The following is a 194,610-nucleotide window of genomic DNA, read 5'->3' on the forward strand; positions in this document are numbered from 1 at the left end:
TTTGCTGGTTAATAACCTTCTTCAATGAATCACATAAGTCCACAGCTTCTGGAATATAATCCTTTGAGAAGTCCTCTATACGTATCATATTTAATATCTGGTCTAAACCATCTAAAAGCTTTGTATTTTCTTCCCTTATTTCTTCAATATATTTGTATATTAACATTGAATCATCTAACTTTTCAGTAAAGCAATGATAATCTAAGTTTTCTATAATCTTTTGAATTATAATTTCAATTATGGATACAGGAGTTTTCATATTATGAACCCATTGTGAAAAAAATTTGTTGTTTATTCTGTTATCCTCTTCCATAGAATTTACATTGCATATATATATTTTATTCATTTCATATAATAACTTTTTTACTCCTTTTTGCTCATAGGTTATTGCATATATATCATCTATATTTAAATTTTTTATCATCCGTTTAATGCTGATATTAAACTTATAATAGATATAGAACTGAAACACTAAAAACATTACATATAAAAAAATTGAAATCAATATAGGATAAAGTAAGGGGATTCTTTTATCTACATAAAGATAAAAAAATAAAATAATAACAAACGTATTAATAAAATAAATGAAGGTTGTACTAATCTTATCCTTTATAAAATTTAAAATTATTCTTTTCATTTCATCACCCAATATTTTAAACTACTTTATTGATTTAGAATCAATGAAATAGCCTACACCCCTCTTAGTTTTAATAGCATTTTCTATACCAACGTCCCTTAACTTATTTTTTACCCTTGTTACATTTACAGTTAATGTGTTATCATCCACAAACACAGTATCATCCCATAGGATTTCTAATAATTCCTCCCTTGTAACCACCTTATCCTTATCCTCAATTAACTTTTTTATTAATTTACATTCATTTTTACTAAACTCTAGCTCTTTATTTTCATAAATTATCTTATAATTGCTTTCATCCAACGTTAAGCCATTTATACTGATATTATTGTTTTTTACATACTCTCCACAACTTCTTCTAAAACATGCTTTTATCTTTGCTAAAAGTATTTGAAGACTAAGGGGCTTTGTAATATAATCATCTGCTCCCAATTCAATTCCCATAACCTGTTCGGCTTCTGCTGTCCTTGCAGATATAATAATAATTGGAGTTGTATTTTTTCTTCTAAATATGCGACAGAAATAAAATCCATCATAATAAGGTAGGTTTATATCTAATAAAACCAAATCTGGATTTATACTGTAAAATTGTTCCTCTACTTTTTTATAATCTTCTACAGTTTCCACTTGATAATCATATCTTTCAAGATATTCTTTTATGTGTTCCTGCAATTTCCCATCGTCCTCTATAAGAAAAATTTTATACATTTTATCACCTTTTCTCTAATAATCATCATAAAAATAAGAGATTTCGTTTATAAATACAAAATCTCTTACACATGATATATTTTAGTACATATTTATATAGGTGAAACCTCACCATTATGGCATATCATAATATATTTTTATAAACCACTATTCATTATATCTTATTTTATCTACTATAGAATCTTTTTTAAGACTTCTTTGAGCTAAGTAAGTAATTAAAATTTCTACAGCTATTAGTATAACTATAAGGGATATAAGCGAAATTAACGGAAACTTATACACTGCATAGGTAGCTTTTTTTCTAAATAACCTATAGCATATATATCCTATTGCAGTTCCTAAAGTTACTGATACTACTCCACTTATTAAGGCATAGTACATCCCCTCTATTTGAAGAGTTTTTATAAGCTGCCTATCTGAAAGTCCTACAGCTTGAAGCATACCTATTTCCTTTTTTCTTGCAAGTATACTAGTAATTATTGTATTTATTAAATTAAGAATACCAATAATCGCTATTACAAAAATTATACTACCAGAAACCACTTTAATTCCTCTGAATTGATTTTCAAGTTTCTCTTTAACTTCTCTATAATCCATGATGGTTACATTGCTATTTCCAAAGCTCTTTAAAGATTTTTTTACATAATCATATTTATCCTCCTTTATATCTATATTTAATCTTACAGGCCTATCATCCTTAAGAGTCCTTACAAAAGTATCTTTGTGAGTTATAAACTGTGCACCTCCCCAATGGGACCAGCCTAAATCTTCTACATTCTTTGTTACTATCCCATCTACCATAAACTCTAAAATTTTTCCTTTACTATTGCCACTAATTTTCTTTAAACGTACTTTCTCTCCAACTTTAAAATGACAAGGCCTATTTTCTGCCACTACTACCAACACTCTGTTTTTATTCTTTAAATCATCTAAACATAATTTTCCATCAGATAAATATTTTTTAGAATCTCTTAACATTTTGTCATCAAATCCATAAAAATCACATGATATATTTTTTTCATTGAGGATAGTTTTATCTTGTAATTTAAGTGAAGTGTACCTTAATAAACTTACATTTTCAACACCATTTATATCTTTTATACTTTTAATTAAACCGCTTTTGAATGGATTAGATACCCCATCATCAGTCTGTGCATGCATTGAAGTCATTTGAAAATCACTTCTAATCTCCTCCTTTACACGCTGATTTATATCCATACTTGGAATAATTGTTGAAAATATCATAAATAAAACTCCACTTATGGTTAAGGATAATAATGTCATAATAGTTCTTTTTTTGTTTCTCCATAAATTTAGATATGAAAGTTTTTTCTCACTTATTTCTTTTTCACCATCTTTTATTACATTTTTCTCTTTCATCTTGGCTCCACTAAACCTTATAGCCTCTATAGGAGATACCTTTGCCGCCATTCTTGCAGGTTTTATTAATGAAATTATTACTGTAAGAAGACTTACTATAATTGTTACTAAAATTATATATGGAGAGGATTCTATAGTTAAATTTTCAACGTAAACCATAGGTATTACAAAATAGCTTAAAATATAACCCATCAAAATACCTAAGGGTATCCCTATACTTGACATAAAAATTCCATCTAACATAATACTTTTTCTTATCTGTTTTTTTGTGGCTCCTAATGCACCTAAAAGACCAAATTGCCTTATTTTATCAATTATAGAAATATGAAAAATATTATGGATTACTATAATTGCAGACAAAATTACCACTAGCCCAATAACAATGTAAGGCATTATAGTTTCAAAATCTATTTCAAAAGATTTTATATAATCTTTATTTATACTCATGTCATCAGATGATAATCCTAAATTTTTACCTATATGAAGTATGTTCTCTTCTATATTCTTATTATCTTTGAGTCTTACGTAATAAGACGTTTTAAAATCATCTGAATTAAATTTATTCTCAACAAAATTTCTAGATACCACTGCATTTGAAACATACTGCATTCTTGCATACTCATTCTCTTTTAAAATTCCACTTATAACAAATTCCTTTTCATCTATAATAGGCTCTTTTTTATCATCTTTTAGACGAAGTAAATACTTAAAATGTACTTTTTCACCAACCTCTGGTTTTACACGTAGCCTTTCTAGTATCCATCTCTCTACAGCTATTTCATTACTTTTCTCAGGCATACGCCCCTTTTCCAATTTTACATTTTGCATTTCCATATATGTTTTATCCATATATAAAAAATTCATTATGCAGGAACCTAAATCCTTATTTTTTACATCTGCTGCAAAAATATATTGTCCAATTTCTTTTACCTTTATATTATTTTTTAATGTATCCATTTGTTTTTTATTCAAATTCGAATATTTACCATGGCATTTTCCTACTCTTTCTTCCATTCCTCTTATATTCATAACTCTAACACTATTAGACAATATGCCTATAGATGTCAACAAGCATGTTGTTAGCACTATTGTAATAATGGTGAGAATATTTTTTCGCTTATTGCATTTAAAATTTTTCCACGAAAAATTTAATATGCTACTCATTTTTATTCCCCCCATTAACTACTTTTCCATCAGTAATCCTAATTACCCTATCAGCCATTTGAGCTATTCTGTCATCATGTGTAATCATAATTAAAGTTTGATGATACTTCTTTATAGACATTTTCAGCAAATTAATTACTTCTGCACTATTTTTAGAATCTAAATTTCCTGTAGGCTCATCTGCTAATATTATAGCCGGCTTAGTTGCTAAAGCTCTAGCTATAGCAGTTCTCTGTTGTTGTCCTCCTGAAAGCGCATTTGTAAGAAACTTCTTTTTTTCATATATTCCTAAAGTATTCATCAAATCATCAATATACATCTTATCTACCTTTTTACCATCTAATCCTATAGGAAGTGTTATATTCTCCCAAACATTTAAAACTGGCACAAGATTGTATGACTGAAAAATAAATCCTATTTTTCTTCTTCTAAATACAGCCAGTTTGTTGTCATTCATAGAAAATATATTTTTTCCATCTATAACCACCTTTCCACTAGTGGGTCTGTCTAAACCTCCTAATATATGAAGTAGGGTACTCTTTCCAGAACCTGAAGCACCTACTATTGCAACAAATTCACCCTCATCAATACTGAGACTAACGCCATCTAATGCTTTTACAAGATTATCTCCTGCTCCATAATATTTCTTCAATAAATCTGATTCCAAGATTTTCATATTTACTCCCCCTATAATTATTAATCTGACATTACTTAGTTTCAGATAAAACTTGTAACTCTTCTTTTCAATTACAACTATAGGATAGCATCTTATATTTACATTAGACTTTCAGACTTACTTACAGTTTTGTAAGTAAAGACTAAACTTAGTTCCTCTACCTTCCATTGAATCTACCATTATACTTCCTCCCTGCTCCTCAAATATCTTCCTAGTTAAATATAGACCAACACCAGAACCTTCGCAGTATTTAACCCTCTGTGATTTTCCTCTGTAAAATCTTTTAAATATATCATTAAATTCTTCCTTAGGTATCCCTATACCGTTATCTTCAATATCTATCCTTAAATAACTTTCCATTAATTCAGTAGTAATCACAATATGACCATTGTTTTCAGTATACTTTACTGAGTTCTCTAAAATATTAAATATAGCCTCTTTAGTCCATTTAGGATCATGACAAACTAACACAGAATGTATTTCTTCTGCATTTATTTCAATATTTTTTTCTTGTGCCTTAATAAAAACTTCACTAATAGCCCTTAACAAAGTTGACTTTATATCCTTTAACTCCTTCTTAAGTTCTATCATGCCCGCTTCCATTCTAGATATCTTTAGCAAAGAATTAAAAAGCCATTCCAATTTATTTATTTCCTGTTTACTCCTAAATAAAAATTCCTGTATTTCTCCTTTAGTTAACTCCTCCTCTATTAAAAGAGAATTAAATAATTTAATAGAAGCTAACGGAGTTTTAAGCTGATGAGATATATCTGTAACTAAAGATTTTATATTTTCCTTTTCTTTTTTTAAATTTGCAAAATTATATTGCAGGGCCTTTGACATCTGTTTTATTTTAGAAGATAACTCTGAAAATACACCTTCTACATTGTCTTCTAAATTCAACTTAAAATTATTATCCATTATAGAATCCACAGCTATAGATATTTTATCTACTTTCTTTATAAAATAGATAACTGCACATGTTAATACACAAATAACAACTACTGTTAGCAAAATCATAGAGATGAAATCATAACGAGCTAACTCACAAAAATATTTTCTAAAAGTGACATCTTCCCACATTTTTATTTCAGTTTCATAACCATACTTGTCTAATATTTTCTTCCCATCATTTATATCTTTTTTATTTCCCTCATTAAAAAAGGTTTTTACTATTTCATTTTCTTTTTCTGGAGATATATTTACCATTTTTCCTATTAGCTCTTGTGAAAATTCCATATGCTGTTTATGAATTAAATTTAAAGTTGCAAAATGTACATAAAAAACAATTAAATTGTTAATTATTAAAATGGTCATCCCAATAAATAATACTTTTTTAAGTAAAGGTTCTCTTTTAATATATCTAGTCATTTTATTGTACACCTTTCTACCCAAGTGTACCCAATTCCCCTTATGTTCTTTATATATTTAGGATTAGACGGATCTTCTTCTATTTTTTTTCTAAGCCTGCTTATATTTACTGCCACAGTATTTTCATCTACAAAATTTCCTTCTAAATCCCATAATTCATTTAAAAGTTGTTCTTTAGTTATAACTTGTCCAGAATTAGATATTAAATATTTCAATAGCTTAAATTCAGTTTTGCTTAAAATTAATTCTTCCTTATCTTTAAAAACTTTAAACTTATCTGTATAAAAAGCTATGTCACCTGTATATATAGCTTTTTCATCATCTTTATTATTTTTTCTTCTTAATACCGCCCTAACTTTTGATATGAGTACCATAAGACTAAATGGCTTTGTAATATAATCATCTGCTCCCAGGTCATATCCATTAACTATATCTACTTCCTGGTCACAAGCAGTTAAAAATATAACTAACGTATCATCCTTTTCTCTTATAAACTCGCAAAATTCAAAACCGTTTCCATCAGGTAAATTCACATCTAACAGAACAAGATCTATATTATTTTTTTTTAAAATATTCTTTGCCTCTTTTATACATCTACATGTAAAAACACTATATCCTTCTTTTCGAAGTTTAAAGCTTATGCCTCTATTTAATGATTCATCATCTTCTACTAATAAAATATTCCCCATAACAACACCCCTTTTGTAAAAAACTAAAAATATTTCTTACCGTATTAACAGTTATAAAATATTTCTATACATTTTTTTGATTCTTTTTTATTTTTTAATTCTAGTAATAATTCTCTCATAAAGCCACCCAAATCATAATGTTCAATTTTCTTCAAATCTGCCCATATATATTCTTCCGCTTCGTCATTTAAAACAACATTACTTGAATCAGTCTTACACATATAGTCTATAAAAATAAAATGCTTTCCCTCATAAAATGTATCACTATATACACTTTCCTTTAAACTAATTAATTTAATATCATATATGTCTAAGCCTGTCTCCTCTAATATTTCCCTTTTTAAAGCATCTTCCATTCTTTCTCCCAATTCAATATGTCCACCAGGAATTACATATTTATTTCCCCATTTATGGGATTTACAAAGAAGTATTTTGCCTTCTGGATTAAAAATTATAGCTCCAACAGTTGGTTCAGGATACCTATTCATAATTTTCCTCCTATACAAATATTATTTTTTAATCAAATCTATATTATATAAAATTTTCAAAATTTATAAATTATTACTCAATACTATATCCACCATTATATTTTATTTTCATATGATTTTAGAATATTATGATAGATATACTTGATACACATATATAAATAATATATTACTCACTTAATTATAACTATTCCTTATAACACTTGCCATACAATATATTACAATTATAATTTATAACTTTAGTTATATAGATTTTTACCTAAACAAAAAGACCGCTTTTGCGATCTTTATATTTAAGAGAATTCTTTTTTTACAAATTCCTCTAGAGAATTTATACCTCTGCTACAGCTATTATTTTGGCATACATATATAGTGGTCTTGTTGTCTATTTTACTGTAATCCTTAATATAAGGTATTATCTTTACAATATCCTCATTTCCATCATATACTATGGTACTAGTAAATGGTAAAAATCTCTTATTAATCTCACATAATATGTCTTTTACTTCTTTATCTTCCTTATGCCCACATATAACAATCTCCTTACCTCCTTCTTTAGCATACATAAGTGCCATATTAAAGAAATTATATAAACTTGGGTTAGAATTTACCTTTCCCCCAAAGCATTTAAACATTTGATTCACTTTATTTTCAAGTTCCACATTTCCTGTTATTCTAGCCAATCTAATCATATTTAAAGCCGCTACTGAATTTCCAGATGGAATTGCCCCATCGTAAATTTCTTTAGGCCTCACTATTAAATTTTCTCCATCTTCTCCATATAAGAAAAATCCCCCATTTTCATCGTCCCAAAAAAGCCTTAACATTTCATCATTTAATTTTACAGCTTCTTTTAAATATTCATCCTTGAAAGTAGCATTATAAAGCTCTATAAGAGACCAAATAATAAAAGCATAATCATCAAGATAAGCTAAAAAATCTACCTGACCATCCTTGTATCTAGCCATCAATCTTCCTTTTTCATTTATCATATTATGTAGAATAAAATTCACTGCATTTTCTCCATAACTTATATAATTTTCATTATTTAAAACTCTTCCTACATGAGCTATGGCTGCAATCATCAATCCATTCCAAGAAGTTAATATTTTATCATCCTTATGTGGATGTATTCTTTTTTCCCTATGTTGAAAAAGCTTTTTTCTACACTTATACAAAATCTCTCTCACTTCTTTATCCTTTTCTAAATCACTTATATCAGCATTTATTAAATTAGGTATGTTTTTTCCTTCAAAATTGCCTTTATCCGTTATATCATAATACTTACAATATATTTCCCAATTATCTTTAAGTACATCTTTTATTTCATCCTTACCCCATACATAAAATTTACCTTCTACTCCTTCTGAATCCGCATCTTCCGCGCAATAAAAAGCTCCTTCACTACTCATCATATCCCTTATTACATAGTCTATTATCTTTTCGCACACTTCTCTGTAAAACTCTTTTTTAGTAACTTCATAGGTCTCTATATAAGCAATAGCTAAAAGAGCATTGTCATAAAGCATCTTTTCAAAGTGAGGAACTAACCACTTTTCATCTGTAGAATATCTAGAAAATCCATATCCTATGTGGTCAAATATGCCCCCCTTAAACATATGCTTTAAAGTTTCCTCTACCATATAAAGAGCTTTTTCATCTTTATGATGATCATAATATCTGAGCAAAAACATTAAATTTTGAGCAATGGGAAACTTAGGATAAAGCCCAAATCCACCATATTTTTTATCAAAACCTTCCCTAAGCTCTGTATACGCTTTATTTATTAAATTTTCTCCTACTTCTTCCACTTCATCCTTAATGGCTTCTTGCATTCTCCCTGTTATATAATGACTTTTTTCTATCAAATTCCCTTTATCTTTCCTCCAAGCATCAACTATGCCTTTTAGCAAACTTACAATTCCTCTCATTCCATACCTATCTTCTTTAGGAAAATACGTGCCTGCAAAAAAAGGTTTCTTTTCAGGAGTCATAAAAACACTTAAGGGCCATCCTCCACTGCCCGTAAACATCTGGCAAAATGTCATGTATATACTATCAATATCCGGTCTCTCTTCCCTATCCACCTTTATGGACACAAAGTTTTCATTTAATATTTTAGCCACTTCTTCATCCTCAAAACTTTCGTGAGCCATTACGTGACACCAATGACAAGTACTATAACCTATGCTCAAAAATATAGGTTTATCTTCAGCTTGTGCCTTTTTAAAAGCCTCCTCACACCAAGGATACCAATCTACGGGGTTATGTGCGTGTTGGAGTAAATATGGAGATTTTTCATTTATAAGTTTATTAGCTTTTTCAAACATATTTTCTTTTACCATATTATCACTCTTCCTTTATATCTTTATCCCTATTACTATACCCGAAAAAGCTATGATATATAATTTCAAATAATACTTTCAGCATTCTCCACCTTTCCCCCGGAAAAAGTTATACCCCGCCATTCCGGTTTATTAACTTTATACTGTACAACAACTTTGTTGTTTTCCTTATCTATAATCATACACATATTCATTAGTTTTCTTAAAGCTTCAGTATTGTGTTTTCATCTAACATAAACTCATCAAACTCATCAAAAGTTTTAAACTTAAAGGCTGAATCAAAAGCTCTAGCAATCCTTGTTAAACCTTCATCAATACAGTCAAAATCATTTTCTATAACAGCTTTATCTAGCATATTAAATGATTTTTTAAACCCATCATGTTTTTCTAATAAATAATTATTTACTAAATTATCTAGAGCTTTCCTTTCTGCATTCAATCTCATTGAGCAGTAGTCACAAAATTCCATTATTCTTTGTCGCTTTTCTGCAGCTACTTTATCATAAGATAAAAGTTTTACAGTTGCTGAATATAATTGTGTTCCAACTAAATATCCAATCATACCACCAATCGCTTCACCAACAAACTTTCCAACTGATGCTCCTGATAAAGTCCCTCCACCTGGTAAAACAAAGGTTCCAACAAATCCACCTGCTACTCCTCCTATTAATCCACCAATTTGGGAACCGATTAAACTTGCAGTTATTCCAGTTCCCTTTTCTCCTAATTCAACCACTAACTCTTGTCCCGATATTTCTCCACTAAAGTATTTATCAAAAGATTTTACTGCTTCAATAGAACAAGTTATTGCAACAGCAACATTATTAGATACAGTTTTCATACCTTGGGATACACCTTTACTTACTACATTAGTCCCTAACTTAGTTGTAATTTGTTCAGCTGTCTTGTCTAACCCTACCTTAGCCAAGCTACCACCAGCAGTAGTTACATATGATATAGCAGATGACATTGCAACATCTTTTGATGTATCAATTATGGCTTCAAATATCTCCTTATCCCCATCAATAACAGCCTTAATATTTTGAGTTCCAGATACAACACCTGTTATTCCTGCTGAAACCTTAGCAGATTTCATACCTTGCCCATTAGCATCTTTAAAGGCTTCTTTACCCATAACCTTATATCTAGACATGTCATTTTCAGAAGCTTTTACCGCCTCTTCACGACTTCCTAATTCCGTTGCTTTTTTTGCTGTATCCTCATAGTTCTTTGCCTTTTGTAAATTTTTCTTATATCCTTCAACATCTCCAGTAGCTTTACATGTTTTAGCCTTTTCCTTTGCCTTTTGTGCTGATTCCTTTGCTAATCTTCTAACTTCTTCTCCCTGTCCTTTTGGAACATACTTAACATCATTTTTATTATATTCACTCTTTTCACTTAAAGCTTCCATAGTAGATTTTGCATCTTTACAATACTTAACTTGTCCACGCGATATAACATTATCATTAGCATCGCATATTATTAAGTCTGAAACTGGGTCTATTCCTGACTCTGACATCTTCATTCTGTTACCAGATTTATTCTTTATTTGCTCAGCATTATAATTTTTCTCTGCTAAAATCTCTCCTGCTCCACCATGTTTTTGTTTTGCGCTCCCTTGAAGATGGTCTCTATCTAATTTCTTAAAGGCTTTATAATCACTATCTAAAAGTTTAGCCCCTATATTAGTATTTTCTTGAACACTAGCAATAGTTGAACTTCTAATTGCTTCTTGCGTTTTTTTATTATCTGTATCCATGAATTCCTCCTACATCTTGTTAAAATTAGCTAATAAATTATCTGCAACCCTAACAGCCTCATTAACTTTTTCATCTATAGAACCATCGTCATTTAATCCGCTAGATTCAATAATTAACTTAGTTACTATAGCAAATTTTTCAGTCATAGCAAGTTGCTTTTTAACTTCCAATGGATACTTACTATAATCATTTCCATAATCTTTAATATTGCCTGCAAGCTGCATTATAGCTGCTCTAAATCTCTTATCTACATCTCTTAAAACTCTAGTAACTAAAATCGCTTTTTCAGCCTTATAATTAATTTCAGTAATCTTAGTTTCAAAAGCCTTGGCTTGTGTTTCCACCTTTTTTAAATTAACCTTCGCGTCTTCAATCTTCTCTTGAATTTTATTATATTTTATGTAATTTGATAAAATATAAGCGCCTCCAAAAGTAACAGACATGACAGTTCCTAATACTAGTTGGTCTGTATTTTCTTTATATTTATAATTTGAACTATTGTTAACTGCACTAATATGTAAATTAGTATCTTTCATAAGAGCCTTCATTTCTAGCTCAATTTTATTTAATTCAATTCCCTTAATATTTTTATATACATCTGCAAATACTGTTAAAGTCTCATTTTGAGATTTACTTTTTGTTCTAATAAGAGTGCTTATAGTGTTTTCATAACGTGATACAGCTGATTTGTAATCTCTTTCAGTCTTTTGAGCTAAACTTTCAATCTTATTATTTATATCTATTAGTTCATTCTTTGCTTGATTATTAACTGCATTTGATGCAACTCCAAATAAAGTAGTGCCTGCAACAGCAACTCCTGCTAAAATAAATGGTATAGGCATAATTATTCCTCCCTAAGACTCTTGCATATTTTATAATTCTCATTATAATACTCTTCTTTTGTAATAATATCCTTAAAAAAAGCCTCATATCCCTCATCAATTCTACAAATTAACGGTCTAGAGTTATATATTGTACATTCATTACTTTCTTCATTTAACCATTTACATATTCCATCACCATTATGAAAATCATCATATAATTTACTTTTATTTAAACTTCTACAACATTTTCCACACTTTATGCACTTAAACATAATTAATTTAATATATCTTCTACTTTTTTGCTTAGCTTAGTCATTTCTTGAACCCACTCAATACTCTGTTTAATAACTATTTCATCAATTTCAAACTTATTTGCAACTTTATCAATTAATTCCTTTTCTAAGCTATTGCCATCATTGTCTGAAAGACTTAAAGCTATTAATTCAATTAGAATGACCTTTTTATTCTTTATAGAAGTTGAAGCTAAAGCATTTAATATTTCTTCTAATTGTGTATTTTGTATCAAATACTCATCCTCACTAATTCTCATTTCATATCTGTAGGTATTCATTAATTGAAGCTCTTCATTACTTAAATAATTATCACAGTTAATAAGTACATTGGCTAATTCTAAAAAATTCTTTTGTTCTTCTGTGGTTAATAAATGCAAAAACATATTTTACTCTCCTTTATATATTAAATTTTTCTATTAATCTAAATCCTTATTAATATAGATAATATTCGTCAAAATACCATTTTTTCCTTCACAATTCGCACACTTATTCTAAACTTTTTAACATTTTTCCAATATATGCTTACATATTTTAACTGTAACATATAGTTAGCTGCTACCATAATATGTACCAGTAATAAAAATAAAATATTCAATAATTATCCCACAATAAGCATTACATTACCTGAATTATGAAATTTCTCTAGAATGACTTGCATAAGAAGCGAAGGAACTGTTTAAATTTAATTTTAGAAATTCTTATTTTAGACAGATAAAATTATCGTAAGCATGGCAAGGACGCCAGGCTAGAGAACCTGAGGCAGGACGCTGAATGTAAGCGTTAGATAATTTTATATGGTTAAAAGATTAGAATTTCTTAAATTAAATTTATTGTTCCCAGCTCTTATGCAAGTCATGGAGGAGAAATTTCATAAGTCCATCGTATCGTACCTTTTTGTGGTTTAATCATTCAATATTTATTTGCATTTTATGGAGGTTAAAATTATGGAAAAACTTGATTATAGTAATATAACTCCTCTTTATTGGACTAAAGATACTCGAATAGGGAAAGTTCTGATTAATACTGAACCAACGCCCTTAAGAGTGGAATCTGAAAATTTACCTAGGAGAAGGCAATTGTGGGTTGTTAATGACTCCGCTACTTATATTTATCATCCTACTGATCCAAATTTTACACTTGAAAGTGGTAAATATATATTTAATGTTCCTGCGGAAGTTATTGTTTATGACCTTAATCCCGATGAAAATTTGACTATTTATGCAAGGACCAAAGAGTATCCTGTAACAATTAGAGTATTCGAGGTGATTTAATATGGCACTTACCAGTTATCAATTTAGAAATCAACCTTACTGGCTAGGTTTTGTTTTCGCAGGTCAGGCATTTACTATTTCCCATAGAGAAACAATTAGGCCAGGTAGAAGTCTTAATATTCAAATATCCACTGGCAAAAATACTATTACACACATAACAAATCAAACAATAGTAAGTCATATGGAACAATTAGGCATCAAACTAATAAAAGCTCCTGGTTTTATTCCTGGAACTAAAAAAATTCCGGTAATAAACCTAGATGATAGATCCAAGATTAAAGCGGCTACATCATTTTATTATAATGCTTATAATGTACATGATGGACTAGTATTGTCAGAGAATATGATACCAAAATTTGCATTTACTCAAGGTGGTTCTCCTATAGAATCTACACTATTCGAGAGAATTCTGCAATATGATACTAATTATATATTGTCCATAAGGAATGAAGGTTTCTATCCTACAGAAGTTATGATAAACATGGCATTTTACGAATCAGGTAATTAATTATATAGGTTACTAAAAAACTTAAGAAACAAAAGTATTTATTAATATGTTATTCTACATCACAAAAAATACTAAAAATTTCTTCACTTATGCTCATACTTTAACATATACTAGTTAGTAGTAGTATCCTCATATAATTTCATTCTTCTTTAGTACTTATTATAAGTAAAGGAGGGATACTATGAGCCATAAACATCATGATTGTTGTAACTGCTGCTGCGACCCTTGCAGATGCAATAGTTGTCAATGTGATCCATGTAGATGCAGGTCTTCTTGCAACTACAGTCCATATAGTGGTTTTCCATTTTTAGGTCTAGGCGGCGGAAGATGTTTTAACAACTGTGGACGTAGCAGTGGACTATGTTGGATATTACTACTTTTAGCTTTATGTGGACGCCGCTAAATTATAATGATATATAAAAGGGGAAGCTTTTGAGCTTCCCCGCTTTGAATTATATATTTTTTTCATTATTTATGAGTCATTATATTCAATATTAATTTATCTGTTTGAAGCATTCCTTCTCTTCCAATTTGAGCTATATTCCTGATGGTTTTTTCCACGTCTTTTTCTATTATTCCCTCTTTTTCTGATATAACTATATTATTCATGGCTAAAAGTGAAGATTGTACTGCAGCACTTACTCCTGTAGATACTTTTAGAGCACAGCCTGTTTTTGCTCCATCACATATCATACCTGATATATTTCCAACCATATTTTTAATAGAATAATTTATTTCCTTAAGTTGTCCACCTAAAAGATATGTAATACCACAGCTTGCACCTGCAGAAGCTACCACACAGCCACACAAAGCCGATAATCTTCCTAAATAAGTTTTAATATGAATTGCTACTAAATTACTTAAAACCAAAGCTCTTGCTAATTTTTCAGAGCTAACATTTAATTTTTCTGCCACTGCTACCACAGGGAGCATAACTGTTAATCCTTGATTACCACTACCAGAGTTACTCATAACTGGATACATACATCCTGCCATTCTTGCATCTGATGCAGCAGCAGTTAATGCCATAGCATAGTTCTGAATATCATCTGATAGTACACCTTTTTTTATATTATCTATAATGGTTTTTCCTACATTTAAGCCATAGCCTTTTAAGCCTTCTTCTGCTATTTTTCTATTCATTTTTGCCCCTTCTAAAATAAATTCTATATCCTCTAGGGGACTATTTATAGCAAAATCATATATATCTTCAACACTTAATTTTATACAATGCTCTTTATTTTTATCTTTATCAATAGATACTTCTGCTTCTTCTTCATCCTCTACTTGAAATAAAATCTCTTCATTTAGCTGAACTAAAACTAAATTATTGTGTTTATCCTTTATAATGGCCTTTGAAATATTTTTTTCACTTACGCATTGAACCTCTATATAAAGTTTATTGGGTACAGCTTTTGTATTTACTGATACTTTTCCACCCTTTAACATATCTTTTGCATCTTCTATATTTTGCTTAGTTATATCCTTTAAAACTTCTAATTCCACATTAGGATTTCCTCCAATAGCACCTAATGCTGCCGCTATATCTAGTCCTGTCATACCGGTTCCCGGTATACCTACACCCATTCCGTTCTTTAATATATTATCACTTACAAAAACTTTTATTAATTCAGGATAAGAATTTAAAGCCTCCTTAGCTTTTGCAGCTGCTAAAGCCACTGCAATTGGCTCTGTACATCCTAATGCTGGAACTACCTCCGATTTAAGTATTTCTATAAAACCTTTACATCCACACTCATCACAAGACATTGTATTCATCCTTTCTGTTTATACTTCATAATTTTCGTTAAATTGAAGTAATTTTTTCACTAATATAATAATAATGAATGAATTCCTATTTTTCAAGTTTTAAATATTTCATTTATGGAATTTAGCCTTATTTTTTATTAAATATCATAGTATTTTTATTGAATTCCTCTTTCACAGGCAAACAAAAATTATCTTATGTGTTTGAGTTTATTCTTTTATAAAACATAAATCAAAAACATAAATTAAAATTTGTCTATTGTTACAATTTATGCATATAAATTTTTTCTTCTGAACCCCATGGAGCAATTTTACGGTCTATGACTTGGAAACCGTATTTTTCATATAAATTTTCATGGTCACTTACTATATGCACTTTATCAAAACCAATTGACTTTAAATAATCCATTGCATACTGAATTAGTTTTTGGCTTAGTCTATTTCCTCTATATTCTTCGTCAACGAACATAAAGCCAATGTAGGGCGTATAGCATACATTTGGAATGCAATCTGTCTTTGCAACCGTACAATATCCACAGATCTTCTCATTGTAAAAAGCAACTATAACTCTTTCCCATTGTTTAAATTCATTATTGTCCATATCATTAGCTAATGATTTTCCTGCTTTCCATGAACAACTCTCTGCATAATTTCTTACTCTGCTCCAAATCTCATCTGATGATGTAATTGTTGTAAATTTCATATTTTATTTCCTCCAAAATTAAGAATAGGAGGATTATTATACGAAATTGGAGTTTGCCGCTTACAGGGTATGCTCATTTTCATTATACGAGAAGTTCTCTGGAATACGAATGTATGCTCGTATATGTGAATTTTTCTTTCGCTCAATTATCCCAGAAATATTATTGATATTACCTTCTGCTACAACAATTGAATTGGCTTTATTTTCTATAACAATTCCGATGTGGTCATGCTCTGAGTTATTAAAAACCTTATCAAAGAGTACAACATCTCCTATTTCAGGTGTATAAGAATCATTAGTACCTAAAACATATCCTATTCTGTCATCTGCTAAAGCCCATTCCTCCCAAGCACCGCAACCTGCCAAATTACATGAACGACATTCCTTTGGACGTATTGGAATGTCATAACCTGCTTTTTTGCAACAATAATACACAAATGCAGCACACCAATTTCTATCAGCTTTTTCTAACGACCAGTTTGGAAACCCATATATTGTTAAATCAATATTTGGTTCTGTCTGCATGACAAATCCGTGAAAACATTTTAAGGCCTCCGTTTTTGCTATTTTTGCCAAAGTGCTTTTTGTACTCATTTTGCACCTCTATAAATTACTATTTTCGAAACAATATCTCGTGTGTAATTTTTTTAATGCCACAGCCCCATTTTTTCTTAACTGTATTCCATTTTTACTTCGCTTCCATTTACTCCTGCCACTGGAGCACTTACTATAAGCTTAACTGGAACTCTATTTTTTAATTCTTCCACATGACTTATGATTCCCACTGCTAAGTTTTCGCTTCTAAGTTTTTCTAATGATGTCATTACTACATCTAAAAGATCATTGTCTAAAGTTCCAAATCCTTCATCTAAGAAGAAAAACTGTAGTGGAGCACTACCTTTTAATTGAATTTGTGATGAAAGTGCTAAAGCTAAGGATAGGGATGTTAGGAAGGTTTCGCCACCTGATAAAGTGCTTGTATGCCTTCTAGCGCCTCCATTAAAGTCATCTCTCATTATAAAATTACCATCCACATCTATTTCTAAAGCATATCTTCCCTTAGTAATACTTTTCAACCTCTTTGAAGCCTCTATAGCTATATACTTCAGTTCATTCATAGCCACAAATTCTACAAATTTATTTCCTTTTACTAAATCGTCTAACTCCTGACATAAACTATATTTATGCTGATATTTTTCCTTTCTTTCTATTAGCTTTAACACTTCCTCTAAATCCCTTATGGTATCATCTAATTCCTTTTTCTTTTGCGCCTTTATTTCTATGCATTCATTTAAATTTTCTTGCAGTTGAAATTTATACTCTTTTGTCTGCTGCCACTGCTCTTCAGTAATATCTCTTCCACTGATTTTATCTTCTAATCTTTTTATATTATCCTCTAATTTTATTTTATCATCTTCATATTTATTTATTATTTGCTGCAGATTCTCTATATGTTCTTTGGTTATAAAATACTCTAAAACCTGTTTTTCATCTTTAAAGCTACACTCCTTTAATTTAATGTATAAATTTTCTTTTTGATTCTTTAATATGCCATTTAAAGTCTCTAAATTTTTCTCTAAGCTAGATTTTTCTTTGTCACAATTATTTTTTTCATTCTTTTTTAATTCTAATTTATCTCTTAGAGATTTTTCAGTGGTGTTTATATAGTCTATTTCCTTGTTAACTTTTAATATAGATTCCTCAGGATCTTCTTCTCCACATATTCTTTTTACTTCTTCTCCATATTCATCTATGAAATTCTTTTTCTCTGTTCCACTTTGGGTTATTTGCGCTCTTTCACTTTGTAGTTTTGATACTTCCCTTTGTATTTCTTCCCTTTTCTTATTTAATTTATCTACTGCTCTTCTCTTTTCTTTTTCTTGTTTTTTAAGTTTAACTATCTCTTCATCCCAAATTTTTATTTTCTTTATTTCCAATTCTATATTTTCTACCTCTAATACTTTTATAATATCTGTGTATTCTTTAAATACATTAGAGCACTTGCCATTTGCATCTTTTAAATCCTCATTTATACTTTTCAAATTATATTGTGCCGCATTTATTTTTTCCTCTAGGGATGTATACATTTTATCAATAGAAGCCTTTTCTTCCCTCTTATGCTCTAAATCCCTCTCTAAATTATTAAGTTCTTCATTCCACTTATTTATTTTTTCCTTTAAATTAGTAAAATGGACTTCTTTAGCCTTTACCTCTTCTTGTAACTTTTCTATATCTATTCCTTCTAATTCTTTATTTACTTTTTTAAGTTCCTCTTCTGAATACTGCTGATCTCTATGAACTGCTGCCATGTTAATATTATAATGGTTAATATTTTCCTTAAGGGCTTCACATTTTTCTTTTAATTCTCTGTTTAACTCTTCCACATGTTTTAATTCATCTTCACCTATAAAATTGGCTTTTTTCACATGGTGAGTGGATCCACATACTGGACAAGGATTTCCTTCTTGTAGCTCCTTTGCCAGCATTGCTGCAATGTTTTCATTGTACTTTTCCTTAAATAATTTTTCACCATTTTTAAGTTCATTTATCTCATGGTCATACTCTAAATTTAAAGAATTAATTTTTTCCTGAAGTTCTTTCTTTTTCAACAAAATATCTTCATATTTTTTATCTAATTTCCCTTTAGTATCTAAACATACCAATATCTTTTCTTTTCTTTCTTTTACTGAAGTCACTTCCTGCTGAGCTTTTAATAAAGTTTCTCCATCTCCTGGACACTTCTTTTGAGTAGCTTCTCTATTTTCTATTAAACCACTTATTGAACTATCTAAATTTATCTTTTTATTCTTTATTTCTATGAACTGTTTTTCATTGTTCTTTATAGCTTCACTAAAGGTATTATATTTTTTATTTAATAAAGTTATATTTTCATCTAATTCCTTATATTTGCAATACTTATCATATGCACTATAGATGGAATTTCTATACTCTGGAGATATAGTCTTATTGCTTAAACTTTTTTCTAATTCCTCCAAATCATTAATTAAAACTTCTCTTTTTGTAGTTATATCTAATAAAGCTGACTCTAGGGATTTTATCTTTTTATTTAAATTATCGTACTTAAATCTTAACTCCTGTCTTTCCTTTTCAACTTCCTTTACTCTTTTATTTATATCCACTGCTCTAGATAGCTCTGTAGCCTTTTTAACCAACTTTGGAGTTTTTTCTCTTTGATTTTCTAAAGCAACTTCATATTCCTTTTGAAGCAATAAAAGTTTTTGATTTATGTCTATTAAAAGTTCTTCTTTTTCTTTTAATTTAGTTTCATTTATCTTTACACTATTTTCAGTGTTTTTAACTTCATCTATAAAAGGCTTAATATTAAAGGCATTTTTTCCATATTCTAATTTTAGCTTTTTATTCTCAATGGCTTCTGCTTTTTTCACCAATTCACTTTGCTGTTGAATATAGTTTTGAAGTTCTTTTTTGGTATTCCACAAAATAGTATACTCTTCATATAACTTATCTATCTTTTCTTTTTCCTTCTTTAATGCTTGTTCTTTTTCCTCTAAATTTTTTAATTCTTCTTTTAAAGTATCTACTTTTTCTTTAGATACATCATTATATCTGTTTAACTCTCCATTTAGCTCTATTAATCTCTTTTCTTCCTGATCCTTTAGTTTTTTAATTTTCTCCCTAAGTCCTCTGCCATAACGTTCTAGTTTAAATATTCTTTCTAGCATACTTCTTCTATCTACCCCAGTTAGTTTTAAAAATTCACTAAATTTACCCTGAGGAAGCACTACAGATCTGGTAAAATCATCTACAGAAAGTCCTATTATACTTTCCACTGCATTTCTAACATTTACCGCACCCTCTGCTATTACTTCATTGTTTTCTCCATTTAATTTATATATTCTAGCTAAGGTGGTCTTGTATCCACCATTTTTGTCCACCTTAATACATCTATCACATTGATACTCTTTAATATCGTTTCCTAACCCAATAGAAAAGGTATAGCTTACTTCTAATCTATCACTTTCTGAATTAATAAACCCTTTGTTATCTCTAGTAATTTTACCATATAGAGCCATAGTTATACCGTCTAATATAGTAGATTTCCCACTGCCTGTAGGTCCAAATATGCCAAAAAATCCTTTCTCTGTAAGTTCATTAAAAGGTATCTTTTGTTCCTGAACGAAGCTATTTAAGCCTTTAATTTTCAGAAGTATAGGTTTCATTTTCCATCACCTCTTCTTCATGTTCATTGACTATATTTAAAAACAAATCTAATATATCCTTATCAGGCTCCACTTTTCTCTCATATTTATAAAATTCCTTAAAAACTTCTTCCATACTTTTTTCCGTTAAATTTTCATATACCTCATCATCTTCTTCCCCTTGAATTTTAGGAAGTATTTGAACTATATCATTTTTATAACTCTTCATTTCCTTTATTTCTTCCTGAAGAATTACTCTATCCGTATATATTTCTATATAAGCCCAAACATCTCTATCACTGTTTTCTTTACATTTATCTATGGCCTCTTCCACACCATGACATTTCCAAACTTCTATAGGCTTATAATTTTTAAAATAAACTTCCTCTATTTCTGCTTCTTTACCTTTAGATACCTCTACTATATAAGCACAATTAGCATTATTTCTTTCACTTTTACTGTATTGAATAGGTGCACCCGAATATCTTATTCTTCCATCAGTGCCCTTTACTTTCTGGGGCTTATGTAGATGTCCTAATGCTATGTATTGAGCTTTTTTAGGTAACTTATTAGCATCTACTGTTAGACTCCCCCCTAATTGAATAGGCCTTTCAGAATCAGAACTCTCTCCACCTAAAACAAATAAATGAGATACCACTAAGTTTATAGTATCTTCTCTAAACTTTTCTGATAGTTTTAAAAATATATCTCCTATCTTTTCTGAGTAATCCTTTTGTCTTTCCTCTTCGGATAGTTTATCTGATATAATTTCATTTAATCTCTTTTCACTAGGATATGGCATTGCAAGAATAATAGCTTTTTCTCCATTTATTTCTATTTCGAAATATCCTTCATCTGCTTCTATTATATTAGCTTCACCACACTTACCAACGCTTACTACACTTCTAGGTGTCCCTAAAAGTATTATACCCTGCTGGTGGGCAATGGGAGATGCTGCTTCCAGCCTATCTGGATTATCATGATTACCTGATATCACCAAAACAACTCTTTTCCCATTACAGCTTATTTCTCTAAGTGCTTTATAAAACAAACCCTCCGCTCTTGCTGGAGGATTGCTATTATCGTATATGTCTCCGGATATTATTATCATATCCGGATTTTCACAGTTTACCATATCTACAAACTCATCTATAAATTTCTCTTGTTCATCTAACCTACTATAACCCTCTAACATTTTTCCCAAATGCCAGTCTGAAGTATGAATAAACTTCACAAAATCACCCCTCTTAAAATTCCCTAGCTTTATAAATGGCTCTTTTCTCTAAAGACCAAACTCTATCGGACATACTACCTGGCTCTACATCTTCTAAAGCCTTTTTCATGTCATACATTTTAGCATCCATGTCATCCAGTCTATGAAGCATCTCAGCTTCTGGAATCATAGGTTTTTTAGGACTACCATAATCCGCCTCATAATGATGTGAAAGCACCATATGTTCTAGAAGCATTTTTATTTCTGGATTTATATTTAATTTTTCTGCAGCAGTTTCTATTTTCTTCACTCCCATTACTATATGTCCTAAAAGCTGACCCTCTATGGTGTATTCACTTACAATTCCCAACTCACTAGAAGCCATTTCCTCCATCTTTGATATATCATGAAGTATTATTCCTGAATAAAGTAAATCCTTATTTAAAAATGTATATATTTCGCATAATTTTTCTCCAGCTTTAAGCATTGTAGTTATATGATATAATAGTCCTCCTCTTACGGAATGATGGTTACTTTTGGCTGCTGGATAATACATTAAAGTTTCCTTATATTCGTTTAAAATGTAATTAACTAATTTTTTTATTTCTTCATTGTTTATTTTTTTAATATACTCTAATACATCATTGTACATTTCTTCAGAAGTATAAGGTGCCACCGGCACAAAATTTGTTATATCTACTCCATCTTCATCCATCACTTCTCTTATTTTTTCTATTTTAAATTGAAGAGTATTTTGCCACTCAGTAACCATACCTCTTACTTTCACAAGACTATTAGCACTGTATATTTCATCCTCTTCAGTAGCATTCCAAAGCTTCGCATTTATTTCTCCAGTTTTATCTGCAAAAGTAAAATCCAAATACTTTTTATTGTTACTGGATGATTTACATTCTACTGACTTTATTAAAAAGAATCCGTCGATTCTATTTCCTGCTTGAAACTGATTTATGGTCATAACTTGTATATTCATATAAAAATCTCTCCTCACTATTAATTACTATATTATATTGTAACTATGCTATTATTATAAAACAAATACAAATATTTTTCACTCACTCTTCTGCCTGTTACGCTTTGGAGAGCTTTAGCATAATATTCTATTTGCACCTTATATCTTTCTTTTATATCTTCTACATTCTCTACATAATCTGTCTTATAGTCAAGGAGTATTATATTTCCATTCTCTTCAAAGTAACAGTCAATTATACCCTGAAGCATTATTTTTTCTCCCTCATACAAATCCCTAGGTAATTCTTTGTAAATTTCAGTACTTTTTATATCCATATGAAATGGCACTTCCCTATACACCTTTTCAGCCTTTAACATTCTTTTACCTATGAAGGATTTGAAAAATTCTATTATTTTATTTATATCTACAGCTCTTCCTTCTTCCTCTGTAATAAATTCTTTTTCAATCATAGTATTTATTTGTTCTTCTATATCCTGATATTTTTCCACTCTATCAAAGGAAATCCTCTGCATAACTGCATGCATAGCAGTACCTTTTTCCGCTGGCGTTAATCCTTTCTTTTCTAATAAAAATAAGGGTTTTTTTACTAATTTAGGAATATATGCACCAGAGTCATACTCTTCTTCCAAAACTTCCTGAAACTTTCTCTTAAGTTCAGTAACAGTTACCACTGTTGGCATTTCTTGAGACTCTTCATAGGCATATTTATAGTTTAGTTTCTTATCTACTTCTTTATAAATATTATCTTCCATATCTATATTCTGATTATTTACCTCTTCTGTTTTAAACATATCTTCCATGGACATTTGCTCTGGATTTAACAATTCCGTACGTGACCACAATTTTACTCTCCATTTAGATGCATCTTTTAAAATTTTTATATTTTTTATATCTCCCTTTATTAAAAGCTGTTTTCCCTGTTCATGCCGCATTACACATGGAACTATCCAATCTAAATAATTGTCAGCATTAGCTCTATGGTATGCAGATAACTTTATACTTTCCTTATCTATGCTGAAATTCCATTTATTTATAGATTTTTCCACATCTTTCACCATGCCCGTTATTATAAGTTTTTCTTTAGCCCTAGTGAGTGCTACATATAAAACTCTCATCTCTTCTGAAAGACTTTCTAATTTTATCTTTTTTCTTATTATTCCTTTCATTAAAGAAGGATATATTATCCTTTTTTCTAAATCTATACAATCCGGTCCAAATCCCAATTCTTGATGAATTAGTAATCTTTTATTAATATCCATCATATTAAACTTTTTGCCCATACCAGCTACAATAACCACAGGGAACTCCAATCCCTTACTTTTGTGTATACTCATTATTCTGACTACATTTTCATTTTCCCCTATGATTTTAGCACTGCCCATATCGCCACTGCTTTCTTTTAGTCTATTTATAAAGTTTATAAAATTAAATAAACCTTTATAGCTAGTATTTTGATACTGCTTAGCTCGTTGAAACAACATCTTTAAGTTTGCTTGCCTTTGTTCTCCACCAGGCATAGCCCCTACGTATCCGTAGTATCCTGTACTTTTATATAAAAACCAAATAAATTCATCTAAAGGCATGTGTATAGATCTTTCTCTCCACATTTTCATATTGGTTAAAAATCCTTCTATTTTATTTGATAGTTCCCCCCCTACTTCTATTATTTTATCCTTAGACTTGTTACTTTTGTGTTTATACATGTCAGATAGAATATTTTCAGTAGCTGAAGTATGTGACTTCTCACTTGATTCAATTTGTTGTTTAACTATATCCATCATTTTTTCATAATAACTGTCTTCTTTACTATTTATCTTTATTTCTATTAATTCCTCTTGAGTAAAGCCGCCTATAGGAGAATTCATTAAAGCTAACATAGGTATATCCTGTATTGGATTATCTATTACTTGAAGCAAACTCATCATGGTTTTTATCTCTATTGTTTGAAAATATCCCGTCCCAGTATCTGCATACACAGGTATTCCTTTTTCTTTAAACTCTTCCATAAATACTGGAGCCCACTTTTGTGTACTTCTAAGTAGCACCACTACGTCCCTATAGGTTACCTCTTTATATTGACCACTATCCTTATTAAAAACCATAAATTTTTCATCTTTATTATTTATAAGTTCATTAATTCTATTTGCAACCATTCTAGCTTCTATTTGTATGTTTGAAGGATTATCCTCCTCTATGCTTTCTTCCAGTCCATTTTCTATAGAAACATCATTATCTTTGTTTTCTATTAAGTGTAATTCTACTGGACCACCTACTTTAAAATCACTCTCTTCTTCTTTATAATCTGCTCCTAAATTTAACTTTTCTTCGTCATCATATTCTAACTCTCCAACACTCTCACTCATTATTTGCTTAAATATAAAGTTTATTCCTTCTATAACTTCTTTTCTACTTCTAAAGTTCTTATATAAAAGTACCTTTCTATATAAACTTCCTTCTTCTTGTGAGTAGCTGTTGTATTTACCTAAAAATATTTCTGGCTTTGCCTGTCTAAATCTATAAATACTTTGCTTTATATCCCCTACCATAAAAATATTAGGCTCTTCTTTTCTACCTACAATATTTATTATAGCTTCCTGTATAGTATTTGTATCTTGATATTCATCTACCAATATTTCTCCATAAGAATTTCTAAGTTCCATTGCTATTTCAGAAGGTACTACTTTTTCTCCTTCAGTTTTAGTTAATATCTTAAGACACATATGTTCAAAGTCATTGAAGTCTATAAGCCCTCTTTCTCTTTTCTTTTTAGAAAATTCCTCTGAAAACTCCATAACCAGTGTGCAAAGACTATATATCACAGGATATAAGCATTTAAAATCTTCTTTTATATCTTCATAGCTAAAAGGCGATACTTCATCTTTAATGGAATTAATGCCTTTTTTAACTTCTTCTCTTAACTTCTTAACAATCTCCTGTTTATCCTTATCTACACCTTTTTTGCATCTTTTTAAGCTCTTGAAATCTATTTTTTTTATTTCCTCCACAAATCTATCCCAAGATGTTTCGGAGACTTTTATTAAATTATTTACTATGTCTAAATCATCATTAATATTCCCTTTATAAGGCTCTAGAGTTTCTTCCCCTTCTATTATTTCTATACAAGCATATAGTTTTTGCTTAAATGCTTTTATTTCCTCTGATATATATTTTAAATAAGTTTTAATGCCCTCTACAGTTTGTAAATTTATATTATCTACATTAAACTTTTCTGACGCTTCTTTTAACCATTTTTCTTGCCAAGGAAATGATGTGGAGAAATTATACAAATCTAATACCATATCCTGTAGGTTTCTATCGTCTCGATTACTACAATAAATTTGTACAAGATTTAAAAATTCTTCATTTTCTTCACTTTCATATTTTTTTTCAAACAATTCTTCCAATGTTTCTTGTTTTAAAAGAATATTTTCTGTGGCATCACTTATTTTAAAATCTGGATTCAAACCAATAATATGAAAATTATTTCTTATTATATCTAAACAAAAAGAATGAAGGGTTGTTATACTTGCCTTAGGTAAAAGAGTTAACTGTCTTTGCAGTTTTGCAGAATTAGGTTCTTCCTCTAATTTATCTATAATAGCTGCTGCTATTCTCTCTCTCATTTCTGATGCAGCAGCATTGGTGAAAGTTACTACTAAAAGTTTATCTATGTCCACAGGATTATTTAAATCCGTGATTATATTTATTATTCTTTGAACTAATACTGCCGTTTTACCAGAACCTGCAGCAGCCGCAACTAAAAGATTGCAGTTTCTCGTATAAATAGCTTCCTGCTGCTCTTTTGTCCACTTTACTCCTGCCATTAATTATCACCCTCTCCAGAATCTTTGCCGCCTAATTCTTCATCTAATTTTTCCCATACTTCATGATCTTTTAATTCTTTTATTGAATTATATTTGTTACTTTCTATAGAATCATCAAATTGACATATGGATGAAAATATACAATATTTACATGGTACGCTTTCCTTTTTCCTATAAGGCTTTATGCCTATATCCCCATCTAACATTTGCTCACAACTCTTCACTAAATTATTTCTTACATGTTCTCTAAGTTCTTCAAACTGTTCCTTAGTTGCTGTAGAAGACCTACTACTTAAATTTCCATCCTTTTTAATTTCTGCAGGTATTATAAGAGAAATTCCTTCTATATCCCTATCCATTTCCTTCACTATTTCAGTATCCTTCAATATTAACCCTTTCATTTTAAGCTCTTTCATAATAGCCTTTTCTATTTCTTCTTCTGTTAAATTCTTATTTCCTTTTATAATAGGGTCTTGTAATTTAAAATATAAAACTCCCGCAGGCAGTGATGGAATCCCATTTTCCCCATTGCCAGCTTTTATTATAGCATCTAAATAAGTTATAAGCTGTATTTGAAGTCCATAATAAACATCTGAAAGTTTAAAATCCTTATTACCTGATTTATAGTCTATAATTCTATAAAATACTCCTTCCTCTCCCACTAATTTATCAACTCTATCTATCCTTCCAATTAAATTAACCTTTTCTCCATTAGAAAGTGATATTTCTATAGGTGGAAAATCTCCATCTTCTCCAAATATCATTTCATATCCTAATGGCTGAAATCCACTTTGTTTCATATGGGTAACTATAAGCCATATTGCTCTTAGTAAAACCTTTTTAAGTCTCTCCATAAGATATCTATATCTAGCTGAGCTATTCAATATGGACCCTGAAGTATCATTTATAATTTTATCTATAGATATATCTATATTTTTCTCACACCATTCTTTAGATAAATCTCCCCAATGTAATTGATTTTTTCTCACTGTTTCCGAGAAATCATCTATTACCTTATGCATAAAAGTTCCTATGTCTGGAGAACTAAGTTTAAATATCTTTCTTTCCTTTGCCTTTAATCCATATTGAATGTAATATGCAAACGGACATTCTACATATCTCTCCAATCTAGAAACTGAAAGCCTAATATTTTTACCATATAATTTTTGTACACTATCACTGTTTAGTTTTTTCATTTGGTTATCATATTCAAATCCCGAAATAACTCTTTTATAAGTTTCTCTCCATTGTCTATTATTTTTATACCAAAGATGTACTTGTTTCCAAACTGGGTCAACAGTACTCAGACTGTTATCTCTTCTCATAAGGGTTATTAATTTATTAAAAGTAGGAACTTTTCTATATATATTTTCTAATGCTACTTTTGCTTCATCCATTTCTTCCCACTGTTCTTCTATTCTTGAATAAACTCTTTTTAATCTAGATATTATCATTGATGGTCTCAACGCCTTGCCCTCATGATCTGCAATAGGATAACTTATTCTCAAATAATCTGAAGCTATGGTTAAAGAGGAATATATTAAAAATTGTTCTTCTAAAGCTTTTGTTTTGGTATCACTAGCTAGTTCTATACCTGAGTTCCTTAATGTAATTCTATCTAAATCTGTAAATACACCTTCCTCCCAATTGCCCTTTGGAAAGATTCCATCATTTACACCTATTATATATAAAGCTTTTATGTTATGGCTTTTTATTCTATCAATACTACTTACTAAAACTTGATCTAGCGCTGGAGGTATGAGTCCCATTTTATTATGGCTAAATCCTATGGTTATAATATCAATAAATTCTTCTAAAGTTACTTCTTCTTCACCAACCACCTCTACAACTTCATCTAAAAGCTCCATTACTAAGTTCCATATACTACTGTACTCCCTACTTAACTGTTGATTTCCATCTTCTTTAAATTTATCTACCCAGCTTTCTATCTTTTCTGGAACTCCTATACTACATAAAAAATTAAAAGCTGAAGTACATATGTGAACTGCTTTATGCCTTCCATGAATGTTTTTCCAAAGTTCTAAAAGCGGCTCTGCTACTTTATATCTTATTTCATTTATCCTTTGTAACATCTTTTCTTTTTCTTCATCTTCTATTTCTTTTTCGAAATTATAACTTATAAAATTCTCCCACTTCTTGTCTCCTGTCCACTTATTTTTTCCTTTTATTCCACAGGCTAAAACATAATTTTCTAGTAAGAAGATATCCTCTTCATCTATATCTAATAATCCCGTTTTTAAATATCTAAATATAGATTGATAAGACCAATTTTTTGTAAATATCTCTATAGACGCTTTTATTAATATTATTAAAGGGTTATCATCAATATCCTTCTTTCTATCAATAAAATTAGGTATTTCATATTCTGAAAAAATAGCCTTAACGGTATTTTCATATATAGCTAAGTCTCTGCTTACCACTGCTATATCCTTAAATCTAAATCCCTTATCTCTACAAAGCTTAATTATATCCTTAGCCACATTTTCAACTTCACTATATAGGTTAGCACTTTTTAATATCTTTATATCCTTTGTATGTCCTTTATAAGGTGTGCAGTTATAGTTAAAAAAATTGCTCTCTAAGTATGAAATTTCTTTACTATCCTTAAATCTTGGATACGGTTTTTTCCAAAGTTCTACTGGTTTATCTAAAGATATATTATTATTCATAGCTATGTCTATAAGTTTTTTTTCTGTTTTTTCTGTTAAGTTAAATATTCCTCCATCCATTCCCTTATTTTTACTGGTGTTCATGCATAAAGTTATGTTTACCCTCTTAGCTAACTTTAAAAATTTTTCTATTATTTTATACTGTTGTGGAGTAAAATAATTAAATTCATCTATCCATATTTCACTGTTTTTAATAGGTTCATAATAATCTATTTTATTATAAAGTATTGTTAGATAATCCTCTGGATCAATATATCCTTTATTTATTACTTTTACAAATTTATCATATATGATTCCTATATCTCGTATTTTTTTAGCTAAAAACTGATCTTCCTCTATAGAGTTTGAAGTTTCTATAAGCGCTTGTGGCGTTACATTATAATTTTTAAACTCTGTTATTAAATCTGCAATTACTGTAGCAAATCCCTGCTGCTTTGCGGCAGTATTAAAAACCTTTAACTCATCTTTTGTATCCATCATAATTTTATATATAAGCATACATTTACCGGAATCATCCATGTTTTTATGAATTAGTCCGCCTACTTCACTAAACACTCTATGAGCAAGCCTTTTAAAACTCAAGACTTCTACATTTAAAAGTCCCGTAGCACCTACTTTTTGTATTAAATTCTTTTCTGCTTGAAAAGAAAATTGTTCTGGCACTAATAATATGATTTTATTATTAACTCCTTTAGATAAGGAATTTTTTATACTTTCTGTGCAAAAGTAGCTCTTTCCACTGCCGCTTCTACCGTAAATAAATCTTAAACTCATATTTTCACCATCCATATTTTATATATTCTACATTACCCTTGCTATTTTACTTAAGAATATTATATCAAATCTCTGCTACTCAAAACATGGTCCAATGTATCCATATTGAGATTCTTACTGCTTCAACGTACTCTGCCTTGCCTAAGCTACTACAGTTTATATAGCACTCCACAGTCGTTAATTCCCCAAATAGCCTTGGGTACACATATAAGTGCTTGTTCTTCATCTTCCTTTATCTTTTTCTTATATTTTCTTTGTATTACTCATAAGTATAATATCTCCTATTTGTTGGTATTATAAATGCTTTTAATATTCCTTCGTTATCCCATCTTTGTAATGTTCTAACTGATACATTAATTAATTCTGCAAATTCATTTGGTTTATAGTTATTATTCTTCAAATGTACTCACTTCCTTTTCATAAGTGCATTTTACTATATTTAATTACTTTTATCTATATTTTAAATAACTAAAGATATCTCCTACATAAAATCATATCATTACATAGTATTAAATTTCTTTCCTAGTAAAAAAGAAGTCTACTATGGTAATATTTTACCACAGGAGACTTCTTTTATTTCAAAATTTATTAATAATTCAACTTTCCCAGTTATAAAATAAAAATATAAAATTTGAAATTTACAGGTAAGTAATAGGTAAGAGGTAAGAGCTAAGAAGTAAGAGTTAAGGATAAAACTCAAGGAGTTTTTTATAATTAATTTGTAATTAATTTGTAATTAATAGGTAAGAAGTAATAGTTGTGGTGGAAATTCAGCTTTGCTGAATTTTTTAAAGAAACTCTTACCTTTTACCTATTACTTCTTACTTTTTCACTCTTACTTCTTACTTTTTACCTCTTACCTACTCTACAAATTCCCATTTTACATTCTAAATTTTAAACCCTTATTAATCTAATGTAGAGCTTGAACTTTATGTGCGAAAGTTGAATTAATAAGAAAATTTCACTCTATATAATTGTAACTACTTTTTATCAATCCTTAATCCCCAATGTCTAGACTAGCCACTAAATAATAACTTTCTAAACAATAATTAATTATTAGTACTTAAATTTTAGTGTTAGAGCTTTACGGTATAGAAACACTTCCATTGTACATATCTAACCCCACACCTATTAGTCCTCCAATTAATATAAATGTAAAAATAATTATCATTATGACTCTGTCATACTCCCTCATTTTTATATCTAATATAATAGCTCTTAAAAGTGCTATTAAAATAACTCCAACAAATATAGCCATATAACACAATATTCCAAATCTATCAATGTACCATTTTATCATATATTTAAATACTATAAATCTAGGAGCTAAACAATCCCAAGTATACATATTTTATTCCCCACTTTTATTATTCTTCTATTAACCCCTTTTCCTTTTGTTTCATTAAGCTAAATAATATTGCTCCTATTATTGATGGAACTATCCACGCAAATCCTTGCTCCGATAGGGGAATTATATTCATAAATTTCCCTATAAAAGATGTATTAAATCCCAACGCAGACATTGCATCAAATAAACTTACAAATAGGGCTCCATAAACAGCTCCTATATATGCCCCTTTATTTTGTATTAAGTTATCAAACATATTCATGACTATTAAAACTATAGTTATTGGATAAACCGCCACAAGCACAGGCATAGATAATCTAACTATTTTTTCTACTCCAACATTAGCTAAAATAGCACTTATTACAGTAGTAATTATGACTATTTTTTCATAGCTTACCTTTCCTTTAGTAAGTTCATTAAAATAGTTGCCTGTAGTAGCTGTTAAAGCTATTGATGTAGTTAAACATGCCAATGTAACACATATAGCTAGTGCTATTGAACCAAATCCACCTAATGTACTTGCAGCAATATTCATTACTAACTGAGTTTTAGTTATATTCTGTGGAAAAACTGTATTTGCTGTAGCACCAAGATATAATAGTCCTCCATAGACAAAAGCCAAACCTAAAGCAGCTATTAGAGATGATTTAAAAGCTAATTTCATTTGAACTTTTGGTTCTTTGTATCCTTTATCCACAAGACTTTTTAAAACTATCCCAGCCATAAGTATAGATCCCATAGCATCCATAGTTTGATATCCACCTACAAACCCAGTAGAAAAAGCACTTTTTATAAAAGGTACCCCTGGCTTTGCTATAGGTGAACTTATGCCTTTAAATATTATGAGTGCTAAGACTCCTAATAAAATTGGTGTTAATATTTTACCAATCTTATCTACTATCTCTGATGGTTTCAATACAAAAAACAAAGTTATTGAAAAATAAATTATAGAAAATATAATGGAATTTAATCCTGGGAAAATTTGCTTTATACCCATCTCAAAAGTAGTGGCACCAGTTCTTGGAATAGCTAAAAAAGGTCCAATGCAAAGAACTATTATAGTTCCCAATATTTTACTAAATGTAGGACTCACTTTGCTACACAACTTATCAATACTTCCTCCAGCTCTAGATACGGCCATAATTCCTAAAAGTGGCATTCCTATCCCTGTTAAGAAAAACCCTACTGTAGATAACATCCATTTTGAACCAGATTGCATTCCTAATTCTGGTGGAAATATTAAATTACCCGCCCCAAAAAACATAGCAAATAACGCTAATCCTACCACCAACGCATCCTTATTCTTTTTGCTCACAATAAATACACCCCCAAAAATACTACACGTTCTAGATAAAGAATTAACTTATTAATTTTTTATCTATTTTTAAAATTTTCTGTATATTCTCTGTTTAAATTTTCACATTTTAACTCTGTATATTATCACATCTCAACAACTTATATATATAGTTATATCAAAATATATGAATCAGTTCAAGTTATTTCTTTCATTTTTTTGCAAAATATATTTGGAAAAAATGTTAAAGTTAAATAATACATACGTAATTATTTCAAAACTCAACTACTATTTTTATGTTTATTAGTGTATAATTTATGATGTAATACGATTAAACTCATATATTATACAATTTCATATATTTGGAGGGAATTTTATGGAATTACCTGAACCTAACATAGTAGAAATAGATACCTTTAAAATAATAGGCACTAAATATTTTGGTAAAAATCAACATAATGAGATAAATAAACTTTGGCAAGATTTTTATCCAAGAATTAAAGAAATTAAAAATAGAATAACTGTAAATAAAAGCTACGGAATATGTGAATTGTTCCCTGGTAGTTCTAAATTTTACTATATATCTTCTGTAAAGGTTGCCAATTCTGAGAAAGTTCCAGAAAATATGGTATGTAAAATAATACCTTATTCTAAATATGCCTTGTTTACTCATAAGGGATCTTTAAATAGTCTCGGTCAAACTTACGAATATATATATGGAATATGGCTTCCCAACTCACCTTACGAGCACTCAATATTACCCGATATAGAAGAATATGATAACACCTATTGTAGAGATAATCTTGAGGAATGTGTTATTAACATATACATACCTATTAAGTAAATAATTAAAATTACGGCACTTTCTTTTATATAAAAGAAAATGCCGTAATTTTAATTATTTATCATCCCAAAATTCTTCTAATATTTTTATAATGCCCCTTTCATCCTTTTTAAAAATAGTACGCCAATGCTTAGGAAACAAGCTTCTATAAGTAGATGTGCCAAATCTAGTATCTATAAGAAGTACCACGCCTTTATCACTTTCCCTTCTTATTACTCTTCCCGCTGCTTGCATAACTTTATTCATTCCAGGATATATATATGAGTATTGAAATCCTTTGGAATTCTTTTCATTATAATAATCTCTTATTAAATCCCTTTCTACACAAATTTGAGGCATACCAACTCCTACTACCACCGCTCCTATTAGCTTATCTCCTGTCAAATCTATTCCTTCTCCAAACATTCCACCCATTACAACAAATCCTACTAAAGTATCGTTCTTTCCTTCATCAAACATTTTTAAAAAATTTTCTTTTTCCTCTTCTTCCATACTATATTCCTGTTTTACACATTGAATTTCTAAATTTAAGTCAATAAATTTTTGGTATAGTACTTCCATATATTCATAGGAAGGTACAAACACTAAATAATTTCCCTTTTTAGATTTAATTACATTATATATATCCTGTACCACTTGGTCATATGTATACTTTCTTTGAGAATATTTAGTTGAAATTCTATTGTCTACCACTAAGCATAAATTATTCTCTGGGAATGGTGATTTAAGCCTTAATTTATAACTTTCACCACTACCATTAAGCACGTTCATATAATAATCTATCGGAGCTAAAGTAGCAGAAAAGAATATAGTGGATTTAACTACTTTCCCAAAGGCTTCTATAAATTTAGATGGATCTAAACAAAATAACTTCAATACAATATCATTTTTTTCTTTCTTAAAATAACTTACATACTGCTCTCCATACCATTCACAAACCTTACAAAATCTATAAACATTAAAATATACCTCTAAAAGCTCATCTTTAAACTCCCACTCTTCTTCCTTACTCAACCATTTATCACATATGCTTAAAAACTTTCTAGATAAAGAATAAATATCTTCCGGTAAATTTTTACTTATATAATACTCTTCCTCCACCTCCTTTTTATTTTTAAGAAAAAAGGAATTTATTTTACTTAAATTTTTATATAAATCTGGTATTTTTTCTTTTACAATCTTTTTTAAATCCATCATAGTTTTTTTGCTTAATTCAGCCGAATACATCTCTCTACTTCTATCTACTAAATTGTGTGCTTCATCTACTAAAATTACATAATCATTGTAAGAATCAAAAAATCTTCTTAAATAGACTCTAGGATCAAATACATAATTATAGTCACAAATTATACAATCAGCCCAATTACATAAATCAAGAGAGAATTCAAAAGGACATACTTCATATTTCTCAGCATACATTTTAATTTTTTCATCATCTATTAAATTTTCTTTTTGAAAAATTTCTTCTATGGCATCAGTAACCCTGTCATAATGCCCTTTTGCATAAGGACATATATCCGGATCGCAATTTTTATCTTTAAAACATATCTTTTCTTTAGAAGTTAATGAAACAGATTTTAATTTAAGACCATTTTCTAGCATATAATTCATAGTATTTTCTGCAGCTATTTTCCCCATATTTTTAGCTGTCAAGTAAAATATTTTAGAACATATTCCCTCTCCCATTCCTTTTATACTTGGAAATAAAGTAGCTAAAGTTTTTCCTGTACCCGTTGGTGCTTCTGCAAATAATTTTTTACCTTTCTTTATGGTTTTATATACTCCTATAGCAAACTCTCTCTGACCTTTTCTATAATTATTAAAGGGAAATTTTAAATCTTTTATAGAATTATCTCTAACACATCTCCAGTTTTGCCTCATCTTTGCATATTTTAAATATCTATTTAACATTCCATAAAAAAAGTCTTTTAATTCCTCAAAAGAAAACTCTTTTATAAATGTTTTTATATCTTCATTTACGAAAGAATAATAGGTAAGTTGAACCTTTATACTAGTTAAAGAATTTTCATCTGCATATATAAATCCATAGCATTTAGCCTGTGCCCAATGAGCTAAATTAAAATCCTCATATATTTCTTCTAAAGGTCTTGTGGTGGTTTTTATTTCATCAATTACAACTTCATTTTCTAAAATTATTACCCCATCAGCTCTTCCACTTATCTCTATTTTTATATCATCTATATCTGAAGTATGACATAGGTAAAATTCCTTGTTATAATTTTCTCCACCTTTCTTTTGAATTTTTTGGTGAATTTTTATTGCATCTACATTTCTAGATGCTCCTTTAAAACTAGATATCAAATCTCCTCTTCTATATAAAAATTCTACTAAATCCCTCACTGAAACTTTTATTATATGGCTACTATCCATGTGGTAATTCCTCCAATTTTTAAAAAGGTAAATAAAATATAAAAAGCGGTAAGTATTCCTTAAACCCGCATTTTATACCCTTTCTTTATTTAATTAAAATACAAAATTTTATTTTTTAATGAAATAATACACTACTGCTATTATAAGAATAGCTACCAAAAAAGGTACTCCAAATACCAATTTAAACACTGCAGAAATTATAGCTAAAACTATACCAATTACAAATACCACTGCAGCTATTGGTAAAACTATAGCTCCCAATACAACTGCCACAAGTACCAATACTATTAAAGTTAAAATTATACCAAGTAATACCCCCATATATACCCCCTTAATGCAAATTGATTAAATATATTTTATAAAATTAAATTAAACTTCATAACTTACATTACTATATTTAAATATAGAGTATTTTTTAATGTAAAATGAATGTGGAAATTCCTTAAATCTATTCTAGTAAAAACTCCTATGGGAATTTTGTATTTAATTTCAAATATCATCATACAATTATATATTATAAATTTTAATCACAATTATTTGTTTTATGATATGATGTAATCTTTTAATATTCTTGCTCTAGTAGGATGCCTTAATTTTCTTATAGTCTTAGCCTCTATTTGTCTTATTCTTTCTCTAGTTATTTTATAGTATTTTCCTATTTCCTCTAAAGTTTTAGGCTCCCTTTCATATAGTCCAAATCTGTCCCTAATAATTTTTTCTTCTCTTGGGGATAAAGTTTGAAGTACTTTTTCTATATCTTTCCTTAATAAATTTCTATAAACTGTATCTTCCACATCAAAATCATCATATATATAACTATTTAAACTATAGTATGATGGAATTATATCCAAAAGCTCCCCTTCATCAATTCCATCTTCAGAGTTAGCACTTTGATTTAATGAGGCTATTCTCTTTATTCTATTCTGAAGTTCTTTCATCTCCTCATATTCCTCTAAGGAAATATTCAATTGCTTACATATAAGCTCTTTTTTTATACATCCGTATCTACATAATTGATTTTTTTCTATTCCATTTATTTTATTTATCTTTTCAATTACGTGAACGGGCAACCTTACTAAAAAACCTTTATCATATATAGCTCTATCTATATGTTGATTTATCCAATAATAAACATAAGTAGAAAACTCCGTACCTTTATTAATATCAAATTTTTCTATGCCCTTTATAAGCCCTATTATTCCCTCTTGAATCAGATCCTCATAGGTAAAAGATGATATTTTTGATTTCTTAAAAGCTACCTTTCTTACTAAATTTATATTGTTCAGTATCAGTTTTTCTTTAGACTTCATATCTCCCTTAACTTTATAAAGGTATATAAGTTCCTTATTGTTTTCATAGAATGTATTTTTACTGTCAGTTTCCTGGTGCAATTTGTTTATATCATGAATACCACAATACATTTAAAATCACCAACCAATCAATGCAATATATTATTAATGTTCTATATTATATTAGAAAATCCCTTTATAAATTACATTTTTTAAAATATTTTAATAACTAATATAGCATTGATATTTACAACCATACTATGAAAAATTCATTTATAATTATGTTAATACTTTAACTGGGAATTCATAATCAATGGAATTATGAATTTCTATATTATAAAAAACCGCCATCTACTGTTATTATTTGCCCAGTTACATATCTTGAAGAATCATCACATAAAAATCCCACTACTTCCCCTATATCTTCTCCTTGACCCATTCTCATCATAGGTATTTCTTCAATCAGAGCTTCTTTTTCCTCTGTGGAAAAACATTTATTCATTTGGGTATCTATAACTCCCGGTGATACAGCATTAACTCTAATGCCTGATGGTGCTAATTCCTTAGCTAAAGCCTTTGTAAAAGAGTTCACAGCCCCCTTAGATGCTGAATATATAACTTCGCAAGAAGCTCCTACATTGCCCCATATGGATGAAATATTAACAATAGTGCCTTTTTTTCTATTTATCATATGCTCCACTACTGCATGACAACAGTTAAATACTCCCTTAAAGTTTACATTCATTATTTCATCAAACTCTTCCTCTTTTAGATCCATGAATAAACCTACTTTTGATATACCTGCATTATTAACTAATATATCCAATTTAGAAAATCTCTTTATTATATCTTCAATCATACTTTTGCAAAAAGAATGATTACTTACATCCCCCTTATATAAAAAACCTCTTCCTCCATTTTCATTAATCAATTCTACTGTTTCTTCTGCTCCTTTTTGATCTTCCTTATAATTCACTATAACATTTGCTCCTCTTTTACCGAGTTCTATAGCAATACTTCTACCTATGCCTCTAGAGGCTCCTGTAACCAATGCTATCTTACCACCTAAACTCACTTTATCATCTCCCCTTTTCTAAATCATTTATCTATACCATCCCTAGACAGCACTCCTTGTGTATAGTAATGTTTTATTTCCTTCATTTCTGTAACCAAATCTGCCATTTCTATAATTTCTTTTGGAGCATATCTCCCTGTTATCACCACTTCAATTTGCTCATTTCTATTTTTTATTGCATTTACTACATCATTTAAATCTATTAATTTATAGTAAAATGCTATAGTTATTTCATCTAATATAACCAGTGAATATTCCTTTGAATTAAGGATATGCTTACATTTTTCCCAAGCTTTTTTTGCAGCTAATATATCTTCTTCCTCTGGATCTCTATTTATAAAGCAATCTCTGCCTAGCTGTTCTATAGTTATATTTGGTATGTATTCTACTACCTTACACTCATTATATTTCATTCCTTTTATAAACTGTCCTATATAAACATTTTTTCCTGCCATAGCTGCTCTAACTGCAAGTCCTATAGCTGCTGTAGTTTTGCCCTTACCATTTCCTGTATATACATGAACATATGATTTTTTCATTTAAAACACTCCCCTTAATAACTATAGTTTATTAACTATACTTTCACACATAAATTGTACATTAGATGAATAAACATTCTTAATTTAGAATTTAGGTAGATAAGAAGTAAAAGGTAAGAAGTAAGAGCTCTTGAAAAAATTCAACAAGGCTGAATTTTCAACACAGCTATTACTGTCTGTTCTTACTTATTCACAAATTAATTATAAAAAACTCTTTGAGTTTTATCCTTAACTCTTACTTCTTAGCTATTACCTGTCACTTATCTGCAAATTTCAAATTATAATTAATTTCTAAAAGAACTTTATTCTTCATTTTAAATTTTTATTTTATAACTGCAAAAATTGAATTATTAATTTATCCTTTAAAAAATAATAGCAGACATAACTATTAAAGTAACTATCTCTATAGCTTCACTAGTAAATCCTAAAGTATCTCCAGTATGACCACCTATATAATGTTTAGAAAATATATTTATTAATAAAGTTAACAATATATCTACTATAGCAATTATCAAAAAGTTTCCTGCCCCTACTATAGGTAGTATTATAATCATTCCTATTAAAGAGGATACTATTACTCCTATGAGCTCCACATTTCCTATAAATACATTTCCCGAACCAGTTTTTTTTGCAGTATTCCCTATATAACATATAAATACTACGCAACACTTTGCCATTACAGGAACTGCTATAATCCATAAACTAAAGCCCCCAGTGATTAAATTTGATATTCCTACATACTTTAAAATAAAATTGCAAATTATAGCTATACATGAATAAGTTCCAATTCTACTGTCCTTCATTACCTCTATTATTTTTTCTTTTCCTCCTTTAAAGGAAAAAAAACCATCAAAAACATCTCCCCATCCATCTACATGGAGAGCTCCTGTTATAAGAAGTGATGCTATGATTGCAAAAACTGCCACTATATTTACAGGTAAAATTCTACTAAAAGAATATATTACTATCCATTGAACCCCACCAATTATAAGTCCAATTATAGGAAAAAATATTAATCCCTTTTTAAAATTATCCATTTCGCAAGGTAAATTTTTATTTATAGGTATTCTTGTTAAGAACTGTACAAAAAGTAGAAAATTATTAAAGAATTCCTTCACTATACTCATCTCCAATTATTTAAATTGTAAAATCATCTTTTAATAAACTTTTATTTCGCAAGTATAATATGATTATCTCACAAAAAGCATTACATTACTTGAATTATGAAATTTCTCTGGAATGACTTGCATAAGAAGCAAAGGAACTATTTAAATTTATTGTTCCGAGCTTTTATGCAAGTCATGGAGGAGAATTTCATAATTCCACCGCATTGTACCTTTTTTGTGGTTTAATCATAATATTTATTATTAATTATTTTAGTTTTAGTGGCAGTCCACAGGCCGTAAAATAAACCTCGTGACTTTTTTTAGCTATAAATTGATTGGTAAACCCTGCAATATCTCTAAAAATTCTACTCAACTTATACTCCGGCACCAAACCGCTTCCCACTTCGTTAGTTACCATAACTAAATTTATACCCTTTTCTTGCGCTTTATCTATAAACTTTCCGAATTGATCTTTTATATATATTAGTAATTCATCTACTTCTTCCATGGACATACCATCAAAGTCTTTACTTTCCTCAAACATTAAATTAGTTATCATAACAGTAACACAATCTAACATTATATTTTTATGGTTACATTTTTCTACAATCATGTCTAAATCCTTAAATCCCTCATAGGTTTCCCATTTTGAATTTCTACTCTCCCTATGTTTTTTGATTCTGTCTTTCATCTCTCCATCTGTAACTATAGCCGTAGCTATATAAAGCACATCATCTGTCTCCTTTAACAAATTCTCTGCAAAACTACTTTTGCCACTTCTACTTCCACCAGTAACTAAAACCACTTTGCTCACTTTAAAAGCCTCCCCTTTCTATATGCTATAATTCTAGTACTAAATTATTTTTCTCATAATCACTAATGTACCCACCGAACTTTTTTTATAAAAATTTTAAAAATATTTTGTACTCAATTTTAAATTGCACTTCTTTTATTTCACTAGCAAACTAGTCAACTAATAAAGGGTGTATTATAGAATCTAAATAAAGATTTCCATATTCATATTTAATCAAAACCCTATCTCCATTTGCACAAGCAAACTTCCAAAACAAATCTATATTTTCCTCCATTACATAACATAAAATCGCCTTGATAACTCCTGAATGAGTTACAATGAGAACATTGTCGTACTTCATTTGTTTTAATTCATCCATAAAATTAGAAACCCTTTCATACATTTCCATGTAGGTTTCTCCACCAGGTGGTCTAAAATTTTTCCAATCCTTTAACCACATTTCACATTCCTTTGGATACTCCTTAGAAAGCTCTTCAAAAGTTTTCCCTTCAAAGTCTCCAAAACTGGTTTCCTTTAATCTTTCATCCTTATATAATGACTTTGGCTTTTCTCTTAATATAATTTTAGCTGTCTCATATGCTCTTTTAGTATCACTTATATAAACCTTATCTATGTTTATGTCCTTAAAAAATTTCGATAAAGCTTCTATTTGAGCAACTCCTTTTTTATTTAACCCTACATTCATACTGCCATAATAAGTTCCCCTTGCATTTTGAAAAGTTTCCCCATGCCTTACTAAGTATATATTCATTTCTTTATAAAACCTCATCTCTTTTTTAATCTTCAACTATAATCTTATACCAAGGTTTAAAATTTACTAATTCAACTTTCGCAGTTATAATAGCTAAGAAGTAATAGTTGTAGTGAAAATTCAACTTTGCTGAATTTTTTCAATAGTTTTTACTTTTTACCTATTAGTTCTTACCTTTTCACTTTTACTTCTTACCTTATGTTTATTTTTCTCTTATATCTATATATTCATTAACATCTAGTGCTGCATCTTCAAAGGTTCCCATGTTTTCCATAGTATAAATTGCAGCTTCTATTATATTAAAAGCTAAAGGGCATCCAGACCCTTCCCCTAATCTCATTTTTAAATTAAGTAACGGCTGTACTCCTATTTCTTTTAACATATATATAGCAGCAGGTTCAGCTGATAAATGGGAGGAAAATATGTAATTTTTGCACAAAGGGTTTAACCTGCAAGCACATAAAGCTGCTGCAGATGCTATAAATCCGTCTATAACAATAGCTACTCTATTTTTAGCTGCTGCTAAAAAGCAACCACAAAGTCCTGCAATGTCATATCCGCCAACTTTAGACAATACATCTATAACATCATTTTTATCTGGCTTATTTACTTCTATAGCTTTTCTAATAGCCTCTCTTTTACACATTAACTGTTTATCTGTTATACCAGATCCCTTTCCTGCAGTAATTTCAGGGTCTAAATCGCAAAGTACACTCAAAACCGCTGCACTAGTAGTGGTATTTCCTACTCCCATTTCTCCTGTACCAAATAAATTTACTCCTTCTTCTACTAGTTTATCTACCATTTCTATACCTATTTCTATGGCTCTTATAGCTTGTTCTCTTGTCATTGCAGGTTCTCTAGACATATTTTTTGTACCATAGGAAATTTTTTTATCTATTATTAAACTATTATGGAAATCACAATTTACCCCTATATCCACTACAGTCATGTTCGTGTTAGTGAACTTAGAAAGAACGTAAACTCCAGTTATATCTCTAGTAAAATTATTTGTGACTATACTTGTTATCTTCTGAGAATTATTGCTTACATTCTCCTCTACAACTCCATTATCTGAGCACATTATTATTATATTTTTATTTTTTATCTTAGGAAAAACATTTCCCGTTATACCTGCCATTTGAGCAGCTATTTCCTCTAGTCTTCCTAGACTACCAATTGGTTTAGTTAAATTGTCTATTCTACTCCATGCTTTTTTTACAGCCGCTTCATCCAATGGCTCAATTCCCTTTATCGTACTTTCCAATAATGGCATTTTTACTCCCCCATCCTTATGTATCTTTCTAGTTTTTAAGTTTATATATTATAATTACATAATAATACTAACATATTTCTTTTATTTCAGTAAACAGTTCGTAAATTTTAGTCTTATATTAAAAGATAAAATACCATAATAAAAAAGCTGCAAGGCCTTACCTTTTCAAGTACAGCCTTGCATATATAATATTTATTTAATTTAACTCAGCTATTAAGAACTTTATTTTTATTCCTTGCTCTATAAATTTAGATTCATACTCAGTAATTATATTGTCATTAAAGTTTTCATTATGCAAATCTCTAGTTAAATATTTAAAACTAAATCCACTTTCTTTAAAATACTCTAAAGATTCTTCAAACAATTCATCATCATCAGTTTTAAACCATATTTGACATCCTTTTTCTATAAATTGTTTATAGTGTTCTAAAAATTTTGTATGAGTAAGTCTTCTCTTTTTATGTCTTTCCTTTGGCCACGGGTTACAAAAGTTTATAAATATTCTTTTAATTTCTCCCTTTTTAAATACCTCAGATATACCCATTATATTCATGGCTGTTATTCTTACATTTTCAATCTCTTCTTCTTGAAGTCTTCTAAGCACATATATTAAAACTTCATCTTTAAGATCTACTGCTACAAAATTTTTATCTGGATATTTTAAAGCAGCTTTAGATACAAACCCACCTCTTCCACATCCTAATTCTAAATATATATCATTATTACTTTTAAATTTCTCATGCCACTTTCCTTTTAATTCTTTAGCATCTGAAATGAATATTTCACTTTTCTCTAATTCAGGTCTTGCCCACCATTTTTTCCTTAGTCTCATGTTCTTCCTCCTATATACATAACATACGTCTATAATTTTAACATAGAAAAGTTATATAAAACAATAAAAAATCAAAAAATAAGAAGCAAAGAGTTAATCATCCATTGCTTCTACTAAAAGTATGTTGATACTTCTGAACCTATTTACTGGCATTGGAAATCCATCTGCAGATATTATATCTGTTGTATGAACAATTTATACATCATGTCTACTAAATAAAACTTGCTATTTTAAAGAAAAAACTAACTATAGCTCTATAAGGAAAGCCTAGTATTAAAGAAACTATAGAAGTTCTTATTCCTGGCAATGGAACTATAAATAAAACAAGTATCACCATTTGATAACCATAAATTATATCTGAAAATTTATAAAAGAACTTAGGAAACACATCTTTCAAAACATGAAATCCATCTAGTCCTGGTATAGGTAATAAATTAAATAAAAATAAAAGTACATTAATTTCTACTACTCCTCGCAATATGTAAAGTATAAGGAACATTACAGTATTAACTTTTTCTCCAAAATCTCCAACAAAAATATGATTGGCTATAATGCCATAAATCAAAGCAAAAACTAATGCTGTAACTAAATTTGAAATAGGACCTGCTATGGACACCTTTAAATCATCTTTATAATAATTTTTAAAGGCTCTAGAATTAGTTTCCACAGGTCTTGCCCATCCAAATCCCAAAATCAATATCATGATAAATCCTATTGGGTCTATGTGATTAATAGGATTTAATGTAAGTCTTCCTTGGAATCTAGGTGTCTTATCTCCTAGTTTATCCGCCATCTTAGCATGAGCATATTCATGCACAGTAAATGCTATTAATATAGCTGGAATAATTAATATTTTACTCAATATATATTCTCTACTGAACAAATTTCTCTCCCCCTAAAATATAAAAATTTATAGTTATAAAATATTAAAGTTAATAACTATTTTATTTCTTCTTTTTTAATATTTCCAATGTTATCTTTGTAAAGAAAACCATGTTTATAAAATCCTATGAACTCTCCCTTATATTTAAATGCCTTATTAGAATTATATTCTCTAACTACCTCTGCATTGGCCTCTTTTACATAAACCTCCCCATTGTCTTTTACATAAATACTACTTAAATCATATTCCTTATCTAAATTTATTTTTTTTAAATTTAGATTCTTCATATTATTTAAATTATCTTTATTATCAATATATAATATTTGACTGACCTTTGAATTTTTTATAGCATAGACATAAATATTTTCTTTATCATCCAAAGTCCATAGTCTACCATCTGTTAATTTACATACGTTTCTAATTTCACCTTTATTATATTGCATTAATACCGAATTTTCTAGATTTTCATATAAAAGTGTATTGTCTTTAGTTACCAGCATATTTCCTATATTAATTTTTCCTAAATCTAATTCTTTTACATTTTTCATTAAATCCACACTATATACTCTAGATTTTCCTTTTTCTACAATATTTACATATACCATTTCTATCACTGAAGATACAGCTATATTTCCAGTAACCATCTGTTCGTTTGTCCAAAACAAATGTGCTATTTCTTGTTTAACATGTTTCTTCACATCATAATAGGATATATTAATTCTATTAGAATTTTTCTCTTTTTGCTGTTCTAATATTAATATTCTAGTTCTATTTTCAACCCATGCATAATCCAATATTGTACTTTTTTCACTTACTGGTAAACTTTCAGTCACACCTTTTTCTACATGTACTATATTAAGCTTTTCACCTATTAAATAACTAATATAGCTGCCTTCTGGGGATATATTTATATCTTTTGCCTCCAAAGGTATATTAGCTTTAGTATTGTAACCTTCTTCTTTTTCTTCATGCTCTAATTTTGTTATTTTAACATTAATGTTATTATCTAAAATATATTTATCTAAATACCAAAGGAAAGATGTTTCTATAAATACACCTATTATAATCCATAATAAAATTTTTTTAAATTTTTTCATAAAATTCACCTTTCCATTTATTAGCCCTTATATAATATTATTTTTCTACATATACAATAGAAGGAACCGTCCTTTCACCTAAGAGACCTGAAGGATTATTTATTATATCCCCTTTGTAGTACATAGTAGAAGAAGAACCTCCATCTAAATTAGTAGCATTATAAGCACCACACTGAATCATTATATCCTGTAAATCCTTTAAACTAGCCCCATAACTACCCGCTTGTCTTCCATCTACAACTAATAAAATTACACTCCCATCTTTTCTCTGACCTATAGCTGTCCTTGGAGCAATACCCCATCCACCATCTCCTCTAACTACAGTTCCCTTTCCATCAATAACTATTGGAGGACCAAAAGATATAGCATCTCTTACTTTTAAACTCTCTAACTCCTTTAAACTATAGCTTCCCACTAATAATACATCATTTTCTGTAAAAGCCGTAACATACATTTGAGAATCTCTTTTTACACTTTGACAGATATTTTTTCCATTAGACATTAAAATTCCCATAGGTTTTTCTCCTGCACTAACCCATGATTCTTTCTGTTTATTATAGGAAAAAGCACCACCATTTATAGCAGCCACAGCCTCATTTTTTTCTGCTATTTTACTTGTAGGTTCTCCCTCTAATCCAATTTTACCACTATATCCTACTTTTACTTTGCTAGGATCATCTATAATTAACATATATCCCTTAAACCTTTTACTGCTAACAGAATATTTTTCTATATCTATTTTTTTAATTCTATCTATTATACTATTTTCTATTTGTTCTAAATTTTTTTGTTTTTTTATATTAAATTTATTTTCACTTAAAATTTGGTTTATATGCTCCTGTGTCAAAAATTTTTTTGCTATGTATTGATGACTTAAGGTGGTCATTGAAGCTCCTACCATATTCTTTTTAATATTTTCAAATGGACCATAAAATACAAAAAACGGAATTGTTATAAATATAAATACCACTTGAAAAACTAAGAAAACTAGAATTTTAGTGACCCACTTATTTTTTTTCAAATTTATCACCTTTCCTAAACTACACAAGTATAAAGTAAAATATATCACAAGTACATGTTCATTACAACATATTATACATACATGTAAATAATATAAAAAAAATTTAAAACTTTTTAAGTGTACATTATTATTCCCCAGTAAATAATGTCTAATTACTATATTATTTATTCACTAGTAATTTAAAATTAAACATTAAAGACCGGGGAATAATGATTATTCTTATACTATTATAATGTATAATTACAATATTTTATAATCTTTTAGCTCCTTCGTATGCTAAAGGAGATCTTTCACATTCTTCATAATTTAAAGTAAGCTGATAACAAAGATTACTTCCCTTCATTTTTTCTGATGCATAACATAGTCCATTAAATTTAAAATCTAGAGATGGTTGATCTATTTGTTCCGGATCTCCTATAAGAATTACCTTAGTTCCCTTTCCAATTCTAGTAATGATAGCTTTAATTTGTTTAGGAGAAAGGTTTTGAGCCTCATCTATAATTACCCAGTTTTTATATATGGATCTTCCTCTTAAGTACGCCACTGCCTCAGTAGTTATAATTCTCTTATCAAAAAATTCTCTTATTTTATCATTAAGCTCATCTTCATCTTTACATTTACATTTATAATATGAATTTACTAAAACCTCCAAATTATCATATACTGGTCTCATAAAAGGCAGTATTTTATCTTGCTCTGAACCAGGTAAAAATCCTATCTCTTCATCCATAGTTACATTAGCTCTGCATACTAAAATCCTCCTATATTTTCTAGGATTTGTCTCTAATACTTTATATAACCCTATAGCTAGAGAAAATAATGTTTTAGCTGTGCCAGCAGGTCCTTTTATTATTACCAAAGGTGCTTCATCACTTTCCATAAATAGAGCTTCTTGCATAAATTTTTGTCCCACATTTCTAGGTGATATATTAAGAGGTCTCATGTCGCTATATATTAAAGGAACAACCTTCTTGCCATCATACCTTCCTAATGCAGTTTTTCTAGGATTTTCTATAGCTCTAATCAATATAAATTCATTTATTACTAAATTAGGATTAATATATTCTTCTTTTTCTTCACAGTAGTAAAATAATTCTTTTAAATCCAGAGATTTTCTTATATAAAATTCATTTACATTTTCTTCCGGAGCATATAGTTCTATCCTACCAGTATAGTTTGTACTATAATTACTATGAACATCATCTGTAAAATCATTTACTTGAATTCCTAAAGCGTCCCCCTTTATCCTCTGCATAATATCCCTGGTAATCAAATGTACGTCTTCACCATTTTCCTTTAACCCTTTACAAATTTGAATTATTCTATTATCAGGTTTATTTTTATCCCAAGTTGCTGGCATTCCTATTTCATAGTAATTTGTTTCAACTCTTAATTTCCTACCGCTGGGTAATATAATTCCTTTAACCAAATTTCCATTTTTCCTTAATTGGTCTATTAATTTAATTACATACCTAGCATTATAACCTAGTTCTCCATTTCTTTTTTTAAAATTATCCAATTCTTCAAGTACTACTTCTGGTATTACTACATCACCATTTTGGAAATTCAATATAGATTCTGGAGAATATAAAAGCACATTTGTATCTATAATATATGTCTTACTCAATATATAATTGTTGACATATTATACAAGCCAACAAGTCCTCCTTTCTATAATTGCTAAGTCATTAAATTGTTTTACTATATTAATATTGTTTTATTTTCAATAGTATAACAATATTAAATTTCTTTATAAACAAATTTCTTAGTTCTAAAAGATTTCAATACATCTAAAACTAAGAAACTATTATTTAATAACATATTTGCTTTCATCTCTCACTTTTACAAAAATGAAACTTGAATCCTAAACATCCATGAAATAAAATAGGTTATATTATTTACCCTTGCTTTACAGATAATAATTTTTATTATATAATATATGTAATTTAAAAATAAGGAATGGTGATTATGAATAATATTACATCTGTTTTTAAGGAAAAGAGTCTAAAACTGACTCCTCAAAGAATAGCAGTTTATAAATATCTAAAATCAACTAAAGAGCACCCTTCTGCCGAAACTATTTATAAAGCTTTACAAAAGGATTACCCTACCATGAGTCTTGCTACAGTTTATAAAGCTTTAAAAACTTTAGTTGAAGTAAATTTAATACAAGAGATAAATGTTGGTGAAGGAAGTTTCCGCTACGATGGAAATATACATTCTCATCCTCACATACAATGCTTAAAATGTGGTAGAGTAGATGACATTGAGAATCTATCTTTTTCTAAATTGAACGAAGATATTAAAGATTATACAGATTATTCAGTGCTTTCCAATAAAATTTATTTTTACGGATTATGCCCTAACTGCAAGCATAAGTAGTTTTACTACTTATGCTTTTTATTTATATGTACTCTTTACGACTTCCTTCCACTCGTCACCTGTATAATTACCACTTAAAATTTTAGTTATTATTTTTTCTATACTCCTATTAATTTCCTCTGGAATACTGTTATTTACTAACATATTTCTTCTATTACTGTACTTTATGTGTTCTAAGAATACTTTTTCAGTACTTTCAGTAATATTCTTATTTACTTTTATGTTTCCTGTATAGAAACCTTGTTGCGATATTTTTTTTTGCAAATCTTCACTGTATATAAATTTTATAAAGTTTCTCACTTCTTCCTTATCTAAGCTAGTAGTATTGGCACAAACTATTGGCTCCACTATAATAGTATTTCTAAAATTATTTTTACCTAAATCTATTAATTCGTATTTATAAATTTCCTCAAATTTATTTAAACCTTTTCCATTATAAGCAGCTATAATTAATGGATATTCCTTTCCCTGCATTTCTTTCAAATTATCTGAAGATATTCTTTTAAAAGTTTTATTATTTAATATATTATTCTTATATAAAAAATTCACATATTCAAAAACTTTCTGTATACTCTTTGAATCTTTATAATACTTATCAGAACTTCCATAAAACTCATCTATATTATTTTCAATAACTATATTATTAAATATTGTAGAAAATAAAACTTCATTAATTTCAGTATCTTCTGGTAAAATCACTGGTATTTCTATTCCTTTACTATTCAACTGCTTAAATAAAACAAATACATCATTGATATCTTTAGGATAAGAAATCTTCATCTTATCTACAACATTCCTATTATACAACATTTCAACTGAAAATGGTAGTATACCCACTCCATATGTTCCATTATTGTTTGTTCCATAATTACTCAATATATCATAATATCTATCTTTTATCTTTTCTTCTTTTATTATTGAAGACATTTCACCAAGAAACCCTTTATCTGCTAATTGTATCATATTATTTCTATCTGAGAATATTAAATCAACTTTCTTTTCATTTAATATAGTTATAACTTCTTTCAATTCCGTAAAATTAATAATATTTACTCTATATTTTGTATTTATACTTTCATATTGATTTTTAATATAATTTATTAAATATACATTATCCCTATCTTCTAAATTTGTACAAATATTTATCTCTTTTAATCCAGTTTTCTCTTCTACTTTATCACTACTCTTCTTACATCCGATAAAATTAAAACATATAGAACATATTAAAATGCAACTTAATATCTTTTTTATGTTTTTCATAAAACATCTCACTCCATTTCAAAGGATTTTATTAAAAATAGTTTATGTAATTAATTAATTATATTATTCATGCATATACTTTAATGGGGGTGAATTATATGAAGTTAAAAGTAATATTTTTAAAGAAAAAACATATATACTTGGTAATTAGTGTATTAATAGTTGTTTTAATGTGCATTTTTTTTATATCCATAGGGAAGAAAAAAAGTTCCCTGTCTACTTTCAATATTATGTCCAGAGATAAAATATTTAAAACTGATTTAACTGGAGATGGAGAAGAAGATTTACTTTATGTTAAAACAAAAAATAATAAATATTATATTCAAGTAAGTACAAAAGATAATAAAAGCATATTTTTGGAACCAGAAAAAAAATTGGGTACTCTAGGAGACTACTATGAACACTGGCCAATGCGAATTACCTTAAAAGACATAAATAGAGATAATACACCTGAAATTTTTATTCAATCATGTAAAAATGGCAAAGCTATACAACATGTTTTTCTTTGGAATAGAGAAATTTTTAAGGATGCATTTTGCAGTTATAATAATATATTAGGTTTTGTGGACTTCTCAAATACTAGAACACCAAAATTTTTATCTGGGAACTATAAAGACAATAAGATAAATTTTGATAATTATATACTTGTTGGAAAGGAACTTAAAAAATTTAATTATAAATGTGAAAATAATTTTTTTGGAAGAGATACTATAGGTGAATTTATAAATTTTGCAGGCTCCATGCCTAAAGATAAAGATTCCTTTAAAGATTATCTAAAAAATATGGTCTTTAATGACTCTTCACTAAAAGAAATTGATAAATCTATATGTGAAATTAATTCTAAAACTTCTAAATTAACTTTTCAAGATGGATTCTTTAAGGATTCCAAATATAATAAAAGCGGTAACCCTGCAGAAATATATTGGACTTTAAACTTTAAAGGAAATTTAAAAGATTCTAATGAAATGAAAAACTACACCTTTGTTTTAACATTGAAACCTTCTGAGGATAAAAATAAGGATTTTTACTATAAAATTACCAAATTGTCCTTATCTCCCTTAAAGTAAAATGGACCGCTAATGCGGTCCAAGGGGGATGGGGGGTTTGGGGCATAAAACAACTTAAAATTTATAGTTTGTAAATCAAATATTAATTTGATTACATTAATAATATTTCCACATATAATAAAATTTATACATAACATAAATAAAATTTATTTAGTTTGTATTAATTTAGGTACATGAAAATAAATAACAAGTGAAAGATGCTGGTATATTTTGTGTCAGACAAGGAAGCAGGTTCCGCCGCTAGTAGAACTATCGGTGGGTTCTGCTGACGCAGTATGACGCAAAATAGACTAGCATACTGACTTATTATTTATTTGAATGTGCCTTATATAAGTATTAATTACAAGAATATAATTCAATAATCCTATTTAGTTCTTCTTTTATTTCATCATCACATAAATTTCTTAGGCACATCAATAATTTTATGATTTCCTCTCTTTTACTATTATGGATTTCATCATCTATATTTATTGCTTTTACATTATCTATAATTACTGAGTCATCTACAATTTCTATATTATCTACAGTTTCTTTATTGTCCAACTGATCGCTCTCTTCAATTACATCTTTATTTTCATCCATTACATTCTCCTGTGTACTTGTCTTATTCTGTTTCTCTCTATTTTTAGTTTTTATTTCTGCTACTTCACTTTTTTTCTTTTCATTTTCATAATTTCTTTCTTCATCCTTATTGTAATCATTACCTTGTATGTTAAAATTAGCCAATAATTGTGCTAATGCATTCATATCTATATTACCTATCATTCTTGATATTTGGGCTAATGGAGAATTGTCAAAACCACCATATGAATTTTGATTATTGTAAGGATTATTGTTAAAATTATTTTCTTCTCTCATTTCCCTTTCTTTATTTTTATGTTTTTTCTTAGACACCATATCACCCCTTTTTTTACACTAGGGAGGGACGTACTCCCTCCCATTACTTTTACTAGCAGCAGCAATTACATCTTCTGGCACCAGCGCCTGCAAAACCACTATTATTGCAGCAGCATAAAAGTAAGAATAAGAAGAATAAAGCTTCAATTGTGGATTGGGATTGTATTACCTCTCCTTTTCTAAGAGCTATTAATAAAACTACTAGGCAGAAAGGATTACATATATTTCCAAAACATGTTGGCCTTCCACAACCAGAGCTGTATCCATATGCTGATGAATTACAGCAACAATTTTTCTTTGACATTTTCAACCCCCCTTTCTTGGGCAATGGTATATTTGTTTATTATTTTTATTCTGCTGTATCTACATTAATCACATTACTGGAGCATGTTCTACTATCTTTTCCTGTTTTTCCTCTACAGCTACATATTATTACTATAAAGATTATTACCCATATCCAACTATATCCAAAGCCACAACCACCATAGCCGCCAGAGCCTCCATAATTACAACAACAAGGATCTAAATAACATTCATATTTTTTAAATTTTTTACAGCAATGTTTTTTACGTCTACAACATACATCAAAGCATCTATTGTTGCATTGTCCAGAGCCTCCAAAATTACCAAATCCTGTATTACCACAGCCACAGCAACATAGTAACAATAATAGCAATATTAATAGCCATTTATTACTTCCACCACCGCTACCTAAGCTGCCTAGTAAATCTGCATAATTCATTGGATTAAACCCTTTGTTATCACCACTTTCACTGAACATTTGTTCAAATACTTTATTAAAGTCCAAGCATACTCCTCCTTTCACTACAAATTTATTACTTTACATCTTTTGTTTCATACTATATACTATTCAGTTTATTTCAATATGACACTAAATTATTATTACTTAAAACAATAAATATTAAATTTATAGCTTTATAAAACTAAAATTTAATAAAAAAACATACAGTAAAATATTTACTGTATGTTTTAAAATTAATTTATTTAATTATTCATAAATGGCTTTTATAAGTTCCTGGACACCAACTTTTTTTAATGAAGAAAATTTAATTATTTGTTCTTCTTTAGTCATTCCTAACGTCTCTCTTATAACTTTTAAATTTTTAAATAACTCATTATTGCTAATTTTATCAGCTTTAGTAGCTACCACTATTGGTTTGTAATTATAATGTCTAATCCAATTATACATCATAATATCATCCCCTGTAGGCTTATGTCTGCAATCTACTAATAAAACAACTTTCCCTAAAGGTTCTCTGTCTATCAAGTAAGTTTCTATTACCTTTACCCAACTTTCTTTTTCCTTTTTAGAAACTTTAGCATATCCATATCCTGGCAAATCCACAAAATATAAGTCCTCATTGATTAAAAAAAAGTTTACCAGCCTTGTTTTTCCTGGTGTACTACTAGTCTTAGCTAATTTTTTTCTATTAGTTAAAGTATTTATAAGTGACGATTTTCCAGCATTAGATCTTCCCACAAAAGCAACTTCTGGCAAATTGTCTTTAGGATATTGATCTTTTTTTACCGCTGATATTATAAATTCTGCTTTTTTAATTTCCATTATTCATCTCTCCAACTAAGGCATTTTCCATAACCTGCTGTATTTTATCTACTGCAATAAATTTCAATTTTTTTTGTACACTCTTAGGAATTTTATTTACATCTTTTTCATTTTCTTTAGGTATTATTACCGTATCAATACCAGCTCTGTATGCTGCCAAACTTTTTTCCTTTAAACCTCCAATAGGTAAAACCCTTCCTGTTAATGTTATCTCACCTGTCATAGCCACATTATGTTTTACTTTTTTTGCACTTAATGCTGATACAATAGCTGTTGCCATGGTTATACCTGCAGATGGTCCATCTTTAGGTACAGCTCCTTCTGGAACATGTATATGCATATCTTTATCTTTATAAAAATTGCTATCTATATCATATTGAGTTGCATTGGCTCTTACATAACTATATGCTGTCTTAGCTGATTCTACCATAACATCTCCTAGTTGACCTGTTAATTGCAGTTTTCCATTTCCATCCATAACACTTACTTCTATAGGTAGCGTATCTCCACCATAACCAGTCCATGCTAATCCCTTAACAACCCCTATTTTGTCTTCTTTTTCAACAGTATCATATGTATACATGGCTGGACCTAGGTATTTACTTACTATAACAGATGTTATATTTATTTTTTTCTTATCTTTTTCTAACATTTCAGTTATAGCTTTTCTTACTAAAGCTGAAATTTTTCTTTCTAACTCTCTTACTCCAGATTCTCTTGTATAGTTTTCTATAACCTTATATATGGCTGAATCTGAAAAAGTTATTCTTTCATCCTTTATATTGTGTTCTTCCAGAGCTTTTTTAATAAGATGATTTTTAGCTATATGGTACTTTTCTTCTGAAGTATATCCTGAAACTTCTATAACTTCCATTCTATCTAGTAAAGGTCTTGGTATAGTATCCAATCTGTTCGCTGTGGTAATAAATAGTACATTAGATAAATCAAAATCTAATTCTAGATAGTGATCTCTAAAAGTACTGTTTTGTTCATCATCTAATACCTCTAAAAGGGCATCTGCCGGATCTCCCCTAAAATCATTGCTCATTTTATCTATTTCATCCAATAAAAACAATGGATTTTTTGATTTAGCCTTTTTCATACCATATATTATTCTACCAGGTATTGCACCTACATAGGTCCTTCTATGGCCTCTTATTTCAGCCTCGTCACGTACACCGCCTAAAGACATTCTTACAAAATTTCTATTTACTGCATGTGCCACAGACTTAGCTATAGATGTTTTCCCAACACCCGGTGGACCAACTAAGCATAATATAGGACCTTTTATTGAGTTACTAACTTTCTTAACAGCTAAATATTCAACTATTCTATCTTTAACTTCATTTAAACCATAATGTTCTTTGTCTAGAATTTCTCTTGCCTTTTTTATATCTATCGTATCATTAGTTTTTTTATTCCATGGTAACTCTAATACCCAATCTAAATATGTTCTAACCACATTGCTCTCTGGAGAATAATTTCCATTTCTCTCTAATTTTTTTAATTCATACATTACCTTTTCTTTAGCTTCCTTAGGCAATTTCATTCTAGTTATTTTTCTTTTATACGCTTCTATATCTTTATTTATGTCATCCTCTTCTCCCAATTCCTCCTGAATTGCCTTTAGCTGTTCTTTTAGATAATATTCCTTCTGAACTTTATCTATATTATTTTTAACCTTTGTACCTATTTTATTTTCTATTTTAGCTATTTCTAATTCATTATTTAATACATATAATAGCTTTTCTAATCTTTTATCTACTTCATAAGTTTCTAGTAGCTCTTGTTTTTTATTTTGCTTAAGTGGAATATAAGAAAGTATTATATCAGCCAGTTCTCCAGAACTCTCCATATCCTCTAAATTTATTATAGCTTCCACTGGAATAATTTCTGAAAGCTTAACATATTCACTAAAAACTTTTTTTACTTTTCTAGTCAAAGCTTGTATTTTTTTATCAGATGTATTTTCATCTTCTAGTATTTCTATATCTACTTCAAAATAAGGTTCTTCCTTATTATATTTTATTATTCTAGCCCTATTTTCTCCTTCTACAAGAACTCTTACGGTATCTCCTGGCAGCCTTAAAATTTGCTTTATATTACAAACCGTACCAACTATATTTATATCTTCTTTATCTGGTTCCTCTATTTTCGCCTCTTTTTGAGCTACCAAAAATACCTTTTGTTCTTCCAGCATAGCCTCCTCTAACGCTGAAATGGACTTATTTCTTCCTACATCAAAATGTATTATCATTTCAGGGAAAATAACAATTCCCCTTAAAGGGATTAAAGGAAGAGTTTTTATATTATCTGTCATTCTTTCTCCCCTCTTTCTATCTTCATTTTTAACAGTAAATACATACCTAGACTAATATATTATAACCATAAAAATATAATTTTTCAATTTTTATATTTTATATTTTTCATAAAAAAGCATAAACATCCCTCATTTTAAACCTCTCGAGGGATATTTTGTTCTTTTAAAGATGTAGCAGACAATACTACATTATTACTTTCTTCATGATTTTTATTAATTATGTCTTTTAAAAGAGCTATTTTAATTACTTGCTGTAAATCATCTACTGGAATTATATCTATACCATCTATAAATTTAAAGTTTTCTTGCCAATTCTCTTTAGGTATTATTACTATATCCGCTCCAGCTTTCTTTGCCGCTCCTATCTTAGCTGTAACACCTCCAATAGGCTTTACCTTTCCATTTAAGGATACTTCTCCAGTCATAGCTACTTTATTATTTATAGGTATTCCTTTAATAGCACTGTATATAGCCGTAGCTATACTTATCCCCGCTGAAGGTCCATCCACAGGTATTCCACTAGGAAAATTTACATGAATATTATAGTTTTTACTATTAATATCAAATATATTATGCAACACAGTCATTACATTTTCTACCGAACACTTAGCTGTACTACTCTTTATGAGTTTTCTATTACTATTAGTTATTTCTTCTTTTTCTATTATACCTGTGACTTTTAAATCCCCCTCCCCATCTCTGCTCCTTATGGCTATTGCTTCTATTTCCATTACAATCCCCATATTTGCTCCATAAACAGCTAATCCATTAACACATCCTATTCCAGGTTTTGATAAAACTTTTTTTTCAGGTCTTTGGGTATATTGGCCGTTTTCTATAATCCACTCTACATCATCTACTCTAATCTCATTTCTCTCTTCATCAATAGATATTCCAGCACTTAATTGAACTAAATTAACTGCATCTCTTCCATTTTCAGCATATTTACTTATTAAATTCAAAGCATTTTCCTCTATCCTAATAGGTATCTTACTAGCACAGTTTTTTGCAACAATTTTTATTTCTTCTGGTGATAAGCCCTTGAAGAATATCTCTACGCATCTAGATCTTAGAGCAGGACAAATCTCTTCTGGACTTCTAGTGGTAGCTCCTATTAACCTAAAATCAGCTGGGAGACCATTTTCAAATATTTCTTTTATGTATTCCGGTAAATTAGTATCTTCCGAATTATAATAGGCACTATCTAAAAATACTTTTCTATCTTCTAAAACTTTTAATAATTTATTCATCTCTGTAGGATGTAATTCTCCTATTTCATCTATAAAAAGCATTCCCCCATGAGCTTTAGTAACTGCTCCTGGTTTAGGTTGTGGAATACCAGAAACTCCTAACGCTCCTGCACCTTGATATATTGGATCATGCACTGAACCTATAAGTGGATCTGCTATACCTCGCTCATCAAATCTTACTGTCGTAGCATCAATTTCTATAAATTTAGCATCCTTTTTAAAAGGAGAATAAACTTTAGACTTCGCCTCCTCTAATACCAATCTAGCTGCCGCAGTTTTCCCTACTCCAGGTGGACCATATATGATTACATTTTGTGGATTAGAACCGCATATAGCTGCTTTTAAAGATTTTAGAGATTTTTCTTGACCTATAATTTCACAAAAATTTCCAGGTCGACTTTTTTCTGTTAAGGGTAATGTTAGACTAATACTCTTTAACTGATTTAGCTTTTCTAATTCTCTGCTATAATTTTTTTCAACAGTTCCACTTCTATATTGACCACTTTTAAGACTACTCAATATGAATATTCCAATTATAATAGTAAAAAAAATTTCTAGTAGTATCAATACATTTGTATTCATGATTATTTTCTCCTCTTCTATTTAATCGTCTACCCGTAACCTAGTATAACTTTTATTTATATTATTAACTTACTACTAGAAATATATTCCTTTATATTTTACAAAAAAAATTGGCATCTAAATGCCAATTTTATGCTGTTTCATTATTATTACTCTTTTTCTTTTCCAAACTTTTTTTTGGGGCTTTTATAGATTTTCTTTTTCCATCATTTGAATTCACAATATCAGGTATTTTATTTTTCATTGTTTCTTTTGTGATTATAACCTTTTCTATTGATTCATCTGAAGGAACTTCGAACATTATATTTCTCATTACATCTTCTATTATAGATCTTAATCCTCTTGCCCCTGTTTTTCTATCTATGGCCTCGTCTGCTATTTCTTCTAAGGCTTCATCTAAGAACTCTAATAAAACATTATCAAGTTCAAATAATTTTTTATATTGTTTTATTAAAGAGTTTTTAGGTTCTTTTAATATTCTTATTAAAGCCTCTCTATCTAAGGATTCTAATGTTACAACTATAGGAAGCCTACCTACAAATTCAGGAATTAGTCCAAATTTTAATAAATCTCCTGGCATTATTTGTTTAAGTAACTCTCCTACATCTTCGTCCTTTTTAGATTGAATTTCAGCTCCAAAACCTAAAGAACTTTTTCTTGTTCTTCTTTCAATAATTTTATCTATTCCATCAAAAGCTCCACCGCATATGAACAGTATATTTCCAGTATCTATTTGTATGAACTCTTGATGAGGATGCTTTCTTCCACCTTGTGGAGGAACTGACGCTACTGTTCCTTCTAATATCTTTAGTAAAGCCTGTTGAACACCTTCACCAGATACATCTCTAGTTATAGAAGGATTTTCTGACTTTCTAGCTATTTTATCAATTTCATCTATATATATTATACCTTTTTCTGCTCTTTCAATGTCATAGTCTGCATTTTGAATTAGTTTAAGAAGAATATTTTCTACATCTTCTCCCACATATCCTGCTTCTGTAAGCGTTGTTGCATCAGCTATGGCAAAAGGCACATTTAATAGCTTTGCAAGAGTTTGTGCTAGTAGAGTTTTTCCAGAACCTGTAGGTCCTAAAAGCAAAATATTACTTTTTTGCAATTCTACATCTGCTGTGTTTACACTAGAGTTTATTCTTTTATAATGATTATAAACAGCTACTGCTAAAGCTTTTTTTGCTTCTTCCTGTCCAACTACATATTCATCTAAATGTTCTTTTATTTCCTTAGGTTTTGGTAGATTTGTCATATCTACTTCTACTTCGTCATCAAATTCATCTGTAATTATTTCAGAGCAAAGCTCTATACATTCATCACAAATATAAACTCCAGGTCCTGCTATTAATCTCCTTACCTGCTCTTGGTTTTTTCCACAGAAGGAGCATTTTAATTGTTTTTTGTCATCAAATTTAGCCATCTTTACACCTCACTAAGGGTTTATTTAATTTTCTACTTACTATTCTTTACTATAACCTGATCAATTAAACCATACATTTTAGCTTCTTCTGATGTCATAAAATAATCTCTTTCTACGTCTTTTTCAATTTTTTCAAGTGGTTGCCCTGTTCTCTCACTTAAAATTTTATTTAATTTTTCTTTTATCTGAAGTATTCTTTTTGCATGTATGTTTATATCTGTAGCTTGACCTTGGAAACCACCAAGTGGTTGATGTATCATTATTTCGCTATTTGGAAGTGCAAATCTTTTTCCCTTAGCTCCTGCAACTAATAAGAAAGCTCCCATAGAAGCGGCCATTCCTATGCATATAGTACTTACATCAGGCTTTATATACTGCATAGTATCATAAATAGCCATACCTGAAGTTATAGATCCTCCAGGACTATTTATGTATAAAAATATATCCTTGTCTGGATCTTCTGCTTCTAAAAATAATAATTGCGCTACTACTAAACTTGCAGTTGTGTCATTAACCTCTTCTCCTAAGAATACTATTCTATCCTTTAATAATCTAGAGTAGATGTCATAAGATCTCTCTCCTCTTCCTGTTTGTTCTACAACTACTGGTACTAAACTCATAATATTCCCTCCTTAAAACCCTAAAATTAATTGCCAGAAATATTCTGGCAATTATTATACACATTATATTATGCTACAGCTTTGCTATTTTTAACCAATATATCTATAACTTTTTCTGTAACTATTTCAGTTTTTAATAAACTCTTTTGTGCATCCAATATTAATTTAGCAGTTTTTTCCATATCTTTTCCACCATACTGCTTTGCCATCTCAGTTGCTTTTGCTAACAACTCTTCCTCAGTTACTTCAACCGCTTCAACTTTTCCAATTTCTTCTAATGTCAAGTTTGTTTTTACTCTCTTTTCTGCTGTTTCCTTCATGTAATCTCTAACTTTCTCTTCTGTGTTATCAGTGTATTGGTAGTATGTCTCTAAATCTAATCCTTGATATCTCAATCTCATTTCAAGATCTTTTAGCATCATGTCTGTTTCTTTATCTACCATAACTACTGGTATTTCTATTTTAGCATTATCACACACTGCATTTATAACTTGCTCTTCATATTCTCTTTTTGCTCTTAATTCATTGGCTTCTTCCATTTTCTTTCTTATATCAGCTTTTACTTCTTCTAATGTATCAAATTCTGAAACTTCTTTTGCAAATTCATCATCTAAAGCTGGTAATTCTTTCTTTTGAATTTCATTTACTGTAACTTTGAAAGTAGCATCCTTACCATTTAATTCTTCTTTGCCATATTCTTCTGGGAACTTAACATTTACCTCTTTTTCTTCACCCTTTTTAGCTCCTATCAATTGCTCCTCGAAGTTATCTATAAATGTTCCAGAACCTATTTCTAATTTATAATCTTTTCCTTCTCCACCTTCAAAAGCCTCTTCTCCTACGAAACCTTTAAAATCTATAATAGCTATATCACCTTTTTCAACTTCTCCATCTTCTTTTGTTTCTATTCTTGCATTTTTTTCTTGCATTGACTTTAATTCATTTTCAACTTCTTCTTCTTTTACTTCATATTTTACTTCTTTAACTTCTACACCCTTATATTCTCCAAGTTCAACCTCTGGAGTTACTGTTACTGTAGCAGTATATACAAAATCTTTTCCTGAACCTATTTCAACTATGTCTACTTTTGGATAGTCAACTGGTTTAATATTGTTTTCTTCTATAGCTTTTGGATATGTATCGTCACAACAGAAATTTATTGCATCTTCGTAAAGAACTCCTTCTCCATAGTATTGTTTAACCATGTTCATAGGAACTTTACCCTTTCTAAATCCTGGTACGTTAAACCTTTTAACATTCTTTTTATATGCTTTTTCTAGAGCTTTATTAAATTCTGTAGCCTCTACAGTTATCTCCAGTTTAACAATATTTTTTTCTATTTTTTCCACTTTAGTATTCATTATTTTATTCCTCCTACTCACCGTCAATGCGTATTTAACTTTAACATTATAACATACAATGTGTAATTTTATCAAATTTTAAATTATTTATGTTAATCTTCTTATAATACTCATTATATACTAAAATGTATGTTTTCTTCAATTGCAATTAGATTGTTTTTTGTTTGCATTTTTTTAAATTTTCTCCAATATTTTCACTATTTTATTCACTAAGTGTGCCCGTTGATGTCATATAATAAATTTTATCATCGATTTTTACCGATAACCCTTTTTCTGTTATATTTTGAAACTGAACATCACTACCCTGTTTATTTCTAATATATCTATATTTTTTTTCCCCAACTTTTCCATACCATATAAACTTCTTTCCATCTGCTTTTAGCCATGGAAGTCTACTTATAAATGCAATATTTTCTTCATCCACAAATCTAGGTGATTGACACCACAAATAATTGCTATCATTTTTTATTTTATTTTCTCTTAAGAATACACTTCCATTTTTAGATACATATTGATCCTTCGATATGTCTATTACCTTTCCTTCATTATCTATAAAAAACATCTTCTGAGTTTTCTCTTCATATACAAGCAAAGAGGTTTTTGATGGATTACAATCAAAATATATTTTACTATTATCTATTTCATTTACTACATCTTTATATATTTTTTTGTTTTCTTTTTCTTCATAGGAAATTTTGACGCTTAAATTCTCATTCAAATTTACTGTTATATATTTTGTTTTCTTTTCTTCCTTTACTGATGTACTTTGTTTCTTAATTTCATCTTCTTTTTTACTATTAGCGGCACTTTTACTATCTACCTTTTTTGTTCCAGTTTTTTTATTAGTTTTATTCATTATATTGATTTTACTTATCTTATTTATTATGTTGAAACTTTTATTTTTAAATAAATTTATATATATTACTATACCTAACACAAAAACTACAGATATAACTATAGCTATTATTTTCCTTCTACGTCTTTTAACAGCCTTTTCATAATTCTTACTGAATATACTTGGTTTTCCCACAACAAGCCTACCTCCTCATTATATCTTCCAAAATATATTATAACTCAAATTATAGTCAATTAGTATTTCTTTTACTAATATTTAATATTTTTTTACGATTTATAACTCTTTTTTTATTATTTCAACGCTCGTCTCAAAACTGTTATATAAAGTTTTTTATTCTGTTTTTGTGTTATACCCCATTCTTAATAGCTGTTTTGAAATTAAAACAGAATGTTTTTTTCATAAAACAGAACGCATAAAATTAAAATTTCATATTGATTTAATGTATATACCTATGTTATAATCATTTCATCAAGTTAGTTTCAATAAATAAATCTTACTAATACAGTTTAAGTTTTTTATTAAACACGTTTCGTTTTCTTTCTCTGTATTATAAGATAAATAGTTCTGTTATATAAGGAGGAGTAGTAATGTTTAAACAATGGGAAGGTTTTAATTTAGGTAACTGGACAGAGGAAATAGACGTAAGGGACTTTATACAAAAAAACTACAAATGCTACGAAGGAACTAAAGAATTCTTAGAATCTCCAACAGATAAAACCAAAAATGTTTGGGGAAAAGCATATGATCTTATATTAGAAGAAATAAAAAAAGGAATAATAGATGTAGAAACTTCAAAATTTTCTGGTATAGACAATTTTGAAGCTGGCTATTTAGATAAAGAAAATGAAGTTATTGTTGGTTTTCAAACAGATGCTCCATTAAAGAGAATAATGAATCCCTATGGCGGTATGAGAATGGTAGAGCAATCTCTAACTCAATATGGTTTTAAAATGGATGATAACTTGGAAGATACTTTTAATAAGTATAGGAAAACTCACAATCAAGGTGTTTTCGATGCATACAGTGAAGAAACTAGAACAGCTAGAACTGTAGGTCTTTTAACTGGATTACCTGATGCTTACGGTAGAGGAAGAATTATAGGTGACTATAGAAGAATATCCCTATATGGAATTGATTTCCTAATAACTGAAAAGAAAAAGGATTTAAATAATTTAAAAGGAGCAGCCACTGAAGAATTTATAAGATCTAGAGAAGAAATTTCTGAACAAATAAGAGCATTAGCTGAAATAAAAAGCATGGCATCAAAATATGGTATAGACATATCTAATCCTGCAAGAGATGCTAAAGAAGCAGTTCAATTCCTATATCTTGGTTATTTAGCTGCAGTAAAAGAAAATAATGGTGCTGCTATGTCTCTTGGAAGAAACACTGCATTTATAGATATTTATATAGAAAGAGACTTTGAAAGAGGAATCATTACTGAAAAAGAAGCACAAGAAATTATAGATCAATTAGTTATTAAATTAAGATTAGTAAGACATCTAAGAACTCCTGAATACAACGATTTATTCGCAGGAGATCCTAACTGGATTACAGAATCTATTGGTGGAATATCTCTAAGTGGTCAGTCATTCGTTACTAAAACTTCTTATAGATTTTTACACACTCTAACTAATTTAGGTCCTGCACCAGAACCAAATATGACAATACTTTGGTCAGAAAGACTACCAGAAAACTTCAAAAAATATTGTACTGAAATGTCAATAAAAACTGATTCCATACAATATGAAAACGATGATCTTATGAGACTTATATATGGAGATGATTATGCTATCGCTTGTTGCGTATCAGCTATGCAAGTAGGTAAACAAATGCAATTCTTTGGTGCTAGAGCGAACCTTGCCAAATCACTTTTATATGCTATTAACGGTGGATTCGATGAGGTTAAAAAGGCTAAAGATGGAAGCCTAATAAAAGTTATTCCTGGAATAGGGAAAATTACAGATGAAGTTTTAGATTATAAAAAAGTTAAAGAAAACTACTGGAAAGTTATAGAATATGTAGCTGAACTTTATGTAAATACTATGAATACAATCCACTTCATGCATGATAAATATGCTTATGAAGCTGGTCAAATGGCATTACATGATTCTAAAGTTCACAGATTTATGGCTTTTGGAGTAGCTGGTTTATCTGCAGCTGCAGATTCTCTAAGTGCTATAAAATATGCTAAAGTTAAACCTATAAGAAACGAAGATGGCATAACTGTGGACTTCCAAATAGAAGGTAGCTTCCCTAAATATGGAAATGATGATGATAGAGCAGATGATTTAGCTGTAGAATTAATTAAAAAATTCTCTTCTGAACTTAAGAAACATCCTACTTATAGAAATGCAGAGCATACTCTATCAGCTCTAACAATTACTTCAAACGTAGTTTATGGCAAAAAAACAGGTTCTACTCCTGATGGAAGAAAAGCTGGAGAACCTTTAGCACCTGGAGCTAATCCAATGCATGGAAGAGATGAAAATGGTGCCCTTGCTTCCCTAAACTCAGTAGCAAAAATACCATATAGAGAATGGTGCCAAGATGGAATATCTAATACTTTCTCTATAATTCCAGATGCTTTAGGTAAAGATGAAGATTCAAGAATAAACAATTTAGCAGCTTTACTTGATGGATATTTTGCAAGACATGCATTCCACTTAAATGTAAATGTGCTTAGAAGAGAAACTTTAATTGACGCTATGGAAAATCCAGAAAAATATCCTACACTTACTATAAGAGTTTCTGGATATGCTGTACACTTCAATAGATTAACTAAAGAACAACAAAAAGAAGTTATAAGTAGAACTTTCCACGGAAAAATGTAATTTAAATAAACATTAACATTATACAAATAATATATAAATAGAAACTTTAAGATATAAAATGTCCCCTTGAACCAATTTTGAGTTTTCTCCAAATGGTCTTGGGGATATTTTATAAAATATAGGAGGAACTATGATAAAAGGAAAACTTCATTCTATAGAAAGCATGGGGCTAGTAGATGGTCCTGGTATACGCTCAGTAGTATTTCTTCAAGGTTGCACTTTAAGATGTGCTTATTGTCATAATCCAGACACCTGGTGCTTATCTGGTGGAACAGAAATTACCCCAAAAGAAATTGTGGATAAACTAGAACGTTTTAAAACTTATTATGATACATCTGGAGGTGGTGTAACCTTTTCTGGAGGTGACCCACTACTTCAACCTGATTTTTTAATAGAAACTTTAAAACTCTGCAAGGAAAAAGGAATTCATACTGCTATAGACACAGCAGGTAATGGCCTAGGTAAATATGATGAAATATTAAAATATACAGATTTAGTATTATTAGACATTAAGCATGTTGATGATGAAGGCTATTTAAAACTTACAGGTCAAAGTCAGTATAAATTTAAAGAGTTTTTAAAAGCGTTAAACATCTCTAACTCAAAAGTATGGATAAGACACGTAGTTGTCCCTGGCATTACAGATTCTAAAGAACATATATTAAAATTAGGCGATTTTATAAAAGAAAACATTAAAAATGTTAAAAAAATAGAACTTCTTCCCTATCATACTTTAGGAATACAAAAATATGAAAAGCTAGGAATTAAATATGCTTTAGAAGATGTAGATGCTATGGACAAAGATATTTGTAATGAACTTCAAAAATTAATAAGAGAATACACTGGAATAAAATAGCTTAAACATTTTTTTAAAGGCTCTAAAATATAAACTTTAGGACTATACCATTGATGGTGTAGTTCTAGATTTTATGCTATATTGCTCTAAAAAATTGCAATTAATCTCGTAGTAAACATTTTTTTAATTACTATTCTTTTAATCGCCACATCTTATTAGCTCTAGAAATTAACGCCTCTACACTAGCTTTATGCTCTTCTACCATTTCAATAGCATGTGGATTATCTTTATCTATGTCTATAGGTTTCATGTTTTCATCCACATAAATATTATATCCCCCCTTATTTTCCTGAAGTATTAGCCCATACTCATATCCACCAGTTATACGTGGCCATATAATTAAAAGCTCACCACTTTTATTATTAGCAACTGCCAAGTTTCCTGTATAATGTAGATAATCTGGTTTTTTTACACTATACGTATACCCATCTTCTTTTGTCATAGCATAAAAACCATCTTCATTTTTAGGTACAGCTTTTACAAATCTATTATATTTTATAGTTGTTATTAAAAACCAACTAATATTTAAAGCTGCAAATATTACTATAATAAATATAATAATTTTTTTCCCATTTATTTTATTCATAAATTCACCACTCTATTTCCTTGTTTTTTTATATACTCATCATGTGTAACCAATACAATTGTTTTTCCTTGTGTATTTAATTCTTTTAAAATATTAATTACAGCTTCTGCATTTTTCCTATCAAGGGAACCCGTAGGCTCATCTGCCAGTATTACATCACATTTTTTAAGCATTAATCTAGCTATAGCTACCCTTTGCTGCTCTCCTCCTGATAATGTATACACCTTTTTATTTAATTTATCTTTAAGACCAACAATTCTCAATGCCTCTTCCATTGATAAATTTGTCTTACAATCCTTACTAATAATTTTTAAATTTTCTTTAACAGTCTTATTATCAACCAATGCAAAATTTTGAAAAAGAAAACCTATTTTTTTCCTAAAATAATTTAAATGATTTCTTTTATTTTTAATATCAATACCATCAACAATTATTTCTCCACTATCAAATTTTTCAATTGCTCCAATCATGTTTAATAAAGTGGTCTTACCACAACCACTTGGTCCTCCTAATATAATAAATTCTCCATCCTCTATCTCTAAATTTAAATTCGAAAATACTATTTTATCATCAAATTTTTTGTTTAAGTTTTTTATTTTAATCATAGATTCCCTCCTTTCAATATCTTTTGAATTTCGCAATTTTCTACTTTCTGTATATTAAATATAATAATCAAAATTTCAAATATCAATATTACAATTCCACCCAAAGCCAGATAATAAGCTTTCTGAGTTTTCATTATTATATTTAAAATAACAGCTGTTAATATACTCATCATAGTAGTTACAACCGTCATCATAATAATTTTTCTATTTTTTTCTAAAATACTGTATCCAACAATTTTCTTAATAGAAAGCTCAATAGCATTAATTTTATACTCCATTTTAATAATCCAATTAATCACTATAATTTCTAAAAGTAAAACCAAAATGCTAAATACTAAATTAATATATAAAATTCTTTTAGCTATCTTCCACATATTTTCATACTTTTCTAATGCATTTATTTTATAGATATTTTGACCTACTAGATTATGTTTCTCTAAAAATTTATTAAATTTATATATATCATCATTAGATGATATTTTATATATAACATCATCTAATTCATTTAGTGTTTCTCTATATTCATCATCATTTTCACTTTTGATTCTATGGACTTCCATATTATTGTAAATAATAACAGGATTTTTAATTAAATCACTTCCGTATACATTATCCTCATCCATTCCAACTATATGGATATTATCATCATAATATATAACTTCATACTTGTAATAAAAATCAGCATCTCCACCTGAATAATTTATACTCCCTTTTATTTTATCAATAATACAAGGATCATCTTTCATTTTACTAGGTAATATAAAATAGTATTCTTTATCTAAATTTAAATTATTAAGTTCAGTTATTTTTCTTTTTAAATAATTTAAAGCATTTCTATTTGCATAAATAGATTTTATTTCAAAAAAATCAGAAATATCCTTTAAGGCAATTGAATTAAATTGGTTAAAAAATTCCGTATAAAATTTCCATTGTACAGCCATAGATTCATCTAATCTATCATCTATAGTTCCATCACTATTTCTAACTGGTTTATATAAAAATTCTATGTGGTAGTAATCCTTATGGTTTGTAAAAAAGTTTTTTTGTTTACAAAAACTATAAGACTCAAAAATAAACGCTATATTACTGGATATTATAAAAATTGTAACAATGGTTGTTATTAATTTTAAACCATAATTAATTGATAATAAATTTCTAGAGCTTTTTCCATTAGAGAAAGCCTCCTTTACATCATAAAAATATAAATTTAAATATAACAATCCATTGATAATAAGTAATGCACCAAATAATATAATTGAAATTTTGAAATTAAAAAAAACATAAGTATATCTAGATAAAATAAATACTATTAATAAAAAAGAAGCTATAAATACAAAAGAGTCTAAAAGGATATTTTGAATTATGATTTTACTTATTCTTTCACCCATAGTTATTTTAATGACATCTTCTTTTTTTTGTGAAATAGTATCATAAAAAGATAGTAATAAAATAATGCTAATGGAAAGTATCCATATAAAAATGGTATTCTTTTTTGACTCTTTATCCAGATAACCCTTTTTAGGATGATTTCCTGCATACTTATTAATTAAATCCATTTTAAATTTATGAACTTTTTCACCACTACCTATAACATAATATTCATTTTGATTTTTAATATCAGCTATATCTTGAATATTGCTAAACTTAAAATCAATACTTCCCAAAAAAAGGCTTGTATACTTCTTTTCAAATATATTCGAATTTTTATTTATGCATTTTTCTACTCCTGGAGTTCCATAAATATTATATTGAACAGAAGAGGTATTTACCCCTGAATTTATAAAAGTAAATACCTCAACTTCATTACAAGCTGCTGAATCAACTATATCCTTAATCATTTCTTCACTTTTTATACCATCTTGTAAATATAATGTAGTACTCCAATATTGAGTATAAAAATTGTCTAAATGAAAAATATGGCTTTCTCCTATAATTAAAAGAGCTATAAATATAATACAAAAACTAATAATATACTTAATCTTTTTCAAAAAAAAATTCCTCCATATTGTTAATTCTTACATTTCTATTTAAATAAAAATTAGTAAACAAAAAATTTTTACTATATCCTAACAATAAAATATTAAATTAACTCGTTGTGCTAATTTAAATTAATTTCATTAATATTGATTACTAGGATTTATTTACCAATAAAATAATGCGTAGAATATCCATAGGTTGTTTTAATATAATTTGTATAATTTATCCAAAAATCAATTCTTTGATTTTTAAGATATCAATACTTTTTCTTAGAATTTTATTTATGAAGAAACAAATATTATGAGCTAGTATTTTAGTTTGAATTCTAGTTATTAATCCCCAGCGAGATTTAGCTAATACTTTAGATATATTTAATTGCTCTGAAAGCTGGGAGTTGACCGTTTCAGTAAGCATACGTTTTTTGAATATTAATCGTCTTACCGATTTATGAAGTTGGATTTTACTATTACTTCTTTTCATAGATATTAGGTTTATATCACGTTCTTTCTTTAATTCTAAAGAAAGATTATTACCTATATATCCTTTATCACCAATTATAGTTAAACTAAAAGTTTTATTGGTTAACTCCCATAAACCTTCTCTATCATCTATATTGGCTGAAGTTACTGTAAAATCTGTAATATATCCATCAATTGAAATTAATGAGTGTAATTTAAAGCCATAATAAGTTTCTTTTTTAGATGCACACCTTCCATATGAAGCATAGCATCTAAATGTTTTGTGAAAATGAGCTCTACCAAATTTACATGCATAAATAGGCATGCTATCTATAATTCTAAAGTAATCTTCAGTATATCCAAGAATACTTGTTAACGTATTTCTTATACTTTCTATTACTTTCATAAGAGCTCTTCGTGTTCGGTTAAAACGACTTCTATTGCAAAATCTAGGGAATAAATCTTTAAAATTATTCTTGCAATAACTAACCCAAGATTTTTCAGAATCAATGGACATAAGTTCACCAACTAGTGATATGGAAATTATTTCACTATCACTCATAATAGCGGTCTTAACGTTTCTACGATTTTTAATATGTGCTGGAGTTATATCTTGGTAAACATCATCAATTATAACAAAAACGACAGTTATAAAATCTTTTAAATTTTCTATAACTGTGATACAATCTTGTTTGTAAAGCTATAGCATATATGTGTACCTCCTTCATTAAATTGGTCGTGCTTTTTAATGATAGGTTAGCATATTATGCTAGAGTTTTTCTATTTGTAAATAATGCTAGTAATTTAACTAGCACAACGAGTTAAATTAAAAATAATATACTATTCCGTAAAGGATTCTTGAACCCTTATGTCTGACTTCTATTTTTGCCCACTTACCTGCTTTTGCACTAGCACTATGTGAACCATTTCCATTAACAAGTGCTGCCTTATGGTATAATGAATTATGCTTTGCATGTACATAATCTTCATTTATCCAAGTTGTATTATAGCCATATACAAATGTACAATTTATTCCATCTTTGCATGCTTCCCAAGCTTTGTCAAAAGTATGACCATCACTCCAAACTTTAATTGATTCACTTGTAGCATATACAGTTGTAGCTAAACCTAACATTATTAAAATAGTTAAAATGCTTATTACTTTTTTCATATTTCATCACCTCACTTTTAATATTTTCTTTAAATTTATAGTTCTATTAACCATAAATTTAAATAAGTTCATTTATATTTATATCTTAGCATTTTAATTTCAATTATTCAACTATTATTGATATTTTTTCCAAAAACTCACTCACCAAACACACGATCCTATCTATTTTAGTAGTTTATTAGCTCAAATTTTAATTCATAAGTAACATTAGAACATTAAAATTAGGAATTAAAAAAATTTTAAAGTATAAAAAACTAAAAGCTTGAATCATTTTACTAAATAAAATCATTCAAGCTTTATGCATCTATTCATATTTTTTTCGTACAAATAAAAGGTTTTCCATAGCATAGTGAAGGAAAATCCACCATACCTAGCACTCTAGCACACTGGCACACTAAAAATTGTTACCCCGTAACAATTTTTATGTTCTCTTTTAATTTTTTCGCACTTATAAAGGGTTCTTCCGATGCCATTATATAAGACATTACCGCCACTCCATCAGCACCATTTTCTATTGTTTCTTTTGCATTTTCCGGATTTATGCCACCTAATGCTATTATGGGCATAGATACTTTACTTCTCACTTCTTTAATAAAATTAACTCCTTTAGGCTTCAGCCCCTTCTTGCAATCCGTTAGATAAATGTGGCTGACTAAAATATAATCTACACTTTTTTCCTCACAAATCATAGCTTCTTCTAAACTATGTACTGAAACACCTACAAAAACATTTTTGGGTTTTTTATCTAAAAAATCTTTAAATTTCATATGGTACCCGTTTGCTTTTACCGCTTTCATAGCATTGAAGTTCCCATTTATTATAAGCTTAACTTTTCTATAACCTATTATTTCTTTTATTTTTTTACCATAACTTATAAGTTCTTGCTCATTTAAATCTTTCTCTCTTAAAATTATAGTATCAACTCCACCTTTAATGCTCTCATTTATTACATGAAAGAAATTATGATTTTTTACAAGTTTTCTATTAGTTATTAAATATAATTTAGGCATATTAAACACAACCTTTTTAATATATAGTCTCTTTCATAATTGATTTTATCATTGAACTCTCCCCACCTGCTCAGCCAAAATGGGATATCATTCCTCAAATTTAAACTAAAGTATATCTAACTAGGTGAAATAATACATAAACTAAAGTTGAGATTATTCGTTAAATTAGAATTGCATCCAATTCTTAAATATAGGCTCATATCCTCTTTTTACTATACTGCCCATAACCTGTTCTAAGTTTCTTTTATCTGCTGTATCAAATTGAGGTTCACTTTCATCTTTCAATTCATGTCCACCTACTTCTGTACTTGATTCAGCTGACATTTTAGTAACTCCTAAAGGTATTAGATTATCTCTAAACTCTGCCTTTTCTCTAGTGGATACGGTAATTCCTACCCTTGGCATAAGTATTCTAAGAGCCAATATATACTGTACAATATTTTTATCATTTACTGGGTATACATCCTCAAAAACCCCTGCATGAGGTCTTATTCTAGGAGGCGAAACACTAACATCTACATCTGAATACTTATCCTGTAAGTATTTTGCATGTAATCCTGTGGCAAAAGCTTCTCTTCTCCATTCATTTAAACCTAGAAGTGCACCTATATTTACAGTTCTCATTTTAGCTATACATCCTTTTTCAGGAGCATCTAATCTAAACTTATAATTTTTCTTAGGACCAGCAATATGGACCCTATCGTATATTCTTTCATCATATACTTCTTGGTAAACAGTAAGTCCATCCACCCCTGCTTCTACCACCTGATTATATTCTTCCTGATTTAGTGGGTATATTTCTATAGCTACAGATTGAAAATATTTTTTTAAAACTTTAACTGCCTCAACAATATATGATACAGGTGTATCCTTTGGAGATTCTCCCGTCAAAATAAGTATGTGCTTAAATCCTTTAGATACTATATTCTTAGCTTCTTTTTCTATCTCATCCATATTCAATTTATTTCTTTTAATACTATTTGCACAGTTAAATCCGCAATAAGCACATTTATTTACACAATAATTTGCAAGATATAAAGGTGTAAATAACTCTATTACCTTACCGTAATTCTGCAAAGCTAATGTATGCGCTTTTTGTGCCATTTCCTCTAAAAATTCTTCTGCCTTTGACGACAACAATGTTAAAAAATCCAATTCACTTATTACGTTTTTACTCAAAACTCTTTTTACATCCAATTCAGTAACATTATTAAAGAATTCATCATAATCAAAGTCCTTATATCTAGAATAATAATCATAAAATCTCACTCTATTTACCCCCATTCAAAAAACCAGTAAGTGGTGAAGATGCATTCCCATATTGTGATTGTACACCCATTCTAGCCTCATAAGCCATTCTACCTGACTTAACTCCTAACGAAAAAGCTTCTGCCATTTTAACTGGATCTTCAGATGTGGCTATAGCTGTGTCTACTAAAACGGCCCCTGCACCCATTTCCATAGCTTGTACTGCATCTGATGGTTTTCCTACACCTGCATCTACTATAATAGGAACTTTTATTTCTTCTATAAGTATTCTTATTAATTCACCTGTTCTAATTCCCCTATTACTTCCTATAGGTGCTCCCAATGGCATAACTGCCGCTGCTCCAACATCTACTAATCTTTTTGCAGCCATCAAATCAGGACTCATATAAGGAAGTACTACAAAGCCTTCTTTACTTAATACTTCTGTAGCTTTAATAGTTTCTTGATTGTCAGGAAGTAAATATTTATTATCCGATATAACCTCTATTTTAACCCAATTTCCACAGCCCATAGCTTTTCCAAGCCTAGCTATTCTTATAGCTTCTTCTGCAGTTCTTGCTCCTGAAGTATTAGGAAGTAATATTACATCTTTAGGTATACATTCTATAATATTTTCCCCTCTTGAATTTAAATCTACTCTTCTTATAGCCGTAGTTACCACTTGAGTTTGTGACTTTTCTATTACTTTAGGTATAACTTTTGTGGAAGGAAACTTTCCAGTTCCAACAAATAATCTACTTTCTAATTCCACTCCACCTATAATTAATTTTTCCATAATACACATCTCCTCATATTTAACAATCATTTTCACCTAACAAAATTCTAATTATCATATTTGCTTGATGATTTGCTGCAATAGCAGTCCTTGGAGCCATAAGTCCACAGCCTATCTTTGCTTCAGATTCTAAGTCTCCTACCATATAAAAATTTTTCATAACTCTCTTTGTCTTTATTAAATTTGAACTAAAATAACCTGCCATACCCGATGCAGCTACAACAGTTTTTTCTCCGTCCAAAAGTATGGTATTAACTATTTCTGCCTTGTTAATAGGATTATCCAAAGCTTCTGCCACAATACTTGCATCATCAAAGCATTTAACTACATTGTTTTTATCCAAATATAAATCTTTCGTTACAACTTCCACAAAGGGATTTATGTTGCCTATTATAGCTTTTATAGCTTGGGTTTTCTTCATACCTATGTGTTCTATGAAATACTGCTGCCTATTTAAGTTACTAGGTTCCACCACATCAAAATCTACTAATATAAGTTTACCAATACCCATTCTTGCTAAAGATACGGCTATATTAGATCCTAGTCCCCCAAGCCCTGCTATACCAATAGATGCCTTTTTAATTTTTTCATGCACCCCAGGAGTATGTCTGGAAGTTAATAAACATTCAATTTCTTCTTTGTCTGGCATCTGTCCTTTATTTATAAAAAATAAATTATCCCCTTCTTTTAGTTCATAATTCTTATCTAAAGGAAATCCATTTAAAATACATATGTCTCCTTTATAATTAAATATCTTTTTTAATTCAAAAGCTGTAATATTTTCATGAACTTCAATTTTCCTTCCATTAAAAAAAATCTTCAATTTTAACCCCCACCTACAAAAGCTACAATTTCAACTTTATCTTCTTTGCTTAATATCCTATCTTTAAACTTATCTCTGTCCAATATCTCCATGTTTATTTCTACAACAACTTTTTCCCTGGAAATATTCAGTTCTTCAAGCATTTTTTCCACTGTAATGCCTTGCTTAAAATCCAGTTCTTTTCCATTTACTATCATTTTTACACCTCCTACCGCTTCAATATATTTAGCCTTTGTATCTCTTTTTTTATAAAACAAAAAAAGATACAAATCCGCAGGAAATGTATCTAAAATACCTCAATAAAAGCATTCCCTACGTTGGTTCTAACCAAATCAGGTTCCTAGGGTCAGAGATAACATCTCTTTCTCAGCCTGTCATTACAGGATCCCCTTGCTTGCATATTAAATTTTACATATATATCATAACACTTTTTTCTATTTAGGTAAATAAAATTATTGTAAATGTTGAATTATAATAGATAACCTTGATATAATTGCATTTGCATATAGTATAGAAAAGGGGTGATATAATGAATAAATCAAGTATAAACAAATCAAAGCTTTTCTTCATGGGGTTAGAAAGCAGATTTTAAGAAAACTCTTCTATATTTAAAAAAATAAGTACAAATTTTAAAACTGGTTTAAAAGAATTTAAAGGCCTAGGCATTTATAAGGATAATAAAATTCAATATAATTTCAACGGAATTACAAAACTTCAAAGTTTAAAGAAAATTTTACAGAACATATGTGTAGATGCTGAAAGCTATGAAGCTCTAGAATTTATATATAGCGAGAGAGGCACAAATATACTAATATCTGCTGACCATAAAAATGTAACCATGAAAAATATAGAAGTTAATGAATCTTCTAAAGAACCTAATACTAGAACTAAGGTTTCTAAAAAAGATTCCTGCTCAGAACATCACGGTTTCCAAGGAACTTCAACGTTTTTAAATAGAGACTATTATATTAAAGTTGGAAAAGCAGATAGTTTATTAAAAGAAATAAATATAATGACAAAAGACAGCAAAATTAAAAATGACAAAATAAGAAAATATAATCAAATAGATCACTATGTTGAACTTTTAGATAGTATATTTGATAAACTAGATAGGAATAACAAAAAAGGTATCACTATATTAGACTGCGGCTGCGGTAAATCCTACTTATCCTTTGTATTAAATTACTATTTAACTGAAGTAAAAAAATTAAAATGTCATTTCATAGGACTTGATTATTCTAAAAAGGATGATTTTCCTCCACTACGTTACGGAAAATCTTTAATTTATAAATAGAAAACCGCCAATAATATTTTTTAGGCGTAGCCTTTCGTTTAAGCCCTAATTCCCGATTATTAATAATATTTTGTCTAATCGGGAGATATAATTAGTTACTTTAGATTAGAAACTAATGAATAACCAATTATTAAAAATAAGATATTGAATAAAATTTAATATCTTTTGTAGCAATACACCGCCTTGTATAAATCTTAGCTTTAATATTTAGGCTGGCTGTCGCCAATAAAAGATTTTTAAAGGCTTTAAAAAAAACTATAATTATTCCATTAATGACATAATTATATTTTTTATTATCAAATTATTATATTTATATACTTTTTATTTAATTAAAGATTTTCTGTAGCATAGCGGAGGAAAATCATCCTTTAGTTAGCTGTCTCCCTCCTTTGATAACTTATGCATGAACCGAAAAATCTGTCTTTAAGGTAACAATAAATATATTTTTTAAGACTATTGAGCTAGCCTTAGAAATTCTTTGTTTTCAAATTTCAATACCCGTTAAGAAGCTTTCATGTTTGAGCGCCGTTAGAAGCGAGTTTGAAAGCTTTAGGGGATTGAAATTTGAAAACATTAGAATTTCTTGGCGTATTGCGAACAGTCTTAAAAAATATATTTATTGTGGACTTAAAGACAGATTTTTCTTGCAGAACTTGCTTCTCAATATTCTTACTTTACGAATTCTTCAAGACAACTACATAAAATTATTGGTTTATTGTAATGTAGTATCCTCTTAACGTCCTCTATTGCAGTGGTATTGGGGTTTACCCATATTAAGTTTTCAAGCTCTCTGCCCTGAAAACTTTCTAATAATAATTTTTTTATAGAAAAATCTGTTATAGGGAAAGAATATCCTATTATCACTAACTCTTTACAGCTTTTTAATTCATCCTTAGCTTTTTTCCATATACCATGTATAAGTTTTTGTCTATAGTCTTTATAAAGTACAGGTGGAATAATTAATGGATCCATTATACCCTTATCTGTATAAATTTCATTATCTTGCCACCAGCATTTATTAGTTAAAACCACCTTACCAGAACCATCTATATTAATTTTTTTATCATCCTTCAACTCTATATAATTCACCCAATTTAATGAACCATGCAGCTTTAAAATTTCAAACCCCTTTAAACTTTGATTATTTATTTTACCATTGATAAGATTGTTCTCTTTCTGCATTTTCACTTCATCAAAACACACGCCATAACATTGGCTATTTTGAGCAGAAATTCCTGTGGCATATTCAATAGCCTTTTCTAAATTACAATCATAATTAAATGTAATAATGCTCTCTCCATTTTCGCAAATTCTCTTACCAAAAGAAACCATAGCTGAAGATTCTTTAGCAAACTTTTGAAACGGATATAAATTTTCTATAAACATAACCTTAAATAATGAATTTATTTTAATTAATTCATAGGCATCTAAGTATCTTTTCTCATCCAACGCTTCTAATATTTGTAATTGTAAAAGTGTAAAACACTCCCCTATATCGAAATGAGTTTCACTTAAGCTATCTGGATTCAGTGTCCAATATTTTTCTATATAACAAAATACTGATGAAAATTTATTAATGTAATATTCCTTAGCGCATTTATCTTTTTTAAATAAGGTACTGAAAAAACTTTTAGATAAAGGTGGACTTATTCCATCTTCTCCTTTTATACATTTATTTATTCCCGCTCCTATTAAATAAACTGTACCCTTTGTATCCTTTCTCATACTATCACCTATTAATAACCCCTTTCTTAATTCTTAGTCTAGTCTTTTAACCATCTCATTACAGTAATTTTTCCCCTTTAAATTTACTAAAATAATAACAAATTATTATTTTTAACTAAAGTTTTTAATCCAGATAAAATCTTTTAACTAAAATGTCTTAATTTATTTTGTCCAATTTTGCAAAAAATACAAAAGCTCTATAACCATTTAAGTGATTATAGAGCTCTCTATTTAATTATTCTTATTATAATAAATACATTTGCTATTAAAGTTTGTGTATTTTTTCTCTATTGTTTTTAACTTCTTTTGTAGCATTTCTTGTATCATAAAGAAGTGTTGCTTCTTTAACTATTCTTTCATAATCATAATCGCTATGGTCTGTAGTTATTAGAACTATATCAGCAGTTTTTATAGCCTCTTCCCAATTTACTGAAGTATATTCTTTTCCTGCATGTTTAAAATTTGGAACATATGGGTCATTGTATATAACATCTGCGCCATTTTTCTCTAAATGTTCTATAACTTTTAATGCTGGTGATTCTCTCATATCGTCTATATCCTTTTTATAAGCCACTCCCATTAGAAGTACTTTTGCACCATTTAGTGCTTTCTTATGACCGTTCAATAGTCTCATAGCATTGTCTACTACAAATTCTGGCATGCAATCATTTATTTCACCTGCTGTTTCTATAAGTCTTGTATGATAGTCATACTCCCTAGCTTTATATGTTAAGTAGAATGGATCTAGTGGTATGCAGTGTCCACCTAATCCTGGACCCGGATAGAATGCCATAAATCCATAAGGCTTAGTCTTAGCTGCTTCTATTACTTCCCATATGTCAATACCCATTTTCTTACATAATATTGCCATTTCATTTGCAAGTCCTATGTTTATATGTCTAAATGTATTTTCTAATATTTTCTCCATTTCTGCTACAGCTGGAGATGATACTTCAAATACTTCTCCTTCTAATACGCTTCTATATAAAGTAGCTGCCACTTTTGTACACTCTTCTGTACATCCGCCTACTACTTTTGGAGTATTCTTAGTTTTAAATAATTTATTACCTGGGTCAACTCTCTCTGGTGAAAATGCTAGAAAGAAGTCTTCTCCACATTTTAATCCTGATTCTTCTAATATTGGCTTAACTATTTCTTCAGTAGTTCCTGGATATGTAGTGCTTTCAAGTACTACAAGCATTCCCTTATGTAAGTATTTTGATATACTTTTTGTTGACTCAACTACATAAGAAACATCTGGTTGTTTAAATTTATCTAATGGTGTTGGCACTGCTATAGCAACTGCATCTACATCTTTTACAAATGAAAAATCTGTAGTAGCTCTAAGCAATCCTTTTTTAACTAAATCTGAGAGTTCTTCATCTAATATATCACCTATATAGTTATGTCCTTGATTAACAAGTTCTACCTTTTTATCTTGAACATCGAATCCTATTACTTTATATCCAGCTTTAGCTTTTTCTACTGCTAGTGGAAGTCCAACATAACCAAGTCCAACTACACCTACTGTAGCTGTTTTATTGCTAATTTTTTCTATTAATTTTTCTGCTAATGGATTCATTTTAATTCTCCCCTTCTTTTCATAAAAGTTTAACAACAATATTTTATTATATTGACATAGGTTTTTCAAGTAAGGTACATGAAAATAAATAACAAGTCAAAGATGCTGGTATATTTTGTGTCAGACAAGGAAGCAGGTTCCGCCGCTAGTAGAACTATCGGTGGGTTCTGCTGACGCAGTATGACGCAAAATAGACTAGCATACTGACTTGTTATTTATTTGAATGTACCTAAATACCTTATATAGAATTATTAATACTAAAATTAATATATAGCTTTCAAACTATTTTTTGTAAAAATTCAATATTGTATCACAAACAAATTCTACTTCTTCTCTTGTTATTTCAGGATAAATTGGAAGAGCTAATATCTTTTCACAAGTTCTTTCTGCTACTGGGAAATCACCTTTTTTATATCCTAAGTAACTGAAACATTCTTGAAGATGTAGTGGTACTGGATAATATATACTGTATCCAATTTCATTTTCCTTTAGGTATGCTGCAAGCTCATCTCTTCTCTCTGCTAATATATTAAATACATAATAAACGCCTTGTTGAGCTCCCTTTATTTTAGGAATATTTATATATTCACATTCTCCTAGTCTTTCCATATACAATTTAGCTATTTCTTCTCTCTTCTTTATAGCTTCATTCATATATTTTAGCTTAACTCCCAATACAGCTGCTTGAATTGTATCTAATCTTGAATTATATCCAATATAATCATAATGATATTTTTTAGAAGCTCCATGAACTCTTAGCTTTCTTGCCATTTCTGCAAGTTCATCACTATTAGTAACTATCATTCCTCCATCACCATAGCCACCTAAAGTTTTAGTTGGGAAGAATGAGAATATTCCCATATCACCTATAGTCCCTGAATGTCTATAAGTCTCTCCATTTCCTTTCCATCTCATACCAAAAGCTTCTGCTGCATCTTCTAAAACTCTTATATCATATTTATTTGCTATTTCCATTATCTTATCCATATCTGCCATTTGTGAAAATAAATGAATTGGAAGTATTCCTGCAGTATTCTTATTTATTTTTTCTTCAATTTTATTTATATCTATATCAAAAGTTTCTTCATCTATATCTACAAAAACTGGCTTTGCTCTGTGTTTAGCTATACACGAAGTGGATGCTAAAAATGTAAAAGGTGAAGTTATAACTTCTTTTCCATCTTTAAATCCTAGTATGTCTGAAGCTATAACCAATGCATCTGTACCTGATGCAACTCCTATAGCATGCTTAACTCCTGTAAATTCTTCTACAGCCTTTTCAAAATCCTTAACTTCCTGTCCTAAAGTAGATATTCCTCTTTCTATTACATTTTTAATAGCAGCATCAAATTCTGCCTTTTTTTCTTCATATTCTCTTTTTGAAGTATAAAAATTAACTTTCATAAAAAATTGCCTCCTTTTTATCACAGCATTACATAACTCTTATATAACACTATCAATACTCAATTAAATTATTGCTACAGTAAAAATATTTATATTTTTATTTACTTTATAAATTTTTCCACACTCTTTATTAATTCTTCTACCACATACTTAGCATCTTCTAAACTCAATGTAGAATACACTGGTAAGGATATTTCGTTAACATATCGCTTGTATGCATTTGGATAGTCTTCCATTTTGTATCCTAAATTTTTATATAAACTTAAAAGTGGTAATGGCATATAATGAACATTGGTAGCTATACCCTTCTCTGCCATATCAATAATTACATTGTTTCTCATTTCTTCTGTAAAATCTTTTAATCTTAGTAAAAACAAATGATATGATGTTTCTCTTATATCATCTTTCTTAAATGGAACCTCAGCCCATTTTTTATCTTTTAAAGTTTCAGTATATGTGTCAAATATTTGTTCTCTTCTTTGAAGCATTTTTTCATATCTACTAAGCTGACCTAAACCTATTGCTGCATTTAAATCCGTCATATTACACTTAAATCCATCAGTTACTATATCATACTTCCATGCTCCAGCCTTCATTTTTGATAAAGCATCCTTAGTTTGCCCATGAAGAGAGTTTGTCTTAAATTCTTTTTTCAATTCTTCTTTTCCAATTTTATTATTAAATGTAATAGCTCCACCCTCTACAGTTGTTAAGTTCTTTACTGCATGAAAAGAGAATACATGAAAATCCGCTTGACTTCCAACTCTGTTTCCTTTATACTTTCCACCTAGTGAGTGAGCTGAGTCAGATATAAATATAATATCTTCTCTTCCTTTTTCTCTAAGTATTCCTCTTATTTTATCATAATCTACAGGCACTCCTGCCACATCTACAGTTATTATAGCCTTAGTTTTTGGTGTTATAGCTTCACCTAATTTTTCTTCATCAATTAAAAAACTTCCTGGTTTAACATCTACAAAAACTGGCTTTGCACCTCTATGAAGTATAACACTAGCAGTAGCCGTATAAGTATATGCTGTAGTAATAACTTCATCGCCCTCTTTTATATCAAAGCTCTTTAGTATAAGTTCCATACCTGCTGTAGCACTAGAAAGAGTTACTGCATTATCACACTCACAGAACTTTTCAAGTTTTTCTTCAAATTCTGCTGTTTTAGGTCCTGTAGTTATCCAGCCTGATTTTAAAACCTCTACTACTAAATCTATTTCCTTTTGTGTTATATCCGGTGGTGAAAAAGTTATATTCTTCATATTCTTTCTTCCTTCTTTCATACATATTTTTTTAATTCAATATATAATTAACTAATTGTCCTATTTAAAGACTCCTATTTTCTAGCTGTAAACAATCCAGTATCCTTAGAAATATGAATACCATTTTCTTCTTTTATTTTTTTATTTAAAAATTCTCTAAGTTCTTGAATTTTTTCTTCATCAAATTTTTCTCTCACATTACCTGGCATAGAGAATATGTAATCTATAAGTGGTTCTGCTTTAGTTATATTTAAGCTATCTTCATATCTTTCTATATTAATGTCCTTAAACCACTTTTTCATTACATCCGCACCATTTTCAAGCTGAAACTTAGATGTATTATCCCAGCTTTTTGAATTTATATCCTTAGAGCCAAATTGGGACATTAAATTTCTCATTTCTACCATGTGATTTTTACCCACAGTGGACGCATAAAAATATCCATCCTTATTCAATACTCTATGAATTTCACCAAGAGCCCTATGTATATCATCTACATGATAAAGCATATGATTAGCTATAACCACATGGAAAGTCCCATCTTCAAAGGGTATCTCCTGCACATCTACTATTTTAAACTTAAACCTGTTAGCTTTTTCCTTTAAGTTCATTTTAGCATCATAAAGCATTCCTTTTGAAAAATCCGTAAGAGTTATATCCCACTCTTTAGGTATTCTATCCATATTTTTAATCCATAAACTAGCATCTCCACATCCAAGTTCAAGTATCTTTAATTTTTTAGGTATATTGGAAATATTCAATAGTCTATCAAAATACCATCTCATCCAGCCATATTTATTAGCGCTAAGTTCATCATGAATTTTTATTCTCGACCTTAAATTTGATGCATTTTGGTATTGTGCTAACAATTTATTATCCATATTTAATACATTTATTATGTTAGCAAAGTTTTCCCAATTTATTTCTTCATTTTTATTGAGCATTTGTAATGTATCATCTATAGCCTTCATTACCATCTTGGTATGCTGAATTTTTCTATCAACTATTTTCTTTTGTATCTCTAGAGATTTTTTAAAATCCTCTTCATTTACATCATAAACAGATATTTTTTTAATCTCATCTAATGAGAATCCTATAAATTTTAATGTCAATATCTTTTGAAGTTTAGCAAAATCATGCTTATCATAAAATCTCTGTCCTTTATGATTGTACTCAGAAGGTTTTAAAAGTCCTATATTATCGTAGTATCTTAAAGTTCTTAAGGTTGTTCCTGCTTTCTTTGCAAAATCCCCTATACTCATGAGCTGGCTACCATCTTGTTTCATATTTACCACCTCTTTTTAAACATTATACTACATTACGTTACGTCACCGTCAACAACTTTTTATAAAATAATTATGTACATTTTATAAATTAATAAAATAAATTAAAGAAATTCCATATGAATTTCCACATTCACTTTACATTCTAAATTTCAACTTTTAAATTAAGGTACATGAAAATAAATAACAAGTCAAAGCTGCTGGTATATTTTGTGTCAGACAAGGAAGCAGGTTTCGCCGCTAGTTAGAACTATCAGTGGGTTCTGCTGAGGCAGTATGACACAAAATACACTAGCATACTGACTTGTTATTAATTTGAATATGCCTAAAGTAGCAATTCAAATTAAAAATCATAAATATTTTTCTTTACTTTTACACGTTAAATTGATATAATTACTTTAAAATTTAATATATTAAACTTCATTGATCAGGAAGAGTAGCTATAATCATGTATTTACAGAGAGTTAGGGATGGTGGAATCTTAACATTACTAGTTTTAGTGAATGGACCTGTTAGAAGTAAAACGAAATCTATTTATAGAGAGTAGCATTTACCGGAAACCTACCGTTAAAAAGGATAGGGTATGTTAGTACCTGAAAAGAGTGATATATAGTCTTAATTTAAATTTGTATATAATAAGATTAATATAAATTAGGTGGCAACGCGAATAAATCTTCGTCCTAATATAGGATGAAGATTTTTATTTTTTTGCATAGCTACACTAACAATCTAAAAGGAGGTGGAATCTATGTTGTGAACTGATGAATATCACTGGTATATTATTTACAATTCTTATTTTTTAAAATTACTATTTGAAAGGGGTTCAAAAATTATGAATTTAAAAAAATTAATTATCAGTTCTTTATTGCTAGCTATAGGTTTAATATTACATCAGGTTTCACCTGCATTATTTTTAGGAATGAGACCAGATTTTCTACTAGCCATGATGTTTATAGCTCTTTATATTACTAAAGATTATAAATCCTCATTAATTATAGGCATTATTGCTGGATTTCTAACTGCTGCTACTACAACCTTTCCTGGTGGTCAAATTCCAAATATAGTGGACAAAATAGTTACTGCTCATGTATTATATGTATTTTTTAAAGTTGCAGAAAACAAATTAAATTGTCAAATAACTATGGCTGTTGCTAGTATCTTAGGAACGCTGGTAAGTGGATGTGTATTTTTAGGAAGTGCATTAGTATTATTTTCTCTTCCAGCACCGTTTTCCACATTGTTCTTAACTGTGGTTTTACCTGCTTGTGCTATAAACATTGCAGCAACACTTATACTATTTAAAGCCATAAAAAATGCCCTAAGGCGTTGTTCTGCAATTCAATAATTATATTTGATAATACAAAATGGAGCTGTCACATTAAGAAATTTACATGCAATATACCGTTTTGCAAGTTTAAACTTAACACAATATATCGCATTATTTATTCTTAGTGCCACAGCCCCATTTTTTAATTAACTACTAAATACATATTCAAATTTATAGGACTTTTCATCTTCTGAAACCTTTGTGAATCCTAAAGATATAAACAAATTTTTTGAGCGATCATTATATTTATAAATTTTCACTTTTGTCCTACTTAGTCCTATTTTCTTTCCTCTTTCTAAAAGCTTTTTTATTACTTTTTTCCCAATGCCAAATCCCCAATATTCTTCTCCTATAACTATAGGCATGTTTTCCTCAGATAAAGTAACATCTCCAATTGCCTTCCATTCTTCCTTTTCTAATATTTCTATTAAATATAATTCTCCGATACCACTTAAATACTTATACATGCAGTTAATTTGTTCTATATCATATACCTTATCTTTAACTCCCTCAGAATAGTACATTACCTTTTCGCTATGATACCATGGAAGAGCTAATTTATAATCTCCTTCTTGTAAAATTTTCAATCTTAAATTGTTTTTTATTTGTATAATATCTGGCTGAATAGTTTCTTTTAAATTCACATGCATTCACCTTTCTTAAATTGTAATAATTTGATGTGATTATATCTACATTCATAACACTCTTAAGCTATTGTAAATCCATTATCAGTCATATAAATTATCATAAAACTTCCACAATAAATCCTTATTCAAAACATTTTCAACGCTATAATAAATAGTTTCCTCTACATTTCCTTTTGCTATTACTTTATTGGGAAATACCTCTAAAATCAACCTATTATCATCAATATCTCCCTTATTCTTATTATTTATAAAAGAAATGTAAAAAACCCGTTGTTCCTTTAAATACTTCTCATCTTTTATTTGTGATTTACTTTTTGCTTTTGTGAAATTTATAGAACAAATATAATTCTTCAAATAATTTATCTTCTCTTTATCATATGTTATTTTTTCACCTAGAGTATTTTTTCTATCACTTTCTGGTGCAACTTTTTCCACTTCTATTTTATCTATATCATTAAAATTAAACTCTATATGATTACATAATTTATCAACTCTTCTATATACATTAAAATCATATATCTTAACCCCAACCATACATATAAAAAGAAATAAAAGCAAATATTCTGATATTTTATGAATTTTACTGGTTTTGTTTTTTTCTTCTGAGCTTAAAAATATTATAAAAAATATACAAAAGCCTACAAAAATTACATATCTAAAATTTCTTTCAAAAATTCCGTAATTATGAAGATTTTCATGTGAAAAATATAAAACAAAAATTAGCATTATTATTTTAACATACTTACTTACTTTTTCATGTAACATAGCCCCTCTTCTCCCCTCTATAAATTCTTAACCCAAGTATTGTATCATACTTGTACGTACAATAATCCACATAGTATATTCATACTTTTATGGTTTATTGCTCTTTTATAATATTGAACATTCCCTAAGCCTTTTTACCGACTCTTTAAGTGCCTTTACAGTCTTTGTCTCAATTAAAACACTTAAGTTATTTTCTTGTGCAAATTTAATTCTTTCTTTTATAGGGACATGACCATTAAATAATACTTGATGATCACTTACTCCATTGTAGTCATGTAAATGCATATGGCTAACTTTATATGGATGGTTTAAATATATATTTTTTATTTTATATCCCGCCATAGCATCATGTCCCACATCCCAAGTGAAATTCACTCCAGAAACATCACATAGCTCTAAAAAAGCTTCTTCTACAAATTTATGTACTTGCATATTTTCAACACATACCTTTATACCCAAAGGTTCTGCAATAGCAATTATTTTATTTAAAGAATCCTTAAGCTTGTCTATAAACAATTCATTATTTTTTTCATAAACAAACATCTTTTTATGTGGTAATGTAAAGTATATCCCTGAATTTAAATGAATATTAATTTTTTTAGCTCCAAATTCCGACGCCCACATGGCAATATATTCAAAAAGTCTAATGTTCGCTTCTCTTATTTCATCATAAAAACATCCAAAATCAATTTCTTCAGGAAAATGCAAAGTAAACTCCACATTATATTTTTCTTTTAATTTCATTAAATCTTCAGGACTATTATTTTTAGGCATGCAATAAGGCAAATTCATGTTTAATTCCACAAAATCTAATCCCAATTCATTACATAATATTGCATTATCCTCTATATTATCTTCTTCAATTAATGTAGGCATTCCAAATTTACAATTACAAGTCATTTGACTTCATTCCTTTCTTAGTAAGTAATGCGTTAACCTCTAATATATATTCTCCTGGAGTCCAATACTGTTTTTCTTTTTTAATGCTGCAAATTTTTTTTAAATGTTCTTCTTTAAAATTTTTATTTTTAATAAACCCTTTCATTATTCTTTCTGAAGGAAACACAAAAGCACATGCTAAATCTAAAGGTAGCCTTTTATGTGCAGCAAACATATGTAATCCATCTGGATAAACTTCATACATTGATAACAATTTCTCTCTATCAAAGTAAATCCTAACACCAGGCTTGTACCTTAATTCTGCATCACAATTAATTCTTCCATACTGCCTTGATGCCATCACTATTTCAGAAGCTACGCTATCACAAGCACATAAATTAATATATTCTAAATAATCCTCCGGTTCCTTTAATTGAAATCTAACTGTCTTAACTTTTTTCTTTCTTTTTATAAGTTCACTATAACTTAACAGTTTACCATCCTTTAATATTTCATAAAAACTTTCAATTGTTGTAGAATGGCATACATATTTTACATCATCTAATTTTATAATATATTTTTCCTTACCTTCACTTATACTAAATATGTTAGAATAGATTTTTTCTATTAATTCACTATGTCTACTCCATATAATCACTTTTCTTCTATGAACATTTTCATAATTTATAAAATTCTTTATCCTAAAATAATCTTCAGGAATTCCAACACACCATATTCCATAGGAACTTCTACCACTAAAAGTATCTTTATCCGTTATACACAATAAAGTTTCATACCCTAAATTTAATGCTTCTTTTTCAGCTTGCTCTTTATTTAAAGGGCATCTTCCATTGCTAAATATAGCTACCATGTCTATCATCCTTACAATGCCTCCCCCTCCATAATAAGCACCTCAATTTTTCCTTCCTTACCAAAGAAAATTGTACTTATTACTACTTGTATTTTACCACATATAACCATAATATTAAACATGTAGAGTAGATTAGAGGAAAGTTTCTTTAATCCCATTTCATTAAGAATATTCATTACCTCTTTCAAACCCAGTATTTCTACTACGCTTGGTGGTTGGCTACAAGGCTTCTTGGCAATTACCTCGACTGGACTTTCACCAGTAAGCATAGCCCAGCTTTGCTAGACGCACAAAAATAAAAAAAGCAGAGAATACTCTCTGCTTATAATCATTTATTTTTTATAAATTAAATCCGAAATACCGCCACTCTAATTTTGACACCTATCCTCTCGATAGGTGGGTACCCTCATAAATACTTCCACGAACTGGCCCTAAAAGGTCTTATAGCTCATTTTCACATTTAAATATTGAATTCCCTTTTGCAAACTGTAGGTTCAAAATAAGAGCTCACAAATATCTCAGAAATATAATTCTTATACATTTTCTCTTCGACATCATTATACAAAATTTAATACAAAAATGCAATAGCTTTAACAAATTTTTTAAAGCTACATTTCATAAAACTCACTTTTATTACTTACAATGACTTCAATAAATCGCTCTGCTAAAATTGGATCAAATTGAGTTCCACTGCATTTCTTCAATTCCTCTATGGCCTCATCGTAACTTTTTTTTGTATTATATGGTCTATTAGATGTCATAGCATCAAAGCTATCAACTACTGTTAGTACTCTAGCCAAATACGGTATATCTTCACCACTTAACCCCTTTGGATAACCAGTACCATCATATCTTTCATGGTGATGTAAAATCAAAGGAATAGTATCTTTTAAAGATTCTACTGGTTTTATAATGTCTACACCCTTTTGTGGATGCTGTTTTAACATTTCCCATTCTGCCTTTGTAAGAGGCATTCTTTTATTTATTACTTCTTCTGGTATATTTATTTTTCCTATGTCATGCATATATGCACCATATATTAATATTTTCTTTTCCTTTTCTGATAAATTCAAACTTTCTGCCATGAGTTTACAATAAACAACCACTCTCTCTACATGTCCATATGTATATCTATCCTTAGCATTAATTATACTAATTAATGTTTTTATAGATGTTATTAAATCAATATGTTCTTCTTCTATATCCCTTTTTAATTCTTCTAAAACTGAGTAATAGCTTTCAACTCTATTCTTATGAAAAAACTTCGCCCTATATAAAGCATCATCCACACTTTTTAAAAGTTCTAAATCATTTTTTGCTTTATCTGGGAAACTAGATACCCCTATGGAAACTGTTAAATTTCCATTAGGCTGATTCTCTTCTCCTTGAAACTTATAATTTTCCACAGCTAACCTTATTTTTTCTGCTACTTGCATTGCTACTTCTTCAACAGTTTTAGGCATTATCACCGCAAACTCTTCTCCACCATATCTTGCAACCACATCTTTTTCCCTTACATTATCCCTTAGAATACTTCCTATTTTTTCTAATACTTTATCACCATTTTGATGTCCATATAAATCATTATAATACTTAAAATAATCTATATCCAAAAATATTATCGATAAATTTTCTTCGAGCTCTTTAGCTTCATTTATTTTTTCCTTTAATACCTCTTGAAAATATCTATGATTGTACACTCCTGTCAATCCATCAAGATTAACCATTTCAGATAACTTTGCACTATGCTCTTCTTCTATTTTCACATAGTATCCCAAAGAAATACTTGTTAAAATAAACACTCCCGATAATATTAAGTCATTTTCAAAAAATGTGTTCACTTCTACATTTTTAACACTTATTAAATCTAAGGCTAAAATAAAAATTGATGACACTACTGATATAAAAAGTCCTGAATTCATTCCTAATTGGATATTAGAGGTTATAATTATAAGCATAAATATAAATTTATATGGACTTAAATAACCTCCTGATTGAATAATCAAGTATGCAAAAAAAATTAAAAAAAATACATTCTCCACATGTTGAATAATATTTTTTTGATATTTATATTTCCCTGATGTGAAAACAATCCACAATGTATATATTAATAATAATACAAAAATTGATACAGCTATTAAAAATATTTCACGCCAATTATATGTTATATATAGATATTTACTTTTTCCCTTTAAACATTTTTGTAAAATTATTATTCCAGAAAGAAGCAATAGTATTAATTTTACTATTGCAACTAATTCATTTAACTTTTTAGTTTTATTCTCTTTAACTTTATTCATAAAAGTCACTCTTTCAGATTTAATTTATAAATTTAATAAATTTAAAGGTGGTATTAACCACCTTTAAATTTCTACTCTTCTCTTAAGCATTTAGGTTCTTCTGGTTGGTATAAGAAGAAGTAACATGCATAAGCAGATGTAGTTAATGCTATAGATGTAAATAAAACTGCTCCTAAACCCAATATACCCTTAATTATTCTTTTTTTCATTTAACACACCTCCAAATAAAAATTTTATTTTATTAAAAATTATATCTGTAAAATTAATAAATGCTTGTCCAAATTGTGTAAGACTTCCAACTTGCCATAACACTCCTGCACTTACACACATGCTAAATTCTAATAAAACTTGATTATTATTTATATAATAAAAAAATATTAAACAAGTGCTAATTAAAAATAAAACACACCATATTTTAATAGATTTTTTTCTTAAAATATTTCTCTTTTCTTTACTTTTTATAGGCTTGGCCTTGCTGTCTACTGGTGCTAACTTACTTATTAAGTAATAAGCTATTAAAAAAATTAGTATCTCAAATATTATAAGTAAATTTAAACTTATGCCATTTGAAAATCTATTAATAAGCCATGCAATAACACCTGATACAAACGCTCCTGTTATGGCACATCGGCTAGGAGTACTAGAATGAACTCCTCCAGAGGTCCTTCTCAAAAAACTTCCACTAAATGAAAATATAAGTGCTTCTTTTAACACATTTAAAACCAAACCTACTATTATTATGCACAAAATTGAATATGCTGTTTGAATACAAGCAAATATACCATATGCTATTACTTCTTCCTTGTCCTTATCGAAACTCAAATTAGAAGATATATATTCTGACAAATTATTACATATTTTTTCAATCACTCCTGTAAATTTCCCTCCTTATTAAACATCTTTTTTAAAATAAGAACTGCAATTAAAAATATTAATAATGATGGAAGGGACAACATAACACATTTAATTGTGCATTTAGACACTTGTGAAAATGGTGTATTAAAAAACTTCTGTACAATCCACAAATTTATACCTTCACATAAAAACATTATTATTGCACCAATTAATGAACCTGACATAGCCCTTATGGCATTAATTTTATTTATGTAAACTGCCACAATAATATTAAATATAGTTAATATTATTGTATGTACTCCAAAATGTATTGGAAGAATTCTAATACAATATATCATTATACTCATAATACATGTAGATAAAATAATCTTTTTCCTATCTATTCTTTTATTATCCAAAACATAAAATAGTACGAATAGTAAGTAAATCTCAGGTATTCCCCTAAACATCATCACAAGTAGCGAAACCTTTAGCATAAAATCATCCTTTGTATAAATATTTATTTTTTATATTTCCTAAATACAACCTAATTATACCACTTTTATCACTAATATGAAATACAATATATGATAAAATCCAATTATATTTATTATATATTACCATAAATGATATAAAATAGCATAATAACTATATAATTGTATAACTCAAACATTAATATAAAGTTTTATTATGAATTTTAAAACCAGGAATATAATCTCCTGGTTTTAAATTATTTTATCTTAACTTCTCCCTGTTCTAATATAACTTTTATGGTATCTCCTTTTTTAAACCGATTTTGCAAATACTCCTCTACTATTTCATCTTCAATATACTTTTGTATTGCTCTTCTTAAAGGCCTTGCTCCATATTTAGGATCATAACCCTTTTGCAATATAAATTCTTTAACATCCTTTGATACATGAACATTTACCCCTTTTTCTTCCATTTCTCCAATTACTTCTTTCAACATCAAATCTAAAATTTCATACAATTCATCCTTGGTTAAACTAGAGAATATTATTATTTCATCCACCCTATTTAAAAACTCTGGTTTAAAAGTTTCTTTTAAAGCATCCCTTACCTTATTTTCTACCACTTGATAACTTTCGTTTGCAAAACCTATACCTGATGACTTAAAATTAGTCCCTGCATTAGAAGTCATTATTATTACTGTATTTTCAAAATTTATCGTTCGTCCTTGGCTATCTGTAAGTCTTCCATCCTCTAGAATTTGAAGTAGCATATTAAAAACATCTGGATGTGCTTTTTCAATTTCATCTAGTAGTATCACTGAGTATGGTTTTCTTCTAACTTTTTCCGTTAACTGTCCTCCTTCATCATAACCTACATATCCTGGAGGAGCACCTATTAATTTAGATGCTGTATGCTTCTCCATATATTCTGACATATCTATTCTTATAAGCGAATCCTCACTGCCAAACAATTCATCCGCAAGAGTCTTTACAAGTTGAGTCTTTCCTACCCCTGTAGGTCCTACAAATATAAATGAAGAAGGTTTCTTCTTTTTACTAAAGCCTAATCTATTTCTTCTTATGGCTTTAGCTAAAGCAGCCACAGCTTTTTCCTGACCAACTATTCTTTTATGAAGGGTCATCTCTAAATTTAATAATTTATCTCCTTCTTCCTCAGTTACCTTCATAACAGGTATCTTAGTCCAAGATTCTATTATAAACGCCACATCTTCTAATGTTAATTCTATATGACTACATTCCTTTTCCATACAATTTATTTTTTCCTTTACTTTACATAACTTAACTTTATAATCTGCTGCCTTTTCATAATCATTTTTATCCGCAGCTTCTTCCATAATTTTTTCTAACTCATATTCTTCATCTTTTAATGCTTTAATCTCTACTAATCCTTTATTCTTTAGGTTGGCTCTAGAACTAGCTTCATCAATAACATCAATAGCCTTATCTGGCAAAAATCTATCATTAATATAGCGCTGCGCTAAATTTGTAGCTGCTTCTATAACTTCACCAGATATTTTAACCTTATGGTAATCCTCATAATAATGTTTTATACCTTTTATTATTTCTATAGTATCTTTAACTGAAGGCTCCTCCACTAATACTGGTTGAAATCTTCTCTCCAAAGCAGAATCCTTTTCTATGTTTTTTCTGTACTCCTCTAACGTTGTAGCTCCAAGTACTTGAATTTCACCTCTAGCCAATGCTGGCTTTAAAATATTAGCAGCATTTATAGCTCCACCTTGAGCTTCACCTGCGCCTATTATATTGTGTATTTCATCTATTACTAAAATAATATTTCCATTTTCTTTAGCTTCCTCTATAATAGATTTCATTCTAGCTTCAAATTGACCTCTAAATTGAGTTCCTGCAACCACCGAAGTCAAATCCAATAAATATACTTCTGCATTAAAAAGTTTCTCTGGTATTTCTTTTTCCACAATTCTAACTGCTAATCCCTCCGCTATAGCAGTTTTTCCAACCCCAGGCTCTCCTATAAGTACCGGGTTATTCTTAGTTCTTCTATTTAATATCTGAACCACTCTATCTATTTCCCTATTTCTTCCTATAACCTTATCTACGCCGCCTTCTTTGGCTTTTCTAGTTAAATTTATTCCATAGTTTTCTAAATTCTTTCTCTTTTTCCTAACCCTTTTATTTTTAATTTTAGTTTCTCCTGCTGCGGGAGCTCCTTCCATTTTACCTTCTTCATTATCCAAAGGCTTTTTAACAGCACTAGCATTAGAAAATATACTATTAAAAAAACTTGAAAGTGATTTTTCATCTCCTTCATCTCCTCCATCTCCTAATGCGCCTGATTCTTGCAATTCTTTTACTCCTTCCATTGCCTCTTCTATATTCACGTTTTCTAACATATTATTCATTTGCTGCGAGATATTTTCAAATTCTTCTGGACTCATACCTGTTTCATTCAGTATTTGATCCATCATTGGATACCCCATTTTTTTTGCACACTGTAGACACAAACCTATAATTTCCTGTTTTCCATTTTCTAGTTTTGCAGTATATATAGTTGCTATATTTTTATGACAAATAGAACACATTTGCATATAATCATCTCCAATTATCAGTATATTAGAATTGTATATATCAATATATCAAATACTATCTTTATAATAAAATTTCTTTTCGTGATTTAGTAACCATTCTTTCCTCCATAAGCCTCCCCCATAACCTACTAATTTATTATTAACACCAATAACTCTATGACATGGTATTATAATAGTTATAGGGTTTTTATTATTTGCATTTCCTACTGCCCTAAAAGCTTTACTACTTCCAACAGCTTCTGCTATATATTTATATGATACTGTAGTTCCGAAAGGTATCTTAATGAGCTCTTTCCAAACTTTATTTTGAAAAGAAGTACCTTTTAATATAATATCTAATTGAAAATCTTTTCTACTCCCATTAAAATACTCTTCCAGTTGATTTCTACACTGAACTATCACAGGATATATTTTCTTATTATATCCTTCACAAATATAATTATTATTTTCTATCTGTTTTTCTACAAATTGTACGGATGTAATACCTTTTGCCACTCCTTTTATCTCTATGGTACCAATAGGAGAGTTATAATAGCATCCAGTAATTTCTTCCATAATTAAAATCCTCCATAAAGTAAATTATATTTTGATACTTTTACCTTATTTAATAGCAATTTAAATAAAAAATATATTAATACACATTTACCATAATTCTATCACAGTCTTTACCATATGAAAATATTAGTAGATAATTTAATATTTTTGTTACTTATTTCTTAAAATAAAAAATACCAAATAAATGGTAATTATATTAAATATACTTATCACCTATTCGGTATTTATTTTAATGTGCCTTATATTGAATTTTAAAACTCTACCATATTAAGCCTCTGTCACACGTCCTATTCTGCCATTACCATATGCTTCTTTAAGCTTCCTTCTCTCTGCAATTTTTCTTTCTTCCATTATGTCTTCATCTATATATATTCTAGCCTTTCTCATATAATATATTCCTGTAACCGCTGATATCATATCAGATAAAGGATACGCTATCCAGGTACCTAACATTCCAAAATATTTTGTAGTAATCACAACTACCGGAATAAATATTAAAAGCTGTCTATATATAGATAGAAGTAAAGAGATCTTTGCCTCTCCAATAGCTTGATAATAATATATGGCTACAAAATAACTTCCTATACATGGGAAAATAGATATTACTATCCTAAATGCCTTTATAGCCTCCGTTAATATATCCTGTTCTCTAACAAAACTTCCTATTATAGGTGCTGCAAATACCATCATTACTGCCCAAATAACTATTGAAGTTACCCAAGTGGCGATTTTAGACTTTTTAGCTACTTCCTTAACCCTTTTGTAATTTCTAGCTCCATAGTTAAAAGCTGCTATAGGCTGCATAGCAGAGCTTATACCTATTATTGTAATATACATAAACATAGATACCTTTGATATAACTCCAACTATGACTATAGCAATATCTCCATAGGGAACCAGCATATTATTTAAAACTACTGCAACCACTGCATCTGATATCTCAACTATAAATGTAGAAAAACCTACAGCAATTATAGTAGAACTTATTTTCCTATCCATATTAAAACTTAAAGATAAATTTAGTTTACCTTTCACCCTTAAGAAATGATATAGTGCAAATACACTAGAAATAATTTGAGATGTCACAGTAGCAATTGCCGCTCCTGTAACCCCTAAAGGAAAGATTATTACAAGTAAAAAGTCTATTATTACATTACATATAGCTCCTATAGATGTAGCTACTAAATTGATTCTAGCATTTCCCAAAGCAGTTAAAATATAACCTATAATCAACGTAAATCCCTGAAATATTCCCCCTATTACAACTATTCTTATATAGTCATTTGCAAAGGGATATATATTGTCAGTTGCACCTAAACCTTTTATAATAGGATTCTTAAAAACATATATACCTATTATAAGTGTAGACATAATTAAAACCATAATGCTTAAAGAATTTATTATTACTTTTGAAATTTTTTTATAGTTACCTTCTCCTAAGCTCCTAGCTACTATGGTTGAAGCTCCTACAGCTATTAAAAGTCCCAAAGATGACATTAATCTTTGTATAGGAAAGGCTATGGTTAATGCACCTATGGCCGTAGCTCCTATGGCTCTACCTACAAATATGGTGTCCACCATATTATAAAGCTCTGCAACGAACAAGGATATTATGGCTGGAATGGCAAATTTGATTAATACTCTACTCACTTTTCCCGTGGCAAAATCTATATTGCCCTGAGTAACCTTTTGAGTGTTTACTGCCATATTTTTCACCTTTCTTTCCTGTTTTCGTATTTAATTTTTTCTCTGAAGCTTTATAGTTTCACGACCTTTCTATAATTATTTGGGAAAATTCTCCCTAAAAGTATCTCTTAAATCTAATCATTTTAAAATTTAAGTACTTTTTTGCTATTGCTATTTTTTAAACTCTTATATTAACATTATAATTTAAAATAATAATCATTACATTCACTTATATGCTTATAATTAAGTATAAACTTGCTTACTTCTGAAAATGTTATTTTGCGGAAATAAACAAAAAAACACCTTAACCAAGGTGCTTTTTGTACTTTTTTAAAATTAATTATACATTGAGTATGTCATCTAAAGTTTCATTATCTGGATTAAATTCAATAAACCTCCTTGAAGATTGTGTAAAACCTACAGGTAAAAATATTAGTAAAGCTATTAAAAAACATGAAGAAATAAGTATTTTTATAGGAATAAACTCTGCCAATATTCCTCCTACAGCAAATGCTATTGGAGTTAATCCACCTGAAATTGTAGCTATTAAAGAAAATACTTTTCCCCTATACTCCTGTGGCACTGTTAACTGAACAGTGGAACTAAATAATACATTAAATATTGCATTTAAAAATCCACCTATTCCTAATATAATTGCCATTATTGGGAATATACTAATCAAAGGAAATATCATCCAAAATATTATTGAAAGTACAAAAGATCCTGTAAATATCATAAACTTCTTTTTTTGTGGAATATTTATAACAGACACGCATAACATACCTAAAAACATGCCCAAGGACATAACTCCAGATGCAATACCATATTTAGCAGGACCAAGGCTTGCATTCATATTAAAAAAAGGTATTAAGAGCATAATTCCTATTCCACCAAAGAAATTCATAGCAGCTGCCATTATAAGAAAATTTCTCAAGCCTTTAAATTTCCAAACAAACCTAAATCCATCTTTCATATCATTAAAAAATGTACTTTTTTCTTTATTTGTTTCCCTATGCATTTCAGGAATTTTAATAAATATTTCAGTAAAAGCTGAAAATAAATATGAAATACCATTTATTAAAAACATAATAGGTGCTCCTAATATTTTAAATATAAATCCACCTGCTGAATTACCCACTATATTAGTGCCTGTATATATCATATTGTACACTGAATTTGCTTTTACTAATTTAGATTTAGGTGTTATATCTGGAAGTGTGGAGCTGACTGCTGGATTAAAAAATGCCGCACATAGATTCATTATTATTCCCGCCACAAAAACCATCCATATTTTTATAAAGCCTAAGCATGCTGCCACACCAATAAATGTAATACATACACCTCTTATTAAATCCCCAACAACTATTACTTTTTTTCTATCCCACCTATCTACAAATACACCTGCAAAAGGAGATAATATGACTCTAGGCAAAGTTGATACTGCCATAAGTGTTCCCATTAATGCTGTAGAGCCCGTTACCGCTAATATCCAAAAACCAAGAGCTATTTCATAAACCACATCCCCAAGAGCAGAAATTAACTGGCCCTGCCATAGTAAAAAGAAATTCTTATTCCAAAGTTTTTCTTTTGCTATTACCATATTTTCTTTAATTGGTGTATCACTCATTTTTTGCCCCCTTATCAATACTTGAATTTACTAACACATACAAGTATTATTTCTTTTCTTCTATTGCTTTTTTTTACATTTTTAGTCCCATATATTTTATATGGAATATCTTAGATCATACAATAATATTATAATTCACCAATATTCTATATGCAATATACTATTCTAAAATAAGTAAAGCACCCTAATTGATATGCCCCCTGTCTACTTGACAGGGGGCATATCACATATCAATAAAGGTGCTTTTGTACTTTTTTTAATACTATAAGAGTAGCTCCATATCCATGTATTTTAGATACAATATTATAAACCATACTCCTTTTAGCAAATCCAAAAGAAATTTTAGGAAATGAAGTATTTTTCAAAAGTTCTACTTCCTCCTCTTTTAATCTTTTAGGTTTACCCATATTAATCCAATAATTATAAGTAGAACCTTGTTTTTCATTTATTTCATATTTAATTATATTATAATCATAGGATAAATTAACTATGTTTAAAGAAAACTTTCTTTCCGCAGTCTTCTTTATCCCTCTCTTTTTTAACATATTTTCAAACATTATTAATTGGGTTATTTCATCACCATAACTACATAACAATATTTGAATATCATCTCCTTGTTTAGTAACTATATACCCATCTCCCTTATCTATTAACGTATCCCCTAGTTTAGATAAGAAATAATAAGCATAATAAGATGGCTTTTTCATTCCATGTTGATTTACTAAACCATAATCCCCAAGAAATAATTCATTAGTAATATGCTCTCCAGAAACCATACAATCAAAAGCTTTGAAATATAAATTATTACCCTCTACAGAGTTTTCTATTATATATGGTATCATGTAGCAAGTATCATATATTAGATCTCTATTAAGTTTTGGTACATAATATTCTTCAATATTTAAGTATCCATTAAGTGCTTCTTCTACCACTTTACTATTTTCTTTAGATAATTCCTGAGAAATGTTAACTTTCCATTTTAATAATTCATAATCTCCATATTCTTCTCTGAAATAACTCACAAAGCTTTCCAATATAATTTTTAACTTATCTATTCTTATCTTATTATCTATAACTATGAAGGGTCTTAATTTTATAGATAGTAGAAAGTTTATAACTTCTTTTACTTCATTCCAGTTGAAAAAATCCTCATTGCATATTCCAACACCCATATGATCTGAAAAAACATCGTATATTATAGCATAACTAAATTCTATATTCTTTTGCAGTTCAGCTACAAAACTTCTCCCCGATTCCTTTAATAATTCTTTAGCTTCCCCTATACTAATAGTCTCTCTAAAATTATGTTGAAATTCTTCCTTTTCAGCTAAAGGATTTATACCTATCTTTACTATTTTATTTTCGTAATTATATCTATCATAATCTTCTAAGTAAACAGAAACATATTCTAAACTTTCCTTTATATCTAATACATTAGTCATTTTTAAATCTTCAAGTTTTTCATCATCTACTTTATATTTCTTTCTATATTGAAGTGGCGTACAATTATAGTGCTTCTTAAAATGCTTATTAAAATATCTAATATGAGAAAAACCTAATTCCTCAGAAATCTCCGATACTGTCATATCCGTATCTAGTAGCAATTTTATAGATTCTTCTACTCTCGTTAAATTTAAAAAATCCTTAAAACTATATCCTACAGTATTTTTTATTTCATGGGATAAATAGTCTGAACTTAAAAACTCTTTTTTTGCTATTTCTTGAAGACTTATTTTGTCTTTATAATTACTATATATATATCTAACAATTCTATCATATCTCTTAAACTGTTCATCATTATCTTTTAAGGTTTCTCTTTCATACATAAGTTGATGAAAATTATTTATAAGATGATATAATAGTTCTACTAAATTTTCTTCTATATTATCTTCATATTTATCTACCTTTTGAATAGCCTCACAAACCAATATAGATAAATATCTTCTAAGTATATAGTATTTTTCTTCTTCCTGTGCTCCTTCTTCTGATGAATTTGTATAAAAAAATATATTTCTTATATCATTAAAGTACTTTTCAAAAAAATTAGGATCCAAATGAAACAAAAGTACTTTATTTTCTTCTTGTATAGCTTTTATACTGTGAGCTTCATCACAATTTATTATCTCAATTTCTCCTTCTTCAACTTCATATTTCTCAGTTTCAATCGTTACGCTTATGCTACCCTTAAGTACAAATAATATTTCTATGCTATCGTGCCAATGTATAGGATATTGTATTATATTTATCATGGAAATTGCTATTGGTAACTCAGTCATATAATTTACATATTCACGCCTCATACTTACTCATGTTTACCTCCTCTTACTTTTACATATACATTTTTATTATACTACAAAATTCATCAATCTCTAATTTGCATATTATAATTAAGTAACCATAATAATTATTCTACATATTATATATTGTATCAATTTAATAGGAGATTAAATACATTATGGAAATTTACAAAAATGAAAATATAGATCCTATGGATTTCAATGATATGGATCTATATGAGAATTATTTTGATGACTCAGATTTCGATGACTTGGATTTGGATGAACTTGACTATTCCTATATGAATTCTAATGATTATTATCCTATAGGCATCTCCTGTGAATTTTGTCCTTTTGCTCAAATGCACGGAATGCGCCAATTACCAGGAGGACAAAGACAAATGAATATGCCACCTTTCCCTGGTATGTCTAATACCCCAAATATGCAAGGACCTCCAACTGCACCTCCACCAAGTTTCACTCCTAACAAATCTACAGCAAAGTCTGGAGGAATAAGTACAAAAGCTGTTGACACTGGTTCCATAAGACCTTGTCTATACAGGTTTACCTATATATGGCAAAGCAATGGAAGATCCTATTGGACTTACTTAACCTATGTAGGTAAAAAATCCATAAGTGGATGGCGATGGATGAGATTTAGATGGGTTTATTTCGGTCTTGATTTAAGAAAAATAGATTCCTTCTACTGTGTATAGTGATATATATTTTTTTAATAAGTATAGAGTAAAAGAGGTTTTTAATATGTATTCTTATTATTGCCCATATTTTAATGAAGAAAATTACAATTATGATTTCTGTAATTATAATTTTCTAGAAAATTATTTTAGAAAAGACTCAAACCCTCCTCTAAAAAATACTGCTTATGCACAATTAACACCTAGTCCACTTGCACCTGATATAAGAGGAGTAGTGTATTTTATGGATGTCCCCGGTGGTACTCAAGTTTGCATTAAGGTTACAGGGCTTCCTGAATATAAGCCTGCTTCTGGAAATAATCCTCCTATAGGCCCTCATGGATTCCATATATACCAATTTGGAAATTGCGCCATAGGCGATGCTAATTCTCCTTTTAAAGGAGCTGGTGAACATTGGAACCCTACAAATCAGCCACATGGAAACCACGCTGGTGATTTTCCTGTACTATTTTCAAATAACGGTTATGCAGCTATGTGCTTCTTTACAAATAAATTTAAAGTTAAAGACGTCATAGGTAAATCCGTAATTATACACGAAAGTCCTGATGACTACAGGAGCCAGCCTTCTGGAAATGCTGGCAGAAGATTAGCCTGTGGGGTTATTATATAATCTTTGCCACAAATCCAATTATTTTTGCAGCGGGTACTAGAAGAACTTGTGCTACTAAAGTTCCTACTATTAACCCTGCTACTATAAAGGTTATACATCTATTAAACTGTACCTCGCTGCACTCTCCTCTTATAACATCATCTGTTAACATAGATACGAAGGGATCTACAAATATAAACATCAATATAGTAGATACACCATTAATAACTGAGGATAGTGTACTACAAGTAGTTCTTAATTCTGGGTTTAAACAACCAGCATATAATGAAGATAACACTCCAACTGTAGAAATTGAGAAGGCTATAGTGCTTAAAACTACAACTTTTTTAGGTATTCTTTTAAAACTTTTTAATTGAGCTATGTTGCTTCTAGTTGGCTTAGTAATACTTCTTTTAAACTGTTCAACTCCTGATTTTGAAAATCCATGTATTAATAACTTAGGTATAGAACGATGTACACTAAAAGCCTCCACTGCTTTAGAAAATACTTTTATAAATGTAGGCATCAAAAGAGCTCCTGTTATAGTAGCTAATGTGGTGGAAAACAATATCCATCTAAACATATATAACAATTCTTTAGAATTACCAATCTTTATACTATTCTCTATATTTTTAGCCAATAGTGGTGCTTGTATAGTATTTGCAGTCCTTGATATCAAAGCAAACACATTGAACACTGCAAAAGATATAGCTATTCTTCCTGTCCTCACTCCAACTATTCTCACTGAATATGCTAATGTAGATATAACGTATATTATAAAAGTTAGTAAAAGTACAACAATTATTTGTGTTGACATTTTTCCCTCCAATAAAAAACATAAATTTTTAAATATGTTTAGTCAAGTTAAAATCATAATATTAATTATATCATATATTTTAATTTTAAATTTAAAATTAAAGATGATTGTTTATAATGCTCATATAATCATTCATACTAAATTAAATTTTACTTACAAAAATTAAGGTATATAAGTAATATTTTTAGTATTTTTGTGCAAAATATATGTAAATAATGATTTAAACAAGGAGTGATTGAACATGAGTGAAAATAGACCTGAAAAAGAACAATCGGGTATTGTTAATTACTTAATTAGATTAGTAGTAACTGCTGTAGTAGTTAGTATAACAGCCTTTTTAACACCTGGTTTTACTATTGACGGATTATGGCCATTATTATTAGCCGCAGTAGTAATAAGCGTATTAGATTATTTAGTAGAAAGATTTATGAAAGTAGATGCATCACCTTTTGGAAAAGGCATAAAAGGTTTCTTAATTGCAGCATTAATACTTTACTTAACACAATTTATAGTACCTACTATGCGAGTTACTATATTAGGTGCACTAATAGCAGCAGTTATCATTGGAATAGTTGATGCTATAATACCTGGTAGGGTTATGTAATTTTAATTATTAAAAATTTTAAAATGTATTATTACTTAGAATTAAACAATATTCTTAATAAAGGGTGCTCCAAATATTTTGTTGCATCCTTTATTTTTATGAGTGAAATCCATGGTTTTTTATGATATAATGTCGAATTGAGTATGAAAATCTAAGTAAAGGATGGAATGAACGTGATTAATATAACCAATGTTAGCTTAAGATATGGTGAGAGAAAACTTTTTGAAGATGTAAACTTAAAATTCACTCCTGGCAATTGTTATGGAGTTATAGGTGCTAATGGAGCTGGTAAAAGTACTTTTCTAAAAATTTTATCTGGAGAAATAGAACCTAATACAGGCGATGTTTCTGTGGCTCATGGAACTAGAATGTCTGTTTTAAAACAAGATCATTATGAATATGACCAGTATGAAGTTTTAGAAACAGTCATTATGGGAAACAAAAGACTATATGACATTATAAAAGAAAAAGAAGTTCTTTATGCAAAACCTGATTTTAACGACGAAGATGGTATTAAAGCCTCTGAACTTGAATGCGAATTTGCAGAATTAAATGGATGGGAAGCTGAATCTGAAGCCTCTTCTCTTCTTCAAGGATTAGGTATAGAAACTGATTTACACTATAAAAAAGTGGAGGAATTATCCGGTAGTGAAAAGGTTAAAGTACTACTAGCTCAAGCCTTATTTGGCAATCCTGGAATATTAGTTTTGGACGAGCCTACAAACCATTTAGATATAAAATCTATCAACTGGTTAGAAGAATTTTTAATTGCATTTGAAGGAACTGTAATTGTAGTATCTCATGACAGACACTTTTTAAATAAAGTTTGTACCCATATGGCTGATGTAGACTTCGGTAAAATTAAATTATATGTTGGAAACTATGATTTTTGGTATGAATCTAGTCAATTAGCTCTTCAAATGGCTAAAGACCAAAACAAAAAGAAAGAAGAAAAAATTAAAGAGCTTCAAGACTTTATTGCTCGTTTCAGTGCTAATGCTTCTAAATCTAAGCAAGCTACTTCTCGTAAGAAGCTATTAGATAAAATTAACTTAGATGATATTGAGCCATCTACCAGAAGATATCCTTATGTTGGATTTAAACCAGAAAGAGAAGTAGGTAACGACATACTTGTAGTAGATGGACTAACTAAAACTATCGATGGCATCAAAGTACTTGATAATATATCTTTTATAGTTTCTAAAGGAGATAAAATTGCCTTTGTAGGAGAAAACGAAATAGCCAACACTACATTATTTAAAATATTAACAGGTGAAATAGAACCCGATAGCGGCTCCTATAAATGGGGAATCACTATTACAACTTCATATTTTCCTAAAGACAACTCAGAATTTTTTAATGGTGTAGACATATCCCTTGTAGATTGGCTCCGTCAATTTTCAGAGGAAAAATCTGAAAGCTATTTAAGAGGCTTTCTAGGTAAAATGCTATTCTCCGGTGAGGAAGCCTTAAAAAAGGCAAATGTACTTTCTGGAGGAGAAAAAGTTAGATGTATGCTTTCTAAAATGATGTTAAGCACTGCAAATGTACTTCTTTTAGATCAACCTACTAACCACCTAGACCTAGAATCCATTACCGCCTTAAATAATGGTTTAAGAGATTATAAGAGCAATATTTTGTTTACATCTCATGACCATCAATTTATTCAAACCATTGCGAATAGAATTATAGAAATTAAACCTACTGGTATAGTAGATAAAAAAATGACTTATGATGAATATCTAGAAACTATGGATCTATAAAAATTATTTAGTATAGTGCTAGCTCTAAAACTCATTCTTAATTCAATAGTAAGCTTTAGAGCTACTATACTTAAATACATCACCATATTTTTTATCTTTTTTTAGATTTCGACACTTCAATCTTTACTTTTCTTCCACAAAGCCTTTTACCTGAACAATAATTTATTATATAATTAGAAGCTTTTTCCGTTACGTCTACAAAAGAAAACTTCTGTAGTATATCTATATCGCCAATATCTTCTTTATCTACCTTAGCAGTATCGCATAAAAATTGAACTAAACCCTTTGCACTTAGCTTATCCATGCGGCCAACGGTTAAAAATAATCTTACATTATAAGAACTGCCTCCCAGATTATTTTCTGTATAATCATAACTTATTTCTTTATCATATATGTTTTTCATCAGTGCAGCTGCTACATCCACTAAACTAAATTCATCATCCATTTCCTTAGCTAAAGGAATAAACTTTTTATAATCCTCCCGCTCCAATGTTTCTTTTATTTTAACACGCATATTTTCATACTTAGCATAAAATATATCATCTATAGTTGGAATTTCTTTTCTTTTTATTTTACTTTTTGTGGCCTTTTCAATTTGTTTTAAAAGACTGTATTCCCTGGAAGTAACAAGAGTGTACGCTGTACCTTCCCTATTAGCTCTGCCCGTTCTTCCAATTCTATGTACATAAGACTCTACGTCCTGGGGCAAATCATAATTTATAACATGAGATATATTTTCAATATCAATCCCCCTAGCTGCTACATCTGTTGCTACTAAAAATTCAAGATTTCCATCCTTGAATTTTCTTAAGGTATTCATCCTTTGATTCTGCTTCATATCTCCATGCATTCCCTCTACGTTATAACCTCTAGCTTGCATAGACTCTACTAATTGATCTACTCCCTTTTTAGTTCTGCAAAAAATAATTGCAGTGGAAGGGGCATCTACATCTAGTATTCTGCAAAATGATTCAAATCTTTCCTTTTGCTTAATTTCATAATAATATTGACTTACAGTAGATACGGTCATAGCACTTTTTATTATAGATATCTGCTTTGTTTCCGGTTTCATATATTTTTTACTAAGTTTTTTTATTTCATTTGGCATAGTAGCAGAAAATAATAATGTTTGTCTTTCACTACTACATTTATTTATTATCTCTTCTATATCTTCAATAAATCCCATATTAAGCATTTCATCTGCTTCATCAAGTACTAGAAATTTAATAGAACCTAAATCCATTACCTTCCTTCTTATAAGATCCAAAACTCTTCCTGGGGTACCTACAACAATATCTATTCCATTTTTTAAAGTTTTAATCTGTCTTTCTATAGGTTGCCCTCCATATACAGGCAGAAGTTTAATTTTAGTATGCTTTGCTATACGTGATATCTCATCATTTACTTGAATAGCCAATTCTCTTGTAGGTGCTAAAATAAGACTATATATTTTGCCAGTACTTTTTTCAAAATTATTTAAAATTGGAGCTCCAAAAGCAAAAGTTTTTCCAGTACCTGTTTGAGCCTGACCTATAACATCAAATCCTTTCAAAAGAACGGGTATAACTTCTTGTTGAATCTTAGATGGTTCTTCAAATCCCATATCATCTATAGCCATTAGAATATTATTATTAAAACCTAAATCTTCAAATTTTAAATTTTCCATATCTTCTCCTCTTTCTTTTGATAAAAATAATTTTCACCAAAATAATTTATATTATCTATTATTTCTAAACTAGCAAGAATTTATAACTTGAAAAATAATTTTTAAAAAACATTGCCTATATATTCATAATTTTTCAATAACAAAAATATATAGTAGTAATACATTGATGTTTAGGAGGAATATATTTTGAGTAAAATTGATTATGAAATGCATAAAAGAGATAAATACTCTGATCCATCTCCATATCCTGAAGTAAAAGTACTTCGCCCTAATCTTTATTATGCTTCTATATTAATGGATGATTATGCAGGAATGGTTAGTGAATTTACTGCTATTAGTCAATATTTGTATCATTACTTCTTTTTTAAGGATATTAGTGATGAGCTAGGAGAACTTCTAGAAAATGTATCTATAACAGAAATGCTTCACATGGAGATATTAGCAAATGTTATAAAAAAACTAGGAGGTAACCCAGTAATTAGAGGTTCTTATAGTACTTGCGGGAACTTTTGGAATGGAAGTTTTATTTATTATGGAATAACTCTTTGTGAAAGATTAAAAGCTGACATAGATTCAGAATATAAAGCTATAGACGAATATCAAAAACATATATTTGCCATTGAGGACCCTTATATTAAAGCAATACTTAAAAGAATTATTCTAGACGAAAAAGTTCATATACGCCTTTTTAATGAGGCATTAAAAAAATTCTGTGGTATTATTTATAGACCCCTTAAGTAATGATATTTACACTAATATAAATTTAAAATAATCTATAAAAAAATTTTGCAAATATATATATGTACTAAAAGTCCCTAGTCCCCACTCCCTTATATCTACCCATTATTTAGTTGCTCAATTTTCTTAGTTATAAAATCACAATTGCTTTTTTGTTTAATTATAACTAAGAAAAGATGTACTCAATAATCAATTTACGAATGATTAATTAATAATAAAACTCCTTTAGAAGCTTTTAATAAAATATAAATTAAGTGCTAATCTATATTAAGGTGCTAGGGACTAGGTGAAAGACAAATAATAAAACAAAAATAAAAATGTTTAAAGAATAATGTGAAAATTTGCAAAAATAATTTCTTTAAATTATAATTTAGTTAATACATAAATTTAAATATTACTTATAAGCAAGTAACAAATTTAAATTTAGTGTTAATAATTTTTATATGTAATATGAAAATTTTTCATTCATAGCCACAACTTAAACAAAATAATAGGTGGATTGGAGGGATATTATGAGCAATATTGAAGCCATGAATTTAAGAAGATCCGTAAGAAGATATAAAAGCCAAGCCATATCTAGAGCTCACATGGATGCAATAAAATGGTTTGTAAATGAACTAACTCCCCTTAACCACATACCTTTTGACATTATATTTTTCGAAAATGGAGAAGTAATTACAAAAACATTCAAGGGAATTGCAAATATATACTCTAAAGTAATAGCACCTCATTATATTGCAATTACTTCTGAAGAAGCACCTGGTTATCTAGAAAATGTTGGATTTATAGGGGAACAATTGATATTTAAATTAACAGCTTTAGGCATTGGAAGCTGCTGGCTAGGTAGATCTATTGCTAGAAATGTATTTAATCAAATAGCTCCTATAAAAACTAATCAATCCTATATAATTTTAATATCTTTTGGATATGCTGAAGAAGATTTATCACCTATTTCTAAAAGAAATAGATTAAACATAAATCAGTTTGTACAGGGTAAAATAAAAGAAGATTTCCTTCCAATATTAAATGCCTTAAGAATAGCTCCTTCTGCTGTTAACTCACAACCTTGGAGAATAGTAGTAGAAAAAAATACTTTGCATGTATATATGAAAAATAAAAATTTTATCTCTGAAAAAATATTAGATAAATTAAACTTTATTGATATAGGAATTGGTCTCTGTCATATGATGACCGCTGCCGAAGAACTTGGATTTAACACTTGTTTAAAAAAGTACGAGCTTTTACCTATTAAAAATCTTAAATATATTACTAGCATAGAAATTTCTAACTAAAGCTACAAAATTTAAAATGTAATGAAAGAAGCTACCTATTTTTATGTAGGTAGCTTCTTTATTATATAAGGTACATGAAAATAAACTATTTTATATTTCTACTTCCTGGTTTTACATATGGTATTTTCTCTCTACATAAAGGGCAGGATTCCTTTTCGTAACTTTTAACTTCTATTCTTGTAGCACTATATATTTTATAAGGCATATTACTTTCTCCCCTATCAGCTATACAACAAATACCTACCACTTCTCCACCTAATTCTTCTAATAATCTTGCTGTTTCCATAGAAGATTTTCCTGTAGTTACTACATCTTCAGTTATTAATATCTTTTGCCCCTTCTGTATTTCAAATCCTCTTCTTAAATCCATCTTTCCATCTACTCTTTCAGTAAATATAGCAGGCTTTCCTGTTTGTCTTCCTATTTCATATGCTACTATAATTCCTCCCATGGCAGGACCTACAACTATATCAAACTCCACATCTTTTATTTTATCTGTAACTACTTTCAAAACTTTCTCTGCTTTATTTGGATATTGAAGTAATTTTGCACATTGCACGTATCTATTACTGTGTTTTCCGCTAGACAATAAAAAATGTCCTTCTAAAAGAGCATCACATTCCTTCAATATATCTATAACCATACTATTCATTATAATTCCTCCCAGTATTTATATTTTATAAAAAACTTTCAAAAGAGTTTTCTCATTAATTTTAAATTTGTAATTTAAAATTATAATTTATAACTACGAAAATTAAATTATAGCTAATAACACTTATTTTATAGAAATATAATTTATTTTATACACATTTTAATTTGTGATAAGGAGCTAATATGTTTTCTTTCCATAAATGCTTCTATACCATTAATTATATCTAAGCATGCATATGGATTTGAAAAATTTACTGTTCCTATTTGTACCGCTGAAGCCCCTGCCATTAAAAACTCCACTGCATCTTTCCAATTTTCTATTCCCCCCATCCCCACTACAGGCACATGAACATTTTCACAAACTTCATATACCATTCTCAAGGCTATGGGCTTTATGCAAGGACCTGAAAGTCCCGCAAATATATTCTCAAACACAGGTTTACCTGTATTTATATCTATGGCCATGGCTTTAAATGTGTTTACTAATGAAAGTGCATCTGCCCCTGCTTCCTCACATTTTAATGCCATATCTACTATATTCTCCGCATTAGGTGAAAGCTTTACCATAAGAGGTTTTTTGCATATTTTTTTTACTTCCTTAACCACATCATATGCAACTTTTGATTTTATTCCAAAAGCCATGCCCCCTTGTTTCACATTAGGACATGATATATTAAGTTCTATCATTTGAACATCTGTATTATTTAATTTTTCTACTCCCTTTAGGTAATCTTCTAAATTATTTCCACCTAGGTTAGCTATAATATTTGTGCCTAATTCCCTCATATTAGGGAGTTCTTTTTTTATAAAAGAATCTACTCCAGGATTTTGAAGTCCCACACTATTCATCATCCCAGCTCTAGTTTCATGTATTCTAACACCAGCATTGCCAGCTTTCTCATTTAAAGTTAATCCCTTTGAACATATACCACCTAACTTTTCTACAGGATATATCTTATTAAACTCTTGTCCAAAACCAAAGGTTCCTGAAGCTGCAATAACAGGATTTTTAAAAATCACATCACATATACTTAAAGAAGTATCTATATTACTCATATATCATCAAATCCTCTCACAGTTTTAAAATTCATCAAAATATTCTGTTTTAGGTGCATGAAAATAAATAACAAGTGAAAGATGCTGTATATTTTGTGTCAGACAAGGAAACAGGTTCCGCCGCTAGTAGAACTATCGGTGGGTTCTGCTGACGCAGTATGACGCAAAATAGACTAGCATACTGACTTGTTATTTATTTGAATGTGCCTTAATAGGATATTTAATTTTTTAATCTTTCTATTAAAATTACCTCACAGATTATTATAAATCCTAAAACATAATCTGCTCCCCTTTAAACACTGGGCCGTCATTACAAACCCTTTTATATCCATCCTCAGTTTCGCATGTACAACCAAGACACGCTCCAATGCCACAAGCCATTTTATTTTCCATGGATACATAAACCGGCACATTCTTATCTTTACACATTTTTACGACCTTTTCCATCATTACTTTTGGACCACAACAATATACAATTTCATACTTTTCAGGCTTAAAAATATCCGTAATATAAGAGTTATCCACAACTTTTAAATTACTTTTCTGTGCATAACTTTGTAATTTATTACCATTTATTTCTTTTTCCATGGATATGTATAAGTTATTAACATTTTTTTCCACATTATCCACAGCATATGACTCATTGTAGAATCCTGCATAAAAGTCTATACATGTTTTTTTTAGTCGTCTTGACAAGAATGCTAACGGAGCTATTCCGATTCCACCTGACACCATAGCTACTTTTTTGGCACTGTCTTTTAAATTAAAACTGTTACCTAAAGGTCCTAAAACTTGAATTTCATCACCTTGTTTAAGTTTACATAGAAGTTTTGTCCCCTCACCTACTACTTTATATAAAAATTCGATTTTTCCATCCCCAGATTCGTATATACTAATAGGTCTTGGAAGAAGAGGTTCCTTATATGGAACCTTCAACATGTAAAATTGACCAGGATTTCCTTCAAAGTTTCCTTCAATACTTATTTTATATATATCTTCACATATTTTTTCATTTTTCAATACTTTTTCTATGGAACAAATCATTATACTTTATCCTCCAGAATTATATAATTAATATTCCTAACTTACTTATATATTTTTACAAGCCTCTTCCAGCGCTTTTCTCATATTTAATGTTTCTTCCCCAGCCCATCTATCAAACTCTTTTTCACCATTTTCCTTCTTTCTATATGCAAGAAGTATACCTCTAGAAGAATTTACTATACCACCATTCCCCTTATTCATATATAATGCTACATCTTTAGCTCCTCCACCTTGAGCACCATATCCAGGTATTAGGAAAAATGTTTTGTTTAAGTCTTTTCTAATTTTTTCTGCTTCCTCTCCGTGAGTACATCCTACCACTGCTCCTATACTGCTATATTGACAGTTTCCTAGGTACTTTTCCCCTATATTTTGTATCTTTTCACCTACAACGTTATACACTCTTTTATCACTTTTCGTTGTTATATATTGTATATCCTTTGCTCCTTCATTAGAAGTTCTCAATAGTAAGAATAACCCCTTTTCTTTTTTACATACATATTCCAAATAAGGCTCTACACTATCCATTCCCATATATGGGCTTAATGTTATAAAATCACTTTCAAAATCTCCTTCGAAATGAGCTTTAGCATACATTTGTGCAGTCTTAGCTATATCTCCTCTTTTAATATCAGCTATAGATATAGCTTTCTTTTCCTTTATATAATCTAAAGTTCTCTTATATGCCCTAAGTCCTAAAAGTCCCAAAGCTTCATAATATGCTATTTGCACTTTAAAGCATGCTGCATTTTCAATAGTAGCATCTATTATTCTTTGGTTAAAACTAACTATTCCATCCTCTAGTGAATCATATTTTTTCAAAAATTCCTCTGGTATATATTCAACTGCTGTGTCCAATCCTACACATACAGGACCTTTCTCTTTTACGCTTTGGTATAATCTATCTATAATCAATTTTTTACCTCCAAAAGTATATTTTATAAAAAAATTCACATTATATATTTAATCTAAAAATATTTTTTTAGTCTGAGTATATTTTAAATCTAAGTATATTTTTACTCTTCCCTACTATATACAATTTTCCCCTCTTTAATTGTCTTAATTATTTCACCAAAAACTTCTTTACCATGGAAAGGTGAATTTTTTCCTTTTGACCTAAAGCTCATACAATCCACAGTACATTTCTTATCTAAATCTACTAGAACCAAATCTCCTTTATATCCTATTTTCACTTCTCCCTTATTCACGCCCAATATTTTTGCTGGATTTTTACTCATAATTTCCACTAATTTATTTAAACTCAAGCCTTTTTCTCGCACCAACTTTGTATAGCATACTGAAAAAGCCGTTTCTATTCCTGATATTCCATTGGCTCCTTTTTCTTTATCCTCTTTAGAGTGCGGAGCGTGATCTGTGCCTATAGCATCTATATAATTATTTTTTATAGCCTCTATTATAAAATCTGTATCTTCCCTTTCTCTTAAAGGTGGATTTACTCTATAATCTTCATTTTTAGTAAGAGCTATATGGTGTGGAGTTACATCACAAGTCACTTCTAATCCACTTTCTTTTGCCTCTATAATGTCCTTTACGGCTTCTTTAGTACTCATATGAGTAACATGAAGTCTAGCACCAGTAACCCTAGCTAAAGTTAAATCTCTCCATGTCATTAAATTTTCTGCAAGTCTCGTATCACAATCTTTTATGTCTTCATTTTCCTCATGAGCAATGACAGTTAATCCTTTCTCTTTAGCTTTTATCATAGCATTTAGCATTGTTTTGCTATCTTGAACACCTCTGCCATCATCTGAGATAAATCTTACAGATTTATCTATAGTATCTAAATGTTTAAGGCTTTCCCCCTTAAGTCCTTCTGTTATAGAAACCACTTGATTTATATCTACCAATCCTATTTTATTTCCTTTATCAACAATGTAATTAACCATATCCATACTACTACATACTGGTTTTGTATTAGCCATTAAATTTACTGTTGTATATCCACCTTTTACTGCCGCAGAACATCCTGTTAATATATCTTCTTTGTAAGTATATCCAGGCTCTCTAAAGTGAGCATGCAAATCCACAAAAGCTGGCATTAATACAGTTCCTTTTGCATCTAAAACATCGCAATGTTTATGTAAATCTATTCCTATCTCATTTATTATTCCATGTTTTACATAAACATCACCTATAAAACTTTGTGATGAGTCCACTACTTTAGCATTTTTTATAAGAAGCTCCATATAAAAACCCCCTTCAATTTAGTCCCCAGTCCCCAATCCCTAATCTTCATTTTAATTTGAAAATTAGCGATTGGCTACTGGGGATTATTATTTTATTCTCTTTCTAAATTGTGTGCCTCATCACAATATTTACATCTATATTGTCCTTTTTCCCTATCTACTAGATAAAAAACATGTGGTATATATTTTTCTACAGAAGTTATGCATCTTGGATTTTTACACTTTATTAAATCCTCCACTTTGTCCGGTAACTTTAATGCTATTTTTTCTTTTATTCGTTCATTTTCTATTATATTTACAGTGGCATTAGGATCCATTATACCTATCATTGTAAAGTCCATATTAATTACATTATCAATTTTTATAATATCTTTTTTACCCATCTTTTCACTACAAGCATTCATTATTAAAGCTACAGAGCCATCTATTTTATCAAGACCTAGAAAGTTAAATATCTTCATTCCCATTCCTGCTTTAATATGGTCAATTACAATACCTTTTTTAACACTATCTACTTTTAACATTATTTTTCCACCCCCAAAAGTTTTGTTATTAAAGCCATTCTAACGAACATTCCGTATTTTGCTTGTTTGAAATAACATGCTCTAGGATCACTATCCACCTCATATGCTATTTCATTTACTCTAGGTAGTGGATGCATTACTATCATATCTTCCTTAGCCTTAGACATTTTTTCATTATCTAATATATAGCTATCTTTAAGTCTTATATAATCTGCTTCATTGAAGAATCTTTCTTTCTGAACTCTTGTCATGTATAATATATCTAACTTTCCTATTACATCCTCTAATTTCTCAACTTCTATAAATTCTATATTGTTTTTTTCTAATATTTCTGTTCTTATGTAATCTGGAATTCTCAATTCATTTGGAGATATTAATACAAATTTATTATTCTCGTATCTAGACATGGCCTTTATTAGTGAGTGTACTGTTCTACCGAACTTTAAATCTCCACAAAGACCTATTGTTAAATTAGATAGGTTTCCCTTTTTACATCTTATGGTTAGTAGATCTGTTAATGTTTGAGTTGGATGTTGATGCCCTCCATCTCCGGCATTTATTATAGGCACATCTGCTCCCATAGCACCTACTACTGGAGCTCCTTCTTTAGGGTGTCTCATGGTTATTACATCAGCATAACAACTTACAGTTTTCACTGTATCCATTACGCTCTCACCCTTAGCTGTTGAGCTAGAACCTGCCTCTGAAAATCCTAAAACACTTCCTCCAAGTCTAAGCATAGCTGCTTCAAAACTCAATCTTGTTCTTGTACTTGGTTCAAAGAAAAGTGTACCTAATAGCTTTCCGTCACATACATGCATGTAATCTTTTGGGTTTGCAATTATGTCCTCTGCTCTTTCAAAAATTTCCTCTAATTCTTCTGTAGTAAAATCCATAGGGTCAATTAAATTTCTTCCTTTTAACATATCTATTTTCCTCCTTTTTAGTCTCTCTGGACTAGTCTTAAAGGTATTAAAAATGCCTTCCCTTAAGGGAAGGCATAGAATACACAAATCACAATTTATCTATAGCTATAAAAGGTACATATACTTATCTCGTAAATATATTTGTACTTCTATTTTCCTTCCCAATCTCTCTGGATTGTTCTTAAAGGCTATATTATTTTTTCTTTCTGTATTTTACCACAGTAGTTATACAAAAATCAAGGACATTTAAAAAATTAAATAAATATTCCTTTAAATCATATAGAAATACTATAGTTCACTAATGAAAAAATGAGGAAATAATTTTTTCTATAAGTTTCTAATATATTACAGAGACTATATTATAGTATTAAAATGGTTTATAATAATAGATTTGTTTTGTACTATATCCTAAAGATTTAAATTTAGAACTTAAATATTCTATTTTATCAAAGTTAATTTTTATACAATTTAGTATTCCAGGCATTAAATCCAATTTTGCTTCATCAATGCCTTTTAATTTCAATATTTCTTTATACTCTTCTGTATCCAACTCTAATATTTCAGCTTTTCCTCTTATTTGCATACCTTCTAAATTACTCATATCTGTAAAATTTTCATATATGCTTACACTAACCCTACTATTTAATATTATATTTGCAAATTTCTTTCCACCCTCTGACAATATATACATGCATCCATCTTTATATATATATTCTATTGGAGTTGATCTTATCCAATTATTATATCCTGTAGCCAAATCACAACTTTTATGAGAACTTATAAAAGTATCTATACATTTCTTTAAATCATCTTTTGGCATAGTCTTTAAAAAACTTTCTCTTATTCTTTTAAGTTCTAGAGAAAACTGTACTATTTCTTCTATGCATTTATCACATTTTATAGTTTTACAATGTACTACTGCGCTCCCTAATATGGACTGAAGCTTTTTTAATGCCTTTATTCCTGGATCCTTTTCAACATCTGTACATACTAATCCTACTTCTTTATTAATAAGCCAAGTTGCATTTTCTATTACAAATTTTAAAATTTTATCATTTATTTTTTCTCCAAATACTGGAGCTGCAATTACAAATAAATCATAATTTTTATAATCCTCTTTAAATCCTTCTGTAGTACAATATCTTGAAGGTCCTAGTACTAGTGACATTTTCTTAACGATTTTTTCAGTAGTTTCTTCTAATCCTTCATAAATTATCATAGTTCTTTGCATAAAACAACCCCTCCTATTATTTTTCTAATTTATATTGCTCAAAACCCTTACCTTTATATAGAAATGCATTCTTAGGGCATATATGTATACATCTTTGACAGGATATGCACCTAGAATTAAATGTTATGACTACACCTATATTTATATTGCTTGTAGGACAATTTTCTGAACATTTTTTACATTTAATACATTTTTCATAATCCACGCTTAGTTTTTTTCTAGCCCAATTTTTACTGTATTTACTAAATAACTTGTATACTATAGTACCTAAACTTAGTCTAATCCTCGATACTTCTTCTATGCATTCTTTTCCTAGCAGAAAATCTTTCACTAAATCAGAAACTTTTTTTGTAGCTTCCTTACAAATTTTAAGTTTTTCCTCTATACTATTTTTATTAAAAGCTACTACATAATAATTATTTGGCATTGGTATAGATTTCTGAATTACCACTTTAAATCCCTTTTCCTCTAATATTCTCCTAAGACTTTCCATGCCTGTACCACTACTTGAAGCTTGAGTTGAAAATATTATAGCCTTTTTACCTTTGCCATTTTTAATATTTACTTTTACCCAATTCATATAATAATCAGGAAACATTTCTGCATATATAGGTGAGCCAAAAATATAGAATTCATGATGCAAATCTACTTTATTACATTTAACTATATCTATTAATTTACATTCTATATTATTCTTATAAAATTCTTTTTTAAATGCTTCTGCCACATACCTAGTGTTTCCTGTGGCTGAGAAATAAATTATAGCTCCACTCATATATTCTTCTCCCTAAATATTTATTTTATTTATCATTATTATAAATGATACTAATTAATTACTATTTTTTTAATATTAACCCAAAATAAGATTCATTTCACATCTATCCAAAATAGTACTACTAAATTAAGATAATAAATACAATACTTATACCTGTATATAATGATTTGTAAGTTTAATAAAATCTGTATTTGAAATTAAAAACCTAGTTTATATATGCTTAATTTGTAATATATAATATTATACCATATTTTCACACTATTTTGACATTTGAGTATAATATTTAATTAAAATTTAATTTTTATGTTAAAAATATTTAAAACACCTATATTTAAGAACCTTATTATACAATGTTTAATATACTATCTAGTGAGTAAATATTTATTGGAGGTTTATAGTATATATGTATAATAATCCTTATTATTATGGAGGAATGGCCTGCGATATGATAGCTTTAAATAGATCTTTAGAGCTGATTAAGGAAGCCATTCAAGGTGAAAAGTCAGACGCTGAATTTTATGAATATTTAATTAAAAAAGCTCCAACAAAAGAAGAAAAAGAAATAATAGAGTCTATAAGAAATGATGAATTGAAACACAACAAAATGTTTAGACAAATATATAAAGGAATAACAGGAATGAATGTTCCGCCAAGTGAAGATTCAGAATTCAAAAAACCTAAATCTTATATAGATGGAATTAAAAAGGCATTATTTGGCGAACTAGCTGCTGTAGAGAAATATAGAGAGATAAGGAGAGGCTTACCTTCTAGATGCTCGAGAGATATGCTATTTGAAATAATAACAGATGAAATAAAACATAGCATAAAATACAACTATATACTATATCTAAATTGTTGTGAAAAGAAAAGAAATGATTTAGAAGACGAATACTCTAAGGAAAATCTTACCAGATACGCTGATTTTCCAATGTATCAAAGAATACCACAAGATTTTATACTGTAAAATAGCAGATATTATTTAAAACAATCTTTAATATTAAATTTATTTATAATGTAATTTTCCCCAGTTATCCATAGTAAACTGGGGAAAATTTTATTCTATAGGCTCACCATTGAAATTCTCGTATCTTTCCTCTGTCCTTTTATTACCTTTTGCTCTTTCTTCTGGCTTATGCCCATCATTTTTCTTACCCTTCTTATGAGTTTCATACATTTTCTTTGCCATATATATTCTCCTATTCTAATCCTCTATTGGTTTTATTTGATTTTCCATACCAAAAACTGCTCTAGCACTCTCTTCATGTCCGTGCTTTATATTTTTCTTCTTAAATTTTCCATCTTCTTTCTTATTATTCCTAGTATTTTTCATCTTATTTTCCATAATACTTTTCACCTCAATATTATGTTGTCCCGCTATTTTCATTTTATACTCCACCGTAAGAATATATTATGAAATAATACATTGAAGAAAAATCTGATTTTAATTCCGTAATAAATGTATAATTTGGGACTGTTCACAATACGCCAAGAACTTCTAAATGTTTCACAGTTAAAGCCCCTAAAGCTTTCAAACTCACTCGTCTCTCGTTCAAACATGAAAGCTTCTTAACGGTTCTTTAACTGTGAGACATAAGAAGTTCTAAGGCTAGTTCAATAGTCCCCAATTCCACATTTATTACTACATTAAAATCAGATCTTTAGTTTAATATGTATGTGGTTTGAGAGGATAAGCCTACTAAAGGATGATTTTCCTCCGCTTCGCTATGGGAAATCTTTAATTTATAAAATAAATAAAAAGGCGTTTATAATCTTTTTTTAGGCGTAGCCTTTCGGTAAATTTTATACTACACATAAAAATAAGGCAATAACTAAAATTTAATACATTTTGCCGTAAAGTAATGCTTTTATATGCGTCTTAACTATATTATTTACGTTGGCTATCCGCCATTAAAAGATTTTCTGTAGCATAGCGGAGGAAAATCATCCTTTAGTTAGCTGTTTTCCTCCTTTAATAGCTTATGCATAAACCGAAAAATCTGTCTTTAAGGTAACAATAAATATATTTTTTAGACTATTGAGCTAGCCTTAGAAATTCTTTGTTTTCTAATTTCAATACCCGTTAAGAAGCTTTCATGTTTGAGCGCCGTCAGAAGCGAGTTTGAAAGCTTTAGGGTATTGAAATTTGAAAACATTAGAATTTCTTGGCGTATTGCGAACAGTCTTAAAAAATATATTTATTGTGGACTTAAAGACAGATTTTTCTTATTGCACTTACATCACAATATTCTTACATAAGGTCTTTAAATTTATCTTTAAATAGTTCTCCTAAATTAACACCTGATTCTTCCTCATCTAAAAAAGCTGAAAAGTCTTCCACTGGCTTATCTATAGCTTCTTTAATACTTAAACTTATTCTTTTTTCTTCTAGATTTAAACTTAAGATTCTAACCTTAACTTTATCTCCTACTTTTAATTTATCTGAAGGCTTAGCTATATTTTCTTCACATATTTCTGACAAATGCACAAGACCTTCTACTCCTGAAGTTATCTCTACAAAAGCACCAAAACTAGTTAACTTAACCACAGTTCCTTCTACCACATCGTTTACTTTAAATTTAACTCCAACCTCTTCCCATGGATCATTAGTTATATCTTTTATAGATAAGGACAATCTTTCTTTCTCCTTATCTACATCTAGTACATAAACTTTTACATTATCACCTACTGATAATACCTGTGATGGATCTTTAACTCTTCCCCAAGATAACTCAGATACGTGTACAAGTCCTTCTAATCCGCCAATGTCCACAAAAGCTCCAAATTTGGCTAACTTCTTAACTACTCCATTTCTAATTTCACCTTTTTGGACACTATTCCATAATTCAGCCTTTCTTTCATCAGCAATTTTTTTCTCTACTTCTCTTGCAGACAATACTATTTTTTCTTTTTTCCTATCAAATTCTATTATTTTAACATTTAGTGTTTTTCCTAGAAATACATTCAAGTCCTTTACAAATGAAAGTGAAAGTTGTGATGCTGGTATAAATGCTCTTAATCCCTTAATTTTAGTAATAGCTCCACCCTTAACAATTTCACTTACTGTAACTTCAAATACTTCTTCATTTTTATAAGAACTCTCTAAGTCGTCCCATACTTTTACTCTATCAGCCTTCTTTTTAGATAGTAGTACATTTCCTTCTCCATCATTAATATCTAAAATATATGCATACACTTCTTCATCTATCTTGAAATAATCTTTTATTTCTCCTTCGTCCTCTAATATTTCACTTTTAGGTATTATTCCATCTGTTATGTATCCTATATTAACTATTAATTCATTTTCATTCAAACCTATTATAATTCCTTTTACTATTTCTCCTTTGCGCAATTTTCTCATGCTTGCATCTACTTGATCCATAAATTCTTTCATTGATATGTCATTCATATTTTCTGTAGTCATCTAAAACACTCCTTACTTTATAAAAATGTTTAAAATATTGTTACTCATATAAATTTTAACATATTAGAAACAAAAATATAAATAAATTTAAAATATTTATTTCAACAAAAGTTATTTTTATTCATATTATATTATTATACACTTTTAGTTCATTTATATGTTATATATTTTTATCCCTGGAGGTGATAAATTTGTACGATGGCATGCCACCTGTTTATAATGTTAAGTTAGATTGCTTAAATGATGCTATAAATCTTTCCTTTCAATATATAAAAAAAGAATATTATAACCAAAAGCTTTTCAATTATTTAATAAAAAATACATCAGATGAAAATGAAATAACCTTATTAAATTCTATTAAAAACGATATGAATAAGCATCAGTGTTTATTAAAAAACTTTTTTTTATATTTTAATGGTAAAAATCCACCTATAACTGAAAAAGATTCTTTTATTGAACCTGCTGACTTTATTGAAGGAATTCAAACAGCCTTCTTCAATAATCAAAGGTACATTGATTTATTTACTAACTTTTATATACTGATGATTCAAAGTGTTTGTAATGAATCTTTCACTAATATGGCTTTTGAAATATTACAAGACGTGCAAAAACATAATGCTCAATATAATTTTATGCTAAATAATCAGATTTTTAAAAAATTAAACTCCTCATAAATATCTGTGAATTATAAAAAATCATTTAATTTATTCATTTATAACTATTTTTTAATCCCTGGTGTCCAATCCCCAATAAGGTGCATGAAAATAAATAACAAGTCAAAGATGCTGGTATATTTTGTGTCAGACAAGGAAGCAGGTTTCACCGCTAGTAGAACTATCGGTGGGTTCTGCTGACGCAGTATGACGCAAAATAGACTAGCATAATGACTTGTTATTTATTTGAATGTGCCTAAACACTTTATTTAGGCACTAGGGATTGTAAATTAAGGCTCTATAAATTTTCTAAAATTTCTCTGAATCCCTGCCTTTTATGTCCATCTCTTCCTTCTAAAGTTTCTGCACTCACTAAAGAATTCAACACCGCTTCCTCTACTGCTTCAGCAACCCCTCTAAAAATTAAATTTATCTTATCTTCATTTATTATTCTTATACTTATTAAATCATTTTGTTCATAATGATTTATTTTATTAGCTGTAGTAAATCCTATAACTATTTCCCCGCTGCCATTACCTATAAAGGAACCTGTTCTAGCCATGCCCACAGAGGCCCTTTTACATACCCTTTTGATTTGTCTATAACTTAGCGGAATATCAGTTGCAACTATTATTATACAAGACCCCTTATCTTCCTCATTACTACAAAATACTTTTTCTCCTATTTTTTCTCCATTTATTATTAAGTCTTGACCCATTCCAAAATTAGTAAGGGTTAAAACTCCTATGATATACTCTTTTTCATCCAATTCTATTATTCTAGAAGCTGAACCTATTCCACCTTTAAATCCATAACATGTCATTCCTGTTCCTGCACCAACAGCTCCCTCCTTAAATATCACCTCTGCACTTTCTATACTTTCAAAAACATGCTCCATACTGACATTTCTTTCCCTTATACAATTTAAATAACCATCATTGCACTCACATACAACAGGATTTATAGTTCCTGTTGTAATCCCTATATCTTTATTTTCTTTAAGCATATACTCTATTAAAGCATCACTTACCAACCCAACATTCAATGTATTTGTTAATAAAATAGGTGTTTCTAATGTTCCTAATTCTTCTATTTGAACAGTTCCTACAGTTTTCCCAAATCCATTTATCACATGACTACAGGCGACTAATTTTTCTTTAAATATATTCCCCCCATGAGGAATTATAGCTGTAACTCCTGTGTTTATATGTCCATTTTTTAAAGTTACATGTCCCACTTTTACACCTGACACGTCTGTAATTAAATTATTTCTACCTGTTTTTAATTTTCCTATATTTATTCCATAATCTCTAATTCTTTTTTGCATAATAACTCCCCCAAAATTTCTTAGATATTTTTAAAAGTTTCCTAGAACTTATATATTAATCTTTTTTCTAAATAACTATACATGTAAAAAAGGATACTACACATACTTATATCTTTACTGTAATAAAATTTATTTTTTATTATTTACTTAAGTGCTGAAATTACAGCTTTTATGTTTTCTACAGGAGTATCATTTAAACAAGTGCATCCAAACGCCAAGAGAAAATTATCATATGATTTCATAGAATTTATGAGTTTTTTAGTTTCCTGCTCTACTCTTTGAGGCCTCATAGCTTTAAGCACTTGTATAGGGTCTATGTTACCTACAATTACTTTGTCTTTAGGGAAACTCTTAGCTAACTCAGATAAATCCATTATTTGGTCGAAGCTTATACCTTCCGCTCCTATGGTTATAAGTTGATCCACTAAATGATATGTTTTACCACATATATGTATGCCCTTCCAACAGTTTAAGTTATCATATATGTATTTTAGTTTAGAATATATAAATTTAGAAAATGCCTTAGGAGAAATCATTCCAGAGGAAGGCTCCGCTATAGATATATATTTTACTCCTTGACCTTCTATAGCTTTTGCATAATTTAAAACCACTTCTGTTGTAAATTCTAAAATTTTCTCAACAAAATCAGGCTCTTTTATTAAACTTTTAGCTATTCTAGATATGCCAGCCATTTGACATGCTAAAGTAAATGGTCCTTGTAAAGAAACAAATAAAGGCTTTTTAAAATTACTACTTATCAGTTTTAGGGACTTTAAATTAATAGGCATTCTTCCATCTTTATATGGATCAGGTACTTTATATTCTTTAAGTATATCTAAACTCTTTACAGGATGTTCTTTTACAGATGGGAAATCATAGTCAGGAGTTTTCATAGGAATATTTAAAATTTCACAAAATATATTTCCATCATCCATTGGATATATAAAATCTGACGGAAAATATTCATCCATTTTTTTAGCTATTTCCAATTGTTTTTCTGGAGAATTATAAACTTCATATATAGTATAGCCTGTTAAAAACAATCCATTAGTTCCCATAAAAGGAAGTAAGCAAGTTCTTTTTTTCTCATTTATATAATTTAATAGCGACAAATCTATCCACCCCTTTATCCAGTATCCAATCCACAATGTTTAATCTTAAATTTCCTAATTCTACTCATAAAAGATTTAGTAGTAATTTATTTGAATGTGCCTTAACACTCTATTTTAACAAATTTCTTTCTGTTTCCTTATGAAATAAGTATATATTTTCCTTCTGGATAAGTAGATTAACTTCACTTTCTATTGCTACTTGCTGATGTGATGGAGTTCTTAAAACCATACTTCCATTAGATGTGTCTACATGCACATAGTTTTCCGCTCCTAAATGTTCCACTACATGAACTTTTCCTTTTATATTTAAATTATCCTCAGAAACATTAGAAGTTATGGTTATATGCTCTGGCCTAACGCCTAAAATACATTTTTCCCCTATACACCCTTTTTCCCTTACTATATTTGATAATTCTCTATTTAAGATTATGCTACCTTCATTTAATACCATATATATATTTCCATATGATTCCTTTAAAATCCCATCCATAAAGTTCATCTGTGGTGAACCTATAAAACTAGCTACAAATATATTGTTAGGCTTATCGTATATATTTTGTGGAGTATCAACTTGCTGTATTAATCCATCTTTCATAACAACTATTCTAGTACCCATAGTCATAGCTTCTGTTTGATCATGAGTTACATATATAAAAGTTGTATTTAAATCTTTATGTAGCTTGGTTATTTCTGAACGAGTTTGAACTCTTAGCTTGGCATCCAGATTAGAAAGTGGTTCATCCATTAAAAATACTTTAGGTTTTCTCACTATAGCTCTTCCCAAAGCAACCCTTTGCCTTTGCCCTCCTGAAAGCTGTTTTGGCTTTCTTCTCAAAAGTTCCTGTATACCCAATATTTCTGCTGCATTATTTACTCTTTTCTCTATTTCATCTTTAGATATTTTTCTCATTTTAAGTCCAAAAGCCATATTTTCATAGACAGTCATATGAGGATATAGAGCATAGTTTTGAAATACCATGGCTATGTCCCTATCCTTCGCATCTATTTCATTTACTACCTTATTTCCTATAGAAAGCTCTCCCGAAGTTATTTGTTCAAGACCTGCTATCATTCTTAAAATAGTGGATTTTCCACAGCCAGACGGACCTACAAGTACCAGAAATTCTTTATCTTTTATCTCTAAATCTACATTTTTTACTGCATGGACTTCATTTTTATATACCTTATTTATATTAGTAAACTTTAATCCTGCCAATCTTTTCCCTCCTATACAAAACTTAACGATTAAATTTATTATTTAATCATTAAAGTCCTTGTAAAATCTATTTTAAAAACTTTTGAAAAAACTCCATATAATCTTCTAAGTTTAAATTATACTTCATTTCTACAGTTCTATCATCTGATGATTTCATTTCTTCCTTGTTGCCCAAAAGTCCACTTAAATCATTCATTAAATTAGTAGTAAATTCATTCAATGATTTATCACTTAATCTATGCTGCATTTTATAATTTAGCTTATTTTCCATATCTCTAATAATATTCGAACTCTTAAACTTGTTCTGTATAATCATGAGCTTTTGGTAATCCTGAAGCCCATATCTTAAATTTTCCCATCTTACAGAACATATAGGCTTTAAATCACTACCTGGATATAGAAAAAACATATCTCCTGCCTTCCATGCTGGGTACTTATAAGAAACATCCTCAAAAGGGTTAGAAGGCCAAAGAATATAAGCCCATCTTAAAAAACCATCCATTTTAAAATAATAAGCATACCAACCTATTAATCTACTTTCTATAGGGGGGGATGTTAAAAAGTTATTTAATTTATCAGGAAAACAGCAAACATAATAGGTAAGTTTTCCTCTATTCCTATTTTCTTTCCTTAAAGAAGGTGAATTTATACTTTGGATTGTAAGGGGTAAGCTTAATGATACATCATGAAAAGAATGAGCATATTCCTTTAAAAAATTCATGTCATGAAGTGCTACCTTATAAAGTACTTTATGCTCTGGCACTAAACTATTAATAAACTCCATACATTCCTTAGCAATCTGTGGATTATTAGGTTCATCACTTATAATTCTCACCTTACTCCACCATTCCTTTTCTATAAAATGTTCTAAAAGAAGTTTTATATATACACCTAGTTCTTCTTTGGAATTTATGTACTTAAAACTTCCAGTACTTTCATTTAAATAATTAATCCTAATAGGATCTTTATAATCCTTTAAAGGATTTCCAAAACTCATGGCATCCCAATTACCTAAAAGCCCAAATAAATCTATTTCTTCCTCTATACCTTGTTCCATACACAATTCAATATACCTATCTAATATAGAAAAATCACAATTTAAATTTTCATATTGATCTTTTTTTACTTTAACTAGATTACTTTCAAAAAGATTTGCCTGCTTTTCTTTAACTTTATAACAACCCTGCCCCGCCCACGGAAAATCAGATACTACAACAGTTATAGTTTTCTGTCCTAAAGAAGCCAGTTCCTTTGTATAATTTTTTATTATACTAAAATGTTCCTCCGACCACAAAGGCACCTTGTAATATGTAGACAAGCTTCTCAAGTGTTGCCATAAATCCAAATAGAAATTTTCCTGTTTTAATGGCTTTAAAACTATATCCATAATATTTATATTTATAACTTCATTAGCTATTTTTTGTTCCTCTAAGTATTCACTCTGTAAATACATATTTAATTTAATTGAAAGTTTATCTCCTATATAATTCTTAGGCACTTTACCCTGTATCCAAAGAAGCCTCTCTTCGCCTTTTTTTATTACAGCATAATTTTCTCTTAAAATAGCATCACCAACCAATTTTCCATTATCATCTTTAACGTACCCTATAAAATGTATTGAAAAATCTTCTTTAATTTTATTACTAATTTCCTTAAAATCTTTATTATTAATTTTTAAAAAATCTAAAGAAAATCTAACTCTATTTATAAGTCCCAAATGATCAATATTATTATTCATATCTAAAGAGCATATAAAATCCTCATCTGCCTTTATCATAAGACAAAAAGCAAATTTTTCTTCCTTAGCCACGTTTAATTTTACTGGTTTTTTAAAACTTTTATTTTCCCAAATTTCTTTAGGGGTTTCATTCTTTATATGCTTAAAAGATGAATTTAAAAAAATATACTGTACCTTCATAATAATTCCTCTCTACTTTTAAATTTAATGTATGAATACATACTTTAACTGGTTTTATTGATAATTTAAATTAGCAGTCCACACAAAGGGAATTGGGAAAACCTTGTTTATGAACTTTTTTACTTTAGGTGTTTCTTCCAATAAATCCCCTTTATCTTTTACCCCTTCAAACACTAACTTAGTAGCTATTCCTATAGATGGGATTTTCAAATCTTCATCTTCTATAATTATATGAAGTCCATCTTCTCCATTTACAAATTTAAATTTATCAACTATCTCCTCTTCTACATACTGATAAAAATACGGTTTCAAATTTTCCATAAAACTTTTAAAATTTATTATTTTAACTGTACCATGAAGACAATCTAATTCCCTTTCCTCTGAAATGGAAAGATACCCCTTTGTATCTTTAATATGAACATAGCAATTTATATAACTAAGTTTTTTCTCATAAGCTATCCTTTTAAGACATTCATGTATATATTCAGCTTTTCCTGCACACTCAATCACTTGCCCATATTTGTTTTCATCATTTATTATTCTTAAAATTATATATCCTAAAAACTCATCATCTCTAGTAATAACATATTTATCATAAGTATAACTTCCCCAAGGAATAGTTGCTGCCCGTAAAAGCGTACTAAACTCCTTAAAAGTTCTTTTATATCTTGTGGAATTCAAATTATATATCTGTACCATAGAATCAAAATATTTTTCTTGGTATTTATTTATACATAGGTTACTTTCTGATTTCACTGCATTTTTTTCCATATGTGGTTTTCCCAAATTTTCTGGAGTTATAGTATACTTATAAAAATTTTTAACCTTCATACATTGTCTCCTAGTGTATAAAGTTCTTTCACCAGATATAAGAACTACATCTACTCCATCTTTATACATTTTTTCTTCTACTCTATCTAATATTCTTGAAGCATAATTTTTTCCTCTAAAATTTTCATGAGTACATACACCACCTATAGATGCTGCATTTATAGTAGCTGACTCTATATATATTTTTTCCTTTAAAAAATTCACTTCACTTACTGGTTTATTATTCTCATAAATACCTATCATATTTCCTATATTGTTTATATTTAATAGCAGAGGGAATTCCTGTCCCATGGTAGAATTTTCTCCCCTAGTATCTCTAAATACATGATTTATAAGTTTTAAAACCTCTTCAAAATCTTCTCTTCTAGCAGATCTTAATTCCATAAAATTCACTCCCTTATTTTTAGTCACCAATCCCCAAGAACTACTCACTAATATTAATATATAATCACGCTTACCTAATACTAAAAAACGTTGATCATGTTATGATACAAATTAGCTAATTACTAACTAATTTACTGCTAATTTTGTACTTTATTTAAATAATAATTTATTATTATCCTTTCATTCCCGATAAAGTTACTCCTTCTACAAATTTATTTTGAAGTATTAGATAGAATATAAGCGAAGGAATAAACGTAATGGTGGCTCCTGCCATTATAAGTCCATAGTTCACAGTGTATTGTGCTCCCAATGTAGAAAGTCCTACAGTTAACGTTCTTACGGTATCATCAGTTGTTATAATTAATGGCCATAAAAATTCATTCCAAGCTCCTACAAAAGTAAATATGGATAATGTTATTATAGCAGGCTTTATAAGAGGCAATACTATTTGAAAAAATATTCTAAAATCTGAGCAACCATCTATCTTTGCAGATTCCAATAATTCTTTGGGAATATTTAATATAGCTTGACGCATTAAAAAAACTCCAAAAGCTGTTGGTATAGGTAAAATTAAAGCTAAATAACTATCTATCCAACCTAGCTTTCTCATTATTATGTATAACGGTATCATTGTAACCTGCGAAGGTATTATAAGAGTTATTATCATAAAGAAAAACAACTTATTGTTTCCTGCAAAATCCATTTTAGCAAAAGCATAACCTGCTAGACTACTAAAAATAACAGTCAAAACCACACCACTTATAGCTATAAACATACTATTAAAAAAGTAATGCATAAAATTACTATCTTTAAAAATTGTTATATAGTTTTGCAGGGTAACATCGGATAAGGATAAACTAAAATTATAAGCAGTATACGTAACTTTAAAAGACATTATTAACATATATATAAAAGGAACCAACATACAACTAACAATTACAAGTAAAATAAAATCACCTATGGCATTCTTTAATGTTTTCATATTTTTCCTCCCTACTTTCAACTCCAAATTTTTGAAATTCCGAATCCCTAATAGTTCGCTAATAACTCCATTTAGCATTTAAATGCTAGTTATTGGATACTAGAATTTTTATTCTTAATTCCTTTTTCTTACTAAAATACTACAGTAATTGTTGCCTAGAGATTTCTTTAAATACTTGATTCTTCTCTTCTTAAAAATTTTCTTTGAAGTATAGACATCATGGCTATTATAAGGAAAAGTATATTAGCCACAGTCATAGCATACCCAGCATTGAACTCTTTAAAAGATAAATTATATATATGCATTACTAAAGTCATAGTAGTAGTGCCAGGTCCTCCGCCTGTTAGTGTATATACTAAATCAAATATTTGAAAAGACCATATAGTTCCTAAAAATACTACCATTATAGTTGTGGGTTTTAAAAGTGGAAGGGTTATATGAAAAAATTCTTGAAGCTTATTAGCACCATCAACTTTAGAAGCTTCATAATAATTAGAGGGAATATCCATTAATGCTGCTATATATATAACTATGAAATATCCTATATTTTTCCAAATAGAAATGACCATTAAAGTTGGTAATGCTGTTTTAGGATTACCAAGCCAGTTAGCGCTGACATTAAACAATCTAGACATTATATAATTTATAGGAGACATATCTGAATTTAACATGACTCTCCAAACAATCCCTATTAATATCATAGAAGATATCACAGGTATAAACACCACTCCTCTTACAAATTTTGCAAGTTTACTTTCTTTTTTTCCAACAAGCCATACGGCCATTAAAAGTGAAAGGATAGTTTGAATTGGTACCACTACTAAAGTTACCATTATGGTGTTTTTAACCGCATCTATAAAAACCTTATCCTGAAATAATCTTTTGTAATTATCCATACCTGTAAACACTGCTGGAGTCATTATATTGTACTTTGTAAAACTAAAGTATATAGACATAATTATAGGTATTATATAAAAACTAAATAATATTATTCCTAAAGGCATTATATAGCCATAGGGCTTTAATTTACTTAAACTAATTTTTTTGTTTTTATTCACTTTTCTCACCGCCCGTTTTTAAATATCAGTACTAATCTCATTCAATAAAAAATTTTGTACTAATGCTATGCTTCTTTCTGTAATATAATTGAAAAAGGATCGTATACATATACTAATATATACAACCCTCTTTTAGTCTATTTAGCGTCTTTTTTTAGTAAGTCATTGGCATACCTTGCTGCTTCATCTAATGCTTCTTTTGGTGCTGCTTGACCATTCATCATTTTTTGAAGTTGCTTCCATAAGTATTCATATACTTCTACACCGTGCGGAGCAACTTTAAGAGGTCTATATACACCTTTATCTTTTTCTATCATTTCTTTTAATTTTGGATCTCCTTGATATGGCTCATCTTTTGTTATTGGTGCTCTTGGATGATATTTATGGAATTTAGTCATAGATTCTTTACTTAACATATGATTCATTAATTTAAAAGATAAATCTTTATTTTTAGCTGATGACATAAGTGTTAATTGGTCAACAGACGCAAAAGTTCCCTTGTCCTTATTTTGTAACGATGTAATAAATCCATATTTAAGATTTGGGAAAGATTTATCTAGTATCTCTGAAGCTGCTGAAGATAAATATATACAAAACGCAGCATTTCCAGGTCCAAAAGTTGTTTGTAGCATTTCCTTATTAGTTTGAGATATTGCATTTTCTGGTATAACTTTATCCACAAATTTAAGATCATGCAAGAATTGAGCTGTTTGTACACCAGCTGCATCATTAAACTTTACAGTCTTTAAATCATCATTATAAAGTTCGCCACCTGCTTGCCATAAAAATCCATACCAATTCCAGTTTAAATCACCAAAGAATTTAGCTCCCCAGCCTTGTGCAAATCCCCATTGATCTATTTTTCCATCTCCATTGGTGTCCTTAGTTGCTTTTTTAGCTATTCTTCTAAAATCTTCCCATGTCACTGGAGGCTTTTCACCTATTTTATCAAGTATATCCTTATTGTAATAAAGTACCGCTGGATTTGCAGCTTCTATAGGAAGACCATAAATTCCTCCCATTTCTTTTGCATCATTAATATATATGTAGTTTTCATAATCTTCTTTAGATAATCTCTTCGTTAAATCTTCTACTGCTCCCATGCTTATAAACTGAGGAAACATTTCTGCATACATGTAACCTACATCTGGTCCTTTTCCCGCTGCTATAGCTGTAGCATATTTTTCTGGATACGTCTCCCACGGAATTATTTCTAAACTAATTTCACAGTTATTTTTTTCTTCAAATTCTTTTAAAATTGGTTCCCAAACTGGTTTATCATTTTCACCTATAGGTGGCAACCAAACTGTTATGTGTTCTTTTTTACCTTTATTATCACTTTGTCCTTCCTTTTTATTTCCACACCCTGCTAAAGTTCCAAAAGCCACTACTACTAATAAAAATAAAGCAAATATCCGATTAAACTTTTTCATAAATAATTATCTCCTTCCTTAGCAAAACTTTTCGACTAATTTACTATTTTTTCTCACTATTTATAAGTTTTTTTATCTTTTTTGACTATTTGTTAATTAAATACTTAACTTCTTTAATTTTAAAAGCTAAAAACCCAAATATAGATGTAAGTTCTTTAATAGGAATATAGTTACAGCATTTAATTCTATACTTTCCCTATAAGTAACTTACAAAATTTTTTAAGAAACTAATTTTAATTCAGCAAGTATTGTGTCTAAAGGTATATCATTTTTAGCTTCCTCATAAACAAAACGCACCAATTCTTTAGCCGATAGGCTTTTTATAGACTTTATAGTATCACCAATGGTTTCAAGTTTTTTAGGATTATATAATCTATAAATCTCTAAAAAATTGATTGCTAAAAATGTAAGTAGAAAATACCTCTCGATAGAGAGTATACCTTGAACTTTATATTCGTCAAAACCTAAGTGTGTTTTAAGATATTTGTAATTAGTTTCAATGTTCCATCTATATAGATAGTATTTTATTATAGCTTTATTACTAAGTTCTATGTCTGTAGACATTAGATATACTGGTTCTTTAAAGCTGTCCCCATCAACTTCATAGCAAATTAAGGCTAATGCATTTTCAATCTTTGAAACTTTGCCTTCGTATTTATATACTCTATAATCCTTACCTTCGACGGTAACTACATCTAAGGTAGATGGATTTATATATTTAGCAAATTCCTTAATTTGCATTGAAATTCCTAATGGAGAGATTTTTCTATTAGATTTTAAAGCCCCAATAAAGTTAAAACCTTTTAAAATACAACCATTAATTAACTTTTCGCTAGTGTACCAACTATCAGTAAGACAATATATTTTATCGCAGTTAGAAGGTTTTTCAAAAGAATTAATAAAACCTAAAGCTATATCTGGTTTACTCATAAATTTTTTATTATGATTTTTGCAGTTTTCTTCGTTAAAATAAGACTTATAGTTTAGCGGAATAGACATATCCTCTGCTACAAAATTAGAAGTAACTACACAGTGGGACCAAAGATTTTTACCTTCTGTATGGCAATGATTATAGCTTAATCCTTGCATCTTCTTTGCTTGAGTTTTTGGATTAACAGTATCATCTATAACTAAGAATCCTACGGATTTAGGCTTTATGAGTTTATTAAAATGTAGTTTTAAATAATTAATACGATTTCTATCTATGAGACTATCGTCCCATTTAGAGTTACTCAAAAATCTATATATGGAACTGCTGCTTTTAGCAGCTAGTATATATTCTGAAATCTTTAATAAAGATTTAGTGCCATCTAAATTTATTAATCCATTAATAATAGTGGATATATGATGAAATTGAGGTTTACTCATTCCATAATTTACATCATTTAAGTAATTGTAAAGTTCATCATTAATGGATACAATATGATTAGTAAATTTACTTGGCATACTGACAACCTCCCGTGTTTTAATTGAGTAGTAACTTTTATATATCACGGATAAGGTCAGTGTGCCATATTTATTTTTTGGTAATACTACCAATTTAACTTTTTATTTTGCAGAAGTTAAGTTAAATATTAATAAATTCACTTAGTTTTGTCTAATTGATAATTTCTATAAAAAAACATTTATTTATTATATTTTTCTATCGAACATACTGCTATTTTTATAGTACTGAGCATATTTAAAAACTGTTAATATAAAAATAAAGCCCATACTGGGCTTTATTTTGTACCTCTTTTAACTACTCCATTTCTTGGTTTGTAGTAATCTTTATATAATAAATCCTTTGAAACTTGTTGTCCATTTTTATAAGTTATTTTATAAACATTCACTTTATATCCATTTTTAGCTGTTGTCTCTACAACTTCAGTTCCCTTTGGAAGTGTAGAGTCATTTACATAATTGGTACTTGAAGGTATAGTTTCATATACTTCGCTAACAAAATCGTATTTAACTTGGTTAAGACTTGAACTTGAATATACATTACAAACTAATGTGTTTCCTTGAACATAACTCTCTAAATACACAGGATAATTTAAAGTATTTTTAAACTTGTAATCTAAACTTCCATAACTTACCGTAGCATCTAATCCCTTAGGTACATAACTAGAAGGTAAAGTATGAGGTGTCCTTTGGGTAGAGCGTATATTAGCTCTCAAAACTGCATTATATAGTGTACTTGATACTTGGCACACTCCTCCACCTAAGCCACTTTCTACCTTGTTTCCTACTATTACTGGTGCAGCTTTATATCCTCTAGCAGCACTTCTCTCTCCTACTACTTCATTAAAACTAAAAGATTCCCCTGGCATTATAAGTTTCCCATTTATAGCTTTAGCAGATAATTTAATATTATAATTTCTATTTTCATTTGAAGCAGAAGTATTAAATTTTGTAGTAAAATGTGATATCCTAGAATTTATACTTTTTAAACTTTCTGATTTAACTTTTGCATCTACCGTTTTAATTTCAGGTTTAATAATCGAATCCTTATCATCCACTTTTCCATTTATGCTACTATTGATATCATTCTTCAACTTCTCCTCATTTAAAACCTTACCATTTACACTTTCAGTAACATTAAAACTTATATCCCCAACTTTTCTTATAGTTGCATCTTTAGCCTCACTATTTATCTCTTTTTTCATTTCATTTAGTAATACATCTATATATTTTCCATCATACTTAAACTTTAAGGTATATCTTTGATTTTTAGAATTTTTTATTAATTTATATTTTTGTAAAATACCCATATTTCTAGTATATCCAAAAGCTTCATTTACAGTTTCAGAAATATTATATCTAGCATTTAATTGTGAATAATTAATCTTATATTCTTTATTAGGAGCCTTTATTAGTATATTCTTCTTTAAAACCTTATCTCCATATTTTTCATTAATTAAAGTTATAGCTTGCTCCTTTGTTTTTCCAGAAACATCTATATTTTCTATTGATACACCTGGATATATAACATTATCGTACTTTTCACAAACTGAATATATATGATGTCTTACTCCTAGCGCTCCAGCCACAACTATAATTATAAAAAATGATAATACTACTAATAATACTTTTGATTTATTGGGTTTATTGTTTTTTTCACTCCTTTTACTTCTACTCATACTCTTTTTCCTTTCCCAAAATAATTTATTTTCCTTTTATTATAATAATAACATTTAGCTAATATAAAAAGTTACAAATATATTAAAAATAACATTTACTATCTTGGGATTTCATCTAAAGTTTAAATTTTTTAATCTCCTCTTTTAAACTTTTTGACATAATATTTAATTCATCTACAGTACTTCGTACATTCTCTATAGAATCTGCTCTTCTCTCCACTACTGAATTTATTTTTTGAGAATTAGCGGCTGTTTCTTGAGTATTACAAGAAAATTCCTCTACCACATTGGCCATCTCCATAGAAATTCGGGTTTGTTGTTCTATAGAATCAGCTATATTCTCAATACTTCCACTCATATTCTTTATAGTATCATATATGTTATTAAATTCTTCACTAGTTAAATAGGATTTTTCAACTCCCACTTCCACTAACTTTAACTCTTTTTCCATGGCTTCTGATGCATTTTTAGTTTTTTGCTGAATATTCTTAACAAATGCCATTACATCACCAGATGCATTTTTACTTTCTTCTGCTAATTTTCTTACTTCATCTGCTACAACTGCAAAGCCTGTCCCATGTTCCCCAGCACGTGCAGCTTCTATAGCAGCATTTAAAGCTAATAAATTTGTTTGTTCTGCTATGGCATTTATTATAAGCACCATTTCATTTATCTTTTCAGAATATTCCTCTAATTCTTCTATAGCTCTACAAGCTTCATTTGTAGTATTTTTTATATTATTCATTGATTTCACTACATCTTTTACACTTTCAGCGCCTTGCTCTGCTAACTTTAATGCATTTTCTCCATCTTTAGCCACGCTCTCTGTATTTATAGCTACCTTCTGTGAATTGTTAGCTATTTCTTGAACACTTGATGCTGTTTCTTCTGCTGCACTAGCATTATTTTCCGTACTTACTGCCATTTCATTAACACCATTTACTATTTCTTCAAATCCTACATTTATTTCTTCAATAGAAGCCTCTACATTGCCAGATACTTCTGTTAAACCTTCAGCACTACCCTTTATATTTAATATCAATCCTCTTAAGCTATCTCCTGCTGTATTTAATGACTCTATAAGTTCTACAACTTCATCTTTATTTTCAGTTCTATTCATTATTTTCTCATTTAAGCCATTAGCCTTGTAAGTTAAATCTCCTATAGCTATTTTTTTAGCAAATTCTGAAGCCTCATTTATATTACATGTTAAATAACTTGATAACCTATAAGCTATATATATTACTAGTATTAGACAAAGTATACATAACCCGTTAATTATACCTACTGTCTCTATAATACCTGTGCTTTTAAAATATTGAATTATAGACGCTTGTTTTATAGCTATAGCCCAAGCACCTATAATTTTTCCTTGCTGATCTTTTATAGGTTCTAAATGAGATAAATATTTTTCATCATTAATTCTTAATCTAGTATTTACACTGTTTCCTTGCTGAAAAACCTCTTCTTTTAGCTTATCTTTTTCATCTATGTACTTAATAGTATTATCCTTCGTATCAATACTAGTAGATATTATCTTATTTTCAGATAAAAATATCATGTCAAATCCTAAATCCTTTTTTATTTTTGATACCATATCACTATTACTAATTTTTTTATCGCCTTTACAAAGCTCCTCATTATTTAAAGACCATTGGCCTGGATAAACTTCATCTATTATACTTTTTCCAGTGATACTTGCCTTTTCTACTATTTGACTCAATACTTTTCCCGAAGCCTTAGTTCCAATATTAATAGTCATAACACATATAGGTACTAAAACCAATATTGCTACTAAAAAAAAACTTCTCATTATTTTTCTTTTTAAAGAAACTCTCCTCATAATCATACCTCCAAATGCATACTATTACATTTTTACATACTTTTACTATATATATTATATAACATTTACCATAAAAATAAAAATTTTTTATATAAGTAACCAGTATTGAAATATTGTATTCATTTGATATAATTATTGTTGAACACTAACTTAATATTACTACGGGGGTGCTTAAAGCTGAGAAGAGCTATTGCTCTAACCCTTTGAACCTGATACCAGATAATACTGGCGGAGGTAAGTAGGTACATAACTTCTAAAGTTATTTTATGTTCTGCTTTTCTTTAAGCAGTTTTTTATTTCAAATTTTAGAAATTATTCACTTTAAAGGTGTACCGTTATGGTATACCTTTTATTTTTATAAAATTAGGAGGAATTCTAAATGAAAAAAGTTTTAACTATTGCCGGTTCTGACAGCTGTGGTGGAGCAGGTATTCAAGCAGATTTAAAAACTATGAGTGCTTTAGGGGTTTATGGCATGAGCGTAATCACCGCTGTAACTTGTCAAAATACTAAGGGCGTATTTGATGTACAAGAAATAAATAATAATATAGTACATTCTCAAATAAAATGTATATTTGATGATATTGAAGTGGATGCAGTGAAAATTGGCATGGTTTCCAATAGTGAAATCATAAAAACCATAAGAGAACTACTAATAGAATATAAAGCTAAAAACATAGTTGTAGATCCCGTTATGATATCCAAAAGTGGATATTTCCTACTTAAACCTGATGCAATAAACGAGCTTAAAAATTTAATTTCTATAGCTCATATAGTAACTCCAAATATTCCGGAAGCTGAAGCTTTAACTGGTTTTAAAATAGAAAATGAAGAACATATGAAAAAAGCAGCCTCTGAAATTTCAAAACTGGGTCCTAAGTGGGTACTTATAAAGGGCGGTCATAGATACAATGATGCAAACGATATTTTATACACAGGAGAAAAATTTATAAAAATATCGGGAAAAAGAATCCAAACTAATAATACTCATGGTACAGGCTGCACTTTATCTTCTGCTATAGCATCGCATCTAGCAAAAGGCTTAAATATTGAAGAATCTGTAATAGAGTCTAAAAATTATATCACAAAAGCTATAGAAAATTCCTTTTCCATTGGCCAAGGTGTAGGTCCTTTAGGCCATTTTGTTGAACTTTACAAACAATCTGGCGTGCGTTATGAATAAAAAACTACTTAGCTTTTTTTTAAAGTAGTGTAAAAAACTTTACATTAACATCTAAAGAAAGGGGAATGAAAAAATGAAAAATCATTTATTTAACGTTATATCAAAGGTTAGAAATACCACTCCATTAGTACATGCTATAACAAATTACGTAACTATAAATGATTGTGCTAATATACTACTTGCTTTTGGCGCTTCTCCTGCCATGGTAGAAGCCTACGATGAAAGCTATGACTTTTCTAAAATTTCATCTTGTCTATACTTAAACTTAGGAAGTCTACCAAAGGAACAAGAAATAGCCATGATTATGGCTGCAACTTCAGCAAAAAACAATAATGTACCTGTAGTATTAGATCCTGTAGCCTGTGGTGCTATTCCAAGGAAATTAGATGTTATTAATAAACTAATAGAATTAGGTAGAATAGACGTTATTAAAGGTAATGCAGGAGAAATAAAATTTTTATCTGGACTATCCTCTAAAACTAGAGGTGTAGATTCTATAGATGATGGCGAGGGATTAGTAGAAGCTTGTAAAACTTTAGCTAAAAAATATAATTGCATAATTGCCGCTACTGGCCAAATAGATGTAGTATCTGACGGTACTAAAACTGCATTAATAAAAAATGGAGTACAGTTATTCACTAAAATTACTGGTGCTGGCTGCATGCTAGGTGCTTTATGTGCAGGAGCTTGTGGTGCTGAAAATGATAAGTTCACTGCTGTATGTGCTGCCATAGCTTGGATGAATATAGCAGGAGAAAAAGCATTTCATGAAACAAAGCTTCCTGCTTCCTTTAAAGTCAAGTTAATAGATTACATTTATGGCTTAACTGAACAAGAATTTAAAGATAACCTAGATATAAAATTACTATAGTGGACTTGGAAATTTAGATTAAAAACAAAAATTTTACAACAGGGGGTATTAAAATTGAGTATAGACTATAAAATTTATTTGGTTACGGATAGAAGATTTTTAAAGAATATATCTTTAAAAGAAGCCGTAGAAGAATCCATAAAGGGAGGAGCGAGTATAATACAAATTAGAGAAAAAGAAGCAACTACTAGAGAATTTTTCAATATAGCTAGTGAAATTCATGACATAACTAAATATTATAATGTACCTCTTATAATCAATGACAGAATAGATATAGCTCAAGCAATAAAAGCTGAAGGGGTTCATTTAGGCCAAGACGATATGCCTATAGAATATGCAAGAAAAATATTAGGAGAAGACATAATAATAGGTATATCCTGTGGCAATGTATATGAAGCTTTGGAAGCTCAAAACAAAGGAGCAAATTATTTAGGCCTTGGCGCTGTGTTTTCCACAAATACTAAAAAAGATATAGATATACCTATAGGCTTAAATGGACTAAAAGAAATAACTTCAAAAATTCATATTCCTTCTGTAGCTATAGGTGGAGTCAATCACTCTAATGCAAAGTCAGTTATGGAAACTGGTGTAAGTGGTCTTTCTGTAATATCTTGCATTCTTGGAAGCAATAATATAAAAAAAGCTACTGAAGAACTTAAGAAAATTATGACTTTGTCATAATTTTTAGTGGGCTAGTTGGCCAGTGGGCTAGAGGGCTAGTAAAGGATTATTTTCCTTCGCTATGGAAAATCTTTAATTTATAAAATAAAAATATAAAATTTGAAATTTACAGATAGGTAATAGGTAAGAGCTAAGAAGTAATAGTTGTGGTGAAAATCCAGCTTTGCTGAATTTTTTAAAGAAACTCTTACCTTTTACCTATTGGTTCTTACTTCTTACTTTTTACTTCTTACCTTCTCCACTAGTAGGCCATCTCTCCCATAAGTAATGTACGTATAAACGGAAAAATCTGTCTTTAAAGTATTAAAACAACTTTGTTGCTTCCTCTCCCGTCATACAGATTACCTTTTCTCCCAATAAGTGAGTTTCAAACAAGTTAGAATGATACTTATCAACTCTGTTTTCTATAAACAAATATCCCTGCTACTCAAAATATGGTCAAATGTATCCATATTGAGATTTTTACTGCTTCAACGTACTCTGCCTTGCCTAAGCTACTACAGTTTGTATAGAACTCCACAGTCGTTAATTCCCCAAATAGCCTTGGGTACACATATAAGTGCTTGTTTAATTAAGCTATCTTATATTCTTTAGCATTGGCTAAATTTATTGAAGCATTTAAATCTCTATCAATAGAAAGCCCACAACTGCATTTGTAAACTCTATCAGATAGTTTTAAATCTTTCTTATATGCTCCACAACAGCTACACATTTTACTACTTGGATAAAATCTATCAACTATTCTTATCTCAATGCCATTTTGTTTAGCTTTTGAAATAAGTTTAATTCTAAATTCATAAAACTTTTGCCCAGCAATTGCCTTAGCTAAATGCCTATTCTTCATCATTCCACTTACATTTAAATCTTCAATAGTTATAAACAGAACTCTTAGCTTCAGATGGAGTTTTTACTCCATCTGAAGGTTAGAGATCGTTATCCAGTGACGTAGCTGCCGTTATCTCCCACTTTGTTAGAAGTGGGAGTGTTACGGCAGGTAGTCATCGGATAAAACTTGGTTTTTGTTTTATTAACTCATTCACTGTTTTATTTATGTAATCAGTTCTTATATTTGTAAGTCTTTGATGAAGTTTTTGTACCTTGACTATTTGTTTTTGGATATTTTGACGAGTAGCTTCTCCTTTCTCTTTTTTATTTCTTAATTTTAAACTTTCATATTTCCTTGAAAGCTTTCTTTGCTCACGTTTTAGTTTCTTTTCTGCTTTTTGACTTACTGTACCACTTTTAACCATAGAGTTAACTGGAATGTATCCAAATTCTTTTAATCTAACCCAACCTAAAGTTGGAACTTTAACTCTATGTCTTTCAATAGTCCAATCTGTTTTATTATTCTTTGGAAAGTAAGCTTTAACATCTTGATTTTTCTTTTTCTTAAATTTAGGAAAACTTGCTTTACCATCAAAAAACTTTTTAAAAGCTTTTTCTCCATTCATAATGGCTTGTTTAGTAGCTTTGGAAGACACTTCTTTAATCCAAGCTTTGTCAGGATGATTAGGAATATATTTGTTATTAAGCCATTTAGAAAAATCCATACCACTAATAAATTTTTTCTCTTTTTCGTAAACTTTTTTATTATGAGCAATATAAAAATTGTATATGAACCTACTTACACCAATAGTTTTATGAATTTTAGTTATCTGTTCTTCTGTTGGCTTAATTTCTATTTTGTATGCTTTTTTCAACTTCTTCATCTTCCTTTATCTTTTTCTTATATTTTCTTTGTATTGCTCATAAGTATAATATCTCCTATTTGTTGGTGTTCTAAATGCTTTTAATATTCCTTAGTTATCCCTCTTTGTAATGTTCTAACTGATACATTAATTAATTCTGCAAATTCATTTGGTTTATAATTATTATTTTTCAAATGTACTCACTTCCTTTTCATAAGTACATTTTACTATATTTAATTACTTTTATTTATATTTTAAATAACTAAAGATATCTCCTTCAGCAAATGAAGAGAACTTTCTAAGCTTTTATCCTTTGCTACATGTTCCTTAGTTAACATAAACTTATCTTCCCCTTTTTATTCTGATTATGAAATTAGCCTACTCTTTTAAGTATTACTATTTCTTTCATGTTCTACATTTCCACCATATTCTAAAATTTTTCATAATGTGGTACAGCAAAATTTTTCATTTAAATTATATCAATATATATTACAGTGCATTAGTATGCAATATTCTTAGTTTTAGGCATAATTACAATTTTATGCACCCATAAACTAAAATTGTACTTTCTTCTGAAACTCAAAAACTATAACATATGTAATAAAACTTTGTACAACTAAAAAATAACTATTATATTAAGTTTGTCGTGTTATAATTTTAATTAAGATAATATCATTTAACTATAATAAAGAAAGCTGGTTATAGACATGAGTGAAAAAAGAAATTTAGAGAGCATAAGAATTTTCTATGTATGGCTACTGATTACAAACATTGTTTGTAATATAGTTTTTTATTTAAATATCAAAGGAATTAATATGGAAATGTTTGAAGTATTAAAGATAAGTGCCATCAATGGCTTTAGCTTTATGTCACTGTTATTTTTATCTGTAGTTATTATTTCTACTAAAAACCTTAATATCAACAAGGATATTCAAGAAAAAACTAATAATAAAATAAAACCTTTATATTTTATTAATGTGTTTTTTATAACATATATTTTAGTAGCTTGTTTTGTAATAAAAAATAGAGATATAATATTATCCTCTATAGTAATGGAAATAATATTTATAGGAATATTTATGTTAACTAAAAATATATTAATGCTAGGCTTAAATAGTAGACAGCTTCAATGGAAAAAAGCCTGGGAAGTTCCTGAAAAAGAACCTAAAGAAAGTAGTATTCTATGGAGATTTAAGCCCTGGTTCACTCCTCATGTAAATGTTCCTTTTAAAAACAGATGGAAAGGCACCTCTAGGCTACTATATGATTTAGCCTTACTATATGCTATTTATATAACTAAAGCCCAATTAATTTCATTTATATTTGTATTTTTACTTTTACCTGATTTATTATCCTGGCTAGAAGGATTTTTAGGACTACAAACTTCATTAAGCGGAATATGTACAGGCATAACTGAACATCATGGAAAATCTAGTAGCTCCATATATCATAAAGTCTATGTTACTGATTATGAAAAAGAAAGAGAAATAACCTTTATTGTAGATGGTCCTTTATTTATAGATGAAGGCTCAAATATCACCGTAATTCACGGAATATTTTCTAAAAGAGTATTGTATGTAGAAGGCCTACGGTTAAACATAAGATAATTGTGACACAATACTTTGAAGAAAAATCTAATTTTAATTCCGTAATAAATGTGTAATTTGGGACTGTTCACGATACGCCAAGAACTTCTAAATGTCTCACAGTTAAAGCCCCTAAAGCTTTCAAACTCACTCGTTCCTCGTTCAAACATGAAAGCTTCTTAACGGGTCTTTAACTGTGAGACATAAGAAGTTCTAAGGCTAGTTCAATAGTCCCAAATTCCACATTTATTACTACATTAAAATCATATTTTTAGTTTAATATGTATGTGGTTTGAGAGGAGAAGCCTACTAAAGGATGATTTTCCTCCTCTTCGCTATAGAAAATCTTTAATTTATAAAAAAACGCTCATAATATTTTTTAGGCGTAGCCTTTCGTTTAATCTACAATATTATTTTTATTAATTGTGAGATAGAATTATTAACTTTGATTATATACTAATGAATAATTGATTATGAAAATACATTAATATGTAAGAGTTAATATATTTTGCCGTGAGGCATTGGTTTGTATAAATCTTAATCATTTCTATGTATTTAGGTTGGCTATCGCCAATAAAAGATTTTTAAAGCGCTAAAAGAAAAAGCTATAACTATTCCATTTAATGAAATAGTTATAGCTTTTTTGCTATCCCATTTATTTAATTAAAGATTTTCCGTAACATAGTGGAGGAAAATCCTCCTTCAGTAGGCTGTCTCCCCCATAAGTAATGTACGTATGAACCGAAAAATCTGTCTTTAAGGTAACAATAAATATATTTTTTTAGACTATTGAGCTAGCCTTAGAAATTCTTTGTTTTCAAATATCAATACCCGTTAAGAAGCTTTCATGTTTGAGCGCCGTTAGAAGCGAGTTTGAAAGCTTTAGGGTATTGATATTTGAAGACATTAGAATTTCTTGGCGTATTGCGAGCAGTCTTAAAAAATATATTTATTGTGGACTTAAAGACAGATTTTTCTTATGGCACTTGCTTCGTAATCTATTCTTTTTCTCTAGTATATACTGTTTTTCCACCTAAAATTGTAGTTTCTACTTTCACATCTTTAATATGCTCCTCTTCTACATTAAAAATATCCTCTTCTAAAACAACTATATCTGCAAATTTACCTGGAGTTATAGAACCTTTAATATTTTCCTCAAAAGAGGCATAAGCTCCTCCCATAGTAAATCCATATACAGCTTCATAAACAGATAACTTTTGTTCTGGGAGCCAACCTCCTTTTGGATATCCATTTAAATCTTTTCTTGTAACTGCAGAATATACATTAGGAAGCACATCGAAAGCCTCTATAGGGCAATCGGAACCAAATGTTAAATGTATATCATTATCTAGCATAGTCTTCCAATTATAAGTATATTTAGCCTTGGTCTTTCCTATTCTCTCCTCTACTACATGAAGATCATAATTTAAAAATATAGGTTGTACATTGGCTATAACATCTAATTCTTTAAATTTATTAATTAAAACTTCATCAGTTATTTGTGCATGGATTATAGTGTGTCTAGCATTCTTTCTTGGATATAGCTTTTGTGCCTTTTCAATGCTGTCGAAAACCATATACATAGCTTTATCTCCTATACAATGAGTAGATATCTGCATTCCTTCTTTATGAGCAGTTATTATTAATTCATCTAGTTCATCTTGACTATAGGCAATCATTCCAAAAGTAGAGGGTTTATCCTTATAGGAATACGATAAATAAGCAGTTCTTGCCCCTAAAGATCCATCGCATATTAATTTTAAAGGTCCCAATTTAAAGTTTTTATCTCCCTTTTCATTATGCCAACCTTCATTTAAAAAATCTTCTAATATATCCATATCGGCAAGTCTACACTGCTGATTTATTCTTACTTTTAGTCTACCTTCATCTATAAGCTCCCTATAAGCCTTAATTATCTTTTTATAATCTCTGCTTGGAAGATACGCAAAATCATCAGAAAAAACTGTAGTTATTCCTTGCTCAGAGGCTTTTGCTGCTGCCTCTTCTATCATATCTTTAAGTTCCTCTAAGTCTGGTTCATTTACAGCATTATCCGCAAGCCAAACAGCATTTTCTGTAAGTACCCCTGTTGGAATGCCTTGGTTATCTATCTCCACCTTACCACCTTGCACTTTAGGTATATTACCACGTTTTATGCCTAGTACTTCTAAAGCCTTACTATTTACCGAATAAACATGATAGCAAGCCCTTATTAAACTTATAGGATGCTCTTTAGATATTTTATCTAAATCCTCTCTATTCAAAAATCTTTTTTCTTTAAAATTTTCATGATTCCAATTAGTGCCTAGTACCCAATGCCCTTTAGGAATATTTCTTTCTTTTATAAATTTCTTAGTTTTTCCTATTACTTCATCTATAGAATATGCATCTCTTAAGTCTACCTTTTGTAAACTACTAGCATACCCCAATAAATGCATGTGGCTATCTGTAAAGCCTGGAAGAACCAGTTTACCTTTTAAATCTACCAATCTTGTATTATCATTTTTTAAACTAAGCACATCTTCATTATCTCCCACTGCATATATCTTATCTCCCCTTATGGCCACAGCTTCGCATCTTATATTTTCTTCATCCATGGTAACTACTTTACCATTAAACAATATTAAATCCATGTAAATCCTCCATTTTAATATAATATTTTAAAGTCTTATTATATATATTCATTACATAGTACTAAAAATACACTAGATGTCCAAGTAAACGCTGTATCTCTTAATCCTTCCCCTGTCAATGCATTAAAATTCTCTGCCATTCCATTTCTATTTGCCATATTACAAAATCTCTCAGCCACTTTTTGTGCTAATTCATATTCACCACATTCATTTAAAGCATATACTAAAATCATAGTTGAAGGTGCCCATATAGGTCCTCTCCAATATCCATCATCAATGTAATATTCACTATTTATTTTTTCTGTAGCAAGGCCAAACTCTGTTAAAAAATCACCTTCTTTTTTGATTTTTTCTAATAATTTATTTCTTATATCTTTATTTAATCTTTTACCTAAAATTAGGGGTACATATAATATTAAACTATCTGACTCTATATCTTCATGAGTGTAACTGTCTACTGCCACAAATCTATCTTTCCTCCAAAAATGCTTAATCATTTTATTTAAAAGTTCTTCTCCTCTTATTCTCCACTCACATGCCTCTTCCTTTTTTCCAAGTTTATTAGCTATTTTTTCTAAAACATCCATTTGAATTATTAAAAATGCACATAAATCCGGGCTTTCTACAGCCATACTTTCCTTAAAAATTGTAGCATTATCCCATCCTGAATCATTTCCATGGTTATATTGAGGTATTCCATCCCTATCATAATCTCTATATTTAAACCACCAATCTGTCCACTTGCATAAAGGCTCGTATACCTCCTTAATTCTTTCTTCTGTTATAAAATCACATCTATCCATCATCCATTTTAATGTCCAGCCATGTATAGGAGGCTTACAATAATTCCATAACGCATAGCTGTCATTAACGAAATCAGGAAATGTACCACTTTCATCCTGTACATCTATAAATGTCATAAACTGATCCCATGCTAATTTAGGATTATTCTTAACTAAAGCCATGGCATTAAAACAGTGATCCCAACTCCATATATTAGTCATCCAATTTTTAGACATATACATTGCAGGTCTTCTTAGAAGTCCTTCGGGATTTACCACGCAAGACCAAGTTATATAAGATGCTAAATTTTTACCTGCATTATATTCTTCTGGAACCTCCAATGTATTTTTTAACCATCTACTATAATCTTCTTCCACTGTTTTTAAGCAATTATTAAAATTACTCAAATCCCCCTTTTCTCTCCATACAGTGTGATAATCTTCTATAGAACACTCCATAACACCATTATTGGGTAATAAATCTATAACTATTTCTCCTGGATAATCTTCTAATTCTCTTCTTATTTTTATTTCTCCCATAATAGGATTTATAATAAATCTTATTTTTTTAGATGAACAATTTACTTCATATGCTTCTTTTTCAGCTTTTATTATGTCATCATAAGCTCTTTTTTTCATAACTAATCTAAGTACCATTCCTTCTGAATGAATCCTAATAGTATTAGCATTGGGCATGCAAAATTTCACATTACCTTCCTTAGAATTCAGTTTCATAAGGGTTTCGTAGCATTCTATTTTATAAGGAGTAATATTCTCATTATATACCGTTTCTATTCTAAATACTTCTCCTAAATCATCATCTCCACCTCTAATATTCCTTATGTAAAGTCCCTTTTTTATTTCACCATATTCTAAAGGTGAAATAACCAGATAAGAACCATATCTACTAAAAGGAACTTGGAAAACGTTTAGCTTCATTATTCTTCCCCCCATGTTTATAATTATACTTTCTTTATATTTTATCATATGTATAAAAATTCTCACTATTGATTATACTATTTTTATCAATAATAACAAATATATATTTACTATTAACAAAAGTTCATACAACAATTTTCCAAATATATGATTTATATACTGTTGTTCAAATTGTCACTTAGTTATACTCTATGTTTGGGATTTTATTAAATACTACTTCATAGTAATGAGTACAAAAACTCATACTTATCTAGTAAATAAAACCTAAATATATTACTAGCTAAAACATTTATTATGCATTGGAGACTGGGAATTAGGGATTAATAAAACTACTTATACATAAGCGGAGGTTTAACTAATGAAAGCTAAAGTAGATAAAGATACTTGTATTGGTTGTGGACTATGCCCAGAAGTATGTCCAGAAGTATTTCAAATGGATGATGACGGAAAAGCTATTGCATATAACCCTGATGTATCTGAAAACTTAGCAGATTCTGCTCAAGATGCGGAATCTCAATGCCCTGTAGATGCAATTACAATTCAATAATAAAATTTTATCTCAATTGAAAGTTAAAAACCCTCTGTGTCATAGTCACAGAGGGTTTTGTATTGCTCTTAAAACTTTTTACCTATTAAATTCACCTTATTTATTTTCAGGTTTCTCAATATTTTTCTTCATTAAGAAATATATTGGAACTCCTACTACTAGTCCTCCAAGTCCCCATAATACTTTCTCCATAGAAGATTGTACTAAAAGCCATCCACTAACTACTACAGCTATTATTGGAATAACCGGTCCAAATGGAACTCTAAATGAACTTTGTAAATCTGGTCTCTTCTTTCTTAAAACTATTACCGCTAGACATGTTGGAACGTATTGAGCAAATCTTGAAACAACACTTATTGCTGCAAGCTTTGTAAAGCTACCTGATAAAGCTATTGGAATTGCTAATGCCACTGTTATTATAATAGCTACATATGGTGTACCTTTTTTACTTTGTTTAGCAATTGCTTTTGGAAGAAGTCCATCTTCTGCTAAAGCCACACCACTTCTTGGAGTGATAAATGAAGCCGCTATATTTATTCCACCTATAGAAACTAGTGTACCTGCTGTAACTATTGCTCCTCCTATAGGTCCTAAGAATACTGCTGCTGCATCTGCTACTGGTGTTGCAGTTTCTGCAAGTTTAGTTCCAAGCACTCCTATAGATACTGCTTGAATTAATAAATAGAACGCTGACACTATTATCATAACTGTTATAATTGCCTTTGGAACGTTCTTTTCTGGATTTTCCATATCTTCTGCTGCTACTGCTATAGATTCAAATCCTGTAAATGCATAGAATATTAAAAGTGCTGCTGCACCAAAAGAACCTGGTGTATATTGACCATTTGGTATCATTGGAGTGAAGTTTGCACCCTTTAAAAAGAATATTCCTATAGCCACAAACATTACAAGTGGAACTAATTTTCCTATTGTAATTACATTATTTAATGTTTTTGAAATATTTACTCCTAATATATTTATAATTCCTAATCCTACTAATATTGCTATAACTATGATGTTTTTAGTAGCTCCCACTGACGCTGCTGGCCAAACTTTTCCTAAAGCTGTAGCAAACGCTACTGCCATAGCAGCCCATGCAATTATACTTATAGCCCATTTCATAAATCCAACTTCAAAACCCACAAAATCACCAAAGGCTTCTCTTGCATAAACATATGGACCACCGTTTTTCTTAAACATTCCGCCCACTTCTGCAAAACACATTGCTATACTTATAACTAAAAACATATCGAATACTATTACACCTAAGCTGGCAGGTCCTATTAATTTTGCGGCCTGATTTGGTAATAAAAATATTCCTGAGCCTATTATAGCATTTATCCCTAATAGTACTATACTCCAGAAACCCAATTTGTTTTTGCTTGACATACTTTTTCCTCCCTTTCCTTATGTTACTATTTTGTACTTTCTTGAATCAATTTTTTAAACACACCTAACATTTTTTCATTTTCTTTAGCCATCATTTCTGGATGCCACTGTATTCCCATTACAAAGTGTTCTCCTTCTTTTTCAATAGCCTCTATAACTCCATCTTTCGCCACTGCTGCTGCTTTAAATCCTGGCGCCACATCTTTTACTGCTAAATGGTGAAAGCTGTTAGTTAGCACTTCATCTCCTAGAATTACATTTAGCTTAGTATTTTTCTCTACTTTTACTGTGTGTGTAGGTACATTAGATAATGCTCCTTGATTGTGTTTAATGTAACATCCCTCTATAAAAGCTAGGTCTTGATAAAGATTTCCACCATTAACTACATTTATAATTTGGTGTCCTCTGCAAATACCTAAAATAGGCTTTTTCATGTCCATGGCAATCTTTATTAGCATACAATCAAATAAATCTCTCTTCGGAAGTATTCCTCCTAGCTTTTGACTAGGCTCCTCACCATATAACAGAGGATTTACATCATGACCTCCTGACATTATAAGCCCATCTACCGCTTCTAACTGTTTTCTTATTATTTCTTCTTCGTATACCATAGGTAACATAACAGGTATACCCCCAGCCAAAGCCACTGCTTTAATGTAATCGTCATTTACATATGCTCTTTCGTATCCAGGAAACATGCCTCCATCGTCTACAATTACGCTTCCTGATATACCTATCACTGGTTTCTTGTCCATTAATCTAAGCCTCCTAAATCTAAGTGTTTTATTTGTGCAAATATTATAAGCAAACCCCATGCCAATTCGTTATTGCATTAACAAAGTTTTTTATTAAAATCCTTATAATCATCGATTTTGTTAGTTTAAACATTTACAAAATATTTATTTAGAAAATTTAGTATTTAATTAATTATAAATATATTAAAATAAAAAAATAGGCTAAACATAATATACGTTTAACCTATTAACCTATTTATCCTATTAATAAACCTATTTACTTTCCTGTTTCAAGAAATTCTTTTCCTTTTCCTGTTATAGCACTTCCACCACGACCTACTTTTGATGTTATAAATTCTAATGAATTTAAAACATTCAATATTTTTCTTATTTCTCCCTCATTAGTTTCTATATTTTTTTCCCTTAATATTTTTAAAATCTTGTTTCTTCCCAATGACTCTCCACGTACACTAAATGAATTCACTATATTAAGTACTTCTAAAGCTTTTTTAAAATTGCACTTACTTTTTAATATATAAACTTCTTCACTACACATTTTATTTATTTCTTCATTTTTAAGTTTATCATTTTCCTTTTTTTCATCATTAACAATGTCAAAGGGCAAATTTTCAATTGTAACTTCTTCACTACACATTAAAGATATATATGAAGCTGCATTTTGAAGTTCTCGTATATTACCAGGCCAATTATATCTACATATAGCCTGTTTTGCCTCCTCTATTATATTTAAATTTTTATTCATAAAATATTTTAATAGTTCTAATATATCTTCTTTTCTTTCTCTTAAAGATGGTATGTTTATAGGTAAAACATTAAGCCTATAATATAAATCTTCTCTAAATTTTCCTTCTTTTATCATTTGAAGCAAGTCTCTATTGGTAGCGGCTATTACTCTTACATTTATATCTATTACTTTTTGAGCCCCTATTCTCATAACCTGCCTCTCTTGTAAAACTCTTAAAAGCTTTGTCTGAAGAAGCACTGGCATATCTCCTATTTCATCTAAAAATATAGTGCCGTTATTAGCTTGCTCAAAGAGCCCTTTTTTACCTTCCTTTAACGCTCCCGTAAAAGCTCCTCTTTCATATCCGAACAGTTCACTCTCCAATAAATTTTCAGGCATGGCAGCACAATTAACTGCCACAAATGGCTGCTTAGCTCTTGCAGAATTATTATGTATAGATTGAGATATCAATTCTTTTCCCGTACCACTTTCTCCTATTATAAGTACCGTCAAATCCGATTTAGAAATCTTCTTTGCTAAATCTACACATTCTTTCATAATCTTTGACTTAGTCTGTATATCATCAAAAGTATATCTAGCTACCTGCCCCTTCTCTCTTATCTTTTGACTTAAATTTTGTTCTAACTGCTTTATATATGTAATTTCCTGCAGATTATAATAGGTGCCCATTTCTACTCCTAAATAATGTATAGTTCTTTTATTAGTATTTATGTATCTATTTTTATAAATAAAAACCTCATCAAATATCTCCTTTTCAGTTATTATTTTTTCCAATTCTCCTTTAAATACGTTTTCAATTAATTCACCTTCTACATGTTCCTTTAAGGCAAACATATCTTGAAAGCTCTTATTAAATACTGTTATAACTCCTCTAGTATTGGTAAGTGCTATTCCATTTTTAGAAAGATTTATTACAATATCTAATTCAATATTTTTTATAAAAAGTTCTTTATAATTGTCTCTTATTCCAGCATCTAAACTAACTATTTTTTCAGAGTACTTAATTAAATTCTTTCCTATTTCATCATTGTGCAAAGATAATGAACTTATTATCTGAAAAAAAGTGGATACATCAATATACCTATCACCCAGATCAATTATTTTATTTATGTAGTAAGGCACTCTCCATGATTCACTTGGCGTAACTGCTACATTTACATCTTCATAAGTTTTACATTCCTCATATGGAATTCAATTGAGATGATTTATTCCTAATTCATACATCNACTTGGCGTAACTGCTACATTTACATCTTCATAAGTTTTACCTTCCTCATATGGAATTAAATTGAGATGATTTATTCCTAATTCATAAAACAAAGATAATGTTTCCAAAGTGGTTTCATCATTATCATTGACAACCAAAACATCATTTCCATCAGGAATAGAAAACAATTTATAAACCTCATTTTCTAATATAGTTCTTCTTATAATCAATATTTTACTTTCGCTACTTATAAACTTCTTTATACTTAAAGCTCTTTCCTTAATCATAAATAGCACTACCTGATCACTAATAATCTGATCTTGTTTAAGCTCTCTTATATAGTAATTATTTATATGAACAAAATCTCCTAATACTTCTTTTAAATTCTCTTTTAAAAACCTTGCCACTCTAGAATTACTATCAGTAACTATACCTATGGACTGCATGCTCCATCTCTCCTTAATTACTTTTATAATGACGTTTATTTCATAAAACATAGTAATATGACTAACCCACAATAAGGTATAATGTGATGGAATTATGAAATTTCTCCTCTATGACTTGCATAAGAGCTAGGAACAATAAATTTAATTTAAACAGTTCCTTTGCTTCTTATGCAAGTCATTCCAGAGAAATTTCATAATTCAGGTAATGTAATGCTTTTTGTGGGATAATGAGTAATATATATTTATTATTATATTTTATCTCATTATCTAAAATAAAACAAAACATTATATCTTTTCAAAATTATTCATTAATAAAATTTAATATAAATTTATTTTGGCACGCATTTTGCTTTATTAAACATATATGATTGCATTACAACATTTTTAGAAAGGAATGAACTATAAATGAAAATTAACAATAAAGAATATTTTATAGGATTATTAAAAAGTGAGGTAGTTCCAGCTTTAGGATGCACTGAACCAATTGCAGTAGCATTAGCATCAAGTAGAGCTTGTAAGGAACTTAGCCTTTGTCCCGAAAAAATAAAAGTTTTTGTAAGTCCTAACATACTTAAAAACGGTATGGGCGTTGGAATACCTGGCACTGGAATGGTAGGTTTAGACATAGCTGCTGCCCTAGGAGCTATAGGTGGAAACTCTGACGCTGTACTTGAAGTACTAAAAGATATAACTAAAGAAGACATAGAAAAATCAAAGAAATTTCTTGAAGAAAATAGAGTATATGTAACTGCAAAAGATGTACCTGAGAAATTATATGTAGAAGTTACAGTTTCTAATGGTAATCATAATTCAACAGTTATAATAAAAAATAAACATTCAAACATAGTATCTATAGAAGTAGACGGTAAATATGTATACCAAAATGAAGATGTAGAAAATAATAATACTTCCGAAGATACAGCTTCATACCAACATACTACCGTAAAGGAAATATATAATTTTGCCCTTACTGCTGATTTTGAAGACATAAAATTCATATTAGAAGGAGCAAAAATGAATAAAGCTATTTCTTTAGATGGATTAAACAATGATTATGGTCTTAAAGTAGGAAAAACTTTATTAAACAAAATCAATAAAGGAATACTAAGCAATGATTTACAAAATTATGCTATGGCTGTAACTGCCGCAGCTTCTGATGCTAGAATGGCTGGATGCATGCTTCCTGTTATGAGTAATTCCGGTAGCGGAAACCAAGGTATTACAGTTATGATGCCTGTAGTAGCTGTGGCTGAAAAATTAAATGTAAGCGAAGAAAAACTAGCTAGAGCTTTAGTTTTAGCTAATTTAGTAGCCATACACATTAAATCCTACCTAGGAAGACTTTCTGCTCTCTGCGGTTGTGTAGTTGCCTCTTCCGGAGCTAGCTGCGGTATAACTTACCTTATGGGTGGAAACCTAGAAAATATAATTTATTCTATTAAAAATATGGCAGGAAATATAGCTGGTATGATATGTGATGGTGCTAAAACCGGTTGTGCTCTAAAGGTTTCTACTGGCGTAAGCGCTGCTATCCAATCCTCTCTATTGGCTATGGACGGCATAGAAATATCAGAAAAAGATGGAATTATAGACAAAGACATAGAAAAAACTATACAAAATATAGCTGAAATAGGCGCTAAAGGCATGAGCGAAACAGATAAACTTATCCTAGATATAATGATCTGCAAATAAGAATATTAAAGCTAAGATTTATATAAACCAATGCCTTATGGCAAAACATATTAAATTTTATTCAATATTTTATTTTAATAATTGGTTATTCATTAGTTTTTAATCAAAATAATATTAGTAACTACTATTGTAGATTCAACGAAAGGCTACGCCTAAAAAAGATTATGGAAGCTTTTTGATTTGTTTTATAAATTAAAGATTTTCCATAACGTAGTGGAGGAAAATCATCCTTTAGTAGGCTTCTCCTATCCAAACATAAACATATTAAACTAAAAATCTGATTTTAATGTAGTAATAAATGTGGAATTGGGGACTATTGAACTAGCCTTAGAACTTCTTATGTCTCACAGTTAAAGACCCGTTAAGAAGCTTTCATGTTTGAACGAGGAACGAGTGAGTTTGAAAGCTTTAGGGGCTTTAACTGTGAGACATTTAGAAGTTCTTGGCGTATTGTGAACAGTCCCAAATTACACATTTATTACGGAATTAAAATTAGATTTTTCTTCAATGTATTATGTCACAGTATATTCTCTTTGTGCTTCCTCCCCTATTATTTTTATGCCTTTTTCTATATCTTTCAGTGATGTTCTAGAAAATGCTAGTCTAAAGGTATCTTTACCGCCTCCATCTGTATAAAATATATCACCTGGAGTGAAAATAACACCTCTTTTACAGCATTTTTCTAAAAGTTTTCTTGAATTTATTCCTTTCAGTTTTATAAATATGTATAGCCCTCCATCTCCGTATATATATTCATTAGGTATATATTTTTCTGCTAAATTTCTAGCTAAATCAAATTTTTCTCTATATATATTTCTAACTCTTTTTAAATATCTTGAAAACTCACCGCTCCTCATATATTCATATAAAATTCCTTGGTCAAGGGCAGATGTATGTATATTCTTGCTTCTTTTAACACTTTCCATAGCATCTATAAGATTACTATCCGCACAAATCCACCCTATTCTAATACCTGGAAATAATATCTTTGAAAAGCTTCCTATATAAATTACAGAATTTTCTTCTCCCGCTATGGTGGCCATAGGTGCTATGTGTGCTCCTAAATGTTGCAATTCCTCATTAAAACCATCTTCTATTATGGGAACATTATGTTTCTTAAGAAGATTATACACCTGTTCTCTGCTTTTATATGACATAACTATCCCCGTGGGATTATGATAAGATGGTATTAAGTAAGAAAACTTTACTTTACGTTCCTGCAATATTTTCTCTAGAGCATTAATATTCATTCCATCCTTATTCATTGGTACACCTACTAACTTTAACCCATGAAGCTTCATAATCTTAATTGCAGTGTTATGGGTTGGATTTTCACATAGTATATTATCTCCTCTTTTTGTAATGGATGACAAAATCATATTAAATCCTTCTGTAAAACCATTGGTTATTATTATATCTTTGTTTTTTAAATTTACTCCTTTATCACTCATATACTCCTTTAAAAAATCTATTAAAGGCTTATAACCTCTTGCATATCCATAATTTAAAATTCTATTGCCTTCCATAGAAATCAAATTTGCAAATGCCCTTTTTACTTCTTCTATATCAAAATAACTTTCATCTGGAGCTATACTTTTAAAAGATATCATTCCTTTTTTATAAAGTTTTTCATGCTTCATTATATCCATATTTTCAGCTTTAACCGCATAACTATTTAAATTATTTTCCCAATTTATACTCCAATCTTTATTGTTATTTACATTAATCTTAGCTACAAAAGTTCCCCTGCCCTTTAAGGTATTAACTAACCCTTCTTCTTCTAACTTTTCATACACATTCATAACTGTACTTCTACTTATATTCATAATACTAGCCATTTCTCTTGTAGAAGGAAGCTTACTTAAGTATGGTAACATGCCATTGTCTATCATATCTTTAATGTATTTATAAATTTGAATATATATAGGCTCTCCTTTATGGAATTTTATATTAAAAAGCATCTAAACACCTCTTGCTGTTTTAAAATATCCCCAAATCAAATTAGAGATAAACTAATTTGATTGTAGTTTATCTCTAATTTTAATTCTTTACAATTTATTTTTCAACTAATATAAAAATTTGGCAAAAACTTTTAAATAAAAACTAATTTCAAGCGCCTAAATATGATGATTATTCTTTTAAAGAACATTGTATTATTTTATCTAAAAGATCACTAAAACTCATCCCTGCCGCCTTTGCACTTTTAGGAAATAGGCTGTTTTTAGTCATTCCTGGCAAAGTATTTATTTCTAGTACATATACTTTATTATGCTTTATCATCATGTCTATTCTACCGTAAGCCTTCAACTTAAAAATATCCCAACATTTTTTACTTATAATCTCTATTTGCTTCATTATATCTTCATTAAGTTCTGCTACCACTTCTTCAGCACCTTGTTCTGTATATTTTGAATTATAATCAAACCAAATATCTTCATTAGGCTTTATGGATAACACTGGAAGTAACTCTCCGTCTAGCATACAACAAGTTATTTCTTCTCCTTCTATATATTGTTCTATCATAACTTCATTATCATATTTAAATGCTTCTTCTATGGCTATTTCAAATTCTTCTCTATTTTTAACTATACTTATTCCTATACTAGAACCTCCATTATTAGGTTTTACCACCAAAGGATATGAAATTCTTTCTATTTCATGAAAATTTATTGCTTTTCCTTTTTTAATCATAACCCAATCGGGAGTATTAATATTTTTAGTGTGCAATAGCTCTTTAGTTATATTTTTATCCATGCAAAGAGCACTAGATAAAACATCACTGCCTGTAAATGGAACCCCCATGCTTTTTAATATTCCCTGTATAGTGCCATCTTCTCCAAATTGACCATGTAACGCTATAAAAGCAAAATCCAAACATCTTACCATATCAATAAGTTGATATTGAGTATTTACTGGAATAGGAAGCACCTCATATTTATTTTTATATAAATTTTCTATTATAGCTTCTGCCGAAAGCATTGAAACCTCTCTTTCAGAAGATATTCCTCCCATTATAACTCCTACTTGCATATATATTTACCTCCAAGGTTAATTTTTTAATATATTTTAATCTTCTCTATACCATTGTATGTTTTTAGTTAACATAAAAAAAGAACCACTACACTAGTGTTTTTCTCATGTAGTGGTATGGTTTTTATATGTAAAAATTTTCTTAAAGAATATACTTATTTTCAGCAGTAAGTTTCTTAGATTCTTCTCTTATAAGCTCTAAGTCTCTTATAATTCTCTTTGAAAAATCTCTTGTATTATTTAAAGCCTCCCTAGCTCCCTTTTCATCTCCTACTTTCACTCTCTCTTTAACATTGTGTCCCATACTATGTAATTTAAGATGTTCTTCCCCTATACTATCCCATATTCTTTTTATATTAGTGTTTTTAGGCTCTATAGAATAATAAAAATGTCCAAATCCACATTTATGACCATCTAGTTGAAGAGGTCTCTCTTTCATACTTTCCACCTCTATTACTAAATTATCTAGTCATTTTTGATGAGCTAAAATTGCATTGTCAATAATTGAAATAAACTCATCATTGGAAATTTTAAAAAAAGCATAATTTGCAACTTCTCCACCGTTTTTAGCTAAATTAGATATATCATCATCTAATTTTTCAATTTCTGATGCCATCTCATCTATTTCTTTTGACTGATTCGATAAGGACTCACCTAATACTGTCATATCCTCAGCATTATTAGAAAAGTTTGACATAGCCGCATTAACTTCTTCTGCTGAAGCACTAATTTCTTGCATACTGCTAGCTAAAGAATCTATACTAGACAATACTGTTTTGATGCTATGTTGACTTTTACTAAAGGATTTTTCCATATCATCAGTATTATTATTTAATTTATTTATGAAATGTATAGTATGATTTATGCTTTCATAGCTATCCTTAGATGCCACTTCCATATTACCCATAAATTTTTCCATTTGATCTAATTGGTTTCGAGTTTCCTCTGATAATTTTTTTACCTCTTCAGCAACCACAGCAAATCCTCTGCCACTTTCTCCTGCTCTTGCAGCCTCTATACTTGCATTTAGAGCTAATAAATTAGTATGTTCTGCTATTTGTTTTATACCATCCACAATATTTTTTATCTGCTGAGATATATTTATCAAATTCTCCATATCTTTTTTCATATATCCAGACTTATTATACACATCACCACTTACTTCTACCATTTCTTTTAATATTGCTTCATTATTTTCAAAATCCTTAGCTAAATCATCCGTATAACCTGATATATTTTCTACTATACTGGTTTCATCTACAATAGTTTCTGTAACTTGATTCATGCTGGCAGTAATCTCCTCAGAAGCAGCTAATAATTCTTCAGTAGCATGTCCAAGCCCCATTGATGACTGATATAATGATTTAGAATGATGTGCTAATTGTACATTAAAGTTACTGACTTTCGTGGTATTATTAAATATTTCTATCACTAAATGCTTTATCTTTGGGGAAACCTCCATTAAATCTCTAAGCATAAGTGACATTTCTTTTGCAAATTTTTCTGTTTTGGGCGATTCGATGCTTTGCTGCAGTATATTAACATCCTCTCTTTGAAATGCAGTCATTAGTTCTTCCATTTCATTTTTCAATTTAAACATATTCATCCTCCTGAGTAAAGTTTCCCATTCCATAATATACTTATAAATTAACTTTATTTAAATATTAGATAATACAAACATATCCTTCATTCATTTTATAACTAAATTATTAAAAAATCAATATTATTTATTAATAATTATTATTATTTTCAACTGCATTATTTTATAATTTACTTTATTCGTTAATACAACTAATTTCTTCTAGTTAGCTTACACTTACTTCATTGAAGTGGTTACACATTGTTTTATACATTTATCCTCACTTATTATTAAATATAGAAACGATTAAAATTCCTCTATATTTATATCGTATATATATAGAGAATCTGCACAAAATACCACTATAAACCTATAAAGAGAGGTGAATGTTTTATGCCAAAGGACAGCCAGCCAGATAACAAGAAAGCTAGAATGGAAAAATGTAATTATCAAACACCTATTACAAGAGAAACTGCTAAAGGAAACCCGACATCAAAAAAAGTTTCTAATGGACTAAGAAATAAAGCAAAGGGCGAAATTTCTTAATCCCAATTAAAATAATTATATTTAATAGTGTATTATGATTATCCCACAAAAGTATTACATTACTTCAATTATGAAATTTCTCTGTAATGACTTGCATAAGAAGCAACGAAACTGTTTAAATTTAATTTTAGAAATTGTTCTTTTAGACAGATAAAATTATCGTAAGCCTGGCAAGGACGCTAGGCTAGCGAACCTGAGGCAGGACGCTGAATGTAAGCGTTAGATACTTTTATATGGCTAAAAAATTAGAATTTCTTAAATTAAATTTATTGTTCCAAGCTCTTATACAAGTCATGGAGGAGAAATTTCATAATTCCACTACATTATATATTTTTGTAAATTAATCGTATTATATATTTATAAAATTATATTTAAGTATTCTTCCTTCATAACCATCACATAAAAAACTAGGGCTTTAAGAAGTATTAAAATCACTTCTCAATTAAACCCTAGTTCTTAATTTTCTTTATAACTCAATTAATTTAAAAGATTATTTATATATTTATTCATCTTTGTGTTTTTCATTATAAGCATTCAGTACTTTATTAAATTCTGCTCCTTCACCTATAGAAACATATTCAACTTCTTTTCCTTTAGGAATCGCCCTATAAGCATATGCTTCATCTGAGTTTTGAGCACCTACTATAACATATTGATTATTTTCTACATTTAATACATCAATTATGTCCAGTTGAATAGGATTACCCTTTTCATCCATAACATTTATAGTCTTTTCCATTTGCATTCCCTCCTATATTTATATAGTATATAATGTATTTTTCCCATTTTAGGAGAGAATATTTACTTATTAGAAAATTAATTTTTATAAACAATTTCATGCTTACATGAAAATTCAGGTCTGCTTTTTATATATATCACGAACCAGGTAGTGAGCACTATTCCTTTTATAACACTACTCATACTTACAGTCCACCAAACCCCATTTAAACCTAATATTTTTTCGGCTGATAGAATTAAAGCAAAAGGTATCCTAAGTCCTGTAAATAGTGTACTTACAAAAGATGGTGGCATGGTTTTACCAAGTCCATTAAAAGCCCCTGCAGTAGTTATTTCAATACACATAAAAAACTGTGAAAGGCTCAATATTTTCAAATATACCACTCCATGTTTTATGGTCTCCGGTTCTCCTGGAATGAACAATGAGAATATAGGTTTTGCACCAAAAAATAATACTAAGGATACTACTATACCTATAGTACCAACTATCTTAATTGATGTAATATACCCTTTCTTAATTCTATCCCATTTCTCAGCTCCATAATTTTGCCCTACAAAGGTTCTAAGAGCAGTAGAAAATCCTCCCGCCGTAAGCCATGATAAAGATTCTATTTGAGAGCCTACATTTTGAACTGCAATAGGTATGTACCCCCAACGAGAAACTATTCTAGCTATTACCATAGAAAAAAAACAAAACATTCCCTCCTCAATAGCCACAGGAGTACTTAATTTAAATATTCTCTTAATATAATGAGCTTCTGGTTTAGTAAATAAACTTATCTTATGAAACATTATAAATTTAGTCTTATATATATTGTATACAAAAATTATTGTAACCACTAACTGAGCAGTTATTGTAGCCAGTGCTGCACCTCTCACCCCTAATCTAGGTAAGGGTCCTATTCCATATATCAAAATTGGATCTAAAATAATATTAGTTAAAAGACCTATAGTATTAATAATAAAAGGTGTTGTACTATTTCCGTAACCATTATATATGCCAGTAAGTACTGGATTAATAAAATAGAAATTTATACCTAAAGCTACTATTACTAGATAATTTTCTGCCATATTAAACACTTCATTACTGCCAGAATTAAAAAAACCTATAAATCTATTTCTAAAAATTATAAGAACTAATCCATACAATAAACCTAAAAACACGTTTATTTGTATAGCATGTTTTGCATACTTTCTAGCTTCTTTAATATCTCTTTTACCTATAGATTGAGATATACCTATTTCTGCTGCCACCTTTGACAAAACAATAAAAGCTACCGCAAACCAGGTAAAATATCCTGCTATGCCAACTGCTGCAGAAGCTTTACTTCCTACTCTCCCTATCCATATCATATCAGTCATACTATATGCCATTTGTATACAAGAAGTTCCCATAATAGGTAATGCTAATTTTAATAAGGATTTCAAAATACTTCCTTCTACTATATTATTTATTTTATGCATATCTAACCGTTGCCAATAACCTATAAAAATCTATAAGCATTGTTTAATTCCCTGTTCAACGTGTCCGATTTTGCAATAAAGCTACTTTCGTTTGGTATAACACTCCAAGGGCTTAAATTCCCATACAACGCATGGTACATATACAAGTTTACTTTTAAGTGCAACATCTTGTACTTACTTATTTTGCTTGGTTTTCGCTAACTACTTGCATAAGTAGTTTTTATCACCACTAACACCATCAAGGTTCTACCCTATGACTATATCACTTTAGCAATATATTGGATTCACAATAGCTAATTATATTATAAATCAAAATAAGATAAAATATACCTGCAGTTTTATATAAGATTTTATTATATCTTTATAGAATTATTGCAACAGTCACCTCCCTCCCCATACAAAGTATTAAATTCTCCAATAGTCCATATATATCTTTTACGTAACATATTAACTATTATAGTAATTTTTCATAATTATATCAATAATTCATTTTTTTACATACATATGCCTAAATTTACACTTGTTTTGCCTAATAAATAGAGTGATTAGTTCTTTTAAACTAATCAGTCTATTTATTAAACTATTTATTTAATGAATCTATATTTAAATTTTCATAACCACTAAAGAATTTATAAAGCTCTCTAACTATTAATTCCTCTCCTTCTTTACTATCTGTCTCTACATTCATAGGTATTACTGGATCATGTAGTGAAAGTCTTACTAAGAACCATCCACCACCGTTTTCCTTATTACATTTAACTCTAACACCTTCATAGTTTGGTACTTCAAATTCCCAACCTTCTCTTTTCTCACAATACTTCTTTAAATCCTCTAAAATTTTGTTTCCATATTCCTTGAATTCCTCACAAGTTATTTTCATTCTGTATTCACTGCTTATGCTAGCTTCCTTTAAATCTTTTATTAAATTATGAATATCTTCATCTTTTTCTTCCTTTAATTTAGCAGTTTTAACAAGAATTTTAGAAACTAAGTAAGCTCCGTCGTCTAAGAAATAATTTTCCTTTAAAGCAGCATGTCCTGAAGTTTCTATAGCTATATGACATTCTTCTCCTTCATTATTAAGTCTCAAGGCTTCATTTATTACATTTTTATATCCTCTTTTAAATCTATGATGTTTACCACCACATTTATTTTCTATAAAATCCTTTAATCCTTCTGACGTAACCGAATCTGTTACCACAGTAGTTTTAGGGTTTTCTTCTAATATAATAGCTGAAATTAAGGCTATAAGTTTATTTCTATTTATTTCATTACCGTGACTATCTACTACTGCAGCACGATCCACATCTGTGTCAAATATTATTCCTAGGTCTGCTTTATTACCCAAAACAGCCTTTTGTATAGAGTGCATCGCCTCTTTATCTTCTGGATTTGGTATATGATTTGGGAATCTTCCATCAGGGTCTATAAATTGACTTCCTTGTGTATCTGCCCCTAGTGGTTTTAGAACCTTATCTACAAAAAATCCACCAGCTCCATTTCCTGCATCTACTATTATTTTAAATCCTTTTAAAGGCTCTTCTCTATTTATTTTACTATTTACTCCATTCCTTATTTTCTCTACTAAAAACTTTGAATACTGAGAAATAAAATCTATAGTATTCACTCTTTCTTCTTTAACTTTAGCTATTTCCTTTATTTCTTTAGCTATAGCTACTACTTCCTTTAAATCTGCTTTTTCTATAGCTCCTTTATTTGTAAAAAATTTCATTCCATTTCTATTAAAAGGTAGGTGACTAGCTGTAAGCATTATAGCTCCATGATACCTATATTCTTCTAAAACAGTAGTCATAAACATAGCTGGAGTGGATGCTAATCCACAATCATAAACCTCAGCACCGCTACTTGTTATTCCATGTATTAGAGAAGTCTTTAAATTTTCTCCTGAAAGTCTTGAATCCCTACCTACAGAAATTTTTAAGTCTTCTGTTTTAGTATGTTTTTTAGTAGCTAGCCATTTTGCAAAGGCTACTCCTAAAATCTCAACCACTTCTGGAGTTAAATTTACCTTTTCACCTTCAACTCCTTCTAGTGCCACACCCCTTATGTCATTTCCATTAATAAGCTTTTCTAATGAATTTATCAAAATTACTCCTCCTTCGTATATACCTAATCTTCAGTATTTAATTATCGTGAACTACCACCGAGACAAGCAGCGGTGGCTTCGTGAGAGGTTTAATATTTAAGTTTCCACCTTAACAGGCAACCCTTACTCTCAACGGGGAGGACACGCTCCCTTTATCCCTCATAGTTTCAACTATTTCGGGAATACATTTTTCTTCTTTTATTAATATATTTAATGAGCCATTTACGTCACTATTGACTAATCCAAAACTTGATTTGAACAATCCTCTAACCACTCTACGAGTTTTATCATAATGCTTTTTATTTATTGGTTCTAAATCGAAAGCACTACAACCACTTGTATAACTTTCTTCTTTGAATTTAACTTCAATCCCTTGTAATTCTGCCTTATATTTAATTAATTCAGCAAGTCTTTGTACTGGTATTTGAACAAAAGATTTATTGCAATTCATATCTTGCTTAATACCTTTAATTTTACCTATAACTATCTTTTTAACCTTATGCTTTATTGCTTTATCTATGATATTTTTACTTATTTTATGAAGATAATCATTAACATAATTATTTCTATATCTTCTTAAAGAATTTATCATTTTAGTATTTTTGAACTTATCTGAACCATATTTATTCATTTCAATACCTTGATAATACGCAATTTTCTTATTTGCAAAAGCATTAATGCCTTTAAGTTTTTTACCACAAAAAAGATAAGTTTCATTTCCATCTTTAAAAGTTAGTGTAGCAAGATTATCCAAACCTAAATCAATAGCCATAATATTAGTATTGTTTACTGGCTCTAATTCTTGTTTATTGTAGATTACAATTAAGTACCATTGCTTTAAAGAGTTATCCCACTTTATTCTTACTTGTTGCAATTCATTCCAATTTATAAGGCTTTGAAGTTTGTTAGAAACCTCAAAATTTAAACTATCTACCTCAAATATCTTTTGAATTGCTTTAGACAAGGATAGTTTTAAAATATTTTCTTTAAATCTTATAGCAAGGTTAGTAAATACAATTTCATTCTTTTTATCTTCCATATTTTTAAATTTAGGTGGTTTAGGAAGTCCTTTGTATTTATGAAGATTTTCTTTATAATCTTTAATACTTGCACTCAAAGTAAGTGCTGAAAAACAAACAAAAGTTAATGCTAACGACCTTATTGAGGAAGGAATGAAACTTATAATCGAAAGATACGAAAGTGAAAAAAACAAGTCATAGCATTTACAATAATTATGGCTATGACCTTATGGAACAGGAAATAATGCCTAACCATGTTCACCTTTTTGTATCTGCACCTCCTATTATTGCACCAATTTATATAGTTAGGAAACTTAAAAGTATTTCTGCAAACTGGATATTCCAAGGATTTCCAACACTAAAACAAAGTAAATTTTAGGGTAGTGGTTTATTGAGTAGATGTTATTATATAGGAACTGCTGGAACTGTAGTGCTGAAACAATCCAAAAGTATATTCAAAATCAGAAGTTAGTATAATGTAAATTTAAGGTGGTATCGAACCACCTTAATTTTATGCCCTTTCATCCTCCGAGATAAACAACGGAGGTTTTCGGGCATTTACTATAAATTATAATAGTTTTCTTTATACATTAAAATAGATATAACTTAAACATCTACTTCCATATTAATATTTAAAATTATTTCTATACTAACCTAATGCCACATCCAATACCATCATTACTACAAACCCTAATATAGTTCCAATGGTAGCAAAGTCAGTATTTTTACCTAATTGAGATTCTGGTATCAATTCCTCCACTACTACAAATATCATTGCTCCTGCTGCAAAAGAAAGGGCATAGGGAAGTATTGGTCTCATATGAACTACCATGGCTGCTCCTATTACCGCTGCTATAGGTTCTACAACTCCAGAAGCTTGACCATAAAGAAAGCTCTTCCACCTAGACAAGCCTTCCCTTCTTAAGGGTATAGATACCGCTGCTCCTTCAGGGAAGTTTTGAATTCCTATACCAATAGCTAAAGCTGTAGCTCCTGCAAAAGTAGCCGTAGAAATGTCAGTACCTAGTGCTCCAAAAGCTACACCCACTGCTAATCCTTCTGGTATATTATGAAGGGTTATAGCCAAAACCAATAGTATACTCCTTTGCCAGTTGGTTTTTATTCCTTCTGCTTCTTCTATTTTCATACCTGTATGCAAATGTGGAAGGATTTTATCTACAGCCCAAAGAAAGAATCCCCCAGCCAAAAATCCCACTGACGCTGGTACCCAGGCTTTCATATTTAAAGAAGCTGCCATTTCAATAGAAGGAGCTAAAAGTGACCAAAAGCTTGCTGCTATCATAACTCCAGCTGCAAAACCTAACATACCATCTAATACTTTTCTGTTTATTTGTTTAAATAGAAATACTACTGCTGCTCCTAAAGCTGTCATAAACCAGGTAAATAAAGTAGCTACCAATGCCCCTAAGACAGGGTTATTTGTAAAATCTAAAGCCATACAACACCCTCCTTTTTTATTAATCCCAATCCTCAATATCTAATCCTCAAAAATTTTACTTATGATAATACAATCTATAATTTAGCCACCCATTTTTCTATAATATCACAGGCAGTTTTTATACTACTGATTTCCGTAACTAAAAGATATTTATACTTTTTTTCACCATTTTTATACATAGGATCATAATATTTTACCATAAGTTCCTTTGTCAAGTCTACAATTTCACCTTTTTCTACCATTTCTAAATATCTAGCAATATTTTCTTCACTTATATACTTTCTTAAATTATTTAAACTCTGTACAACTTCTTCTTTCCAATTTTCTTCTTTGGTGTATTCTTCTATTATATTTTTAGCTCTATAATCTAAATCTCCCTTTACCAAAATTCTTTTACTCTCTCTCATTTTATTATAAATATAATTTGGTATTATTATATTCCCTATTCTTTTACTTTCCCCTTCTACAAATACTAAATTGCCATTTCTTTCTTTTAACTGCTCATACACCAGTGACTCAAAGGCCTTTTGACTATTGCACTTTCCTATACCAACACTTCCTAAAAGTGATCCTCTGTGATTTGCACAACCTTCTAAATCCAATATATTATATCCTCTTTCTTTTAGTTCCTTTAAAATTTTCGTTTTACCCATGCCTGTGTTTCCTTGAAGAATTACATACTCTACTTTTTCATTAAGAACTGGTAGCTCTCTGTTTATATATGCCCTATATCCTTTATATCCACCCCTCAATTTGTAAACTTTAACTCCCAAACTGGTGAGAAATGTAGTTAAAACAGTACTTCTTAGTCCACCTCTAGCACAAAAAAGCACTACTTTTTTATATTTCTTTTGTAAATCATATATTTTTTCATATATATATGGAAGTTTTTTAGATGCAGCCTCCACTCCCATAGCTTTAGCCTTATCTACACTTTCTCTTACATAAACCGTGCCTATTTCTTTTCTTTCCTCATTATTAAAAATGGGTATATTTATAGCTCCAGGTATAGTGTATTCCTTATACTCTCCCTCACTTCTTACATCTATTAGTACATAATCTCCTTCTAAATTTTCATATTCTATGTCTCTAAACATATTTTTCTCCTTCCCACCTAGCTCTTATCATATGTTATTCATTCATGACAGGGGCAGATTCATCGTTAAAAATTATATACCATCCCATATCATCGTTAATCATTCATATATAAATTTGACCAATTACAAATGCTCTGATACATCTTATTATTTTATTTTAAAATAGAAATAAGTTCAACTATTAAATTTATCAATATTTTAATATCCTCATTACACAACATACATTTAATTTAAAAATGCCCTAAATCATTAAAAGAACCAATGATTTAGGGCATTTTTTATTTTTGTAATATCCAACTTAATGATTAAACCACAAAAAGGTACAATGTGGTGGAATTATAGGATAATCAACTTAATTAATTTAAATTATTATATTTCAGTGAAAAACCTTATTATAAATCACTTTAAAATAAGGTTTTTCTTTTAAAAAAATTCTAGATTTTACTCCAATTGTACTTTTTCTTCTCTTCTTCTAATTGCTTTTTCTTCTCTCTTTTAATATTTAAAAGTAGTAAGTACCCTCCTATTAAACAGATATATCCCGTTACACTACTCTTTTTTATGCTACTTTTTTCAGATTGTATATCCACCTTTAACATTTCTACTTTTTCTTTTGGGATCTCCTTAACATTTATTAAATACTCCATTTTTCCCTTTGTAGACATTCCTTGCCAAGCCCCACCTAATGCACACATTAACGCAACAATTATAAAAGCTATAAACACAAAATTTTTAAAACCACTTTCACTACCCTTGTATTTAACTAAAAAGTTTCTTATTATAAGTACCGTAGAAACTATTGCTAAAATAACATTTAAAATAACTATAAATGTAACTATAATATCTCCCCCTTTTCTTAGTTTCTTCAAATTTACCATATATATACATTAACGTCAATACTATTATATATATTAATGATTATCCCACAAAAGCATTATATTACCTTAATTATGAAATTCTTCTTTTAGACAGATAAAATTATCGTAAGCCTGGCAAGGACGCCAGGCTAGCGAACCTGAGGCAGGACGCTGAATGTGAGCGTTAGATAATTTTATATGGCTAAAAGATTAGAATTTCTTAAATTAAATTTATTGTTCCGAGCTCTTATGCAAGTCATGAAGGAGAAATTTCATAATTCCACCACATTGTACCTTATTGTGGGATAATCATATTAATACTATAATTAAAATTTTATATTAGGAATTATAGTTTACCAATAATAAAAGGTATATGTACTTAAGTATTACACCTAGACAATATACCTTTCATTTATAATATTACGATTATAGTACAAAAATATTACATTACTTGAATTATGGATTTTTTTACATATTATACCTTTTTTGCGGTTTAATCATATTATATTTTTATTCTTTATATTTTTTCTTCTTTTTCTTTACCATTTTTAATCTAAAAAAATCTTCTCTTTCCTTTTCCTCTAATACTTCTGATATAAATTTAACTCTTTCCTGCAATTTTGGAATTTGTATATTTTCAAGGGCATTAGCCCTTTTTTGTGTTTTTTTAACTTCCACTGCTAATCTGTAAACTGCATTTTCTACTTCTGCCATTTCATATATCAAGTATTTAACTTCATTAAATTTTTTATATGCAATATCCATGGCTGTATTACTTCTGTGAAAGCTATAACTTGGTTGTATAAGCTTTTTTTCATAATTTAAATGAGGCACTTCAACCCCCATGACACTTTTAAATCTTATATTATAATCTTCAGTTTCCGGTATTGCCATGGAAATATCAGAAACTGAAGATATTCCCATAGTTATATTTGCCTGCCTTAACGCCTCATATGCTTCACTAAAAGTAGAGTTTATCCTATGCTGAAGTTTTTCAGCTCTAGATATGTAGGACATCATTTCCCTTATTAAAACATTTCTTTTTTGGTCTAAAAGCTGAAATCCTTTCCTAGAAAACTCTAATGTATTTTGAGCACTTATTAAATTTGATTTTGTAGGAGCTATTTGTTGCATTATTCACCACTCCTATAATATTTTTCAAGAATTTTAGGACTCACTCTATCTAATTCATTTTTAGGCAAGATGGAAATAATACTCCAGGCTAAATCTAAAGTTTCTCCTATACTTCTATTTTCTTCATATCCTTGCTTTAAAAATCTTTCCTCAAAATCTTCTCCAAATTTTATATAACTTTTATCTAATTCCGACAGTTCTTCCTGTCCTATTACCTGAGCTAGTGCTCTAACTTCCTGAACATGAGAATAAGAAGCAAATAATTGATTGGCAACTTCTCCATGATCATCTCGCGTATATCCTTCCCCTATGCCATCCTTCATAAGTCTGGATAGCGAAGGCAATATATTAACTGGAGGGTATACATTCTTTTGATATATATCCCTGTTAAGCACTATTTGTCCTTCGGTAATATATCCCGTTAAATCTGGTACTGGGTGAGTTATATCATCATTAGGCATAGATACTATAGGTATTTGAGTTATAGATCCTCCTTTTCCTTTAATCATACCTGCTCTCTCATATAAAGAAGCTAAATCTGAGTATAAATATCCCGGATAACCCTTTCTACTTGGTACTTCTTCTCTCGCAGAGGATAATTCTCTTAAAGCTTCACAATAACTAGTTATATCCGTCATTATAACAAGTATATGCATATTTTCCTCAAAAGCTAGGTATTCTGCTGCAGTAAGAGCACACCTAGGAGTCATAACTCTTTCTACAATTGGGTCGTCTGCTAAATTTACATACATAACCACCCTATCCAAAACTCCCGACTGCTGAAAGCTTTTTCTAAAAAACTCTGCATCATCATGTTTAATTCCCATAGCTGCAAATACTACTGCAAAATTTGAATTTTCTTCTTCACTAATCTTAGCTTGTCTTACAATTTGAGCTGCCAATTGATTATGGGGCATACCATTTCCTGAAAATATAGGTATTTTCTGTCCCCTTATTAAGGTGGTAAGACAATCTATAGACGATATACCAGTTTGAATAAAGTTTCTTGGGTATTTTCTAGCTACAGGGTTTATAGCTCTTCCATTTATATTATACCTTTTCCTACTATAAATTCTGCCACCGCCATCTATAGGTTCTCCTATACCATTGAACTCTCTTCCTAAAATTTCTTTAGATAAGCTGACCTGCAGAGAATTTCCTGTAAAACTAACAGATGAATTATTTGTGGAAATGCCTGAAGTACCCTCAAATACCTGTATTGTCACCTTATCTTCATCAATTTGTACAACTTTACCCTTTTTATTTTCTTTTCCATCAACAGTTATATCTACAATTTCATCATAAGCTGCATTGTCTACATCTGATAATACTATTATAGGTCCTTGAATCTTGTCCAATAATAGATATTGCTTTTTCAAATTTCCACCTCCTCTACGCACTATACTGCTTAAATAATTCATTATAATATTTTTTTATACTTGCTTCTAAATTATTTATAAGACTTAAATCTTCATTAGACACATTATATTTCATCTTATTCACACTATCATAAATCTCTTTGTTGTTTATTATAGATATAGGTATTCCCATTTTTACTGCCTTACATCCGTATTGATACAAACTATCTATAACCTTTAACATTTTATATTGCTTCTTAAGAGGAACATAAGTGTCATCCTTGTGGTATGCATTTTGTTGAAGAAATGCAATCTTTAATACCTTAGCTATTTCTATAACTAGTCTTTGATCATCTGGCAACACATCTTCACCGACTAGTTTAACAATTTCTTGAAGTTTGCTCTCTTCAAAAAGTATTTTCATAGCCTTATTTCTAATTTCCATCATGTCTTTAGCTATATTTTCATCATACCAATCCTTAAGCGAATCTAAATACCCACTGTAACTAGATAACCAATTGATGGCTGGATAATGTCTTGCATAGGCTAAATTTCTGTCGAGCCCTAAAAACACACTTACAAACCTCTTCGTATTTAGAGTAACTGGTTCTGAAAAATCTCCTCCTGCTGGCGATACGGCTCCAATTACAGTTATAGAACCTTCACTGCCATTTAAATTTTCCGTGTAACCTGCTCTTTCATAGAACTCTGCCAATCTTGAAGGGAGATATGCAGGATATCCCTCCTCCGCCGGCATCTCTTCGAGTCTTCCAGATATTTCTCTAAGTGCTTCTGCCCACCTAGATGTAGAATCCGCCATTATGGCTACATGATACCCCATATCCCTAAAATATTCTGCAAAAGTAATGCCTGTATATATACTTGCTTCTCTAGCTGCCACAGGCATATTTGAAGTATTGGCTATAAGTACAGTTCTATTCATAATGCTCATACCAGTTCTAGGATCAATGAGTTTGGGAAAGTCCTCTAAAACCTCTGTCATTTCATTTCCTCTTTCACCACATCCTATATACACTATAATATCTGCATCACACCATTTAGCTAATTGATGCTGAGTCATAGTTTTGCCTGTACCAAATCCCCCTGGTATAGCTACTGTTCCTCCCTTAGCTAAGGGGAAAAATGTATCTAATATTCTTTGCCCCGTAATCAAAGGCTTTTCTATTGCCTTTCTACTTTTAATTGGTCTTGGAGTTCGTACTGGCCACATTTGATATAAAGGAAGCTTTTCTATTCTGTCTCCATTTTGAAGTTTTACCACCACTTCATTTATATTGTATTCGCCATCTTGTTTCTTATATATTACTTTTCCACTTATATCCCATGGAACCATTAGTCTATGTTCTATAGAATTCGTTTCTTTTACCAGAGCATATACATCCCCTGGCTTTAAAATATCCCCTTCCATAGCAGTTATCTTCACATCCCAAAGTTTATGTTCATCTAGAGATATAAGGCCTATACCTTCTTCTATAAAACCATAATTTATTTCATTTATTTTCTCTAAAGGTCTCTCTATACCATCAAATATATTTCCTATTATTCCTGGTCCTAATTTTAAAGATAAAGGTCTTCCTGTAGAGAATATTTCTTCTCCAACCTTAAGTCCTGAGGTTTCTTCATAAACTTGAATTGTGGCTATATCATCTTCTAATATTATTATTTCTCCTATTAACTTCTTTTGTCCAACAGTAACCATTTCTCTCATTTTAAAATTTTTCATGCCCTTGCCTTTTATAACTGGTCCATTAATTCCTACTATCATTCCTTTTACGTTCTCCAAGTTACGCCCTGCTACTCAAAACATGGTCAAATGTATCCATATTGAGATTCTTACTGCTTCAACGTACTCTGCCTTGCCTAAGCTACTACAGTTTGTATAGCACTCCACAGTCGTTAATTCCCCAAATAGCCTTGGGTACACATATAAGTGCTTGTTTAATTAAGCTATCTTATATTCTTTAGCATTGGCTAAATTTATNCTGTAAGTACATTTTACTATTTCTAAGTACATTTGTATATACTTTTAGTAACTAAAGATATCCTCCTTATGAAAATAAAAATCCACTAGGATATATTTTATTATATATAGTTGTACAATACAATTATTTTTACTCAGAGAGGCACATTAATGAATTATATAGAAAAAATAACTTCATGATTAATTATGAGAATTATAGAGTATTATAGAGTAAGAGGGTTCTTATTTTATATAATGAACCAATATTAAGATTGAAATGTTAAGAGTCACCGTATATAATAAAACATGTCAACGGCGCAGGAACAAAGCACTGGAGATAAAAACTTAAGATGCTGGCATGGCTCAATTGGCAGAGCAGCTGACTTGTAATCAGCAGGTTGTAGGTTCGATTCCTATTGCCAGCTCCAAATGTGGAGGAATTCCCGAGTGGCTAAAGGGGGCAGACTGTAAATCTGTTGCGATTCGCTTCGATGGTTCGAATCCATCTTCCTCCACCACATTTAAGATACATTTTATGGGCGCATAGCTCAGCTGGGAGAGCATCTGCCTTACAAGCAGAGGGTCACAGGTTCGAGCCCTGTTGTGCCCACCATAAAATGCTGGCATGGCTCAATTGGCAGAGCAGCTGACTTGTAATCAGCAGGTTGTAGGTTCGATTCCTATTGCCAGCTCCAAATATGGAGGAGTTCCCGAGTGGCCAAAGGGGGCAGACTGTAAATCTGTTGCGATTCGCTTCGATGGTTCGAATCCATCTTCCTCCACCAAAATGAGACGCATTATGCGTCTTATTTTTATGTTATACATGTATAAATATTTAACTATATATTAAAAAAATGTAAACTTATTATAATATATTGACAGTAAATTTTTGTTGTGATATCATCAAATTATCGAAAATTATATATGATTTTTAATCTTATCCAGAGAGGTGGAGGGAATAGGCCCTATGAAGCCCGGCAACCGGCAATTTATTTTGCAATGGTGCCAATTCCTGCAGTTTAATATATTTAATACTGCAAGATAAGAGATGGTGAATATTGCCTCTTCTTATCGAAGAGGTTTTTTTATTTTACATAAGGCACATTCAAATAAATAACAAGTCAGTATGCTAGTCTATTTTGAGTCATACTGCGTCATCATAACCCGCCGATAGCTCTACCAAAGGCGGAACCTGTTTTCTTATCTGACACAAAATATACCAGCATCTTTGACTTGTTATTTATTTTCATGTACCTAATTGCAATTTTGAAAGGAGTATAAATTATTATGAGAACTTTGTTTACTTCAGAATCAGTAACAGAAGGACATCCAGATAAAATTTGTGATCAGATTTCTGATTCAATACTAGATGCTATATTAGAAAGAGACCCTTATGCAAGGGTTGCTTGTGAAACTGCTACTACTACTGGAATGGTTTTAGTTATGGGGGAAATTTCAACTAATTGTTATGTTGATATTCCTAAGGTAGTTAGAGAAACTATAAGAGAAATAGGATATACTAGAGCAAAATATGGTTTTGATGCAGAGACTTGTTCTGTTTTAACTTCTATAGATGAGCAATCAGGAGATATTGCTATGGGAGTTAATGAGGCTTTAGAATCTAAAGAGGGACAAATGCAAAAGGATGATGGTATTGGAGCAGGAGACCAAGGTATGATGTTTGGCTTTGCAACAAATGAAACAGAAGAATACATGCCCCTTCCTATATCAATGGCTCACAAACTTTCTAGAAGACTTTCAGAAGTTAGAAAGAACGGTACTTTAAAATATTTAAGACCAGATGGAAAAACTCAAGTTACTGTAGAATATGAAAATGGAAAACCAGTTAGAATAGATACTATAGTTATTTCTACTCAACATAGTCCAAAAGTAACACGTGCAGAAATAGAAAGAGATTTGAGGGAACATGTAATAAGACCAATAGTTCCAGCTGAACTTTTAGATGAAAACACTAAGTACTACATAAATCCAACAGGAAGATTTGTTGTAGGTGGACCACAAGGAGATTCAGGTCTAACAGGAAGAAAAATAATAGTAGATACTTATGGTGGAGCAGGCAGACACGGTGGTGGAGCTTTTTCTGGAAAAGATCCAACAAAGGTTGATAGATCAGCTGCTTATGCTGCTAGATGGGTAGCTAAAAATTTAGTAGCTGCTGGTGTAGCAGATAAAATAGAAATTCAATTAGCTTATGCTATAGGAGTTGCTAGACCAGTATCAATTGTAGTAGATACTTTTGGTACAGGAAAAATGTCGGATGATAAAATAATAGATATAATAAACAAAGTGTTTGATCTAAGACCAGCTGTTATAATAAGAGACTTAGGTTTAAGAAAGCCTATATATAAACAAGTGGCAGCTTATGGACATTTTGGAAGAATTGACTTAGATTTACCTTGGGAAAAATTAAGTGAGGTAGAAGAAATAAAGAAACATATGTAGTGTAATTTAATTAAGTTTGTGTATAGGGCTGATTTAAAATCGGCCCTATTGCTTTTGTTATATAATATTCATAATTAGTATATGTAACTTTTAATTTAAAATGTTCTTTAATCTACTGAAGAGTCAAAAGTTAATTCCAATAATTTTGTATAAAAAAGATAACACTCTTAGTTGTTTAAAATTCTGGGGGAGTTAAAATTGACACCTTTGGGGATTGGGATAAATGTAGGCTTAGGGGTTTCCAAATATATTTTTAAAAAATAAGGGGGATTATTATGATAGGGAACAATTATTATGCACAAAAACTAAATTCACAAAATTTGTTTAAGGTGTATGAAACTAAAATTCCTAGAGTAAAACAGTATCTAGATGCTGAAATTTCTTTTGTTAGAGATAGTTTGATAGGCAGTGAAAGTATTTTGGAATTAGGTGCAGGTTATGGCCGTATTGTAAAGGAATTAGCAGGAAATTGTAAATCAATTGTGGGTATTGATATTTCTGATGAGAGTGTTTCGTTAGGTAAGGAATATTTAAAGGATATTCCTAATACTAAATTTATAACTATGGACGTAAATAATCTTATATTCCAAGAAAAGTTCGATGTAATACTTTGTCTGCAAAACGGTTTGTCTGCAATGAAGATTAAATCGTCAGATTGGATTGAGAGGGTTTTAGGAATGGTTGAGAGCGGAGGAAAAGTTTATTTTAGTACTTATAGTGAAAAATTTTGGGAATATAGGTTAATGTGGTTTAAAGAGCAGGCTGAGAAGGGGTTGTTGGGTGAGATTGATTTAGATAAAACAAAGGATGGGGTTATAATTTGTAAGGACGGTTTTAGAGCAATTACATATACTCCAAAAGATTTAGATATTATTGGACGTTTATCGGGATATGAATATAAAATTCACGAGGTAGATGAGTCCAGTGTTTTTCTTATTATTCATAAAAAATAGATAAAAAAATTTATTAGATAGTAAAAGACCAGTTATAGATAATTAATAAAAATTAAAGATTTAAATATGTTTTTGAAAAGTTGAAATTAGGATAAAATAATATATGATATAATGTTCTATAGAGTATTAATAAAATTTATTAGGAGAGGCTTTATGTTAGAAATAAAGGGAATAGTTGAAGATATAGTATTTAAAAATGAAGAGAATGGCTATGTGGTAGCTAAAATAGAAAATGAAAAAGAAGATATAACTATAGTGGGATGTATACCATACATAACAGAGGGACAGACTTTATATATGAAGGGGGAATGGGTTAAGCATCCTAAATTTGGTCAACAATTTAAAGTTCAAAGTTGTGAAGAAATAATACCAAATTCTCTTGAAGGAATAGAAAAATATTTAGCATCAGGTATAATTTCAGGCATAGGTTCAGTTACTGCTAAAAAGATAGTAGGTAGATTTGGAGAAGAAACTTTAAATGTATTGGATAATAAAATTGAGAGATTGAAAGAAATTGAGGGTATAGGTGATAAAAAAATTAATTTAATTAAGGAATCATATAGTAAACATAAGGAAGTAAGGAATGTAATGGTGTTTTTACAAACCTATGGAGTTACGGCTAATCAATGCGTTAAGATATATAAAAGATACGGAAAAGATTCTATAAATGTAGTTAAAAACAATCCATATGTTCTAACAGAAGATATAACTGGCATAGGATTTAAAACGGCGGATAAAATTGCTAGAAGTATTGGAATAGATAAAGAATCTCCTTTTAGAATACAAAGTGGTATAAACTATGTAATAAATGAATTTTGTGCTATGGGAAACACCTATATGCCGAGGAAAAATTTAATTGCGGAAGTAAAAAAAATACTTCAAGTAGAGAAGGATATAATAGAGAAAAATATATATGATTCTGCACTAGAAGGGAAAATTAAAATTGAAGATATACAAGGGTGTCTATGCGTATTTAATATTCCTTTTTATTATTCAGAATTAAGTGTTACTAAGAAGATATTAACTTTATCCCTTGTAAATCACGAAGATATGAAAGTTGATGTGCAAGGAGAAATTAAAAAATTTGAAAAGGAAAATGATATTAAGTTCTCCCCGTCACAAAATGAAGCTATAGAAGGGGCTTTAACTTCTGGGATTGAAGTAATTACTGGTGGTCCAGGTACAGGAAAAACTACTATAATAAATTGCATAACTGAAATATTTCAAAGTCAAGGGATGACAGTATTTATGGCTGCTCCTACTGGAAGGGCAGCTAAAAGAATGGAAGAAGCCACTGGACATGAGGCTAAAACGATACATAGATTATTAGAACTAGGATATGGAGATTCTGAAGAGGCATTTTTTTCAAAGGATGAGGATAGCCAGCTAGAATGCGATGTAGTAATAGTAGACGAGGCATCTATGATTGATATAGTGTTAATGAATAGTTTATTAAAGGCAGTGGGGTTAGGTACAAAAGTCATTATAGTAGGAGATGTGGATCAATTGCCTTCAGTAGGACCGGGAAATGTACTGAGGGATATAATAGATAGTAAGTGTGTTAAAGTAGTTAGGTTAAAGGAAATATTTAGACAGGGAAAAGAAAGTATGATTGTAGTAAATGCTCATAAAATAAATGAGGGGCAGATGCCAATTTTAAATAAAAGAGATAAGGATTTTTACTTCATAAAAGAAGAAGACACTAATAAGATAATGAATACTATAGTAGAACTTATATATGAAAGATTACCTAAATTTAATAGCCATTGGAACAAAATGGAGCATATACAAATATTATCTCCTAGTAGAAGGGGAATTCTTGGGGTGGAAAATTTAAATTCTAAACTTCAAGAGGTTTTGAATCCACCTGCAAAATATAAAAATCAAAAAGAATTTAGAAATATGGTTTTTAGAGTAGGGGATAAAGTAATGCAAATTAAAAATAATTACTCCTTAAAGTGGAGTAAGATAAACAGTGAAGAGGAAGGAATAGGAGTATTTAATGGAGATGTAGGGTTTATAGAGGATATAAGTAGTGAAGATAATACTGTTACTGTTGTATTTGATGATGAACGGAGAGTGCTTTATGATTCTGTATATTTAGATGAAATTACATTAGCCTATGCTATGACTATACATAAAAGTCAGGGCAGTGAATTCCCAGTAGTTATAATGCCTATGTTTATGGGGCCAACGCTTCTTATGAATAAAAATTTACTTTATACAGGCATAACTAGGGCCAAAAAGTTAGTGGTACTTGTTGGAAAAGTAAAAGCTCTTCATTTTATGATAAATAATGATAGGAGCTTTGAGAGATATTCTTCATTAGCATGGAGGATAAGTAATTTAATAGAGGAATGATTATAGTACATTTTACTATTTGTAAGTTTAAAATGATAAAATTACAAAAAAAGTAAAGTTTCGTTATAGGATAGTTAACTTATTGCCATGTTGGGGGTGAGTATATTGGTTATAATGAATATGGTTAAGTTTACATACGAAATAGATAAAATAAAAAGAGATATCATCAATTGGTATAATGGAAAAGATAAATACTTAAATATAATTTCTCCACCGTATAATTCATGTGAATTCTTTTTAGATATTATTCAATATGTGGCTAAAAAGCCAGGAAGAATTTTATATATATCCACTAACAAAGGATGTTTAGAAATTGTTGATAACATAAAAAGCAATACTAATTTTAGAGATTATACATTTATTAGAAGTGAGTATTCAAAATATGATTCCAGTTTAGTTATTTGGGATTTGTCATCAATTAGCCAAATCCATGGAGAATTTGATTTGATTATATATGACAATATTAGTGGTATATGTACTACTGATTATAGATTTATTAAAAATATATGTAATAAGTATTGTTCATCTAATGGAAAAATAGTATTTTTTGCTATAGAAACCTTAATGAAAGGTTCTAAGGAAATAAATATGCCACTTCGCAATAATGGCAAGCCTGTAACAGAACCTACTGTATTGTTTACAAGATTAAATATTAATAAAGATATACCTTATGTGGTATATGAATATTTAAATTGGTCAATAAATATAGATAAGAAAATAATAATATATGTACCAGATAAGGATAAAGTAAATAATTTGTATAACTACTTGTTAAAGCTTAAAAATAAATTAAATGCTAATATTGATTTTTTTATAGAGGATAGTAGTGATGTAAAGGTCTTAACAAATTTCTCAAAAAAGAAGAGGGCAATATTAGTTACAAATTACCTAGGAGAAAAATATTTGAATTTTAATAATATAAACATAATGGTTTATTTTGCAGATGATGATAAATTTGATTATAAAAAGCTTGTTTATTTAGCAGGTAGATCAAGCTTTATGGAACAATTTGAGAAAGGAGAGGTTATATTTTTAGCAAAAAAAGAAACTAATGCTATGGCAAAGGCTAAAAATATAACTCGGAATTTTAATAAAGAAGCATGGGAAATGGGATTATTAAGTATTTAAAAAAACTCATTATGTATTTTTTAGATATAGTATATTATAGTGAAGAAGAATGTGTAGTTTGTGGTAAAAAATTATTTCAGGATTTATATTTATGTATTAATTGTAGAGATAAAATTAAAGATTGTGAAGAAAGTATAAAATTTAAAATTTATAATAAGGAAACTAGAATTTACAGCGCTTTATATTATTCCCCTGCTGTTAAGAAAATAGTATTAGGATTAAAGTACAAAAGTGATTTTAGATGTGGAAATATATTAGCAGATTATATGATTAAAATTATAAAGGATAAAGAAATACATTTTGATATGATTACCTATGTACCTTTAAACAAAGAAAACGAAAAAAAGAGAGGATATAATCAGAGCAGATATTTAGCTAAATATATAGGAGAGAAGTTTGATAAAAAGGTTATAGATTGCTTGAAGAAATCTAAAGAAACTAGAGATCAAATAGGGCTTAATGGAAAAGAAAGATGGGTAAATTTAAAAGATAGCTTCAAATTTATAAAGGGTAAGAATATAAAAAATAAAAAAATATTGTTAGTGGATGACGTTATAACTACAGGAGCCACAGCATATTATTGTGTTTCTGAATTGTTAAAAAATAATTCAGATGAAATTATTGTATTGACTGCAGCAAAAAGTAAGATATAATATTATTGTTGGGTTAGGTTTGTGGTTGAAAGTCGATGCCAGTCGCAGGCAAAACGATCCACGTAAGTTAAACAAAGTTTAATGAGCATGGTGCGGCTTAGAAGTAAGTCCTGCCGCTTTAAAGCGAGAGGGTTAGTAGTGAGGGGATAATGCCTAGTAGCAAAAGCTCCAGCAGGCGAGTGTGGGGTCAAAGACCAGGTCAGCTAATTCAGTAAAATAGAGATAAATTTATTTATCTCTATTTTTTTTAGCTTTTTTAGCCCAACAATTTTATTTTAACATAAAACTAATGGTTATGCATCTATTAGATGGATGTGAAATACTTAGCAATAATAAGCATGAATAACCTAGTGCACATAAAGAAAGTAGAATATTTAATTGATTCTGAAAATATGGTTTGAGTTATTGAACCATAAGAGTTAAGATAATAATACAAACAAAATTTATTATTAATTTTTAGCTAATTAAGAGAGGGGCTGGTTTCATGATAGTAAGATTTACTGGAAAAAATATAGAAATGACTGATGCATTAAAAAATATTGTGGAGAAAAAAATGTCTAGATTAGATAGATATTTTGAACCTAACGTACCAGCTAATGTAACTTTAAGTGTACAAAAAAATAATCAAATTATAGAAATTACCATACCTTTTAATGGAATTATATTAAGAGGTGAAGAAACTAACACAGATATGTATGCAGCTATAGACTTAGTAGTAGATAAAATAGAAAGACAAATAAGAAAACAAAAAACGAAATTGGCCAGAAGAAAAGGGTGTTTAGATTCTGTAAGATTTAGTTCCATACCAGATTATGAATGGAAAGAAGATGAACATAAAGACCCTAAGGTGGTAAAAACAAAGAAATTTGCAATAAAACCAATGTCAGCGGAAGAAGCTATTTTACAGATGGAGCTTTTAGGACACAGTTTCTTTGTATATCAAGATGCAGAAACTTCAGATGTAAATGTGGTTTATAAGAGAAATGATGGTAATTATGGATTGATTGAACCTGAATTCTAATATGAAGTAAAAATGCGGTAGAGTCTACCGCATTTTTTTATTTTGCAGGAAATATAAATCGATTTTAAATAAATAAATTTTATGTAATAAAATGGTTAAAAATCTATTTGTAAAGTTGAATATATTTTAAGTAGATGATATAATTTATAGATATTAGAATAATAAATATAAAATTTGAAGAATGGTGAGGTTTAAAATGGGACTATTAGATAAAGTATTTGGGACTTATAGTGAAAGACAATTAAAGAAAATAAAACCTTTAGTAGATAGAATTGAAAGTTATGATGAAAAAATGCAAAAGTTAAGCGATGAGGAGCTTAAAGCAAAAACTGAGGAATTTAAAAAAAGATTAGAAAAAGGTGAAACTTTAGAGGATATTTTACCAGAAGCCTTTGCTGTCGTTAGAGAGGCATCTGTAAGAACGCTAGGACTTAAACACTTTAGAGAGCAGTTAATGGGCGGTGTTATACTTCATCAAGGTAGAATATCTGAAATGAAAACTGGTGAAGGAAAAACTTTAGTTGCAACTTTACCTTCATATTTAAATGCATTAAGTGGTAAAGGAGTACATATAGTTACAGTAAATGATTATCTTGCTAAAAGAGACGCTGAGACTATGGGTAAAATACATGAGTTTCTAGGTTTATCTGTAGGAGTAATTGTCCATGATTTAGACAATGAAGAGAGAAGAGCGGCATATAATTCAGATATAACTTATGGTACTAATAACGAACTGGGGTTTGACTACTTAAGAGATAACATGGTGGTATATAAAGAAGAAAGAGTACAAAGAGAGTTAAACTTCTGTATAGTTGATGAAGTGGACTCTATACTTATAGATGAAGCTAGAACCCCTCTTATAATTTCAGGGGAAGGTGACAAATCTACAGATCTTTATAAAATAGCTCAATTTTTTGTAGCTACTTTGACAAAAGGTGAAAAGAGTGAAGAGGGAGAAGAAACTGGAGATTTTACAATAGATGAAAAAGCTAATGCGGTTATATTAACACAGGCTGGAGTTGAAAAAGCTGAGGCTTTCTTTAAATTAGAAAACTATGCAGATCCTAGTAACATGGAAATTCAACACCACGTAATACAAGCTTTAAAAGCTAACTATATGATGAAAAAAGATAAAGATTATATGGTTAAAGATGGAGAAGTTATAATAGTTGATGAATTTACAGGAAGACTTATGGAAGGTAGAAGATACAGTGATGGACTTCATCAAGCTATAGAAGCTAAAGAGAAAGTTAAGATTCAAAAGGAATCAAAAACACTTGCAACTATAACATTTCAGAATTATTTTAGAATGTATAATAAATTATCTGGTATGACTGGTACTGCAGCTACTGAAGAAAATGAATTTAGGGAAATATATGGATTAGATGTAGTAGTGATTCCTACCCATGAGCCAGTTATAAGAAATGATAGACCAGATAAAGTATATAAATCAGTAAAAGCTAAATATACGGCTATAGTAGATGAAATTGTAGAAACCCATAAGAAAGGTCAACCAATGCTTGTAGGTACAGTTAGCATAGAAAAATCTGAGGTTTTATCTAGCATGTTAAAGAAAAAGGGTGTACCACATCAGGTATTAAATGCTAAGTACCATGAAAAAGAAGCAGAAATAATATCTCATGCAGGAGAAAATGGCATGGTTACAATTGCTACTAATATGGCTGGACGTGGTACGGATATCAAATTAGGTGAAGATGTACCATCTATTGGTGGATTAAAAGTAATAGGAACTGAAAGACATGAATCTAGGCGTATAGATAACCAGTTAAGAGGACGTTCAGGACGTCAAGGAGACCCAGGTGAATCTATATTTTATGTATCTTTCGAAGATGATCTTATGAGAATATTTGCTTCTGATAGATTTAGAACTGTAATGGATAAGTTCGGATTAGAGGATGAAGATGCTATAGAAAGTAAAATGGTAACTAATGCTATAGAAAGTGCTCAAAAGAAGGTTGAAGGAAATAACTTTGACGTGAGAAAAAATGTACTTCAATATGATGATGTTATGAATAAGCAAAGAGAAGTTATATATAAACAAAGAGCAGAGGTTCTAGAAGGTGAAGATTTAAAACAGCAAATTCAGGCAATGATAAAAGATGTTATATATAGTGCCGTGGATTCACATATATCTGGTGTTGAAGATGGATTTGAAAAAGAACTATCTGAGCTAATAAAATATTTAGAAGATCTATATCTTCCAATAGGCTTTATAAAAGTAGAGGATTTAAAAAATCTTAGCAATGAAGAAATAAAGGAAAAATTATTAGATTTAGCTGATACAATGTACAAACAAAAAGAAGAAGAATTTAGTTTAGAAGCTATGAGAGAGGTAGAGAGAGTTTTACTTTTAAGAGTTGTAGATACTAAGTGGATGGACCATATAGATAATATGGAACATTTAAAACAAGGAATAGGACTTAGAGCATATAAACAGCAAGATCCATCTCAGGCATATCAAATGGAAGGTAGTGATATGTTTGATGAAATGATAGAAAGTATTAAAGTGGATACTGTAAAATATTTATATCATGTAAGATTAGAAAATGTACCTGAAAGAGAGAGAGTAGCGAAGATAACTTCAACAAATCAAGAGTCTTCAGGAAAAAGGGAACCAGTGAGAAAACAAGAAAAAATAGGAAGAAACGATCCTTGTCCTTGTGGTTCTGGTAAAAAATATAAAAATTGTTGTGGAAGAGGCGTAGTCTAAATAAAATTGAGTTAGAGATGATTTCATTTCTAACTCAATTTTAATTGATTGAATCACGTAACCACGTATTATAATATTATGTTAACTATGAAAAATAGATGTTTTAGATAAATTTATGCAAAGAAAGAGGTTGGAAATATGTTAATACAATACCAGGAGTTTATAGAAGAAGTGAAAGAGATGAGAAAGATAATAGATGAAGTGAGTGTTTCCCTTTGACTTAGCAGAACTTAAAAATCAATTATCAGAATATGAAAATAAAATGCAGCAGTCAAATTTTTGGAATAACATGGAACAAGCACAGGATATAACTCAAAAGTGCAAAGGAATAAAAGATAAAATAGAATGGTATAATGCGATAACAACTAAAATAGAAGATATAGATACATTAATACAATTATCTTTAGAAGAAGAGGATAATTCTACTTGTGGAGAAATAAAGTCTGAAATTAAAGAGTTAAAAAGTAATATAGATAATATGAAAATACAAACTCTTTTATCTGGAGAATACGATAGGAATAATGCTATTTTAACTTTACATGTAGGAGTTGGTGGAAATGATGCTCAAGATTGGACAGAAATGCTATATAGGATGTATAAAAGGTGGTGTGAAGCAAGGGGATTTAAAGTAGAAGTATTAGATTTTATACCAGCAGATGAAGCTGGTATAAAGGGAGTTACAGTTAAAGTTATTGGAGAATTTGCCTATGGATATTTAAATGCAGAAAAGGGAATACATAGGTTGGTTAGGATATCTCCTTATAATGCTAATGGTAAAAGACAAACTTCTTTTGCCTCTGTAGAAGTACTTCCGGAACTAAGTGAAAGTCAGGATATAGAAATTAGAAGTGACGATTTAAGAATAGATACCTATCGCTCAGGGGGAGCTGGTGGGCAGCATGTTAATAAAACTGAAAGTGCCATAAGAATAACTCATTTGCCTACGGGTATAGTAGTTCAATGTCAAAACGAAAGAAGCCAACACACTAATAAAGAAACAGCTATGAAGATATTAAAGGCTAAATTAGTTGCACTTAAGGAAAGAGAACATAAAGAAAGGATAGAGGATTTAACAGGTGAGTTAAAGGATAATGGATGGGGAAGTCAAATAAGGTCTTATGTGTTTCATCCATATAATCTAGTAAAAGATCATAGAACAGGTGTGGAAACAGGAAATATAACTGCTGTAATGGATGGAGAAATTGATGAATTTATAATAGGATATTTATCACAAAAATAGAGTAAATCTGCATGGATTTACTCTATTTTTATTTGAATGTGCCTAAGGAGGATTTTAATATAATAATTATTTTATGCTTTGTTTATAGTTAGAGGATGTTTTTTTTCTTCCATATATATAATAGCAAGTTACAACAATTATTCCAGTAAAAGATACTATCATAAATACTTTGTAGTAAATTATAAAGGGATTATTTTTGAACGAATATTTAAAAACTTCTTTAGAAGCTACATTAAAACATCTTATAATAGAATCTTCTTTTATAAATTCAACATTGTCTTTTGGAGTATGAATTTTTGATGTGTCATTATCACAAAAAGTTATTGCATCAATATTATGATCTCTAAAAGGCTTGTGGTCGCTAGCATCTTCAAACATTCTATTAAAATTAATTTTTTCATTAGAACAGGTAGTAGAAATAGAATTTAAAAATTCGTTGTCGTAGGAATCTTTTTTACTTCCCATTATGCAGAGGGGAACAGAAGTATTTCCGCCTATCATATCAAAATTGAATACTTTACTTCCTTTAAGTTTCGAAGAATATTTTTCTACAAAGGCGGTAGAACCTACAAATCCGAATTCTTCACCATTAAATGCAATAAAAATTATATCTCTATTAGGTTTGCCCAAGGATTGTATAACTTTACTCATTTCCAGAATAAAAGCTACTCCGGAAGCATTGTCTAGGGCGCCATTATATACATTGCCAGATAAATCTGCACCTACATGGTCATAATGTGCAGATAATACCAAGGGTGGTAGACTTTTGTCCTTGCCTTCTATTTTGGCAGTGACATTATTTACATAGGTATCTTTAATAGTATAGGGAATGTAGCAGTTTAAAGTATATCCATTTTTAATGTAGTTGTAAATTTGGGATAAGGTATCTTTTGTTATCATTACATACATACTAGCAGGGGCATCTATCATGAAAGAGCTTCTGAAATCTAAGCCATTTGAAGTGCAATAAAAAACAACTGAGGAGTCTTTAACAGTTGCTCTTATACCGTCACCACTAAAATTACAATTATCTCTTGTAAAAATTATATTATTTTCTTTGAAATTAAGCATATCTTCCTTATAGTCTACTCCATATTTGAATTCTTTAACTACATTATTATTTTTATCAATTACATTTAAATAAGGAGCTTTATTGGAGATTTTCGAAGGATATTTAATCTTAAATGATTGCAAGTAATTTTTATCTAAGGGTTGGAGTTTGTAATTTTTAAATTGTGACTTTATATATTGTTCTGCTATGCGGTTTTCTAATGTACCAGGAAGCCTTCCTTGTAATCGGTCAGAAGATAAGTAATTTATATGTTTGATTACTTTATCAGTATTAAATTTATTGAGACATATATAAGTTTTAAAACTAAATAAGAAGGAAATAGTGAATACAGATAGTAAGAATATAATAAAAAAATTCTTTGACTTTTTCATAGTAACCTCTCTATATTAATGTTTGTATATGAATATGTATATAATTTTTAAAATATGATATAACTATGGCTAAAGTGTTAGTTTTTTCTATTGCTATGTTGTAAAAAGCATTAAATTAATTTAAACTTATATAGTAGCTTAAGTACATTTAAATAAATAACTGGAGGTAAATATGAAGAATATAAATAATAAATTAGCAAAAGAATTTAATATAAATCTCAATATAATTGAGAATATAATTGGTATGTTAGATGAAGGCAATACAGTGCCATTTATAGCTAGATATAGAAAAGAAAGAACTGGTGGATTAGATGATCAAGTGCTTAGAGAATTTAATGAGAGGCTAGTTTATTTAAAAAACTTGGAGGAAAGAAAAGAAACAATAATAAAAAGCATAGAGGAACAAGGAAAATTAACGGATCAAATAAAGGAATCTATTTTCAAATGTGATACATTAACTGAAGTAGAAGATTTATATAGACCATATAAGCCTAAGAAAAGAACAAGAGCTATTATTGCCCAGGAAAAAGGATTGAAACCCCTTGCAGAAACTATTTTAAATGGAGAATTTTCAGGAGATATATTAGAATATGCAAGAAAATTTGTAAATGAAGAGAAAGGTGTGAAAAGTGAAGAGGAAGCGCTAAAGGGTGCCATGGATATAATAAGTGAAATAATATCTGATGAAGCAGATTATAGAAAATGGATAAGGAATTTTGTAAATAAGCATGGTTTTATAATTACTAAAGGAGAAAGTGAAGAGAGTACTCCTTTTGAAATGTACTATGATTATAAAGAAGATGTTTCTAAAATACCTCCTCACAGAATATTAGCTATAAATAGAGGAGAAAGTGAAAAAGTATTGTCAGTGAAAATACAGTGTGATGAAGAAAAAATAGTGGATTACTTAAAGGATAAGTGCTTAAAAGGAAATGGTATTACAGACGCATATATTGAAGATAGTATAAGGGATTCTCTAAAAAGACTCATATATCCTTCCATTGAAAGGGAAATAAGAAGTGAACTAAAGGAAAAGGGAGAGATATCAGCTATAAATATATTTAAAGCTAATTTGAAATCTCTTTTAATGCAGCCACCTATAAAAGGAAAGGGAGTTTTAGGATATGACCCTGGATTTAGAACAGGATGTAAAATTGCAATATTAGATGATACAGGTAAAATGTTAGATTTAGCTACAATATATCCTACAGCACCTGCAAATGATATAGAGGGTTCAATTAAGAAACTTAAAGATTTAGTTTACAAATATAACGTAGATGTAATATCTTTAGGAAATGGAACTGCTAGTAGGGAATCAGAAGAAGTTATAGTACAGCTTATCAAAGAAGTTAAAGAGGAGAAGGAAAAGGAATTATACTATGTTATAGTTTCAGAAGCAGGAGCTTCTGTATATTCTGCATCTAAGCTTGCAGCTAAAGAGTATCCAGATGTAGATGTATCTTTAAGAGGAGCTATATCTATAGGAAGAAGACTTCAAGATCCCTTATCAGAATTAGTAAAAATAGATCCTAAATCCATAGGAATAGGCCAATATCAGCATGATGTAGCTCCTAAAAAATTAGATGAATCTTTAAAGGGAGTAGTAGAAGATTGTGTTAATAATGTTGGGGTAGATTTAAATATAGCCACACCATCCTTGCTATCATATATTTCTGGCATAAGTGCATCTGTAGCAGAAAATATAGTAAAGTACAGAGAAGAAAATGGAAAATTTAGTAGCAGAAAAGAACTTTTAAAGGTAAAAAGACTTGGACCTAAGGTGTTTGAACAATGTGCAGGTTTTTTAAGAGTTATGGAAAGTGATGAACCTCTTGACAACACAGCAGTGCATCCGGAGTCTTATAAGGCTGCCAAAAGTTTACTGGAAATATTAGAACTAAATTTATTGGAATTAAAAAAAGGTGGATTAAAAGAAGTTGATGAAAAATTAGAGAATAAAAGTATGAGAAGTTTAGCTGAAGAATTGCAAATAGGTATTCCAACTTTAAAAGACATAATAAATGAGCTTAAAAAGCCGGGAAGGGATCCGAGAGAGGAAATGCCAAAGCCAATTTTAAAGTCAGGTGTAATAGAGATGAATCAGTTAAAGCCTGGTATGGTTTTAACTGGAACTGTAAGAAATGTTTCTGATTTTGGAGCTTTTGTAGATATAGGAGTGCATCAGGATGGATTGGTTCACATAAGCCAAATGTCGGATAAATTTGTGAAACATCCACTGGATGTAGTAAAGGTTGGGGATATAGTAGAAGTTAAAATTTTAGATGTGGATGAAAAGAGAAAAAGGATTTCCTTAACAATGAAAAAATAAAAGAGATTGTGTGGCTCTAGAAATTAATTTCTAGAGTCTCATAATCTCTTTTTATATTTCATTTTGATTTCTATATTTTCCAAGAATATCTGTCACTGGTGAAACAGTAGTAAATGCAGCAGGGTCTACGGAACGTACAATTTCCTTGAGTTGTGATAATTCATTCTTTTGTATTACTACATAAATAAATTTCTTATCTGTGTTAGAGTAACTTCCTTTAGCTTCTAGTACAGTAACACCTCTTAAAAGTTTTATTTGAATTTCTTTTACTAAATTTTCAGCATTGTCGCAGATTATTATACATTGCTTAGTTGAGGATATACCTTCTTGAATAATATCCATAGTTTTAGTTCTAGTAAAACTTAATATAAATGCATATAGTACTGAATTTAGTCCAAATACATAGGCAACTAGCAAATAAACTAATATATCTTCCACTAATAATATAGTAGATAATTGTAGGCTTGGAAATTTTGCGCTTATTATTTTAGCAGATATGTCTAGTCCTCCAGTAGAGCCCCCAGCCATAAATATAAGAGCTATAGCTACACCTATTAGTATTCCGCAAAATACGGAGCCTAGTAATACATCATCAAAGGGTTTAAATTTGTAATGCAAATTTAAAAAATCTATAAGTATAGAGGAAAGGAAAACTATAAATCCACTTCTTATAGCAAATTTTCTCCCTAATAATTTAAAACCAAATAAAAATAAAGGTACATTTATTAATAAAGATGCCATACCAACTTTAAGACCAAATAACTGGTTTAAGGAAGTAGCAATACCGGTTACTCCTCCAGCACCTATTTTACTAGGAATTAATATGGCTGATATAGCTATTGCAAATAAAATACAACCAGCAGTTAAAAGAATATAATCTTTAATTATTTTCTTCATAGCAAATCATCTCCTATCAATCTAATATTTTCATGTGCCTTAAGTTTAAAAACACAGAAAATAAATATCATAAAATATGTTTATAGCGAATACTATACTAGCATAAAAGTTACTACATAACAATATGATTATGTGTTTTTTCATGAAATTGAAAGAGATATTGCAAAAAAAATAACAATATAATTATTTTGCATTACATTTTATTTCATAAATGGATGAAAATATAATTAGTATATATAATAGATTTATAAAAATATATTTTTATATAAAAAGTATAGCATAAAAGCAGAAAATATATCATAAATAAAGAAAAAAGTATATTCTAATAATATAAAGGGTTTTTTTATGATTAAAAGGGTATTTTGAATATTGCACTTTTTCTTGCATGATGGTAAAGTAAAAGGAGTGTAAATGTTTAGGAATAGAATTATTGAATTGAAGATGCATTTAATAAGGAGGCTATGAAATGAGTTTCGTAGATGAGTTAAAAGAATTAAAAATACAAACAACAAAAAATATATTTAGAAATTTATCAGTACCTCAGCTAGTGGAGAAAGCATTAGAAAGAGGAGAAGGAAGACTATCAAGTAAGGGTTCTTTAGTTGTGGAGACAGGAAAATATACTGGAAGATCCCCTAAAGACAGATTCATAGTTAAACAAAAAAGTACAGAGAATAGAATTAATTGGGGAGAAGTTAACTTACCAACTACGGAAGAGGTTTTTAACAACTTATATAATAAAGTTATGGAATATTTAAAAGACAAAGATTTATTTGTTTTTGATGGATATGTAGGTGCTATGAAGGAATACAGCCTTCCTATAAGAGTTGTAAACGAATTAGCGTCTCAAGCTATATTTTCAAATCAATTATTTAGAAGACTAAATAAGGACGAGCTTCAAAATCATAAACCAGAGTTTACAATTATAGCTGTACCAGAATTTAAAGCTAATGCTGAAGAAGATAAGATAAATTCAGAGGCATTTATTTTAGTGAATTTTGATAAAAAAATAGTATTGATCGGTGGAACAAAGTATAGTGGAGAAATAAAGAAATCAGTGTTCTCTGTAATGAATTTCTTAATGCCAGACAAGGGAGTATTCCCAATGCACTGTTCAGCTAACATAGGAGAAGCTGGTGACACTTCTATATTCTTCGGATTATCTGGTACAGGAAAAACCACTTTATCAGCAGATCCAGAAAGATTATTAATTGGTGATGATGAGCATGGATGGTGTGATAAAGGAACATTCAACTTTGAAGGTGGATGCTACGCTAAAACTATAAGATTAGATAAGGAAAAAGAATGGGAAATATATGAGGCATTAAAATTTGGTTCTGTTTTAGAAAATGTTATCTTAGATGAAGAAGGTAATCCAGATTATGACAATGGATCTCTTACAGAAAATACAAGAGGAGCATATCCTGTTGATTATATAAAAAATGTAAAATTAGATGGTATCGGTGGACAACCTAATACGGTTATATTTTTAACAGCTGATGCTTTTGGAGTTATACCTCCTATATCAAAATTATCTAAAGAAGCTGCTATGTATCATTTTATGTCAGGTTATACAAGCAAGGTTGCTGGTACTGAAAGAGGAATAACTGAGCCAAAGGCTACTTTCTCAGCTTGTTTTGGAGAGCCATTTATGCTTATGAACCCATCAGTATATGCAGAACTTTTAGGAGAAAAGATTGAAAAATATAATACTGATGTATATTTAGTTAACACAGGATGGATAGCTGGAGGATATGGAGTAGGACCAAGAATGAATTTAAAATATACTAGAGCTATGGTCAAAGCTGCTATTCAAGGACAATTAAAAAATGTAGAATATGAAGAACATCCAGTGCTAAAAGTTCTTATGCCAAAGGAATGTCCAAATGTTCCAACGGAGCTATTAAATCCTAAAAATACTTGGGAAAATAAAGATGCATATGATAAAAAAGCTAAGGAACTAGCAGAAAAATTCCAAAATAACTTTAAAAAATTTAAAAATGTACCAGATGAAATAAAAAAAGCTGCTCCGATAGTATAGAAATTTTAAAGTAATTAGACCTTTACACCGAAAATATAGTATAGATATATTTTCGGTGTTTATTTTTATATATAAAAAGGAGGGGCGACAAATGAAGAATAAGTTTTTTAAACTTTTACTTATGGGATTATTAGTGGCCATAGTAGCAGTAGCTTTTAATAAATATGGATTTGTAAAGTCTAATGAGAATAAAGTTAATGTGGAGAAGTGGGACAATTTATACTCTGAGGCAAATATTAAATTTTATTATCAAGATAAAGAAGACATGAATATTAAAAAAATAGAGGACACTTTTAAACTTAAAGAGTTAATTAAAAATGAAAATGATGATTTGAAAAAAGCTTTAGTTATCATGAAGTGGCTAAGTGAAAGGGTGAAGTACAATCCTAATAGCATGAGTAGTGAAGAATTTGCTATTGAAACAATAAAAAAAGCTAAGGAAAATGCAGTAACTATAAATGACGAGGATTATTGTTCAATATATACAGAATTAGCAACAGCAGCTGGATTGAATGTAAGAAAGGGAGAATTAAGAGTTAAAGAAGCTAATAAATATAAGAAAAAGTATAATCATTTTGTATGTGAAGTGTGGAGTGATAAATATAATAAATGGATAATGTTAGATCCCGCTAATTTACACTATATAACTAACAAGGGAGAGCCTATAAGTGTAATGGAAGTTATAAGTAAGAGGGATGATAATATAGAAATATTAGGTGGAAGTGATTCTAAAAAGTATATGAAAAATTTAAAAAAATACTTATATTCATATACTATTCCTATAGATAATAGTATATATGGAATTAGAAAAAGTAATTCGTTTATAACCTATATAAATAAAGGAGATTTACCAGAGATTTATATAAAAGATTCTATAATAGAACCTACTATTTTTACTAATAAGCAAGTTTTATTTAATATTTCTCCTAAAATAAAATATCAACCTGAAAAAGTAGTGAAAAAAGATGCTGTTCCTACATTAATATTTTCAGAACAAAACAGTAAAAAGGATAAAGATAAAGATAAAGATAAAGATAAAGATAATGAGAAAATACAATTATATGGAGGGGTATTTAGAGATAGTGTAATGGTGGACAAATATTATATAAGTGTAAATGCTGGCAAGTGGAAAGAAGTAAATAAATATTTTGAAATAACCCTATTAGAAGGAAAAAATACAATAAAGCTTTCAATGAATAAAGAGAAGGTTCAGAGGGAAGTAATTATAAATTATAATTTACAAAAGTAATAGGTAAAAAATACAATGTAGTTTTTAAAGAGGTATATAAACACTGTTACATCACTAGATAGCGAATTCTAACTTTTAGATGGAGTTAAAACTTCACCTAAAGGTTAGAATTCTGTTTATAATTGGTTGAATTGTTTTAGCTATGTATTGTATAATTATTAAAGTGTTACAACAAGAGCTTTTCAAATATTGGAGGTAAATAATATGGACTTAGTACTTATATTAAAAGCTATTATAACAGGAATAGTTGAGGGGATAACAGAGTTTTTACCTGTATCATCTACTGGACATATGATAATAGTACAAAATTTTATAAATTTTAATAACGACTTTTCTAAAATGTTTGCTGAAGTCATTCAGTTAGGGGCTATATTAGCTATAGTGGTTTTATATTGGAATAAAATATGGAAATCACTTAAGAATCTTGCACCAGGAAAATGGGGATTTAAGCTTTGGTTAAATATTGTAGTTGCTTGTATTCCATCAGGAGTATTAGGAATTCTTTTTCATAAAAAAATAGAGGAACATCTATTTAGTATTCCAACTGTAGCAGCGGCATTGGTATTAGGCGGAATATGGATGGTATATGCTGAGAATAAGCATAGAAAGAATTACTATACTAGGGACATGGATGATGTGACACTAGTACAAGCACTTAAAATTGGTTGTTTTCAGTGTTTAGCACTTTGGCCAGGAATGTCTAGGTCTGCTTCTACTATAATAGGAGCTTGGATTAGTGGACTTTCTACAGTGGCAGCAGCAGAATTCTCTTTTTTCTTAGCAATACCTACTATGATAGGTATGTCAGGAATAAGTTTATTAAAATATAAAGCTGTATTAAGTATTTCAGAAATAGTGGCTTTAGCTGCAGGATTCTTAGTATCTTTTATAGTAGCATTAATTGTAGTGGACAAGTTTATGGGATATCTACAGAAAAAACCTATGAAAGTTTTTGCAATCTATAGAATAATAATTGGTATTTTATTATTAGGATTATCATTTGCACATGTTATTACAGTTTAGGATTATATTGTTTTAAACTTACTTGATAAAATAAAGAAAAAATTACAATTATAATTATAATGGGATGGCTCAAAGAAATAAAAAGTATTTGAATCATCCCATTGGAATTCTATTTTAAATAATAATTAACTCAACTTTCGCACATAAAGTTCAAGCTCTACATTAGATTAATAAGGGTTTTTGATTTAAAATTTAGAATGTAAAATAGGAATTTGTAGAGTAGGTAAGAGTGAAAAAGTAAGAGCTAAGAGGTAAAAAGTAAGAAGTAAAAAGTAAGAGTGAAAAGGTAAAAAGTAAGAAGTAAAAAGTAAGAGCTAAGAGGTAAAAAAGTAAGAAGTAAAAAGTAAGAGTGAAAAGGTAAGAACTAGTAGGTAAAAAAGTAAGAGCTCTTGAAAAAATTCAGCAAGGCTGAATTTTCAGCACAACTATTACTTAGTACCTATTACTTGCAAATTAATTATAAAAAACTCTCTGAGTTTTATCTTTAACTCTTACTTCTTACTTCTTAGCTCTTAACTCTTAACTATTGCTTACTACTTACCTGCAAATTTCAAATTATAGTTAGTTTATAAAAGAGCTTTATTCTTCATTTTAAATTTTTATTTTATAACTGCAAAAGTTGAATAATTAAATCAATATTATAGATAAAAATAATTGTTTAGAGAAGATAATTGTAAGTAATAAATATGCTATAAAATGATTAACCCACAAAAAGCATTATATTACTTGAATTATGAAATTTCTCTGGAATGACTTGCATAAGAAGCGAAGGAACTGTTTAAATTTAATTTTAGAAATTCTTCTTTTAGACAGATAAAATTATCGTAAGCCTGGCAAGGACGCCAGGCTAGCGAACCTGAGGCAGGACGCTGAATGTGAGCGTTAGATAATTTTATATGGCTAAAAGATTAGAATTTCTTAAATTAAATTTATTGTTCCGAGCTTTTATGCAAGTCATGGAGGAGAAATTTTATAATTCCACCACATTGTACCTTATTGTGGGTTAATCATAAAATAAATATAAAAAAATATTTTAATTTTGTTGACAAAAGATATTTAAGATGATAGAATATTATTCGTTGAAGGACACAAACTGGTCTTTGAAAATTAAACAGAGATGATGATGATAAATCATAAAGTCAGTGAATTTGAGTTTGAGATTAAACTTTTAAATTGAGAGTTTGATCCTGGCTCAGGACGAACGCTGGCGGCGTGCCTAACACATGCAAGTCGAGCGATGAAGTTCCCTTCGGGGAATGGATTAGCGGCGGACGGGTGAGTAACACGTGGGCAACCTGCCTCAAAGAGGGGAATAGCCTCCCGAAAGGGAGATTAATACCGCATAAAATTACGAAATCGCATGGTTTTGTAATCAAAGGAGTAATCCGCTTTGAGATGGGCCCGCGGCGCATTAGCTAGTTGGTAAGGTAAAGGCTTACCAAGGCGACGATGCGTAGCCGACCTGAGAGGGTGATCGGCCACATTGGAAC

At 29.5% G+C, this 194,610-nt stretch carries 159 protein-coding genes, 5 tRNA genes, 1 rRNA gene, 1 other RNA gene, 6 pseudogenes, 3 riboswitches and 1 other annotated feature (2 of these 176 running past the window's edge); of the genes and pseudogenes, 46 read left to right on the forward strand and 126 right to left on the reverse strand.

Annotation, left to right across the window (positions count from 1 at the left end):
* The 12 genes from C1715_RS13715 to C1715_RS13770 all read right to left on the reverse strand — a co-directional run.
* Nucleotides 1–424: the 5' portion of a sensor histidine kinase gene (locus C1715_RS13715; protein WP_180964096.1), read on the reverse strand. The gene continues 428 nt to the left of window position 1, outside the view; the window shows 424 of its 852 coding nt (coding positions 1–424); its start codon is at nt 422–424; its stop codon lies off the left edge, out of view.
* Between the two features lie 234 nt (nt 425–658).
* Nucleotides 659–1,345, reverse strand: coding sequence for a response regulator transcription factor (locus C1715_RS13720; protein WP_102401036.1), 687 nt, complete (start codon nt 1,343–1,345; stop codon nt 659–661).
* A 147-nt stretch (nt 1,346–1,492) separates the two neighbouring features.
* Nucleotides 1,493–3,889 carry an ABC transporter permease gene (locus C1715_RS13725; protein ID WP_180964097.1) on the reverse strand — a complete coding sequence of 799 codons (2,397 nt, stop codon included), beginning with the start codon at nt 3,887–3,889 and terminating at the stop codon, nt 1,493–1,495.
* Nucleotides 3,882–4,565: an ABC transporter ATP-binding protein gene (locus C1715_RS13730; protein ID WP_102401038.1), complete on the reverse strand. Its 684-nt coding sequence runs from the start codon at nt 4,563–4,565 to the stop codon at nt 3,882–3,884. Before C1715_RS13730 ends, C1715_RS13725 begins: the two co-directional genes overlap by 8 nt.
* 117 nt (nt 4,566–4,682) lie before the next feature.
* Nucleotides 4,683–5,936, reverse strand: coding sequence for a sensor histidine kinase (locus tag C1715_RS13735; protein WP_102401039.1), 1,254 nt, complete (start codon nt 5,934–5,936; stop codon nt 4,683–4,685).
* A complete protein-coding gene (locus tag C1715_RS13740; RefSeq protein WP_102401040.1) occupies nt 5,933–6,625 on the reverse strand; it encodes a response regulator transcription factor in 693 nt (230 codons plus the stop codon). The genes C1715_RS13735 and C1715_RS13740 overlap by 4 nt, the downstream gene beginning before the upstream one ends.
* A gap of 44 nt (nt 6,626–6,669) precedes the next feature.
* Nucleotides 6,670–7,113: an NUDIX domain-containing protein gene (locus tag C1715_RS13745; protein WP_102401041.1), complete on the reverse strand. Its 444-nt coding sequence runs from the start codon at nt 7,111–7,113 to the stop codon at nt 6,670–6,672.
* Between the two features lie 290 nt (nt 7,114–7,403).
* Nucleotides 7,404–9,455, reverse strand: coding sequence for a thioredoxin domain-containing protein (locus tag C1715_RS13750; protein ID WP_102401042.1), 2,052 nt, complete (start codon nt 9,453–9,455; stop codon nt 7,404–7,406).
* Nucleotides 9,456–9,657: 202 nt separating this feature from the next.
* Complete coding sequence (locus tag C1715_RS13755; protein WP_102401043.1) at nt 9,658–11,214, reverse strand: hypothetical protein; 1,557 nt, start codon at nt 11,212–11,214, stop codon at nt 9,658–9,660.
* 9 nt (nt 11,215–11,223) lie between these two features.
* A complete protein-coding gene (locus tag C1715_RS13760; protein ID WP_102401044.1) occupies nt 11,224–12,057 on the reverse strand; it encodes a hypothetical protein in 834 nt (277 codons plus the stop codon).
* 2 nt (nt 12,058–12,059) lie between these two features.
* Nucleotides 12,060–12,311, reverse strand: a complete 252-nt coding sequence (locus C1715_RS13765; RefSeq protein ID WP_102401045.1) for a YkgJ family cysteine cluster protein — start codon at nt 12,309–12,311, stop codon at nt 12,060–12,062.
* Nucleotides 12,312–12,313: 2 nt separating this feature from the next.
* Nucleotides 12,314–12,715 carry a hypothetical protein gene (locus C1715_RS13770; RefSeq protein WP_102401046.1) on the reverse strand — a complete coding sequence of 134 codons (402 nt, stop codon included), beginning with the start codon at nt 12,713–12,715 and terminating at the stop codon, nt 12,314–12,316.
* Nucleotides 12,716–13,276: 561 nt separating this feature from the next.
* On the opposite strand from C1715_RS13770, the gene C1715_RS13775 reads away from it, so the two are divergent.
* The 3 genes from C1715_RS13775 to C1715_RS13785 all read left to right on the forward strand — a co-directional run bounded on the left by C1715_RS13775 (nt 13,277) and on the right by C1715_RS13785 (nt 14,514).
* Nucleotides 13,277–13,603: a hypothetical protein gene (locus tag C1715_RS13775; protein ID WP_102401047.1), complete on the forward strand. Its 327-nt coding sequence runs from the start codon at nt 13,277–13,279 to the stop codon at nt 13,601–13,603.
* A gap of 1 nt (nt 13,604) precedes the next feature.
* On the forward strand, nt 13,605–14,111 hold the full coding sequence (locus C1715_RS13780) for a hypothetical protein (protein ID WP_102401048.1): 507 nt from the start codon (nt 13,605–13,607) through the stop codon (nt 14,109–14,111).
* 181 nt (nt 14,112–14,292) lie between these two features.
* A complete protein-coding gene (locus C1715_RS13785; protein WP_102401049.1) occupies nt 14,293–14,514 on the forward strand; it encodes a hypothetical protein in 222 nt (73 codons plus the stop codon).
* 65 nt (nt 14,515–14,579) lie between these two features.
* Here C1715_RS13785 and C1715_RS13790 read toward each other — a convergent pair whose 3' ends face one another.
* From C1715_RS13790 to brnQ, 11 genes and pseudogenes are all read right to left on the reverse strand, one after another.
* Nucleotides 14,580–15,881: an L-cysteine desulfidase family protein gene (locus C1715_RS13790; RefSeq protein ID WP_102401050.1), complete on the reverse strand. Its 1,302-nt coding sequence runs from the start codon at nt 15,879–15,881 to the stop codon at nt 14,580–14,582.
* A 259-nt stretch (nt 15,882–16,140) separates the two neighbouring features.
* A complete protein-coding gene (locus tag C1715_RS13795) occupies nt 16,141–16,581 on the reverse strand; it encodes a GNAT family N-acetyltransferase (protein ID WP_102401051.1) in 441 nt (146 codons plus the stop codon).
* Nucleotides 16,582–16,641: 60 nt separating this feature from the next.
* Complete coding sequence (locus C1715_RS13800) at nt 16,642–17,175, reverse strand: CHAP domain-containing protein (protein ID WP_102401052.1); 534 nt, start codon at nt 17,173–17,175, stop codon at nt 16,642–16,644.
* 77 nt (nt 17,176–17,252) lie between these two features.
* The gene (locus tag C1715_RS13805; protein WP_102401053.1) at nt 17,253–20,783 is read right to left on the reverse strand and encodes an SbcC/MukB-like Walker B domain-containing protein; all 3,531 of its coding nucleotides are present in this window, start codon (nt 20,781–20,783) and stop codon (nt 17,253–17,255) included.
* Entirely contained in the window at nt 20,758–21,996 is a 1,239-nt protein-coding gene (locus C1715_RS13810; RefSeq protein ID WP_102401054.1) for an exonuclease SbcCD subunit D, read from the reverse strand. The genes C1715_RS13805 and C1715_RS13810 overlap by 26 nt, the downstream gene beginning before the upstream one ends.
* A 13-nt stretch (nt 21,997–22,009) precedes the next feature.
* Nucleotides 22,010–22,966, reverse strand: coding sequence for a 3'-5' exoribonuclease YhaM family protein (locus tag C1715_RS13815; protein WP_102401055.1), 957 nt, complete (start codon nt 22,964–22,966; stop codon nt 22,010–22,012).
* 32 nt (nt 22,967–22,998) lie between these two features.
* On the reverse strand, nt 22,999–26,790 hold the full coding sequence (gene addA, locus C1715_RS13820; RefSeq protein WP_102401056.1) for a helicase-exonuclease AddAB subunit AddA: 3,792 nt from the start codon (nt 26,788–26,790) through the stop codon (nt 22,999–23,001).
* Complete coding sequence (gene addB, locus C1715_RS13825) at nt 26,790–30,254, reverse strand: helicase-exonuclease AddAB subunit AddB (RefSeq protein WP_102401057.1); 3,465 nt, start codon at nt 30,252–30,254, stop codon at nt 26,790–26,792. The genes addA and addB overlap by 1 nt, the downstream gene beginning before the upstream one ends.
* A 265-nt stretch (nt 30,255–30,519) precedes the next feature.
* Nucleotides 30,520–30,654, reverse strand: a pseudogene (locus C1715_RS13830) (MerR family DNA-binding transcriptional regulator); the annotation flags it as partial.
* Nucleotides 30,655–31,338: 684 nt separating this feature from the next.
* Nucleotides 31,339–31,602, reverse strand: coding sequence for a hypothetical protein (locus C1715_RS13835; protein WP_102401058.1), 264 nt, complete (start codon nt 31,600–31,602; stop codon nt 31,339–31,341).
* Between the two features lie 19 nt (nt 31,603–31,621).
* Complete coding sequence (brnQ, locus tag C1715_RS13840) at nt 31,622–32,917, reverse strand: branched-chain amino acid transport system II carrier protein (RefSeq protein ID WP_102401059.1); 1,296 nt, start codon at nt 32,915–32,917, stop codon at nt 31,622–31,624.
* Nucleotides 32,918–33,272: 355 nt separating this feature from the next.
* Here brnQ and C1715_RS13845 point away from each other — a divergent pair, with 355 nt between their 5' ends.
* Nucleotides 33,273–33,740: a GyrI-like domain-containing protein gene (locus C1715_RS13845; protein ID WP_102401060.1), complete on the forward strand. Its 468-nt coding sequence runs from the start codon at nt 33,273–33,275 to the stop codon at nt 33,738–33,740.
* A 54-nt stretch (nt 33,741–33,794) separates the two neighbouring features.
* Here the strand turns inward: C1715_RS13845 and C1715_RS13850 are convergent, their stop codons facing one another.
* From C1715_RS13850 to C1715_RS13915, 14 genes are all read right to left on the reverse strand, one after another.
* Entirely contained in the window at nt 33,795–36,131 is a 2,337-nt protein-coding gene (locus tag C1715_RS13850; RefSeq protein WP_102401061.1) for an ATP-dependent DNA helicase, read from the reverse strand.
* A 108-nt stretch (nt 36,132–36,239) separates the two neighbouring features.
* On the reverse strand, nt 36,240–36,452 hold the full coding sequence (locus tag C1715_RS13855) for a hypothetical protein (RefSeq protein ID WP_102401062.1): 213 nt from the start codon (nt 36,450–36,452) through the stop codon (nt 36,240–36,242).
* Between the two features lie 221 nt (nt 36,453–36,673).
* Nucleotides 36,674–37,552: a sigma-70 family RNA polymerase sigma factor gene (locus C1715_RS13860; RefSeq protein WP_102401063.1), complete on the reverse strand. Its 879-nt coding sequence runs from the start codon at nt 37,550–37,552 to the stop codon at nt 36,674–36,676.
* A gap of 202 nt (nt 37,553–37,754) precedes the next feature.
* Nucleotides 37,755–38,495 (reverse strand): elongation factor P 5-aminopentanone reductase, encoded by a 741-nt coding sequence (gene ymfI, locus C1715_RS13865; RefSeq protein ID WP_102401064.1) that lies wholly within the window; start codon nt 38,493–38,495, stop codon nt 37,755–37,757.
* Nucleotides 38,496–38,518: 23 nt separating this feature from the next.
* On the reverse strand, nt 38,519–39,034 hold the full coding sequence (cobO, locus tag C1715_RS13870; RefSeq protein ID WP_102401065.1) for a cob(I)yrinic acid a,c-diamide adenosyltransferase: 516 nt from the start codon (nt 39,032–39,034) through the stop codon (nt 38,519–38,521).
* A 362-nt stretch (nt 39,035–39,396) separates the two neighbouring features.
* Complete coding sequence (gene cobS / locus C1715_RS13875; RefSeq protein ID WP_102401066.1) at nt 39,397–40,152, reverse strand: adenosylcobinamide-GDP ribazoletransferase; 756 nt, start codon at nt 40,150–40,152, stop codon at nt 39,397–39,399.
* Between the two features lie 253 nt (nt 40,153–40,405).
* A complete protein-coding gene (cobU, locus tag C1715_RS13880; RefSeq protein WP_102401067.1) occupies nt 40,406–40,954 on the reverse strand; it encodes a bifunctional adenosylcobinamide kinase/adenosylcobinamide-phosphate guanylyltransferase in 549 nt (182 codons plus the stop codon).
* A 151-nt stretch (nt 40,955–41,105) separates the two neighbouring features.
* Nucleotides 41,106–41,705, reverse strand: a complete 600-nt coding sequence (cobC, locus tag C1715_RS13885; RefSeq protein ID WP_102401068.1) for an alpha-ribazole phosphatase — start codon at nt 41,703–41,705, stop codon at nt 41,106–41,108.
* A gap of 202 nt (nt 41,706–41,907) precedes the next feature.
* A complete protein-coding gene (cobT, locus tag C1715_RS13890; RefSeq protein ID WP_102401069.1) occupies nt 41,908–42,981 on the reverse strand; it encodes a nicotinate-nucleotide--dimethylbenzimidazole phosphoribosyltransferase in 1,074 nt (357 codons plus the stop codon).
* Nucleotides 42,982–43,177: 196 nt separating this feature from the next.
* Nucleotides 43,178–43,813, reverse strand: coding sequence for a tRNA (guanosine(46)-N7)-methyltransferase TrmB (trmB, locus tag C1715_RS13895; protein ID WP_102401070.1), 636 nt, complete (start codon nt 43,811–43,813; stop codon nt 43,178–43,180).
* A 211-nt stretch (nt 43,814–44,024) separates the two neighbouring features.
* Nucleotides 44,025–44,696 (reverse strand): site-2 protease family protein, encoded by a 672-nt coding sequence (locus tag C1715_RS13900; protein ID WP_102401071.1) that lies wholly within the window; start codon nt 44,694–44,696, stop codon nt 44,025–44,027.
* 56 nt (nt 44,697–44,752) lie between these two features.
* Entirely contained in the window at nt 44,753–45,793 is a 1,041-nt protein-coding gene (locus tag C1715_RS13905) for a hypothetical protein (RefSeq protein WP_102401072.1), read from the reverse strand.
* 37 nt (nt 45,794–45,830) lie between these two features.
* On the reverse strand, nt 45,831–46,814 hold the full coding sequence (locus tag C1715_RS13910; protein ID WP_242971960.1) for a phosphodiester glycosidase family protein: 984 nt from the start codon (nt 46,812–46,814) through the stop codon (nt 45,831–45,833).
* Between the two features lie 250 nt (nt 46,815–47,064).
* Entirely contained in the window at nt 47,065–48,441 is a 1,377-nt protein-coding gene (locus C1715_RS13915; protein WP_102401074.1) for a PhoH family protein, read from the reverse strand.
* Between the two features lie 341 nt (nt 48,442–48,782).
* Between C1715_RS13915 and perR the strand changes: the two genes are divergently transcribed.
* Complete coding sequence (gene perR, locus C1715_RS13920; protein ID WP_102401075.1) at nt 48,783–49,196, forward strand: transcriptional regulator PerR; 414 nt, start codon at nt 48,783–48,785, stop codon at nt 49,194–49,196.
* An 18-nt stretch (nt 49,197–49,214) separates the two neighbouring features.
* Here the strand turns inward: perR and C1715_RS13925 are convergent, their stop codons facing one another.
* Nucleotides 49,215–50,456, reverse strand: coding sequence for an ABC transporter substrate-binding protein (locus C1715_RS13925; protein WP_102401076.1), 1,242 nt, complete (start codon nt 50,454–50,456; stop codon nt 49,215–49,217).
* A 98-nt stretch (nt 50,457–50,554) separates the two neighbouring features.
* On the opposite strand from C1715_RS13925, the gene C1715_RS13930 reads away from it, so the two are divergent.
* Complete coding sequence (locus C1715_RS13930) at nt 50,555–51,523, forward strand: VCBS repeat-containing protein (protein WP_102401077.1); 969 nt, start codon at nt 50,555–50,557, stop codon at nt 51,521–51,523.
* A 336-nt stretch (nt 51,524–51,859) separates the two neighbouring features.
* Here C1715_RS13930 and C1715_RS13935 read toward each other — a convergent pair whose 3' ends face one another.
* The 10 genes from C1715_RS13935 to C1715_RS13980 form a co-directional block, all read right to left on the reverse strand.
* The gene (locus tag C1715_RS13935; RefSeq protein WP_102401078.1) at nt 51,860–52,417 is read right to left on the reverse strand and encodes a hypothetical protein; all 558 of its coding nucleotides are present in this window, start codon (nt 52,415–52,417) and stop codon (nt 51,860–51,862) included.
* A gap of 55 nt (nt 52,418–52,472) precedes the next feature.
* Entirely contained in the window at nt 52,473–52,724 is a 252-nt protein-coding gene (locus C1715_RS13940) for a hypothetical protein (protein WP_102401079.1), read from the reverse strand.
* A 45-nt stretch (nt 52,725–52,769) separates the two neighbouring features.
* Nucleotides 52,770–53,228 carry a hypothetical protein gene (locus C1715_RS13945; protein WP_102401080.1) on the reverse strand — a complete coding sequence of 153 codons (459 nt, stop codon included), beginning with the start codon at nt 53,226–53,228 and terminating at the stop codon, nt 52,770–52,772.
* A gap of 201 nt (nt 53,229–53,429) precedes the next feature.
* Complete coding sequence (gene yihA / locus C1715_RS13950) at nt 53,430–54,005, reverse strand: ribosome biogenesis GTP-binding protein YihA/YsxC (RefSeq protein ID WP_102401081.1); 576 nt, start codon at nt 54,003–54,005, stop codon at nt 53,430–53,432.
* A complete protein-coding gene (gene lon, locus C1715_RS13955) occupies nt 53,995–56,325 on the reverse strand; it encodes an endopeptidase La (protein WP_102401082.1) in 2,331 nt (776 codons plus the stop codon). The genes yihA and lon overlap by 11 nt, the downstream gene beginning before the upstream one ends.
* Before the next feature lie 134 nt (nt 56,326–56,459).
* Nucleotides 56,460–58,157 carry an ATP-dependent protease LonB gene (gene lonB, locus C1715_RS13960; protein WP_102401083.1) on the reverse strand — a complete coding sequence of 566 codons (1,698 nt, stop codon included), beginning with the start codon at nt 58,155–58,157 and terminating at the stop codon, nt 56,460–56,462.
* A 130-nt stretch (nt 58,158–58,287) separates the two neighbouring features.
* Nucleotides 58,288–59,589: an ATP-dependent Clp protease ATP-binding subunit ClpX gene (gene clpX, locus C1715_RS13965; protein WP_102401084.1), complete on the reverse strand. Its 1,302-nt coding sequence runs from the start codon at nt 59,587–59,589 to the stop codon at nt 58,288–58,290.
* A gap of 32 nt (nt 59,590–59,621) precedes the next feature.
* Nucleotides 59,622–60,209, reverse strand: a complete 588-nt coding sequence (gene clpP, locus C1715_RS13970; RefSeq protein ID WP_102401085.1) for an ATP-dependent Clp endopeptidase proteolytic subunit ClpP — start codon at nt 60,207–60,209, stop codon at nt 59,622–59,624.
* A 68-nt stretch (nt 60,210–60,277) separates the two neighbouring features.
* Nucleotides 60,278–61,570 carry a trigger factor gene (gene tig / locus C1715_RS13975; RefSeq protein ID WP_102401086.1) on the reverse strand — a complete coding sequence of 431 codons (1,293 nt, stop codon included), beginning with the start codon at nt 61,568–61,570 and terminating at the stop codon, nt 60,278–60,280.
* Between the two features lie 202 nt (nt 61,571–61,772).
* Nucleotides 61,773–62,600, reverse strand: a complete 828-nt coding sequence (locus C1715_RS13980; protein ID WP_102401087.1) for a hypothetical protein — start codon at nt 62,598–62,600, stop codon at nt 61,773–61,775.
* 413 nt (nt 62,601–63,013) lie between these two features.
* Here C1715_RS13980 and pflB point away from each other — a divergent pair, with 413 nt between their 5' ends.
* Together pflB and pflA are read left to right on the forward strand one after the other, a co-directional pair.
* Nucleotides 63,014–65,260, forward strand: coding sequence for a formate C-acetyltransferase (pflB, locus tag C1715_RS13985; RefSeq protein WP_102401088.1), 2,247 nt, complete (start codon nt 63,014–63,016; stop codon nt 65,258–65,260).
* 130 nt (nt 65,261–65,390) lie between these two features.
* Complete coding sequence (gene pflA, locus C1715_RS13990; protein ID WP_102401089.1) at nt 65,391–66,116, forward strand: pyruvate formate-lyase-activating protein; 726 nt, start codon at nt 65,391–65,393, stop codon at nt 66,114–66,116.
* A gap of 130 nt (nt 66,117–66,246) precedes the next feature.
* On the opposite strand, the gene C1715_RS13995 is transcribed toward pflA, so the two are convergent.
* The 10 genes from C1715_RS13995 to thiS form a co-directional block, all read right to left on the reverse strand.
* Complete coding sequence (locus C1715_RS13995; protein WP_102401090.1) at nt 66,247–66,702, reverse strand: hypothetical protein; 456 nt, start codon at nt 66,700–66,702, stop codon at nt 66,247–66,249.
* Entirely contained in the window at nt 66,699–67,307 is a 609-nt protein-coding gene (locus C1715_RS14000) for an ABC transporter ATP-binding protein (protein ID WP_102401091.1), read from the reverse strand. Before C1715_RS14000 ends, C1715_RS13995 begins: the two co-directional genes overlap by 4 nt.
* Nucleotides 67,304–69,295: a DUF1430 domain-containing protein gene (locus C1715_RS14005; protein WP_102401092.1), complete on the reverse strand. Its 1,992-nt coding sequence runs from the start codon at nt 69,293–69,295 to the stop codon at nt 67,304–67,306. Before C1715_RS14005 ends, C1715_RS14000 begins: the two co-directional genes overlap by 4 nt.
* Nucleotides 69,296–69,506: 211 nt before the next feature.
* The gene (locus tag C1715_RS14010; RefSeq protein WP_102401093.1) at nt 69,507–70,424 is read right to left on the reverse strand and encodes an IS982 family transposase; all 918 of its coding nucleotides are present in this window, start codon (nt 70,422–70,424) and stop codon (nt 69,507–69,509) included.
* Nucleotides 70,425–70,568: 144 nt separating this feature from the next.
* Nucleotides 70,569–70,913 (reverse strand): mediterrocin family bacteriocin, encoded by a 345-nt coding sequence (locus tag C1715_RS14015; RefSeq protein ID WP_102401094.1) that lies wholly within the window; start codon nt 70,911–70,913, stop codon nt 70,569–70,571.
* Nucleotides 70,914–71,317: 404 nt separating this feature from the next.
* Nucleotides 71,318–71,923 carry a thiamine phosphate synthase gene (locus tag C1715_RS14020; protein WP_102401095.1) on the reverse strand — a complete coding sequence of 202 codons (606 nt, stop codon included), beginning with the start codon at nt 71,921–71,923 and terminating at the stop codon, nt 71,318–71,320.
* 165 nt (nt 71,924–72,088) lie between these two features.
* Nucleotides 72,089–73,192, reverse strand: coding sequence for a 2-iminoacetate synthase ThiH (thiH, locus tag C1715_RS14025; RefSeq protein ID WP_180964098.1), 1,104 nt, complete (start codon nt 73,190–73,192; stop codon nt 72,089–72,091).
* Nucleotide 73,193: 1 nt separating this feature from the next.
* On the reverse strand, nt 73,194–73,967 hold the full coding sequence (locus tag C1715_RS14030; protein ID WP_102401097.1) for a thiazole synthase: 774 nt from the start codon (nt 73,965–73,967) through the stop codon (nt 73,194–73,196).
* Nucleotides 73,968–73,986: 19 nt separating this feature from the next.
* Nucleotides 73,987–74,790, reverse strand: coding sequence for a sulfur carrier protein ThiS adenylyltransferase ThiF (gene thiF / locus C1715_RS14035; RefSeq protein ID WP_102401098.1), 804 nt, complete (start codon nt 74,788–74,790; stop codon nt 73,987–73,989).
* Between the two features lie 2 nt (nt 74,791–74,792).
* Nucleotides 74,793–74,987, reverse strand: coding sequence for a sulfur carrier protein ThiS (thiS, locus tag C1715_RS14040; RefSeq protein ID WP_102401099.1), 195 nt, complete (start codon nt 74,985–74,987; stop codon nt 74,793–74,795).
* A gap of 94 nt (nt 74,988–75,081) precedes the next feature.
* Nucleotides 75,082–75,191, reverse strand: a riboswitch (TPP riboswitch).
* A 437-nt stretch (nt 75,192–75,628) separates the two neighbouring features.
* On the opposite strand from thiS, the gene C1715_RS19845 reads away from it, so the two are divergent.
* On the forward strand, nt 75,629–76,084 hold the full coding sequence (locus C1715_RS19845) for a methyltransferase (protein WP_242971961.1): 456 nt from the start codon (nt 75,629–75,631) through the stop codon (nt 76,082–76,084).
* Nucleotides 76,085–76,753: 669 nt separating this feature from the next.
* Here the strand turns inward: C1715_RS19845 and C1715_RS14050 are convergent.
* The 5 genes from C1715_RS14050 to C1715_RS14070 form a co-directional block, all read right to left on the reverse strand.
* Entirely contained in the window at nt 76,754–77,809 is a 1,056-nt protein-coding gene (locus tag C1715_RS14050; RefSeq protein ID WP_102401100.1) for an SIR2 family protein, read from the reverse strand.
* A 265-nt stretch (nt 77,810–78,074) separates the two neighbouring features.
* Nucleotides 78,075–79,391, reverse strand: a complete 1,317-nt coding sequence (locus tag C1715_RS14055) for a nucleotide sugar dehydrogenase (RefSeq protein WP_102401101.1) — start codon at nt 79,389–79,391, stop codon at nt 78,075–78,077.
* A 282-nt stretch (nt 79,392–79,673) separates the two neighbouring features.
* Entirely contained in the window at nt 79,674–80,795 is a 1,122-nt protein-coding gene (locus C1715_RS14060; RefSeq protein WP_102401102.1) for a DegT/DnrJ/EryC1/StrS family aminotransferase, read from the reverse strand.
* Between the two features lie 101 nt (nt 80,796–80,896).
* On the reverse strand, nt 80,897–82,066 hold the full coding sequence (locus C1715_RS14065) for a DegT/DnrJ/EryC1/StrS family aminotransferase (RefSeq protein WP_102401103.1): 1,170 nt from the start codon (nt 82,064–82,066) through the stop codon (nt 80,897–80,899).
* Between the two features lie 74 nt (nt 82,067–82,140).
* A complete protein-coding gene (locus C1715_RS14070; RefSeq protein WP_102401104.1) occupies nt 82,141–83,352 on the reverse strand; it encodes a MerR family transcriptional regulator in 1,212 nt (403 codons plus the stop codon).
* A 411-nt stretch (nt 83,353–83,763) separates the two neighbouring features.
* Nucleotides 83,764–84,035, forward strand: a binding site (T-box leader).
* Between the two features lie 146 nt (nt 84,036–84,181).
* On the opposite strand from C1715_RS14070, the gene C1715_RS14075 reads away from it, so the two are divergent.
* Nucleotides 84,182–84,694 (forward strand): tryptophan transporter, encoded by a 513-nt coding sequence (locus C1715_RS14075; RefSeq protein WP_102401105.1) that lies wholly within the window; start codon nt 84,182–84,184, stop codon nt 84,692–84,694.
* Nucleotides 84,695–84,822: 128 nt separating this feature from the next.
* Here C1715_RS14075 and C1715_RS14080 read toward each other — a convergent pair whose 3' ends face one another.
* The 15 genes from C1715_RS14080 to C1715_RS14150 all read right to left on the reverse strand — a co-directional run bounded on the left by C1715_RS14080 (nt 84,823) and on the right by C1715_RS14150 (nt 100,201).
* Nucleotides 84,823–85,320: a GNAT family N-acetyltransferase gene (locus C1715_RS14080; RefSeq protein ID WP_180964099.1), complete on the reverse strand. Its 498-nt coding sequence runs from the start codon at nt 85,318–85,320 to the stop codon at nt 84,823–84,825.
* Between the two features lie 84 nt (nt 85,321–85,404).
* Complete coding sequence (locus C1715_RS14085; RefSeq protein ID WP_102401107.1) at nt 85,405–86,088, reverse strand: hypothetical protein; 684 nt, start codon at nt 86,086–86,088, stop codon at nt 85,405–85,407.
* A 105-nt stretch (nt 86,089–86,193) separates the two neighbouring features.
* Nucleotides 86,194–86,988 (reverse strand): sugar phosphate isomerase/epimerase family protein, encoded by a 795-nt coding sequence (locus C1715_RS14090; protein ID WP_102401108.1) that lies wholly within the window; start codon nt 86,986–86,988, stop codon nt 86,194–86,196.
* A complete protein-coding gene (locus C1715_RS14095; protein ID WP_102401109.1) occupies nt 86,978–87,847 on the reverse strand; it encodes a hypothetical protein in 870 nt (289 codons plus the stop codon). Before C1715_RS14095 ends, C1715_RS14090 begins: the two co-directional genes overlap by 11 nt.
* A 2-nt stretch (nt 87,848–87,849) precedes the next feature.
* Nucleotides 87,850–88,014 (reverse strand): hypothetical protein, encoded by a 165-nt coding sequence (locus tag C1715_RS19635; protein WP_207654982.1) that lies wholly within the window; start codon nt 88,012–88,014, stop codon nt 87,850–87,852.
* A gap of 169 nt (nt 88,015–88,183) precedes the next feature.
* A non-coding RNA gene (ssrS, locus tag C1715_RS14105) (6S RNA) lies at nt 88,184–88,366 on the reverse strand.
* Nucleotides 88,367–88,446: 80 nt separating this feature from the next.
* Nucleotides 88,447–90,138: a bifunctional diguanylate cyclase/phosphohydrolase gene (locus tag C1715_RS14110; RefSeq protein WP_102401111.1), complete on the reverse strand. Its 1,692-nt coding sequence runs from the start codon at nt 90,136–90,138 to the stop codon at nt 88,447–88,449.
* Between the two features lie 71 nt (nt 90,139–90,209).
* The gene (locus C1715_RS14115) at nt 90,210–90,347 is read right to left on the reverse strand and encodes a cyclic lactone autoinducer peptide (protein ID WP_102401112.1); all 138 of its coding nucleotides are present in this window, start codon (nt 90,345–90,347) and stop codon (nt 90,210–90,212) included.
* Nucleotides 90,328–91,008, reverse strand: coding sequence for an accessory gene regulator ArgB-like protein (locus C1715_RS14120; RefSeq protein ID WP_102401113.1), 681 nt, complete (start codon nt 91,006–91,008; stop codon nt 90,328–90,330). The genes C1715_RS14115 and C1715_RS14120 overlap by 20 nt, the downstream gene beginning before the upstream one ends.
* Nucleotides 91,005–91,469, reverse strand: coding sequence for a hypothetical protein (locus C1715_RS14125; protein WP_102401114.1), 465 nt, complete (start codon nt 91,467–91,469; stop codon nt 91,005–91,007). Before C1715_RS14125 ends, C1715_RS14120 begins: the two co-directional genes overlap by 4 nt.
* Before the next feature lie 233 nt (nt 91,470–91,702).
* Nucleotides 91,703–94,033 (reverse strand): ATP-dependent Clp protease ATP-binding subunit, encoded by a 2,331-nt coding sequence (locus C1715_RS14130; protein WP_102401115.1) that lies wholly within the window; start codon nt 94,031–94,033, stop codon nt 91,703–91,705.
* A 48-nt stretch (nt 94,034–94,081) separates the two neighbouring features.
* Complete coding sequence (locus tag C1715_RS14135; protein WP_102401116.1) at nt 94,082–94,588, reverse strand: methylated-DNA--[protein]-cysteine S-methyltransferase; 507 nt, start codon at nt 94,586–94,588, stop codon at nt 94,082–94,084.
* 267 nt (nt 94,589–94,855) lie between these two features.
* Entirely contained in the window at nt 94,856–96,295 is a 1,440-nt protein-coding gene (locus C1715_RS14140) for an MATE family efflux transporter (RefSeq protein WP_102401117.1), read from the reverse strand.
* A gap of 319 nt (nt 96,296–96,614) precedes the next feature.
* Nucleotides 96,615–97,901, reverse strand: a complete 1,287-nt coding sequence (locus C1715_RS14145; RefSeq protein ID WP_102401118.1) for an MFS transporter — start codon at nt 97,899–97,901, stop codon at nt 96,615–96,617.
* Between the two features lie 230 nt (nt 97,902–98,131).
* Nucleotides 98,132–100,201 carry a helix-turn-helix domain-containing protein gene (locus C1715_RS14150; RefSeq protein WP_102401119.1) on the reverse strand — a complete coding sequence of 690 codons (2,070 nt, stop codon included), beginning with the start codon at nt 100,199–100,201 and terminating at the stop codon, nt 98,132–98,134.
* A 155-nt stretch (nt 100,202–100,356) separates the two neighbouring features.
* On the opposite strand from C1715_RS14150, the gene C1715_RS19850 reads away from it, so the two are divergent.
* Complete coding sequence (locus tag C1715_RS19850; RefSeq protein WP_242971962.1) at nt 100,357–100,893, forward strand: hypothetical protein; 537 nt, start codon at nt 100,357–100,359, stop codon at nt 100,891–100,893.
* A gap of 46 nt (nt 100,894–100,939) precedes the next feature.
* Nucleotides 100,940–101,503, forward strand: coding sequence for a superoxide dismutase family protein (locus C1715_RS14160; RefSeq protein ID WP_102401120.1), 564 nt, complete (start codon nt 100,940–100,942; stop codon nt 101,501–101,503).
* On the opposite strand, the gene C1715_RS14165 is transcribed toward C1715_RS14160, so the two are convergent.
* On the reverse strand, nt 101,496–102,299 hold the full coding sequence (locus C1715_RS14165; protein WP_102401121.1) for a lipid II flippase Amj family protein: 804 nt from the start codon (nt 102,297–102,299) through the stop codon (nt 101,496–101,498). The two genes, C1715_RS14160 and C1715_RS14165, sit on opposite strands and share 8 nt — an antisense overlap.
* 241 nt (nt 102,300–102,540) lie before the next feature.
* Between C1715_RS14165 and C1715_RS14170 the strand changes: the two genes are divergently transcribed.
* Complete coding sequence (locus C1715_RS14170; RefSeq protein ID WP_102401122.1) at nt 102,541–102,903, forward strand: phage holin family protein; 363 nt, start codon at nt 102,541–102,543, stop codon at nt 102,901–102,903.
* A gap of 173 nt (nt 102,904–103,076) precedes the next feature.
* A complete protein-coding gene (locus C1715_RS14175) occupies nt 103,077–104,666 on the forward strand; it encodes an ABC-F family ATP-binding cassette domain-containing protein (protein ID WP_102401123.1) in 1,590 nt (529 codons plus the stop codon).
* A gap of 91 nt (nt 104,667–104,757) precedes the next feature.
* Here the strand turns inward: C1715_RS14175 and C1715_RS14180 are convergent, their stop codons facing one another.
* Nucleotides 104,758–106,332 carry a DEAD/DEAH box helicase gene (locus tag C1715_RS14180; RefSeq protein WP_102401124.1) on the reverse strand — a complete coding sequence of 525 codons (1,575 nt, stop codon included), beginning with the start codon at nt 106,330–106,332 and terminating at the stop codon, nt 104,758–104,760.
* A 186-nt stretch (nt 106,333–106,518) separates the two neighbouring features.
* Between C1715_RS14180 and C1715_RS14185 the strand changes: the two genes are divergently transcribed.
* Nucleotides 106,519–107,073: a ferritin-like domain-containing protein gene (locus C1715_RS14185; RefSeq protein ID WP_102401125.1), complete on the forward strand. Its 555-nt coding sequence runs from the start codon at nt 106,519–106,521 to the stop codon at nt 107,071–107,073.
* A gap of 509 nt (nt 107,074–107,582) precedes the next feature.
* The gene (locus tag C1715_RS14190) at nt 107,583–108,362 is read left to right on the forward strand and encodes a nitroreductase family protein (protein ID WP_102401126.1); all 780 of its coding nucleotides are present in this window, start codon (nt 107,583–107,585) and stop codon (nt 108,360–108,362) included.
* Nucleotides 108,363–108,447: 85 nt separating this feature from the next.
* Here C1715_RS14190 and pyrE read toward each other — a convergent pair whose 3' ends face one another.
* The 9 genes from pyrE to C1715_RS14235 form a co-directional block, all read right to left on the reverse strand.
* The gene (gene pyrE / locus C1715_RS14195) at nt 108,448–109,014 is read right to left on the reverse strand and encodes an orotate phosphoribosyltransferase (RefSeq protein ID WP_102401127.1); all 567 of its coding nucleotides are present in this window, start codon (nt 109,012–109,014) and stop codon (nt 108,448–108,450) included.
* 143 nt (nt 109,015–109,157) lie between these two features.
* Nucleotides 109,158–110,069 (reverse strand): dihydroorotate dehydrogenase, encoded by a 912-nt coding sequence (locus C1715_RS14200; RefSeq protein ID WP_102401128.1) that lies wholly within the window; start codon nt 110,067–110,069, stop codon nt 109,158–109,160.
* Nucleotides 110,070–110,339: 270 nt separating this feature from the next.
* Entirely contained in the window at nt 110,340–111,113 is a 774-nt protein-coding gene (locus tag C1715_RS14205; RefSeq protein WP_102401129.1) for a dihydroorotate dehydrogenase electron transfer subunit, read from the reverse strand.
* Nucleotides 111,114–111,158: 45 nt separating this feature from the next.
* Nucleotides 111,159–112,028: an orotidine-5'-phosphate decarboxylase gene (pyrF, locus tag C1715_RS14210; RefSeq protein WP_102401130.1), complete on the reverse strand. Its 870-nt coding sequence runs from the start codon at nt 112,026–112,028 to the stop codon at nt 111,159–111,161.
* A gap of 101 nt (nt 112,029–112,129) precedes the next feature.
* Entirely contained in the window at nt 112,130–113,320 is a 1,191-nt protein-coding gene (locus C1715_RS14215; RefSeq protein ID WP_102401131.1) for a dihydroorotase, read from the reverse strand.
* Between the two features lie 92 nt (nt 113,321–113,412).
* Nucleotides 113,413–113,844 carry an aspartate carbamoyltransferase regulatory subunit gene (locus tag C1715_RS14220; protein ID WP_102401132.1) on the reverse strand — a complete coding sequence of 144 codons (432 nt, stop codon included), beginning with the start codon at nt 113,842–113,844 and terminating at the stop codon, nt 113,413–113,415.
* Nucleotides 113,844–114,770 (reverse strand): aspartate carbamoyltransferase, encoded by a 927-nt coding sequence (gene pyrB / locus C1715_RS14225; protein ID WP_102401133.1) that lies wholly within the window; start codon nt 114,768–114,770, stop codon nt 113,844–113,846. Before pyrB ends, C1715_RS14220 begins: the two co-directional genes overlap by 1 nt.
* Before the next feature lie 367 nt (nt 114,771–115,137).
* Nucleotides 115,138–116,001, reverse strand: coding sequence for a pyridoxamine 5'-phosphate oxidase family protein (locus C1715_RS14230; RefSeq protein ID WP_102401134.1), 864 nt, complete (start codon nt 115,999–116,001; stop codon nt 115,138–115,140).
* A gap of 16 nt (nt 116,002–116,017) precedes the next feature.
* Nucleotides 116,018–116,776 carry an EFR1 family ferrodoxin gene (locus C1715_RS14235; protein ID WP_102401135.1) on the reverse strand — a complete coding sequence of 253 codons (759 nt, stop codon included), beginning with the start codon at nt 116,774–116,776 and terminating at the stop codon, nt 116,018–116,020.
* A gap of 403 nt (nt 116,777–117,179) precedes the next feature.
* On the opposite strand from C1715_RS14235, the gene C1715_RS14240 reads away from it, so the two are divergent.
* On the forward strand, nt 117,180–117,740 hold the full coding sequence (locus C1715_RS14240) for a ferritin family protein (protein ID WP_102401136.1): 561 nt from the start codon (nt 117,180–117,182) through the stop codon (nt 117,738–117,740).
* Nucleotides 117,741–117,830: 90 nt separating this feature from the next.
* Here the strand turns inward: C1715_RS14240 and C1715_RS20085 are convergent, their stop codons facing one another.
* The 3 genes from C1715_RS20085 to rpsA all read right to left on the reverse strand — a co-directional run bounded on the left by C1715_RS20085 (nt 117,831) and on the right by rpsA (nt 120,197).
* Complete coding sequence (locus C1715_RS20085; protein ID WP_278320114.1) at nt 117,831–117,962, reverse strand: hypothetical protein; 132 nt, start codon at nt 117,960–117,962, stop codon at nt 117,831–117,833.
* Between the two features lie 15 nt (nt 117,963–117,977).
* Nucleotides 117,978–118,160: a CPC_1213 family protein gene (locus C1715_RS14245; protein WP_102401137.1), complete on the reverse strand. Its 183-nt coding sequence runs from the start codon at nt 118,158–118,160 to the stop codon at nt 117,978–117,980.
* 864 nt (nt 118,161–119,024) lie between these two features.
* Entirely contained in the window at nt 119,025–120,197 is a 1,173-nt protein-coding gene (rpsA, locus tag C1715_RS14250) for a 30S ribosomal protein S1 (protein WP_102401138.1), read from the reverse strand.
* Nucleotides 120,198–120,388: 191 nt separating this feature from the next.
* On the opposite strand from rpsA, the gene C1715_RS14255 reads away from it, so the two are divergent.
* Entirely contained in the window at nt 120,389–120,871 is a 483-nt protein-coding gene (locus tag C1715_RS14255) for a hypothetical protein (protein ID WP_102401139.1), read from the forward strand.
* 277 nt (nt 120,872–121,148) lie between these two features.
* Here C1715_RS14255 and C1715_RS14260 read toward each other — a convergent pair whose 3' ends face one another.
* The 11 genes from C1715_RS14260 to C1715_RS14310 form a co-directional block, all read right to left on the reverse strand.
* Complete coding sequence (locus C1715_RS14260) at nt 121,149–122,177, reverse strand: DmpA family aminopeptidase (RefSeq protein WP_102401140.1); 1,029 nt, start codon at nt 122,175–122,177, stop codon at nt 121,149–121,151.
* 143 nt (nt 122,178–122,320) lie between these two features.
* Nucleotides 122,321–123,289, reverse strand: a complete 969-nt coding sequence (locus C1715_RS14265; protein ID WP_242971963.1) for a uroporphyrinogen decarboxylase family protein — start codon at nt 123,287–123,289, stop codon at nt 122,321–122,323.
* Between the two features lie 109 nt (nt 123,290–123,398).
* Nucleotides 123,399–124,505 carry an ABC transporter ATP-binding protein gene (locus C1715_RS14270; protein ID WP_102401141.1) on the reverse strand — a complete coding sequence of 369 codons (1,107 nt, stop codon included), beginning with the start codon at nt 124,503–124,505 and terminating at the stop codon, nt 123,399–123,401.
* A 67-nt stretch (nt 124,506–124,572) separates the two neighbouring features.
* Nucleotides 124,573–126,423 (reverse strand): DUF4091 domain-containing protein, encoded by a 1,851-nt coding sequence (locus C1715_RS14275; protein WP_102401142.1) that lies wholly within the window; start codon nt 126,421–126,423, stop codon nt 124,573–124,575.
* Nucleotides 126,424–126,477: 54 nt separating this feature from the next.
* A complete protein-coding gene (locus C1715_RS14280; protein ID WP_102401143.1) occupies nt 126,478–127,638 on the reverse strand; it encodes a GNAT family N-acetyltransferase in 1,161 nt (386 codons plus the stop codon).
* Between the two features lie 172 nt (nt 127,639–127,810).
* On the reverse strand, nt 127,811–128,620 hold the full coding sequence (locus C1715_RS14285; protein WP_102401144.1) for a carbohydrate ABC transporter permease: 810 nt from the start codon (nt 128,618–128,620) through the stop codon (nt 127,811–127,813).
* Between the two features lie 167 nt (nt 128,621–128,787).
* Nucleotides 128,788–129,678 carry a carbohydrate ABC transporter permease gene (locus tag C1715_RS14290; protein WP_242971964.1) on the reverse strand — a complete coding sequence of 297 codons (891 nt, stop codon included), beginning with the start codon at nt 129,676–129,678 and terminating at the stop codon, nt 128,788–128,790.
* A gap of 137 nt (nt 129,679–129,815) precedes the next feature.
* Entirely contained in the window at nt 129,816–131,111 is a 1,296-nt protein-coding gene (locus C1715_RS14295) for an ABC transporter substrate-binding protein (RefSeq protein ID WP_102401145.1), read from the reverse strand.
* A 219-nt stretch (nt 131,112–131,330) separates the two neighbouring features.
* The gene (locus C1715_RS14300; protein ID WP_102398934.1) at nt 131,331–132,557 is read right to left on the reverse strand and encodes an IS701 family transposase; all 1,227 of its coding nucleotides are present in this window, start codon (nt 132,555–132,557) and stop codon (nt 131,331–131,333) included.
* A gap of 275 nt (nt 132,558–132,832) precedes the next feature.
* Nucleotides 132,833–134,233: a VanW family protein gene (locus C1715_RS14305; RefSeq protein WP_102401146.1), complete on the reverse strand. Its 1,401-nt coding sequence runs from the start codon at nt 134,231–134,233 to the stop codon at nt 132,833–132,835.
* Between the two features lie 115 nt (nt 134,234–134,348).
* Nucleotides 134,349–136,076 carry a methyl-accepting chemotaxis protein gene (locus C1715_RS14310; RefSeq protein ID WP_180964100.1) on the reverse strand — a complete coding sequence of 576 codons (1,728 nt, stop codon included), beginning with the start codon at nt 136,074–136,076 and terminating at the stop codon, nt 134,349–134,351.
* Between the two features lie 153 nt (nt 136,077–136,229).
* Nucleotides 136,230–136,331, forward strand: a riboswitch (TPP riboswitch).
* A 124-nt stretch (nt 136,332–136,455) separates the two neighbouring features.
* On the opposite strand from C1715_RS14310, the gene thiD reads away from it, so the two are divergent.
* From thiD to thiE, 3 genes are all read left to right on the forward strand, one after another.
* Nucleotides 136,456–137,259 (forward strand): bifunctional hydroxymethylpyrimidine kinase/phosphomethylpyrimidine kinase, encoded by an 804-nt coding sequence (gene thiD / locus C1715_RS14315; protein WP_102401148.1) that lies wholly within the window; start codon nt 136,456–136,458, stop codon nt 137,257–137,259.
* 73 nt (nt 137,260–137,332) lie between these two features.
* Entirely contained in the window at nt 137,333–138,130 is a 798-nt protein-coding gene (thiM, locus tag C1715_RS14320) for a hydroxyethylthiazole kinase (RefSeq protein WP_102401149.1), read from the forward strand.
* A 54-nt stretch (nt 138,131–138,184) separates the two neighbouring features.
* On the forward strand, nt 138,185–138,811 hold the full coding sequence (gene thiE, locus C1715_RS14325) for a thiamine phosphate synthase (protein WP_102401150.1): 627 nt from the start codon (nt 138,185–138,187) through the stop codon (nt 138,809–138,811).
* Between the two features lie 571 nt (nt 138,812–139,382).
* Here the strand turns inward: thiE and C1715_RS14330 are convergent.
* Both C1715_RS14330 and C1715_RS14335 read right to left on the reverse strand, forming a co-directional pair.
* A pseudogene (locus tag C1715_RS14330) lies at nt 139,383–139,691 on the reverse strand (RNA-guided endonuclease InsQ/TnpB family protein); the annotation flags it as partial.
* Nucleotides 139,692–139,824: 133 nt separating this feature from the next.
* Nucleotides 139,825–140,511, reverse strand: a pseudogene (locus C1715_RS14335) (RNA-guided endonuclease InsQ/TnpB family protein); the annotation flags it as partial.
* Nucleotides 140,512–141,206: 695 nt separating this feature from the next.
* Between C1715_RS14335 and C1715_RS14345 the strand changes: the two are divergent.
* Entirely contained in the window at nt 141,207–142,106 is a 900-nt protein-coding gene (locus C1715_RS14345) for a hypothetical protein (protein ID WP_102401151.1), read from the forward strand.
* A gap of 977 nt (nt 142,107–143,083) precedes the next feature.
* Here C1715_RS14345 and C1715_RS14350 read toward each other — a convergent pair.
* Nucleotides 143,084–144,718 carry an amidohydrolase gene (locus tag C1715_RS14350; RefSeq protein ID WP_102401152.1) on the reverse strand — a complete coding sequence of 545 codons (1,635 nt, stop codon included), beginning with the start codon at nt 144,716–144,718 and terminating at the stop codon, nt 143,084–143,086.
* A gap of 38 nt (nt 144,719–144,756) precedes the next feature.
* On the reverse strand, nt 144,757–146,439 hold the full coding sequence (locus C1715_RS14355; RefSeq protein ID WP_102401153.1) for an amylo-alpha-1,6-glucosidase: 1,683 nt from the start codon (nt 146,437–146,439) through the stop codon (nt 144,757–144,759).
* Nucleotides 146,440–146,797: 358 nt separating this feature from the next.
* Between C1715_RS14355 and C1715_RS14360 the strand changes: the two genes are divergently transcribed.
* Entirely contained in the window at nt 146,798–146,986 is a 189-nt protein-coding gene (locus tag C1715_RS14360) for a ferredoxin (RefSeq protein WP_102401154.1), read from the forward strand.
* 96 nt (nt 146,987–147,082) lie between these two features.
* On the opposite strand, the gene C1715_RS14365 is transcribed toward C1715_RS14360, so the two are convergent.
* The 3 genes from C1715_RS14365 to C1715_RS14375 form a co-directional block, all read right to left on the reverse strand.
* Nucleotides 147,083–148,375: an APC family permease gene (locus C1715_RS14365; RefSeq protein ID WP_102401155.1), complete on the reverse strand. Its 1,293-nt coding sequence runs from the start codon at nt 148,373–148,375 to the stop codon at nt 147,083–147,085.
* A gap of 26 nt (nt 148,376–148,401) precedes the next feature.
* Nucleotides 148,402–149,130 carry a gamma-glutamyl-gamma-aminobutyrate hydrolase family protein gene (locus C1715_RS14370; protein ID WP_102401156.1) on the reverse strand — a complete coding sequence of 243 codons (729 nt, stop codon included), beginning with the start codon at nt 149,128–149,130 and terminating at the stop codon, nt 148,402–148,404.
* 256 nt (nt 149,131–149,386) lie between these two features.
* Nucleotides 149,387–150,997 carry a sigma-54 interaction domain-containing protein gene (locus tag C1715_RS14375; protein ID WP_341457751.1) on the reverse strand — a complete coding sequence of 537 codons (1,611 nt, stop codon included), beginning with the start codon at nt 150,995–150,997 and terminating at the stop codon, nt 149,387–149,389.
* A 935-nt stretch (nt 150,998–151,932) separates the two neighbouring features.
* Between C1715_RS14375 and C1715_RS14380 the strand changes: the two genes are divergently transcribed.
* The gene (locus C1715_RS14380; RefSeq protein WP_102401157.1) at nt 151,933–153,219 is read left to right on the forward strand and encodes an L-cysteine desulfidase family protein; all 1,287 of its coding nucleotides are present in this window, start codon (nt 151,933–151,935) and stop codon (nt 153,217–153,219) included.
* 512 nt (nt 153,220–153,731) lie between these two features.
* Here C1715_RS14380 and pdxR read toward each other — a convergent pair.
* The 4 genes from pdxR to C1715_RS14400 all read right to left on the reverse strand — a co-directional run bounded on the left by pdxR (nt 153,732) and on the right by C1715_RS14400 (nt 157,849).
* Nucleotides 153,732–155,180: a MocR-like pyridoxine biosynthesis transcription factor PdxR gene (pdxR, locus tag C1715_RS14385; RefSeq protein WP_102401158.1), complete on the reverse strand. Its 1,449-nt coding sequence runs from the start codon at nt 155,178–155,180 to the stop codon at nt 153,732–153,734.
* Nucleotides 155,181–155,349: 169 nt separating this feature from the next.
* Entirely contained in the window at nt 155,350–156,249 is a 900-nt protein-coding gene (locus C1715_RS14390; RefSeq protein WP_102401159.1) for a D-alanine--D-alanine ligase, read from the reverse strand.
* A gap of 142 nt (nt 156,250–156,391) precedes the next feature.
* Entirely contained in the window at nt 156,392–156,688 is a 297-nt protein-coding gene (locus tag C1715_RS14395) for a CZB domain-containing protein (RefSeq protein ID WP_102401160.1), read from the reverse strand.
* Nucleotides 156,689–156,718: 30 nt separating this feature from the next.
* Nucleotides 156,719–157,849, reverse strand: a complete 1,131-nt coding sequence (locus C1715_RS14400) for a methyl-accepting chemotaxis protein (protein ID WP_180964101.1) — start codon at nt 157,847–157,849, stop codon at nt 156,719–156,721.
* A 372-nt stretch (nt 157,850–158,221) separates the two neighbouring features.
* Between C1715_RS14400 and C1715_RS19510 the strand changes: the two genes are divergently transcribed.
* Entirely contained in the window at nt 158,222–158,374 is a 153-nt protein-coding gene (locus C1715_RS19510) for a hypothetical protein (protein WP_180964102.1), read from the forward strand.
* Nucleotides 158,375–158,876: 502 nt separating this feature from the next.
* Here C1715_RS19510 and C1715_RS14405 read toward each other — a convergent pair.
* The 4 genes from C1715_RS14405 to C1715_RS14420 all read right to left on the reverse strand — a co-directional run bounded on the left by C1715_RS14405 (nt 158,877) and on the right by C1715_RS14420 (nt 163,800).
* Complete coding sequence (locus C1715_RS14405; RefSeq protein WP_242971965.1) at nt 158,877–159,113, reverse strand: DUF1292 domain-containing protein; 237 nt, start codon at nt 159,111–159,113, stop codon at nt 158,877–158,879.
* A gap of 77 nt (nt 159,114–159,190) precedes the next feature.
* Nucleotides 159,191–160,576, reverse strand: a complete 1,386-nt coding sequence (locus C1715_RS14410) for an MATE family efflux transporter (protein WP_102401163.1) — start codon at nt 160,574–160,576, stop codon at nt 159,191–159,193.
* Between the two features lie 580 nt (nt 160,577–161,156).
* Nucleotides 161,157–162,683, reverse strand: coding sequence for a phosphohexomutase domain-containing protein (locus C1715_RS14415; protein ID WP_102401164.1), 1,527 nt, complete (start codon nt 162,681–162,683; stop codon nt 161,157–161,159).
* Nucleotides 162,684–162,792: 109 nt separating this feature from the next.
* Complete coding sequence (locus C1715_RS14420) at nt 162,793–163,800, reverse strand: RNA-guided endonuclease InsQ/TnpB family protein (protein ID WP_242971966.1); 1,008 nt, start codon at nt 163,798–163,800, stop codon at nt 162,793–162,795.
* Between the two features lie 83 nt (nt 163,801–163,883).
* Here C1715_RS14420 and C1715_RS14425 point away from each other — a divergent pair, with 83 nt between their 5' ends.
* Entirely contained in the window at nt 163,884–164,081 is a 198-nt protein-coding gene (locus C1715_RS14425) for a transposase (protein WP_102401165.1), read from the forward strand.
* A 270-nt stretch (nt 164,082–164,351) separates the two neighbouring features.
* On the opposite strand, the gene C1715_RS14430 is transcribed toward C1715_RS14425, so the two are convergent.
* The 6 genes from C1715_RS14430 to C1715_RS14455 form a co-directional block, all read right to left on the reverse strand.
* The gene (locus C1715_RS14430) at nt 164,352–165,161 is read right to left on the reverse strand and encodes a ZIP family metal transporter (protein WP_102401166.1); all 810 of its coding nucleotides are present in this window, start codon (nt 165,159–165,161) and stop codon (nt 164,352–164,354) included.
* 74 nt (nt 165,162–165,235) lie between these two features.
* Complete coding sequence (mnmH, locus tag C1715_RS14435; RefSeq protein ID WP_102401167.1) at nt 165,236–166,258, reverse strand: tRNA 2-selenouridine(34) synthase MnmH; 1,023 nt, start codon at nt 166,256–166,258, stop codon at nt 165,236–165,238.
* Between the two features lie 434 nt (nt 166,259–166,692).
* A complete protein-coding gene (locus C1715_RS14440; protein WP_102401168.1) occupies nt 166,693–167,136 on the reverse strand; it encodes a hypothetical protein in 444 nt (147 codons plus the stop codon).
* Nucleotides 167,137–167,625: 489 nt separating this feature from the next.
* Nucleotides 167,626–168,249: a V-type ATP synthase subunit D gene (locus C1715_RS14445; RefSeq protein WP_102401169.1), complete on the reverse strand. Its 624-nt coding sequence runs from the start codon at nt 168,247–168,249 to the stop codon at nt 167,626–167,628.
* A complete protein-coding gene (locus C1715_RS14450) occupies nt 168,249–169,628 on the reverse strand; it encodes a V-type ATP synthase subunit B (protein ID WP_102401170.1) in 1,380 nt (459 codons plus the stop codon). The genes C1715_RS14445 and C1715_RS14450 overlap by 1 nt, the downstream gene beginning before the upstream one ends.
* A 13-nt stretch (nt 169,629–169,641) precedes the next feature.
* Nucleotides 169,642–171,393: a V-type ATP synthase subunit A gene (locus tag C1715_RS14455; RefSeq protein ID WP_102401952.1), complete on the reverse strand. Its 1,752-nt coding sequence runs from the start codon at nt 171,391–171,393 to the stop codon at nt 169,642–169,644.
* Nucleotides 171,394–171,940: 547 nt separating this feature from the next.
* Here C1715_RS14455 and C1715_RS14460 point away from each other — a divergent pair.
* The 13 genes from C1715_RS14460 to prfB all read left to right on the forward strand — a co-directional run bounded on the left by C1715_RS14460 (nt 171,941) and on the right by prfB (nt 184,138).
* Nucleotides 171,941–172,016, forward strand: a tRNA-Thr gene (locus C1715_RS14460).
* A gap of 5 nt (nt 172,017–172,021) precedes the next feature.
* Nucleotides 172,022–172,106 (forward strand) — tRNA-Tyr (locus C1715_RS14465).
* 19 nt (nt 172,107–172,125) lie between these two features.
* A tRNA-Val gene (locus tag C1715_RS14470) sits at nt 172,126–172,201 on the forward strand.
* Between the two features lie 6 nt (nt 172,202–172,207).
* A tRNA-Thr gene (locus tag C1715_RS14475) sits at nt 172,208–172,283 on the forward strand.
* Nucleotides 172,284–172,288: 5 nt separating this feature from the next.
* Nucleotides 172,289–172,373: transfer RNA gene (locus C1715_RS14480), tRNA-Tyr, on the forward strand.
* 149 nt (nt 172,374–172,522) lie between these two features.
* A riboswitch (SAM riboswitch) is annotated at nt 172,523–172,636 on the forward strand.
* Between the two features lie 239 nt (nt 172,637–172,875).
* The gene (gene metK, locus C1715_RS14485) at nt 172,876–174,051 is read left to right on the forward strand and encodes a methionine adenosyltransferase (RefSeq protein WP_102401171.1); all 1,176 of its coding nucleotides are present in this window, start codon (nt 172,876–172,878) and stop codon (nt 174,049–174,051) included.
* A 275-nt stretch (nt 174,052–174,326) separates the two neighbouring features.
* The gene (locus C1715_RS14490) at nt 174,327–175,004 is read left to right on the forward strand and encodes a class I SAM-dependent methyltransferase (protein ID WP_180964103.1); all 678 of its coding nucleotides are present in this window, start codon (nt 174,327–174,329) and stop codon (nt 175,002–175,004) included.
* 153 nt (nt 175,005–175,157) lie between these two features.
* Nucleotides 175,158–177,365, forward strand: a complete 2,208-nt coding sequence (recD2, locus tag C1715_RS14495; protein ID WP_102401172.1) for an SF1B family DNA helicase RecD2 — start codon at nt 175,158–175,160, stop codon at nt 177,363–177,365.
* A gap of 120 nt (nt 177,366–177,485) precedes the next feature.
* Nucleotides 177,486–178,493, forward strand: a complete 1,008-nt coding sequence (locus C1715_RS14500) for a hypothetical protein (protein ID WP_207654983.1) — start codon at nt 177,486–177,488, stop codon at nt 178,491–178,493.
* A gap of 11 nt (nt 178,494–178,504) precedes the next feature.
* Complete coding sequence (locus tag C1715_RS14505) at nt 178,505–179,146, forward strand: ComF family protein (RefSeq protein ID WP_242971967.1); 642 nt, start codon at nt 178,505–178,507, stop codon at nt 179,144–179,146.
* Nucleotides 179,147–179,630: 484 nt separating this feature from the next.
* Nucleotides 179,631–180,167: a ribosome hibernation-promoting factor, HPF/YfiA family gene (hpf, locus tag C1715_RS14510; RefSeq protein WP_102401175.1), complete on the forward strand. Its 537-nt coding sequence runs from the start codon at nt 179,631–179,633 to the stop codon at nt 180,165–180,167.
* Nucleotides 180,168–180,363: 196 nt separating this feature from the next.
* Nucleotides 180,364–182,898, forward strand: a complete 2,535-nt coding sequence (secA, locus tag C1715_RS14515) for a preprotein translocase subunit SecA (RefSeq protein WP_102401176.1) — start codon at nt 180,364–180,366, stop codon at nt 182,896–182,898.
* 138 nt (nt 182,899–183,036) lie between these two features.
* Nucleotides 183,037–184,138, forward strand: a protein-coding gene (prfB, locus tag C1715_RS14520; RefSeq protein ID WP_102401177.1) for a peptide chain release factor 2 whose coding sequence is annotated in 2 segments (ribosomal slippage) — nt 183,037–183,114 and nt 183,116–184,138 — 1,101 coding nt in all. Because the reading frame shifts where the segments join, the coding sequence is not laid out codon by codon here.
* 66 nt (nt 184,139–184,204) lie between these two features.
* Here the strand turns inward: prfB and C1715_RS14525 are convergent.
* On the reverse strand, nt 184,205–185,581 hold the full coding sequence (locus C1715_RS14525) for a M28 family metallopeptidase (protein WP_102401178.1): 1,377 nt from the start codon (nt 185,579–185,581) through the stop codon (nt 184,205–184,207).
* 172 nt (nt 185,582–185,753) lie between these two features.
* Here C1715_RS14525 and C1715_RS14530 point away from each other — a divergent pair.
* The 3 pseudogenes from C1715_RS14530 to C1715_RS20325 form a co-directional block, all read left to right on the forward strand.
* Nucleotides 185,754–187,461, forward strand: a pseudogene (locus C1715_RS14530) (Tex-like N-terminal domain-containing protein); the annotation flags it as partial.
* Nucleotides 187,462–187,466: 5 nt separating this feature from the next.
* Nucleotides 187,467–187,574: pseudogene (locus C1715_RS20320) on the forward strand (hypothetical protein); the annotation flags it as partial.
* Nucleotides 187,554–187,910: pseudogene (locus C1715_RS20325) on the forward strand (S1 RNA-binding domain-containing protein); the annotation flags it as partial. The pseudogenes C1715_RS20320 and C1715_RS20325, both read left to right, overlap by 21 nt.
* 51 nt (nt 187,911–187,961) lie before the next feature.
* Here the strand turns inward: C1715_RS20325 and C1715_RS14535 are convergent.
* The gene (locus tag C1715_RS14535) at nt 187,962–188,807 is read right to left on the reverse strand and encodes a YitT family protein (RefSeq protein WP_102401180.1); all 846 of its coding nucleotides are present in this window, start codon (nt 188,805–188,807) and stop codon (nt 187,962–187,964) included.
* A gap of 466 nt (nt 188,808–189,273) precedes the next feature.
* On the opposite strand from C1715_RS14535, the gene pckA reads away from it, so the two are divergent.
* From pckA to C1715_RS14555, 4 genes are all read left to right on the forward strand, one after another.
* Complete coding sequence (gene pckA / locus C1715_RS14540; RefSeq protein ID WP_102401181.1) at nt 189,274–190,848, forward strand: phosphoenolpyruvate carboxykinase (ATP); 1,575 nt, start codon at nt 189,274–189,276, stop codon at nt 190,846–190,848.
* A gap of 91 nt (nt 190,849–190,939) precedes the next feature.
* A complete protein-coding gene (locus C1715_RS14545; RefSeq protein WP_102401182.1) occupies nt 190,940–192,097 on the forward strand; it encodes a transglutaminase domain-containing protein in 1,158 nt (385 codons plus the stop codon).
* A gap of 204 nt (nt 192,098–192,301) precedes the next feature.
* Complete coding sequence (locus tag C1715_RS14550; protein ID WP_102401183.1) at nt 192,302–193,120, forward strand: undecaprenyl-diphosphate phosphatase; 819 nt, start codon at nt 192,302–192,304, stop codon at nt 193,118–193,120.
* A gap of 1,169 nt (nt 193,121–194,289) precedes the next feature.
* Nucleotides 194,290–194,610: ribosomal RNA gene (locus C1715_RS14555) — 16S ribosomal RNA — on the forward strand (it continues 1,192 nt past the right edge of the window).

Origin of the sequence: Haloimpatiens massiliensis (genome assembly GCF_900184255.1) — a bacterium.
GTDB lineage: Bacteria > Bacillota > Clostridia > Clostridiales > Clostridiaceae > Haloimpatiens > Haloimpatiens massiliensis.

Coding starts and splice junctions, on each gene's coding strand:
- C1715_RS13720 (WP_102401036.1), bottom strand. CDS start 1,345: ATGTATAAAATTTTTCTTATAGAGGACGATGGGAAATTGCAGGAACAC.
- C1715_RS13725 (WP_180964097.1), bottom strand. CDS start 3,889: ATGAGTAGCATATTAAATTTTTCGTGGAAAAATTTTAAATGCAATAAG.
- C1715_RS13730 (WP_102401038.1), bottom strand. CDS start 4,565: ATGAAAATCTTGGAATCAGATTTATTGAAGAAATATTATGGAGCAGGA.
- C1715_RS13735 (WP_102401039.1), bottom strand. CDS start 5,936: ATGACTAGATATATTAAAAGAGAACCTTTACTTAAAAAAGTATTATTT.
- C1715_RS13740 (WP_102401040.1), bottom strand. CDS start 6,625: ATGGGGAATATTTTATTAGTAGAAGATGATGAATCATTAAATAGAGGC.
- C1715_RS13745 (WP_102401041.1), bottom strand. CDS start 7,113: ATGAATAGGTATCCTGAACCAACTGTTGGAGCTATAATTTTTAATCCA.
- C1715_RS13750 (WP_102401042.1), bottom strand. CDS start 9,455: ATGGTAAAAGAAAATATGTTTGAAAAAGCTAATAAACTTATAAATGAA.
- C1715_RS13755 (WP_102401043.1), bottom strand. CDS start 11,214: ATGGATACAGATAATAAAAAAACGCAAGAAGCAATTAGAAGTTCAACT.
- C1715_RS13760 (WP_102401044.1), bottom strand. CDS start 12,057: ATGCCTATACCATTTATTTTAGCAGGAGTTGCTGTTGCAGGCACTACT.
- C1715_RS13765 (WP_102401045.1), bottom strand. CDS start 12,311: ATGTTTAAGTGCATAAAGTGTGGAAAATGTTGTAGAAGTTTAAATAAA.
- C1715_RS13770 (WP_102401046.1), bottom strand. CDS start 12,715: ATGTTTTTGCATTTATTAACCACAGAAGAACAAAAGAATTTTTTAGAA.
- C1715_RS13775 (WP_102401047.1), top strand. CDS start 13,277: ATGGAAAAACTTGATTATAGTAATATAACTCCTCTTTATTGGACTAAA.
- C1715_RS13780 (WP_102401048.1), top strand. CDS start 13,605: ATGGCACTTACCAGTTATCAATTTAGAAATCAACCTTACTGGCTAGGT.
- C1715_RS13785 (WP_102401049.1), top strand. CDS start 14,293: ATGAGCCATAAACATCATGATTGTTGTAACTGCTGCTGCGACCCTTGC.
- C1715_RS13790 (WP_102401050.1), bottom strand. CDS start 15,881: ATGTCTTGTGATGAGTGTGGATGTAAAGGTTTTATAGAAATACTTAAA.
- C1715_RS13795 (WP_102401051.1), bottom strand. CDS start 16,581: ATGAAATTTACAACAATTACATCATCAGATGAGATTTGGAGCAGAGTA.
- C1715_RS13800 (WP_102401052.1), bottom strand. CDS start 17,175: ATGAGTACAAAAAGCACTTTGGCAAAAATAGCAAAAACGGAGGCCTTA.
- C1715_RS13805 (WP_102401053.1), bottom strand. CDS start 20,783: ATGAAACCTATACTTCTGAAAATTAAAGGCTTAAATAGCTTCGTTCAG.
- C1715_RS13815 (WP_102401055.1), bottom strand. CDS start 22,966: ATGAATATACAAGTTATGACCATAAATCAGTTTCAAGCAGGAAATAGA.
- addA (WP_102401056.1), bottom strand. CDS start 26,790: ATGGCAGGAGTAAAGTGGACAAAAGAGCAGCAGGAAGCTATTTATACG.
- addB (WP_102401057.1), bottom strand. CDS start 30,254: ATGAGTTTAAGATTTATTTACGGTAGAAGCGGCAGTGGAAAGAGCTAC.
- C1715_RS13835 (WP_102401058.1), bottom strand. CDS start 31,602: ATGTATACTTGGGATTGTTTAGCTCCTAGATTTATAGTATTTAAATAT.
- C1715_RS13845 (WP_102401060.1), top strand. CDS start 33,273: ATGGAATTACCTGAACCTAACATAGTAGAAATAGATACCTTTAAAATA.
- C1715_RS13850 (WP_102401061.1), bottom strand. CDS start 36,131: ATGGATAGTAGCCATATAATAAAAGTTTCAGTGAGGGATTTAGTAGAA.
- C1715_RS13855 (WP_102401062.1), bottom strand. CDS start 36,452: ATGGGGGTATTACTTGGTATAATTTTAACTTTAATAGTATTGGTACTT.
- C1715_RS13860 (WP_102401063.1), bottom strand. CDS start 37,552: ATGTATTGTGGTATTCATGATATAAACAAATTGCACCAGGAAACTGAC.
- cobO (WP_102401065.1), bottom strand. CDS start 39,034: ATGAAAAAATCATATGTTCATGTATATACAGGAAATGGTAAGGGCAAA.
- cobC (WP_102401068.1), bottom strand. CDS start 41,705: ATGAATATATACTTAGTAAGGCATGGGGAAACTTTTCAAAATGCAAGG.
- cobT (WP_102401069.1), bottom strand. CDS start 42,981: ATGCCATTATTGGAAAGTACGATAAAGGGAATTGAGCCATTGGATGAA.
- trmB (WP_102401070.1), bottom strand. CDS start 43,813: ATGAGACTAAGGAAAAAATGGTGGGCAAGACCTGAATTAGAGAAAAGT.
- C1715_RS13905 (WP_102401072.1), bottom strand. CDS start 45,793: ATGAAAAAATTTAAAAAAATTTTATTATGGATTATAATAGGTGTATTT.
- perR (WP_102401075.1), top strand. CDS start 48,783: ATGAATAATATTACATCTGTTTTTAAGGAAAAGAGTCTAAAACTGACT.
- C1715_RS13925 (WP_102401076.1), bottom strand. CDS start 50,456: ATGAAAAACATAAAAAAGATATTAAGTTGCATTTTAATATGTTCTATA.
- C1715_RS13930 (WP_102401077.1), top strand. CDS start 50,555: ATGAAGTTAAAAGTAATATTTTTAAAGAAAAAACATATATACTTGGTA.
- C1715_RS13940 (WP_102401079.1), bottom strand. CDS start 52,724: ATGTCAAAGAAAAATTGTTGCTGTAATTCATCAGCATATGGATACAGC.
- yihA (WP_102401081.1), bottom strand. CDS start 54,005: ATGGAAATTAAAAAAGCAGAATTTATAATATCAGCGGTAAAAAAAGAT.
- lon (WP_102401082.1), bottom strand. CDS start 56,325: ATGACAGATAATATAAAAACTCTTCCTTTAATCCCTTTAAGGGGAATT.
- lonB (WP_102401083.1), bottom strand. CDS start 58,157: ATGAATACAAATGTATTGATACTACTAGAAATTTTTTTTACTATTATA.
- clpX (WP_102401084.1), bottom strand. CDS start 59,589: ATGGCTAAATTTGATGACAAAAAACAATTAAAATGCTCCTTCTGTGGA.
- clpP (WP_102401085.1), bottom strand. CDS start 60,209: ATGAGTTTAGTACCAGTAGTTGTAGAACAAACAGGAAGAGGAGAGAGA.
- tig (WP_102401086.1), bottom strand. CDS start 61,570: ATGAATACTAAAGTGGAAAAAATAGAAAAAAATATTGTTAAACTGGAG.
- pflB (WP_102401088.1), top strand. CDS start 63,014: ATGTTTAAACAATGGGAAGGTTTTAATTTAGGTAACTGGACAGAGGAA.
- pflA (WP_102401089.1), top strand. CDS start 65,391: ATGATAAAAGGAAAACTTCATTCTATAGAAAGCATGGGGCTAGTAGAT.
- C1715_RS13995 (WP_102401090.1), bottom strand. CDS start 66,702: ATGAATAAAATAAATGGGAAAAAAATTATTATATTTATTATAGTAATA.
- C1715_RS14000 (WP_102401091.1), bottom strand. CDS start 67,307: ATGATTAAAATAAAAAACTTAAACAAAAAATTTGATGATAAAATAGTA.
- C1715_RS14015 (WP_102401094.1), bottom strand. CDS start 70,913: ATGAAAAAAGTAATAAGCATTTTAACTATTTTAATAATGTTAGGTTTA.
- C1715_RS14020 (WP_102401095.1), bottom strand. CDS start 71,923: ATGCCTAAATTATATTTAATAACTAATAGAAAACTTGTAAAAAATCAT.
- C1715_RS14030 (WP_102401097.1), bottom strand. CDS start 73,967: ATGGAAAAATTAATTATAGGTGGAGTGGAATTAGAAAGTAGATTATTT.
- thiS (WP_102401099.1), bottom strand. CDS start 74,987: ATGATAGTAAATGGAAAAGAACTGGATTTTAAGCAAGGCATTACAGTG.
- C1715_RS19845 (WP_242971961.1), top strand. CDS start 75,629: ATGAAAAATATAGAAGTTAATGAATCTTCTAAAGAACCTAATACTAGA.
- C1715_RS14050 (WP_102401100.1), bottom strand. CDS start 77,809: ATGAGAAAGGATACAAAGGGTACAGTTTATTTAATAGGAGCGGGAATA.
- C1715_RS14055 (WP_102401101.1), bottom strand. CDS start 79,391: ATGAATCCATTAGCAGAAAAATTAATAGAAAAAATTAGCAATAAAACA.
- C1715_RS14060 (WP_102401102.1), bottom strand. CDS start 80,795: ATGAAAGTTAATTTTTATACTTCAAAAAGAGAATATGAAGAAAAAAAG.
- C1715_RS14065 (WP_102401103.1), bottom strand. CDS start 82,066: ATGAAGAATATAACTTTTTCACCACCGGATATAACACAAAAGGAAATA.
- C1715_RS14070 (WP_102401104.1), bottom strand. CDS start 83,352: ATGAAACAAGATGGTAGCCAGCTCATGAGTATAGGGGATTTTGCAAAG.
- C1715_RS14075 (WP_102401105.1), top strand. CDS start 84,182: ATGAATTTAAAAAAATTAATTATCAGTTCTTTATTGCTAGCTATAGGT.
- C1715_RS14085 (WP_102401107.1), bottom strand. CDS start 86,088: ATGTTACATGAAAAAGTAAGTAAGTATGTTAAAATAATAATGCTAATT.
- C1715_RS14090 (WP_102401108.1), bottom strand. CDS start 86,988: ATGACTTGTAATTGTAAATTTGGAATGCCTACATTAATTGAAGAAGAT.
- C1715_RS14095 (WP_102401109.1), bottom strand. CDS start 87,847: ATGATAGACATGGTAGCTATATTTAGCAATGGAAGATGCCCTTTAAAT.
- C1715_RS19635 (WP_207654982.1), bottom strand. CDS start 88,014: ATGAATATTCTTAATGAAATGGGATTAAAGAAACTTTCCTCTAATCTA.
- C1715_RS14110 (WP_102401111.1), bottom strand. CDS start 90,138: ATGAATAAAGTTAAAGAGAATAAAACTAAAAAGTTAAATGAATTAGTT.
- C1715_RS14115 (WP_102401112.1), bottom strand. CDS start 90,347: ATGAAAAAAAGAATAATTAAGGGTATATTGGGTTTAGGAGCAGTTTTA.
- C1715_RS14125 (WP_102401114.1), bottom strand. CDS start 91,469: ATGCTAAAGGTTTCGCTACTTGTGATGATGTTTAGGGGAATACCTGAG.
- C1715_RS14130 (WP_102401115.1), bottom strand. CDS start 94,033: ATGCAAATGTGTTCTATTTGTCATAAAAATATAGCAACTATATATACT.
- C1715_RS14135 (WP_102401116.1), bottom strand. CDS start 94,588: ATGGAAGAAATTACTGGATGCTATTATAACTCTCCTATTGGTACCATA.
- C1715_RS14140 (WP_102401117.1), bottom strand. CDS start 96,295: ATGGCAGTAAACACTCAAAAGGTTACTCAGGGCAATATAGATTTTGCC.
- C1715_RS14145 (WP_102401118.1), bottom strand. CDS start 97,901: ATGAGTGATACACCAATTAAAGAAAATATGGTAATAGCAAAAGAAAAA.
- C1715_RS14150 (WP_102401119.1), bottom strand. CDS start 100,201: ATGAGGCGTGAATATGTAAATTATATGACTGAGTTACCAATAGCAATT.
- C1715_RS19850 (WP_242971962.1), top strand. CDS start 100,357: ATGGAAATTTACAAAAATGAAAATATAGATCCTATGGATTTCAATGAT.
- C1715_RS14160 (WP_102401120.1), top strand. CDS start 100,940: ATGTATTCTTATTATTGCCCATATTTTAATGAAGAAAATTACAATTAT.
- C1715_RS14165 (WP_102401121.1), bottom strand. CDS start 102,299: ATGTCAACACAAATAATTGTTGTACTTTTACTAACTTTTATAATATAC.
- C1715_RS14170 (WP_102401122.1), top strand. CDS start 102,541: ATGAGTGAAAATAGACCTGAAAAAGAACAATCGGGTATTGTTAATTAC.
- C1715_RS14180 (WP_102401124.1), bottom strand. CDS start 106,332: ATGGAAAATTTAAAATTTGAAGATTTAGGTTTTAATAATAATATTCTA.
- C1715_RS14190 (WP_102401126.1), top strand. CDS start 107,583: ATGAGCAATATTGAAGCCATGAATTTAAGAAGATCCGTAAGAAGATAT.
- pyrE (WP_102401127.1), bottom strand. CDS start 109,014: ATGAATAGTATGGTTATAGATATATTGAAGGAATGTGATGCTCTTTTA.
- C1715_RS14200 (WP_102401128.1), bottom strand. CDS start 110,069: ATGAGTAATATAGATACTTCTTTAAGTATATGTGATGTGATTTTTAAA.
- C1715_RS14205 (WP_102401129.1), bottom strand. CDS start 111,113: ATGATTTGTTCCATAGAAAAAGTATTGAAAAATGAAAAAATATGTGAA.
- C1715_RS14215 (WP_102401131.1), bottom strand. CDS start 113,320: ATGGAGCTTCTTATAAAAAATGCTAAAGTAGTGGACTCATCACAAAGT.
- C1715_RS14220 (WP_102401132.1), bottom strand. CDS start 113,844: ATGTTAAAAGTAGATAGTGTTAAAAAAGGTATTGTAATTGACCATATT.
- pyrB (WP_102401133.1), bottom strand. CDS start 114,770: ATGTTAAAAGGAAGAAATTTAATTGACCCTATGGATTTTACTACAGAA.
- C1715_RS14230 (WP_102401134.1), bottom strand. CDS start 116,001: ATGCAAAGAACTATGATAATTTATGAAGGATTAGAAGAAACTACTGAA.
- C1715_RS14235 (WP_102401135.1), bottom strand. CDS start 116,776: ATGAGTGGAGCTATAATTTATTTCTCAGCCACAGGAAACACTAGGTAT.
- C1715_RS14240 (WP_102401136.1), top strand. CDS start 117,180: ATGTATAATAATCCTTATTATTATGGAGGAATGGCCTGCGATATGATA.
- C1715_RS20085 (WP_278320114.1), bottom strand. CDS start 117,962: ATGGCAAAGAAAATGTATGAAACTCATAAGAAGGGTAAGAAAAATGAT.
- C1715_RS14245 (WP_102401137.1), bottom strand. CDS start 118,160: ATGAAAATAGCGGGACAACATAATATTGAGGTGAAAAGTATTATGGAA.
- rpsA (WP_102401138.1), bottom strand. CDS start 120,197: ATGACTACAGAAAATATGAATGACATATCAATGAAAGAATTTATGGAT.
- C1715_RS14260 (WP_102401140.1), bottom strand. CDS start 122,177: ATGCAAAAAAGAATTAGAGATTATGGAATAAATATAGGAAAATTAAAA.
- C1715_RS14275 (WP_102401142.1), bottom strand. CDS start 126,423: ATGAAGGTACAGTATATTTTTTTAAATTCATCTTTTAAGCATATAAAG.
- C1715_RS14280 (WP_102401143.1), bottom strand. CDS start 127,638: ATGGAATTAAGATCTGCTAGAAGAGAAGATTTTGAAGAGGTTTTAAAA.
- C1715_RS14285 (WP_102401144.1), bottom strand. CDS start 128,620: ATGAAAACATTAAAGAATGCCATAGGTGATTTTATTTTACTTGTAATT.
- C1715_RS14295 (WP_102401145.1), bottom strand. CDS start 131,111: ATGAAAAAGTTTAATCGGATATTTGCTTTATTTTTATTAGTAGTAGTG.
- C1715_RS14300 (WP_102398934.1), bottom strand. CDS start 132,557: ATGCCAAGTAAATTTACTAATCATATTGTATCCATTAATGATGAACTT.
- C1715_RS14305 (WP_102401146.1), bottom strand. CDS start 134,233: ATGAGTAGAAGTAAAAGGAGTGAAAAAAACAATAAACCCAATAAATCA.
- C1715_RS14310 (WP_180964100.1), bottom strand. CDS start 136,076: ATGAGGAGAGTTTCTTTAAAAAGAAAAATAATGAGAAGTTTTTTTTTA.
- thiD (WP_102401148.1), top strand. CDS start 136,456: ATGAAAAAAGTTTTAACTATTGCCGGTTCTGACAGCTGTGGTGGAGCA.
- thiM (WP_102401149.1), top strand. CDS start 137,333: ATGAAAAATCATTTATTTAACGTTATATCAAAGGTTAGAAATACCACT.
- C1715_RS14345 (WP_102401151.1), top strand. CDS start 141,207: ATGAGTGAAAAAAGAAATTTAGAGAGCATAAGAATTTTCTATGTATGG.
- C1715_RS14350 (WP_102401152.1), bottom strand. CDS start 144,718: ATGGATTTAATATTGTTTAATGGTAAAGTAGTTACCATGGATGAAGAA.
- C1715_RS14355 (WP_102401153.1), bottom strand. CDS start 146,439: ATGAAGCTAAACGTTTTCCAAGTTCCTTTTAGTAGATATGGTTCTTAT.
- C1715_RS14360 (WP_102401154.1), top strand. CDS start 146,798: ATGAAAGCTAAAGTAGATAAAGATACTTGTATTGGTTGTGGACTATGC.
- C1715_RS14365 (WP_102401155.1), bottom strand. CDS start 148,375: ATGTCAAGCAAAAACAAATTGGGTTTCTGGAGTATAGTACTATTAGGG.
- C1715_RS14370 (WP_102401156.1), bottom strand. CDS start 149,130: ATGGACAAGAAACCAGTGATAGGTATATCAGGAAGCGTAATTGTAGAC.
- C1715_RS14380 (WP_102401157.1), top strand. CDS start 151,933: ATGAAAATTAACAATAAAGAATATTTTATAGGATTATTAAAAAGTGAG.
- pdxR (WP_102401158.1), bottom strand. CDS start 155,180: ATGCTTTTTAATATAAAATTCCATAAAGGAGAGCCTATATATATTCAA.
- C1715_RS14390 (WP_102401159.1), bottom strand. CDS start 156,249: ATGCAAGTAGGAGTTATAATGGGAGGAATATCTTCTGAAAGAGAGGTT.
- C1715_RS14395 (WP_102401160.1), bottom strand. CDS start 156,688: ATGAAAGAGAGACCTCTTCAACTAGATGGTCATAAATGTGGATTTGGA.
- C1715_RS14400 (WP_180964101.1), bottom strand. CDS start 157,849: ATGTTTAAATTGAAAAATGAAATGGAAGAACTAATGACTGCATTTCAA.
- C1715_RS19510 (WP_180964102.1), top strand. CDS start 158,222: ATGCCAAAGGACAGCCAGCCAGATAACAAGAAAGCTAGAATGGAAAAA.
- C1715_RS14405 (WP_242971965.1), bottom strand. CDS start 159,113: ATGGAAAAGACTATAAATGTTATGGATGAAAAGGGTAATCCTATTCAA.
- C1715_RS14410 (WP_102401163.1), bottom strand. CDS start 160,576: ATGCATAAAATAAATAATATAGTAGAAGGAAGTATTTTGAAATCCTTA.
- C1715_RS14430 (WP_102401166.1), bottom strand. CDS start 165,161: ATGGCTTTAGATTTTACAAATAACCCTGTCTTAGGGGCATTGGTAGCT.
- mnmH (WP_102401167.1), bottom strand. CDS start 166,258: ATGTTTAGAGACATAGAATATGAAAATTTAGAAGGAGATTATGTACTA.
- C1715_RS14440 (WP_102401168.1), bottom strand. CDS start 167,136: ATGGTAAATTTGAAGAAACTAAGAAAAGGGGGAGATATTATAGTTACA.
- C1715_RS14445 (WP_102401169.1), bottom strand. CDS start 168,249: ATGCAACAAATAGCTCCTACAAAATCAAATTTAATAAGTGCTCAAAAT.
- C1715_RS14455 (WP_102401952.1), bottom strand. CDS start 171,393: ATGATAGTAGGAATTAATGGACCAGTTATAAAAGGCAAGGGCATGAAA.
- metK (WP_102401171.1), top strand. CDS start 172,876: ATGAGAACTTTGTTTACTTCAGAATCAGTAACAGAAGGACATCCAGAT.
- C1715_RS14490 (WP_180964103.1), top strand. CDS start 174,327: ATGATAGGGAACAATTATTATGCACAAAAACTAAATTCACAAAATTTG.
- recD2 (WP_102401172.1), top strand. CDS start 175,158: ATGTTAGAAATAAAGGGAATAGTTGAAGATATAGTATTTAAAAATGAA.
- C1715_RS14500 (WP_207654983.1), top strand. CDS start 177,486: ATGGTTAAGTTTACATACGAAATAGATAAAATAAAAAGAGATATCATC.
- C1715_RS14505 (WP_242971967.1), top strand. CDS start 178,505: ATGTATTTTTTAGATATAGTATATTATAGTGAAGAAGAATGTGTAGTT.
- hpf (WP_102401175.1), top strand. CDS start 179,631: ATGATAGTAAGATTTACTGGAAAAAATATAGAAATGACTGATGCATTA.
- secA (WP_102401176.1), top strand. CDS start 180,364: ATGGGACTATTAGATAAAGTATTTGGGACTTATAGTGAAAGACAATTA.
- C1715_RS14525 (WP_102401178.1), bottom strand. CDS start 185,581: ATGAAAAAGTCAAAGAATTTTTTTATTATATTCTTACTATCTGTATTC.
- C1715_RS14535 (WP_102401180.1), bottom strand. CDS start 188,807: ATGAAGAAAATAATTAAAGATTATATTCTTTTAACTGCTGGTTGTATT.
- pckA (WP_102401181.1), top strand. CDS start 189,274: ATGAGTTTCGTAGATGAGTTAAAAGAATTAAAAATACAAACAACAAAA.
- C1715_RS14545 (WP_102401182.1), top strand. CDS start 190,940: ATGAAGAATAAGTTTTTTAAACTTTTACTTATGGGATTATTAGTGGCC.
- C1715_RS14550 (WP_102401183.1), top strand. CDS start 192,302: ATGGACTTAGTACTTATATTAAAAGCTATTATAACAGGAATAGTTGAG.